This window comes from Agrobacterium sp. H141, assembly GCF_057158725.1.
The window spans coordinates 3,126,242-3,349,104 of record NZ_CM169893.1 but is presented as its reverse complement, the minus strand read 5'-3'; the positions used below and the strand labels follow the sequence as shown (position 1 = coordinate 3,349,104).

Below are 222,863 nucleotides of genomic sequence, written 5' to 3'. Positions count from 1 at the left end.
AATTTTATTTTAGCAGATGCTTTAAAAAAGAATTCACATCCTGATGTCAAAACCACCCGACGGCACGCTTTGGCGTGCAGGCTGAGTTGCGTTCTTATTGAGGCTTTGATGGTGGCGTTGACGTCCAAACAACAACAATCGGATGGTCTTTCATCCGGCACGGCAGAGATCGTGGGCACTGGTCATGCAAGGCGGCGGCGTCAAGCCGCAAAAGTCGGAGGCGCACTCGTGGCGCTATCGAGTGCGACGGCACTCGGTGCCGAGTTTATTCTCAATGACGGGATTATGGCCGCGACGTCGCGGTTCATCTCTGCCCGTCTGCTGCCGCAATCCACGGGCGGTGTCGGATTGGCCGTCGTCGCCGGCGCCGTTGCCGGCCGGAAACTCGTGCGCTTGCCGCGCCGGCGCGAATTGCCGCCAAGCGAAGACGAGATTGCGCGCGCCGTGGAAATCTTGGGCCGCCAGACAAATGCCGCCGCAGGCCTGGTCCGGTTGGGTGACAAGACCGTGTTGTTTTCCGATTGCGGCAACGCCTTCATCATGTATGCCCGCCGCGGTCGCTCCATGGTATCGCTGTTTGATCCGGTGGGAGACCAGTCTGCATGGCAGGCGCTCACGCGAAAATTCATCGCCCATGCCAGAAAGTCGGGTTGTCGCCCGGTCTTTTATCAGGTCTCGCCCGACTTCATGCCGGTGGCCGCCGATATGGGGCTGAAGACCTACAAGCTCGGCGAACAGGCTGTGGTCGATTTGTCCACCTTCACATTGGCCGGCGGCGACTGGCTGAAACTGCGCCGCTCCATCAATCGCGCAGAACGCGACGGCCTGGAGTTCGAAATGCTGGCAGCGGAAGCTGTGCCCGCAGTGCTGGATGAACTGTCCGAAGTCTCCGATAGCTGGCTTGCCGCGCACAATGCCGGCGAGAAGGGCTTTTCCCTTGGCACCTTCAAGCGCAACTATGTGCAGTCCGGTCCGGTGGCTGTCATTCGCCACGAAGGAGTGATCATTGCCTTTGCCAATATTCTGACGGCCGTAAGCGGCGGAGATGCCTTCATCGATCTCATGCGCAATCGTCCCGGCATCCATCGCGGTGCCATGGATCTCTTATTCGTGCGCATCATGCTGCATCTGCAGGCTCAAGGCTTTCGCAGTCTCAACATGGGCATGGCACCGCTTGCCGGGCTGGATGTGCACGGCAAACGCCCTCTGTGGAACCATATCGGCAATCGCATCTTCGAAAATGGCGAGCGCTTTTATAATTTCCGTGGCGTCCAGGCCTTCAAATCCAAATTCGACCCCGCATGGAAGCCACGCTACCTGGCGGTCGCCGGCAGCGCATTTCCAATGGCGGCGCTGCTTGACGTCACCCTCCTGATCGGAGGTGGTCTGCGGGGTGTCCTGAGGCGATGAAAAAAGTCCTGGTCGCAGTCTCCTCGGCTTGGCTCCTGATGGCGCCAATGGTTTTCGCCGAAACGTCCGCAACGTCCGAAACGCTGACGGCGACCAGCCTGCCGCTCGACCGCATTTATTATCCGCGCGATCAGGCCCGCGCCGTTGTGGTCCTGTTGTCGGGCGAGGAGGGCTGGTCAACGGCAGAGACTTCGATAGCCGGCATGCTTGCCGATAAGGGGGTCGTGACCGTGGGTGTCGATCTTCCGGCCTACTATCGCGCATTGGCTCTGGAAGAGAGATCGTGCCTCTATCTGGTCTCCGATATCGAGCGCATCTCCAAGCAACTGCATCGCCTGGCCGCTATCGAAACCTATCGCCCACCTGTCGTGGCGGGGATGGGAGAAGGCGCAACACTGGCGCTGGCCATAGCGGCGCAGACCCCTGTCTCCACCATATCGGCCACCATCGCTGTCGATCCAGGCAGTGTCGTTCCGTTGGAAAAACCGCTCTGCACCCCGGCACCCAAAACGCCGTCAAGCAATGGGATCGCCTATGGGCTGACCAAAGGGCTGCTCCCTGATCCCGTCACCATCGCGCTGACGCATGCTGCCAGCGCAGTTGGCCGTCGCCATGCCGCACGGCTTCAAGCCAGCCATCCGGATGTGGCGGTGGTTCAGGCTGAGGGTCGCCCTGCAGCAGTTCTGGCCGATGCTCTGAATGCTGTATCCGCGAGCCTTGCGGGTGCCAATGTCGCGCTCGACCTGCCGCTCGTCGAGCTTCCGGCAGACGCCGGCCACGACGTCTTTGCCATCATCTATTCCGGAGACGGCGGCTGGCGCGATATCGACCGCAAGCTTGGCTTCTTCCTGCAACAGGCCGGTGTTCCGGTCGTCGGCGTCGATAGTCTGCGCTATTTCTGGAGCGAGAAAACACCGCAACAGACGGCGACCGATCTGACCGCCATCATCAAGGCCTATCGCAAGCGCTACGGCGTATCGCAAGTCGCCCTGGTCGGCTATTCCTTCGGTGCCGACATACTGCCCGCCGCATTCGCAAAACTGGAAGAGGATATCAGAGACGATGTGAAACTCGTTTCCCTTCTGGCCTTGTCGCGCAGTGCCGACTTCGAGATCGCCGTCACCGGCTGGCTCGGTATGTCCGGCGAGGGGAAGTATGGCGATCCGGTCGATGATCTGGTGAAGGCCATGCCGGCGGGAAAATTGCAATGCGTCTACGGCGTTGCCGAGACCGAAAGCGGGTGCCTGGCGCTCGGGACGCTTGAACGACAAGGTGGCGAAATCATCCAGCGACCGGGCGGTCACCACTTCGACGGCAAATACGAACTGATTGCCGACCACATTCTGGACAGACTGCGCCAGCGTGTGGCCTCTAATCCCTGAGAGGATCTAGCGCTCCGGTTGGGCGTCGGGCTTGGTCGCTGCTTCGGTGTCGTCACCGTCCACCTTGGCCATCGCGCGCTGCATGCGGATGCCCTCGGCAATCCAGGCGCGGGAAAGACCGTGATAGAGCGGTTCCGGCGCAAACATGCGCGAGGTCAGATAACCGAGCATGGAGGCCGCCATCAGCGCAATCACGCCTTCATGGCTATCGGTCATTTCCAGAATGATCACGAATGCCGTCATGGGCGCCTGAACGACGCCTGCGAAATATCCGGCCATCCCAAGCACGGCAGCAAGGCCGATGGAGACACCGAGCATCTGCCCGACCGTGCTGCCGAAGCCGGCACCGACAGAAAGCGATGGTGCGAAAATACCGCCGGGAATACCGGATGCCATGGACAGGAAAGTCGCCGCGAATTTTTCCAGGAAATAGCTAAACGGCAGGGCATCGCCTTCAATGGCGCTGCGGGCCTGCTCATAGCCGGTTCCGAATGTGCTGCCATGACCGATGACGCCGATGACAGCGACGGCCAGGCCACAGGCAGCAGCAAGGCCGACCATACGCTTGATCGGATCGGGCTGCGCCCAGCGGCGGATGCGCCGCGATGCGCTGAGCGATCCGGCCGAAAACAGGGCACCCAGTCCGCCGCCACCGATGCCGCAGATGATCACCGCTGCCCATTCCGCGGGTTTCACCACTGTGATGCTGGCAGAGCCGAAATAGGTATAGCTTCCAACGAGACCAAGCGCCGACAGACCCGACAGGATCACAGCGGTCAGCACCAGACCGTTCGCGCGCGATTGATAGGTTCGGCTCATCTCCTCGATGGCGAAGACGATACCGGCAAGCGGCGTGTTGAAGGCCGCTGAAATACCGGCCGCTGAACCGGCAAGGATCAACCCTTGCGCCTGCGCCATGCCGCCAATGCGCCCGGCAATCATCATGATCGATGCACCCACCTGAACCGTCGGACCTTCACGGCCGATAGAGGCACCGCAAAACAGGGCAACGATGGTCAGCATGATCTTGCCAACCGCAACCCTCAGCGACAGCAGTCTCGACCGTTCGCTGTCGCGCCGCAGATGGCGGGCGGCAATCGCCTGTGGAATGCCGGAGCCCTGTGACGCCGGGAAAAGGGTAAAGGCAAGCCAGGAACAGAATGCAAAACCGACAGGTGTCAGGATCAGCGGCAGCAGATAGGTGGATTCTCCACTGTCGAGCAAACCGTGAAACAGGTTCTGCGCGACGTCGGCCATGTGGGCGAAGACGACACTGATCACGCCAATGGCGAGGGCACCGGCCCAGAAAACGGCGCGAGGCTTCCAGACCCGCCAGGAGCCCCACATCACCCGGGACCGGCGCAGCATCTTCAGCTTCTTGTAACTCGTGGGCATGGTGTGGCGTCTTTACGCAAACAAAATGAAATTGACCGTCAGGCCGGGCGGACTGACGCAATCCAATCGTGAAGAAAGGAAGTTAAGAACCCTTATCCTCCTCGTGGTTTTTCATTGCAACCCGCTGGCAAAAATTCTTGTCGATGAACAGGAACCAACCGATGAATTGAGATATGCGGCAACCTTGACATCATGCCTCGTCATCGGATGACGGAGAATGAGATGCGGACAATTGTGGATATTGGCGAGGATGACCTGAGCGCCCTGGATCAACTCGCCAAGCGGGAGCGTTTGTCGCGCGCAGCTCTGGTTCGCCAGGCGGTCGCCGATCTTCTGGCGCGCAAGCGGCAACTGGATGCAGCCGACGCATTCCGCCTTTGGAGAAGCGAGCCTGTAGATGGGCTGAAATATCGGCAGCAATTCCGGTCTGAATGGTGAAGGCGTTATTCGACACCAATATCCTGATTGACTACCTCAACGGTCGGGATGAGGCGCGGGTTGAACTGGCGCGCTATGACGCAAAAGCCATTAGTGTGATCACCTGGGTGGACGTTATGGTTGGGGCCGCTCCTGCCGTCTCCGAACGCACACGAGACTACCTGTCGGACTTCGACATCATTGCCATCGACCAGTCAGTCGCTGAGCAAGCAGTCAAAATCCGGAAAGCCGAAAAAATAAGGTTACCCGACGCCATTATCTGGGCGAGCGCCGAGGTCGACAATCTCATTCTGGTCACGCGCAACCGCAAGGATTTCAGGGAAACTCACCCCGGTATCCGAATTCCCTACAGGCTTTGATGCATGCGCAAGGGCGCGGTCGCACGCATCAAGCAAGCAAGGGCAATCAGCGCCGCCTACCGGTCGCTCGTCTCCCACCGTGGATTGATCCAGGGCTCCTGGTTCGAGCGGGGCAGCGGTGCACGTCCCAGAATATGATCGGAGGCTTTTTCGCCGGTCATGATCGACGGGCCGTTGAGATTGCCATAGGGGATATCCGGGAAGATCGAACTGTCGGCAACCCGAAGACCGTCGACGCCGATCACCCGGCATTCCGGATCGACCACCGCCATCGGATCGTCTTTTGCCCCCATTTTGCAGGTGCCCGAGGGATGGTAGGCGCTCTCCAGATGCTCGCGCAGGAAGGCGTCGATCTGCTCGTCGCTTTGGACGTCTTCGCCCGGCTGGATCTCGGGTCCGCGGAAATCGTCGAACGCCTTTTGACCGAACAGTTCGCGGGTGAGCCGCACGCAGTGGCGGAACTTCACCCAGTCTTCCTCGTGGCTCATATAGTTGAAGCGGATCACCGGATCGGCCTTCGGATCGGAGGATTTCAGCGTGACATTGCCGCGTGACTTCGAGTGGTTGTAGCCGACGTGAACCTGGAAGCCGTGGCTCTTGGCCGCTGCCTTGCCGTCATAGGAAATGGCGACGGGCAGGAAGTGAAACTGGATGTCCGGCTGCTTGATGCCGGGCGCCGAGCGCACGAAGGCGCAACTTTCGAACTGGTTCGAACCGCCAAGGCCCTTGCCGGAAAACAGCCATTGCGCGCCGGCCACGCCTTGCCAGAACCAGGGCAGCCAGGAATAGAGCGAGACCGGCTTGGTCGACACCTGCTGGAAATAGAATTCAAGGTGATCCATCAGATTGGCGCCCACGCCCGGACGGTCAACCTTTACCTCGACGCCCATGTCCTTCAGATGCGATGCCGGACCGATGCCGGAAAGCATCAGAAGTTTGGGCGAGTTGAACGACGAGGCTGCAACGATCACTTCGCGATTGGCCTTCACCACCTCGATTTTGCCGCCGCGTTCGATCTCGACACCGATGGCGCGGCCGTTCTCGATCACCACCTTGCGGGCAAGGCAGCGCACCAGCTCGACATTGGGCCGCTTCAAGGCGGGCTTCAGATAGGCATTGGCGGCAGACCAGCGGCGTGACTTCCAGATGGTCTGCTCCATCAGGCCAAAGCCTTCTTGCTTTTCACCGTTATAGTCTTCCGTCGTCTCGAACCCGGCCTGCTTGCCGGCCTCGACAAAGGCCTGCACCAGCGGGTTCTTGGCAGGGCCGCGCTGAACATGCAGCGGCCCGTCGGTCCCGCGCCATCCCGGCTGACCGCCATGGGAGTTTTCCATCCGCTTGAAATAGGGCAGCACATCCGCATAGCCCCAGCCCGCAGCGCCATTGTCCTCCCAGCGAGTATAATCTTCCTGCGAACCGCGCACATAGACCATGCCGTTGATCGAGGACGATCCGCCGATCACCTTGCCTCGCGGCGCGGTAATGCGCCGGTTGTTGAGATGCGGTTCCGGCTCGGTCAGATAACCCCAGTTATAGCGCTTCATGCTCATCGGCCAGGCAAGAGCTGCCGGCATCTGGATAAACGGTCCGAAATCCGACCCGCCATATTCCAGCACCATGACCGTGTGCTTGCCGTCTTCGGAAAGACGATAGGCCATGGCCGACCCTGCGGAGCCGGAACCGATGATGATGTAATCTGCCTGGTTCATTGCAAAACCCTCGTCAAATGGACGCAATTATAGCTGTAAGCTATATTTGCGAAATGAAACTTGTGCGCTACACCAAGGCAGCAAGCAAAGCACTGGATCGAATGCAGCCGAAACGGCGTATTGCAATCCGTTTCAAGGTGGATGCTTTTGCCCGCGGTGAGCTCGTCGATGTCAAGAAACTCAAGGGAAGTCAGCTGCTGCGTATCCGGGTCGGCGATGACCGCGTGATCGTTGATGAGCAGGAGGCTTTGGTCATCGTGATCGAAGCCGGTCCAGGCGGCGGCATCTACAAGGAGTGAACCATGGGGCCGTTGCAAAAGACCGTAATCGAGGGGCAGTCCTATGTCCTCGTCCCCGAGGAAGAATATGAAGATCTTCTGGACACTCTGGCCGCTCACCGGACCATGGCGCGGGTGGAGGCAGGTGAAGAAACCTGGCCCGCAGAACTTGTTTATGAGCTGTGGGAGACGGACAGCCGTATCGGTACATTCCGCCGTTATCGCGGAATGAGCGTCTCTGAGCTTGCGCTCGCCGCCCGCATCTCCCAGCCCTATCTCTCGGAAATCGAAAAGGGCAAGAAGACGGGCTCGGTCGACGTCCTCAAGCGCATCGCGAATGCGCTCAAGGTCGATCTCGACGACATCGTGGTCGATATCGGCGACTGACCTCTGCATCAATACGGCGCCTCGCATGGTCCCATGCCGACATAGACCGTTCTCAGTTCCGTATAATGTTCGATCGCGGCGAGCGAGTTTTCGCGCCCGAAGCCTGACTGCTTCGAACCGCCGAACGGCATTTCCACCGGGCACAGGTTATAGGTGTTGATCCACACCGTTCCGGCCTCCAGTTCTGAGACGACGCGGTGTGCGCGGGTCATGTCGGCGGTAAAGACGCCACCGGCCAGGCCGAACTCGGTCGCATTGGCCCGTTCAATCACTTCGGCCTCGTCGTCGAAATCGAGAACGCACATCACCGGACCGAAGATCTCTTCGCGAACGATGGTCATGTCGTCGGTCAAGTCGGCAAACACGGTTGGCTGCACATAATAGCCGTCGCCGGAAACATCGTTGGGAATGCCGCCGCCGGTGACCAGACGACCGCCTTCGGCCTTGCCCTTTTCGATATAGCCGATCACCTTTTCGCGCTGCGACCAGGAAACCAGCGGACCCATCTGGGTCTCTTCCTTCTGCGGGTCGCCGATCAGGATCTTTTCCGAGCGCTCCTTCAGGCGAGCGAGGAACGCTTCCTTGATACCTTTCTGCACGAACACGCGGGTACCGTTGGAGCAGATCTGTCCGGTCGAATAGAAATTGCCGAGCATGGCCCCGGAGATGGCGCTTTCGATATCGGCATCGTCGAAGACGATCATTGCCGACTTTCCGCCCAGCTCCATCGTCACATGCTTCAACTGGCTGGCGGCAGCGCCTGCTACCTTGCGGCCTGTCGGCACCGAGCCCGTCAGCGATACCTTGGCGACATCCTTGTGATTGACCAGCAGCGGGCCGGTATCGCGATCGCCCTGGATCACATTGAACACGCCCTTCGGCAGGCCGGCCTCGATCAGGATTTCGGCGATCTTGAGGGCGCCCAGAGGCGTCACCTCCGATGGCTTGAACACCATGGAGTTACCAGCAACGAGCGCCGGTGCCGCCTTCCAGCAGCAGATCTGCTGGGGGTAGTTCCACGCACCGATGCCGACGCAAACGCCAAGCGGCACGCGTCGTGTATAGGCCCAGTCCTGCCCAAGCGGAATATGCGAACCATTCATCGCAGCCGGTGCGACACCACCGAAGAATTCGAGCGAATCGGCGCCTGAGGTCGGATCGGCGACAATGGTTTCCTGGATCGGCTTGCCGGTATCCAGCGTCTCGAGGTCCGACAGCTCCTTGTTGCGTTCACGCATGATCTCGGAGGCACGGCGAAGGACGCGGCCACGGGCCGTCGGGCTCATGGCGGCCCATTCCTTTTGCGCACGCTTGGCCGAGGCGATCGCCTTTTCGACGATGGCCGGCGTTGCTGCATGAAGTGTCGCGATCACTTCACCGGATGCCGGATAGATGTTCTCGATAACGGTGCCGTTCTTGTCTTCGACATATTCGCCGTCGATGAAATGGGAGCCGGGTGGTTGGGTCTGCATAGTTATTCTCCTCGCGGATAGCGCTTGGATTCTTCCAGGATGTTCAGGTCCATGTGGTTGCGCATGTAGCGCTCCGATGCCTTTTGCAGCGGCTGGTGATCCCAGGGGTAGTAGGACCCGTTTCGAAGGGCCTCATAGACGATCCAGCGCCGCGCCTGGCTTTCGCGCACGGCTGCGTCAAAGTCGTCCATGTCCCAGCGGGCGCGACACTTGGCGTTGAAATAGACCAGCACGGGGGCATGGCGTTCGTCTGTCGCCAGATTGTTCTGCTCCAGCGGATCGGCCTCGAGGTCGAAAAGCTGGTCGGGATCGAGCGCGCAATGAATGTATTTCCACTTGCCCTCGCGGATGGCCACCATGGGCGCATAGGAGCCTTCAGCGGCATATTCCATCAACACCGGCGCGGTGCGCTTTTCACCGTTCATCACGCCCTTGAGGCTCATGCCATCGGTCCAGGGCATGATCTCGTCCATGGAAATACCGGCCAGATCGCAAAGCGTTGGGGTCACATCCAGGTTCGAGGTCGGCACCTGAAACAGGCCCGGCTCAATGCCGGGGCCGGATATCATCAGCGGTACGCGCGCCGAGCCCTCAAAGAAGCTCATCTTGAACCACAAGCCGCGTTCGCCAAGCATATCGCCATGGTCGGAGCAGAACAGGATATAGGTATTGTCCAGCATCCGCGTACGCGTCAGCGTATCGATCAGTTCGCCCACCTTGTCGTCGAGATAGGAGATATTGGCGAAATAGGCGCGACGTGAGTTTTTCACGTCTTCTTCCGTGACATTGAACTTGTCGTAGTCGCAGGAATGGATCAGGCGCTGCGAATGCGGGTCCTGGCTGTCGAACGGGATCTCGCCGATTTCCGGCAGCAGATGTTCGCAGTCTTCATAGAGGTCCCAGTATTTGCGCCGCGCGACATAGGGATCGTGCGGATGGGTAAAGGATGCAGTCAGGCACCAGGGGCGGCGGCCCTGATCGTCGTTTTCGCGGGCCAGATGATAAAGTTTCTGGTTGGCCAGAAACGCCACTTCGTCGTCATATTCCATCTGGTTGGAGATTTCGGCAACGCCTGCACCGGTGACGGAACCGAGATTGTGATACCACCAGTCGATCCGCTCGCCCGGCTTGCGGTAATCCGGTGTCCAGCCGAAATCGGCCGGATAGATATCCGTCGTCAGCCGCTCTTCGAAACCATGAAGCTGGTCAGGGCCGACGAAATGCATCTTGCCCGATAGCGCGGTGTAATAGCCGGCGCGGCGCAGGTGATGGGCAAAGGTCGGGATCGACGACACATATTCGGCAGCGTTGTCGTAAACCTGCGTGCGGCTCGGCAATTGTCCGGCCATGAAGGAGGCACGCGCCGGCGCACACAGCGGCGAAGATGTGTAATTGTTCTTGAAGCGCGCGGAACGGGCGGCCAGCGCCTTCAGGTTCGGCGCATGCAGCCAGTCTACCGGGCCGTCCGGAAAAAGCTTTCCGTTCAGCTGGTCGACCATGATGATCAGAATATTCGGCTTTGTCACGGCAATGGATTCCTGGAAAAGGGAGCGAGTTGGGCATTGATGTAGTCTTCGGTCAGCGCGATCGACGCCTTGATCGAGATCGGTGCCGATTTGAGACTTTGCCTCAGGTAAAGTCCATCGATCATCGCGGCTGCGCCTTCGGCAATTCGGGCCGCGTCATCGGGCGGGCAGAGCATTTTCAGGGCAGACAGGAGGTTGGAGCGAAGGCGCCTTGCATAGATGACGAGCAGCTTGCGGGTTTGTTCCGAACGCTGTGCTTCCGAATAAAAGGCAAGCCAGGCCGAAATCGTCTCTGGCGCGAATTGTTCGGTTGCAAAACTCGCCTTGATCACCGCCGAGATCCGAGCGCGCGGGTCGACCGTCCGCTCCAGTGCGACCACCGCATCGCGCCGCAGACGGCGAAGCAATTCGCGGATGGTCTCGACCAGCAACTGCTCCTTGGAGCCGAAATAGTGATGCGCCAGCGCAGGCGACACGCCCGCCTCCTTGGCGATCTCCGACATGGTCACTGCAAGCGAGCCATGATGGCCGATTGCGCGCAAGGCGGCATCGGTCAGGGCTTTTCGACGAACAGGTTCCATTCCGACTTTGGGCATCGGGTCTCCGGATTTTTTATTGATTGATTAGTCAATTAAAAACACGAAACGGGGTTGAAAGGCAAGTCTTGCAACGGATTTTCCCCGATAGGGAGCAAACCTGCTTGTGCCAGCAGGGGCGTTTTGCTGCCTCAAGACGCCGAGACGCGCGAGATGTGTCGACAGGACATCAACCCGGGCGTCTTTGCCGGTTGTTCTCGTGTCCTAGCGCAGGAACGGCTTTGCCGTCATGCTGCCAGGCAGCGGCACGCCGAGACGCGAAAGCACGGTCGGGGCGAGCTGAAGCTGATCGAGCAGGGTATCCTTGTCCGGCCCTTCGCCACCGCCAAACCAGTAGAAGGCGAAATCCTGCATTTCGTCGTCATGACCGCCATGATGGCCGCGATCTGTCTGGCCATGATCGGCAGTGACGATCACCTCATATCCAGCCCTTCGCCAACGCGGCAGAAAGGCGGCAAGCTGGGCGTCGATGGTAAAACAGGCAGCATCCATCTGGGTGCAATCATGGCCGTAGCGGTGGCCCATACTGTCCAGCGTGCAGGTGTGGAGAATGCCGTAGTCGATGGAAAACCGTTCCGTCAGCATGGTCAGCGTTGCAAACAGGTCGAGATCGCTCGGCGTCATCTGGTTCTGGTGGTTGTAGCCGGCCATGGTGTGGAAGCGGCCATGATGGATCGGCCCGTCCACCTCGTCATATTCGATGTCGCGAACCATGTCGAAGGGCGCACGCTGAAAGAACGTCGACCAGAAGGAATGCGCGACCGCGCCTGACTTGCCGCCAGCCTTGGCAATTTCCGAGAAGATGTCTGGCTGCTCCACACGAAAAACAACGTCATTGGACAAGACGCCGTGCACCTGCGGCGGCACCCCGGTATGGATCGAGGCGTAGCAGGACGCCGAGGTGGATGGCAGCACCGAGCGCATCTTCCACACCCGCGCTTCGCCGGATTGCACCCAGCCTTCCAGATTGCCCATCAGCCTGCGGGCATTCCGCCACGGCTGGCCATCCAGAACGATCAGCAGGAGTTTGTTGTTCAGTGTCATGTCGTCCTCCTCGGGCACGCTCTGCCGATCTCTCCGCAATGGGTAGATGTCGCGCGTTCACAGTCTCTTTCGCTGTATAACCGAATTGATCGGCTGAACAGCACCCCACCAATCGTCACAAAACTTTCATCAGATCGTCATGAACGGGAAAGGATTCCTTGAGGATTAGAAATCAGGATAAGGCCATAAAAAACAAAGATATTTGGAGAGCGAAATGGTTGCGGAAGCGGTTGAAGCGGGTGTATTGCGCCGATTTGCCAGCGACCAGTTATTATCGCTTGCCAAGCTTGTGGTGGAAAACGCTTTTCAGCCCATTGTCGAAGTCGGCACCGGCGATGTCTTCGGATATGAATCGCTGATGCGCGGACAGGATCGCATCGGCTTTGCAAACCCGATCGATCTTCTCGACAGTGCCCAGTCGTCCGGCCAGCTTCTGGCGCTGGAACAGATGGTGGCAAGCCGCGCGCTGGCCAAGTTCATTACCATTCCCGATTACACAAGCTCGACACTCTTTCTCAATCTCGATGTCAGGCTGATCCCGCAAGGGCAGGAGATGATCGAGGTTCTGGCCCAGCATTTGAAGACATCCGGCATCCCGCCCTCATCGATCTGCTTCGAACTCTCCGAGCGTTTCGACAATACCGGTCATCCGGAATTCAACGGGCTCATCGACGCCATGCGCAAGGCCGGCTTCAAGCTGGCCATCGACGATTTCGGCGTCGGTCATGGCGAGATGAAGCTGCTTTGCGACTATCCGATCGACTATGTGAAGATCGACCGCCATTTCATCAGCAATCTCGATTCCAGCCCGCGCAAGCGCCACCTTGTGCGAAACATCGTCAACATCGCCCATGTTCTGGGCGTAAGAGTGATTGCCGAGGGTATCGAGACCGAAGCGGAATTTCTGGTCTGCCGGGAATTCGGGGTCGATCTGGTGCAGGGCTGGTTCATCGCCCGACCGACCACGCATCTCAATGAATTGAAGCCGGCCTTTCCGCATCTGCAGGATCTCGGCAAGGTGCGCCGCTCCAGCCAGTCTCTGGATGAGATCCTGATCCGCAAGGAAATCGAGAACCGCCCGATCGTCTATGAAAATGACAGCATCGACCAGGTCTTCGATCTGTTCCGGCGCAATCCCACCCAGACCTTCTTTCCGGTCCTCAATGCCAATCGCGAGCCGCGCGGCACCATCAGCGAGCATCACCTGAAGGAATATATCTACCATCCCTTCGGCCGCGACCTCCTGAAGAACAAATTATATGAGCGTACCGTCTCGCAATTCGTCGCCCGCGCGCCCATCGTCGGGCTCGATACCAATGCCGAACGGCTCATGTCGATCTTTGCCAATATGGATGGCTCCGACTGCGTGATCCTCACGGAAAACATGCGCTATGCCGGTGTCGTCTCGGCAGGGTCACTGATCCGCGTCATCAACGAAAAGCAGCTGAAGGTGGCGCAGGATCAAAACCCGCTGACCGGCCTTCCGGGCAATCTCGCCATTCGCGACTTCATGCAGGATGTCGTACGCGACGGAGATGAAACCCGCTTTTTCTGCTATTGCGATTTCGACTATTTCAAGCCGTTCAACGATCACTACGGCTTCCATATCGGCGATCACGCCATCACCCTGTTTGCCGCTCTCATGCGACGCTACTTCTTCTCCGAGGGCGATTTTCTGGGCCATGTCGGCGGCGATGATTTCTTCATCGGCGTGCGCGGCTGGACGCAAGAGGAATTGACCGAGATCCTCGACCGGTTGCTCAGCGATTTCCACGACGATGTCACCACGCTTTACGGACACGAAGAACGCCGTAACGGCTTCATTCACGGCAAGGATCGCAACGGTCATGAACGAACCTTCCCGCTGATGCGCTGCTCCATCGCGGTCCTGGCACTGCCGGACGGGCTTGTGATGGACGATGTGAGTCGCGTCAGTGCGGTGATCGCCCGCATCAAGAAAAAGGCCAAGGAAAGTGAAAGTGGTCTCTTCATCGACAGTTTCGCCATGGGCGAAGAAGCGGCGTGATTGACCGTCCGCGTCAATGAGCCTTCTTTTCAAGCGGGGTAACGCACCCTAAGTGTGTGCTGACCTTGCGAACAAAGGAGCCCCCCGATGACGCTTCCCGAAACCATGCGATTTGTAGACCTCAAGGATTTCGGCGCGCCGGATGTCATGCGACTTTCGCAAATGCCTGTGCCGAAACCCGCAGCCGGCCAATTGCTGCTCAAGGTCGAAGCGGCTGGCGTCAACAGGCCGGATGTGGCCCAGCGTCAGGGAACCTATCCCGCACCCAAGGATGCAAGCCCGGTACTTGGCCTCGAAGTTGCAGGTGAGGTGGTGGCCGTCGGCGAGGGCGTGTCCGACTTCAAGCTTGGCGACAAGGTTTGCGCGCTCGCCAATGGCGGCGGCTATGCCGAATATTGTCTGGTGCCAGCCGGTCAGGCCATGGCCTGGCCGAAGGGCTATGATGCGGTGAAGGCCGCAGCCGTGCCCGAAACCTTCTTCACCGTCTGGGCCAATCTGTTCCAGATGGCCGGTCTGACCGATGGCGAAAGCGTGCTCATTCACGGCGGCACATCCGGCATCGGTACGACCGCAATCCAGCTTGCCAGGGCCTTTGGCGCAACGGTCTACGCCACGGCCGGCAGCGACGACAAATGCAAGGCCTGCGTCGATCTCGGCGCCATCAGGGCGATCAACTACAAGACCGAGGATTTCGTCGAGGTCATCAGGGAGCATACCGACAAACGTGGCGTCGATGCCGTGCTCGACATGATCGGGGCTGCCTATTTCGACCGCAATCTCTCCGTCCTTGCCAAGGATGGCTGCCTGTCGATCATCGCCTTTCTCGGCGGTGCGGTGGCGGAAAAGGCCAATCTCGCGCCCATCATGGTCAAGCGGCTGACGGTGACCGGCTCCACCATGCGCCCGCGCACTGCGGAGGAAAAGCGGGCCATCCGCGATGATCTGGTCAAGGAAGTCTGGCCGCTTCTGGAGACAGGCGATGTCGCCCCCGTGATCCACAAGGTTTTTGCCTTCGATCAGGTGATCGAGGCCCATAAGTTGATGGAAACAAGCGAACATATCGGCAAGATTGTTCTGTCCTTCGACTGATATCTCTGTCCCGCTCGCATCTGCTTATCTGCCGATCACGCCAGCCTCGTGCAACGGTCGCTCGATAACCTTCCCCGCGCGAGCAATCTGTACAGCAAGCTGTCGCCGTCCGCGCGGTGTTCGCCAATTGCGCGCAGACGGAGTGTGGAAGGACATGCCAGGATGAACACCGATTTTCAGCGCGCGCTCAAGGAATACAAGGCGGGCCAATTGCCGAAGGCGCTGAAATTTGCGCAGTCGGCTGTGGGCAAGGCCGGGCCGCACGAGAGTGGTGTGCAGGCACTGATCGGCTCCATCCAGTACAAGCTCGGCGAGCGCCTGCCGGCAGCAGACGCCTTTGCCAGGGCTGGCAGCTACGAAGACGACAAGGCCGCCGGTTTCATGAAGCTGGCCGTCACCCTTTTTCACGACGCCCGCCGCTTTGATCGCGTGATTGCCGATGGACCGCGCGCCGTGGCGCTCAACCCAAACGACAGCGATCTGGCTTATCTGGTCGGCAGTGTCTTTTTTGGTAACGGCCTGCGTGGCGACATGTCGCCGATCATCGCGAAGCTCGAGCGCAGCAATGACCGCCACATGGCACTGATCATCAATTACTACCGTTTGTCCGGCCGTCTCGAGGAACTCTATGACGAGCTCAATTCGGCGATTGCGTCAGAGCCCCACAACGCCTTCCTGCATATGTCACGTTACGTGGTGGCGCGCGAAATCTGCGATTTCGCAGCACTGCGCGAGCATGACCGTCAACTGGAAACGCCGGATGCGCCGGTCGTCATGCGCCAGATCGCGGCCGAATCCGCGCTTGGCCGTCTTCTCTGGTGTGGCGATGAGGCCATCAATGCCCGTCCAAGCCAGGATACCCGGACCCACAGTGCGAACCTCGAAAGGCTCAAGCGCGAGCGCCGCGCGATTTCGCCGGCCGGCAGCAAGCTCACCATCGGCTATCTCTCCAACGACTTTTTCGATCACGCCACCATGACGCTGTTTATGGAGGCCATGGCGCAGCACGATCTGGAGAAGTTTGACATCGTGCTTCTGTGTTACGGAGAGCAAAGCGTCGCTCATCATCGGGATGCATGGCCGCAACATCTGCGCCAGGCGGTCGTCACCATCGACCATCTGTCCGATGATGCGGTGGCGGACCTGATTAGCGAACGCGGCATCGATATCCTGGTGGATCTCAAGGGCCATACGCTCGGCGCTCGGCTTGGCATCGTCAACCGCTCGGATGCACCGATCAAGGCAACCTATCTCGGTTTTCCGGGCTCCGTCGCCGGCATCGATCTCGATTACGCCATCACCGATCCGATCGTGACGCCTGACAGCAGCAAGCCCCATTGGGCCGAAAAGCTCTGCCGCTTGCCGGAAAGCTATCAGGCCAATAACTGGAAAACCCGGCCAAAGCCGGAACGTATGAGCCGCAGGCAGGCAGGATTGCCCGACGATGCCTTCGTCTTTGCCTCCTTCAATGCCACCTTCAAGATCACACCGCGCACCTTCGATATGTGGGCCGAGGTGTTGAATGCAGTGCCGGGTTCGGTTTTCTGGGTCATGTGCAACAATCCACTGGCGCGCCGCAACCTGACCGCAGCCTTTGCCGAACAGGGCATTTCGCGCGACCGGATCATCTTTGCCGAACGCGCCCCATATCCCGATCACATCAACCGGCTGCCGCTGGCCGATCTGGCGCTCGATACCATTCCCTGCAATGGCCACACGACCACGTCGGATATGCTGTGGGCGGGTCTTCCGGTCATTACGGTCAAAGGCACGGCCTTTGCCGGTCGCGTGTCGGAAAGTCTGTTGACGGCGCTTGGTGTTCCCGAACTCGTTCTGGATGACGAGAAAGCGCTGGTGGCGGAAGCTGCACGCCTTGCCGCAGACCCGCAGGCACTGGCTGCCATTCGTGCCCGCATGGAGGCTGCACGCTTTACAGCGCCACTGTTCGACAACGAACGTTTTGCCCGTCATCTGGAAACCGCATATGAGATGATGGCCGTCCGGGCGAGGGCCGGCCTCAAGCCCGATCATATCGATGTGCCAGCGCTTCCGGCGCGCACCGATTCCTTCGTGTAAGCGTATGAAAAAAAGCGTGATTAGACTTTAGCAGCAAGGGCTTGCCGGATTCCGTTTTCCAGCCTATCCTTTCCATCAGTATCAACGAAACGAAAGGAAGGTGATCCAATGTCTAATGAGATTTCGGTCCGCATTGCTGACTTGGGAAAGGTACTGGTTTTGACGGGGCAGCCCTCGACCTAACCCGCCTTCCTTCGGGTCATCTCTGATGATCCGGGTCCGCAGATGGGACCAAACTCATGGAAGGGCCGCCTTGGGCGGCCCTTTTCCTGTTTCTGGGCCTGGCTGTCTCAGAAATGGATCGTGCCGAAGGCCGGCACCTTCAGACCCGGGGCTGAAAGATCGATACCGGCCACCAGTCCCAGAAGCTGAAACTCCAGCCCGCTGCGCGCACCTGCCGCGAGACCGATCAAGCCCTTGTAGTTGATGTGAAAATCCCGTCCGTCCGCGCCAAAGCTCAACAGCTGGCCATCGCTCGGATAGTCGCGTCCGACCGCATCCGATGGCAAAACGGCATCGAGCTCCGGCACCGCGTGCAGCACATGCGACACAAAGGTGTTGGAGTTGGGCCCCGGATAGATGTGGTAGCCGCCGGTCATGGCGAAGGGATAATCGGCGATGGCCCGTTCGACCTTGGGAATAAGGGCTTCGGCTCTCTCTCCATGCGCTTGCGTGACGATGACCGGCGCATTCGAATACCAGAATGCATCCGGCGCATAATTGTTGCGGCGGATCGGCGAGCCCCAGCCCACCTTGTCATAGCGTGTATAGCTTGCGCCCTTCGGCTTCACCACCACCCAGGCATGGCTTGCAAAGGCACCCTTGAGCCCGCCGGTCTTGGCAGACAGAATATAGACCGCAGCCTCGTCGTCGGAGGTCGCCTCGGGCAGCAGCCCTGACGACGACCACTTGGCCGCGCGCCAGTTTTCCGGATGCTCCGTTGTCATCCAGATCGCAGCCGACAGAAGGCTTGGCAGCAGGAAGATGACCGAGAACCCGAGAACCAGAATTTTCAAGATGCGCATGGGACCGCCTGAGTGAGGAAAGCGCATGAACTGTGAGGTCGAAAACGGCCAAATTGCGGTGCATGATCCCACAATGATGTGAACGCGGAACCGGCCCGATAAGAGGTCCTCACGCTTTCGGCGCAACAGGCCAGCCGCCGGGCAGGCGATGGGCGAGATAGGAGTGGATCTGATCGAGAGCCACCTGTCTGGTAATCCCGCCACTGTCGAGACCGAGCCTCAGCCACAGCCCGTCAATCAGCGTGGTCAGTGCCAGCACGACCTCTTCGCATTCCGCTTTCGGCAGGAGATGCATGAGCGCGGAGCGAAGATTGGAGCGCATGCGGGCATGGATCACCTTCTGGATACGCGCAAACTGCGGCACGCGCGGCACCTCCGCGCAAAGCGAGAGCCAGGCATGGCAGGTGGCCGGCTGGTAGAACCGCTCCTCGAAATTGCCCTCGATCACGGCGTTCAGCCGTTCCTGCGGTGTCGTTGCAATTTTCAGCCGTGCGGACACAGCGTCGCGCAGCTGCGAATTGGCCTCCCGCATGGCCTGCTCGAACAGTTCCTGCTTGTTGCGGAAATAGTGCAGCACGATCCCCTTGGACGAATTCGTATGGGCAGCCACCTTCTCCAGCGTCGCGCCGGCAATCCCCTCACGCTGTAACACCTCGTAAGCGGCAAGCCTTAGCTCTTGCCGCCTGATCACGCTGATCCTTGTCAATTTCATCGCAGGCTTTCCCATTTGGGCCCCATGTTGACAAATTTACCGGAAAGATCAATTGTTGACCCGTGGGTCAATAAATTATCCGTATGGACAATTGAAGGAGAGCGAGATGCTGAAGCCGTTGGGACTATCGATCATTGCCGTTGCCGCATTCACAGGGCAGGCATTCGCCGCCGAGCCTGAAAGCTGCCGCACCGTGCGCATGGCAGAGCCCGGCTGGAACGATCTCGCCTTCACCACCGGTGTCGGCATGACCCTGCTCAAAAGTCTCGGATATGAGGCAAAGACCAGCCTTCTCGGCGTCGAAGTGATCTACAAGAGCCTTGAGAACAAGGACCTCGATGCCTTTCTCGGCTATTGGGATCCGGCCATGACAATCTATTTCAAGCCTTATCAGGACTCCGGCAATATCGAGAATGTGCGGGTTAACCTGACAGGCGCCAAGTACACTTTCGCTGTGCCGGCTTACGTCTATGAGGCCGGCGTTCACGACTTTTCCGACCTGCATACCTTCGCCGACCAGTTCGATCACAAGATGTACGGCATCGAACCCGGCTCCAACCAGACCATGTTCGATGTGATCGCAGATCCTGATTTCAAGCTCGACGGCTGGAATGTGGTCGAGTCGAGCGAACTCGGCATGCTGTCCGAGGTCAAGCGCAAGATGAAGAACAAGGAGTTCATCGTCTTCCAGGGCTGGGCTCCGCACCCGATGAACCGCTCGATCGACATGCGCTATCTCACCGGCGGCGACAAGTTCTTCGGTCCCGATTACGGTGCCGCCACCGTCTCCACCCAGGTGCGCAAGGGCTATCTGAAGGAATGCCCCAATGTCGGCAAGCTGCTTCAGAACCTCACCTTCGACATCGATTTTGAAAACCGTGGCATGGGCTATCTGATCGATGACGGCATGGAGCCGGAAAAGGCTGCCAAGAAAGCCATCAAGGATGAGCCGCAGCGTCTCGACGCCTGGCTTGAGGGCGTCGAAACTGTAGACGGTCAACCCGGTCTGCCCGCAGTGAAGGCAGCGCTTGGCCTGTGATGCATGCTGTCCATGATGACTGGGCGGCCAGAAAACAGGTGCTTGACCTGACGGATGGCCGCCAGCTGGCTTTTGTCCATGCAGCCGAAGACGGTCCGGCACTGGTGCTCATCCATGGGTATACGGATAGCAGCCGCAGCTATGCCGGCCTGTCCGCCATGCTGCCCGGTTTCAATCTGGTCATTCCGGATCTACCGGGACACGGCGCGTCCTCAGCCAGGCAACAAACAGGCATAACAGGTTATGCCTGTGATATTGAAACACTGATCGATCATCTTGGCCTCGAGCGTCTGATCATCGTCGGTCATTCCATGGGCGGCATGATTGCGACGGAGCTTGCGGCCAAGCTGGGCGATCGTGTCGAAGCCCTCGTCATTCTGGCCAGTTCGTTGACACCGGCCATGCCCGATGATGGCTTCCTGGCCATGGCGATTGACCGCTTTTCCGATCCCATCGATCCGGCCGATCCCTTTTTCGACGACTGGCATGGCTGTGCCCGCCCGGTCGATCCGGCATTCTTGGCGGTCGCACGACGGGAGGCCGCTGCCATGCCGGCCGATGTCTGGCGTCGGATCTTCAAGGGCATGTCGTCGCTCGACCTGAGGAAACTGGCGGGCACAGTGACATGTCCGGTTCTGGCCCTGTCGGGCGCAGACGATCCGCTGTTTGGCCCGGATGAACAGGCAAGGCTCGTTGCCGCCTTTCCCAATGCGCGCGGCAGGACGCTTGCGGGGCAGGGGCACAACCTTCACTGGGAAGATCCGGCACTCGTGGCAAAACTTCTCCGCGACCTGGCAGCGCCCGATCTGCGCGACTGACTATCGCTTTGCGGTTGGCAAAATGCGGGCGAGGGCGTATCAGGCACATCCAAATATCGTGATCGCATAGAGGTGCCGCATGACCAATCCCGTTCTCGTCGAAGTCACTCGTGGCAACCGTGTCGAAAGCCGTCACCGCGGTATTGCCGTCGTGGTCGATGGCGATGGCAAGGTCACGCAGTCGCTGGGCGATGTCGACGCAGCCGTTTTCCCACGCTCGGCCTGCAAGGCCATGCAGGCATTGCCGCTGGTTGAAAGCGGTGCCGCCAATGCCTTTGGCTTCGGCGCAAGCGAACTGGCAATTGCCTGTGCCTCGCATTCTGGCGAAGATGCCCATGTCGAACTCGCCGCCTCCATGCTGGCGCGCGCCGGACAGAACGAAAGCGTGCTTGAATGCGGCGCCCATTGGTCGTCGGAGAGGGAGGTCCTCATTCATCAGGCGCGCACCCTCGACAAGCCATCCGCGCTTCATAACAATTGCTCGGGCAAGCATTCCGGCTTTGTCTGCGCCTGCTGCCATCTGGGTTACGATCCGAAGGGCTACACCACCTATGATCACCCGCTGCAACGCGACATCCGCGGTGTCATGGAAAGCCTGACGGGGGCGGCCCTTGGCGAGGACAATTGCGGCACTGATGGTTGTTCGATCCCCACCTATGCCATTCCGCTTGTCGCCCTGGCGCGTGGCTTTGCCAAGATGGGAACGGGTAACGGGCTTGAGCCGCTGCGGGCAGGGGCCGCGCGCCAGCTGATTGAAGCCTGCATGGCTGAACCTTTCTATGTGGCGGGAACCGACCGCTTCTGTACGCGCCTGATGACGCTGTCGCCCGGCAAGATCTTTGCCAAGACCGGTGCCGAAGGTGTGTTCTGCGCCATTCTGCCGGAAAAGGGCATTTCGATTGCACTCAAATGCGAAGACGGCACCACCCGCGCCGCAGAAGCCATGATTGCCGGCTTGCTGTCGGCCCATTTCGAGGCCGGAACGCCCGAGCGCGAAGCCCTGACGGCCATGGCCCATCACCGGATGCACAACTGGAACGGCATCCATGTCGGCGATGTCCGCGTCACCGACGCGCTGTTTGCCTGAGTGACGAACCTCAGTCGTCGAACCTGAACTGGGAGCGGCCATTGGTGAGGTCGCTCACCAGGACGGAAACGGTGTCGGTATCCGAGATCGGAACGCTAAGGGTGATGTCGGCGCCGGTGGAGGTAAAATCCTCGCGCGTGATCGACAGACCGGGGATGGACAAGAGCCGTGCCTTGACCAGTGCCAGATCGGAAAACGGCACCGCTGCCGTCCCCTCGGTCATGGCAATCACCGGCGACAGCGTGCCCGCCTTCAGGCAACTGGCCGCGGTTCCCCCATAGGCGCGCATCAGCCCGCCAGTACCGAGCTTCACGCCGCCAAACCAGCGAGTGACGACAACGGCGATATTGTCGACGTCCTGGCCGTCTATGGCAGCCAGGATCGGCTTTCCGGCAGTGCCGCCGGGCTCGCCGTCATCAAAAAAGCGATACGCCTGACCTATCCGCCATGCCCAGCAATTATGATTGGCATCACCGGTGGAACTCGCGGCAATTGCATCCTTCGCTTCGTCCTCGCTTGCAACGGGGATAGCGAAGGCCAGAAATCTGCTTTTCTTGATGATCTGCTCGAAGGAGACCGGTTCTGCCAGTTGGAACATGTCAGACGGCGAAGATCTCGCCTTCGTCGGCATAGGCCTTGAATTCCAGCGCATTGCCGGATGGATCGTAGAGAAACATTGTGCGCTGCTCGCCGGCCATTCCCTCAAAGCGCAGCTTCGGCTTCATGCCCCAGCGCGTGGACGGATCCTCGTTTAGCCTTCGGGCAAGCGAGAGAAATTCCTCCATCTTCAGGATCACGCCAAAATGCGGGATTGGCACGACATCGCCATCCACCGTGCCGCTTGCCGTATCCTTCGGCATCTCAGCGCGCAGATGCGCCGACATCTGATGGCCGAACAGATCGAAGTCGATCCACTTGCCGGGGCTTTCGCGCCCGATCCGGCAACCCAGCACCGTTCCATAGAAATGCCGCGTGGCTTCGATGTCGGTAATCGGAAAGGCAAGGTGAAAAGGGCGCATGGCAAGTTTCTCCAGGAGGGGCATTCGAGGGATTTGTTACCCCAATATCAGGCGGCTGCAAACAGGTAGTCTCGGCATCCGAGAGCTCCATGTCCCATGCCGGCGTGTCTGCTTTCTATTCGGCTTCGTCCGCGCGCGCGCTCCACATGGCCTTGAAAGCCGAACGGTCCTGGCAGCGCGCCAGCCAGTCGCGAACATGAGGATGTGCTTCCATCAGCGGAATATGCGCTGAGGCATAGCGGATAATTTCGGCCAGATTGACATCGGCAACGGTGAAACGGCCACCGACCATATAGTCGTTGGACGAAAGGTGTTGTTCCAGCACGCCGAATGGGCGTGTGAGCAGGCGAACGGCCACTGCCGCCTCTGCCTGTCCGGCCTCTGACTCGAGCCGGCCCTCGGCGGCTGCGGTGGATATCTTCAGCGCATTGGTCTCGATCTCGGTTGCACCGAAAAACGACCACTGGCTCATCAGCCCGTCTTCTTGCGTATCTGCCGGTGCCAGAGGTCCGCCATGCTTGCGCGCCAGATACAGATTGATGGCCATGGATTCAAACAGCACGAAGCCGTCATCGTCTATGGTCGGGATCGTGCCCATGGGATTGATGGCAAGGAAAGATGTCGAGCGTGTATTGATCGGCGCGTCCGGAGCGCGCGGATCGGCCAGCCTGCGGGCCTGCACCACCGGCACGTGATCGAAGGCAAGTCCCAGCTCCCGGGCAAACCACAGGGTTCTCGTAGCGCGCGATCGGTAGGCGCCGTAAATCGTCAGCATACCCTGTTCTCCTTCACTGATCTGGAATGAGAAACGACCCTATCCGGGGTGGCTGACAATTTGAAGAGGCTCGCGACTGATCGCAGCAGCAATTTCAATCACGGCCCCCGCGCCTTGGAAACGGTCACAAGGCGGACCGCAGGATCGGCTTTGAAAGTAGCATGCAGCTCAGCCGGTAAGGGATGCTGCAAGCAGTCGCGGGCGGTTCACCTGTTTGCCGTGGTTCTTCAACAGACCTGTCATGGCGTCATAGTCCACGGCTTTCGAGAACAGATAGCCCTGACCTATCTGGCAGCCGAGTTTTAACAGCAGGCCCGCCTGGTCGATCGTCTCGATGCCTTCGGCAATCACGGACATGTCCAGCCCCTTGGCGATTCCCACCAGGCCCTGGATGATGACCAGGCCACGGCTTTCATTGACCATGCGTTGCACGAAGGTTCGGTCGATCTTGATCATGTCGACCGGCACGGTCAGAAGATGTGTCAACGAGGCAAAGCCGGTACCGAAATCGTCCAGCGCGACGCGCATGCCCATGGCTCTCATGGCATTGATCTGTGAAGCGATATTCTGATCGCGCTGATCGAGATAGACGGATTCCGTGATCTCCAGGGTAAGCTTTGTCAGCGGCACGCCGGCCGTCTCAAAAACGGTGGCGATGCGCTCTGCCAATCCGTCGTGACAAAAGTCGGCAGCAGACAGATTGATGCCCACACGTCCGAAATCATAGCCCGTATCGAGCCAGCGCCGCGCATCGATCGCAACCTTGGTCAGCATCAACTGGGTCAGTTCCAGCGCAGCCTGCCCATCGCGTGTCGCCTCATGGAAGCTTTCGGCGGTGACCACGCTCCCATCCGGGAGTACGAGACGGCAGAGCGCTTCCATGCCCTTGATCTCGCCGGTGCTCAGTTCAACCACGGGCTGATAGAAAGGCACGATGCTGTCCGTGCGCAGCGCATCGGTGAGCGTCTGGATGGAGCGAAATCGCCTGGCGATTGCCGTGCCCAGTCCCGGAGCATATTCGATGAATTGCCCCCGTCCACGTTCCTTTCCGTGGTAGAGCGCGTAATCGGCCTTCTGGCGCATGCTTTCCGGCGTATCGTGCTCGGTTGCAACCGCGCCGCCGATTGTCATGGATGATCTGAGATGTTGACCGGCACAGATGCAGGCCTCCTTCATCGACCCGATAAGGCGCGCGGCAAGATCGTTCATCTCGGTCCTGCCGCCGTTGATGATAATGCCGAATTCGTCTCCGCCCATGCGGAAGCTGGCACCCTTGGGGGCTTCGCGGGCAATACGTCTTGCGGCTTCGCAGATCAACTCGTCGCCGGCCTGATGGCCCAGCCTGTCATTGACGAGCTTCAGATTGTCGAGATCGGCAATCAGCAGGCTCCAAGGCTGTTTCCGCTTGTCACAGTCCTGGATCAGGGCGTTGAAGCGCCCGCGATTGGGCAATTGGGTCAGCGGGTCGGTTTCGGAAAGCCTTTGCCGTTCTTCCAGGCGCAGTTCTCGCTCTATGGCGATGGCACACAGATGCGTGCAGGTATCGACGATGTGTTGTTCGAACGTGGAAGGTCCGCGTGTCGTATGGAAATAGAACGCAAATGTCCCCAGAACCTTGTCGCCAAGCTGGATCGGTGTCGACCAGCAGGCACGCAGCCCGCAGCCCAGTGCCAGGTCGGCAAATGGCGCCCAATAGGGGTGGTTGGCAATGTCGGTTATGACGATGGATTGTCCGGTATAGGCGGCCGCACCGCAAGAGCCAACGTCAGGCCCGATTGTGACGCCATCGATCGCTTCAATATAGTGTTGGGGCAAAGAGGGGCCCGAAAGGCTCCACAATCGTCCCTGGTCGCACAGTTTGAGAACAGAACACACGACATCCGGAGCCATCTCCTCCACCGATAGACACAACGTATCGAGCGTCTCGCGCAGCGGTGCACCGCGCGCGATCATTTCGAGGATGGTATTCTGTAACTTGGTAATCATGGCGTCTCGTCGGGTTACTCAGAGACAGTATGATCACGGCTCGCTTAAATTGATGTTACGAATATGCTAAATATTTAAATATCGATGAGCTTGTTGTGGAAGATCTCGTCTCCGCATCATGTTTTGCGGTTGCCGGCAATCGTCAGATGGGCATAGCGATCCGGTGTTGCCAGCAGGTCCTCCGTCTCCAGATCGTTCCAGCGATAACCTGCAATTGCAGCCTTGGAGACCGCGCTGAACACATTTGCGCTGATGATGGCGCTTCCAGACTCCTCGACCACGGTCACATAAATGCCGACAGGTGTATCGCGAATAACATTGCCGCTCGCAACCACATCCCGCAGATAAGGCCCCCAGCCGAGCATCAAGCCGTAACGCGGGGCCTTCTCGATCACGTTGTTGGAGACGACGGTGTCCGCCTCCACCGAGATGCCAAAGCCGAAGCCAGCGCCGTCATGCTCGTAGGGGCCGGCGAGCTGGAGGTTGCGCACCAGATTGCCGGTCACGGTCGATAACCGTCCGCCATCCATGAAATTGGCGACCACAATGCCGTTTGCGGCGCCGTCGATCAGGTTGTCGGAGATGATGGCCCCTTCGAACACGAACTCCGAATAGATGGCCGTCTCGCCGCATGACAGGCATGTGTTGCCGCTGATGATGATGTCGGAAGCCGAATTGGCGCGGATGGCGGTGAAGGCGCAGTCGGAAATGTGGTTGCCGCTGACCATCACATTGTCGGCGCGAAAGACATTGATGCCATTGCCATATTCACCGGTTCCGCCGCTTCGGGCACCAATCCGGCTGACACGATTGCCGAGAACCTGGCTTCCGTCTGCGCCTTTTTCCCAGCGATGGACCAGAATGCCACCATTTCCGCAATCGGAGACGGTGTTGGCGGTAATCAGCAGTTCGACGCATTCCACTGCGTAAAGCCCCATATCGGCAGCCTTGGCAATGCGGGTGCGTTCAATCCGCCCACCGCAGCGCTCAAGTCGCAACCCCATATTGCCGCTATCGACGATCTCGCAATTGTCGATCAGCACTGCGCCGCATTCGGTAAAATTGGCCAGGGCCGCTTCGGTGTCTTCGCCAAACCCGTGGCCCGCACCATCCAGCACGATATCGCGCAACTCCACCCGCGCCGCGCCGGCGCAGGACACAAGCGCGCCGCCACCGCCATGAACAATCCGCGATGCGCCGGAGACACCGATCAGCCGGGCACCATCCGGCAAGGTAAGATCGGATGCCACATAGCGCCCCGCCGGCAGGAAAACCGGCAGATCGCGCGCGGCTCCCTCATTGATAATGGCCTGCAGCGCCGCACTCTGATCCTCGTCGGCATTGCTGACCACACCGGCTGCTGTCGCATCGATCGCGCCGCGCAAAGGTGTCGCATCGAGGACCGCCTGGGCAAAGGATGGCCAGGCGGATGCGCCACAGCCAAGGGCAGGCAGAGTCATGAATGCCAGAACCTGTCGCCGCTTCACCATGGTCATCCCTTTGCCCCCCGCATAATCACGCCAATCGCATGGTCGTGCGATTCCCCTGAGGGAAAATAGCACAGCCGCATCGATAGATTTGCTTTAGATCAAAGCGGGCTTCAACCGAGCGGTTAGAACAGGGACAGCGTTTGGAGCACGGGGGCGCTGAAGGGGAGACGGCAGAAGCGCATCGTCTTGCGGCACGCTGCCGTGTGAGAAGGTCGGCACTGGCACAATCGCCAGGCCGGCCTTTCTGCTTTCGGGTAATTTATCTTTTATGCGCCGGGTTCGCGGGCCCGGGCAATGCCTTCGAACTCGTCGACGAAGCGGCTGAACAGACGGGAAAACTGGGCCACATCGTCATCGGCCCAGCCGGTGAGGCAGCCTTCTATGATGTCTCGCTTGATCCGCTGCATCTCCTTCATCATGCCAAGCGACTTTTCCGTCAAAAGCACAACGGTGCGCCGGGCATCTTCTTGGGAAACGGCGCGTTGCAACATGCCGTTCTGAACAAGCTCGGCCACCAGACGACTGCTGCGCGACGGGTCGACACGCATCGCCTCCGCGATCGCCCCGACGGTCACTTCGCCGGCGCCGCGCCGCACCACTTCGATGACATCGAAATGCGAAATATCCAGTTCCGGTGCCACCTTGTCTATGGTCACGCGGCTGATGATGCGCCGGCCGATCAGCAGTCTCCAACGCGACATGGCCTGCGAAATCAGATCGATGTCGGCATCGGCGCTCTCGTTTTTAGTCTGTGTTTGCAGTCGTTCAGCGGTCGTCATCATTGGTCCCAAACCTTGATTTGAAGCGAGACTACCCTAGTTGGTTGAAAATGTCATCTACGTGACATTGACATTTATGTGCGTTTGTCACATAAAATGCCGCAATTCAACGCAGGTATTGTTCATGGATATGCGCCCCGCGCCGCAGGAACCTCTGGTTTCCGACCCTCGTTTGCGACTTTTTCTGTTCCTGATCCTTATGACCGCCATGTTCATGGCAACGCTGGACAATCAGATCGTCTCCACCGCCCTGCCGACCATTGTCGGTGAATTCGGTCAGCTCGAGCGTTTCGGCTGGGTAGGCTCCGCCTATCTCCTCACCATGAGTGCGGTCATGCCGCTATATGGCAAGCTCGGCGATCTGTTCGGGCGTAAATATGTGATCATCGCAGCGGTCAGCATCTTCACGCTTGGCTCACTCGTCTGCGGGCTTTCCGTTTCCATGGATACACTCATTGCAGCGCGCGTGCTTCAGGCGCTCGGCGGTGGCGGCATCATGGTGTCGATCTTCGCCATCAATGCCGATCTGTTCGAGCCACGCGAGCGCGCCAAATACCAGAGCTATGCCAGCCTCGTATTGATGATCTCCGGCGCCCTTGGGCCGGTACTGGGTGGGATCATGAGCGACACGTTCGGCTGGCGCTCCATCTTCCTCATCAACCTTCCTATCGGCATTGTCGTGCTCACCGGCCTGGCAATTTTCCTGCCTTACCGCAAGCCGCAACGCAAACCGAAGATCGACTATGCCGGCGCTCTGTTTTTGGCAGGGGCCATCTCCAGCATCGTGCTATGGGCAGACAGCAGCGAATTGTTTGGCTCGTTGGTATCTGCGCAAAGCCTGGCTATCGTTGCCTTCGGTCTTGTCTGCCTGACGATCTGGATTGGCGTCGAGCGTCGCGCGGAAGAGCCTGTCGTGCCGCTCAGCCTGTTTTCCAAATCCACCATCAACCTGTTGCTGATCATTTCGATCACCAGCGGTGCGGTTGGCATCGGCCTGTCGAACTATTTTGCCCTGTTCCTTCAGACCACCACGGGCCTGTCGCCAACGGTTGCCGGTCTTCTGTTTACGCCGATCACGATTGGCATTGCCGTCGGTTCCCTGTCTGCCGGTCGCATCATGTCGATCACCGGCCGCTACAAGATCTTCTCCATTGCAAGCACGACCTCCAGCATGATCATGCTTCTGGTGTTCAGCACTCTCGCCGCCGCTCCACCGCTTTATCTCGTCGCCATCCTGTTTTTCATCCAGGGCCTCGGGATCGGCGTCGGCCAGCAGGTCCCGGTGCTTGGCGTCCAGAATGCGGCCCTTGCGCGCGACACTGGCGCGGCCACCGGCACGGTCACGCTCACCCGCATGGGCGGTGCTGCCATCGGAATCTCCATTTATGGCGCCATCCTGTCGGCGGGCGTCGCCCATCTGGCAACGCCCATCCCCGGCGTCGACAATATCAAGGAACTCACGCCGGCAGTCCTGGAAACCCTGCCGGCGGCAACCCAGGCGCTGGTCGCGGAAGTCTATACCGGCGCTTTCCGCCCGCTCTTCCTCGGGGCAGCGCTCATCAGCGCCGTTGGCCTGATCGCCGCCGTGTTCCTCAAGAATGTGCAACTGCCAAGCTCGCTCGCCAAGAAGGCGGGCTGAGCCGGGTTCCATGACGGCATGGGTGTTCAGTTGGTCGACAGCTTGTCGATCAGCGCCGACGCGGCCTCGGCAATCACCGTGCCGGGCGGGAAGATTGCATCTGCCCCGGCTGTCTCCAGCGCTGCAAAATCCTGCGGCGGAATAACGCCGCCGACTGCAATCAGCTTGCCGGATGCGCCTCGCTTGGACAGCGCGTCGCGCAGTTCCGGCACCAGTGTCAGGTGACCGGCGGCAAGCGATGAAGCCCCCACCACATGCACGCCCTCGCGCACGGCCAGTTCCGCAACCTCTTCCGGTGTCTGGAACATCGCGCCCACCACCACGTCGAAGCCCAGATCGGCAAAGGCGGTGGCAATCACCTTCTGCCCCCGGTCGTGACCGTCCTGACCCATCTTGGCCACCAGAATACGGGGCTTTTCGCCGCTCGCCGCCTTGAACGCCTCGACCTTGGACACCGCCAGATTGAAAGCAGCATCGCTGTCGCCGACTTCCTTGCGATAGACACCCGATATGGTGCGGATCTCGGCGACATGCCGGCCATAGGCCTTTTCCAGGGCAAGCGAAATCTCGCCAACAGTGGCGCGGGCACGGGCCGCCTTCACCGCAAAGTCGAGCAGATTGCCATCGCCGGACTTGGCCGACTGTGTCAAAGCATCGAGCGCTGTCTCCACGGCATGGGTGTCGCGCGTCCCCTTGAGCTGCTGAAGCTTGGACAACTGGCGAGCGCGGACCTCGGAATTGTCGACCTTCAGCACATCCACTTCGATATCGCGTTCGGGCCGCGAGAAATTGATCCCCACCACCGTCTGCTGCCCGCTGTCGATCCGGGCTTGCGTCCGTGCCGCGGCCTCCTCGATGCGCATCTTCGGAATGCCCTTTTCAATCGCCTTGGCCATGCCGCCGGAGGTTTCCACCTCCTCGATATGGACAAGCGCTCTCGCCGCCAGATCGTGCGTCAGCGCTTCCACATAGGCAGAACCTCCCCACGGATCGATGATCCGGGTCGTGCCGGATTCGGTCTGCAGCATGATCTGCGTATTGCGGGCAATGCGAGCCGAATGGTCGGTCGGCAGCGCCAGTGCCTCGTCGAACGAATTGGTGTGCAGAGACTGGGTGTGCCCCTGTGTTGCCGCCATCGCCTCCACCATGGTGCGAATGATGTTGTTCATCGGATCCTGCGCCGTCAGTGACCAGCCGGATGTCTGGCTATGGGTTCGAAGTGCAAGCGATTTGGGGTTCTGCGGCGAGAAGTTCTTGGCAATCAGCGTCGCCCATAAAAGCCGGGCCGCCCGCATCTTTGCCACTTCCATGAAGAAATTCATGCCGGTCGCCCAGAAAAACGAAAGGCGCGGGGCAAAGCTGTCGATATCGAGCCCGGCCTTCACACCGGCACGCGCATATTCAATGCCGTCGGCAATGGTATAGGCCAGTTCCAGATCCGCCGTCGCGCCTGCTTCCTGCATGTGGTAGCCGGAAATCGAGATCGAATTGAACTTCGGCATGCGGGTCGAGGTATACTGGAAGATATCGGAAATGATCCGCATCGAGGGTTGCGGCGGATAGATATAGGTATTGCGGACCATGAACTCCTTGAGAATGTCGTTCTGGATGGTGCCCGAAAGCTTGTCTTCAGAAACGCCCTGTTCTTCCGCAGCCACGATATAGAGTGCCATGATCGGCAGCACCGCACCGTTCATCGTCATCGACACGCTCATCTGGTCGAGCGGAATGCCATCGAACAATTGCTGCATGTCGAGAATGCTGTCGATCGCAACCCCTGCCATGCCCACATCGCCGGCAACCCGCGGATGATCGCTGTCATAGCCGCGGTGGGTGGCAAGATCGAAGGCTACGGACAGACCCTTCTGGCCGGCTGCCAGATTGCGCCGATAGAACGCATTGGATTCTTCCGCCGTGGAAAATCCCGCATATTGCCGGATCGTCCAGGGTTGCTGAACATACATGGTGGGGTAGGGGCCGCGCAGAAAGGGAGCGGTGCCGGGATAGGTATCGAGATGGCTCAATCCGTCAAGATCGCCCTCGCCATAGGCGCTGTTGACCGCAATGCCTTCCGGCGTATTCCACACCGCGCCATCGTGGCGGGCCTCAGGCGCATTGGGCGTGGTCCACGACGTCTCGGAGAAATTCGGGATCTTGCTCATCGCCTTACTCCGCCCTGTCCGAAAGCAGCGTCGGCGCGAGGCCGGATGCAGTGCATTTTTCCAACGGTCCGAGCACGGTGACGGCCCGTTCCTTATCCATGGGAAACAAGGTCGTTCCCACAATGGGCCGCGAGACCCGGCTTTTGGCTTTCGATGCGACGGAGGCGGCAAAGGAGCCATCGGTCAGCGCCCGGATGATCCCGCCATTCTTCTCGATCGCCATGAAGATCTCCCAGGCAGCCTCGCACAACCCGTCGGTCAAGGCCTCGATGCCGCCGGCACCGGCCGCAGGATCGCAGACCTGGTCGAGATGGCTTTCGGCCATCAGGATCACCTGCGTGTTGCGGGCAAGCCGCCGCGCCAGCGGATCGGGATTGCCGTGGGTCAGCGTGTGCGAAAGCACCGTCACCTCGTCGGCGCCGCCAACGCCGGCGGCAAATACCGCAGTCGTATTGCGCAGGATATTGGTCTCCGGATCGAGCCTTGTGAGCATGCGGTAGCTGGTTTCCATCATCAGATGGGCCGCAGAAGGCTTGGATATTCCGCAAATTTCCTGCATGTGGGCAACGATCAGTCGGGCAGCGCGACCCTTGGCAATGGTCAGGAACTGGTCCTGATCGGCACTGAGCGCAAGTCCGCACAGGGCAAACGTATCGCCCGCATCCATGCCGGCAGCGTCCATCTCCCGCAGATAATGAGCAAGCGAGGCGGCCATGAATGCCAGTTCCTGCGCTTCCGTCCCGCCGGCATTATGCACGGCGCGGCCACTGGCCGTCAGAATGCTGCCTGCATGGTCCAGAAGCTTGAGGGATTTAACTGCCTCTGCAAACTTGCCCGGCTGAGCCCCGTTGCCGGAAAAAACCATGGCACTCATGGGGTCGATGCCGAAATGGATGGCCCCGCCATTTCCGCCGGCGGTGTCGATGGCGCGGGCCAGTTCCTGTGCACCATCCACAGCCAGATTTCCGCCCTCAAGCCTGATCGCATAACGATGGGCAGCCCGGGCTGCCGCCAGCCGTGACAGCAGGGAAGCGGTCATCTGGTCAAGGCCCAGCCCGTAGGCACAGGGACTGTCGCCGCAGACGAGTGAAATGCCTGTCGCGCCGTTTTCCAGGTCGTCAGCCATCTGCACCAGAGCGCGTTTTTCGTCCGGATCGTCCATGCGCTGGGCGACTGTCCACCCACCACTCGATTGCCGCGCCAGAGGGTGAGCGCCTTTACGGCGCGCATAAAGGGGTTCGATCACCAGCCCGTCATCGGAGGCGGACGTCAAGGTGGCAGCGAAATCTGCACCTTTCAGTGCTTTTTCCACCAGCTTTTGCCAATTGTCGCGGCCGTTGCCGGCAAAGGCGATGTCCTCCAGAATGCGTGCATCCATATGAATAAACTCCCTGAGGCGGCCTTTATGAGTCTTTTGAAACGAAGCGTCAAACCTGACTTTGGTTGAGGCCGCGCCATCTCCTTGTCAAATCGCCCGGCTCGCATGGCATCCGCGCATACGACAGCTTCGCGCCAGCCGCGATTGCCATGATGCCGCGGACTCAAAAAACGCGCACTGATGAAGTAAGATGGTATTGAAGATGGTATTTTTGCGCCGGGCTCTGGTTTTAGTCGGAGCTTTTTCCGGGCTCGCCACCCTCGGCGGATGTTATTTCGTCACCGATACGAGCCGGACGAATATCGAAGTCTTTCAGGATGAGGTGGCCCCGGTCTATTACGATCCGGCCCGCGTGCAGCCGGCTGTCGTTCAACCGGTGCCGCAAAAGAAGAACCTCTACGAGACGCAGTTCCATCAGACCTACGGCCTGCCGGTCAATGCGCCGGTCAATCGTGCCATCTATGGTGAGCAGCGCGTGGATGGTCGGACCATCCCCGCCATTCCGCTGCAGCGCGTCGACGCTTCCGTCTTGCGGCGGGAAGTCAGCTACCAGACGCCGGAGCCTGCCGGCACCATTGTCGTCGATACCAAGTCGCGCCATCTTTATCTGGTCGAGCCGAACGGCAAGGCCATCCGCTATGGTGTGGGTCTCGGTAGCGAGGCCTTTGCCTGGAGTGGACGCGGCGTGATCCAGATGAAGCAGAAATGGCCACGCTGGACACCCAGCGATGACATGGTCGAGCGCCAGCCGGCGCTGAAGCCCTTCGGTGTTTCCGCAGGTGGGCTGGAAGCCGGCCTCAATAATCCGCTCGGGGCCCGCGCGCTCTACATCTATCAGAACGGCAAGGACACGCTCTACCGTGTTCACGGCACGCCCGACTGGCAGTCGGTCGGCAAGGCCACATCGTCTGGATGTGTGCGCATGTTCAATCAGGACGTCATCGATCTCTATGACCGCGTGGGCGACAAGGCCCCGATTGTGGTCATTTAGCCACGCTTTCGCAGAACGCCGTCAAGCTCTCGCTTTTGTGAAGCCTCAGCCATGTCGCAAGCGCTGCGGCTTTGCTACGGACCATCCATGAATTCCGGCGCTGCGGGGAACCAATTGGGCAGCAAAGGCATTTAGCCGGACGAGGGGCGGTCCGGTCCGCTCTTGTTCCGTGAAGGTATCCTGTATCCATGTCCTCCCAAAATCCAATATCGCGCCGCTCCTTCCTGTCATTTTCAGGCCTCGGCGCAGCAGCGCTGCTGACCGGCTGCGCATCCTACGGGCCATCGAACCCATCCATCACACCAATTGCTGCCCGTCCGGGTTTCCCGGATGGTGGTTCGGCTGAACTGGATGCGATGTATGGCCAGGTGGTCGACAACGGTTATGTCATCCCCGCCATCCCCTATAAGCGCATCAATCCGCGCTTCTATCGCCAGCGCGTAATCGATCCCACGGGCGAAGCACCCGGCACCATTGTGGTCGATACGCCATCGCGCTTCCTCTATCTGGTCGAGCCAGGTGGCAGCGCCATGCGTTACGGCGTGGGTATCGGTCGCGAAGGCTTTGCCTGGCAGGGCACAGGCGTGATCCAGTGGCGCCAGAAATGGCCGAAATGGACCCCGCCAAACGAAATGATCGCCCGCCAGCCGGAACTCGCCAAATACTCCTCGGCCAATGGCGGCATGCCGCCGGGTCTGATGAATCCGCTGGGTGCGCGCGCGCTTTACATTTTCCAGAATGGCAAGGACACGCTGTATCGTCTGCACGGTTCGCCGGAATGGAATTCCATCGGCAAGGCCGTATCGTCCGGCTGCGTACGCCTGATGAACCAGGATATCATCGATCTCTACGACCGCGTGCCCAACAAGGCCCGCATCATGGTTCGTCAGTAGAACCCTGCGCAGTCTGTTCCAGGCTGTGCCGCAATGCATGTAGATTTTCGCGCAGGGCGACCAGGCTGTCTTTCGTGCAGCCGGTCGCCTTGCCGATCTGCATCATGATACCGGCGGCTTGCTCCTGCAGCGCCGCACCATCTTCCGTCAGCGAAATCAGCACCTGGCGCTCGTCGACATCCGCACGTCGGCGCATGATCCTGCCTGCCTGTTCCAGACGCTTGAGCAGCGGTGACAGCGTGCCGGAATCGAGCCCCAGCTGATCGCCGATTGCTTTCACCGTCTGATGGTCTTTTTCCCAAAGTGCCAGAAGTACCAGATATTGTGGATAGGTCAGCGCCAATGGCTGCAGCAGCGGCTTGTAGGCTCTGTTGAAGGCATGGGCGGCACCATAGATCGCAAAGCACAATTGTTGATCCAGTGTCGTCTTTGCCTTCACGCCATTGTCTTCCGGCATTCACGGGTCTCCATGCGTTTGATTGCGCGATTGTCGCAATTCCGGTTGGCAGATGCAATGTGCGGAAATTTAAGTTGCGCACAATTCAATTGTGTATTATATAAATCGCATCGTCAATTCAACAAGGAGCTCAGCCATGTCCATTCTTTATACCGCCCATGCATCCGCAACCGGCGGCCGTGCTGGCCAGGCCGTATCCAGCGACGGCGTTCTCGATGTCACGCTGACAGTGCCCAAGGAACTGGGCGGTGATGGGGCAACCGGCACCAATCCGGAGCAGCTCTTTGCTGCCGGCTATTCAGCCTGCTTCCTCGGCGCGTTGAAAAACGTGGCCGGCAAGGAAAAGGTCAAGATCCCCGAAGACACCAGGATCAGCACCAAGGTCGGCATCGGCCCGCGTGACGATGGCACCGGTTTCGGCATCGAAGTCGAAATCACCGTCGATATCCCCGGTCTCGACAAGGCAGTCGCCGAAGATCTGGTCGCCAAGGCCCATATCGTCTGCCCCTACAGCCACGCCATGCGCACCTCGACCGAAGTTCCCGTCAAGGTCGCCTGAAGCGAGGCTCTGACCGTTCAGGTATTGGAAGGGCATTTCCTGCCCAAAGGCCGGCCCCGCGCCGGCCTTTTTGTGTCTGCGTGAACGAAAGGCGTCGACCAAGAAAATCCTTCTCCCTGCCATGATAAATCATGGAGCAGGGAGAAGGTTGCCGGCCGGCGGAGGAGGGGGGAATTGCTCATGCGGCGAGCGGTGCCGTGTCCATCTGCCCAAGCTCCCGAAGGCTGTCCCGCAGGTCGTCTGCATTGTCCCGCGACAATGCGTCTTCGACCGCAGCGTGCTCGGAGACCCACACCGGCAGCGCTTGGGTGAGCAAGGTGCGCCCGTCATCGGTCAGCGAGAGCAGTCGCCCGCGCTTGTCACGCGGATCGGGCGCAACGGTCAACAGACCGCGACGCTCCAGCGGTTTCAGCGCAGCCGTCAAGGTCGTGCGATCCATGGCCAGCAAGGAAGCGACCGGCCCCATGGGGGCGGGCTGCGGCCGATTGAGCGACATCAGCAGCGAAAACTGGCCATTGGTAATCCCGAACCGCTTGAATGCCTTGTCGAACCGTCGTGCCAATGCGCGCGCCGCACGCTGTGCATGCAGGCAAAGGCAGTGATCGCGAACATGGATGGTGACAGAGAAGGGTATCGATTCGTTTGACATGATCCAATTATGTTGATATCAACATAAAAATCAAGAGAAATCGGGAGGATCTGACATGCAGCATGCCGTAGTGTCCCGCGATGAATGGCTGGATGCGCGCCGCAGCCTTCTCACACGCGAAAAGGCGGTCACCAAAGCGCGCGACAAGCTCAATGCCGAGCGTCTTGCCTTGCCCTGGGTCGCAGTCGACAAGGACTATGTCTTCGACACCGCCGATGGTCGCAGATCGCTGGCAGAGCTGTTCGACGGTCGAAGCCAGCTTCTCGTCTATCACTTCATGTTCGGTCCCGACTGGGATGCCGGATGCACCGGCTGCTCGTTCTTCGCCGATCATATCGATGGGATGCTGGTTCATCTCAATAATCACGATGTCACACTGGTCTGCGCGTCACGCGCGCCGCTGGACAAGATTGAGGCCTACAAGCGCCGTATGGGCTGGCAATTCCCGTGGGTGTCTTCGAACGGTTCGGACTTCAATTTCGACTATCACGTCTCCTTTACAGAGGAAGAGCTGGCCTCCGGCAGCGTCGAGTACAATTTCACGACGATCCCGCGCGAGCGGGCCCATGACGAACTGCCCGGTATGTCGGCCTTCTACAAGGACGATCAGGGCCGCATCTTCCACACCTATTCCAACTACGCACGCGGCGGCGAGGAGGGACTCGGTGCCCTGATGATGCTCGATTATGCACCGCTCGGGCGCAATGAAACGGGCACCTTGAGTTTCCTCAAGCGGCGCGATGAATACGACCAGAAGCCGGTTGCCGGCTGCTGCAGCGGGTGAACGCGAAGGGAGGGACAGCCGATGGAATTTTCAAAACCGGGACCGCAACACAGGTTTCTCGAACGATTGCTCGGTGAATGGGTCGTCACCTCCAGTGCGCACCACCCGGGCTATGATGCCGATGATCCCGACAAGCAGTGGCGCGAGACGGTCCGCACGCTGGGTGGCATCTGGTTTGTTGCCGAAAGCGGCGGGCTGATGCCCAATGGTGAACGCGGACAAATGATGATCACCCTGGGTTTCGACGCCAAGGCCGGACGATATGTCGGCTCATGGGTCGGTTCGATGATGGATACGCTTTGGCTCTATAGCGGCTGGGTGGAACCGGATGGCAATACGCTCATTCTGGAGGCCGAGGGTCCGTCCTTCACCGATCCATCGAAAACCGAGCTCTATCGCGACACGATCACCTTCCTCGATGCGGATCATCGCCGCTTTACAGGCGCTGTCCGCCAGGCCGATGGCACGTTCAAGGAATTCATGCGCGACGACATGAAGCGGCTCCGTTGAGCAAGGAAAGGGACCTGACATGATGCAAGGCAATTTCATCTGGTACGAACTGATGACCACCGATACCGCGGCGGCATCCGATTTCTATGCAAAGGTCAATGGCTGGAAGGCCAAGGATTCCAATGTACCGGGCGTGGATTATACAATCTTCAACGTCGACGGCTTCGAGATGGGCGTTGCCGGCATGATGGCATTGACGCCGGACATGCTGGCTGGCGGAGGCCGTCCAGGCTGGATGGGCTATGTCGCGGTTGACGACGTCGACCGGAAAGCGGACGAATTCAAAGCAGCCGGCGGCTCTATCCATGTGCCGCCGACGGATATCCCGCAAACGGGCCGTTTTGCGGTGGCCGCAGATCCGCAAGGGGCCGTTATCTGCCTGTTCAAGCCGGTTATGCCCGACGGACCGATGCCACCCGCACCAGCCGAAAATTCGCCCGGCACCTTTGGCTGGCGCGAACTCTATGCCGGCGATTTGGACACCGCATTCGATTTCTACTCCGGCATGTTCGGCTGGGAAAAGGAGATGGCTGTGGATATGGGCGCCATGGGCATTTATCAGACCTTCAAGCATGATGGTGCAAGCCTCGGCGGCATGATGACCAAGATGGCCGATATGCCAGCCCCATTCTGGAACTATTACGTCAATGTGGACGGTATCGATGCTGCAGCGGAACGGGTCAAATCCGCCGGTGGCCAGATTGTCAACGGTCCGCATGAAGTGCCGGGCGGCTCCTTCATCGTCACGGGGCTGGACCCGCAAGGGGCGATGTTCTCGCTGGTGTCCAAGACACGATGATCGTTGATCGGTCAGGTCAGGTCAGGTCAGGGGGCGGGCGCTTGTCTGCCGGTGCGACTTATAGTTGAGAATTCGGGGTTCGCTGTTAATGCGCGATTAAGTTTGGTTCGGCATAAATCATAATATCTTGAAGTTCTAAATAAGGATATTCTGCTTATGGCTTTCCGAATGCGTATCGTCCACCGCATTCTTGCGCTGGCATGTGTGGCCGCCCTCGGTGTGGCCGCCGTAACCGGCATCTTTATGATGCAGAGTGCGACCGAACAGTCCTACCGGCAGGAGTTTACAAGACTTGATCAAATCGCGGGCAAGCTCTCTGCCCTGAACGGTGCCTTGCACAACAACAGACGATACGAGAAGGACTTCCTGCTCGATAAATCCGTGGAAGCCCAGTCCAGCTTTGATGAAAGTGTTGCCAAAGGCGCGGCGCTGATTTCAGAAGTGTCTGCGCTGGTTGCTACCCCGCAAAAACCCGCTCTCGCTGAAATCGAAACGAGCTACGATGCCTATGTGAACGCCATTCACAATGTCTTCGCCACCGACATCAAGCTGGGGCTGGTGCCGAACGAGGGCCTTGAAGGCCAGATGCGCGAGGCTGTTCACGGCATCGAAACGGAGTTGAAGGCGGTCCAGAGCGACAAGCTCCTGGTCAGCATGCTCATGCTTCGGCGTCATGAGAAGGATCTGATGCTGCGCAAGGATCCGAAATATCTGGCCAAGCACGCCGATGAGGTCTCGAATTTTACCAATCTTGCCCAATCGGATTTGCCAGCCGATCTGCAGGCGAAGATTCTGTCGGCTCTGGATATCTATGCCAATGCCTTCAAGACCTATGCCGAGGTGGTGATCGAGGAGACCGAGGCGCGCGCAACGGGCAATATGCGTTTCGCCGAGATCGACACGAAGATCCTGTCAGCCCTTGATGCGGCCAAGGCGCAATCTGTGGCAAAGCTGGAAAGCAGCGATGCAGCGGTTTCTCGCAGCCAGACCATTGCAGCCATAGTGGTTCTGGCAACGCTTGCCGTGCTCGGCATCGCCGTCTTCCTTATCGGTCGCTCCATATCGCGCCCCATCGCCGGAATGGCGGGTGCCATGGAGCGCTTGGCCGATGGCGATGCGGACATGGAAATCGATGGGACCGGACGTCGCGACGAGATCGGAGAAATGGCAAAGGCGCTGGAAGTCTTCCGGCTGGCCGCCATTTCCAATCGCAAGCTGGAGCGCGAGGCAGCCCAAAATCGCGCCCGTGCCGAGGCCGAACGCATTCGTGTGCAGGAGGAGGCTGAAGCATCGGCTCAGGCGCGCCTGAAACAGGCAACAGCGGGTCTCGCGGTCGGATTGCAGAAACTCGCTGAAGGCGATTTGACGTTTCAGCTGGACGAGCCCTTCGCGCCTGATTTCGAGCAGCTGCGCCTCGATCTCAACCGCGCCGTGGCCCAGCTCGGCGCGACCCTCGGGGACGTGTCCGGCTCGACGACTGCCATCGACAACGGCTCGACCGAAATCAGCAACAGCGCCGACGATCTGGCGCGCCGTACCGAGCAGCAGGCAGCCTCGCTGGAGGAAACCGCGGCAGCCCTTGAGGAAATCACCGCCAATGTCGGCTCCTCGTCCAAACGCGCCGAGGAGGCCCGCCAGGTGGCCGCGGAAGCCAATCGCAACGCTGCGGAATCTGCAAATGTCGTGGGCAACGCCATCAGTGCGATGCAGCGCATTGAAGCCTCCTCCAGCCAGATTTCCAGCATCATCGGCGTGATCGACGAGATCGCCTTCCAGACCAATCTGCTGGCGCTGAATGCCGGCGTGGAAGCGGCCCGTGCCGGCGATGCCGGCAAGGGATTTGCGGTGGTTGCCCAGGAAGTGCGGGAACTCGCCCAGCGTTCGGCCAATGCCGCTCGCGAAATCAAGGCTCTCATCACCCAGTCTGGCGATGAGGTGTCCACCGGCGTGAAGCTCGTCAGCGAAACCAGCGGATCGCTTCAGCGCATTGTCGATCATGTCGGTCAGATCAATCAGCATATGGACGCCATTGCCCGTGCCGCCCGCGAACAGTCGCAAGGTCTGACCGAAGTCAATTCTGCGGTCAATCGCATGGATCAGGTGACCCAGCAGAATGCGGCCATGGTCGAGGAGACCAATGCCGCAAGCGCCAGTCTCTCCAACGAGGCAGCGCGCCTGCGCAATCTTGTCGGTGTGTTCAGCCTGCCGAGCGGGCACCATTCGTCGGACAGGCAGGCGGCTTGAAGACGTCGCATCGCTGCAAGGCCAGTGTCACGACCGCGCGATCGAAGACAACGGAAACGGGCGCCATTCGCGCCCGTTTTTCATGCTCGTCGCCCCATGATCCGACCCTGACAAACGGCGTTTGCATGCCATTGGCGCGCCACCTGGACGTGGATCGCTTTTCTCCTACTTGGCCGATTGCGGAAGGCCGAAAATCCGGTCGAAGGCGAAGTTGAAGAGATAGGTATAGATCAGGAAATAGAGAAGCAGGCCCAGATTGGTCACAAAGGCCTCACCGATTGAAATACCCAGAAGGACTGCCAGAACGGGCGTCAGCACCACCGCAAGTCCGCCCTCGAACAAGACTGCATGCACCAGCCGCCGCAGGACGGAGCGTCCCCTCACGGCACTGCGCGCCTCCCACCATTCAAACATGGTGGTAAAGACAAGATTCCACACCACCGCCACCGTCGAGGATATCACCGCCGCCAACCCCGAAGACGTCTCGTCATGCCCGAGCATGAGAAAGATCAGAACGCTAAACCCAATGGCAATGCCCTCGAAGGCAGTGACATAGACGATACGGCGAAGAATGGGGGACATGGCACACGAATACTGTCTGGCAGATGCAGTCTGCGGGGAGATCTGTATGACCCAGGTGCATACAGGCAGCCGCCCCTATCTGCCAAGGCAGAAATTTCTCTCAGCGTGCCAGCGATATCACCTAATTTTCCGTCGCCGGCTTCATTCGCGTGTAGAGCGGAAGATGTGGTTCAATTGCGCGTTCTCCACGTATCGCCCAGTAGAACAGTTTCAGCTTACGGCTTTGTGGTTGATCGGGGAATGTATCCTCGTAGGCTTTATCCAGAACCGATGGATTGAATAGCACTTTTTGCGAGAGGATCTCGAAGAATTTCGCGACAAGCAGCTCTCGAGATGTTTTGCTGCGCTGGTAAGTAAGCGGGCTTTCAATCACCTTTGGGTTTAGGGTGCCGACTTTGCTGATAGCTTTTCCGAATATAGCGTAGCGGTCATTGGTATAAGTGATCGGGCTGCTGTCAAAATTGCAGCCGGCTATTGTCGCTGCATATGTGCGTATGATGTCGATGTCACCAAGGTAATAGTGGAAGGCATCACCGCGACAGAATGCGCGCGACGCCTCGTCGTGGTCTGGATAGATGTTGACCAGGGTTGTACCGGCTTTATCGCATACCGGATCGCCTGAGAGGCCAAGGCTGTGCCCCGGATTTTGCTGAACATTTTCTGGCAGTCGGAGATATTGCACCAGTTGATGCTCGAAATTCGGAAGCTCCTTTGCCGCGATCAAGGCTTGCAGTCCTCTGGTCGCTGCCGTCGTCCCGCCCACCAGGCCAATAAGCGCAGGCTCGGATATCGTCGTGTTTGCTTCTGTGTTTTCGATAACTGTTGTGTTGTCGCTGTCCAAGGCAGGTTCTGGCCTTGGCGTGCCGCAAGGTTGAGAGGGAATGGGTTTGTCTTTCAGTTTGAGATAACCTATCCCGGTGACGAAGAGCGGAGGCGACACCATTAATGAGCGTTGTCCATTGGTTATCGTCGCCGGGTCGCACAGTATATCAAACTTCTGACCTAAGTTATTGAACCGTATAGCGCTTGGCGTAGGCGGTTTCTCGGGCGCATTTTCACCATCACCATCACCATCACCATCACCATCACCATCGCCATCGGCTTCACTGGTGCCGGTATTTTCTGCGCCATCGGTCTCTGCCTTGCTCTGTCGGGAGTTGTATTCGCGCATTTCTTTGCCAAAGCGCTCCATTGACAGACGATACTCTTCGTCGATGTCGTAGATCCCAATCATGTCCATGGTCAGCTCGGGATGGATATTTTGAGCGAGCAGCATTTCCGCAAGTGCTGCGTCGCAAATCCGTGCGGTGTATCCGCTATATCCCTGTCGACTTAATGGGCCGCGTGCGGCATCGGTTTCAATAAAATTTCCATCAATCTTGTAAGAGAATGGACGAGCTTTACTGCGGATACCGATGGACAGTTTTATCTCGGCGGGTTGAGCCGGTTCTAAGTTCTCAGCGTTCATGGGGGACGCCAAAGCTGAGAGGAAAGCCACAATAGCCCATTTCATGTGGAGCCCTCCGCTTGTTCTAAAGGCGGTTCAGGCATCCCAGGGGCTCTCGTCTTGTGTTCCGTATCGCCATGTTTTTCGGACAACTCGAGAAGCCAGCCGAATGAGAGCAGAAACAGGGCCGGTAGCAGCGAATAAATGAGTGCGTCGCGGAAACTCTTAGAGAAAAGAGCGCCGGGCACATCGCCTTGCACTGGAACTGTGATCAAGAGGCAGCCCCACTGAAAGGAAAGATACAATAATCCACCCAATGCAGCAGTAAATAAGGTGCGCCGCATCTGCCAGCGCTCATGCTTGTGCTTGTCCATTATCACTAATGCAAACATGGCCAGTATGATGCCCGCGCCTATCTGCGTCGCGAAATAGTCGCCGTATTCATCGAATAGATTGATCGTTTGGGCTTTTGTTGGCCATATACCTTTCGTCAGAATACCAGCGGCCACCGCCAATTTCGCGAATTGTGTCAAAGCGGTGAGGAAAAAAGCTGCTAATCCTGAAAAAATACAAAGGCCTAGAAATCGTAGAAACGGAAACTGGTGCATCTTCCAATCGTCGCGCCATGATTGTTCCTCCAGACGGACGTCTCGTCCGAGCATGACCAATAGAACACTCACGCCGGTTACGATAATACTTTGGAATTGGTCCCAGGATGCGGCTTTGAATATGTCCCCTTTGTGTTCCTGCAAATAGGCTTTCACAGCACCTTCACAGACCAGCGCATGCGCTGATGGGCACTTGTTCGCGTCAACAAGTGAGTTAACAGGATCAGACAGATATTTGGTATATTGGGCCGGGTCGGCCGACGCTGACCAAAATAGCCAAAAGTAATAAAGCGCAATCGTGATGATAAAGGCGGGAACGAAAGCGATTATCAGGCTGAGCGCAAATGCGTTGTGTTCATCCTTTTCGGGTTCAGCAAGCTTATCCCTCATTAGCAGGACCGGATCGCGGTTTGCTTTCTGATTGTCATCGCCATCTCTGCGCGTTTCGTCACCATGCGCATTGTAAATCGTACGGTTATTGCGAATGAATAGCACCGCAAAGAACGCCATCAGATTGGCTTTAAGCAGCGCAGCTTGGGTTTGCAGTTCTTGTGTATATTGTTGAACCTGTTCCTGGCTTGGTGGTGCGCTGAGCTTCTTTAATAGGGAGTCGTAGTCACTTTCAATCTGTGCCGACACAGGCTGCATGCGCTCGAACTCTTGCAGTGGAAAGTAGAGGTTATAGCCCACTGCATTGGTGGCCCTGCGCAGGCAATCCACTGTGACCAGTGTACTTCTGATGTCACTGGAATCCTGTATTTTCTTTAGGGATTTAGCGACTAGGGGGTCAGTGCGAGAGCCTTGGCGATCGTTAGTCATTTGATCGTAAAGGCTATCAAGTGGCTTGGCCTGACCTTGCATGATTTCATCATATTTCAGTCCACGCAGTCCGGAGATTACGCGGTAGACGCCACGCGGCACGCCGGACAGGCGTTGCGCGAGTGAGCGCATCGTATGCTCTATCGGTTTGACTGCGCCGATAGATAGTGAGGTGATGATGAGGGCTGAGACGATTAAGGGCTTGTTATAGTCACTGCCAATGAACGAGAACTCATCCTCGAGATTTGCGCCTCCAATGTCGATTTGCGTATCCGAAGCGCCAATTTCAATGGACGCATTCTGAAACTTGAGCAGTAATCCATAGAGTTCTGCGCTACTTAATATGACAAAATATGCTATGATATAGAACGCGACATAGCATGTGAAACCGAAAATAAGTTCGCCGTTTGTGCAAAGGTGGCGAACTTCAATTGCCTTTAGAATTGGATGCAGATCGAATGGATGACGTGCGCTCGTTGAGTTGAAGTTGCGATATGCTTCGATAATAAGCGTAAATGCGCCGGCCAAGACAAAGCCGACGTAGATCATGTTATTCATTCAAGCCTAAAAAACTACCGACTGTCACAGACAGACTTGGACAGCCGGATTGCAAGGCCCCGCTGCCACGGAAGGCAACGTGGTGGTGAAGTAACTTGCTCCGACCAGAGCAACGACGGCAGCAATCGCAAATACAGATTTCAACATTTTTCACACTCCTGACCATTCGATGATCATCTATATACGTTTTCATTGATGAATGCAACCTGAACGATAATATATTAAATTTACACCAAACAAGAGTTGTGATGGGTTGCAATGCTGGCTGCCATCCCCCCCACACCCAATCGCCGACAAATATTAGGCTTCCATTAAGTGTCGCATGCAATAGATATGGCTAATATGGTGAAATTCTAATATAACTGATTCGTCGGCAAGTGAAGTCAGCACCGCAGGCCGACAATCCTGCCCTTGGTTGTCCAGGGGGCAGGTGAGTGAATTATATCCGCGCGTCTCTCCCTCTCCCCCCCGAGGCGCGTTGGTAGGCGGGGCGGAGCCGGCTTCCCCCCAAGCACCGGCTCCGCCCTATCGCCGGTCGCGGGAATGTGGCCTGGCCTTCGCGTTCAAGCGGCCGCCGTTTCTCTATTATCGCTTCAGGCTTCCCAGGATACCGCGCACAATGGCGCGACCGAGCGATGAGGCGACCGAACGGGCAGCGCTCTTCATGGCCGCTTCCACCACGCTTTCGCGCTGGCGCGTGCGCCGGGTCGTTGTCTTGCGGCTCGAGGTGCTGCGCCCGGATGGGGAGCGGCCGTCATCGCGATCATCCTCATCGCCAAAGCCGGGCAGGGTCCAGCGACCGGCAGCGCTGTCGTCGTCGGCCTGTTGTTCGGCCCGGGCCTCATCTGCCTGTTTCTGCGCTTCGGCCTGCGCTGCCTTTTGCGCCCGTTCGGCCAGGATCTCGAATGCCGATTCCCGGTCCAGATCGGTATCGTACTGGCCGGCAACGGGGCTGAGCGCCATCACCTGCTGGCGTTCCGCGTCGGTAATCGGCGCCGGGCGCGCAGAGGGCGGGCGCACCAGCGTACGCTCCACCATGGAGGGCACGCCCTTCGATTCCAGCGTGGAGACCAGCGCCTCGCCAATGCCGAGCGTGGTAATGGCGGTTTCGCAATCGAAGGCCGGGTTGGGGCGGAAGGTTTCGGCAGCCGTGCGCACCGCCTTCTGCTCGCGCGGCGTATAGGCACGCAGCGCATGCTGCACCCGGTTGCCCAGCTGGGCGAGAACGCTGTCTGGCACATCGAGCGGGTTCTGCGTGACGAAATAGATGCCAACCCCCTTGGAGCGGATCAGCCGGACGACCTGTTCCACCCGCTCGATCAGCACTTTCGGGGCGCCATCGAACAAAAGATGCGCCTCGTCGAAGAAGAATACCAGCTTCGGCTTGTCCGGATCGCCCACTTCCGGCAATTCCTCGAACAGTTCGGACAACAGCCACAACAGGAAGGTGGCATAGAGCCGCGGATTCATCATCAAACGGTCGGCCGATAGCACCGAGACGGCGCCGCGACCGTCATTGGTCACCCGCATGATGTCGGCAATCTTCAAGGCCGGCTCGCCGAAGAAATGTTCGGCACCCTGCTGTTCCAGCACCAGCAAGCCGCGCTGCAGCGAGCCGACGGAGGATTTGGAAATCAGCCCGAAGCGGCTCGACAATTCATTGGCATTGTCTGCCATATAGTTCAGCAGTGCCTGCAGGTCTTTCAGGTCGAGCAGGGCAAGACCGCCCTCATCGGCAATCTTGAAGGCAATGTTGAGCACGCCTTCCTGCGCCTCCGAGGCATCCATCAACCGCGCCAGCAAAAGCGGGCCCATTTCGGCGATGGTGGTGCGCACCCGGTGGCCCTTTTCGCCGAACAGATCCCAGAAGATCACCGGAAACTGCTGGAAATCGAAATCCTTGAAGCCGATCTGTGCGGCTCTGGCGGTCACCCAATCCTTGGCCGTGCCGATTTCGGCAATGCCCGAAAGGTCGCCCTTCACATCGGCGCAAAACACCGGAACGCCGGCATTGGAAAAGCTCTCGGCCAGCACCTGCAGCGTCACGGTCTTGCCGGTGCCGGTGGCCCCCGTCACCAGACCATGGCGGTTGGCATATTTGAGGTTCAGATATTCGCCCTTGTTCAGGCTGTCGTCCGGATTGCGGCTGGTGCCGATATAAATCTTGCCTGCTTCAAGCATTCCATGTCCCCATCTTGCCTGCTTGCGCAGATATGCCACGGCCAAAAACATGCCCGACCGGCGTCTTCACGGCGTCCTTGTCTTGCCCTTATAAGGATAGTGTGAAACATCGACAACTGCTTGGGGCAGCAGTTGAGACCGTCAAAAATGCCCGGGAGAAAAGAGCGGGCGCGCTTGAGTTCGCCGTCAGCCTTGATTACGTTGACGTCAACGTCAGAACTTCAGAGGAGAACCTTGATGAACGCACTCGCAACCCGCATTGCCGAAAATGTTGGCCTGGAGCCGGATACAGCCGAAAAGGCGCTGGGCATGATGCTCGGCTTTTTGCAGCGCGAAGCCGATGATGGCGCCGTGGCCCGCATGATCGAAGCCATTCCCGGCGCCATGGAACTGGTGGCCGAACACAATGGCGAAGGCGAAAGCAAGGGCCTTCTCGGCGGCCTGATGAGCGCCATCGGCGGTGGCGGCGTCATGGGTCTTGGCCAGCAGCTGATGGCCCAGGGCCTCGGCATGGGCGAAATCACGGCCCTTGCCAAGGAAACCATCGCCGCTGCCCGCGAATATGCCGGCGACGACGTGGTCGACGAAGTCGTCAACTCCGTCCCCGGTCTCAGCCAGTTCGTCTGACCCGATTGACACCACGCGTTTTGCAAGAGCCGCCGGGTGAAAGCCTGGCGGTTTTTTCGTTAGTATGGGGAAGGGCGGGGAAGGAAAGAGAAAGTCCTCTTGGCCGGCGCATGTCACGGTGTCGGTCAGACCATCCCGATTCGCCTATGGCGGTGACCGGCCCTTAGCGGATATTCAAGGCGGGCCACGCACGCGTGAGAGGACGTGGCAAATACAAGGTCTGCCACGTCCTCCATCAAAGGAACATACAAAGCGAGTTGTTCAAAGCGTTACGCCGACACTCGACAGGAAGCTGTCGATGCGGTGATCAACCACGCGCTTTGTTTCGGCCCAAGCGGGAACCGACTGAAGTAGATTGTCGTGCCACGCCATGAGATTGGGAAAATCCCGAAGCGGAGGCCTCGAACGATCGATCTGCGAAAACGGACCTGCAATGTCGATATCGGCAAGCGTCAGCGTCTGGCCAACAACGAATTTGCGGCCTTCCAGATGCTGGTCAAGCACTTTCGCTGCCGCACGAATCTTGCTCTCGGCAAGCTCGATGACGGCCTCATTCTTTGGCAGCCCCATGACCGTCTTGCCCACTCGCTCATCGAACAGCGCCGTTGCAAAAACGCGCCATTGCTCACCCGACCAGAACATCCACTGAAGGACCTCAAAACGTTCTTCTGCGGTTGCTCCGACCAATGGGGAATTTGCCTTACTCGCCAGATAAAGATTGATGGCGGCAGCTTCGTAGAGAACGAAATCACCATCGACCAGAACAGGCGTCAGGCCGTGCGGATTGAGCCGTGATTTGAACTCAGCCGTCTGGCTCTCGCCCTTGAACAAATCGACCATGACGTGTTCGATTTCGATGCCCATGACGTTTGCCGCCGTGGTCACCCGCCGCAAGCTGCCTGATCCGGGATCGCCGTAAATCTTGATTGTCATAAATTCTTCCTTTGTCTCCAAGACCCTCAAGGTCTCACAAAGCCACCCTCCTATATTCATGAAACGAATTGAATTGCGCCAGTAAGCATAGTATAAATTCCATTATAGAATGAATTCGAGGGGATAAGGGGAGCGGAGATGGACAAGCTCGATTCCATGCGCGCGTTCGTGCGCGTCCTTGAAAGCGGAAGTTTTTCACAGGCAGCGCGAGACCTGAATGTGAGCCAGCCGACTGTCAGTAAACAGCTCGCTGCTCTCGAAGCGCGTCTTGGAACGCAACTCCTTTCGAGAAATTCTCGAACTCTTGCCGCGACGCTCGTGGGTCAAGAATATTATGAGGCCGCAGTCCGTATCCTGGAGGATATCGATTCAGTGGAAGAAAAGGTTCTGGAAGGGCAGTCGTCACCCTCGGGTCTTGTCCGGGTGACCCTCTCGCCAGCCTTCGGGAGAATGTATGTAATCCCGCGGCTCCTTACCTTTAGGGATCGCTTTCCAGACGTGGCAATCGAAATGGAAGTCTCAGGCCGGCACGTTGACCTTGTCGAAGAAGGGATCAATGTCGCGATCCGAATAGGTCCACTTTCCGATTCAGCTTTGGTTGCTCGACGCATAGGCGATATGCGACTGATAACACTGGCATCAGCAAGCTATCTCGCTCGGCACGGACGGCCGGAAACGCTTGACGACTTACGGTCCCACCAACGTATTGGCTATGTCCATCAGGGCCATGTCGTCGGTTGGGATTTTACGGTCCAGGGTCGGCAGATCACTTTGGACGGCGGCGGCGCATTTCGCACGAACGATGCCGATCATGTTCGCGGTGCGGTGCTTGCCGGTCTGGGTATTGCCCATCACGCAAGCTGGTTGTTTACGGATGTCCTTTCCTCCGGCGAGGTCATCCGAATTCTGGACGATCACGCTCCGCCGCCTTTCCCAATTTTCGCAATCACTGCCTCCGGGCGGCGCATGCCTTCACGAGTGCGGCAGTTCATCGATTTCTTGGCCGATATTTGCGCTGAAGAGGCGGAGCTACGGATCGCTGAATGAGCTAAGTCGGGTGTTGGCGCATGGTTGACTCCCCCCGCTCACACCTGGATCGCAAGCGCCGCATCGAAATGCGGCGCCTCACTGTCATGGGAACTAGTCAGAACTTCGTCTGCCAGCCGGCGCGCAGCCAGATGTCCGGATCCGAGCCTTCGGTCGTGACATTGAGCATCAGCGATGCCGTACCGCCAGCCACGTCGTATTCGCCACCGATACCACCGCGCAGCCAAAACCGTTTCTGTTCGGCGCCTGTCAGGTCGAAGCTCGAGACATCGATGATCTCGCCGGAAATATCCGCGGCTCGCTTTTCGAACCGGTAATCGGCTTCCGCACGGAACGTCAGGCGGAAATCGTTGGTCAACGGATGGATGAAATCCGAGCCGAGGCGAATGATGGTCTGGTGGTCGTCGACGGCATCATAGCTGACCGGGAAGGAACCACCGCTTTCGCGATAGGCGTCCGCATGGCTCCATGCGCGCGAGATCGCGGCATAGGGGGTGATCGCGGTGCCGTTGATCGAGGCGGCATCCAGCCAATCGAGGCGGGCCTTCAGGCCATAGGTCTTCGAATCCGTGGAGCCGGAAGAATAATCGAGCGCCGTGCCGTTCCTATAGCCACGATTGACATCGGCCGAGCCGCGCGAGGCGTAGCCGCCCACGGTCAGATAGACATTGTCGCCGAGAAGCGCGCTGACTTCGGGGGCAACATAGTAACCGCGGTTGCGGAACTCGCCGCCATCATCGAGATCCTGCCTGGTATAGGTGGCACCAACAGACAGGCGTGCCGTCACGCCGTCGGCAATGCCGTAACCCATGCCGAAATCGCCGAGGGCGAGGCCCCCGTCGGAACTGGGACCATTGTCAAAGCCGCTGTCGACGGTGCCCCAGACGGACTTCTGGCCGAGCGAGAGCAGATTGCGCATGGGGCTGCCCGGGGCACCGAACATGACCGTGCTTGCCTGTGCCAGGGCGGGGCTGGTGACCTGGACGCCATAGAGCGTCGGCAGGAAATCGTCATAGGTGATGATGCCGGAGCCCGAGTTGTCGCCACCGCTGGAACCCGAACCGTCGTCATCTCCGTCGGTATCGGTGTCTGTATCTGTATCTGTATCTGTATCTGTATCTGTATCTGTATCTGTCTCCTCATCGACACTGACCTTGGCGATATAGATCAAGCCGTCTTGCGTGAAGCCGGTGACGATATTGCCGTCGGCAGAGACATATTTTGCACCACTGGTAATATCTGTATCGAGTGTCACACCCGCATCGCGCAACCAGTCGTCGACACTGATCATCCCGGTCTCGTCCGTCCAGCGGAAACCGTGAGAGACACTGGCACTATCCCAGGCAGTGCCAACCACAACTTTGCCGTCGGCGGAAACGTCATCAGCAGCGGAAGTGTTGCCGCCGCCCAGTGTCCCAAGGTCACTCATCGTGCCGGTTATGCCATCGCCGGAGACGAACCAGCGATAGGCATGAAAGTAGGAATCCGAAGTGGTGCTGGATCGGCCCACGATCGCACCGCCATCATCGGACATCGCACTGACATAGGTATAGGTGCCTCCAAGCGTTCCGATATTGGTCATTCCACCTTCTTCGGTCCAACGGAAGGTGTAAGAATGATTGTCTGTCGTGATAGAAGAGCCGGCCACGACCGAGCCATCATAACTGACGAAAGTCGCATAAGAATAGGTGATGCCGAGCGTGCCAAGACTTTCTATGGTCTGACTGACATTGTCCCAGCGAAAGGCCGTACCGTAACCGGACGCGGCTAGTGAATATCCCACCACGGTCGACCCGTCTCCGCTAATGGCGTAGGCAGCGCTGACGTTGCCGCCCAGGGTGCCGATATCCACGATCCCTTCTGCCGTCCAGTAGAAGGCGTGGTATGCGCCCGAACTGGTCGTGCTCCAGCCCGTGACGGCCGATCCGTCGTCGCTGACATCCGCTGCATAGGAATAGCTTCCGCCCAGGGTGCCGATATCGGTGTATCCATCAGCAGCAGACCACACAAAACCCGTGTAATCGCCAGTAACATAGTATCCGCCGACAATGGTCGAGCCATCCGCGCTGATGGCGTTCAGCGATATGTTGGCCTCCGACCCGAGATCGGTGAAACTATCCGTCAGACTGTAGGAAGCGTAATACCAGTCGCCATTGTCGTCTTTGTATTCAAATAAGACGATGCCGGTATCGCTCATGCCAATCATAACGCCGTAAGACTCAACCGCGTTGCCACCGGTGACATCATCGGTGAACGAGCCTGTAGCGCTGCTATCTTTAGCCATTGCGATCTGGGACATGCCGGCTGCGAGAACCAGCGACAGTGCACTGGTGACATAGAGCGAAGGCAAAGTAATGCCCTTGCGGCGCGCGGCACCCCATGAATTCTTCATAATGTCATTTCCTTAAGGAGCGCCTTTAGGCGCAAATCGTCGTCGATCAGTGTCCAGCCTGAAGAGCAAAAGCGGATTGCGTGGCCCAGACTGGAGGCGCCATCCCACCTTTTCCCAAGCTCCTGCCATCTGCGATACGCGGCACTTCGACGAAAAGCTGAGTCTTGAGATCTGAAGCAGGCGTATCAATGAGTCCGCATTTTGCACATGTCTGAGCGTGCGCGATCATTGTCTAATTGTCCCGGTACCAGTTCTGATCAGATTCCAATGGGTTGGGGCCTGCAAGCGACCGCAATGCCGCACTTCACCTGGCTCGACATTGGCATGATAATAAGCTTGCTTTTCGGATCCGCAGTCCAATATGCAATAGTCATGAGTTCCTTCAATTTCGACAGTTCAAGTCTCAGGCAGGACGAGGCCTTCGAGCCCTTCGAGGCCTGTAGGCAGCTCTATGCCGGGAGGATCTGATGTGAGGTCAGACCGCGTCGACTTTTCCGCGCAGGTCGACGCCCGGAACTACTCGAAAGTTCTGGTTTTTGATCGGCACCTGAACGACGTCTCCCATGAGCGCTCCACCCGCAGAGTGAATGCGGATGGTTTCGAACATGGCACCTTACAGCTTAACCTCTCCGGCCAGCGTCTGGTCGAGACGCAAGACAACAGGCTGTCCGTCGATCCGGGGCAGATCGTTGCATTTGACATGACCAAACCTTAGCGCAGCTTTTTGAACGATTGTCATTTCATCGCCGTTTCCACCTCCCGCGCGATGCTGGATGTGCCGGAAAGCGTGCGTGACACTATGCATGGCAAGATCGTCGATGGACCCAACGCCATCATATTGGCCGATCTCATGGCCGCGCTGGCGCGCGCCAAGCTCGTGATCGGCGCTCATCTGTCAGAGCGTCAGCTATCCCCGGAATGGATTGCGGCGAAGACAAACGTCTCCCGTACCCGCCTCTACGAACTCTTCAAGCCGGAAGGTGGCATTTCGAGATATCTTCAGAAGGCACGGGCGACAAAGCTCCGCCAGCTATTGGCGCAGGCAGAGATGTCGCGCTTCAGCGTCGGTGCCCTGTGTCTCGGCGTCGGCTTTGCAAGCGAAAGCCACGGCATCCGGAGATTTTCCGAATTCTTTTCTGTTTCACCAGGTCTGTATCGCCGTCAGTTGGGCGATGTCGCAGCCAGTGGACATACAGGCCCTGCCAGCCAGTTTGACAGTTGGATGAGAGCCTTGAACATCGAGTTCTGACAGCCCATGCGAGCAAAAATTCCGATCTCCGGCACAAACGGATCGTACGAGAATAGGCCCGATCACGGAAGTCTGTTGGATAGCAAGTTGGATAGCAAAGAGTGCCGGCGCCTGGCCGCTACGGATCACTGAATGAGCTATGTCGGGTGCTGGCGCATGGTTGTCTCCCCCGCTCAAACCCGGATCGCCGTCTCCTCCTTGGCCGTGCGGATAATGATCATGGTGAAGAAGCGGGCCACATTGGTCTGGTCGCGGAACAGCCTGTCGCACAGGGCGTCGAATTCTTCCATGTCGCGCAGGCGCAGCATCAGCACGACATCGGTTTCACCCGTCACGGCATAGGCCTGCGAGACGGCCTCCTCGGTAACGGCCAGATCGAGAAAGCGGCGCATATGCTGTTCGCCATGCAGCTTCAGCTCCACCGTCACCAGCGCCTTGATCCCGCGTCCGGCCCTGGCCGGATTGAGAATGGCGACAATGCGGTCGATCACGCCGGATTTGCGCAGGCGCTGCATTCGGCGCAGGCAGCTGGAGGGCGACAGGCCCACCGCGTCGGCCATGTCGACATTGGTGCGCGAGGCGTCGCGCTGCATCAGGTTCAAGAGTTTCCGGTCGATCCGATCCATGAGGACAGCATATTGCACGTCGCAATCTTTGCAATAAAATTGCAAGAAGCTGCAATCTTTGACCACAAATGCGAAACGACACGCGCTAGCAAGGGAAGACGAATTCCAAGGAGCCTCCCATGTCGATCTTGCTGCCCGCCTTGCGCAATACCCAAAAAACACTCCAGGTTTACTGGCTGCTCGTGCGCATCACGGTTCCCATTGCCGTCGCCACGGAACTCATGACACGCCTGGGCGTGATCGAGGCGGTCGCACCCGGCTTTGCGCCGGTCATGCAGGTGTTCGGCCTTCCGCCGGAGCTGGGCCTTGCCTGGCTGACGGCCATGCTGGTCGGCATCTGGGGCGCGGTTCCGCTGCTGTTTACGCTGGTCCCGGCATCCTCGCTCAGTATCGCCGATGTCACGGTCTTCTCGGCGCTCATCCTGTTTGCCCATGGCCTGCCGATCGAGCAGAAGATCATCCAGAAGGCCGGGCCGGGCATGATCGCAACGACCCTTCTGCGCATCATGGGCGGTCTGCTCTATGCCTTCTTGCTGCATCGGCTTCTGGCCGCCACCGGCTGGTTATCGGCCCCGGTCAAGCCGGTCTGGGTGCCCATGAGCGCAACGCAGGGCTGGCTGGATTATCTGACAAGCCTTGGCCAAACCATGCTGTGGATGCTCGTCATTCTTCTGGTGCTGTCCTGGGGGCTTGAATTCCTCAAGGTGAGCGGAATTCTGGATTTGATGATGAAGGCGCTCTCGCCATTCCTCAGCCTTGCCGGCATCAGGGGGGAGGCGGGTCATCTGACCGCGGTCGGCCTGTTTCTCGGCATATCCTATGGTGCCGGTCTTTTGATCCGCGAGGCGCAGTCCGGCCATATAGCCCCGCGCCAGATCTTCCTGTCCTGTGTCTTCATGGGCTTTGCCCATAGCGTCATCGAAGACACGCTCCTGGTCATCTCGCTGGGCGCAGATGTGCACGGCGTTCTGACCGGGCGGCTGGTCTTTGCCCTTTGCGCAACGGCGGCGATCGCCATCCTTCTGCGTCGCCTGTCGGACACCTCCTTCTTTAGGCGCCTGTTCCGGCATGCGGACACGGCCCTGGAGCGCGCGTGAGCGGGCGTGCGATATGCTTTGCCCCCACCGTTTCAGGGATTGGCAGTCCTCCCTCTGCGTGACATGATCAGCTTACGCATGAATGCCCGGCAGGAGATGTTGCCAAGCCTGCCGGTCCCTCGTCACTGTCCTCCGTCCACCGGGGCGCTTTGCCCCGAAAGGTAAGGCTGCCTCGATGACTGCGCATGATCCTTCCCTGTCTCCGGCTGCAGAACTGAAAGCCAATGTCGCCCTGCCGTTCGGGCAGGCCCGCGCCATGCCCAAAAGCGTTTACACCTCGCAAGCCTTCGTGGCGCAGGAACTGGAGCATATCTTCTCGAAGGAATGGCTCTGTGCCGGCCGTGCCGACGCGCTGAAAGGCCCCGGCGATTATCTCACCATGGAGATTGCCGGCGAGCCGGTGATCATCCTGCGCGACCGCGACAACCGGTTGCGCGCCATGTCCAATGTCTGTCGCCACCGCATGTCGACGCTCTTGGAGGGGCGCGGTCATGTGCGCGCCATCGTCTGTCCCTATCACGCCTGGACCTACAATCTCGACGGTTCGCTGCGCGGTGCGCCGGCCATGCACATGAACGAAGGCTTCTGCAAGGAGGATGTGAAGCTGCCATCCATCCGCTGCACTGTCTGGCTCGGCTGGATCATGGTCACGCTCAATCCCGATGCGCCGGACCCCGCCGAGCAGTTGAAGGAGGTGGAAAACCTCGTCGGCTATCTCGACATGGCCAATTATGGCGAGACCTTCCGGGAAGAGCATCACTGGAACACCAACTGGAAGGTGCTGGCCGAAAATTTCATGGAAAGCTATCACCTGCCGGTCTGCCATTCCGGCACGATCGGCGGCTTCGTCTCGCTGGAAAAGATGACCTGTCCGGAAGGCTATGACGCCTTCAACTACCACTGGATACTGAAAAAGGATGATGCGCCGCTGACCGTGGCCCATCCGGAAAACACCGTGCTCAAGGGCGAGGAGCGGGTGAAGACCTGGCTGCTGGCCATCTATCCGGCGCTGATGATCACGCTCACCCCCGGTTACTTCTGGTATCTGTCCCTGCATCCCGATGGTCCCGGCAAGGTCAAGATCCTCTATGGCGGCGGGCTCCATGCCGACTATGTCAACGATCCGGACGCGCAGGTCCATTTCGCGGCACTGAAAGCCCTGCTCGATGCCGTCAACGATGAGGATCGCGGCTGCACCGAAAAGGTCTACAAGGGTCTGCTGGGGCGCCTTTCCGAGCCCGGCGCGCTTTCGCATCTGGAGCGCCCGAACTACGAATTCGCGACCTATATCTCATCGAAGATTGCCGGCTGAGGCAGGGTCCGAGACCGTCGCCATTCAAATACCGCTCAGCAGCCGGAAGGCGATCAGCCCCATCACGCTGGCAATGATCACCTCGAGGACGCGCCAGGACGCCGGTTTGGCAACAAGCGGCCTCAGCCATCTTGCGCCATAGCCAAGCGCAAAGAAAAACAGGAACGATGCCGTCACGGCACCGAGGACAAAGGCGAACTGATGGCCGGGAAAGCGCGTCGAGATCGTGCCCAGCAGCACCACGGTATCGAGATAGACATGCGGGTTGAGCCAGGTAAGCGCCAGGCAAAGCCCAAGCGTTTTTGCAAATCCGCTCGAGCCGCCATTGCTAACCTGCAATGCGCCTGTGCCTGTCCAGGCCGATCTGAGGTTCAGCGCGGCATACCAGAGAAGAAATGCCGCACCCCCATATCGCATCACCGGCTCGAGAAAGGGCAAGAACTCGACAACCTGAGTGAGGCTCGTCACGCCGACGGTAATCAGGATCGCGTCGGACAGCGCGCAGGCAAGGCATACGGCCAACACATGCTCGTTGCGCAGCCCTTGTCGCAGCACGAAAGCATTTTGCCCGCCAATTGCGACAATCAGGCTGAGGCCCATCGCAAGGCCGGTAAAGAATGTGGTGAAATCCATGATGATGCAATGCCGCAGACGAAGGATCGGAACCCGTTCGATAGACCGGCGATCGGAATTAGTCTAATTAACTCAGCTTCATCAGATTAAGTAAAGCTAATGACATGATCGATTACGCCGCCCTTCGCGTTCTTCAGGTCGTCATTCAGACGGGGAGCTTCGACAGGGCCGCAGCCGCGCTGAATGTCACCCCGTCTGCCGTTTCGCAACGCATCAAGCAGTTGGAGGAACGCCTGGGTGCAGCGCTTGTCGTGCGCGCAAACCCCTGCACGGCCACGGAAAAGGGCGAGCGCCTCTGCCGGCACATGGAGCATGTCGGCATGCTGGAGCAGGACCTGTTGAAGGGCCTGCCGTCACTCGCCGATCCTGACGGCAGCCAGCAACGCGTCACGCTTCGCATCGCAACCAATGCCGACAGTCTGGCCACATGGTTCCTGCAGGCCATGTCGGAATTTTCCCGGTCCTCGCGCTATCTGCTGGACATCGCCGTCGACGATCAGGATCATACCGCCGACTGGCTGCAGCAAGGCAAGGTCATTGCCGCGGTCACCGGCACAGACAAACCCATTTCGGGCTGTCGGCGCTATTTTCTGGGTGCGCTTCGATATCACGCGACGGCCAGCCCGGATTTTGTCGAAAGGCATTTTGCCCAAGGCATAAGGCCGGCCTCCATGGCACAGGCCCCGTCAATGACCTTCAACCAGAAGGACCGGTTGCAGGCCGACTGGGTGAGGTCGGTGCTGGGCCGGGACGTCAATCTCCCCACCCATTGGCTGCCATCCACGCAAAGCTTCGTCGATGCCAGCCTCATGGGGCTGGGATGGGGTATGAACCCGCGTCCGCTGGTCCAGGAGCATCTGGCGGCCGGTCGGCTGGTGGAACTTGTGCCGGGCCAGACACTCGACATCAAGCTGTATTGGCACATCAACCGTCTGGCCGCCGACCAGTTGACCCCTCTTACACAAAAGGTCATCGAGGTATCCGCAAAAATGCTGTCGCAGAGCCGGTAAGGGAAAGGACTCAGGCGACCGCGCGTTCCGCTATGCCATGGTGAAAAACCCGGATGGCCAGATCGACGCGCTTGCGCAACATATCGACATCTTCCTGGCAAGAGCCGGTTACAAGCACCAGATGCTCCAGCAGGTTGGTATGCGCCATGTCGACCAGAAGGCGCGCGGCCTCCTCGGTATCGGCAATGGCAATTTCGCCGCGCGCGACGCTCCTGTCGAGTTCGGTGCGGATCATCGCGTAGAGAGCATAGGGGCCTTCCTGCAGGAATTGCTGCGCCAGGTCCGGCTGGCGCTCGGACTCGGCGATCACCGCCCTCAGGATGGCCATAGGCAGCGGGTCGGAGAATTTCTCCTGCGAGGGCGTGAGCAGCAATCGCAGGCGCTGTGCCAGCGGAAGTCCGTGCTGTTCATCGGCGAGCGGTCGCATCTTCCGGGTGCGTATGCGTCGGACAATGCTGGCAAACAATGTCGCGCGGCTCTCGAACACTTCGTAAAGCGTGCGCTTTGACATGCCGGCTTCTTTGGCGATTGCGGCCATGGAGGTGGCGGCCAGACCTCTTTCCAGAATAATTCGCTCAGCGGTGTCGAGGATGATCGCCTCTCGCTCCGCAAGATCGAACTGACGCGGTCGCCCCGGGCCGCGATGTGCATCGCGGCATTTTGGCAACAACATACGCATTACCTCCTTTGCAGCAGCGCGCATAACGCTTGCGCACTGCAAAAATTCTATTATAAAACCATCTGGTTTTAATATTAGACTCTTCGCGTCCCTTCGCCAAGCGTCAACTCCCCATTAACTGGAGAAGTTCCATGAGGTCTGCGACAAACGCCCTCCTTTCATGCCTGTTTGCTGCTGTCATTACGCCGGCAGTGGCCTTTGCCCAGGAAGGCAAGAAAGAGGCTCCGCCAACACCGGTCACGGTGGTTGAGCTGAAGCAGCAGACGATCACAGTCACGTCGAAACTGCCAGGTCGTGTGGTCGCGTCCGGTGTTGCCGAAGTGCGGCCTCAGGTCAACGGCATCATCATGGAACGGCTTTTCGAAGAGGGCTCCAAGGTCAAGGCGGGCGATATATTGTACCGCATCGATCCGGCCAGCTACGAGGCGCAGGTTGCCGCCGCCAAGGCATCGGTTGCCCAGGCTCAGGTTAATCTGGATTCCGGTGAACGTGAGTTGAAGCGTATTGAAGCGCTGCGCAAGAGCAATGTCTCGACCGATCAGGCCCTGGATACAGCCATTACCACGCGCGATGCCGCCAAGGCCGCATTGCAGGTGGCCAATGCGCAACTGATGACGGCCAATATCGATCTCGACCGCGCCACCATCCGCGCCCAGATCTCCGGTGCCATCGGCCTTTCACTGACCACGCAAGGTGCGCTTGTGATCTCCGGTCAGAGCGATCCGCTGGCGGTCATCCGCAAGCTCGATCCGGTTTATGTCGACGTCGCCCAGTCGGCCGCCGATCTGGTCCGCTGGAAGCGCAAGGGCGCAGCCTCGCTCGGCCCCAATGCCGATACCACGGTCAAGCTGACCCTTGCCGATCGCACTGCCTACGATCAGACCGGTGAGCTCACCGCTGCGGAACCGCATGTGGATGAAGAAACCGGCGTGATCACCTTGCGTCTGCAATTCCCAAATCCAGATGAGATGCTGTTGCCCGGCATGTATGTGCAGGTCGAGATGCCCCAGGGTGTCATCGACAATGCCGTACTCGTTCCCCAGGAAGGCGTGTCGCGCGACCGTCGCGGCAACCCGATCGCCATGGTCGTCACGGCGGACAACAAGGTCGAACAGCGCACATTGACGATCGTCAGTGACCGAGGGTCCGACTGGATCGTCTCCGACGGTGTCAAGGCTGGCGACCGGGTGATTGTCGAAGGCCTTCAGAAAATTGCGGTCGGCGCTACCGTCGCCCCGGAAGAACGCGCCAAACAGCCGGCCAAGAACTGACCTCGCGGAGACCGACATGGCACGCTTTTTTATTGACCGGCCGATCTTTGCATGGGTGATTGCGATCATCATCATGGGCGCCGGTATTCTGTCCATCACGACACTGCCGATCTCGCAATATCCGCAGATCGCACCGCCGACAATCTCAATCAATGCAAGCTACCCCGGCGCATCGGCACAAACGATCGCCAATACGGTGACCCAGGTCATCGAACAGCGGCTGACCGGCTTGGACGGATTGCGGTATTTCTCCTCGAGTTCGACCTCGGCAGGCACCGCTTCGATCACGCTCACCTTCGAAACCGGAACCGATCCGGATATCGCTCAGGTGCAGGTGCAAAACAAGCTGTCGCAAGCGACCTCGCTGCTGCCGGAAACGGTTCAGCGTCAGGGCGTAACCGTGCAGAAGTCGTCGGCAAGCTTCCTGATGGTGATTGCGCTCATCTCCAATGATGGCAAGCTCGACCAGACCGACCTTTCCGACTACCTCAACACCAATCTCGTCGACGAATTCAGCCGTCTCGAAGGCGTCGGCGAAGTCCAGGTCTTCGGTTCCAAATATGCCATGCGCATCTGGCTGGACCCGGTCAAGCTCTCGGCCTACGGCCTGGCGCCAAGCGATGTCGTCAGTGCAGTCTCGGCTGAAAACGCCCAGATTTCGGCGGGCGCATTCGGGACTTTGCCCGCCATCCAGGGGCAGCAGCTGAACGCCACCATCACGGCCCAATCGCTTCTGACCACGCCTGAAGATTTCGAAGGTATCGTCGTGCGTGCGGCCACCGACGGCGGTCTGGTATTGCTGAAAGACGTCGCACGCGTCGAAATCGGCTCGGAAAGCTATTCCACGATTGCGCGCTTCAACGGCAAGCCCTCGACCGGTATGGCAATCAAGCTGGCCTCCGGCGCTAACGCGCTCGATACCGCGGAACTGGTCAAGGCCAAGATCGAGGAGGCTTCGGCCTTCTTCCCCGAAGGCGTCTCCTATGTCGTGCCTTACGACACCACGCCCTTCGTTCAGATCTCGATCGAGGAAGTGGTCAAGACGCTCGGCGAAGCCATCGTGCTCGTCTTCCTCGTCATGCTGGTCTTCCTGCAGAACTTCCGTGCGACACTCATTCCGACGCTCGCTGTTCCTGTGGTTCTGCTCGGTACATTCGGTATCCTGGCGGCGTTCGGATTTTCCATCAACACGCTCACCATGCTGGCCATGGTGCTTGCCATCGGCCTTCTGGTGGACGATGCCATCGTGGTTGTGGAGAATGTCGAGCGTATCATGGAGGAAGAGGGGCTCAGTCCGCTCGAGGCCACGCGCAAATCCATGGGGCAGATCACCGGCGCCCTGATCGGTATTGCCCTGGTTCTCTCCGCCGTGTTCGTGCCCATGGCATTCTTCGGTGGGTCCACCGGCGTCATCTATCAGCAGTTCTCGATCACCATCGTCTCGGCCATGGGCCTGTCGGTGCTGGTGGCGTTGACGCTTACACCGGCACTTTGCGCCACCATTTTGTCGTCCAAGTCGGCGCATCATGCCAAGAAGGGTCCTGCCGGCTGGTTCAACCGCAACTTCGACCGCATCAGCGGCGGCTATGGCAGCACCATTGGCTGGATCGTGCGTCGGCCATTCCGCGTTGGCGTTATTTATCTGGCACTGGTCGGCGTCATGGTCTGGAGTTTCATTCAGACCCCGACCGCCTTCTTGCCGGATGAAGACCAGGGCATTCTTCTGGCACTCATTCAGGCACCCACGGGTGCAACGGCTGAGCGCACCCAGAAGGTTCTCGATCAGGTGGAGCAACACTTTCTGGTGAATGAGAAGGACAATGTCGAATCCGTTTTCGGTGTCGTCGGCTTCTCCTTCTCCGGTCAGGGCCAGAATATGGGTCTTGCCTTCGTGCGCCTGAAGGACTGGAAGGATCGGCCGCTGCCGAGCCAGAGCGCCCAGGCTATTGCCGGGCGCGCCTACCCGGCCTTCATGGGTATCAAGGATGCGATGGCCTTCCCGATCGTCCCGCCATCGGTTCCCGAACTCGGCATCATGAGCGGCTTCGACTTCTATCTCGAAGCCCGCAATGGCCAGTCCCATGACGAATTGCTGGCTGCCCGCAACCAGCTGCTCGGCATGGCGGCGCAAAGCCCGCTGATCGGCTCCGCGCGTCCGTCCGGTCTGGAAGATGCCGCCCAGTATCACCTCGATATCGACTGGCGCGCAGCCGGTGCCATGGGCGTCTCCGCGACAGATGTTGCCGCATTGTTGCAGGTCGCCTGGGCGGGTAACTATGTCAACGACTTCATCGACCGCGACCGCATCAAGCGCGTTTACATCCAGGGCGAAGCGGATTCCCGTGCGCTTCCGTCGGATATTTCGGAATGGAAGGTGCGCAATTCCAGCGGCGGCCTGGTGCCATTCTCCAACTTCGCTCAAGGCAGCTGGACTTTCGGTCCGCAAGGCATCAACCGTTATAATGCGGTAAGCTCCATGCAGATCCAGGGTTCGCCTGCCGCCGGTGTCACCACCGGTGAGGCCATGGCCGAGATAGAGCGTCTGGCATCGCAACTGCCGGGCTACGAGGTATCCTGGACCGGACTGTCGCTGGAAGAACGTGAATCCGGAAACCAGGCACCACTGCTCTATGCCTTGTCGCTGGCGGCAGTCTTCCTTTGCCTTGCGGCACTCTATGAGAGCTGGTCGATCCCGTTTGCGGTCATGCTCGCCATGCCGGTGGGTATTCTCGGTGCGTTGTTGTGGACCCTGTTCGGGGGCTACCAGAATGGTGTCTTCTTCCAGGTGGGCCTGCTCACCGTTGTCGGACTGACCGGCAAGAACGCCATCCTGATCGTCGAGTTCGCCCGTGAACGCTTCGACGCTGGCGAGGATCTCTTTGTCGCTGTCCGGGAGGCTGCCCGTCAGCGTTTCCGGCCGATCATCATGACCTCGATGGCCTTCTCGCTCGGCGTGCTGCCGCTGGTGCTCAGCACCGGTGCCGGTTCCGGCGGTCGCAACGCCATCGGCACCAGCGTGCTCGGCGGTACCATTTCGGGCACGGTGCTCGGCATTCTGTTCGTTCCGCTGTTCTTCGTGCTGGTCAATCGCCGGCGCAAGAAGAAGGAAGAACCGGCCAAGACAGCTGCCGAGGTATAGGGAACCCGCCCGAACCGGCAGAACCCTGGTTCAAGCCAGACATTCAAACGGCCGCGCCTTCTGGTGCGGCCGTTTCGTATTCAATCATTTGTCTTGTCGCATCCTAATCGCCATCGATCACCGTCAAATGCGGCACACCGTCGATGTCGAGCCGCAACCGGCCTCGATCGGCGCGAATAAGCCGGATCGGTCCGCCCTTTTCCTCCAGCCGCCGCCGCAACAGGATCAGCCTCGTCTCGAGATTATCCTTGAAGTCGGGCAGCAGCAGTCCCGGATCGCGACGGATTTCCCGATTTGTGAAATCTCGCTGGCCGGTCGCGAGATACGCGTCGAGACAGTGTTTCAAAAGTCGCCCCGGCACGCCCCGTATCAGATAATCGCCATCCACGAACACGGAGCCGTCGCGGCGGTAGTAGCGGATCTTCACACCTCCTGCGTCTGTCGTCGGGGCAGCGGCTGGCGGCGCGGTGGGGGCAGGCGGCCGCTCGCTGCGGTCGCGTCCGGGATCGGCAAGCATCAGCGCCAGTGCCAGCTGCCGAGCGATCACCAGCAGGGCTTCCTCATCCTTGTGTCGGAAGGCGAAGGCCGTGTCGGATTCGACGAAAAGCACGCCCATGAGCCGGCGCTGGGCGATCATCGGCACGGCCAGCTGACTGACCGGGGAGGAGATGGCCGGCAAGGCGATCGCCTCGTCCATGCCGGTCATGGCCTTGACCGCCTGCACATAGCGACGCCCGCGGCTCATATCGCTGATGCGCACCGGAAGCCGGGTCGCTGCGGCCTTGCCGATCGTGCCCTGGCCGAAGGGGATTTCGGAGCCGATGCCGTAGCGGTTGTAGCCGTGGCTGGCGATGGTTGTCAGTTGCATGCGTTCGGTATCGGGCAACAGCACCATGGCGTGGCTATAGCCGAACAACGCAGCCAGCCCCTCCAGCGCCCGGTCGAGCATCTGCTCGATATCGGTCTCTGCGGTCAGCCGTGCCGTCAGGATCTCCGTCCATTGCAGATGGTCGCGAACAGCGGTCGCGGATTTTTCCGGCGCCTGTTCGAGCGGGTTTGCCGCCATAACCAGCCGGCAGTCCTCGACGCGATAGATATCGACGGCGCGCAGTTTCATGATCGTGTCCATGCCCTGTTCGGCGCTCATCACGTCGAGATGGGCGCAGACGCGGTCGAACACGTCCCCATCGCTCCGGGAGGACTCGAACACCAGATCGAGAATGTGCTGGTTGCCGTTATAGCCATCGACCACCATCACCGTCGCAAGCCCGTTGGCCGCGACATTGGCGGCCGTTTTCGAAAAATACTGGTTCGACAGCGCCACATGCCGTTCATCCACGTAATAGACATGCGACAGCGAGGTGATGTTGGGCATCCCGTCGCTGTCGGTGGTTGCGATCAGCGAGGGAATGACGCCTTCGAAGGAATCGCGGATCGTGCTCAGCGGGATCATTGCGGCTGTCCCTCCGCCATTATTCGTCGGCCGGCCGCGGGGCCCGGCGTCTGCACATAGAGGTCGTGCGGACGAAAGGCGATATGCACGAGGTCGCGGTCGCTGAGCGTGCTCGAAAGCTGCAGGCGCGTCACGCCAAGCGAGCCCAGTTGCTGCAGCATGGCCGCCACATAGCGGCTGCCACGACGCTCTTCGTCCCGGTCAGCCGAGCGCACGCTGCCGATCATGCCCTTGATCTGATAGGCCTGATAGTCGGTCGGGCGCACGCAGGTAATGGCGATCGGCATCCCGGCCTTGGCCCAGGCAACCATGGAGGGCCACTGGCTGGAAGACACCAGCAGAGCAACGTTCCCCGTTGCCGCATCGACCCAGGCGCCGCTGCCGCGGCCGATCATCGGGCGGCGCTCCTCGTTGCGCGTGGCAACGAAGATCATCACCTTACTCTCGATGAAGCGCGCAACCTCGGTGTCGATCACTGTTCACCACCGCATCAAAATCTGGAGATTAGAAAGATAGGAAGTTTTTAGCAATGCGCACTCGCGCTTAGCAAGCATTTAGGAAGTCGTGTTTCGCGTCTCGGTTTATCTCGCGGTCCATCAGCCGGCACCGCCGGTTTTCAACAGCAAAGGAAAACACGATGACCGAGCATCTTTCCCTGACAGGTATTCCCGACCTCAACGGTCGTTTCGATCTCTACGGCAATATCCACAAGGCCATCCGCAAGGCGGGCTGCGAACTCCTCTGCCGTTTGGGTGCGGCCGACTATGACAATGCCGACGAGCGGGCAGCCGTGCTTGCCGGGTTGCGCGGCTATCTCGCCATCGCAGCCGGCCATGTGGTGCACGAGGACGAACACGTCCACAAGGCGTTGCAAGCCAGGGGCGCCTCCACCGCCACTGTCGATGACCAGCACGACGATCATCGCCAGGCTTTCCGCGATCTCGAAGCGCTGGCACAGGCGGTCGAACAGGCAGGGGCGCTCGACCGCAGCGCCGCTGGCAGAAAACTCTATCTCGCCTTCGCTGCCTACATCGCCGAAGATCTGGCCCATATGCACGAAGAGGAGACCGTGACCGCACCCACATTGTGGAAGAATTTCACCGACCAGGAACTGATCGGCATCGAAATGCGGATCGTCTCTTCCATTCCGCCCGAAAAGCACTTGGCTTTCATGCGCACCATGATTCCGGCCCTAAACCCCGCCGAACGCGCGGCATTGCTCGGCGCCATGAAACGGGGCGCGCCGCCGGAAATCTTCAACGCGGTGATCGAGTTTGCCGTTCGCCCCAGCCTGTCGGAAATCGCCTTCGACGATCTCGCCAATCGGCTGCATCTCGCAGCATGAGACCGGCAGCCTCCCTGACTGTCCCTCCGCCGCCCGGCACGGCGGAGTGTGACACGGCAGCATGCTCGCGCTGCCTTAATCCCTGCATCGCCCGATTGAACCGGTTGCTTGCGGAGACGGATATGCGTGTGCCCGACCCTCGACACGGACGCCGTGAGGTCATGACCCTCAACACGCAAATGGTCTCCAGGCATTTTCCGGTGGAGCGCCAGACCTTGCCGGATTGACGATCATGATGCGCGATGGTCTAGACAAAGGGTTAGCGGGCGTCGTGCCCGCGTTCCTGTTTCTCCAGCACGGCACAAACACCATGCCTGCCACCAAGAATGCGCTTGCCCGGCATGTCCTGCCCTGGTTCAAGGTCATCCTGTCTCAAGGGATCGTGCTGGCGGGCGTCTGGGCGGTTCGCGACATGTTGCCGTCCGGCAGTCCGGCGATCGCTGTGGCGCTGCTATTGGCGCAAGGCGCTTTGGCCGCCCTGATCGGGCGCGTACTGGGCCTGCCGCCAGCCTGGATCCTCATACAGGTGTTCTTGCCGCTCGTCATCGCGCTCGGGCCGGTACTGCCCTCCTGGCTGTTTCTGGCAGGCTTCGTACTCATCCTGCTATTCTACTGGAACAGCGCCTCCGAGCAGGTGCCGCTCTATCTCACCAACCGGCGCACATGGCAGGCGCTGGAGGCGCTGGTGGCAGATGCCAAGGCGAAGTCCTTTGTCGATATGGGCTGTGGTCTGGGCGGCGTTGTCACTTTTCTCGCCCGCGCTCAGCCCGACCTCAAGGCAAGCGGTGTGGAAACGGCACCGCTGGTCTATCTGGCCGCGCGCCTTCGCGCATTGGCGCTTTCCAATGCGACAATCTCCTATCGCAGCATCTGGGATGAGAACCTCGCAAGCCACGACATTGTCTATTGTTTCCTGTCGCCGGCACCGATGCCGCGCATGTTTGAAAAGGCGCGCGCCGAGATGCGTCCCGGCACGCGCTTTGTCAGCAACAGTTTTGCCGTGCCCGATGTCGAGCCGGAACGGATCATCGCGGTCGACGATGGCCGGAAAACCCGGCTCTTCGTCTATCGTCTCTAGATGCCCCTAATCCCAGTCTGGTGCCAGATGCGCCGGACTGACGATCCGGCCATCGGTACTGGCGAGACCGTGGATCGCGTCCATTTCTTCGGCAGAGAGCGAGAAATCGAAGACTGAGAAATTTTCAGCCAGCCGGCCTTCGGTCGCCGTCTTGGAAAGCGCCACCACGTTCTGCTGCTGGATCGCCCAGCGCAATGTCACCTGCGCTGCCGTCTTGCCGTGGCGTGCGCCGATATCCTGAAGCAGGGCGTCATTGGGCACCTGCCCATCCGCCATCAGATAGTAGGCCGTAACGCTCATGCCGTAGCTTCGGGCAGCGTCCAGGACTGCTGTCTGGTCGAGATAGGGGTGGTATTCGATCTGGTTGTTGACCAGCGGGACGTCCGACAGTTCCATCGCCTTGGCCATCAGTTTGGTCGAATAGTTGGAGACGCCGATATTGCGTACCTTGCCGGATTTCACCAGCCTGTTCAGGCTTTCGATCTGGTCTTCCAACGGTACCGGACTTTGCGGCCAGTGCAGCAACAGCAGATCGATGTAATCGGTTTTCAGCTTGCGCAGGCTCTCCTCGACGGAGGGGATGAAATCGCCCTTGGCGAATTTGTCGACCCACACCTTGGTGGTCAAGAACAGATCGCCGCGGAAGATCCCGGACTTCGACAAAACCGAGCCTACAGCCGCTTCATTGCCGTAGACCTGGGCGGTGTCGACATGGCGGAACCCCACCAGCAATGCGAGCGGAAGGATGCGCGCGATGTCCTCCTCCGGCATTCTGAATGTGCCGAAACCGAGGGATGGGAGGCTGGCTCCATTAGCGTTGACATAGTCCATGATTGGCCTCCTTGTTTGCTTGTGCAGTTTTTGTTTTGTCCAAGGCTAACTGTGGAGATCGAAACACTGTTCCAACTTATTTTTGCAAACTCTTGATCATGGGTGCAGCGGCCGGCCAGTGGCCGACCGCATTTGCATGCCGAAAATCTAAAATATAACTTGCCCCTGGAAGGCTGTATGCTTCTTTCACCACTGCGGGAGATCGCGTCATGACAAATCATGCTTTTATGATCGTATGCGCTGTCTGCGCCATCATGTCTTCGGCAGTCTCGGCCAGGGCCGCATCCCCGACATTCGATTGCGCCAAGGCCACGCACGAGATCGAGGGCCTGATCTGTCAGGATGACGAACTGGCGCAGAAGGACCAGTTGCTCGACAAGGTTTACAGCCAAGCTCTGGCCTCGCTTGCCGGTGCATCGGATGAGAAAACCGCGACGTCGGAGTTGAAGACAAGGCAGCGCGGCTGGGTCGGCGGACGCGATGATTGCTGGAAGGCAGACGACAAGCGCCAGTGCACGCTGATGTCCTATGATCGGCGCATTGCCGAATTGCAGGCCGCCCATAATCTGGTACCCGCCATGGATCCGGTTTTCTACACCTGCCAGAACAACCCGGCCAACGAGATCGTCGCCATCTTCTTCGAGACCGACCCGCCCGCAGTCAGGCTGGAGCGCGGCGACAGTCAGGAGATCGCCATTCAGGGCATCTCCGGCTCTGGCGCGCGCTACGAAGGCTCCTTCGGGATCGTCTTCTGGGTGAAGGGCGATGAGGCCATGGTGGAATGGCCCGAGGGCAACGCGTTCGATTGCAAGCTTGCCAAGTGAGGGGCACGCACTGTCAAAATATGCGCGTGCTCACCCGCCGCGAACCCCGCACGCCTCCGGGGCTGAAATCGCGAATCGTCCGATCAGGCCTTGCCGTCATACTGGTCCGCACTCACGGCTTCCAGCCAGTCGGCGGTGACGCCATCGAGTGCTTCCTGAATGGCGATGTGGCTCATGCCGTTGGTGGCGCTTGCACCGTGCCAGTGCTTTTCGCCGGGCGCAAACCAGACCACATCGCCGGGCCCCAATTCTTCCACCGGTCCGCCCCAGTGCTGGGCAAGGCCGCTGCCCGATGTGATGATGATCGTCTGACCCAGGGGATGGGTGTGCCAGTTGGTGCGCGCGCCCGGCTCAAACGTCACATGCACGGAGCGAATACGGGCGGGCTCGGGTGCCTCGATCAACGGATCCATTCTGACCGCGCCGGTAAAATATTCAGCCGGTCCCTTGCCCGATGGGCGCGATCCATTGCGTTTGATGTCCATGACAGGGTCCTTCGATTTGCGTTGCGGCAGAACAGATGCTGATAGCCCTACGTCTAGAGCCGCGCCAGCAATTCGGATTTCTTTTCGGCATATTCCGCATCGGTCAAAATGCCCTTGGAATGCAGGTCGGCCAGGCGTTCTATCTTGGCGAAGATATCGTCTTCCAGATTGGCATTCGACGCGGTCTTCATCGACGGCTGCCACGGTTGCGGCATCGCGACCGGAGCGGGGGCTTGCTCGGGCACAACCTCTTGCGGTTCACGCCACGACACTTGCGGTGCCTCCGGCTCGACGTCAGCCGCCGCCGGCGCCTGTCTCTCGCTGTGGTGGCTGACGATATTGAGGTCCGACACCCGCACAAGCCCGTATTGAGACGTGAATGTCAGGCTCTGGCCGCCGCCCTGCTGCTGCGAAAACCCGCCGATCTGGTGGTCGGCTGTATCGTAGACCGTCACCCGCCCGGCAATGTCGATGGCCAGACGTTGGCTTGTTGGAAAGAGCGCATAGCGCAGATTGTTCTGCGCCCCCACCGAAGAGGGGACACCCAGATTGCCCGGCCACCAGTTGGCAGACCCGCTGCCGCCGGAGACGAACAGGCTGACACCGCCGCCCGACATGCCGATCTGATGGCCGCCTTGCGATTGCGACTGCGATTGACTTGAATTGAACCCCTGGAAATCCGAGCTGCGCACCAGGTTCGACAACTCCGTACACAGAGTGTCGACCTTGGCTTTCAGGGTGTTGTTGAACATGTCGCCGACCATGGTCATGCCGCCCAGCGACCATTGGCCCATGCCGCCGAGATCCGGATGGTTGAACTGCGCCTGCGTCGATTGCCCCGATAAAAGCGCAGCCAGCAGATGCTCCACCGCGCCGAAGCTCACCCCGTGACGGTTCGCGATATCGTTGAGGTGCGCGCGGCCTTCCTCGCTCAGTGTCGGCATCCGGTCTTCCTCATCCAGTGAAATCGTGGCGCAAGGCCAAAGGATCTAGCACGCAGGGTCATCGGATGACAGGGCAATCGAACGAGAGTGGCTCGTGGAGAGAGGCGTAACCGGCGTTCAGCCGGCTTCACTGCTGGACGATCGTGATCCCGGCTTCCTTGACCGCCTCCAGAAAGGCCGCCCGGGCTTCTTCATCCGGGCGTTTGCCACGCACCACATCGGCAAAGATCAAAAGTGCCTTGTCGAGTTCCGGTCCATCTTCAACCGGCCAGTCCTCGATCATCGCCCAGGAAGCTGCCTCTGTGCTGTTGATCAGCACATTCTCGTTTTTTTCGCCAAGGGCGATGATGATGGGCTTGGGCCAGTTCTTCGACATGGAATTCGCTTTCGCGGTTTGCAGTTTGGCCGCTCTCTTAGCCCCTTCAGCGCTTCACCGCCACCACGAACAGGCGGGGAAACTTCAAAAGCACACGACCATCCACCATGGGCGGGTATGCTTGGGCAATACGGCGGGTGTAATCGGCGAGAAATTGCTCTTGAGCGGCCGCGCCGACCGTCGACAGATAAGGCCTCAGCCCCGTGCCCTTCACCCATTCGACAATCGCCTCGGCATTGGCAAGCGGATGATAGTAATGCGTGTGCCAGACATCCACCCGGGAAGAAAGGCTGCCAAGCGCATTCATGTAGTCGGTGGGCGAGGGGAGTGTGGCGCGCACTTGCCGCCCTGCAAAAAGGGATGCCCATGGTCCGCTTTCCGCCGTCTCGCGCATGGCAACATGGCTGGGCTCTCCCAGATTGTCCGGCATCTGGATCGCAAGCACGCCGCCGCTCCTGAGCTTTCCCATAAGCCCTGCCAGCACCGGCAGGTGATCCGGCAGCCACTGGAACATGGCATTGGAGTAGAGCAGATCGACGTCGGTGTCCGGCAGCCAGCTCGAAAGATCGGCCTTGGCGAAGGCAACATCCGGCAGGCGTTTGGCTGCCTTGTCCAGCATGTCGTCATCGCTGTCGATCCCGGTGACAGACTTCGCCCCGAACCGCTCCACCAGAAGCTCGGTCGAATTGCCCGGTCCGCAGCCCAGATCGTAAACGGCGGCCGCCCGTTCCAGCGGCACCTGCGCCAGCAGATCGCGCGCCGGCCGCGTCCGCTCATCCTCGAATTTCAGATATTGGCTGGCAGACCAGGTCATGGGCGTTCTCCGGTTGATAATCCGACAGATCGGCAGCAGGCATCGTTCAAGCCAAGAAAGGTCAGGAACCCGATGTCGCCGCTGTTTCGGACTCGCTTAGTCCTGCTTGGCCTCCATGCCAAGCCACTGTTCGGTATGAACACGTAGGTCACGACCGAGTTTGTGATCATAGGCTAGCCAGGCACTGGTCACGAACATCGTCCATAGAATGCTGAAGAGCGATCCGACGAGAAAATATTCAGCGAAGTCGCGTTCGTCCATTTCCTTGAAGCGCGCGACAGTCTTGAGAGCGATCACTGCTGCGATTATTTCCCAGCTATGCTGGTGTAAATGAGTGCGTGCACCACTTGTCGGCCCCCGGTAGTTGGTAGCGATGGTCAAGCTGGGTAAGCGCTGTCTGAATTGCATCCCATCGAAGCATTTAGAGTTCAAAGTCACCGGCGCTTCGCACCTTGTAGACATTGTGCACGCTGACATTGCGCGCATGCGCTACTTCAGAAACAGAGGCACCCTCCAGCAACTTGATGATGTCATCGCGTTGAACTTTTGACCAGCCGCGTTCGATGGCGCTGAGGCTTGCGCCGCTCGCCTCAAGCATGGTCTCAAGAAGCGTGTCCTGCTGAATGGAAAAGCGATAGCGGCTTGGAGACCGTTTCTCTCCGAGCCGCTCGCGGGCCTCCGAAAAGCCTGGTCCCATGGTAAAATATGAGGCCGACCGGAGTGGCCTCTTACAGGCTCTCCAGCGATGGCAGGATCAAATCGGGTCCGAGATCGGTATATTCGTCGGGCATGTTCGCCCGGTTGATCCACACGGTGCGGAAGCCGAAGGATTTGGCGCCGGCGATATCCCAGCGGTTGGATGACTGGAAGGAAACGGCATCGGGGTATAGCCGGTAGGCGGTGGTCACCAGATCGTAGACGGCGGGTGCGGTCTTGTAGGTCTTCAACGGCTCCACCGAAAACACATCGTCGATGATCTGTCCGAGGGCGGCATTGTTGACGGCCGCCTCCAGCATGTCCGGCGAACCGTTGGAGAGGATCGCCACCTTGGCGCCACGGCTTTTCAGGGCCTTCAGAACGGCTGGCACTTCGGGATAGCAATCCAGGGACCAGTAGGCCGAGAGCAGGTCGTCGCGCAACGCCTTGTCGACGCTCGGTATCCGCTGCAGGCTGTAATCGAGTGCCTGTTCCGTCAACGTCCAGAAGTCCTGGTAGCTCCCCATCAATGCCCGCACCCAGGAATATTCAAGCTGCTTGGCCCGCCACATTTCGGAGAGACGCTGACCGTCCGGTCCGGCCCGTTCGGAATGACGCCGCACCGCCGCATGGACATCGAACAATGTGCCATAGGCATCGAATACAAAGGCCGCGCTCATTCATTACCCTCCACCATGGGCGACAGTTGCGCCTGTCGCCGGCTCTTCACCATCATGCCACGCCCGCGGTGCCTCAAGATAGTCGCTCGCCATCATTTAATTTGATGAAATCATAAGGCAAGGTTTTGATTTCGTGAAAAATTCTTGCGTCGGACAGGCTGCGTCGTGTGCTTTCTTGTTAAAACGACATGGTGGCAAAATTTGGCTTGACCGCCACTGGCTGCTGTCATTGACTGCGCGCTCAAGAATTCGGAGACAAGAAATGGCAGTCGATACGTCCCCCCGCAGCAGCACCTGGACCTTCGTTGACGGAGAGTGGATCTCCGGCAATCCACCGCTGATCGGGCCAACCTCCCACGCCATGTGGCTGGGCTCCACGGTGTTTGATGGCGCCCGCTGGTTCGACGGCATTGCGCCCGACCTCGATCTGCACTGCCAGCGCGTCAATCGCTCGGCGGTCAATATGGGCCTGAAGCCGGTCAAGACTGCAGAAGAGATCGAGACCCTTGCCTGGGAGGGCGTGAAGAAGTTCGACGGCAAGACCGCGATCTACATCAAGCCCATGTATTGGGCCGAACACGGCTCACCTTATTCCGTGGTGGCCGCCGATCCCGAATCCACACGCTTTGCGCTCTGCCTGTTTGAAGCGCCCATGCACACGGCAAAACCGTCCTCGCTCACCGTCTCGCCCTTCCGCAGGCCCTCCGCCGAAGTGGCCGTCACGGCGGCCAAGACCGGTAGCCTCTATCCCAATTCCGGCCGCATGCTGATCGAGGCCCATAGCCGCGGCTTCGACAATGCCATCGCGCTCGACATGAACGGCAATGTTGCCGAGACCGCATCCTCCAACATCTTCCTGGTCAAGGACGGTGTGGTCATGACGCCGGTGCCAAATGGCACCTTTCTGTCCGGCATCACCCGCGCCCGTGTGATCGCGCTGCTGCGGCAGGGCGGTTTTGACGTTCGCGAATGCACGCTGACGGTCAAGGACTTCATGGAGGCCGACGAGATCTTCACCTCCGGCAACTATTCCAAGGTCGTGCCTGTGACAAAGCTCGACGATCGCGAATTGCAGGAAGGTCCTGTCACCCGCAAGTCGCTCGATCTCTACATGGACTGGGCCCGCTCTTCCGGCGACTTCTGATCGGCCGCAATCCATCTGCCCATCGACCACGCCCGCGTCTTTCTTCCTGGAAAGGCGCGGGCGTTGTCATGAGTGGCTGTCAAAAACGGCAGGCCCATCTTGCATCAATTTTATGTAACTGTATAACGTTACGAATATCGACTGATGCAACGCAAATGGACAAGTCCACCATGACCCAAAAGCTCCCTGTCACTGTTCTCTCCGGCTTCCTCGGTGCCGGAAAGACCACCTTGCTCAACCACATTCTCGCCAATCGCGACGGCCTGCGGGTCGCACTGATCGTCAACGACATGAGTGAGGTGAATATCGACGCATCCCTTGTGCGCGATGGCGGGGCCAATCTGTCGCGCACCGAAGAGCAGCTGGTGGAAATGACCAATGGCTGTATTTGCTGCACCCTGCGCGATGATCTTCTGACGGAGGTCCGAGCTTTGGCCGAGCAGGGGCGATTTGATTATCTGCTGATTGAATCCACCGGCATCGCCGAGCCATTGCCGGTTGCCGCCACCTTCGATTTCCGCGACGAACATGGCCAGAGCCTCGCCGACGTCGCGCGCCTGGATACCATGGTCACGGTCGTCGATGCCGCCAATCTTCTCGCCGATTACGGGTCGACCGACTTTCTCGCCGACCGGGGAGAAACGGCCGGCGAGGGCGATGCCCGCACCATTGTCGATCTCCTGGTCGAGCAGATCGAATTTGCCGATGTCGTTGTGCTCAACAAGGTCGGCGCTGCGACACCGCAGGCGTTGGAGGCCGCCCGCAAGATCATCACAGCCCTCAATCCGGATGCCAGGCTGATCGAGGCCGACTTTGCCAATGTGCCTTTAAACGAGGTGCTGGGCACCGGTCGCTTCGACTTTGCCAAAGCCGAAACCCATCCGCTCTGGTTCAAGGAACTGCACGGCTTCAAGGATCACATTCCCGAAACGGAGGAATATGGCATCCGCTCCTTCGTCTATCGCGCGCGCCGCCCGTTTCATCCGCAGCGTTTCCAGGCCTTCGTCGATCGCAGCTGGCCGGGCGTGGTTCGCGCCAAGGGTTTCTTCTGGCTGGCCACACGACCCTATCACGTCGGCGAGATCAGCCAGGCCGGCGCTCTGGTCCGCACCGGCAAGATGGGCCTGTGGTGGTCGGCAGTGCCGCAGGACCAATGGCCCAACGATCCGGGTTTCCACGAGATGATGAAACCGTATTTCGATCCCGTCTGGGGCGACCGACGTCAGGAGATCGTCTTCATCGGCGCCGATCCCATGGACGAAGCGCTGCTCACTGCGGAACTGGATGCCTGCCTCATTAATGCCGATGCCTTCGAACCTGAGCTTTGGCGCGGCTTGGCCGATCCCTTCGCCAGTTGGGATCGCCGCGCTGCTTGACGGCAGCAGTGTGCGATATCGGGGGGCGGCCCATCTGCTGCCCCTCTCGACTTACGGCGGTGGCTCGGATAGACGAAGTGATCGCTGGCCTTGCCGGCATTTCTCAGTTGGAATTCGGTCATGCAGGCATCGGCAATCGCGGAAGATTTCGCGCCGGATTGGGCGGCAATTGCTGTCGTTGTGCTGGGGGTGACGGCCTTTTCGGTCGGGCAGGGACTCACTTATCCGCTGATCGCGCTGGTCATGGAAGGGCGCGGCGTGTCGTCCACCATGGCCGGGCTCAATGCATCGGTCTTTGCAGCCGGTATCGCCACCTCCACCTTGATGGTCAGCCGCATGACGCGTCATTTGCGCGGCGACCGCCTGATTGTCGCTGGCCTGCTGGGCTGCTCGGTCGCACTGATCGCCTTTTCGCTGAGCGACAATCTCGGCGTCTGGTTCGTCGCCCGTTTCGTGCTCGGCTACGGCACCAGCATCATCTTCACCATCAGCGAAGCCTGGCTCAATACCGCCTGTCCTGACCGGTTGCGGGGGCGTGTGTCCGGCATCTATGGCGCCAGCATGTGCGCCGGCTTTGCCGCTGGCCCGCTCGCCATCCCTCTGGTCGGCACGAAGGATGGCTTCGCCTTTGCGCTGGTGGCAATTTATATCGCCCTGGTGGCCTTTGCCTCGGTCATGCTCGGCCGTTATGCCCGCACCCGTCCGGAAGCCTCTGCCCCCGGTGGCCTGTTCCGCTTCTTGATGGTCGCGCCGCTTCTGGCACTGATGGTGGTTGGCTTCGGCTTTTCCGATATCGCCGCCATCTCCAGCATTCCGCTTTATTTCGTCGAGCGTGGCCATTCCGAAAATTTCGCAGCCCTTGCCGTCACCATGGTGGCGCTGCCAACGGCATTGGCCCAGCCCCTGGTGGGCTGGCTGCTCGATCATGCTCCGCGCACGGCCATTGCGGTTGGCTCGGCCTGCTTGAGCGGCCTGTCCTTCATTCTCTTGCCCTTCATCCATTGGGAGCCGGGGCTGCTGATCACCGTATCGGTCATGGGCGCTGCAAGCTTCTCGCTTTTCACCTGTGCGCTCACTTTGCTGGGCGATCGCTTTCGCGGTTCGATGCTGGTCTCCGGCAGTGCCGCCTTCGGCCTTGCCTATGCCATCGGCAGCGCCGTCGGCTCCGGTGCCACCGGCATGGTCATGGATGTCTCGCTCGATGCCGGACCGATATTGACCGGTGTCGTGATGCTTGTCCTCGCCGCCATCTTCGCAGCCGGCCTGCGCCATAAACCCTCAACCGGAAAGTAGGGCGCCAGCATGAGTGATGAACCCTCCACCGATATGTTCGATTGCCAGTCCTGCGGCGCCTGTTGCGCCCATTCGGCAGACTGGCCGCGCTTTTCGCTGGAAAGCGACGAGGAGCTGGCGCTGATCCCGGAAAAGCTGGTCGCCCGGGATGAAAGCGGCATGCTCTTTACCGAGGGGCGTTGCGCGGCACTGAAGGGCGAGCTCGGCAAACATGTCGCCTGCACCATTTATGCGGTTCGCCCGCTCGTGTGCCGCGACTGTATGCCCGGCGATCCGGAATGCCTGGAGGCGCGCGCCGCGCGCGGATACTCGATCAACCCGGCACCGTCCGCCTGATCCCGTCAGGGAATGGTGACAGTCACCGCATCCTGGTCGAATCCGGGGCTGACCTCGGCGGTCTTGCTCTGCTTGTCGTAAACGCAAACGAGGCTCACAGCCTCATCGGCCCCCACGGCCCGGCCGGTCAGGATCGCCACGCCGTAACTTTGTGTTCCAAGCGGATCGACGGCAATCTTTGCCGCGCGCACAAGGCTTTTTGAGGCCGCAAGGCAGCGCGTCTCGACGTCCGCTGCAAACTGCTTCCATGCCTCGTCAGACGAGGCGAGCGCAGGTCCGGCACCGAGCAACAGAGTGACGGAGGCAGCTTTGAGGGCTGTGATGCGCATGGGCGTGTCTCCTGCAACGCGAAAGGTTTCCGTCCTATAGCGATTGATACGGAACTCTGTTCCCGCCCACCCGTTAATTCACCAATAGAGTTTGCTCCGAAAGGAACAAATTTCATGCGCGCAAGGTTGCCTGAACAAGGTTCCGCTCCTATGTTCCGTGCACCTGCCCGATTAAGATTTTTAAATGCCGAAAGGAGATCCCTCATGGCTTTCGAACTTCCAGATCTGCCCTATGCCTACGACGCTCTGGCCCCCTACATGTCGGCCGAGACGCTGGAATTCCACCACGACAAGCACCACAATGCCTACGTGACCACGGGCAACAAGCTGGCCGCCGATGCCGGCATGGGTGATCTGTCCGTCGAGGAAGTGATCAAGAAGTCCTACGGCAACAACCAGCCGCTCTTCAACAATGCTGCCCAGCATTACAACCACATCCATTTCTGGAAGTGGATGAAGAAGGATGGCGGCGGTAACAAGCTGCCCGGCGCGCTCGAAAGCGCATTCGCCTCCGACCTCGGCGGCTTCGACAAGTTCAAGGCCGACTTCACCGCAGCTGGCGTCGGCCAGTTCGGTTCCGGTTGGGCCTGGGTTGCCGTCAAGGATGGCAAGCTTGAAATCATGAAGACTCCGAACGGCGAAAACCCGCTGGTTCACGGCGCAAAGCCGATCCTCGGCGTCGATGTCTGGGAGCATTCCTATTACATCGACTACCGCAATGCTCGCCCGAAATATCTTGAGGCCTTCATCGACAACATGATCAACTGGGACTACGTCCTGGAAATGTACGAAGCTGCCAAGTAAGCGCAGCTTCGCATAAGTTGAGCAACCCGGCGCTTTCGAGCGTCGGGTTTTTTGTTGGTCGAGCCGCAGCGGCCAAGGTCACAGGCGCGGTTGGCCATGCTGCGTCTGCAGTGCTAAACGAGCCTTCGCAGATCCGACGCCTGCGGCACTGGATCCGGGCTCGAGGCCGGACTGACGGAGGGCGTGCGCCCGACAGCGGTTCTGACTTCAGCCGCCAGCCGCCATGGTCTCGAAAAATCCCTCCGGACTGTCGACCTCGACAATCCGCCTCTTCTCGATCACCCAGAAACGGTTGCCCACCGCACGGATAAAGCTGCGGTCATGGGAGACCAGCAGGCAGCTTGCCTGATGCGCCATCAGTTCGGCCTCCAGCGCTTCCTGCCCCTCGATATCGAGATGGTTGGTCGGTTCGTCCAGCAGATAGAAATTGGGTTCGGCAAGCCTCAGCATCAGCATGCCCAGGCGCGCCTTTTGCCCGCCCGACAGCGTGGAGATCAGGCGCGGCTGCATGTCGATGCCGATACCGGCACCCGCAAGCAGGGTGCGCGCCCGCTGGTCGCCGATATCGAAACGGCGGGTCACGGCATGGATGGGCGTATCGATGCCGGACAGGTCCGCCAGCGCCTGGTCGCCATAGCCCAGCACCACCGATGGCGTGACCTTGATGCCGCCCGACGCCATTTCCGCTTGCTCGATGGCCTGACGCAGCATCGACACCAGGCGCGTCTTGCCGGTGCCGTTGGCGCCTAGAAGCACGATCCGGTCATCCTGGCAGATGAACTGCTTGCCTGTGCGAAACAGCGGCTTGCCGTCCGGCGTCGCCACCGCCACATCGTCCAGCGTCAGCAGAACCTTGGCATGGGTGCCGCGATTGGCAAGCCTGATGGCGCCGGCCGAGCGGTCCAGATGCGCTGGCTTTGCCGCCTCTTCCAGCCCCTCGGCCCGCTCCTTCAACTGCTTGGTCTTCACCACCAGAAGATCGCTGCCGGAATTGATGCCGATATTGTTGAGCTTGGCGGCCTGGCGGCGCAGCTGCTCCGCTGTCTTCATGTCTTTTTCGAACCGCCGCGCCTTTGCCGCGTCAACCTCGTCCACCGCTGCGCGCGCCCGCGAATAGGGCAGTGCGAAGGCCGGTGAATTGTCAGGGCGCAGAAACAGCGTGCGGTTGGTAACGGCATCCAGAAAGGCGCGGTCGTGGCTTGCCAGGATCACCGGCACATCGCGCGGCAGCGCCTTGAGAAAACGTTCCACCAGGGCGATCTTGGCAAGGTCCAGATGGTTGGTCGGCTCGTCCAGCATCAGCACGTCAGGCTCGGTCACCCACACGCGCGCCAGAAGCGCGATCCGCTGCCAGCCGCCGCTCAGCGCCGCAAGCGGACGCCGATAATAGTCTTCCGGCACCTCCAGCGAGGCCAGCACCACATCCACCCGCCAGCTTTCGCTGATCGCTTCTTCCTGCGACAATGCGTCGAGCACTGCGTCATGGAGCGTCAGCGGCATCAGGGCAGGGGGCACATTCTGCTCGACATAGCCAACGGTCAGCCCGCGCGCCCGCGTGATCTCGCCTTCGCTGGGGTCAAGCGTGCCCGCAAGGGCGCGAAACAGTGTCGACTTTCCCCGCCCATTGGCAGCGACGATGCCGATCCGGTCGCCGGAGTTGACGACGAGGTTGAAATTGGAAAACAGCGGGGACGAAAGGGTGATGCCGAGATTGCGGATATTGATAAGGCTCATGGTCGTTCTCTGATCGAAACCGCGGGAGCTCCGTCGCGGGCATCTGGCCATCGACGACGGGTGCATCACAAGCGGTGAATAATGATCGCAGACGAAACTGAGCCAAGGGCTCAGTGCCTGCGGGCCACAAAGGGCAGACCAGGAACGGTGTTTGAAACGAGAAACAGGCTCTGATCAGCCCTGCAAACGCATCTGCAGGGCGACGACCGGGCCACGTGTCCGGTAGAACCGGAAATAGTAATTGTGCATGTGACCCTCCTTTCTCAAGCGCGCAACAGGCCAAATTATAGCCATGCTTGTCGACCGCTGCAAGACAGGCAAACGCACACTGGCAATCAGAGGCCAAGAGAGAATGAGGCCAGCAGAGAAATAGGACGGCCAGCGTGTCCTCGCGGCAGCCGCCTGACGTCAATCAGCAGCCCGACCCCATTCTAAAGATAACGGCGGTCGCGTCCATGCAACGGCTTTTGGCAGATCGCCAGGCCTTCGTCCAGACGTCACGCCTTAAGGAGATGCAAAAGCACAGTGAGGCGTGCGATCCGATCTGCATTCGCGCTATCTCGACATCGTCACATTTTCGTTTGTCTGAGATTGACGGGAGAAAGCGCTCGATTGATTCGCGAATATGCGGCCTCAAACGCGGCTATATTCGCCGACTTGCTTCAGCGCACCGGGGCTGATCCTGGCTTTTTTGGGGACACGTAAAAAGTGTCCAAAAAGTGAAAAATAATCAAGGATTGACTTATGTAAATTCACGGCAGCGCCCAAGCCCTGCGTTGCATGGATAAAAGCAAAGAGGGCCCGCTGAATGCGGAAATAATGTAGTTACGACGAATCCAACGGGAGCTTGCAGCACGCTGGATTTCAGAAGTCCCCTGCCATTGACACCCGGCATCCCGCACGCCCATGCACGAAGTATATGTCTGGTTTTCGCTCGCGCGCCTTTCAGTTGCACAGAGCCAAAGCCGGGGAGATATGGCCCTTGGCGAGGGGCATGGCGATGACCGATGCGGGGACCTTTCAGATATGACTTTGACGACCTTGACCACAAACACGTCCGCGCGCCGACGCACGACATTCCTGAACACATCGGCGATGGCGCTGGTTCTGGCTGCATGTCCGTTTGCTATTCCAGCGGGGCAGGCCGCTGCAGGAAGTACCACTGCAGATGACGGGTTGACGAAACTGGAGAGCGGGCCGGAGATCGTAATCGTCAGGGCCGTGAGTGGCGATGGCAAAACGGTAGTCGGTCAGGTGTCGGCTGGTAGCTTTGTGGTTGCCGAAATGTGGGACGATAGCGGCGATCAGGCGCTGTTTGACGATCACAATTCCAGCAAGGCCTACGGCGTCAACTATGACGGCAGCGTGATCGTTGGATACGCGGATAACAGCGCCGCAGTCTGGCGAAATGGTGTCCATACCACCCTCCTTGGTCTATCGGGTATTGCCTATGACGTCAGCAACGACGGCACAGTGATCGTTGGGCAAAGCCATTTCAGTCCCTTGCCGAGTAATTTTCAGGCCGCAGTCTGGACCTCTGATATCGGAAGCCCGACAAAGTTAAGCAGCCATGACAATACGCTTGCAGCAGGTGTTAGCGGCGATGGCACCATCGCTGTGGGATACGGCAGTGATGGTACCGCCTACAAATGGGTCATTGGCGACACGATTTCAGAAACAAGCTTGGTCCCCTTGAACGTGCCGGGCAAAAGCGCGGCCTATGGCATCAGCAATGACGGTTCCGTCATCGTCGGGCAGTCGTATTTGACAGCGGTTATGTGGGATGCCGACGACAATGTCTCGAAACTGGATAATGATGGATATTGGGGAGAATCCTCTGCCAATGCCGTCAATGGCAATGGCACGGTGATCGTCGGCACGGCAGCCGATAGCTCCAGCAAACAACATGCCTTCCGCTGGACAGAAAATGACGGCATGATCACCGTCGAACAATGGCTGCGCGACAACGGCTTCGATATCGAGGATGATATCACCAAGGAAGCAACCGGCGTTTCTGATGATGGCAATGTCGTGGTGGGCAACACCAACTCTGATACGGCCTTTATCGCCCGCGCGTCGTCCGGCATCATCGACACCGCCGAATACCAGGCTACACTTCTCAACAAGCCCACCACCCAGGTTGGTATCAACTATGCCAACACCATACTGAACGGTGCCCATGGCCAGCCCATGCGTGATCTGCTTGGCGTCGGTCAGCAGTCCTTCTCCATCACCAACGATACCGGCTATGACGATAGTGGCTATTCCAATGGCGGCCTGGTCATTGGCGATCTGACCTATGCGCGCGGATTTGACGGCGGCATTACGGGTCGCATCGCTCTCGGCGGCGTCTATACCGATCAGGATATCGCAACCGGTGGCTCCTTCGATGTGAAGGGCTTCTACATCGCGCCCGAAGCCTCCATCGCCCTTGGCGACAGCGGTGTCTATGCCACCATCGGCGGCTATTATTCCCATGGTCGCATGAGGATAGACCGCGGCTATCTCAATGGCGGCGTGATGGATTATTCGAGCGGTAAGGCCGACATCGAAACCTTCGCCGCCAAGTTGCGGTTCGATTGGCTGAACGCCGCAAGCTATGACGGCACGGACTTCACCCCCTATGCGATGCTGAGCTACGCCCATTCGAAGATGGACGCCTATAGCGAAACCGGTGGCGGCTTCCCGTCCAGCTTCGATGCGGTCAAGGATCACGCAACGGTCGCCCGCATCGGTGTCGACATGGTCCATGGCCTCAATGACGACATCCGCCTGCTTGGCAAGGCCGAAGCCTCCTATCGTTTTGAGAAGGAAACCTCCGGCACATCCGGCTCGATCAACGGCCTGTCGTCCTTCGCCTTCGACGGCCAGGATGTCGACCAGTTCTGGGTTCGCGCCGGTGCCGGTGCCGAATTCGACATCGGCGGCGGCACTGCCTCGCTGATGGTCAATGTCACCACCGAGGGCGACGATCCGAATGTCTGGCTGCGCAGTGGCTGGACGGTGAAGTTCTAGTCACCTATCAAGGATCGAATGGGGGCGGGGGCTTCCCATTCGTAACCGGGGCAGCCTTTTACCCTTGGCGCCTCATCTTGTCCCGGTATCGCAAGATGCCGGGACTTTTTGTGCGGCCCGAATATATCGACGGACTGGTTGCGTCACTTTGCATGCAAGAGCAAGCAGCCGTCACCCGGCGCCATCGACCCGTCCCGGAATCTCTTGGTAATCTGGTCGGATTAGCCACACTGCGTCCGGCTTATTGGTCCGGCGACAGGCGGCTTCGCGTTGGTTTCGAGATCGCAATCCTACTCCTGCGTCTCGACTTTCCCGGTGCCTGCTGGCACCGGGCTTTTTCTGCCAGATGTCCAGTGATGCCCGGCGCTTCAGCGCGCCCGCAAGCCGTCCACGAACACATCGACCATGCGCATCGCCGCCGGTTGCCAGTTGGTGCTGTTTTGGGCGTAGAGAATGCCGAACAGTGTCGACAGCAGATCCTGCGCCGGAATATCGTCGCGCACCATTCCAGCCTTGACCGCCCGGTCGAGCAGCAATCCGACGGCCTCCACCATGCGCTGAAAGGTATAGGCTTTCAGTTCCGAAGAGCCGTGCACGGCCAGTTGCAGCGCCTCGATCATGCCCTTCTTCGTGGCCACCAGCCGGATATTGGTCTGGAACCATTGGCGTAATGCCTCGACCGGATCCGGCTCTTCGAGCAATTGTTCGGCACGGGCGCGCAGTTGCTCCACCTCGTGCCGATAGACGGCATCGAACAAAGCTTCGCGCGTGGGAAAATGACGATAAAGCGTGCCGATGCCCACGCCGGCCTTGCGCGCCACCGCCTCGAGACTCGCCTGTGGTCCGCCAGTGGAGAAGATTTCGCCGGCGGCAACCAGCAGCAATTCCCTGTTGCGAAGGGAATCTGCCCGCGGTTTTCGCCTTGCTTTCGGGAGTTGATGTTCCATTTTCTAAAAACAGCGAGCGCCCACTTGATAAACGGAGGGTGCCTCCGTATATTTCAAGTGAGGCTGAACAAATCCAATGCATACTGCGTTAACGGTTCGGGCGCAGATCAGTTCAGTCAATTCACAGCCTCGCCCGCTTTAAAATGCTCCGCCTGCGCAGGCGGTTGGTATCCTTATAACACTTTCTCTGATCGGAGTATCGCATGAAACTCTCCATCAGCCTCACCATCAACGGTCAGCCGCAAGAAATTGCGCTCGATGACCCGCGCGTGACGCTGCTCGACCTCTTGCGCGAGCGGCTGCATCTGACGGGCACGAAGAAAGGCTGCGACCGCGGACAGTGTGGTGCCTGCACCGTACTCGTCGATGGACGGCGTATCAATTCCTGTCTTTCGCTCGCCGCCAGTCTGGATGGCGCGCAGGTGACCACGATCGAGGGGCTGGCCGTCGGCGAAGCCCTTCATCCGGTCCAGGCGGCATTTATCGAATGCGATGGCTTCCAGTGCGGCTTTTGCACGCCGGGCCAGATCATGAGCGCTGTCGGACTGATGGCCGAGGGCCATGCCGGGGACGATCCGGAGCGCGTGCGCGAACTGATGAGCGGCAATCTCTGTCGATGCGGCGCCTATCAGGGCATCACCGAAGCGGTGCTCGAGGCGCAAAGGACTGTTCTCGAAAAGGGGAGTGACGCGGCATGAACCGTTTCGAATTCCTGCGTCCCGCAAGCATCAGGGAAGCGGTTGTTGCAGCCGCCGAACCGGGCTCTGCTTATCTGGGGGCCGGCACCAACCTGCTCGATCTGATGAAGATCGGTATTGCCCGTCCGGACCGTCTGATCGACGTTACCCGCCTGCCGGAACTCTCCAACATCGAATGGCAGGACGATGGCGGCGTGCGCATTGGCGCCATGGTCCGCAATTCCGATCTTGCCTATGACGAGCGCTTTGCCCGCACCTTTCCGGCGGTCGCCGAAGCCTTGCTATCGGGTGCATCTGCCCAGTTGCGCAATGCCGCAACGGTTGGCGGTAATCTCCTGCAACGCACGCGCTGCGCCTATTTTCAGGATCTCGCCAGCGCCTGCAACCGCCGTGAACCGGGCTCCGGCTGCGACGCCAAGGGCGGCGAAAACAAAAGCCATGCCATCCTCGGCTGGAGCGATCATTGCATTGCCACCAACCCGTCCGATTTCTGCGTACCGCTGTCAGCGCTGGATGCGGTGGTCGAGGTGGAAGGGCCGGACGGCACCCGCGAGATTGCCTTCAGTGACCTGCACATGCTGCCGGGCGATACCCCGCAGGTGGAGCATGCACTGGCACAGGGCGAGCTGATCACGGCGCTCAGACTACCGGCGGACGGCGCAGCCTTTGCGGCCAATTCCCGCTACATAAAGCTGCGCGAACGCACCTCCTATGCCTTCGCCGTTGTTTCGGGCGCGGCCATGCTGGAGATGAAGGATGGCGTGATTGCAAGGGCCCGTCTGTCGCTGGGCTCTGTTGCCGCCAAACCCTGGCGGGTGGCCGAGGCAGAGGCTGCCCTTCAGGGCGAAGAGCCAACCCCGCAAGCCTTTGCCAAAGCCGTCGACATTCTGCTCGCCGGTGCCAGACCATCGGGCGACAATGCCTACAAGATCGAACTGGCGCACCGCATTGCCGTGCGGGCGCTGACCCTCGCATCCAGGGGAACGCCGCAGGTCATGCCAGCCCTGCCGGCCTCGCCCTTCTCGACCAATTCGGGAGAGAGCCATGTCGCTTGAAAATACGTCGCCTGAACATATGTCGCCTGAGACCGTCTTGGGCCAGAATACCCGCTACGGCTCCAATGCCGGCCAGCCTCTGACCCGCCGCGAAGGTGTGTTGAAGGTCACCGGAAAGGCCACCTATGCCGCGGACAACAACCCGGACGGCATGCTCTATGCCGTCTATGCCAGCGCCCGCATTGCCCGCGGTCGGGTGACGTCCATGAATGTCGCCGCCGCAAAGGCCCATCCAGGCGTGGTCGAGGTCATCACACCTGAAAACCGCCCGGCGCTGTCCCATGATCCGGACGAAAAGATACCGCCATTCGGCTTCCGCATCGATGTCCTCCAGGATGACGGCATACGCTATGCCAACCAGCCGATCGCGCTGGTGGTGGCCGAGACGCTGGAAGCGGCAACCGAAGGGGCGGCCCTTCTCGCTCCGCAATATGAGGTCGAGCAGGCCCGCACGGAGGTCGATAACGGCGAGCGTTTCGATCCCGGTTCGGTCGGCATCGGTGGCAATCCCCGCAGTGAATTCGGCGACCTGGAGACTGGCTTCAAGAGTGCCGAAAAGGTGATCGAGGCGGACTATGAAACGCCGGCGCAGTATCACAATGCCATGGAGCCGCATGCGGTGGTCGCCAGCTGGGACGGCGACAAGCTCACCCTGGATATGCCCAACCAGGCACTGGTGATGAGCTGTGCTGCCTATGCGACATATTTCGGTATTCCACCCGAAAATGTCGTCATCCGCTCGCCTTTCCTGGGCGGTGGTTTCGGTTCCAAGGCCATTCTCAATGGTCCGCAAATGCTGGGCATCATCGCTGCCCGCATGCTCGACCGACCGGTCAAGCTGGTCATCACCCGTGCCCAGATGTTCGGCCCCGTGGGCCATCGCGGCCACACATGGCAGACCCTGCGCATGGGCATGGACGGCGAGGGCAAGCTGACAGCGCTGCACCACAAATCGCTGTCGGCCACCTCGTCTTTCGATGATTTCCTCGAACCCGCAGCCAATGCCTCGACCCATCTCTATGCAAGCCCGGCGGTCCTGTCGGAGCATCAGGGCATTCGTCTGGATGTCGGCACGCCGGGACCGGTGCGTGCACCGGGAGAAGCCTCCGGCTCGGCAGCCCTGGAAGTCGCCATCGACGAGGCAGCCGAAGCCTGCGGCATGGACCCGCTGGACTTTCGCCTGAAAAACTACGCCGAAACAGAACCCGGTTCCGGCCGGCCATTCTCGTCCAAGGCGCTGCGCGAATGTTACACCGAAGGTGCCAAACGTTTCGGCTGGGCCTCGCGTCCGCTCCAACCCCGCCAGATGCGCGATGCCGATGGGTTTCTGGTCGGCTGGGGCATGGGCACGGCGCTCTTTCCCTGTCCGATGTTTCCAACAGAGGCCCGCTCGACCATCAGGGCCAACGGCAAGGCGCTGGTCGAGATTGCAGGCGTGGATATGGGGCAAGGTGCCTGGACCGCGCTTGCCCAGATCGGCGCGGAAGGTCTGGGGCTCGATCCGGATCGGATCGAGTTCAACATGGGTGTCTCCACCCTGCCGGATGGCGGCGTGGCCGGTGGGTCCGGTCATACGGCCAGCGCCGGTCTGGCGCTTCATAATGCCGGCAAGGATGCCATTGCCCAGTTGACGGAACTGGCCAGCAATGATCCGGCCTCGCCACTTTACGGTTCCGGCAATATCGGAGTGGTGGCACGCGATGGACGGCTCCACCGTCGCGATGATGACAGCCGAAGCGAAAGCTATGATGAGATCATGGCCCGCGCCGGGAAGAGGGAAATCGTCGGTTCAGCCAAGGGCGTGCGCGATCCGGCAGCGGCAGAATCCCATGCCATGTTTTCCCATGGTGCCGTCTTTGCCGAGATCAAGATCGATCCCGATCTTGGCCAGATGCGCACCACCCGTCTTGTGGGCGCCTTTGCCGCTGGCCGCATCATTAACCCGCGTATGGTGCAAAGCCAGTATTTCGGCGGCATGATCTGGGGCACGTCATTCGCGCTTCATGAAGAGGCGATTGTCGACAAACGTTCTGGCCGCATCATGAATGCCGATCTCGGCGAGTATCATGTGCCGGTCAATGCCGACATTCCCTCGCTCGACGCCATCCTGATCCCGGAGGAGGACGCCATCGTCAATCCGCTCGGCGTCAAGGGTGTTGGCGAAATCGGCATCACCGGCACAGTCGGCGCCATCGCCAACGCCATCTGGCACGCCACCGGTGTCCGCGCCCGGAAATTCCCGATCCGCATCGAGGATATTCTCCAAGGGCTGTGACGGGCACATCGTCTCAATACAAAACCCGGCATCGCAAGGTGCCGGGTTTTTTCATCGTATGCCAGGCGCTGAGAACTACCCCTTGCAACCCTCAACATAATCGACAAATCCGCGCATCAGCTTGACAAGCTGTTCCTTCACCTTGTCATCGGTCATCTCGCCGTTCTCGAACACGGCCGAGGCGCGCGAGACGAGCAGGCGACCGCCGCTCCAGTGGTCTGTGCCCAGCGTTCTGAGAACCGGCAGCCAGGCGTTTTGCGACAGGATGGTGCCAAAGCCGCCCGGAGACGCGCCCATCAGCAGCACCGGCTTGCCGCCGAACACCTTGCCAATGTCGGAGGAGGGGCGCGACAGCCAGTCGATCGCGTTCTTGAAAACGCCGGGAATGGAATTGTTGTATTCCGGCGTCACCAGCACCAGCCCGTCGGCTGCCTCGATCTGCGTCTTCAGTTTCGTGACGGCCTCGGGAATACCCTCTTCGGCTTCCACATCGCCATCGTAAAGCGGGATGCCGGCAATTGTGCCGGTCTGAAGCGTCGAGCCATCGGGCATCGAGGCGGCGGCAGCCTTCAAAAGCGCGGAATTGAGCGACTGTTTGCGCAGGCTTCCTGAGACGCCAATCAATGTCACCATGGTCTGGTCCTTTGTCTTTGGGAGATCGGCATCAGTCAGAGGTCCGGGAGGCTTTGTCCGACATCCAGCCAAAATCGCGTTCGAGGTTTCTGAGCAGATATATGCCATAGCCGAGCAGAGGAATCACCAGCATGACCGGCACAATCAGGCTCTGGAAGGTGATCTCCGGCTGTTCGTTCACGGCCCCTGCAGAATGCACCACCATGAACAGCGAGAAGTCCCATAGCGCATGGATCACCATCATCGGATAGACCGACTGGGTGCGGATGCGGATGGCCTGATAGAGCATGCCGCTCATGAAGGCGGCGACTGACTGGATCACGGCCACCGTCAACTGACCCGTGGCAAACACGTTGAGCGTATGGATCAGGCCGAACACGGCCGAGGTGAAGATGGTCGCCGGCAGAATGCGCATGCGCGCCAGCGCGCCACGAAACAGGATGCCGCGAAACATCGCCTCTTCGGAAAAGCCGACAAACAGGCAGTTGATCAAGACAATGGCGACGGTGGTTGCCGGCGGCAGGCCTGTGGCAATGGCGCCGCCGAGCAACAGCACGATATAGCCGAGGGGAAGCCAGGTCAGCATGACGCTCTTGAGCGGCTGCGGTTTCTGGAACCCCAGCCGGTCCCACTTCAGGAAGAGCAGGATGACGACCAGAAAAGTCGATGCAGCAATGATGCTGTAGATGATCTCACCGCTGATCAGTGCCGCCTGATTGGCGGTCGCATGGGGCTGAACAAGCCCCACCAGCACCGTCACAGCCATCCAGATCACGAGAACAAGAAGAGCGATCCAGAACTTGCCTGCCGAACGCATGAAATCTCCTGAAAGGGAAAAAGAAATGGCACCATAGGCGAATATCCCCGTCATGGAAGAGCCTATCTTTGTCACATCCCTGTCATCCCGGCCTCGTAATCGGCAGCCCATAGCCCTCTCTTGATTTGATCCCCAGCATATCGTGAACCCCATGCCCGAATCCGCCACCCCGATCCTCCGTCTTGGCATCATTGCCGATCCGCAATATGCGCCCGTTGCGCCAAACCCGGAGCTTGGCCGTTATTTCCGTCAGAGCCTCGACAAACTGCGCACGGCCATTGCGTTCTTCGAGCAGGAGGATCTCGATCTGATTGTCGTGCTTGGCGACCTGATCGACCGTGACTGGGATAATTTCGATCCCGTGCTCGACATTCTGGCAACCTTCCGGCACGAAGTCCTGTGCCTGCCGGGCAATCACGATTTTGCCGTCGCTGCCGACAAGCTGGCGCACGTTCATGCCAAAATCGGCATGCCGTCACCCTATTATGATCGCGTGGTCAATGGCGTGCGCCTGATCGTGACCGATGGAAGCGAGATCTCGCTGTTTGCTCCGCCGCTGGATGACGAACGCCGCATCGAAGCATCCGAGCGCTTGAAGACGATGGCGAAACAGGGCGCTGCCAATGCCATGATGTGGAATGCCGGCATGAGCGAAACCCAGGTCGCCTGGCTGCAGGAGCGCCTGACCATGGCAGCGCAAGCGGGCGAAAAGGCCATTGTGCTCGGCCACTATCCCCTGCACCCCTTCACCGACCATGCGCTTTGGGATGCGCCTGGGATCGCCGAACTGATTGCCGCCCCCGGTGCAGCCGTCGCCTATCTCTGCGGTCATGACCACCGCGGCAATTACGGGCAGAAGAACGCCACCCACTTCATCAACTTCAAAGGAATGGTGGATACAGAAGACGAAAACGCCTTCGCCATTTTCCAGCTCTATGCAGATCACATCCATATCGACGGTCTGGGGCGCGAGGAAAGTCGTCGGCTGCCTGTATCGCGCTGACGGATTTTAACGCCCGCGCGTTGTCTCGACATCGACCAGGGAATGCGGCCAGCTGCACGGTCGGGGTTCAGGTTCACCCGATTGTGACTTCATTCCGTCATATCCTTCCGGCAATCATCATGTGCAATGCATGCACCACCGGTGATGCCGGGAATGGAACAGGGAGATAGTGACGATGATGTTGAAACGATTGATGGCGGCAGCCGTTCTGGCGGCATTTGCAGCCGGTGTGGCCGTGGCTGCAGACGAGCCGCAGGTTCTCCGCCAGCAGATGATGAAGAAGATCGGCGGTAGCATGGGCGCAATGGGCGCCATTGCCAAGGGTGAAAAGCCCTTCGACGCCGACGTCGTCAAGGCAGCACTGACGACTATCGAGGAAAATGCCAAGGCCTTCCCCGATCAGTTTCCGGCAGGAACAGAGACCGGTTTCGAGACCGAAGCCAGCCCCAAGATCTGGGAAAACATGGATGACTTCAAGGCGGAAGCTGCCAAGCTTGCCGAGGTCGCTGAAGCCCAGCTCGCATCCATGCCCGCCGATCAGGCAGGCGTCGGCGCGACATTGAAGGCCGTCGGTGCCGTGTGTGGCGAATGTCATCAGTCCTACCGCATGAAGAAGTAGACGCGCAGAAAACGACCCTCCGTCCGCTCTTGCAAAGCGGGGCGGAGGGGCATCTGTTTGCAGCGGAGTCTCGCGGGGACCATCAATGACAGCTCTTTGGCTTAAGACACTCGGTACGCTCGTTCTCATCGGCGGCGTCGGTGCGGGCGGCTTTCTGTTCGTCACAGCGCCGCAGCGCCAGCCGGACGCGCATTGGGAAAATCTCGGTGAGCCTGATCTGCAAAACGGAGAGCGCATCTTCTGGGCCGGCGGCTGTGTGTCCTGTCATGCGCCTGCGGGTGCCGAGGGTGAGGCACGACTGGTGTTGTCGGGCGGCGCACCCTTGAAAAGCCCGTTCGGCACCTTCCACGCCCCCAATATTACACCCAACCCCGATGTCGGCATTGGCGGTTGGAGCCTCGCGGAATTCGGCGATGCCATGACCCGCGGCGTCGGCCCCAATGGTCAGCATCTCTATCCGTCTTTTCCCTATGGCTCCTATGCGCGTATGACGTCGACCGACATCAACGATCTCTTCGGCTACCTGAAAACGCTGCCATCCAGCGACAAGGTGGCACCGCCGCACGAACTGCCCTTTCCCTTCAACATAAGAGCTGCGGTCGGCGGCTGGAAATTCCTCTATTTCACCGACGCGCCACGCGTTGATCTGGCCAATGCGGATGATCGGGTCAAACGCGGCCAGTATCTGGTGGAAGGTCCGGGCCACTGCGGCGAATGCCACACCCCGCGCAATGCGCTGGGCGGCTTTAAATCGGGGCAATGGCTGGCCGGTGGTGCCAATCCGGAAGGGGAAGGCACCATTCCCAATATCACGCCGGGCTCGAAAAGCATCGGTGGCTGGAGCCAGGGCGATATCGTCGAATATCTGACCACTGGCTTTACCCCGGACTACGACAGCGTTGGCGGTTCCATGGTCGAGGTGCAGAAGAACCTGTCAGAACTTCCAGCCGAAGACCGCGAGGCGATTGCGGCCTATCTGAAGGCCGTGCCGGCAGTGGAATAGTCGAGTTTCGATTTATGCGGGGCGCGTGTTGAACAAGGCATGATAGTCCCGCCCGCCATAGAAGATGTTGACGATGACGACCTTGTCATCCTGCAGAATGTAGGCAATCACAGCCTTTTTCTCGAACGGAACAACGCGAATGCCCGGCATCAGGTCATCCCGCACCACGCCGCCCCTGGGAGCGTCGCCGATGCGCTGGCAGCGATCAAGAATACGGTCGGTGAAGCCGGATGCAATTTGCAACGATTGGCTTGCCTCAAGCACGTACAGGAAAATGGCTTCAATATCCGTAAGGGCTTCGGGACGATAGACGACCTCGAAGCGCTTCATTCGTCACCTTAGGCACGGTTCTTGGCGTAAAGCAGGTCGAGGTGTTGGCGGGCTGCATTGCCGCTGATATTCGCACGCGGGTCGTCCATCGAATGACGCAGACGTTCCCGCAGGGCATCCAGCCGATAATCGTCGGCAGGTACCGATTCCAGCATATCTTCAATGGCGGCGAGGACGGCTTCATCGTTTGATGCGAATTCCCGTGCGCCCAGTCGTTCGCGCAGGAGCGCCACGATGTCGCTGGGTAGTTTAACGCTCACCATCTCGCCCATATCAATCGCTCCGGCCAACCTTCGATCCAAAGGATAGTCCTCATCTAATATCGACGCAACCAACACCCGTTCCAGCGTCGCGCAAGCCACGTCATGCATGGTCCTTTCCAGCAGCACGGAGAGTATATGGGAATGAGCGCTGAACGCAGGCGGATGGAGAGTGCCATTCGCTCTTTGCTGGACAACTATCCCGATCCCGCGTTGCATAACTGGGTCGTCAAGACGGTCGGCGCTTTCGAGGAGCGTTTGAGTGCGATTGTCGATCCGAGGGAGCGTGACCAGGTACAACAGGCCGCGCTGATCCTCATCAAGTCCACTTTGCAACAGTGGTCTGAAAAGCCTCCCGTCAGGCATTGACGGGCTGTAAGTTTAACGTGGCGGACTGGCCGGCCGGGCGGAGTTTTACTCCTCTCGGCCGTGTTCGCGTTGAAAAGCCGTAATTTCTGTGTCGGCCTCCGCAGTCCAGATCCCGAGCGCCTTCAAAACTTCCGTGGTGAAGGTCACCGGAGAATTTCCGGGCGCCGTCACGATCTTCTTGTCCGACACCGCCTGCGGCTGGTCGAGATAACGGGCTTCGCCGTGATAACCGGGATATTGCTGATGGGACGCGAGCGAATTTCCGGTATGGGCAACATTGTCCAGAACCCCTGACGCTGCCAGTGCGCTGGCCGCAGCGCAGATACCGGCCAGCACCTTGTCGTTTTCATGAAAGGCTGTCGCCATGGCGGCAAAGTCGTAAGCACTGCCTTTTTCCCAGGCGTAACCGCCGGGAATGACAAGGGCATCGAACTTGGAGGCATCGATGGCATCGAAACCGATATCAGGCGACACCTTCATTCCCCCCATGGAGATGACCGGGCCGCCGTCGGGCGACGCCGTCACCACATCGCAGCCGAGATAATAGCGCGATGCTGCCATCAGGAGGGCGGGCTCCCAGTCGGCAAAATCATGCTGCAAGGCAATGGCAATACGGGGCATCGGGAAAGTCCTCCTTAAGAAGCTCAGGCCAATGCCTGCGTGTAGCGCATGCCAGTGACAGGACGAGGCAGGAAGTCCATGTGTTCGTAGAAGCGGTGGGCGGCGAAATTACCGGTGGCGGCACTCACCGACAGGAAGTCGCAGCCGGATTTGCGGGCAATGTCGCGGGCGCGTGCCACCAGATGCTGACCGATGCCATTGCCGCGCTGGCCGTCAGCCACGAACAGGTGATGCAGGTCCATGCCGCGCTTGCCTTCCTGCGCCTTGTAAAGCGGCACCAGAATGGCGTAGCCGATCAAACCTTCGCCGCTATCGGCCACCAGAGCCTGGATCCAGGGCATGGGCCCGAACAGATCGCGTTCCAGCTTGTCCGGGGTCATGTCCGATGCATCACCATGATGGATCGCAAGGGCTGCGATCATCTGGTTGAGTTCCGGCAGGTCGCCGACCCGCGCCGAGCGGATCACCACAACGGGCGGTCTTGGAAGTGTAATGTCGGTATCTTCAGTCATTGTTCGCGTCCCTTGTTCGTTTTGCCGTCAGGGGAAGCTGTTCATACAACAAGGCCGCCTGACGGCGGCCTGTTGACATAAATGATCAGTCGGGCCGCCTGTTACCGGTAGGCCCAAAAATACGTGCTGGTGATGAGTGCGCGTGCGTTGATCATGGAAGCCTAGATGCTCCCAATTGCAATGCTTGTCAACGGGGCTTTTTGCGCATCGCTTGCCGGCAATCCGCGCTGGCACGACTGCGCCTGGCTTGATAGGAAAATGCGTCCGCCCCAGCCAATAGGGAATCCACCATGACCATCAAACTCTATCTCGCAGGTCCGGAAGTCTTCCTGCCCGATGCCCGTGGCGCACTCGATGCCAAGGCGGATATGGCGCGCGCTTACGGTTTCGAGCCGATCATGCCAGGCGATATCGCGATCGAACCGGCGCCCACCCGTCGCGAATTCGGCTTGCGCATCAGCGAAGTCGACGAGCGGATGATGAATTCGGCCGATGGCATCATTGCCAATCTGACCCCGTTCCGTGGCATATCCGCCGATGTCGGCACCGCCTTCGAGCTGGGTTACATGTGCGCGCAGGGCAAGATCGTCACCGCCTATACCAATATCGCGGACGGACATTTCGAACGCAGCATGCGTTTCTACGGTGGCGACGCGGTAAAGGGCGACGATGGACGCTGGCGCGGGCCGGATGGTATTGCACTGGAAGATGTCGACATGATCGACAACCTGATGCTGCAGGGTGGTGTCCTCAGGCGCGGCGGTCATGTTGCCGTCCACGCAGCGCAGCCAGACAGGCTTTATCTGGACCTCACGGCCTTTGAGGAGTGCCTGAAATTTATCGCGGCACGCAGTGCGTAAAGCGTGTTCTAGTCCTGCAGCCGGTTTCCTGACCTATCGGTCAGCACCTTCTCGAAACTCACCTTGGTGAGCAGCATGTCCTTGTCGGTGTAATGCACCGCATCGTCGGGCATGCGCGTTCCCACAATCAGGTAGGTCACTGGTGCATCCGACTGGTTTTCCAGCCGGTGCCCCACCTCGACGCCGGCCTTGAAGCAAGCGGCATCGCCGGGATGCATTTCTGTCATCGTGTCGCCCTCATTGAGCATCACCTGGCCTGAAAGCACATAGACGAACTCGTCTTCCGACTCGTGCCAGTGCTTGTGGGAGGAGGAGGAGCCCGGTGGCAGGGTTTCGACGAAGGCGCCGAATTGCGTCAATCCGCCGGCGTCGCTGAGCAGTCTGGCGCTGTAGTGTCCAAGCTCTGCATTTCGTCCTTCGCCGTTCACCTCTTCAAGAGGTGCGTTCTCGCTTCTGATCACTGGCATTGGTTTCCCCTCAGTGGTCGTGTTCGCAAAGGCTGTGATCGGACAGGGCGCGGATCACGTAACAATCACCGACAGTGTGATTGCCGCAATGGTCGACAATGCGCTCCAGCTCGACTTCCAGTTTCTTCAGGCGCGCCAGTTTTTCGCGCACCTCCATCAGCTGCGCCCTGGCAATGTCATCCGCGCGCTCGCACGGTTCTTCCGGATGGCGGCTCAGCGACAGCAATTCCCGGATCGCCTCGATCGGAAATCCCAGATCGCGCGCATGGCGAATGAATGTCAGCCTGTCCAGCGCACGTCTTTCGTAACGGCGCTGATTTCCCTCGGTGCGATCGGGCGCGGCAATAAGGCCCTGCTGTTCGTAATAGCGAATGGTGGGGACTTTGACGCCCGTCAAACGCGAAAGGTCTCCGATCGCATACATGGCCATCCTTCCAGATCTCTAGTTGCTGTAGATTTGGGGATGATTGCGGCGATATCAAGTTGCGCGCCCCCGGTCGCCAGGGGCTGTGTCGTCTCACGTAAGGAAAAGAGGCAGGTAGGGGCGCAGAAACATGCGGCCCTGGAGCGACTATTGTTCGTCGCTGAATTCCATGTAGACGGCTTCAACCTTTTCAGCCGTTGTCGGAAAGCCGAAGTCCTTGATGCCGGTGCCGGCGGAAGCGCTATTCTTCTTGCCGCCTTCGATGCCCCACAGAGCGCTGGCAAGATGCGAGGAGAGAAGCGTCTTGCTGAAAGCCGGATTGGAAGCAGACCGCGTCGTCGCAACCGTTTCCGGTGCTGCGTCTTCGCTGTCGATCTGCTCCGGCACATACCGGTTCTGGTAATATTGGCTGCTTAGACCGCTGTCGATCCTCATGGCAGGCCTCTCTGCGTTGGCGTTAACCTTTTATTAACGATTGAAGCTTGCGCGAGGCTTGCGCATTATTGCGCTGCGGCAAAACGGGTATTGACCTTGCAATTCATTTCTGAACTGACACTGCGAAGCACCTGACGCTACGTAAGCTAACTATAGCTGTCGTGTGTGTGCCAGATGCGATCTGGAGGTCATGGAGGCATGCAGCGCATCCAGCTTTTTCCAGTCTCCCTCATAGGTCATCGCATCCTGACTACGCTCCAGCGCCTGGCGCGCCATGTCGCGCGCGGCATCTGCGATTTCGGGATCGGCGGCCTGTGCCACCACTGCGAGCGACTGCTGCACCGCCGACGCCACCTCGATCAGATGCGCGCCATCGCGGGCAACGCCGACATAGGCGGCGCCGAACAGATCGTCGGCCAGCACGGGCGGCATATAAACGGTGTCATAGCGCGCCTCGGAGCCATCGCCGTCGGCCTCTTTCGCCAGCCGCGTGCGGCGCTGCTCGGCAAATTTGCCCATCAGTCTCGACAGCCTCGACACCACATCAAGCGCCGTGCCGGGATCATTGATGCCTGGCGATAGCGCCCGCGACGCGATCTCCGACAGCACGGTGAGGCCGAACAGGGGATCCTGGGCGTAATTGCGGATATCGCCAAGGGTGAAGGCCCGCAGTGTCGCTTCGCGCGTATCGTCTTCTTCGTCTCCGAAGCCTTTTGGCCCGTGGAACATCAATAGCGGTTCGTTTGGCGAGCAATAGTCACCGGGCCGTGCAAGCAGGAAGATTTTCCCCTCCAGCCCCTTTGCGATATCGTGCAGCCGGGCCATGTCGACATGGCGCAGATGCCCGGCAATGTCGGGAAACAGCGGAAGAGCGCCATCGGGAACCTGTGTATAGGGCAGTCCGCCGAGATAGGGGGACTGGGCCAGATCGCTCAACGCGCTTTCTGCGGTGTCACTCACACGGCTGATGGTTTCGCTGACCTGGCCAAGTCCGGCCAGATGATCGATCCAGCGCAACAGCATGGTCACGATCAAAAGAACGACGATCAGCGTGGCGACGAAAAGCACCAGACGCCCGCCGCCGCCATAGAGATGCGTATTGAGCGCAATCAGCCCGACCAGCGAAAACAGGAAGGCCCCCAGAAAGGTGGAGAGTGCCGACTGCGCCGTTCGATCCTGCAACAACAGGCTGATCGCGCGCGGCGTACCGCTGGTCGCCGCAGCGGTGGTGGCTGCCACCAGTGTGGAAAGCGAAAAGGTGGTGACGGCCAGCATGCTGGACGCGATGATCGACAGGATGGCATCGACAGCCTTGGCGCCGACCATGTCGGAAAAGCTGTCTGGTATATAGGGTCCGATGACAATGCCCAGCACGGCAATTGCAACTGCGACCAATGCATAGAGCGTTGCCCGGAACCACAGCCGCTTGACGACCTGCAAGGCTTGCCACCACGTACCGCTCATGCGTTGTTCTCCAGTCTGGTGGCCATGTCCGCAAGTTTGGCGACCGTATTGATATTGCGCGAAGTGCCGGACCTCAGAGACGGCAGCTTGATTTTCGAGCGGCCTGAGCCAAGCGGATAGTGCACATAGATCTCCCGCCCGCGCACCACGGCTTCTTCACCGTCAGGGGCCACAAACCCGTGCAGGGCGGTATCGCCGGGCGCAGCGCTGAAGAAGCTGACGAGAACCTGGTCTGCGGGCATGCCGGCAAACGGATTGTTGTCGGCAATCGCCCTCATCTCGTCCGCGCGTCTGACGAAGACCCGCGTCGGGCTGCCAAGCTTGCGTTCGAGTTCCTCGCTCAGGCATCCAATGATGAAGGCCGGCTGGTCGTCGCTGGAAAAGATCAGATTGCCCGACTGAATATAGGTCGAAACATCGTTATAGCCGAGGCCTTTGGCAATCTCCCTCAGGTCCTCCATAGACAGTTTTGCGGTCCCGCCAACATTCACGGCACCGATCAGGGCGACAAAGACTGGCATGTTCCCTCCCAAAATTTAAAGGCTCAAATACGATAGGGGGCCGGCATCCTCTTGCCAACGTGCACACTTATTTGGTGATGACATAGCCCAGCCCTCAACTTTAAACACACGGACCTTCCGCTTGTTCCCACAAATGCGCGCCATCTCTCTGTTGACGCGCATTGGGCGGTGGTATTCAGTCTCAAGCATTGCTTATGATCGGGAGGAAATTCATTGAAATTATTCGTTGCCAAGGGAAGCTGCTCGCTTGCCTCTCACATCGCATTGGAAGAGGCCGCAGCATCCTATACGGTCGAGAAGATCGATCTGGCCAAGGGCGATCAGAACAGCGAGGCCTATCGTGCGGTCAACCCAAAGAGCCGGGTTCCGGCACTGGTCACCGACCGCGGCATCCTCACGGAAACGCCGGCCATCCTCGCCTTCGTCGCCCAGAGCCATCCCGATGCCGGTCTCGCACCGGTGAACGATCCCTTTGCCTTTGCCGAGATACAGGCCTTCATGAGCTATATGAGTTCGACGGTTCATGTGGCCCACGCCCATGGCCGGCGGGGAACCCGCTGGGCTGACGATCAGTCCTCGCTGGACGACATGAAGCGCAAACTGCCTGAGGTCATGGGCAAGTGCTTCGACATGATCGAACAGGACATGTTCAAGGGCCCCTGGGTCATGGGCGACGCCTATTCCATCGCCGATCCTTATCTCTTCACCATCGCCCGTTGGCTGGAGAGCGACGGTGTCGATCCCAAGCGTTTTCCGCGCATTCTGGATCACGGCAACCGGATGGAAGAGCGACCGGCAGTGAAGGCGGTACTCGCCTCTTACTGACGCAGGTCTGCGCCAGTCATTGGCTCGCATGGGAGCGGTCGCTCAGGCCGCGTCGGTATGTTTCAACGGCGCGGCTTCTTCGGAGATAAAGGCGACATCGCGTCCTGCTCTCTTGGCATCGTAAAGCAGATCGTCGGCTGCCTTGACGGCATCGTCGAGTGTTGCCTCGACGCCGGCTTCGATCAGCCGAATGCCCGCTGAAAAGGTGAGGGGCAGTTCGACGACCGTACCGATATCCGATTCCGCAAACATCCTTCGCCAGTGCGCACAATGCGCCATGGCGTCATCCCGGTCGGTGTCTGGCAGGAATACCAGGAATTCCTCGCCGCCCCAACGGAACGCAAAGTCGCGCATGGCAGGATCGGACTGCAGGATCTGGCCAAAACGCTTGATCACCTTGTCGCCCAAGTCATGGCCATAGCGGTCGTTGAAGCTCTTGAAGTGATCGATGTCGATCACCACCATGGCACGCGTTTGATGGCGGCCGGCCTCGCTCAGAAGCCGTGGCAGGACCCTGTAGGCATGGCGACGATTGAACAGCCCTGTCAGATGATCGCGCGAGGCCTCTTCCTTCAGTTTGCGCTGCAGGGTCAGATTGTCGTGCAACTGGGACTGCAAGTCGCGTGACAGGGTGTTGAGCGTGGCCTCTCCAGCCTTGCGCTCGGTGATGTCGTGCATCAGGAACATCCGGCCGCCGGCGCGTCCCCAGGCCGAAAGTGCGTGGCACCCGATCTCATAGGTCTTTCCCGATGCTGCAATGGTCACTTCGCCCCGTGCTTCATCCGTGAATGACACGTCATGAATAAGGCTTGCCAGTTCCGGTGGCTCCGAAAGGATTGCGCCGATCGGGGCCTTGGGAATTCCCGGTAGTGCTGCACCGGCAGGATTGATTTCCAGGATACGGCCTTCACCATCGACGATCACCACAGGATTGGGCAGGATCGCAAAGATTGCATCCCGTCCGACCGGTGGCACCACGAACAGACTTGAAAAATACTGGGCAGACAGCAGGACCGCGCCGGTCATGGCGAAGACAAAGGGTGTCGGATCGTCGTTAAACACCCGAAAGGAAAAGAAGTTGAAGCCGATATTGGAAGCCCAGGGCAGGAGTGCTCCCATAAGCAGTGCAACCAGTTGCCAGCGATGGATTCCCTGAGCGGTACGAAGGCGAACCAGGCCATAGATAAATGCGGCGCCCATCGTGGCGTAAGCGATGTACATGGCCAGATCGTAGATCAGGCCGTGTGCGTTGCGACCGCTGGCAAGATCGTAGGAAGGGGCGTAAACGCCGTGGTGCCAGTCATTCGTGAGGGCTGCAAGTCCGACCGCTGACGTGAAGGCCAGCAGCGCCCCTATCTGCCAGTTCTTTTCGCAGTCCTCGCCGCGCGCATAGGTGACGAAACTCAGGCTCCAGAACAGGGGCACGCCGACAATGCCAAACCATGCCAGTTTGACCATGAAGTTGTTGAATTCGACGTCGTCACTGCCATTGCGCGCAATCACGCAGCAGGTCCACCACAAACCGCAAAGCACGGCAATGATCAGCGAGACACGACCGGGACTGCGCGGCGTGCGAAGCACGCCGACGACGATGAGCGGGATCATTGCGGCAACCGCGACCAGCACCCAGAAAGACATAAATAAACCTTCGTTCAAATAAAAAGGCGCCAAAAAAAGCGCAGGTCGCTGATCAAAAAAAATATCAGCAACCTTCACGAAGCTTTATGGGAAACAATCGCTAACAAAACACTTCTGCGCCGCGCACCGCACGCAGTGTACTTACCGCATGGTAAACAAGGCCAGCCTGCCGCGAGCGTAAAAGGTCCCCTACATCTTGCCCGCAACCTTGATCGCAAACGCATATTCGAATGCGATCTCTTCCAGTCGCTGGAAGCGTCCCGATTTTCCGCCATGGCCGGCAGCCATATTGGTCTTGAGCAGATACGGTCCGGCCTCCGGCGCCTTTTCCCGCAGCTTGGCCACCCACTTGGTCGGTTCCCAATAGGTCACGCGCGGATCGGTCAGGCCCGAAAGCGCAAGGATCGGCGGGTAGGGCTTGTGGGCGACATTGTCGTAAGGCGAATAGGCGGCGATCCAGTTATACTCCTCGGCGCTTTCGATCGGATTGCCCCATTCCGGCCATTCCGGCGGCGTGAGCGGCAGGGTGTCGTCGAGCATGGTGTTGAGCACATCGACGAAGGGAACGGCCGCGATAATGCCGCCGAACTTCTCAGGTGCCATATTGGCAATGGCGCCCATCAGCATGCCGCCGGCCGACCCGCCTTCGGCGATGATCTTGTCGTAAGAGGTGAACTTCTCGCTCACCAGATGATCCGCTGCCGAGATGAAATCCTTGAAGGTGTTGGTCTTCTTTTCCATCTTGCCGTCTTCATACCAGGCAAAGCCCTTGTCCTTGCCGCCGCGGATATGGGCGATGGCATAGACGAAGCCGCGATCGGCAAGCGACAGCGCATTGGTGTTGAACGAGGCCGGAATGGCAATGCCATAGGCGCCGTAGCCATAAAGCAGGCACGGGGCCGAACCGTCGAGGGCGACATCCTTGCGGTAAAGCAGGGTGACCGGAACCTCGACCCCGTCATGGGCCTTGGCAAACACGCGGCGCGTTACATAGTCGCTCGGATTATGGCCCGACGGCACTTCCTGCGTCTTCAGCAGCGTGCGTTCGCGGGTTGCCATATTATAGTCGAACAACTGGCTGGGCGTCGTCATCGACGAATAGGAAAAGCGGATGACGTCCGTGTCGTATTCGGCCGCGCCCGACAGGCCCAGCGAATAGGCCTCTTCGGCAAAGGCAATCTCGTGTTCGGCGCCGGACTTGCGATCGCGCACCATGATCCGCGGCAGGCCGTCGCGGCGCTCCAGCCAGACCAGATGGCGGGCAAAGGCCATATGGTTGAGGATCAGTCGACCCGGCTCATGCGGCACCACTTCGGTCCAGTTTTCCTTGCCCGGTGTCGCAACCGGGGTTTCCATGATCTTGAAATCCTTGGCATCCCCATCATTGGTGAGGATGTAGAACACATCGCCACCTTCGGTCAGATCGTATTCCACGCCATCCTCGCGCGCCGCCACAAGCTTGGGCTCGGCCGTCAGGTCGGAGGTTGGAATGAGATGGAATTCCGAGGTCTCGTGGTCGTGGATGTCGATATAGATGAAGTCGTCGAGCAGCGAACCGCCAACCCCCATGAAGAAGCCGGGGTCCTTCTCCTCGAAGACCAGGCGATCTTCCGATTGCGGCTGGCCGATGATGTGGTGGAACACCTTGGACGGGCGGTGATTATCGTCCTGAAGCGTATAGAAGAAGCTCTTGCCATCCGGTGCCCAGACCCCGCCGCCGGCGGTATTGTCGATCACGTCGTCGAGATCGGTCTTGGTCGCCAGATCGCGCACCCGCAACGTAAAATATTCAGACCCCTTGTCGTCATAGCCCCAGATGCCGAGCGAGTGGTCATTATTGTTGCCAAGGCCGGCCAGACGGAAATAATCCTTGCCCTCGGCTTCCTTGTCGCCGTCCAGCAGCAGGTCGCGGATCGTCTCGTCCTTGACGTCGCCGTCGCGCGGGATGCGGAAATAGCGCGGCTGCTCGCCGCCGGTGACGAAACTCGTGCCATAGGCAAAGGAGCCGTCCTTCACCGGCACCGAACTGTCGTCTTCCTTGATACGGCCTTTCATCTCGGCAAACAGCGTCTTTTGCAGATCTTTCGTATCTGCCATCGCCGCCTCCATATAGCCGTTTTCGCCTTCCAGATAGGCGCGGACCTCGGGGTCGAGGATAGAGGTATCCTTGAACATCGCCTGCCAGTTATCGGCCCTCATCCAGGCGTAATCATCCGTGCGGGTGATGCCGTGACGGGTATCGCTGACCGGTTTGGCAGCAGCGCTCGGGGTGGTTGGCAGGTTCTTGAAAGGGGACAATGCGTTCTCTCGACTTTGAATATCCGGGGCGGGTGGATCAGAGATAGAGAGCGCGACAGGGCCGATCAAGCCCGAATGTCAGTCGCGCTACTCTGGCGCCTGGGAAAAACAGAATTGACAACTCGTGGTTGCTGGAACACCCCATTTCTGGCGGGTAATTTCGGCCCCGGTTAAACGACTCAGTGAGTATTCGATGTATAAAAGAGTGTTTTCCGCAGCCTTTGTAACGCTCCTTGCGGGCCATGCTTTCGCCCTGGACAACAGTGTCATTCGCCAGCTCGAGGAACTCGAGCCCGAGGAACAACTGGAGCAGCGCTGCGATATCGAAGCCATGAGCCGCATCCGCAGCGAACAAAGCGGTTTCAATCCGGACAAGGTGATCGCCTACACATTCTCCCCGCCGGACGTCGACGGCAACAGCATCCATGCCTCCGGCGCAGTCGTGCGCAGTCGTGGCAAGTGGTATCGCCTGAAATACCAGTGCGAGACGGGTGAAAAGCACCTGAAGGTCAAGAAGTTCGACTACGAGATGGGCGCACTGATCCCGCGCAACGAGTGGCAGAAATATTATCTCTATGATTGACAGGCGACCCCGGCCTGTCGCCGGGGTCGCTGGTCCCTCGAAGAGACGCGCCGTCTAGCGGTCCGCCACTCCCTTGCCGAAGGTCGCGGGGCCGCTGGCTGCTTCCGGCCAGTCACCTTCACAACAACGCCGTATTGAACGGTCACCAGTGCTATCGGACGGCGGAACATTTCGGCATCGTCGGATGTTTAATGCCGGCGCTTCGACAATGGGGACGAGCGCGCTATAGTCGTCCGCATCGCGGCACTTTCGGGGACATTCATGACGCCTGCAGACTACCTGAAAGACTATTCCGCCTTCATCGCGCTGGCGGTCCTTTTTCTTATGCTGATCGGATTCTTGCGCGAAAAGACGCCGCCCTCGGCTGTGGCCGTATCCGGTGCAGCGGTGTTCATCGCCTTCGGCTTCGTCAAGCCGGATGAAGCGCTGTCGGTATTTTCCAATGGTGCGGCCATCACCGTTGCCGCCATGCTGATCATCTCGGCAGCCTTTGCCCGAACAGGCATCCTCGAAGCCATCATCACCCGCATTCTGGCGCTGGCGCGGACCCGGCCAACCCTTGCCATCTTCACCCTGTTAGGGCTGACCATGGTGGCCTCCGCCTTCGTCAATTCCACACCGGTCGTGGTCATGTTGATCCCGGTCATGACCTCGCTTGCCTCTGCCACCGGCATAGCAAGGCGCAAGCTGCTGATCCCGCTATCCTATGCCGCCATTCTCGGTGGCACCTGCACACTGATCGGCACATCGACCAATCTTCTCGTGGATAGCGTTGCACGTCAGCAGGGCCTGGAACCCTTCGGCATTTTCGGCATCACGCCCATCGGGCTCATTCTGGCCGCAGGCTGTTCCATCTTCCTGCTGTTTGCCCAGACCTTTCTGTTGCCGGCCAGACGCGATGGCGACGATCTGAACAAGGGTGACGCCAAACCCGACATCGTCACGGAACTGCGCCTGCGGGACGATTTTGCCGATCTGGGCAAGCCCTATTCCAAGGCCAAGATCTTCTCCCCGCGCGGCGTCGAGCTCATGGCAGCCTTTCGCGGCGGGGTGAAACTCGATCTCACCGATGAGGACGTGCTGATGCTGGAGCGCGACCGGATCGTGCTGCGCGCCACCCAGGCCGAACTGGCCACGCTCGACAGCACCGACGGCGCCGATCTCGGCCTGCAGTTGCGGGCACCTGCGAAAAAAGCCGAAGACCATGAGATCACCAAGATCACCATCGCCTCCGGCCACGACGCCGTCGATCGCAAGATTTCCGACGCATCCTTCCTGTCGCGTCACAAGGTCAAGGTGCTGGGTGCCAGCCGCAGGGCCAACCTCGCCGGTCCCGATCTTCCGAGCCTCAAGCTCAAGCCCGGCGATGCGCTGTGGCTCGCAGGCTCCGCGGAAGACCTGCAAAAGCTCGCAAATGACATCCGTCTCATACCGTCCCAGACGCCGCTGGAAAAATCCTTCCGCCGCGACCGCGCAGCATTGGTCTTGCTGGCTCTGGCCACAGTCATCGTGCTCGCAACGCTCGGCGTCATGCCGATCGCCGTGCTGACAATCATTGCCATCGGTTTCCTGTTTCTGGTCCGTGCCATCGATACGTCCGACGCATGGCGGGCAACGGATGGCGATGTGCTGGCGCTGATCTTCGGAATGTTGATCGTCGGCATCGGCCTGCAAAACAGCGGCGCGGTCAAATTGATGATCGATGCGGTCCTGCCCATCCTCACGCTGGCGCCGCCGGTGGCCATCATCCTGATCATCTATCTGCTGACATCGGTACTGACCGAAATGGTCACCAACAATGCCGTGGCCGTGATCATGACCCCGATTGCCATTTCCCTTGCCGGATCGCTGGACATGCCACCGGAAGCCGTCGTGCTGGCCGTCCTGTTTGGTGCCAGCGCAAGTTTTGCCACGCCCATCGGCTATCAGACCAACACCATCGTGGCCTCTGCCGGCGGCTACCGCTTTGCCGACTTCCTGAAGATCGGCGTGCCCATGAACCTCATGGCCTCCGTCTTCACAACCTTCGGCATCTGGCTGTTTTATCTGCGCTGAGCGGACAATGCTCGAATGGGTTCATGCTCTCCTCAGGCGCTGAGCGTCAGGGCAATGCCCCATGGGTCCTTTATCAGATGGCCGTCTGCATTGCGTGTCACCGGGATTTCCATCGCATCCAGAGTTCTCAGCGCCGTGTCGAGCGCCGGCTTCTCATTGAAAACCACGGAATATCCCTTGAGCCCGGATAGATTGCCGCTGCGCGGTCCAGCCTTGCGACTGCGCCAGATATTGGCGGCCACGTGATGGTGGTAGGAGCCCGACCCGAAGAAGCTTGCGCCCGGAACCGTTCCCATCTTCTTCAGGCCAAGCACGCCTTCGTAGAACTGATCGGCAGCGGGAATGTCGCCCACCTGAAGGTGAATATGGCCAAGGCCGGCACCATCGGCCATGCCGCCCCATTCGCTCTTGGGTGCGCTGTCGTAGAGGGCCTGAAGATCGAGCGCCAGAGTGTCCATCTGGACGGTGCCGTCCCTGTTGAAGGCCCAGGCATCGACGGGGCGGTCGGCATAAATCTCGATACCATTGCCTTCCGGATCGGACAGATAGATGGCCTCCGATACCAGGTGATCGGCTGAACCATCCAGCCGCACGCCGCGATTGGCTGCATGATAAAGCCAGTGGGCCAGTTCCTGCCGGTTCGGCATCAGGAACGCATTGTGAAACAGCCCCGCAGCGCCTCGCGGAGCGGCAGCAACGTCGCCTTGCGTCGTCAGTGTCAGCAGCGGAACGCCACCGGCGCCCAGAACCACACCGCTCATGCCAGTCTCGATGGTCTTGAGGCCCAGCATCGAGCGATAGAATTCCGCAGTGGTATCGAGATCCCGGACGACAAGATGGGCCGCGCCCACATGGGCAGGCCGGGTCAGGGCAAAGCTTTTGTCTGTCGTGTTCATATCGGCCTCCGCGGGCTTTGAGAAAGCCGGACCGGATGTAATGAGGCTTGCGCTGGCGACGAGCAGGCCGCGTCGGCTGATATCACCCATGATCTGTGCTCCCTTTGATTGTCTGGAGGGAATATGCGCTGGCACAGGTGTTCACGAAAGATGCTCAGTTGGAGATTTATCGTTCGCTATTCCTTGACAGTCGCCCGTGCCGCAACTTGATCCGGATCAATGCAGGCGCATCGGGTGCGCTGCATTCTGCCGGGCATCGGAGCAGCCTGACCCACAGGTCTGCGGCAATAGGAGAACACGCATGTACAAGAAGATCATCGTACCCGTGGACTGCGGCGCGCTCGACCGTGGCGCAACCATTCTGGAAACCGCCAGCAACCTGCTGGCCGAAGGGGGCGACATCGTCCTGCTGACGGTCGTTGAAGATGTTCCCGGCTATCTGGCCATCGATCTGCCCGTCGACATGATCGAAAACGCCATTGAGGACGGCAAGGCAAAGCTGGTCGGCCTGAAGGAAAAGACAGGTGTCGCCGCCCGCGTCGAGATCCGCACAGGTGCGCCGGCCCGCGAGATTTTGGCGGCTGCGGAGGAACATTCCGCCGACCTTATCATTGTTGCATCACACGTCCCCGACTATTCGAACTATTTCATCGGCGCCACCGCCGACCGGATCGTGCGCCATTCGAAATGCTCGGTATTGGTCGACCGCTGATCGCGGTTGAGCCTCATGACAATCCGACGAAACGTAAGGAGACATCCATGGATCAAGCAAAATACGAGAAAATCCTGCGTGATCGTCAACGCGAGATCAATTCCCGCCTGAACCGCATTGATGATGACCTGGGCCACGAAAAAAGCGCCGACAGCGAGGATCGCGCCATCGAGCGCGAAAACGACGAGGTGCTGGAGGAACTGGGCCAGGCCGGAGAGGTGGAGCTGAAAGCGATCGCCGCCGCCTTGCATCGTGTCTCGGAAGGCACCTTTGGCGAATGCGTCAATTGCGGCCAGCCGATTTCACAAGAGCGGCTGGACGTCATTCCCTACACGCCCTTCTGCAAGGCCTGCGCTGCGGAGCTTTAGTCTCACAGATGCGGATCGACATTTGCGGGTCGGCTGTCGCCAGTCGGCCCGTTTTCGTCTTACATGGTCTGCAACAACGCGCCGACTGTCCCGCCGATCAGCAGGATGAAGGACGAAAGCCATGTGATCACGGCGCCGGGGCCGCGTTTCTTGGCATCGGAATAATATTCGACCGCATAGAGCGCGCGGCCGCCGGTCCAGCACAGGCCTAAAAATCCGGCCAGCGGATCGGAGACATAGGTGCCGAAGATCCACAGCGACGGCAAAAACAGGACCATTTGTTCCACCGTGTTCTGCTGCACCCGGAACACCCGCTCGAAATTGACATTGCCGGTCGTCTTGGGCGCTTCCACGCCATATTCCTTGCGGGCCCGGGCCACGCGGATAAAGAAGAAAATATAGGCGACCAGAGCGGCAAAGGTCGCAAGAACCGTAAAGCGCATCGATAATTCCTTGAACTGACCCGGAGTGAGGATCTGCACTAGCCGTAGGACAAACCCATTTTGCTGGCAAGCAGCGCGATCTGACCGGCACGCAAAACAATTGCCGGATTGGCTGTGACGATTGTCACAATTTCAACATTGCTTAATTGCTATCCTCTTATCATCATGACCAGACTATCACTCGTTGAAGGACAGCATCCGGAAGATGACCCAGCAGTTCCGTTTTGGACGGCCCTATGATTTCCATGAACTGCTCGCCGACGGCATCGTCCATGGCGTGGGTGTTGTCTTCGCGCTCATCGGCGCAACGGTCCTGATTTTCTACGCCACCGTCTGGTCGAGCTATGGTGAAATTGCCGCGGCCTGGATCTATGGCCTGGGGCTCGTCATCGCCCTTGGTGTGTCGTTTACCTACAATATGCTGCCCCACTCGCGCATCAAGTGGATCATGCGTCGGTTCGATCATTCCGCCATCTTCATCCTGATTGCCGCAACCTACACCCCGTTTCTCGAGCGTGGCTCCGACAACCCCTGGATCCTGGCGCTGTTGATCGGCATCTGGCTGGTGGCCGCCATGGGCATTGCGCTGAAATGCTTCTTTCCCGGCCGCTACGACCGACTGGCCATCCTGCTTTATCTGGCAATGGGCTGGAGCGGTCTGATGGCCGTGGGCGAGATCGCCAGCTACCTGCCGTCGATCTCAATGGCGCTGATCGTCGTCGGTGGCGTGATCTATTCCGCCGGCGTCATCTTCCATGTCTGGGAAAAGCTGCGCTTTCAAAATGCCATCTGGCACGGTTTCGTCGTCGCCGCAGCCGCCGTGCATTATTCCGCCGTCCTCACCGCCTTCAGCCTTGGCGCATCCTGAATAGCCTGCCTTCTTAAACATGCACCCGCTGGACAACGCAGCCACAGCGTGGCTATGGAACAGGCATATTTCTGGCAGGACCCTTATGCATGACCTCATCTCTTCTGATCCGTGACGCCGGCGAAGCGGATCTTGCCGCCATCCGCGACATCTACAATCACGCCGTGGAACACACGACCGCAATCTGGAACGACATTCTGGTCGATCTGGACAACCGCCGCGCCTGGCTGGATGCCCGTCTTGAGCGGGGCTTTCCGGTGCTGGTCGCCGAGCGCGATGGCAAGGTCATCGGCTACGCCTCCTATGGCGATTGGCGCCCCCATGACGGCTATCGCCACACGGTCGAGCATTCCGTCTATGTCGACAAGGACTGCCGTGGCGGCGGCATCGGACGTCAGCTGATGGCAGCCCTTTTGGCGAGGGCGCGGGCCGGCAATATCCATGTCATGATCGCCGCCATCGAGGCCGGCAACACGGCCTCGATCGCCCTTCATGAAAAACTCGGCTTCGCCATGGTCGGCATCCACAGACAGGTCGGCACAAAATTTGGCCGCTGGCTGGACCTGGCGGCCATGGAGCTGGTGCTCGACGACCGCCAGCCCCCGGCCTGATCGCAACCGGATCACTCGATGTGCAGTCGCAGCATGTCGCCGCGCACGGTCACTGCGGGTTTCGCACCGGGCGTGTTCGGCAAGTCGCTGTCCACCAGCGAGGCGACCGCTTCGACCAGATAGCTGATCTCGGTTGGCTGTACGAAACGAAGGCTTGCATCCATCATCTTGCCGAACAGCTGGATCGTCTCGTCATTGGCGACATGGCGATAGATGATCCGGGCCCGCAGTGCCGCGCCTGAGAGCGACAGGCCGGTCGCGTGTCCGTCGAACACCACATCGCCCGCATCGCTTGCCACGTTCACCGTGGAAAAATCGCCCTCGAGTTCGGTACGGCTTGCCGCCTGATCCACGCTGATCGCGCTGTCGGGCTTGATATTGGCGGTGAGCGTGGGCTGGCAGTCGGACCAGTCGAAAAGCCGTGGCGAGCGCCCCATGTCGACGATCAGCCTGTTGCCATCGGTGCGCATGCTGGCATCCGGGGTGCAAGTGTCGGAGAAGAACCAGCCGGAGCGCCAGACCGCACTCCAGCCATCCCGCCGCCCTTGCAGAAGAGCCGTCTGCGGCGCGTCGGGATCGGCGGTGATGATGATATGGCTTGCCTTGCCGGTCACGTCGACCGATGACACCTGGGTCAGATCGAGCGGACCGGCAATGGCCTCGCTGCGGCTGATCAGGCCGACAGCCGCGTCAGTCACGATGACGGCCAGCAGAATGCCGCAGCCGGTCAGAAGAACAGTTCTCGATTTCATGATATGTGCCTTTCAGGGTACGGGTTGAACCGCTCCTGTTGTCGGCCACATCGAGACAAAACGCGTCCTTGATCACGTTTCAGGTCGACCGGGATCGCAATCGAGGCCAAACTCTCAGCCATGTTATCAAGTGATGCCCGATGATTTTCGTACCCCTGTCCTTTTGCGCCACCCTGCTTTTGCTGGTCCTGATCGTCCGCCTCTTGTCGGCGCGCGACGAGGGAGGGCCGGCATGGCCCTTTATTCTGTTGCTCCTGCTCTACACCGTCCAGACGGTGATGGTCGGCCTGCGCTGGGGCTATGGCGTTACAGAAATCCTGCCCTTGCTGGCAACCATTGCCAGCGGCATCCCGCCGGCCTCCTATCTCGCCTTTCGCGGTCTGGCGCAGGAAGGCGATATGGTCCGCTCCAGCGATTGGCCCCATGTCCTGCCGGTCATCGCGGTGGTGATCCTGTTCGCCCTCTGGCGTGCGCCCATCGACATTTTGATCATTGCCGATTTCCTCGGCTACGGAGCGGCGCTGTTCTGGCTTGCCCGCCATGGCCCCGACGGTCTGGTGGCATCCCGCCTGGACGGCGCCTTGCGCTCCTGGCGCTCCATGCTGGCTGGCGGGGTGATGCTTGTGTCCTCGGCGCTGACCGATTGTGCCGTCAGCCTGGACATGAGCCTTGGCGGCGGACGGCATGCGGGCGAGGTGGTCTCGGTCTCCACCACGCTCATCCTGTTGCTGCTCGGTATTGCCGCCGCCTCTGCCGGCTCCGGTGGCGGCCGTCGCGAGGTGGAGGAGGGGCAGGCCAGTCGCAAGGCTGTCGGCGCGGCTGCAGAAAATGATAATCCGGACACCGCAACCGCCAGCGGCGCGGATGCGCAGATAGCAGCCGATCTCGACCGGCTGATGGGAGAGCGACAGCTTTTTGCCGATGCCGATCTCAATCTAGCCCGTCTCGCGCGCCGTCTGGGCCTGCCGGCCCGCGCCGTGTCCAACGCCGTCAACCGCGTCCACGGCGTCAGCGTGTCCCAATATGTGAACAATCTCAGGGTCGTCGAAGCCTGCCGCCTGCTGGCCGAAAGCGATCTGCCGGTGACGTCGATCTTCTACGAGGCCGGCTTCATGACCAAGTCCAATTTCAACCGCGAATTCCTGCGCGTCACCGGCAAGAGCCCGACGGTGTGGCGCGCCGATGCCGCCGCTCGACGTCAGGCCGGTTGACGAAACCGGGCATGGCCTCAGTTGGTGCCGTTATCCATGGCGGGACGCTCCGTCGGCCCCCAGACGCCGATTGGCTGGCCGGAGCGCGTCTTGACCGCCGCATCGAACATTGCGACCACGGCCTGCTTGAGGTCCGCTTGCGCGCAGGCATAGCCGCCAGAACTCGCCCCCTTCAGGCCACCAAAGCAGTTGCCGGTGCCGCCGGGCGTATATCCGCTGGCCCAGTCCCGCACCACGCCATCCGGCCCGACCAGAAAATAGACCAGCCGCTCGCGCTCATAGGGCAGGGGCTTTCCATTGGGTTCGGCATAGCCGGTGCTCGCCGACGTCGTATCGGCAGGCGCCAGATGGCGATAGACCATGGCGCCACTGGCAAGCACGGTCGCGCCGATCATCGGTCCAAGCGCAGGCTCCGTTGTGCCATCGCCCTGGTTCGCATGCGCTGCAGCCAGCACTTTGGCATAGGGCTGGCCCACGGATTGGCCCGTCACCGGATCAGCTAAAGCCGCCGCCGTTTCCACCGAAGGGCTGACGCTCTTGGCACTCTGCGCCAGATCGTCCGTTGCCTGGAGGCATCCCGAAAGAGCGGCACTGATGACAAAGCAAAGACCCACGGTCTGAAGTGACGTTACCCGCATGCGATTCCCTTGATCTGTTTTCCGCACCTATTTGCCGGACAAATGTCGAGGATCGCAAGCGGCGAAAATGCGCCATCAACGAAAAATGAGCACACGTATCGGCTCAAGGCTTGCCGGTCGTGGCCGCCTCGAACTTGATGCCGCAATCCTTTTTAAGCGACGTCTGTTCGATCGCCTTCATCTCACCCTTCAGCCGCGACACTTCCGCAGCAGACGCACCGTCGCCTTTGGCAAAGAACAGGGCCGGCCAGAAGATCACCATACCAACGCCAACCGCAATCGCATCATTGTCGGCCTTTTTCTGCTGCACGCCGCTGGCGGCAATGGCACGCGCCGACACCGACTGCGCCTCTTCACTCAGCTGATCGCAGGTCAAGGTTTCGTAGAGCCGTGTCGACACATAGGCCGCTTCAATATCGGATGGTTTGCTGGCGCAGGCCGAAATCAGCGCGACTGTGCACGCCAAAGCCAGAACTTTGGTTCTCATGAAATTCCCCTTCAATTTTTCCCCGCCAAGAGGGTTAAGGGGTAATTTGAGTGACGTCAACCAGAGCGGGCATGGGTTGGAATGGTGGTCGCAAGCGCAGTATATGCAACAAAAAAGGCCCCTCCACTTTGAGCGGAAGGGCCTTGGATCGTTCTATTCAGCCTCGAAAACCATCGAATGGCCGTTGATGCAGTAGCGCAATCCCGTGGGCGGAGGACCGTCGGGGAACACGTGGCCCAGATGGCCGCCGCAATTGCTGCAGCGAATTTCCGTGCGGATCATGCCATGGGAATTGTCGCGGATTTCCGTCACCGCATCGGGCTTCACAGCCTCGAAATAGCTCGGCCAGCCGCAGCCGGAATCGAACTTGGTATCGGAATAAAACAGCGGCTCATTGCAGGCAGCACACCGGTAGAGACCCTTCTCGTGGGAATTCCAGTAAGGGCCGGTAAAGGCACGCTCGGTGCCGGCCTCGCGCAGAATGTGATACTGCTCGGGCGTCAGCTGCTCGCGCCATTCGGCGTCGGTTTTCTGGACTTTCGGCTTGGTGTCTTGGGACATCGTCAAACTCCTTGTGGTGCGCAAGATATAGGGTCCGACTTGCGTTTCGACAATCTCCCGTCCTTTCTGCGTCGCCCCCTTTTCGGATCGAGGGTGCTTGCCAGCTGCGGGCAGGGGGCGTGGCTGGGCAGCCGGATGGGAGTGCCGGAGGGATCTGCCGTTTTTGCCGTAACCCAGTCGCGCCAGACTGTGCACGGATAGCCGTCCAATGCGGCCAAGTGGCGCATGCAATTGCGGTTTCCGCCGCTCCGCGGTGCTTCGCCAGCCGCGCTCATTTGCCAATCATTGCTGAATGAAACAGCCATTCGCGCCGATCGACGTCTTTATACAATACGCGCGCGAGCAAGTCCGGTGAAGATCGTGTATCGCGCAAGAGGGTGGCGAGAACACATATCCTCACAGCTTCTTGATCGCTGTCAATTTCACGACGCAAACAAAGCAGGGCCTCTTGAGGCGCGTGGCTGTTTGGCCTAACTAGAGGCTCCTCCTCATGAAAACGGAGGTTTGTAGTATAGCGGGAACGGAAAAAGCTTGATGTTCGACAATGTCGCTGGCGTGACATTCATTGCCCTGATGCTGCCCTTTGCGGGCGCGCTCATCGCACCATGGCTCACACGGCGGTTCGGTCATAACGCAGCCTGGATTCTGGCGCTGCTGCCGGCTTTTGCCTTTTTGCATTTTGCCGGCTTTCTCCCCGAGATCGCGGCGGGCGAAGTGGTCACCGGCGGTTATGCCTGGGTGCCCAGCCTCAATCTGTCCTTTTCCTGGTTCCTCGATGGCCTGTCGCTCACCTTCGCCCTGTTGATCACGGGCATCGGCGCACTGATCATTCTGTATTCCGGCGGCTACATGAAGGGTCATGCCCAGCAGGGGCGATTCTTCTCGTTCATGCTGATGTTCATGGGCGCCATGCTTGGCCTCGTCATGTCCGACAGCTTCCTGATGCTGTTCATCTATTGGGAACTGACCTCGATCACCTCCTTCCTGCTGATCGGCTTCGATCATGAGCGCGAGGCCTCGAGGCGCGCAGCCCTGCAGGCTCTGGTGGTCACCGGTGGCGGTGGTCTGGCTTTGCTTGCCGGCCTGATCTTCCTGTGGAACATGACCGGCGTCACCCAGCTGTCGCTGCTGGTCAATACCGGCGACATCGTGCGCGAAAGCCCGTTCTACATGGCCGCATTGCTTTTGGTCCTGGGCGGTGCCTTCACCAAATCGGCGCAGTTCCCCTTCCACTTCTGGCTGCCCAACGCCATGGAAGCGCCAACGCCGGTGTCTGCCTATCTGCATTCGGCCACCATGGTGAAGGCCGGTGTCTACCTGTTGATGCGGCTCAATCCGGTGATGGGCGACACGCCCGCCTGGGAAATCCTGCTGCCCGTCTTCGGTGGCGTCACGCTTCTGGTCGGTGCATTCCTTGCCATCCGCCAGACCGATCTGAAGATCATGCTGGCCTATACCACGGTCGCATCGCTCGGCCTGCTGGTCATGATGACGGGCTTCGGTTCCGAACATGCCGTCGTTGCAGCCGTCCTCTATCTGGTCGCCCATTCGCTCTTCAAGGGTGGCCTCTTCATGGTGGCCGGTATCATCGACCACGAGGCCGGCACGCGCGATGTCACCAGGCTTGGCGGTTTGCGCAAGGCAATGCCCATCACCTTCCTCGCGGCGCTGGGCGGCGCCATTTCCATGGCCGGTCTTCCGCCTTTCTTCGGCTTCTTCGCCAAGGAAGAGATCTATGCGGCGCTCGCCCATGCCGATCTGCGCTCGATCCTTTTCACCGTGGTCGCCATCATCGGCAATGGTCTCATGTTCGTCATCGGCTTTGCCGTCGCGCTCAAACCTTTCCTCGGACCGAAGGTGGAGACCCCAAAACCGGCGCATGAAGGCCCCGCACTGCTGTGGCTCGGTCCTTTCACATTGGCATTGTTGGCTCTGGGCATGGCGATCTTCTCCGGCCTGTCGCATGACTTCATCTCCTCGCCCATGGCAACGGCTGTTGCAGGCATGGTGAAGGATGTCGAGATCAGCCTCATCCCGCATATCGGCATTCCGCTTGCCCTCTCGGTTGTGACCGTGATTTTCGGTGTGCTGGTCTATCTGGGTCTCGACCGCGCGCGCGCTGCAATGGTCAAACTCATGGACGCGCTCGGCCCCGGACCGGATCGCGGTTTCGACCACTTCATCGCCGGCCTGGTGCGCTTTGCAAGTGTCGTCACCCGCGCCGTGCAGAACGGCAGGCTGGAATTCTACGTCACCATCACCTTCGTCTTTCTGGCGCTGGTGCTGCTGGTGCCGCCCGTCCTCTATGGCGAACTGCCGGACATGCCGGTCTGGCCCGAGGAAACCCATTTCCACGAACTGGCCTTCTTTGCCATCGCCATCATCGGCCTGATCGCCGTGCTGGCTGCCAATGATCGCCTGACGGCCATCGTCTCGCTCGGTATCCAGGGCTTCTCCGTCGCCGTCATCTTTCTCCTGTTCGGCGCGCCGGATCTGTCCTTCACGCAGTTCATGGTCGAAACCCTGTCGGTGGTCATTCTGGCCCTCGTCATGACGCGCCTTCGCCTGTCGCCATCCGATCACCGCACCTGGAGCCAGGTCATTGTCGACGGATCGATTGCGATTGCCTGCGGTCTCGGCTTCACGCTGATGCTGCTCAAGTCGACCCAGATCCCGTTCAACACCTCGCTCACCGATTTCTTCAATGCCTATTCCAAGGTCATTGCCCACGGTGCCAATGTCGTGAACGTCATCATCGTCGATTTCCGCGGCACCGATACGCTGGGTGAAATCGCGGTGGTCATGATCACCGGTCTTGCCATTCTGGCCCTCATCCGCATTCGCGTGGGGTCCGTGCCGGCTGCGCAATCGCTGGAAGGCGAGGCTGCCGGCAAACGCCGCGCCAAGAAGGAGGGCAGGGCATGAACACGCTGATCTTCCGCACCGTCGCGCCCTTCCTGACGGCTGTCATGGTGCTGTTTTCGATCTTCGTCCTGCTGCGCGGTCATAACGAACCGGGCGGTGGATTTATCGGTGGATTGATCGCAGCCTCGGCACTGGCGATTTACGGTATTGCCTATGGCGTCCAGGCCGTTCGCCGCGCCATCTGGTTTCATCCCATGTCTGTTGCAGGCTTCGGCCTGCTGCTCGCCTGCCTGTCGGGCCTGCTGTCGATCTTCTTCGGCGTACCCTTCATGACCGGTCTGTGGATCTATCCGGAAATTGCAGGTGTCGAAGTGCCCATCGCCACCGTCATGAGCTTCGATATCGGCGTTTACCTGGTGGTGGTTGGCGCCATCACCTCAATTGCACTGGCGCTGGAAGAAAGGGAGGACGACTGATGGAAGTTCTGCTCTCCGGCCTTGTCGGCATCTTCTTTGCGGCTGCATTTTATCTGCTCATGTCCAAGCATATTGTCCGCATGTTGCTGGGCGTGGCCATTCTCGGCAATGCCGTCAATCTCCTGCTGTTCACCGCAGGTCGCCTGACGCGCGAAGTGCCGCCCATCATTGCCGAAGGCTCCAGCGAGCTTGCCTCCGGCGCTGCCAATCCGCTTCCGCAGGCCCTCATCCTGACGGCAATCGTGATTTCCTTTTCCTTCTTCTGCTTCCTGCTGGTGCTCGCCTATCGCGGCTATCAGGAGCTGAAGACCGATGACACCGACGAAATGCGCGTGGCCGAGCCGGAAAACGACCCGCTGCCACCGATGGGATACTGATTGATGGCCGCTTCTTCGACCACCCACGCCGTCGACCATGCGCTTGCCTGGGTCATGGAACCGGCAACCGCCGGTCAATGGCTGACCATATCGCCGGTGGCACTGTGCCTGACGGCCGGCGCTGTCTTGATGATGGTGCGCCATTCCACCCGGCTTCATGCCGCCATTGCCATTGTCTCGCTGGCCATTCTGGTTGTGCTGGAATCCCTGCTTCTGCTGCACGTCGCCGAAACAGGGCCTGTCACCATGATGATGGGCCGCTGGCTGCCGCCTTTCGGTATCGCCTTTACGGTCGATCTGACCGGCGCGCTCTTTGCCCTGTCATCGGGCATCGTGGCGCTGGCCGGCGGTATCTACGCCGTCGCCGATATCAATCAGTCCGCGCGCCGTTACGGCTTCTTCCCCTTCCTGATGGTCCTGATGGCTGGCGTCACCGGTGCCTTCCTCACCGGCGACATCTTCAACCTCTATGTCTGGTTCGAGGTGCTGCTGATCTCGTCCTTCGGCCTGCTGATCCTCGGCTCCGAACGCGAGCAGATCGACGGCGCACTCAAATACTCGATCCTCAACCTGATCGGCACCACGCTATTCCTGATCGCCGTCGGCTATCTCTATGCCATCTTCGGCACGCTCAATATGGCCGATATCGCCCGCAAGGCTGGCGAAATGCGGGATACGGCACCGTTGATGACACTGTCGGCGCTGTTCATTCTGGCCTTCAGCATGAAGGCGGCCGCCTTTCCGGTCAATTTCTGGCTGCCGGCCTCCTATCACACGCCGCGCGTGGTGGTCTCCGCACTCTTTGCCGGTCTGCTCACCAAGGTCGGCGTCTATGCGCTGCTGCGCATCATGGTCATGCTGTTCCCGGTCGAGCGCGAAGCATTGTCGCTGCTGATCGGCATTGCCGCAGCGCTCACCATGATAACCGGGGCCCTCGGTGCGATTGCCCAATCGGATATCCGTCGCATGCTGGGCTATATCGTCATCTCCGGCATCGGCTACATGCTGGCCGGTGCCTCGATGGGCGGCGTCGCCGGCCTGTCGCCGGCCATCTTCTACGGCCTGCATTCGATCGTGTTGATGACGGCCCTGTATTTCGTCGCAGGCCAGGCAGCTGCCGCCGGCGGGTCCTTCAATCTGCGCGGTCTGGCCGGTATCTGGAAATCATCGCCGCTGCTCGCCTTCATCACGCTTGCATTGTTCTTTGCAGGCGCGGGCCTGCCGCCGTTTTCGGGCTTCTGGCCGAAGGCCATGCTGGTCAAGGGCGCGATCGATATCGGCGCCTGGTGGCTGGCGGCCTCGATCCTCATTGCCGGCTTCCTGACAACCATCGCCTTTGGCCGTGTCTTCCTGCTTGCCTATTGGCGCCCGGCGGATACGGCAGTGGCTGTCAGCGAGGAAACGCCGCCAAAGCCGGCTGGCTGGCCGGCCTGGGCACCGATCATCGGCCTGACGGCACTGGTCGTGTGGTTCGGTCTGTTTCCGCAGCCGCTGCTGGAGCTGACCCAGCAGGCAGGCCTTGGACTGGCTGATCCGACCGCCTATCTCAATTCCGTCTTTCCGCAGGGAGGCGCCCAATGACCCTCTATGCGATCAATTTGCTTCTGGCGATCATCTGGGTGGCGGTCACCGGCAGCGCCTCGCTGCACAATCTCGTCTTCGGCTTTGTGCTCTCGACGCTGGCGCTGGGGCTGATCCGCGAGCAGACCGGCGGAACGGGCTATCTGCGCCGCAGCTGGCGCATATTCGCGCTGATCATGCTGTTCTTCATCGAACTGGCAAAGTCGGCCTGGAAGGTGGCAGCCATGGTCTTGTCGCCGCGCATGGATATCAAGCCGGGCATCTTCGCCTTTCCACTGACCCTGGAGCGTGATTTCGAGATCGCCCTTCTCGCCAACCTGATCACGCTGACGCCGGGAACCTTGTCTGTCGATGTCTCCGACGACAAGAAGACCCTGTTCGTCCACGCCATCGACTGCTCCGATCCGGAAGGTGCTGTCCGTGACATTGCTGACGGCTTCGAGCGTAAAATTCGGGAGGCTTTCCAATGATCTCGCCGGATACCATTATTCAGGTGACCTGCAATTTTGCACTGGTCGTGCTGTGTATCGCAATTTTGCTGACAGTCTTTCGCGTTGTGCGTGGACCGACACTGCCAGACCGGGTGCTCGCCCTCGACATGCTGGTCGGTATTGTCATCGGCTTCATTGCCGTCATTGCCATCCGCACCGGTTATACACTTTATGTGGATATCGCCATCTCGCTCGGACTGGTCGGTTTTCTGGCGACGGTTGCCTTTGCCCGTTTCATTTTGGCACGCGGTATTACCGGAAAGAAACCCTCGGAAGACAGCGCCGTCCTGAAGCCAGTCAAGCGCGGGCAGAAACGCAATACACGCAGAGGTGGTGAATCATGACTATGGCTGTCGCTCTCGTTACCGCATTTCTGATGGTTGCCGGTTCGCTCTTTGCCCTGATCGCCGCCATCGGCATCAATCGCCTGCCGGATCTCTACACGCGCATGCATGCGGCCTCGAAAGCAGGAACCGTCGGCTCCGGGCTTTTGCTGGTCGCAGTGGGCTTTCATTCCGGCGATTTGGCCATTTTCAGCCGCGCTTTGGCCGGTTTCTTCTTCTTTATCCTCACCGCGCCGGTCTCCGCGCATCTGCTTGCCAAGGCCGCGCACGAGGTCGGCTACAAGTTGGATCCCGTATCGGTACGCGACGATTTGAAGAAACGTAAAGTCTAGTCGCAGTTTAGTGTGGAAAAGCTAAATCATTGCTTGATTGATTTCGGGTTTTCTTGAAAGCAACGCGACTGCATTTCGTTCTGTTAACGGAAGCAAAACCTTTCCTTAACGATGAATGTCTCAACACCCTAAAATTGGTAAAAAATTGTAATTGGCCTTTATTGCAAAGAATGCTATCGCCTTATTTAAGCGCTGATATTGCGATAGTGCCTTTTTCTCCTTGGCTGCAACGTTTTTGACGGACGTCACAGCAATGGAGTTTGCGGATGTAGTGTGAACTTCATCCGTTAGATCGAAAAAGGCAGTTTTCAATTTCAGGCAGTGTGATTTTGGACGTTTTCCTGACCTGTGGGGGGTACGCTTGCACTCGGGTGCGGGCCGGAAGTCGTTCATCGTCGAAACTGTTGGCTTGAAGGGAGATACGCTCGGCGGTGAGCGTATCGTTTTGCTGCTATAAACAGGAGTTACAATAATATGAGCGAAACTGCGTTGGGCTCGAACCAGAGTGTACTGGTTGAACTGACTGCGGATATCGTTGCGGCCTATGTAAGCAATCACGTCGTCCCGGTCTCCGAATTGGCCGGCCTCATTGGCGATGTTCACACGGCACTCAGCAACACCTCTGCCCCCACACCGGCCGTATCGGTCGTAGAGAAACAGAAGCCTGCGGTCGCAGTGCGCAAGTCGGTCCAGGACGATCAGATCATCTGCCTGGAATGTGGCGGCGCCTTCAAGTCTCTCAAGCGTCACCTCATGACCCATCATTCCCTCGCCCCCGAGGAATACCGGGAAAAGTGGGATCTGCCGGCCGACTATCCGATGGTTGCCCCAGCCTATGCCGAAGCGCGCTCGCGCCTTGCCAAGGAAATGGGTCTCGGCCAGCGTCGCAAGCGCGGCAAATAACCCGATATTCGGATCACATGAGAAAGCCGGGTCTCCCCCGAGGCCCGGCTTTTTCATATCTGGAATTTGGAATTAATTCCTAAAAATTGACGGGTGTTTTTACGCGAACCATATTGTAAAACAAAGTTTGTGAATGGCAGCGCGATCGAGGTCTGATTTGTATCTTGACGAATAGGTAAGAATATATTCCTATGTCGTCAGGAGTGGCGATATGATCTCTTTGAAACAACTCTCTGTGCCGGCGGTCCACCGTCCCAATCGGCTCCTCGATGCCGGGCACCATGGCAGTCGGGCGCATTTGCCGCCCAGGCTTGCCTGTCACCTCATATCTGACATGACGAAGGAGATGCTGGCGCTTGCTGGCCATTTCGGCCTGCTGCATCGCCACACGCGCCGCGCCGTCTGCCATGTCCGCCAGATTTCCATCTATGTCTGCCATGTGGCCATGCGTCTGCCGTATCGCGATATATCGCTGGCCTTCGGGCTCGATCGCAGCACCGTTTTCCATGCCTGCAGTGTGGTCGAGCGGCGTCGCGACGACCCCGATTTCGACGCTTTCATAACGACGCTCGAAAGAGTGGCGGCCACAGTCCTCAAAACCAGTGAAGGAGAGTACGATGTCTGACCGAAGACATGACAAAGCAGCAGTAAAAATGCTGGTGAGGCTTTTGCGAATGGCACTGGCTGGTCCTTTGACATGGCGCTCCGGCGATGGCGATACGATCCTGTTGATCGGCAAGGATGGTACGGAGTGCCCGTTTTCGCGCCAAACGCTCGCAAGCCTTCTCGCGCGCGGTCTCTTGCGGCAGGCGAATGGCCGGTATCAGGCAACCGGGGAGGTGCGACCCTATCTTCGTCGCCTGCTGATAGAGGAGGGCGAAGACGGTTTTCAGGCCCAGCACCGCGATGTCGTCGAAGACCACTTGCCAGCGCAAGAGGGTCTGCCGCGGCGTCTCGTTCGTCGCAACCGCGATGAGTCGCCATTGGCGCAGTTGGCGAAATTGCGCGACAAATCCGGACAGCCTTATTTTACCGCAGAGGCAATCGATGCCGGTGAACGTCTGGCGGCGGACTTTTATCGCGGCGGCCTGCAGCCACGCGTCACGGCACGCTGGGAGCCAAGGCTCGATACGCGCGGAAAGGGCGGGGCAGGCGGCGTGGCCGATTTGACGGAGACGGCACTGGCCGCCCGCATACGCTTTGCCCGCGCGGTCGAGGCCATGGGCCCCGATCTGTCCGGCGTGGCAGTCGATGTCTGCTGTTTCACCAAAGGCCTGGAACTGGTCGAGCGCGAACGGCTATGGCCCGCCCGCTCTGCCAAGCTGATGCTGCGCACCGCCCTTGCCGCACTCGCCCGCCACTACGATCCGCCCGGAAATGCGCGCGGGACCAGAGCCCGGCACTGGGGCATCGCCGACTATCGACCGGAGCTTTGAAGCTGCGCGCTGTCACCCGACCCGACGTGCGGCTTCCTCGCGGATACGCTGGATCATCGAGCGCAGGCCGTTGGCGCGCTGGGCAGACAGATGTTCGATCAGCCCGATTTTCGAAAACAGGTCGATCGCGTCCAGCTTGACGATTTCGGTGGCATGCCGTCCGGAATAGGCGGCAAGCACAATCGCCACCAGCCCACTGACGATATGCGCGTCGGAATCGCCCCGATAGGTGATCACCGGATCGGGACCGTCTTCCGAGGGTTCGGTCACAAGCCAGACCTGGCTTGCACAGCCCTTCACCTTGTTGTCTGGCGTGCGATCCTCTTCCGGCAGTTCCGGAAGCGCCTTGCCCAGTTCGATCACATAGCGGTAGCGGTCTTCCCAGTCTTCGAGATAGGAGAAGTCTTCGATAATCTCGTCGATCTTGCTCATCAGGCACCGCTTTCTTTATTCGCTGGGCGACGCGCACTCGCCAGGAGCACCGCTGTTTGCGATATAGGCCATATGCCGGCGAAAATGAACCGGCGCGCCGACGAAAAAAACCGCGAGGAAACAGGTTCCTCGCGGCTCAGCCAAAGGCTGCAGTTTTCATGCGGGCAGGCACGACAAGCGCCGGGACATCGTGTTCAAGAGAGAAACGGTCAATGACCCGGCACAGGATCTGGGGTGAGGGCCGCCGCGACGGCCCTGAATTCTGAAGGGGAAAGCCTCAGCGCGTCGGACGCTGCATCGGCACGGGAATGGAAGGTGTAATGGTACCGGTCACAAGAGCAGGCATCAGCTGGTCGTCGGCGCCAAGGACAGCCGTCTCCAGCTTGGCAGCACCGGTGCTCACGCCATCTTCTTCGGCAAGCTGGGTGTCGATAAAGCCGATGGCCACATAGGCACCCTCGCGGGCACGGTGTCCAAGCGCTGCAATCGTCTTTGCGCCCTTTTCGCAGACATCGGGTTTTTCAAGGCAGATCTGGGTCATATACTGGTAGATGCCGCTGGCAGCCGTCACGGCGCCGGCCACTTCGAAGGGCGGTGTTGGCTCGGTACTGGTATCGGGGCTGTTGCCGAAGAATGACAGGGCGACAAGCACCACCGTCAACCAGATTGTCCCTTTGATCAGAAACCACATTGTCTTGACCCATCCGTATTGCTGCCGGCTTCAGCCGGTTCTTCGCCGGTCATCCCGGCCTTGTTCCGTCAACCTAAGCCCGGTGTGCAAAGAACGATTTGCAAAACTCGCTCGGCTTTTCGGCAAATTCGTCTAAAAAGCCGAATTCCTGCATTTAATGTGTTTTTGTCTCAACTTGTTCCGGTCATCGTTAAGCATGTTTGCGGCAGACATGCGGCACCGTAGGGCATTTCACCTCGTCTGAGCTGTGAATAGGTTAATTTCTATGTGGAAATAAGCGCTTACCCCCCGTTAACCACGTTTTTCATTGCCTGTCCGGATGTCTCATTTCGGGTCGTTCTGCGCCTTCCCGGGGCGGCTCGAAGCCTCCGCCTTATCTTTTCTTTAAGCGCCCGGGCCTAATGTCGGGCTTCGAAATGAACCCATATCGGGATGTGTATTGCGTGCGAGTTTTGAGTAACATTGCTGGATCGGCTTTGACGGTTTTCCGTCGCGCGTCGGGTATCGGCCAGGAGCAGGCAGCCGAGGCAGAGGATTCGGCTCAGCACGAAGCGATGCTTCTGCGCCGTCTGGCCATCGGCTTTGCCCTTCCGCTCGTTGCCCTTCCAAGTGCCTTGTCCTTCACGCTCGGCCCCGCCATCGCCATGCCCTTCGGTTTCGCGGTCGTGCTGGCCGCCTTCCTGTTGACGGCCGTTCTGGTGCTCGGCATCTCGCGCGCAAACAGCCAGATGCCCAACGCGGCGGAAAATTCCGCAACGCTGCCGGCAATAACCTCTGCCGTCTGCCCGGGTCTGATTGTCTCTCTGGATCCCTCGGGCCATGTCCTGGCACTGGACGGTCGTGATCGCGACAGCTTCATGTCTTATATGCGCGACCCGATGGGGCGCGCCCTTGCCGAACAATTCTATGTCTCCGACCGCATTCCGTTCCTCAGCGCATTGGATACGCTGCGCCAGGGAGCCGATACAGCCAAGGCTGACGTTCGCCTGGAACGCTCGTCTCTGGACCGTGCCCTGGCGCAATTCGCCACTGTTCGTCTCGACCTGACGGCAGCACGCGCAGCAGACGGCAGCCTTCTTGGCTTTACCGGTCAGATGCTCGACGTGGCCGGCGAGATGCAGCTGCGTGGCGAAGTCGATACCTTAAAGGATGAGGCAGAGGCCGCAAACGAGACCAAATCACGGTTTCTGGCAGCCGTCAGTCATGAACTGCGCACGCCGCTCAATGCCATTCTCGGCTTTTCCGATATCCTCGCCGGCGAATATTTCGGCAAGCTCGAAAACGACCGCCAGCGCGAATATGTGCAACTGATCCGCCAGTCCGGCGCGCATCTTCTGTCCGTGGTCAACGCCATGCTCGACATGTCGCGCATCGAGGCCGGTCGCTATGAACTGATGGTCGAGCCTTTTGTCGTCAGCACCGCCGTCAAGGATTGCGAAAACATGCTGGCCCTTCAGGCCCGTGAAAAGGGTGTGGTGCTCACCAGCCGCATCGGTCGCGGTCTGGGAGAGGTGGTGGCCGATCAGCGTGCCCTGCGCCAGATCCTGATCAATCTCGTGGGCAACGCCATCAAGTTTACGGAACAGGGTGGCGCGGTCATTGTCGACGCGGTACTGGAAGCGGGCAATCTGAAGCTCGTCGTCAGCGATACCGGCATCGGCATTGCACCGGAAAAGATGGCCATTCTCGGCCAACCGTTTACCCAGGCCCATGACGAACTGTCCCGTCGCTACGAAGGCTCCGGCCTTGGACTGTCGCTGGTCAAGGGGCTGACGGCTCTTCATGGCGGCAGCTTCGAGATCGAAAGCCACCGGGGTGAGGGCACAGTCGTCACCATTCTCGTTCCGGCCGATGGGTCCGGCGTGAAGCTGGTCGCAAACGATGACGAGCATACCATGGTGGAGTTCCCGCCACGTCTCAAGGCTGCCAACAACAGTGATGCAAAGACCTTCGGGCAAGAAAAGGAAAACGTGATCAATGGCGCGAAAGCGAAAATCGCCTGAGCCGAAACCCGCAGCGCGCGCGCTGAGAGTTTTCACGCTCGGCGCCGCCGCATTCGGCCGGCTTGTCTCCCGGCATCCCGTCTTCTTCGGTGGCGCAACCTGTTTCGCCATCGTCTTCGGCTTCGTGGCCGCCAACGCGCTGTGGTATCAGCCGGGGCGCCACCCGTCGCCGTATCTGCGGACCCGTGACGCCAAGGACTTCTTTGCCCTGACCGGCGTCAACCAGAACCCCATGCTCAACCGCGATGCCGCGGACGTTGTGACCTATCGCATTGCCCGCGAGGGCGATGACACCAAGGCACCGGGCACCATGCCGGCCGCCGATGAACTGGCCACCAAGGCGCCCGAGCAATCCGATGCTGCCGGTCTCACCATGGCGGTCCAGCGCGAGTTGAAGCGACGCGGCCTTTATGACGGGGCAGATGACGGCGTATCCGGTCCCATGACCCGCGGTGCCATCATCGCCTTCCAGAAAACAGTTGGCATGGCCGAGACCGGCGAGGCGAGCCCGGAGCTTCTGGCAGCACTTCGTGTGGACAGCAGCGCCACTGCCGCTATTCCTCTGGCACGTCCTGCCGAAGATCTGAGCAAACCGTCCGCCGCCATCGATCCGGTTGCAGCCGCCATCCGCAGCGCCGAAAAGACGGTTGTCACGACGCCTGCTCAAAAGAACACATCCATGGTCATCCCGGATCCGGAAAGTCTGACTGAGCAGGCAAACCTGATCATGGAAATCCAGCGCGGCCTCTCCAACATCGCCTATGCCGATGTCAGCGTCGATGGCGTCGCCGGCGACCAGACCAAGGCCGCCATCCGCCACTTCGAGCGACACTACAGGCTGCCGGAGACCGGAGAGCCGAATGAAGCGGTGCTCAAGAAGCTGAAGTCCATCGGCGCACTGTGAGGGTCCAGGAGACCGGGGCATGAGCGGCAATCCTGCATCTACCGGACAGGAGCAGCACTAGTCCCCGCCGCTCACCGAAATCAGATCGCCAATCTCGTCGGTCTCGATCTCCACCACCCAGAGATCGCTGTCCCATGTCAATTCGCGCGCCAGCAGATCCCCGACCTCTGCCGCTTCGGCGCGTGAAAGCCGCACCTCGAATGTCCGGCCCAAATCCGCATCGTCGTCCATGGCAAAGCTCTGCGGTGCCGGCCCGTAAAGGGTTTCCAGACCGTCGCGAAAGCGTTGGCGGATGAACAGCGCGCCGGCGGATTCCGCCCCCTTGCGTTCGATCGCGGCAAAGCCGCCTTGGGAAAAGACGCGGCGAATAAGGGCGGAGGCAAAGATATCTGTCTTGAGGCGCATGGCAGCGGTGTAACCGACGGGAAGACTTGGGGGAAGGGGGATTGCCTTCGGCATTATGCGCCCTAGCTTGTCCACAAGCGCCGATACATGATTTTGCCGTAATTTGCATTGGTGCTCATTAATTGCAATAACGGCGCACTTGGCCTCGGCTGAGCCGGGGTCCATCTGATGCATACAGGGGGACATCTATGAACGACACTCCGCACGATGCTGACAACAGCACCGCTCAGGAAGGCGTTGAAGCCGTTCCTGCTCCACAGGGGGCGACCGAAGTCATCACCACGGACTACGAAATCGGTCAGGATAACATCAACTACCGCCGCCGCTTCGTCTTCGAGCTCGACATTCACAATGTCGTCTTCAGCGTTTCGGCACTTTCGATCTTTGCCTTCACCATCATCACGCTCATTTTCCAGTCCACGCTCGAGCCCGTTTTCACCGGCTTGCGCGATACGCTGACGGGAAGCCTCGACTGGTTCTTCCTTCTGTCGGGCAACATCTTCCTGCTGCTGGCGCTGGTGCTGATCTTCACGCCCTATGGCAAGATCAGGCTCGGCGGACCGGATGCAAAACCGGATTTCCGCTATCTGTCATGGTTCTCCATGCTGTTTGCCGCCGGCATGGGCATCGGTTTGATGTTCTATGGTGTGTCCGAACCGCTGGGCAATTACACCGCAGCCTTTGGCGGACCGGTCTTCGAAGATGGCGTGCGCACCGACTGGGCACCCTTGGATGGTGCCGTTGGCGATGCCGAGGGATCGAGACGGCTCGCCATGGCGGCCACGATCTTCCATTGGGCACTGCACCCCTGGGCAATCTATGCCATCGTTGCTTTGTCGCTGGCGCTCTTTGCCTATAACAAGGGACTTCCGCTCACCCTGCGCTCGGTCTTCTACCCCATTCTGGGCGAGCGCGTCTGGGGTTGGCCGGGCCATGTCATCGACATCCTCGCCGTCTTTGCCACCCTGTTCGGCCTGGCAACCTCTCTGGGTATCGGTGCGCAACAGGCATCGGCGGGTCTCGACTTCCTGTTCGGTTTCGCGTCCAGCACCGGCGAGATGGTCTTCCTGATCATCATCATCACCGGTATTGCCACGGCCTCGGTGGTTGCCGGCATGGAACGCGGCGTAAGGCTCCTGTCGGAAATCAACATGGGGCTGGCCCTGTTGCTGTTGCTGTTCATCATCTTCTTTGGACCGACAGCGCAGATCGCCTCCGGCATCTTCCTCAATCTGGCATCCTATGTCGAACATCTGCCGGCATTGTCGAACCCGTTTGGCCGCACCGACGATAACTTCCGTCAGGGCTGGACCGCGTTTTACTGGGCCTGGTGGATTTCGTGGTCGCCCTTCGTCGGCATGTTCATTGCCCGCGTCAGCCGGGGGCGCACCGTGCGCGAATTCCTGCTGGCCGTGCTGATCATCCCGTCGCTGGTGTCTGTCATCTGGATGACGGCGCTGGGTGGCACAGCCATCAGCCAGGTCGTCAACCAGGGCCTGACCTCGGTTCAGGATGCAGCCCTTGAACTGAAGCTGTTCGAAATGCTGTCGCATCTGCCGCTCACGGGCCTGACGTCCATGGTGGGGATCATCCTGGTCGTGGTCTTCTTCGTGACCTCGTCCGACAGCGGCTCGCTGGTCATCGACACCATTTCTGCCGGTGGCAAGGTCAATGCGCCTGTTCCGCAGCGTGTGTTCTGGGCCACCTTCGAAGGTCTGGTTGCCATCGCGCTTCTGCTCGGCGGCGGTCTCGTGGCCCTTCAGGCCATGGCCGTCTCCACCGGACTGCCCTTCACGCTGGTCCTGCTCGGCGCCTGCTTCGCGCTGGTCAAGGGCCTCTCGGCAGAGCCCCGCTAAAAACGGACGGAGGCGCCGGTCCCCGGCCGGCGCCTCCTCATCCACCGCTGTGGATTTGTTTTTGCGCCATCTCAGGCTATATCGGTCACAGTCCAGCCGTGGAGATGCCGATGTACACCCCGCCCGCATTCGCTGAAGACGACCATTCGTCGCTGATCGCCATGATCCGCGCCTGCCGTCTTGCCCAGTTCGTGACAGCCAGCACCGACGGTCCGATTGCCACGGCATTGCCGATGTTCATCGATGAGGCGGAAGGCGAGATGGGCGTGCTCTATGGTCATGTGGCGCGCGCCAATCCCCATTGGCAGGCCCCCGTCCGGGGCAATGCCCTGGTTCTCTTCATGGGAGCCGATGCCTATATTTCGCCGTCCTGGTATGCGGCCAAGGCCGAGCATGGCAAGGTCGTGCCGACGTGGAATTATGAGGCAGTCGAGGCGCGCGGTCCGGTCGAATTCTTCGATGATCCGGATCGCCTGCACGCCGTCGTCAGCCGCCTGACCGATCTGCATGAGAGCGGGCGTTCAAGCCCCTGGGCGGTCAGCGACGCACCGGCGGCCTATATCAAGGCCCATATGCGCGGCATTGTCGGCCTGCGCATTCCCATCACCGCGCTTCAGGGCAAGCGCAAGATGAGCCAGAACAGAACGCAGGCTGACCGCAGGGGCGTTTCCGAGGGGCTGGCCGCAAGCGACCGTCCTTCCGACCGAAATGTCGCCCCGCTCATTCCCACGGACTGACGATCCGTCGATAGTCTCGTTCCTTGCTCATCTTGCGGGCCTGTTCCCGCGTCAACCCCAGATCGTCCAGCAGGTGGTCTGACGGTCTGGCTGCGATCATCTTCAATTCATTCCGTAGCATGGATGAACGACGCCATCGCTTGATGAGGCGCCAAAGGGCAATGGCAAGGCTTCCAACGACATTCATGTGCTCCACTCCCGTTAACGAATGAACCCATCATCGACGCCGCTGGACATTTTACAAACGAATAGTCATGATGGCAGGCATTCGAAAAACAGATTGCTAGATCCATGGCGTTACCCCTCGAAAGTGATCTCCTGCGAATCTTCCTCACGGTGGCCGAGGCGGAAAATGTGACCCATGCGGCAACGCTTCTGGGCCGCACCCAGTCCGCCGTCAGCATGCAGTCAAGCGTCTGGAAGAGGTGGCCGGCGCACCGCTTTTTGCCCGCGGTCCGCGCGGTATGGCGCTGACGGAAGATGGGGCGCGTCTCTTGCCCTATGCCCGCCGCATCGTCGGTCTGGTCGATGAGACCTCGGCGGCCATGCGCACCCGGCCGCTCGATGGCCCGGTCCGCATCGGCATTCCCGAAGAATACAGCACCACCATCCTGCCAAGGGCATTGGCGGCCTTTGCCGAACGCCATCCGGCAACCGAGGTCACGGTGCTGTGCGGCTATTCCTCGCAGCAAATGGCGGCCCTGGACAATGATGAGCTGGATCTGGCTGTCATCTTCGAATGGAGCGAGACCAATTCCGGCGAAGTTCTGGCTGTCGATCCGACCGTCTGGACAACCTCCGATGCCCATGGCTGTCATCACCAGAACCCGGTTCCCATCGCCATCTACCTGCGCTCGAGCTGGTGCCGCGATTTTGCCATCCGCGCGCTGGAACAGCACACCATCGCCTACCGCATTGCCTATAGCTGCGACACCAGCAACAGTCTGCGCGCCGCCGTTACCGCGGGCCTCGGCATTGCTCCTCTGGCCCGCAGCAACATCCCGCCCGGCTGCCGCGAGCTGACATTGGCCGATGGTTTTCCGCCCGTCGACTCGTCCCGCGTCGTGCTCAAGCGCAACCCCAACCGAGCAGCCCCGGCCATAGACGGCCTGGCCGAGATGATCCGCGAAGCCTTCGGCCCGCTGTCGGGGATGCAGACGGCTGCGGCGGTTTAGAGATCATCTCGCAATGAATGCCGCCCTGCATGGAGCGGCATCGTCGCCGCCTCAGCGTCGACCTTTCAGTGCCAGCAATCTCTGGCGCGCATGCGAGGCTGTGTTTCGGGTGCCGGCGCTATTGCCCGATGCGTTGGCGGCCTGAAGCTTTGGCATCTCGTCCTGCGCCCTGTCGTCCGCGAAAGTGTAGCGATCGGCCTTGAGCCAGGCCTCGATCCGCTCCTCGCATTCCACCGGGTTGAGAGAGGCAAGCAGGTTGGCGGCACGATTGGCATCGGCGTCCATGCGGGCCAGCTGCGGATAGAGCCGCGTCAGCACATAGACCGCATCTTCGAAATTCATTGCAAGCCCGATCAGGGTGACCGCAAGCTGACGGCCGGAGATATCCAGCAGAATGCGTTCGGCCAGCCAGCGGCTGGAAGACATCGCATTGGCAAGCGTGGTGGCAAAGTGACCACCCTCGCGCGAACGGGCAAACCGCACCATCAGCGCTTCCTGCAGCGGCGACAGCGAGAAGAGACCGAGGCGGTCGCTTTCGGGGCGATGGAGATGGGCGCTCAGCGAACGGATCGTCTGGCGCAATTCTTCCTCGCGCATGCCGCGCTGCTCTTGCGGCTGAGCGATTGGGTTTGCCTGCGCAGCGGGCTTGGCCCTGGCCTCCATCGGGGCGGGCGTCTTGGCCGTTGCCACGGTTTGAACCGGTTCGGGTTTGGCAACCTGCGTCTCGTCCGGCGCGACCTTCATGAAACGCGGCGTCGCATTGTGAGCATGCGTCTTGTCGGCCGCCGTTCTGTGTTCGTGACGCAGTCCCACCAGCGCGTCGATGACCCGCGGCGACAGCGCCTCGCGGCGCACGATGGCGCGGGCATGGGCGGCCCCTTGTGTGCGGGCAATCAGGATCAGCAGATCGTCGCTCATGCAGGGCGAGGATGCCAGAAACGGCGCTGCAATCGAAATCGGTTGCGATGCGATGAAATGGGCCACGGCGGGCGGCACCTGCGGACTTTGCGACAGGGCGGCCACCGCCTGGCGTCTGGCCTCGTCGGAGGATGCCTGGAACAGCGGTGCAAACAGTTCTGCGAACTGGCGCAGTTCCGATTTGGACGGAAACGACAGGCTCTCCAAGCCCGAAACGGTCGCCATCAACACCACATCCTTTTTACGCACGGCCTCTGGCCGCTCCAATTCCCGAAACTGATTGTTCACAACTCAACCCACACAAACGCATCACATTTAATTCAATCTAGCTCTAATTCATTAGAAAGTTGTTAACTATCCTGTGGCGTCATATGATAGTTAGATCGAAGCAGTGATTTGTTTCGGTTGTCTGGGATCAGACGGCGTACGCGTTCCTGGCCTGAGGACTTTGGTCTGAAGGCCCATCGCGACGAGAACGGCGCAAATGCCTCTGGATTACGGCGCCAAATGACCGCGCCATCCGGAGATGCGCCAGCCCTTGAATATACAAGGGCAGGGTGAAATCGAGTTCTCTTCATCCGTCTCATGGCTTGCATTGGAGACGACACATGGCAGAGGTCATATCGATACATGAAAGGATCGCCCGTCAGCGTGGCAGGACATCGCCTGTCGACGGCGGCGAGGCGGCCATCCTTTTGTTCACCGGCATTCGTTACGAACGTTTTGAAGACAGCCCGGCAGCAGGAAAGCCCCTGCAAAACAAGGCCAAGCGCGTAGCCCGCGGCGTTGGAAAGAAGGATGTCGATCAGGCCTGAACAGGTCGAGATCAGCAGAGGTCGCGGCCCGTCCTGAAGGCCGAAGCCGCAGCCTAAAGCCCGGCGAACTGCGCACAGGCCGCTTCGCTCAGAAAGGCTTTGGCGCCCTCTTCGAAACTGGGCTGTGGCACCATGATGCGAAGCACCGCGTAACCGCTGCGCGCAGGCATTTCCACAATGATCGATTGCGAAAGAGCGTCCGGCGGTGCCCTGCGGATGCGGGCAACCTGCTGAGGCGAGGCGATCAGCACATCCAGCACCCCATCCACCGATGTCCGGTCATTCATGCTGAACACTTCATTGGCGTCGGCATCGAAAATGGCAACCGACCAGAATGTCCGCCCGTTTTGTGCCAAAAGCCGCACCGGTGCGGATGTCGTATCGAAATGGCACACCGCCGTCCTGAGAAACGGATCCATATTGGAGAGGCCCGCCTCGTCGATATCGGCCGATAGCGGATGGAAGTCGTTTGCCTCGCCCTCGGCCTGAACGCGCGTATAGGCGTCGCGTCCCGTGAAATGCGGCACCGACAAGATGATGATGATGTGCAGAACGGCAGCCCCGATCAGGCCGGTGGCAACGGCCAGCAAGACCTTATTCATGACCGCAGCCGATCTTCTCGACATTTGGCATGTCGAGATCGAGCAGGCCCGAATTGCCTGCAGCCGGCGTATCCAGCAGCCGCAGGATCAGCGTGAAATAGCCGGTATCCGGCAATGCCAGCCAGTTCATCGGCTTGGCGGTCGGCGACAGCGTGATGGCAAAGCTTCCATCCGGTTCGCGCAATACGGTACGGGAGTTGTAAGCCGCCGGCAGTTCCTGCGGGATCGGCAGGGGCTGGCCGGAAAGATCGGCGGCAAACAGCGTCCAGGCCCTCGCCTGTGGGGTGGTGCCGTGAATACGGTAGCTGCAGGTGCCGGTCAGGCGTTCGCCGTCATCATCTTCGGTCGCTGAAAATGTCAGCCCTTCGGCGCTCCCCAGCAGCAATAGTCCGGCGCGGGCCCGATGCGATTTGGCGTAAGGATCGGCTGCCTCGGTCTGGCCAAGCGGGTAGGCGGCCCAGGCACCGACATGAATGCCGCCTGCACCGGCAGAGGCATTGAGCGCAGAAATCGTCGAGCCGATACCGCCGCCAAAGGCAATCAGAAGAGCGACGGCAATGAGCAGCGGAACCCGGAACACGATGCGGTTCAAATCCTCGGTGAACGATTGTCGAGGGGTAGCCTGATTCCGCCACAAGGGAAAGAGGCGTCGTCAACGCGCACAGGCTGGACGACGCCGGGTCAGGACCTCTGGCTATGCCGCGCTGCTTGCCTTCGGTCTGGAAACCTGTGCCACCAACCAGCCATTGCGCCCGCCATTCTTGACTGCGTAGAGAGCTTCATCCGCCCTCTTCGACAGGGCATGCGTCTGCTCGGTGCTCTCCAGGGAACCACAGGCCACACCGATGCTGACGGTGATGCGGTTCTCGCTGGTGCCGGTGAAATCGTGACGAATGTCCATTGCCGCCACCGCGCCGCAAAGCTGCTTGGCCAGCAGCGAGGCTCTGGCCCCGTCGCAATCGGGAAGGAACGCCAGAAATTCCTCGCCGCCATGACGACCGATATGCATCAAGGGTGCTGTTTCCTGTTCCAGGGCAGCGGCCACCATCGCCAGACAGTGATCGCCGGCGGCATGGCCGTAATTGTCGTTGAAGGTCTTGAACTTGTCGATGTCGATGATGAACAGTGCCGCATTGCCAAGCCCTTTCACCTTGCCGTCTCGCATTGCCGCTAGCGCCGCATCGGTGCCGCGTCGGTTGGCAAGCCGGGTCAGGGGATCGGTGAAGGAGAGCCTTGCGAGATCCTCGTTCTGGCGCGAAAGCTCAGCCTTCAAAAGCTCGTTCTCATGGGCCTGCTTGAACACGATCAACCGTTCTGCCTCAAGCTGGTGACAGGTCACCATCGTCAGCAGAAAGACGGGCATGTAGACCACGAAATGCTGGAACACATAGTCGGGCGTCGAACCGGAGAGGAACCAGATAAAGCTGTAATTGATGACGAAGGTGACGAGGCTGGCAATGAGGCTTGGAATGAACGGCGTCTTGGCTGCAATGGCAATCACCGCCTGGAACACCAGTGCTGCATAATAATAGCTCAGCACCGAAGGATTATGGCTGGAAACCACAATCACGCACCAGAAAAGATTGCCGCTGACCGAGACGCAAAGCGCTGCGACTTCCTTGTGCCGCAGCGGTGCAGAGCTGCGCAGATAGGCCAATAACAGGATCGCGATGGGCAGCACGACGCCGAAGCGCAACAGGACAGCCAACTCAAAGGCATCCGGCACCAGCAGGTAATCCACCACGATATAGGACAGGTAGAAGGCGCAGATCGCCGTCACAGTCTGAAACAGAACATGCGCTCGTGCCTCGACCCGTGAGGCGTCATAGGCGGTGCGCTCTTCGTCTGTCAGTGTGGGGCGTGCGTCGAGGCCAAGCCAGCTCGTCATGAGATGTTTACTCGCAATTGTCTTACGGTCGCGCCGATCATGGCGTCGACCAGACCAATGCGGCTTGGTCGGTTAATTCCGCTTTAAACTTTGGGGTATCGGCCAGCCGGAAACAGGTCTGGTGATATCGATGGTTAATCAACCTCAAACGGTATGTCTTACCGCAGAGCCGCCGGCTCGGGCTCGATGCTGGCCGTCGTCTGCGCATCACGCGTCAGCGGTGCGGCATCGCGCAGAAGACGGGCTGCCTCGCGCACGATCCGGGTCGATTGCGCAGACAATGTGCGTGGCCGGATCAGCTCAGGCACGGTATCGTCATCCGCTGAACCACTCTTGCCGATCTTGCTGGCCAGTCGCGGGCCATCGGGTAGCGGGTTGTCGACGCCCGGGATCGGCTTCAGCTCGATCCCCTGATGCGCGTAATCCATCAGCTTCTTGAAGGTCATGGCCGGCAGAGAACCGCCGGTCATGTTGGCCGATGAGGTATAGTCGTCATTTCCGAACCAGACGGCTGCGGTATAATTGCCGGTAAAGCCGCAGAACCACGCATCGCGATAGGCTTGCGTCGTGCCGGTCTTGCCGCCGGTGAGTACGCCATCGACCGCCGCGCGCCGCGCCGTGCCCACATAGGGAACGCGCGTCAGCATCTGGTTCATATAGGAAGCAGCCGTTTCAGACAGAACCCGTTCCGGTGGCGGTTCGTCGCGGTCGAAATCGTAAAGCACGTCGCCGCCATAGGTCATGATCTGCGCAATGCCGTGCCGGCGCGATTGCAGGCCGCCGGCGGGAAACACCGCATAGGCGGTCGCCTGATCGAGCACGGTCACTTCCGAGGTTCCGATCGGGATGGTCACATCCTTGCGGATCGGGGTCTCCACGCCGAATTTCTTGGCCTGTGCAATAATCTGGTCGATCGGATTTGGCCCAAGCTTTTCCTTGGCCAGCCGCACCGGAATGGTGTTGATCGACTTTGCCAGTGCCGTCTTGATATCGATCCGCCCGGCATAGCTGTTGCCATAATTATGCGGGTTCCAGTTGCCCCAGTGGATCGGCGCGTCGACAATCGGGCTGTCCGGCGTCATGCCTTTTTCCATGGCCAGCGAATAGGTGTAGATCTTGAAGGACGAACCGGGCTGGCGCAGCGCGCGGGAAGCGCGGTTGAACTGGCTTTCGCCATAGTCGCGCCCGCCCACCATGGCGCGCACAGCCCCGCCGTTTTCGATCATCACCAGCGCGCCCTGGCGCACATGGAAACCCTCGCCATATTCGCGCAGGCTGGATTCCACCGCCGCCTCTGCCGCCTGTTGCAGGCCCAGATCGATCGTGGTGCGTACCACCAGCGAATGTTCCGGCATGCGCGCGGCAATGCGCTGTACCTCATCGAAGGCCCAGTCCAGGAAATAGTCGGGCGCTTCCTTTTCGTCGCGGTCGATAACGGTTGCCGGATTACGCCGCGCGGCAATCACCTGACCTTCGCTCATCAGCCCGCCCTGGACCATGTTGGTCAGCACTTCGTTGGCGCGGGCACGCGCTGCCGGCAGGTTCACATGCGGCGCATATTTTGCCGGCGCCTTGAACAGGCCGGCCAGCATGGCGCTTTCGGCAAGGTTCACCTCGGTGAGGTTCTTGCCAAAATAGAACTGCGAGGCCGCCGCCGCCCCGAAGGTGCCGCCACCCATATAGGCGCGGTCGAGATAGGTGGAGAGAATTTCCTTCTTCGACAGGTTGGCTTCCAGCCACAGCGCCAGGAAGGCTTCCTTGATCTTGCGCTCCAGCGAGCGCTCATTGGTCAAAAACAGGTTCTTCGCCAGCTGCTGGGTCAGCGTCGAGCCGCCCTGGACCACGCCGCCGGCCTTGGCGTTTTCGCTCATGGCGCGGGCAAGGCCTAGGAAATCGATGCCGAAATGGGAGAAGAAGCGGCGATCTTCCGTTGCCAGAACGGCCTTGATGAAATGATCCGGCAACTGGTCCACCGGCACCGAGTTTTCGTGGATGATACCGCGATGGCCGATCTCGTTGCCGTAGCGGTCGAGGAAGGTTACGGCGAAATTGCCACGACTTCGCCAATCTTTGGTGGTTTCTTGAAAGGCAGGCAAGGCAAGCGCGAGCATGAGGACAGCACCGGCGGTGCCCAGCGTCATGCCTTCACCCAGGATTTCGAAGACCCAGCGCTTCCATCCGCGCATGCGGAACTTGCGCGAGAAGATGGTGATGTCTTCCCAGATTTCGCCGGCACGGAAACCTGCGCTCCAGAGCGTCGAGTCGATCCAGCTGTCGATACGAAGGAGAAAATGGCGCTTGAGACGCTTTTTCCGGCCTGGCTGATCCTGGTCCTGCACGCAAAAATCCTGTCTTCACCCGCGCGCAGAAGCTTGACGTGGCCTGCCCGAACGGCCAGAGCTAGCCCGAAATGCGCGATCTATTGCACAAATAGATGAGACATGTGCACGGAAAGAACAAGTAGAAAAGCCTGATATGAGGGCTTTGGAAGATCAAAAATGACTGAGACCGTTCCATTCTGGAAACACAAATCGCTCTCCCAGATGAGTAATGATGAGTGGGAAAGCCTGTGCGATGGCTGCGGGCTCTGTTGTCTCAACAAGCTTGAAGACTGGGAAACCGGCGCCATTGCCTTCACCTCGGTTGCCTGTCGCCTGCTGGATGACAAGAGCTGTCGCTGCAAGGACTATGAGAACCGACAGGACACGGTGCCCGATTGCATCCAGCTCACCGTGGAAGGTGTCGAGGACATTGCCTGGCTACCGCCGACCTGCGCCTATCGTCTGGTGGATGAGGGCCGCGATCTCTACTGGTGGCACTATCTGGTGTCCGGCGAACGCAACACCGTCCACGAAGCCGGCATCTCCGCCAGCGGCCGCACGGTGTCGGAAGAGGATGTACCGGTCGAAGACTTCGAGGACTATCTGATCGACTGGGATGTGCTGCGCGAGAACGAGCCGGATCCGACGATAGCGGGATCAGGCAATATCTGAAGTCGGCATATGCCCGTCCTGTTCTTGATCTCGATCAATTAAACGATGCTGCGGGCACGTTTCATTCAATCGAGGTGCGGAATTATAGCGGCCAGATCGGTTTTTAGTTGCTAAATTAATCCAGCCTTAAATGGAAATCTGTAGTCATCCCCCATCGTTCTAAGCTGCGATGACGAAGATCCGGTCTGCCCTTACCGCAAGAGGCCCGGCGTCAGTGCACTCCAGAACAAAGGTTCCGGGGGGCGGCATGCTGAAGGCAATTGGGCAATACTGTACGACATGGGGCGATGGGCACCATCGGCAGGCGCTCGCCGAGGCCTATGTCCCGATCGTGCGCGGTTTCCTGGTTCCCGGATGTGCCTATTATCTGTTCGTCACCTGGGGCCATTGGCGTGACGAGACAGGCACCAATCTGGCAATTCTGGCCAGCCTCAGTTTTATCACCGCGATCTCCTATGCGCTCCTGCGCCAGGTCGTTCTGGCCGGGCGTCAGGTCGATCTGGGCCTGCTGGAACGGGCGGGGCTGGCCATCAATCTGCTGATGTATGCCAATGTTCTGGTCCATATGCTGGTTCATTTCGAGCCGTCGAAGCTGATCTATTTCGTGCTGATGGCCGTCGTCTTTTCCACCTCCGGCGTGACACTGAGGGTCACCCTTGCCAGTATCGTCCTGTCGATCGGCACCTTGTTCTGGCTTTCCCAGCAGGCCGATGCCGCGACCGCCGAACAGTATATGTTCATCGGCGTTGCCGGCTCATTTGCCGCCTTCGGCATGACCTGGTTGCTGCGCAAGGCGGTCCTCAAGCAGATAGAGGCCCGTCTGGCAGCCGATGCAATGACAGCAACAGCGCAGGATCTGGCCCGTACCGACCCCCTGACGTCGCTTCCGAACCGACGATCCATTTTCGACGAACTCGACTGCCTGATTGCTGCCGGAAAACCATTCTGGTTCGGGGTCATCGACCTTGACCGGTTCAAGGGCATCAACGATGTCTATGGTCACGTCGTCGGTGACCGGCTACTGGTGTCGGTGGTCAAGCGCCTGGCGATCAATCTGTCCAGTGAGGGCGTTACCCTTGGCCGGATCGGTGGCGACGAATTTGCCGTCATTGTTCCCGATGACTGCACCGACGAGACGATCCGTCGGGAATGCGATGCCTTGATTGCGCGATTGTCCGAGCCCTTCATGATCGATCTGCACAGATTGACCGTCGGCGCGTCTGCAGGCTTTTGCCGCTTCCCGGGCGAAGGCCTTTCGGGCGCGGAACTCTATGAGCGTGCCGATTACACGCTCTACAAGGCGAAGGCAGGCTCCAGAGGCCGGACCGTCGTCTTCGATGTCTGCGAGCAGCGCGAAATGACCGAGCGGGTGGCGCTGGAACGTGCCTTGCAAGAACATGATCTGCATGACGAACTGTATATCGTGTTTCAGCCGCAATATTCGGTGCGCGATGCCGCGGTCACCGGCTATGAGGCCCTTGCCCGCTGGAATTGTGCGGGACTGGGCGCGATCCGGCCCGACAAGTTTATCGAGATTGCCGAGCGGTCGGGCCGTATGCCGATGATCACGACCGTCTTGTTTCAAAAGACGATGCAGACACTGGCCAACCTTCGCGACGACATTACCCTGTCTTTCAACCTGTCGGCCCATGATCTGGTTTGTCGCTCGATCGCGGGTAAGCTCCTGTCGGTGATCGAGCGTGCGGGCGTGGCGCCGCATAGGGTGGAATTTGAAATCACCGAGACGGCGGTCATGATGGACCTTCCATTGATCCGCAGTATTCTTGAAGACCTGCGGGCAGCCGGCTGCCGGATTGCACTGGACGATTTCGGCTCGGGCTATTCCAGCTTTCGCCATATCGAAACCCTGCCGCTCGACAAGATCAAGATCGACCAGAGCTTCGTGCGCACGCTCAAAACCAGCAACACTTCGCGCGAGATCGTTGCCGGTCTCTTGAGCCTGTGTCAGCGGCTGAACCTGCGCAGTGTCATCGAAGGCGTTGAAACCTCAGCCGAACTGGAAATACTCCTGCCGCTCAATCCCGATCTCATTCAGGGCTATTACTTCGGCGCACCTGTCAGTGCAGCGGACGTTCTGGCAATCAGCGGACGACGCAAGGCCAGAATGATCGCCCAGGTCAGCTGATGTTCTAAACAACAACGGGTCAGCCTGCCTTGCCGTTTCTGCGCATCAGCACGATGAAGAACACGCCGCCGGCAAGCCCGGTAATGATGCCGAGCGGCATATCCTGCGGTGGAATGATCACGCGTGCGACGATATCGGCGGCCACCAGGAAAATGGCCCCGACGAGCGCCGAAAGCGGCAGCACCCGGCGATAATCGCCTCCGACCACCATGCGCACCAGATGCGGCACCATCAGCCCGACAAAGGAGATGATGCCGGAAAAGGCAACGGCTGCGCCGGTCAGAAGCGCGCAGACGATAAACACCGTCATGCGAAAGCGACCGGCAGAGACGCCAAGGGTGGTCGCACTCTCGTCGCCCAGCGTCATCGCGTTGAAATTGCGTGCGTTATAAACCAGATAGCCGCCGCAGATGAAAAGGGCGGCCAGCGGATAGGAAAGCTGGTTCCATTGGGCAAGCCCCAGCCCGCCCAGCATCCAGAAGACCACGGTATGCGTGGCGCGCGGGTCGCCCAGAAAAATTGCCAGACTGCCAAGCGAGGTCAGCACGAAGGAGATGGCGACGCCCGAGAGAATGAGCCGGCTCGCATCGCTCGCATGGGCAAAGCGCGCAACCGCCACCACCAGCAGCGTGCTGCCGAGTGCGCCCAAAAAGGCAAACAGCGGCACGGTGATGAGGCCCAGGAACATGCCGGTATGCAGCAGCACGATGATCGCGCCAAGCGCGGCCCCCGACGAGATGCCGAGCAGATGCGGATCGGCCAGTGTGTTGCGGGTCACGGCCTGAAGGGCGGCCCCCACCAGCGCCAGACTTGCCCCGATGGACGCGCCCAGCAGCGCCCGCGGTAGGCGCACCTGCCAGACGATATTGTCGCGACCGGCACTCCAGTCGGCCTCCAGGCCGGACATGCCCAGATGGCTGAGGGTGATCTTCCACACATGGGCAAGCGGAATGGCGGTCGCGCCAAAGCTCACGCCAGCCGCAATGGTCGCGACCAGCGCCAGGATCAGCGCCACCACCAGCCACGGCATCAGATGCACGATGGCGTGGCGCGGGCCGTCGATGAAATGCCGGTGGCTCATCAGCGAACCGGCGGGTTGAAGGCAGCAGCCAGCGTCTTGATGGCCTCGATATTGCGCGGGCCGGGCGTTGCCTCGGCATAGGGCAGCACCACGAAGCGATTGTTCTTCACCGCTGGAATATCCTGGAAGGCCGGATTGTCACGCATGAAGGCGATCTTCTGTTCGGCGCTCACTTCGCCGTAATCGACAACCACCACCACATCCGGATTGCGCTCGATCACGCCTTCCCAGCCAACCGTGGTCCAGCTGGTTTCCACATCGTCCATGATATTGGTGCCGCCGGCAGCCTCGATCAGCGCGGTCGGCATGGCATAGCGCCCGGCGGTAAAGGGCTTTTCCTCGCCGGAATCGTAGACGAAGACCTTGAGCGGCCCCTTGCGCTCCGGCAGATCCGCCATCGCCTCGGCGAGCTGCTGCTTGTAGCCGGCGACCAGTGTCTCGGCGCGTTCCGCCACGCCGAAGATGCGGCCAAGATTGAGAATGTCGCCATACATGTCGTCCATCGACGACTTCGACTTCTTCATGATGTGGATGCAGCTTTCGGTCAGCTCATAGACCTTGATGCCGAAGGGCGTCAGCGTGTCGGGCGTGACCTCGCCGCCCACCTTCATGCCGTAGTTCCAGCCGGCAAACAGGAAATCGGCGTCGGCACCCAGCAACACTTCCTTGGTCGGATAAGTGGGCGTCAGTTCCGGCAGGGCTGCGATGTCGGCGGTCAGCGTCTCGTCCAGCGTCTTCCAGCCGGTCACACCGGTATAGCCGGCCATATTGCCGGTCAGACCGAGCGCCAGCATCATTTCCGTGAGGTTGACGTCGTGGGAGACGGCCCGTTTCGGTGCCGCATCGAAGGTCACCTCGCGGTCGCAACTTTTGACCGTGACCGGAAAACCGGATGCGGCAGCCGTTGTGGCCGAAAGGGCGAGTGCGGACAGAAGCAATGGGGCGAGACGCATGATTATTTCCCTGAAATGGATGGCTGAAGATGGAATGAAAAACGCGGCCGCCCGGTGACCGGGTGACTGTCGATCACGGTTTCCACGGCAAAGGTGTCGCGGATCGCATCGGGCGTGAGCACATGGCCGGCGGCACCGAAATCGACCTGGCGGCCCCTGGCCAGCACCAGCACATGATCGGCATGGGCAGAGGCCAGCGACAGATCGTGCAGCGACACGATCACCGTGGTTGGCAGATGCGACAACAGCGCCAGGACTTCGAGCTGATGGCGGATATCCAGGTGGTTGGTGGGCTCGTCGAGAATCAGCAGGTCGGGCTTTTGCGCAAGCGCACGCGCAATCATCGCCCGTTGCTTTTCGCCACCGGACAGCGAGGCGAAATTGCGCGATGCCACATGGTCGATCTTCATCAGGGACAGCGCGTCCCCGATTGCGGCATAGACCGCGTTCCGGCTCATGCCTGATAGATGGGGCGACAGCCCAAGTTCGACGATTTCGGCGACCGTCAGCCCGAAATCGGTGGCAGGTTCCTGCAAAACCGTCGCAATCCGTCGTGCGACCTCGCGCGGCTGCATGTCCCACACATCGGCGCCATCCAGCAGGATACGGCCGCAAGAGGGGCGGTGATAGCGGTAAAGGCAGCGCAGCAGGCTGGACTTGCCGGCGCCATTGGGCCCGACAATGGCCAGCATCCGGCCGGCCTCGACGGCAAAATCGATCTCGCAAACAAGGGAAGGCCCGCGATGCGGTCCCCAGCTCAAGCCTTCGACGGCAAGCCGGGCCGGACTAGAGCCGATCAAAGACGACGGCAGTTCCATCGCAAGCCTCCACGCAAGAAGCGGGGGAGCGGGAAGAGCCTATGCGGCTGTCAACAGCAATGTGAACGTCGAACGCCATCAATCTTTCCCCTTGGCTCACCCCGGCCAGGTTTCTTCAGACATGTCGAGGGCAGGTCTCCTGACTTGCGGGTCACAGCGCCCCCGGACCTTCCCGGCCTTTCGGCCAGTGGCATTCCCGGGTGAACTCACCGCTCACAGTTGCGGGGACAGTCACGGATTTGCGCCCTTTTGGGTACGTCTCACCGTGTTCCCTTTTAATCCCCTCCAGCGCATGCCTTCGGAGAACCTTCAACGGGGATGGGTGTAATTATATTACGTCGGGACGTCAATGGGGAATTTGCGGTCGAGCGGCAACGCAAACATTGGCGGTCATATTAAGAGTTCTGTTGTCAACGGTATGCGGAGCGGAGCAGTCTGAATTAGGTCCTTATAAGCGAGTTGATCAACCTAGAAATGCTGCGCGGGAAGGACTAGCTTTATTCGCATGGTAGACAGCAGAACGCCTGAGCAACGGCGCCACATCATGAGATCCGTGAAAACGAAGGACACGGGTCCCGAGCTGTCATTGCGCAGAGCTTTATTCGCGGCAGGTTATCGCTATAGACTTCACCGCAAAGATCTTCCAGGAACTCCCGACATTGTGTTTCCGGGAAGAAAGAAAGTGCTTTTTGTGCATGGATGCTTTTGGCATGGTCACGGCTGTGCAAAAGGTCGTGCGCCAAAATCACGGCTTGAATATTGGGGGCCGAAGCTTGAAGCTAACCGCGCACGAGATGCACGAAATATCGAAAGATTAAAACACATGGGATGGGACGTGTGCACAGTCTGGCAGTGCGAATTGGCTGATGCCGTTGCAGTCGTGCATCGACTGAGGGCATTTATCGAAACAACCGAAAATTCGTTCCACAATCCGGATTTGCCTCGGTAGGGTCTTTTTATGACGAATCGAAATTCAGCCACGGCGGGGAACTCGCGCCCCGTTGCTATAGATTTATTTGCCGGCGCAGGAGGGATGAGCCTTGGTTTTGAGCAGGCTGGCTTCGATGTCGCGGCCGCGGTTGAAGTGGACCCAATTCACTGTGCCGTTCACAAGTTCAATTTTCCGGATACAGTGGTAATCCCGCAATCTGTGTCGTCGCTTTCAGGAAAAAGAATTAGAGATTTGGCAGGCTTGGGAGACCGGGATGTTGACTGTGTTTTTGGAGGCCCCCCTTGCCAAGGGTTTTCATTGATGGGTCAAAGAGTACTCGACGACCCTAGAAATAGCCTCGTGATGGACTTTGTCCGTTTGGTTTCCGAACTGAACGCAAAAACGTTCGTATTCGAGAATGTAAAAGGTCTCACCGTCGGTAAACAACGCGCATTTCTTGATGAGTTAGTGGAGGCATTCGCCGCCAAAGGCTATCAAGTTCGGCTTCCTTGGCGCGTTCTCGACGCGGCCAACTACGGCGTTCCTCAGCATCGGGAGAGGCTAATCTTGTTCGGTTCTAGGATCGGTCACAAGGTGCCCGATTATCCTTTAGCTGTTTCCAATCCTGCAAGCGGCAAGCGATACATACCGGGATTACGATTAGGGCCTTCATGTGAACAGGCGATCGGCGATGTGCCTGATGCTGAGAATTTTGATGTGCTAACGCTAACAGATGCAGTTCCAAGCTATTCATTCAAGGAGCCATCTGACTACGCAGCCGAAATGCGGTGCCTAACAAATGATTCCTGGCATTATTCTTATGTACGTAAATGGAATCCGTCGCTTCTGACGTCGAGCGCACGAACCGTCCATACGGATATCTCCAAACGTCGATTTTCGGAGACCGAACCGGGCACTGTGGAGCCCATTAGTCGATTCTTCAAACTTTCGCCGGTTGGAATATCGAATACCCTGAGGGCCGGCACAGATGGTGCGCGGGGCGCGTTTACAAGTCCGCGCCCCATTCACTACAAGTTCGCCCGGTGCGTAACGGTACGTGAAATGGCACGTCTTCACGGATTTCCGGATTGGTTTCGACTTCACGCAACGAAGTGGCATGGCGCAAGGCAAATCGGAAATTCTGTTCCGCCGCCCCTTGCCAGGCATGTCGCTTCGAGCGTCGTTTCCGCTCTTGGAGTTGTGCCGGTCCGCCCTTCTAAGGTGTTGACGTTAGGCGATGAGCAACTCCTCTATATGGAACTTTCAAGTGCAGCTAAGTACTTTGGCGTCGAGAAGCCTAACTCGAAGCGAAATATGAAAAGCGGTGCAAAGAAACGGAAGCAATCGGAAATTGAAGCTGCGCACGCCCATCTGAGGGTCACAAATGCCAAATGATAAGCGATCTGCAGGTGAACATAACGATGGCGTAGACGCTAAAAACTCGAAGAAAAACGAAAGCGTTTACCGAGAAATCATACAAGAAATTTTCTTTCGCAATTATCGAGCCGGTATGCTGGAATTCGAGTTTGATCGGGAGGAAATTGCTGAAACTGCGGACCGTCTCGGTGTTGCGCGACCAAAGAACCTTGGTGACGTGATTTATAGCTATCGCTATCGCAAGCTGCTCCCTCCTCGTATCCTAGAGACCGAGCCCCTGGGATCGTATTGGCTAATACTTGGGGCTGGTGACGCAAAATACAGATTTCGACTCAGTCGGCTACGTCACATAGAGCCTACACCGGGGCTTCTTGTCAGGAAGATTCCAGATGCGACACCTGAAATTATTGGGCAATATGCTCTCACGGACGAGCAGGCACTTTTAGCGAAAGTTAGATACAATCGGTTGATTGATATCTTTCTCGGGATAACATCTTACAGTCTACAAAATCACTTGAGAACAAAAATACAAAATTACGGACAAATTGAAATCGATGAGCTTTACGTTGGGCTGGATAGCAATGGATCTCAGTATATAATTCCTGTTCAAGCAAAGGGAGGGTCCGACAAACTCGGTGTTATCCAAACAATCCAGGATGTGACCTTTTGCCAGACGCAGGTGCGGTATGAGCGATGCATTCCACGGGCAGTGTCTGCCCAATTTATGGGGGACAATGTAATCGGTATGTTCGAGCTTACTTTTGACGGCGACGAAGTATCGCTTGTCAATGAGCGGCACTACAAGCTGGTTCCCGCCCAGGATATCGGTGCACGCGACCTCGATGTCTATAGGCGGGGATAATTAGCCTACGCCCAATATTTCACCTCTGGGACTCAGCTGGCTAGCCCTCAAACGGTCCCATCCACAATTACCAGCGGTCGCCCTTGCGTGCAGGCTTCTATCCGGGCGTGGACCTTGTAGACCTCGGCCAGCATCGCCGGCGTGATGACCTCGGCTGTCGGGCCGTCGGCCACCAGATGGCCGTTGGAGACGATCATGGTGTGGTCGCAGTAGCGCATGGCGTGGTTGAGATCGTGAAGCGCGATCAGCACGGCCATGCCGCTTTTGCGGGCAAGACGGTGCATATATTCCAGCACCTCGATCTGGCGGAAGAGATCGAGCGCCGAGGTCGGCTCATCCATCAGGAGGATCTTCGGCTTGCGCACCAGCGCCTGGGCAATCGCCACCAGCTGGCGCTGGCCGCCCGACAGGGCACCCAGATCGCGGAAGGCCAGATCGGCAATGCCGAGCGAGGCCAGAATGCCGTCGATTTCGGCCAGTTCATCGTCGCCAACGCGCCAGCTGCCGCCCTGCTTGGCGGCCAGAAGCACGCTTTCGTAAACGGTCAGAACCGCATTCGCGCCGGTATCCTGGGGCATGTAACAGATGGCGTTGGAGGTCGCCTCCGTGCCCGACACATGGACAACGCCATCGCCCGACAACAGGCCTGCAATGCGCTTGAACAATGTCGACTTGCCAGCCGCATTGGGGCCGATGATGGCGGTCAGTGCGCCGCCATGGATGGCACCGGTGGTGATGTCGGAGAAGATCGTGGTGCGGCCATAGCGGGCACCGATCTTGTCGAGGGAGAGGGCTACCATGCGCGCCGCCTGTTGGTGAAGATGAGCGAGAAGAAGAAGGGGACGCCGACCAGAGCCGTGATCACGCCGATCGGCAGGATTGCGCCGGGGATCAGCATTTTCGACACCACCGAGGTGGCCGACAGCATCAATGCGCCGCAGATGGCAGAGCCCGCCATGAAGAAGCGTTGATCCTCGCCCACCACCATGCGCGCGATATGCGGGCCGACCAGGCCGATAAAGCCGATCGTGCCGACAAAGGAGACCGGGATGGCCGCCAGGAGGCTGACCAAAAGCATGGTCTCCAGCCGAAGCCGCTTGACATTGACGCCGAAGGAGGCGGCCTTGTCGTCACCCAGGCGAAGCGCCGTCAGCGCCCAGGCATTGCGGGCAAAGAGCGGCAGAACGACAACGAGGATTGCACCGGTGACCGCAACCTTGCCCCAGGTGGCTTTGGTCAGCGAGCCCATGGTCCAGAACACCACGGCGGCCAGCGCCTGTTCGGACGCCAGATATTCCAGCAGCGACAAAAGCGCGTGGAAGGTGAAGACCAGGGCAATGCCGAGCAGCACGATGGTCTCCACCGTCACCCCGCGCAGCGTCGACACACCGTAGATGAACAGCGATGCCCCCATGGCCATCAGGAAGGCATTGATCGGGATCATGTACTGGGTCGCACTGGGATAGATCGCAACGCCGGTGACGAGGCCGAGCGCCGCGCCAAAGCTGGCGGCCGCCGAAATGCCCAGCGTAAACGGGCTTGCCAGCGGATTGGCGAGAATGGTCTGCATCTGCGCGCCGGCCAGCGACAGACAGGCACCGACGGTCACCGCCATCATGGCAATCGGCATGCGGATATCCCAGATCACCACCCGCAGCTGCACATCGGCTGTGGAGGGTGAAAACACGGCCGAAAGCACCTGGGCCAGCGAATAGCGCGCCGGTCCAAGCGCCATGTCGGCGGCAACGGACACAAGCAGGCAGACAAACAGGATCGCCAGAATGGCGATCTTGCGGCCCGCCAGCGCCCGGTAACGGTTGCCCGTTTCCAGCGGTGTGGCGGTGGCGCTGTCGTGTTCGGTGAGCGCTGCCATCAGTTGCTCTCCGTGGTCAGCGAGACGAAGTAACCGGTCTTGTAGGGCACCGGCAGGAATGTGTCGTGCAACTCGCGGAAGGTCTCTTCCGGGTCGAGATCGGCAAACAGATCCGGATGGAACCACTTGGCGAATTGCTGTACGGCGACGAAGTCATAGGGCGTGCCATAAAACTGATGCCAGATCGCATGGGCCTTGCCGGCCTTGACTGCGGGAAGGGCATTGAAGGGACGCCGCTCCATCAGCGCCTGCAGCTGCGCGCGTGCGGTATTGAGATCGGCGCCGGGGCCAATGCTGACGAACTTGTTGACATCCGATTGCCGGCTCCAGTTGGCACCGGTCACCACCACGATATCCGGGTTGGAGACAATCAGCTGTTCGGCATTCAGTTCGCCGGAGAACTTGTCGAAGAAATCCGAGCCGATATTGTGACCGCCGCCGAGCGCGATCATCTTGCCGAAATTGACCGGGCCGAAGGTCTGGCAGCACACCTCGTCGCCGACAATGCCGGGGGCGCGCTCGATATAGACCCTGGGCTCGCGCATACCGGGATGCGCGGCCAGAACATCGGCCACGCGGGCCAGTTGCTGGCGGCGATAGGCGATCAGCTCATCGGCTGTCTTCTCGTTGCCGAACAGCTTGCCCAGCACCGAAATGGAGTTTTCCATATTGGCGTCGGGATCGACGCGGAAATCGATATAGACGAGCTTGGCACCCACGGCGGCCAGCTTTTCTTCCAGCCCGCTTTCTTCGGCGGCCTTTTGCGATTCCAGGTTCAGCGTCATCACATCGGGTTTCAGCGCAATCGCCGCTTCCACGCTGAAGGTGCCATTGCCGACATAGCCGAAGCGCGGCAGATCAGCGATCTGGGGAAAGACCTCCAGGTAATTGCGGTAGGTGTCGAGATCCTTGGTCATCAGATCGTCGCGCCAGCCGACAATGGTGTCGAAGGCGTGCTTGCCGGCAAGGGCGGAAATAACGCTCACCTGCCGGGCTTCCCCCACGAGAACACGCTTGGCCGGCATGTCGATATCGACAGTGCGGCCTGCGGCATCGGTGATCTGTTCGGCCAGAGCGGGCGTTGCCAGAAGCGCCAAAAGGGCGGCGAGTTTTGCAAGCGTCTTAACGGTCAGCATGGGCGTCCTCGAATAAAGAAAGCCGGCGACCGAAGCCGCCGGGGTATGGACTGAAAAAAATCGAGCGATCAGGAGCCGCTTTTCAGCGAGGCGAAATAGCCGGGATGGTAGTCGACCGGCAGGAAACGCTCATGCAATTCGCGGAAGGTGGCATCGGGATCGAGATCGGCAAACAGGTCCGGATGCAGCCACTTGGCGATCTGCTGAACGGCCACGAACTGGTAGGGGCTGTTGTAGAACTGGTGCCAGATGGCATGCACATTGCCGTCCTTGACTGCCTTGATGCCGGTAAAGGCAGGCCGTTCCATCAGGGCTGCGAGCTTCTTTTCAGCCGTTGCCGGATCGGCACCGGGACCGACGCCCACCCAATTGCCGCCGGGGACATAAAGCTCCCAGTTGGCACCGGTGATGATCACCTGATCGGGGTCGGAGGCAATGATCTGCTCCGGGTTAACCGTGCCGAAGGTGCCGGGAATGAAGTCCTTGGCCATGTTGATGCCACCGGCAAGCTCGACCATCTTGCCGAAATTCTCGTTGCCGAAAGACATGCAGCAATCATCGGAATAGCCACCGGCGCGCTCCATGAACACGACGGGCTTCTTGACGTCTGCATGCTTGGCCAGAACGTCGGTCACCCGGGCAATCTGTGCGTCGTGGAATGTCACGAATTCCTCGGCGCGATCTTCCTTGCCGAACAACTGGCCGATAATGCGCATCGACTCATCGGTATGTTCCATCGGCTTTTCGCGGAAGTCGATATAGACGAGCGGAATGCCGACCTTGGCGAGCTTTTCGATATAGCCCGATTCTTCCGTCGCCGCCTTGGCTTCGGTGTTCATGATGATCACATCGGGCTTCAGGGCGACGGCCTGCTCGATGTCGAATGTACCGTCCTTCATGCCGCCGAAGGTCGGGATGTCGGCCATCTCCGGGAACTTCTTCAGATAGATGTTATAGCCGTCGAGATCGGCTTTCTGGAAGTCGTTACGCCAGCCGACCACGCGGCCAAAGGGATTGTCGGTGTCCAGCGCTGCGGTGAAATAGATCTGACGTCCTTCGCCCAGGATGACGCGCTTTACCGGCGTATTGACCTCGACCTTGCGGCCGGCAATATCGGTAATGGTGACCATGTCGGCCAGGGCCAGGCCTGGAACAAGCGCGAGCGAAAGCGTGGCGGCGCGAGCCACCATCTTGAAATGGAACATCAATATTTCTCCTGTGGGAGCTTCGGATTTTGGCGAATTATGATTTTATGACTTTCGCAGTCAAGAAATATCTTTTAGAAACTTTCCAATCTTGTTCATCTTTCGACGGAACGCACCCATGACGACGCACGCGACCCCTTCCGCATCCCTTTCAAATCTCGGCCTTCGCGATGAAATCAAGGCCTATTGGTCCAGGCGTGCCGAAACCTTCGACACCCAGCCGGGACACGAGATTTTCTCGGAAGAGGAACGCCGGGCCTGGCATGCGCTGCTTGAGAAACATCTGGGGCGGGGCGAGGGGCGCGCGGCGCTGGATCTGGCCTGCGGTACTGCGGTTGTCAGCCATTTGCTCGACGATCTGGGCTTCAAGGTCACCGGCATGGACTGGTCCGAACCCATGCTCGATCGCGCGCGCGCCAAGGCGAAGAACCGCGGACGGACGATCCGTTTTTATCTGGGCGATGCCGAAAACACCATGGAACCGGATGAAAGCTATGACGTGATCACCAACCGCCATCTGGTCTGGACCCTCGTCGATCCCTCCGCTGCCTTTCGCGAATGGCACCGGCTTTTGAAGTCCGGCGGCAAGCTGCTGGTGGTCGACGGCGATTTCGTCAATCCCGGCCCGGTGGCCAGGATTTCGCGCACGCTGTCTGAGCTTTTGAAACGCCTGGGCCTTGGCCCCAAATCCGTCGAGAACGGTCCGATCGCGGGCGACATGGCCGCCACCCATGCCTCGATCCTGTCGCGCGTGCATTTCTGCGATGGCGCGCGCGCCGAAGCGGTTATGGCGCTGTTGAATGAGGCAGGTTTCTCAAAGGTCACGCTGGATCGGGACATGCGCGCCATTCACCGCACCCAGCGCCGGAACTTCTCGTTCCTCAAGGGCCTCGAACGCGCCACCCAGCACCGCTACGCCATCTGCGCCGAGAAATAGGTTAGCTATACCGGCTTGGCGCAGATCATCGTTGCCGGGATCTCGAAGGTCCAGCAAATGCCTTCCGGCAGATATTCGCATTGCGCCGTGCCATGCAGGCTGGAGACGGTCGACTGGATGAGGACGGAGCCAAAGCCTTTCTCATCCGGTTCCTTGGGCGGCGGGCCGCCGGCTTCCTGCCAGGTGATCCGGATCCACTCCTTGCCGTCTTCAGACCGAAAGCCGTGCCAGCGCAAATCCAGCTGACCGTCCGGCGTCGACAGCGCACCGTATTTCATCGCATTGGTGGCAAGCTCGTGCAGCAGCATGCCCACTTCCTTGACGCAGTCGTCATCGACATCGAAATCCTCGCCCTCGGTGTTCAGCCGCGCGCCGGGTTCGAGGAAACTGTCGAGCTGTACGGTAATCAGCTTGGAGAAGGTCGGGCTTGACGCGCGATTGCCGGTCAAAAGATCCAGCGACTGGGCAAAGGACCCCATGCGGCCGGTGATCGATTTGACGAAAGCGTCGCGATCCTGCGTGTGCCTTGCCGTCTGGCGCACCAGTGCCTGCGCCACCAGAATGACATTCTTGGTGCGATGGGCCATTTCCCGCAACACCACCTGCAGGCGCTCTTCCGCCTGGTTGCGGTCGAACGAGGCCTCGGACATGACCCGCGACACCTGGTCGATTTCGGTCACGCCCGTATAGAGCGGCGGCACGATCTCGCCGCGGCCCACGCCCTCGGCGCGTTCGGAGATCAGGCGGATGGCGCTCTGCAGCTTGCGACCGAAGACCATTGCCGACACGATGGACAGCAGGAAGAAGCCGATGCCGGCGAGAATGAGGTAACGCCATGTGGTGCCAACGGTGCCGATGGCGGTGCTGGACGGTCCCCACACCACGACCTGCCATGGGGTCACGCCGACGCGGGAATAGCCCGTCATCATATCGGCAGCGGGAAGCTCTTCGCCCGTCATGCTGACGGTTTTGGCCTCCTCCAGAAGCTCGGCCGGGAAGGGCTCGCCGGTATCCTTGCCATTGGGCGAAGTGACAATGTCATTGTCGCCGTCGATCAGTGCATAGCTCCATTCGGGCGGCAGCGGGCGGTCGCCGATCAGGCTGCCAAGCAAGGGCGCATCCTGCGTCAGGATCAGAGCCAGTTCGTCGTCGCGCACGCCCGGCGCATCGACCATTTTCATGACATTATAGACGAAGCGTCCGCTGGTGCGGCCTTTGAAGACGTCGGATATATAGGGGCGTCCGGATTTGACGGATTCTTCGATCGATTCCAGATTGCCGGTCAGGCCCAGTTTTTCGCCGTAATCGACGCGGGTGTTGAGCAATTGCTGGCCTTGGCGGTTGACCACCAGCATATACCAGCCGCTGCGCACCAGCGCCGCCTTGGCGCGGCTGTGAAAGCGCCCGAAGTCGCGGCTGCGCAGTTCCGGAGAGGTTTCCAGAACCAGAAGCGTCGTCACCATGTCGTGCAACTGGCGGTCCACCAGCCGGGCAATGGCCTCCGCTTCGCCGGTGGTGCGCTGTCTGACCGATTCCAGTTCGCCGCTGCGCAATTCGCCAACGATCAGGACCGAAAAAATGGTAAGCGGCAGCGTGGTCAAAAGCGCCAGGCCGACCATATAGGCGCGCACGCCGGCCGTCAGCGAACGCCACCGCACCAGAAGATGGTTCACAAACCGCATCACCGCTCAAACCATCCAAACTGCATTCATGCCCCAATCGTTACAGCCAAGAATGAGCAGCGAAAAGAGAGAATCGCGGCTCATGCAAAAAAATAAGGCTAATCGATTAGAAGGGCAGTGCGGCAGAAATCAGTCAGGGGGCGGAGGGGTGAATCCGGTTCTGTGTCTAGTTGCCGACCTTCTTGTTTCCGGCAGCACAGACCACGCGCACATCATATACATAGCTGTCGCGCTGGTGGTCGGTATTGTTCATGTTCCAGCCTTTGGCAGCCTTGTTCTTGCGTGAAGCCACCGCGTCGAGCTCGAAATAGGCGCGCGCCACGGCCTCCTGTGGTTGGCTGAGCACCTGCTGTTTGGTCATGCCCTCACTCATCAGCTTCTGCAGTTTCTGGTCGCACTTGGTCTTGGGGTTGGAGCCAAACCATTGAATCTTGCCCATGGGAATGACCGGATTGAAGTTGATGGAGACCGTGCGTTTGCTGCCTGAGCCGATGTCTCGATTCGTGAATATCTGATGCCAGTAACCGCCGTCGTGCTCGAAATACCGCACGGGATCGACGACACCCAGTTTCATGGCGACGATACGCTCGCCGCTGGTCGCGCGGGCATAAAGACTGAACATGAACGTGTGGCTTTTGGACTTGATGCTGGTGTAACCGCCCATTTTTGCCGAAACTTCAATTGGCGCGTGATCGATTCCGTCCTTTTTGACTTCGACTTTCTCGAGCCAATCCTTGGCGAATGCCTGGCATGGCGGCATGAGCCCGGTCGCCAGAAGGGCCGCGGCGAGAACGAGGGGGGATGTGATTCTGTTTCTGTGCATGTTGTTCCCTTTCGGTTTCTATTGGGCTGCGCGTTGAATCATGATGCGACCGGATGCTGGCTGAGCTGCCATTTCGTCTGGCCTTCACCAAAAGATATGCCCGCAGCACCTGTCCGCGCGGCAGGGCGTGCTGCGAAATGACCGTACAAGATGGCCACGAAGGGCATTCGGCCTGTTCTCTCGCCGCTCTTTTTCAAAGGGGCAGGCTCAAATGCCCGATAGGTCGAAGGCTTCGTGCGATGTTCTGAAACGGTGATGCCCAAAACGGTCAGAAACCACCCGATATCAAACTGGAGCGATACGTATCCATCGCGGCGCCATGACGGTCTTCGTCGAGCAGCGTGCCGCTGCCAAAGCTGATACGCAGGCCTGCCGTTATTCTTTGAAACTCTTGATCGTTGCCGCCGGCAGATACGTTTTCATAGTGATAGCGGGCAAACACGGTATAGGGAGTATCGTCAAATCGATAATTTGCCTGGGCCGCGGCGTAAAACACGTCGATCGGGAGTGGATCGTAGTCGCGATAGGCGATCTCCGTGTCGAAGCGTAAATTGGGCGTGGCGAAATAACGGGCGACGCCGCGCGCGCCCAGGAAGTCGACGGAATTGCCTTGTATGTCGAACTGCCCATATTCTGCCTGTCCGAAGAGTGTGACCTGATCGAGGTAGACCTGGAATTGCGGCCCGCCTGAATATACCGTCCAGTCGACTGTCTCGATGTCGGTCCTGTTGACGGAAACGAAGATGCCGGCGGCAAAAGAGGACGGGTCGCGCCAGAACAGATGCGCGGTGCCGCCATATTGGGTATAGCCTGCTCCATCGGCGGCAAGGCGATCGACGACAAAGTCGCCCTGAACGTTCCAGTTGCCCTCGATGTTACAATTGGCGCGGGTGGCACCCCCATAGGTGTGAACGTCACCAAGGTTGCCGATATTGAACGAATAGAGTCTGCCGATATAGGCTTCGGCATGGCCAGAGCAGGCATTGTGCGTGACTGTCGGTTCCGTATCGGCAGCGAAAGCGGTTGTGGCCAGCATCGAGAAAGCCGCACTGAGAATGTATCTTGTCATGGGTCGTCTTGCCTCTTGCTTGCCTGCGCAGAACTTCTGTTGCGCTTGAAATCTCGAAAATCGCTTTGAAATGCCTCGGGTCTTTGCCGTGACACGGCTGGATCCAGGGATCGGATGCGTCGATGGCATCCGCCAAATCGCGCCCCGTTTGCGCGAAACTTGCGAATGTATTCAGATTTCTAGGAGACCATGATCGAGCTGACCACAGGATAACGCATGTCAAGAATGACAAATGCATAGCAAAAACGGAACAATTGTTACCGTGCGGACAGTTTTTGCTTTATATTGAATTGATTGGTTGTTCATTATTACTTGTTTTATTCGTTGGGCGGTGCATTTTGATAGAGTGGTTACAGGAACCTCCGGCCGCTGTGTGGATGAGCAACAACAAGACGGTGACTGTCGAGACAGTCGCGAGGACGGTGACCGCCCGTTTGGGGCAATTCTCCGACAGCAAGATGTTCTGGGTCGATGGCAGCGTCGATGTGCGCCAACCCTGCGTGATGGAGCCGAGGATGCCGACGGAAGTCGTGCAGCCCCTGATTTTCATTCCGCTGACATTCCAGGGGCAAGGGCGCATCATTATTCCGGACCTCGGTCCCGAGCCCTATGATGCCAGTCGAGCGCCCCGGGCCTTGCGGTTGGTGCCGGGGGCACCGCTCTACGATTTTACCGAGCCGACGCTGAACCGGTCTTTCGTTCCATTCGTTGCGGTCCAGACAATGGCAAACTGGTTTGGTGGACGTTTGCCCAAGGCGATGCTGCCGTTTACGGCAGATACGATCGACAAGAGCTTGCAGGCGCCCATCCTCAACGCGAGCCTCATGCACATGCTCGCCCTGCAGGTGGATAAATACGAAGACCCTATGCGGTCATTGGCCTTCGAGAGCCTGGCGATCCAGATGGTCACCCTGTTCCTGCACGAGCTTTGTGGCGCAGACGCGCAATATAGCAGCGTTACCTCGAATGAAGTCAGGTGCGCGAAGGAGGCGCATGAGCGTCTTTTGCAGAATCTTCAACTGCCGCCGACAACAACGGAACTGGCCGAAACGGCTGGCATGAGCGAACGTCGACTGGATCATGTGTTTCAGGAACTCTTCGGCGCCAGCATTTTCAAGACGCTGGGCAATGCCCGCCTCGATCATGCCTACCAGGCGCTGCAGACCAGCCAGATCTCCGTCAAGGAGCTGTCCTTCCGCTTGGGCTACAAGCATGCCTCCAGTTTCAGCCGCGCCTTCTATCTGCGCTTTGGCAAATATCCAGCGCAGATCAGGGCAGTCTGAAGCGCGCTCTTGGGCAAGCCCGCATATCGTTAACGCCCGATATCCTCATCGCCAGACCGGGGCGGACGCGAGTGCGGATGCGGCAGAAACACTCAGGCGCCGTCCGAGAGCCAGCGGTGCCAGTCGTCCACGCTGCCGTTGAAGACATTGAGGTCGATGCGTTCGTCGACGCCCTGCGACAGGCCGGAACCGGAATATTGCCACAGCACCCAGCGCCGGTCGGGATAGACCTTGGAGGGGTGGGCCGCCACCGAGCGCAGCCAGAAGGGGTGGCTCTTGAACGCCCCCTGGAGATTGTCGGCGTAGAAATCGGGCGAGGTGTAGATCACCGGACGCTTGCCGTAATGGCGCTCCAGCCGGTCCATGAACACCCGCATCTTTTCCAGAACCGTGGCGCGGTCCGGCCGCTTCTTGCAGCTCGACTGGTGGTTCCATTCCACATCGATTACCGGCGGCAGGGCATTGGCCTCGCGCGGCACGTTCTGAATGAACCAGTCGGCCTGCGAGCTTGCCGTGCGGCACCAGTAGAAGAAATGATAGGCCCCGTGGCGCACGCCGGCGTCCTTGGCGCCGCGCCAGTTGGTCTTGAACATCGGATCGAGATGATCGCCGCCATCGGTGGCCTTGATATAGACGAAATTGGCACCCTGGCGGCGCAGCGTATGCCAGTCGATATCGCCCTGCCAGCGCGATACATCGACCCCGTGCACGGCAAGCTTGGAGGGCGACTTCTTGCCGAAATTGATCGGCTTGGCATCGCTGAAACGCTGGCTGTAGACCCTGGGCCGGCCAAGCGAGCGACCCTCGGGCCGCTCCAGCGGAACGGCAATCGCGCCCGGTGCGATCGCAGCCTCGAACACCTGGACATCCGCCCCCGAGCCGGCAAAGGCAAGCTCGGTTGGATGCGGTGCGTCTTCGACCGATGGGCTCTCATCGCTTGCCGCAAGCCGCTCGCCTGTCTGCAAAGTCCCGGCAACCGGTGCCGAGGGAATGGGGGCGGACGGCGAAATAGACCCGGTGGTCTCCCTGGACGTGACGGAAAGCACCGATTCCGGACCGGCGCTGGAGGTGCAGCCGGACAGGAACACAAGGGCTATAACAGCCGTGATGACAGAAGAACGCATCGTTTCCCTAACGCAGTACAGGCCGCACCCCGACGGGCCGCCGGTCAGCGCGGAAAAGGAAATTCCTAACAAGACATTACCGGTAAAAGATAAATAGAATTTTAACGAAGGCAGAAAGGGCCGCTCGTTCGCCTCCCCGATGCAGGGGGGGGAGGGAGGGAAAGAAATGCCGGGGCAGACCGCCAGTTCGCTGATCTGAAACGGCTCCCCGACCGCCACGGACCGGCCACAAAAAAGCCCCCGCCAGCGAAAACCGGCGGGGGCTTGGCTGTCTGTGTCTAATCACGCCTTCAGCGCAGCGACAATGGCATCCGGGGTGATCGGCAGGTGGCGCATTCTGACGCCGACGGCCTCGAAGATGGCGTTGCCGATGGCGGGCGCAATTGGCGTGGTGCCGGGTTCGCCAAGTCCGACGGGGGCTTCCTTGCTATCGACCAGTTCGACGGTCAGGTCAGGCGTGTCGATCATGCGAAGCGGGGTATAGGCGTCCAGATTGCGATCGCGCACATTGCCGTCTTCGAATTCGGTGCCTTCGTAAAGCGCCATCGAAAGGCCCCAGAGCGCAGCACCCTCGCACTGCGCCTTTGCACCATCCGGATCGACCGCAATGCCGCAATCCACCACGAGCCAGATCTTCTGCACATCCACATGGCCGGTCTCGCGGTCCACATGCAGCTTGACGGCGGCCGCCACCCAGGTGGGCATGGATCGCGACTGGCCGTAGGTGGTGGCAATGCCGATGGCGGTATCGGCCTCGAGCTCGGTCTTGCCATAGCCGGAAAGCTCGGCCACCCGCGACAATACATTCGCCTGACGCGATGCGCCGCCAACGGCAACTGGCGCGGAGCCGGCATTGCGGCCTTCCGCTTTCAGGTGATCGAGACGAAATTGCACCGGGTCCTTGCCCGCTTGCAGTGCGGCCTCATGCATGAAGCTTTCCAGACCCCAGTTGACCCAGCCGGGTGAAACCGAACGCAGCCAGCCGGGCCGGAATGTGGCTTCGGCCAGATCGTTGGAAATGATGCGCGCGCGCTGGGCACCCACGTCATACCAGTGATCGGCACCGTCGCTGGCGAAAGGATCGTAAGGCTCGCCATTGACACCCTTGGGCATGAAGCCCGGGATCATGACCTTGGTTGGCCAGCCCGATGCCCAGGCGGAATCCATGGCGATCACAGTCTTGTTCTCGTCATAGGCCATCCGCAGCTTTTGCACCGAGGGCGAACGTGGGCTGTCGAAGATGGCGTCGTCCGGTCTGGTCATCACCATCTTGACCGGCTTGCCACCCAGCGCCTTGGAGGCCAGCGCCACCGGCACGGCATAATCGCCATTGAGCCTGCGGCCAAAGCCACCGCCCAGAAGATAGGTGCGCATGACCACGCCGTTTTCATCGACGCCCAGTGCCTTTTGCAACCAGGGCAGAACGAGCGACTGCCACTGGTTGCCTGTATGGATTTCCCAGATGCCGTCTTCATTCTGGAAAGCCAGAGCATTGAGCGGTTCCAGCTGGAAATGCAGCACCGTGGAGGTGGTATATTCCGATTCCAGCGTCTCGGCGGCTTTGGCAAAGACCGGATCGACATCGTGGTTGCCGGTGTCGAGCAGCGAACCGACACTCTCATCGGCAATCAGCTTGCGGGCATGGTCCTGGATCTCGGCCTCGCTCACCTTGGCGGTCTTGCCGACGCTCCATTCCACCTTGATTTTGTCGGCAGCCTTTTGCGCTGCCCAATGGCTGTCGGCAATCACCATGGCCCAGCCCTGCGTGGTGCCGGAGGGATCGTCGATCTTGATGGTCTGGCTATAGCCCTTGACCGATTTTGCATCGCTGTCGTCGATGCTGGTGATTTCGGAGCCATAGCGGGTCGGCGGCATGATCGGCATGGCATGCACCATGCCATCGACCTTGGCATCGATGCCGAAGATTGCCTGACCGGTGGTCTTGCCGGCAATGTCGAGTGCCTTGACCTGTTTGCCGACCATGGTCAGTTCGGACACCGGCTTGAGTGGCAGGGCCTTCAGCTCGTCCTCGCTGAACGAACGGCTGATGCCGTCGCCCACCAGTTCGCCAAAGCCTGCCGTCTTGCCGCCACCGGAGACAATGCCGTTGGAGACAGTGATCTCGGAGACGTCGATGCCCCACATCTGCGCTGCCTTTTCGCTGAGCGCCACACGCCCGGCGGCACCCGCCTGACGGTAGATCGGCCAGCTCTGCGACACCGACCAACTGCCGCCGGTGACCATCAGGCCCCATTTGGCAGCGGAATCGACGTGGTCGATATGCACATCGTCCCAGTTGGCACCGAGCTCGTCGGCCAGGATGCGGGCAATCGCGGTGCCGACATGCTGGCCCATTTCGGCGCGGATGATGTTGACATTGACGCGGCCTTCGCTGTCGATCCAGTACCAGATCGCCGGCTCATAGCGCGCTCCAACGGCCTCGATGGGGGAGCCGTCGGCAGCCTCCGGGTTCATCGCGGCAGCGCCCATGCGGGGAAAGCCGAACAGTGCGCCGGTTGCGCACATGGACACCAGGAAGCCACGGCGGCTGAGCTCGACGCCGTCGCGCTTGCGAAGGGCAACTCTTGGATCATCAGCCATTGGACATGTCTCCTCTCATGGCCGCTGCGGCTTCGCGCACGGCGGCGCGAATGCGCACATAGGTCATGCAACGACAGAGATTGCCGGTCATCACGGCATCGATATCGTCGTCGCTGGGGTCGGGAATATCCTTCAGGAAGGCCGCCGCCTGCATGATCTGGCCGGACTGGCAGTAACCGCATTGCGGCACAGCCAGATCGCGCCAGACCTGCTGGATCGGGTGATTGCCGTTTTCGTCCAGTCCCTCGATCGTGGTGATCTCGGTGCCGGCGACATCCTGAACGGCAGTGATGCAGGAGCGTGTTGCCCGTCCCCCCACATGCACGGTGCAGGCACCGCACATGCCGATGCCGCAGCCGAATTTGGTGCCGGTCAGTCCGGCCTCGTCACGGATGACCCACAAAAGCGGTGTATCCGGCTCGGCCTCGACCTGCACTTGACGTCCGTTGATTGTGAACTCGATCATGGTCATGTCCTTGTCAGTGGGTCTCGGCCTGGGCACGGATATCGGCGACCTTCTTTGGAAGGTCGTTCCATGCGGGCAGATCGGCGCGCTTGTCGCGCAGGTAAGCGGCAATCGCCGCCACTTCGTCATCGGAAAGTGCCGTTCGGAAGGCCGGCATCACAACACCCTTTGTGCCGTTTTCCGCGCTCACGCCATCCAGCATGACATGGATCAGGTTGTCGGGCTGGTCGAGACGCGTTGCCGAATTGATGGCGAGATCGGGACGCCCTTCCTGCACGCTTTCGGCATTGTAATGGCAGGCGGCACAGGCGGTGGCATAGAGCCGCTCGCCCAGATCCTTGCGATAGGTCGGGTCGGGACGACCGGCCTCCAGGCTTGCCTTGACCACCGGATTGTCAGCCGGATCGGTATCCGGGTTTCCAGCCACATCGGCGAGATAGGTGCCGATGGCTTTGAGGTCGCTGTCCGGCAGTTCGCGCAGACCCGCATGGACGACCGGACCCATGGGACCGGCAGCAATGCCGTGATAGGTTCCGGCACCGGTTTCAAGGTATTTCGTATATTCGGATGCGGTCCAGCGGACGGCGGATGGATTGGCCGAGGTCAGCGCTGGCGCAATCCAGTTGTCGATGGCAGCACCGGCATATTGCTCGCTTGCGATTTCCGCGCCAACGGCATTGCGTGGCGTGTGGCAGGCGCCGCAATGGGCAATTCCTTCGGCGAGATAGGCGCCGCGGTTCCATTCATCCGACTTCGCCGTATCCGGCTCATAGCGTCCGAAATCGACAAACAGCAGCTTCCAGCCAGCCTGCAGGAAGCGGATATTGAGCGGGAAGGGTATGCTGTTCTCCTTGGTCGCCTCGTTGACCGGCTTCACCTCGCTCATCAGATAGGCATAGATCGCGTCGACATCGTCGTCGCCCATCTTGGTGAAGTGATCGTAGGGGAAGGCCGGGAAGAGATGGGAACCGTTGCGGTCCACACCCTCATGCATGGAGCGGCGGAAGGCCTCCGGCGACCAGCTGCCGATACCGGTATCGGCATCGGGTGTAATATTGGATGCGTAGATCGTGCCAAAACCGGTCGCGATAGGGTAATTTCCGGCAAAGGGTTCACCACCCTTTGCCGTATGACAGTTGGCACAATAGCCGGCTGCCGTCAGCACGCGCCCCTTTTCGATCGTGGCAGCGTCGAAGCTCGGGCGCTCGCTGGCACTCATGGCGGGTATGGCGCCGTGATAGGCATAGATGCCGAAGCCGGCAACGGCGACGACCCCTACGGCGACAACGGTCAGGAAGACGGATTTTATGGATGGCAAGGATCTGGTCCCCAGCTTGCTATGAAATAACGTAATCATAGAAGGATAGAGCAGATGGGGAGTGTATCAATACGTCCTAAAAAAGATATTTATTAAACCGTTGCGCGCGGACAACTGCGAGTGAGTGTTTCAACGGTAAAAAGCCGGCCTCGCGACCAGCTCTTGACCATTCATTGGAAGGGATATGCGAAGCCTGCGTTTGGAACGGCCTTAGAATTCCTGCCAGCCGGCGTCTCCGCCACCGCCACCGCCGCCGGACAGGGAGATGGTGGAGGAAAACAGTTCTTCCAGATTGAGGAAGCAGATCATCGCGCCTTGATGCGACAGGATGCCTTCGGCGAATTTGGCCGACTGGATCGCGGTCTGCGGCACCGGCTGCAGGCTTTCGGCCGGCACGGTCAGGATATCCGACACGCCTTCGACCAGCAGGCCGAGCGTCATGTTGTTGACATCGGTGACGATGATGGCGCTGCGCTCCGACGCGACGGTGCCGGCCATGCCGAGCTTGACCGCCAGATCGATGATCGGGATCACGGTTCCGCGCAGATTGACCACGCCCAGCACCTCGTAAGGCGCATGGGGGAGCGGGGTCACGGGCGTCCATCCGCGAATTTCCCGGATCGAGCGGGTCTTCACGCAGAACGACTGATCGTTGAGCTTGAAGGCGATAAGCTCCAGTGAATCGGATGTGGTGGCCAGTTTTACGTTCACGCAAGGATCCCCGCGACAATGATGAGCAACCCTCGCGTTTTACCGATCAAAGCTGGCGCAAGGCTTATGCAAGCAAAGGCTGAAAAACCGTCGCAAGCCCTCTCGCGGTTGCGACGGTGACCGTGCGGTGGCCAGAGCCTTCCTCGCCTAGCGCCAGCCCAGGGCCGGTGCCACATGCTTCAGGATCGATTCGATCACATGGGCATTGTAATCGACGCCCAGCTGGTTGGGCACGGTCAGAAGCAGCGTATCGGCTTCGGCAATCGCCTCGTCCTTGCGCAATTCCTCGATCAGCCTGTCCGGTTCGGCGGCATAGGAGCGACCGAAGATGGCGCGGGTATTGGCGTCGAGATAACCGATCGAATCCTGATCCTTGCTGCGACCGAAATAGGCAAAGTCACGCTCGTCGGTCAGCGCAAAGATGCTGCGGCTGACGGAGACGCGCGGCGTGCGGCTGTGGCCGGCCTCTGCAAAGGCTTCGCGATAGGCGCGGATCTGCTTGGCCTGCTGGATATGGAAGGCTTCGCCCGTTTCATCGTCCTTCAGCGTCGAGGATTGCAGATTCATGCCGAGCTTGGCGGCCCACACGGCCGTGGCATTGGAGCCGGCACCCCACCAGATGCGATCGCGCAGTCCGTCCGAATACGGTTCCAGTCTCAGCAGGCCCGGAGGATTGGGGAACATCGGGTTCGGATTGGGCCTGGCAAAGCCTTCACCCTTCAGCGCCTCGAAAAAGACTTGCGCATGGCGGCGGCCCATATCGGCATCGCTTTCGCCCTCATTTGGCTGATAGCCGAAATGTCGCCAGCCTTCGATCACCTGTTCCGGTGAGCCGCGCGAGATGCCAAGCTGCAACCGGCCTTTGGAGATGAGGTCGGCAGCGCTTGCGTCTTCCACCATGTAGAGCGGGTTTTCATAGCGCATGTCGATGACGCCGGTGCCGATCTCGATTTTGCTGGTACGTGCGCCAACGGCTGCCAGAAGCGGAAAGGGCGAGGCAAGCTGGCGGGCGAAATGGTGCACGCGGAAATAGGCCCCGTCGGCGCCCAGTTCTTCGGCGGCAACGGCCAGATCGATCGATTGCAAAAGCGTGTCGCCAGCCGAGCGCGTGCCGGATTGCGGGGAGGGCGTCCAATGCCCGAACGACAGAAATCCAATATTTTTCATCAGGTCTCACCCATGTGGGAGGAAAAGAAGGTGACGGCAAAGCAACCGCCGTCTGTTGGGCACAATGTAGAAAGCACCACGCGCCGTTCCAAGCCATGAGATTGTGAACACTGCGTGTCCTTCAGCTGCGGCACGGCAAAGGCGCAAGCGGCCCATCGGCACCGGGCGGAGGAGGAAATATATTCGTATGCGTCTTATTTGCCGGAAACCCCTGACAAACGGCAGGACATCTACAAGTTTCCGCTCTTGAGAAAGGCGATGTTAATACGCCTGTGCCTAATTTAGCGCTGAATTCGGGGATTTGACATGTTGAGTGCGTTCAGGGCGATTTGTATTGCTGTTTTGATGCTGGTACCCGCTATAGCAGTGGCCGGCGGAAATGACTGGGTTGTGGCCAAAGCCACCAGCCAGGTCACCTATTCTCTGGACACAGAGACCTGGACGCCGTTGAAAAGCGGTGAAGTGGTGCCGAATGCGGCGTGGATTTCCACCGGTTCGCGCGGCCGTGTGCAGCTTGTGCGTGGCGTGGAAACCATCGCGTTTCAGCCCAATACCCGCGCTGCCATCGTCACCAAGGGCTTCTTCATTTTCCGCAAGACCGTGGTCACCCAGCAGAAAGGCACGCTCGATCTGGAAATCGAAAAGCGTATCTTGCCGCATACCACGGTGCAGACCCCGCATCTGGCCGCCGTGGTCAAGGGCACGATCTTTCATGTTGCGGTCGGTCGAACCACGGCATCCGTGTCCGTGGATCGCGGTCTGGTCCAGGTTACCTCGTTTGCCAGTCGCCAGCGCGCCAATGTCGGTGCAGGCCAAAGGGCAAGCGTGAATGTCAGGCGCGGCATGTCCGTTGCTGCCCAAGGTGCCGCATCGGCACCCAGCGTGAAAACCGTGTCGGCTGCCGCCGCCGGTCGTGCGGTCGTTAGCACGGATGCCATCGAACAGCTCTCCAGCACCACCTCGACATCTTCCTCGCAAGCTGCAGCCGCCAGCTCCAGCTCCAGCGCCAAGGCAGGCAATGTCAATGAAAACGCCAGCGCCAAGGCATCCTCGGCCAAATCCGGCAACAATGGAAAATCGGCGTCGTCCAGTTCATCGGCAAATTCTGGACAGTCGAACAAGTCCGGCAGTGCCGGCAACAGCGGCAATAGCAATAGCAATAGCAATAGCAGCAGCAGCAACGGCAACAGCGGCAAGGGCAATAACGGCAGGGGTCATGCGCATGGCCATTACAAGAAGAGATAAGTCCGTCATGGCACGTGAACTGCAATGCGGCGGGCATGGTCCCCACCGCGCATGAAGAAGACCGGTGGGCAGAGAGTGGGCACGCATATCGTGAGGATCGCATTGATCCTTTGCGTGTTGCTGATGCCGGTTCTCGGGGCGAACACACGCCTTATCCATCAGATCGATGACGAACTGATTGCCCTGCGGTTTCAGGCTGCACCGCGTGCGGCCTCCGGCAGCATGGTCTTCATTGCCATCGACAAGAAAAGCCTCGACGATATCGGCGTCTGGCCCTGGCCGCGCAGCGTCTATGCCAGTGTCATCGACAAATTGACCGCTGCCGGCGCTGCCGATCTCTTCATCGATGTCGATTTCAGCACGCCATCGTCACCGAGCGAGGACAAACGGCTTGCAAAGGCATTGGCCGATGCCGGCGGTTCCGTGATCCTGCCGGTCTTTCGCCAACTGAAAACAGCCGATGCCGCCTCTGACACGGTCCTCACACGGCCCGTCGCAGAACTGGCGGACAATGCCTGGCTTGCCTTTGCCAATGTGATTGCCGACCCCGATGGCGCGGTGCGGTCCTTCCTGGTGGGCGGTGATGTCGACGGGACCCCCACCCAGTCCGCACCGGTGGTGCTTGCCCGCAGCGATCGGGTGACGGGACCCCTTCCGATCGACTTTTCCATCGATCCGGCGACCGTGCCGACCTACTCGCTGTCGTCCGTCCTGGATGGAAGCGTCGGCGCAAACGAAATCAATGGACGTGCCGTCGTCGTCGGCGCCTATGCCACCGAACTGAAAGATATCTTTCCGGTGCCGGTCTATGGGCTGATGCCTGGACCGATGCTGCATATCATCGCGGCGGAGACCCTGTTGCAGGGCCGGTTGCTCGAGCCCGCACCGCAATTGCAGATCGACCTGTTCCTGGCTGCGATCATTGCCGCGATGGTTCTTCTGTTGCGCAAGCGCCGCCTTGTTCCCGTGATGGCGGTGTCTGTCGTCCTCTTCGTGGTCGGCGAAGCCGGTGCCTATCTGTTGCAGCGTGACAACGACGTGCTGCTCCACACCACCACCTGGTGGACCATGCTGGGCCTCGGCCTGTTCATGCTGATGAATGAGAAAGTCGACTTTGCCGCGCTGTTGCTAGACATCGCCAAGTCCGAGCACCGCAACACCCGCCGTTTGCTGAAACGGATTGTCACCGACAGCACGGACGGGGTGATTGCCTTCGACAACGGGATGCGGGTGATCGAGGAAAGCAAGTCTGTCAGGCCGCTATTGGGTCTGGCACCGGCCAATGGTCGCGGCGTGCCGCTCGATCTGTTTTTGCCCGTGGCGCTGATGACCCCGGTCGCGGGGCTGGTCAGCCGCTACGCTGTGAACCCCGGAAAAGTCCATTCGCTGACGGTCGACTTTGCCCTCCCGCAATTGGAGCAGGCCCGGCATCTGGAGGCGACGATTACGGTCTCGCCGATCGAAACGAAGAATGACGACGGTATCGAAAGCGACAAGGGCTTTGTCGGATGCCTGATCATTCGCGATGTCACCGCGCATCAACTCTATCAGGACAGGCTGGAGCGGCTGTCGCGTTATGACGACCTGACCGGTTTGTTGAACGGCCGCGAGTTTATCCGTCGCCTCGATGACGTGACAGAGCCCTGCCATGTCGCGGTGCTCGATCTTCATCGCTTCGCCAATGTCAATTCAGCGCTCGGTCGCGATCGCGGTGACCAGCTGCTGAAGGCGGTCGCTGCAAGGCTCGAGCGCGATGCCGTCGACGGGCTGGTGGGACGTTTGGGCGGCGATGTGTTCTGTCTGGCCCTGCCCATGCGCGACGGTTTCAATGAGGCGCAGTTCGCCGAGCGGCTTCTGGATGTTTTCAAACGGCCATTCGAGCTTGGCGGTTCCAGATTGCAGGCGGCCGTCCGGCTCGGCCTTTGCGCCCGTATCAGCAACGAGATCGATGCGGCACGCTCCATTGCCTGTTGCGAGCATGCGCTGCACGATGCCAAGGGCGAAACAGGATCGGCCTGGCGGACCTATGACACCGCATCCGCTGACCGGCGAAACCGCGCCCGCCAGCTGGAACGGGAATTGCACCCGGCTTTCGAAAGAGGCGAATTTTATCTGCTGTACCAGCCGCAGGTAGACCTGAAGAGCGCGGTCATGACCGGTGCCGAAGCGCTGATCCGGTGGCAGAACCGTGAACTTGGCCCCATCTCGCCGGTCGATTTCATCGAGATTGCCGAGGCCAACGGCTTCATCTGCGAACTGGGCGAATGGGTGCTGAACGAAGCCTGCCGCGAGGCCGCCCGCTGGCCGGATGCCCTGACGATTGCGGTCAATGTATCGCCTGTACAGATTCAAAAGGGCGATTTTTTCCGCACTGTCGTGGCGGCGCTTCAGGCAAGCGGGCTTGCCCCGCAACGGCTGCATCTGGAAATCACCGAGACGGCTTTCATCGACGGCCGGGAACGCATTGTCGAGACGGTGACTGCGCTGCGCGAACTCGGCGTCACCATCGCGCTGGACGATTTCGGCACCGGCTATTCGTCGCTGAGCTATGTCGCGGGCTTTCCGCTCGACAAGCTGAAGATCGACCAGTCATTCGTGCGCAAGATCGTGTCCGATCAGACGAGCCTGACCATCGTCCAGACCATCATGTCGATGAGCAATGGTCTCGGTCTCAAGGTTGTGGCGGAAGGCATCGAAACCCGCGACGAATGGCACCTGCTGAGGCTTGCCGGCTGCCAGCAGGGGCAGGGCTATTTCTTTGGCAAGCCGCAATCGGCAGCGGATCTTCTGGCGCTCTATCAAACGCCGACATGGGATATGGCTGAAGCCTCCTGATCGACACCCCGTAAGAGCCGGACCGGATCGTCGGGCAGCGGCTGCCCTTCGGGCGTATTCCGTTTTCAGGCCTGCCCCTTGACCTTCCCATGATGGGAAGCTCCATCTACTGTGCATGAGGTGCACAAGATGACTGATCAAGCAAAGCCAACATCCGAGTTCCAGCCGATCACCTTGCCGGTGACGGGCATGAGCTGTGCGTCCTGCGTACGCCGCGTCGAGCAGGCCGCCGGCAATGTGGATGGCGTATCGGCCAGCGCGGTGAATTATGCCGGCGAGACATTGACGGTGACGCCGGGTGAGGGGTTTTCAGCCAAGGCCCTGATCGCCGCGGTCGAACAGGCCGGCTATGCAGTGAAGCCGGAGACGGTGGAACTGGAGATCGACGGCATGACCTGCGCCTCCTGCGTGGCGCGGGTGGAAAAGGCGCTGGCCGCTCTGCCCTCCGTCGCCGCCGCATCGGTGAACCTTGCCAATAATATCGCAACCGTATCGGCGATCGGCGGCAAGGATCAGGTACCGGCGCTGATCGAGGCGGTGAAAAAGGCCGGCTATGACGCCAGGGCGAAATCGGCAGGCACAGGCGAAAGCCGCGAGGAAAAGCGCGCCGAGGAGATCCGTGGCCTGGCACGCGATTTCTGGGCAGCGCTTGTGCTGACGATCCCCGTCTTCATCATGGAAATGGGCGGTCATATCTATCCGCCATTCCATCATTGGCTAATCGGCATGGTGCCCGCATTCTGGCTGAACGTGAGCCAGGCGGTGCTGGCCACGGTTGTGCTGGCCGGACCGGGCCGGCGCTTCTTTGTCATTGGCGTGCCGGCGCTCTTGCGCGGCGGGCCGGAGATGAATTCGCTGGTCGCCCTGGGGGCGGGGGCTGCCTACCTCTATTCGCTGGTGGCCACTTTTGCGCCGGGTATTTTGCCGCCCGAGGCGCGTCACGTCTATTACGAGGCAGCCGTGGTGATCGTGACCCTGATCCTGCTCGGCCGCCTGTTTGAGGCACGTGCCAAGGGCCGCACCGGCGAGGCGATTGCCAAATTGTCTGCCCTTGCGCCGAAGACGGCGCGGGTGGAGCGCGACGGAGCGGTCCGGGACGTGGCCGTGGATGATGTGGCGGTCGGCGATATCGTGCTGATCCGTCCGGGTGAGCGTCTGCCGGTGGATGGAACCGTGGTCGACGGCCATTCCCACGTGGACGAGGCGATGATTTCGGGCGAGCCGGTGCCGGTGGAGAAAACCGAAGGTGCCGGGGTGATCGGCGGCACGATCAACGGCAATGGCACGTTCCGCTACCGCGTCGACAAGGTTGGCGCCGACATGATGTTGTCGCAGATCATCCGCATGGTCGGGGAAGCGCAAGGGGCAAAGCTGCCGATCCAGGCCACCATCGACAAGGTGACCGGCTGGTTTGTGCCGGCGGTGATGGCAGCATCGGCGCTGACCTTCGCGGTCTGGCTGTGGCTGGGGCCGGAGCCATCGCTTTCCTATGCGCTGGTCAATGCGGTGGCGGTGCTGATCATTGCCTGCCCCTGCGCCATGGGACTGGCGACACCGGTGTCGATCATGGTGGGCACCGGCCGTGCCGCCGAACTGGGAGTTCTGTTTCGAAAAGGCGAGGCCATGCAGCGGCTCTTTGAGATCGACACGATCGTACTGGACAAGACCGGGACGCTGACCAAGGGCAAACCGGAGCTGACCGATATTCTGACCGCACGGGGCCTGGACGAGGCCGGCTGCCTGATGCTGGCGGCAAGCGTGGAAGCGCGCTCGGAACACCCGCTGGGCGAGGCGGTGGTGCGGGCAGCCGAGGCCCGCGCCCTCACGCTGCTCAAGGCCGAGGGGCTGGAAGCGGTGACCGGCTACGGCATTGCCGCCACCGTGGATGGCCGCCGGGTGGAGATCGGCGCGAGGCGCTATATGGACAAGCTCGGTTATGGCGAAAGCGTCGATATCGCCACGGACAAGCGCGCCGAAACGCTGGATGCTGCTGTCGATCGCCTGGCCTCTGAGGGCAAGACGACGGTGTTTCTGGCGATTGACGGAAAAGTGGCAGCCGTTCTCGCCATTGCGGATCCCTTGAAGGCCGACAGCGTTGATGCCGTTGAGGCTTTGAAACGTCTGGGACTGACGGTGGTGATGGCAACCGGTGACAATCTGAAAACCGCCAATGCGATTGCAGGCCTTGCCGGCATCGACACGGTGGCAGCCGACCTGTTGCCCGAGGGCAAGGTGGAGGCCATCAAGGCGATGAAGGCCAGGGGCCGGACGGTGGCCTTTGTCGGCGACGGCATGAACGATGCGCCGGCACTGGCGGCAGCCGATACCGGCATTGCCATCGGCACGGGCACGGATGTGGCGATCGAGAGCGCCGATACGGTTCTCTCAAGCGGCGATCTGGCCGGCGCCGTCCATGCCGTCGAGATCGGCCGGGCGGTGATGCGCAATATCAGGCAAAACCTTTTCTGGGCCTTCGGCTACAATATCTTGCTTATCCCGGTTGCGGCTGGCTTTTTGTATCCCGCCTATGGCGTGCTGTTGTCACCGATGATCGGGGCCGGCGCCATGGGATTATCCAGCGTGTTTGTCGTGACCAATGCACTGAGACTGAAGCGAGCCGGCGTGAGCTCCATCGGGGGATCGACACAGGAGAAGTCTGCATGAATATCGGGCAAGCGGCAGAGGCATCGGGAATCTCGGCCAAGATGATCCGCTATTATGAGGAAATCGGCCTGGTGCGCCCGGCGCATCGCACCGATTCCAATTACCGCATCTATGGCACCGACGAGGTGAACCGGCTGCGCTTCGTCAAGCGCTCGCGCATGCTGGGTTTTTCGCTGGCCGAGACCGAGCAGCTGCTGAAACTGTGGGATGACAAGGACCGGGCGAGCGTGGAAGTGAAGGCGCTGGCGACGGCCCATATCCGCGAGATGGAAGACAAGATCGCCGCCATGCAGGACATGGTGACCCAGCTGAAGGATCTGGCGGATTGCTGCCAGGGCAATAATCGCCCGCATTGCCCCATCCTGGCCGAGCTGGGTGGGGGCGAAGACAGTGGCCGGCAGGCGAAGCCGAAGACGAGGCAGCAGGCGTGATGGCTGAAGCCACGCCTGGCCTGCGACACGGTGTCCTGTCTACCGGCAATGGCTTGACCTTCCAGCAAAGGCAAGGCGCATGACTGCGCCAAGCTTTGCCAATTCAAAAAGAACGGACCGATGAGCGAAAAGACGATCTTTCATGTCGAAGACATGAGCTGTGGCCATTGCGAAAAGACCATTCGCCAGGCCTTGAGCAAGGCCCTGCCGGACGCCGCCGTCGACGTGGATCTTACCGGCCAGACCGTAAGCGTTGCCTGCGATGCCGCCATGGCAAGGGCGGCGATTGCCGGAGCCGGCTATACGCCCGTGGCGGCAAGACACTGACTTGAGGACAGGTTCCGGATCCCATCGCCGCGAAGCAGATAGTGCCGTGCGGATCGGCCGGCAGGCCGGTTTGGTTGTATACTACCTGAATTACCTGGCAAGATCTTGCGAAGATCGTTTGAAAACAATGCTGTCTTGCACGCCGGATTAACGCTAGGGTTGCATCGATCGAGCGGGGGTGATTCGATGCGGCCAACCATGCTGCGCGATGATTTGGGCGTGGTCGTTACAAATTAGGAAGTTAATCCTGCTTTTGTTTGTGGCAAAAGTGACCGATTCGCCTATTTAGGCTTTGACAAGAAGGCAATTACGTCACGGAACTAGGGAAGTTCCTATAGTTGAAAAACAGACGATAGTGTAGTGCGAGGTAGAGGTTACGCAGCAGATGCTCGACGCTGGCGTGACCAAACTACTCGGACTCATCGATACGATATCAATTGAGTATGCGCTCCATAGCACTTATTCTTTCATGGAGCGGGTGCGGATATGTGAAATTGCCGCCCCATGGCGCTACATTGGGGGCAGGACGTGGACGACGTTCTCAAGGAGATGTGGCAGATCAGAGATGACTGTCATTCAAAGGCAACATGGCTCTCATCGGAGCACTCTGTTCCAGAGCACGAGCCGCCGGTTGGCGGACTAGGTATGTGCTATAATTGGACTACATTTACCTTAGAGCAACTCGATTGGTACAATAATCTTTGGGGTGAGATTATCCGTCCAGTAGGCCCGGCACTTGAAAAATCACGTGAAGAGAACGCTCAGCGGGTGATTTCTGCTGGTAAATCTCTGTTTATATTCTGTCTGTCTAGTATTGAATTTTCGGTGAAGGAGGCTACCAAGCGCCATCCTTCAGTTCTACAGGTGGATTTCAGTAGACGCCAGTATTTAACAGGGTTGATGGGTAAATCGCACGGGGTCGGCCTTATCGATAGAGTCGCAAAGGTGCGTTGGGATTGCCTTTCCAAGGTGCGGAATGCGCTTGTGCATAACAACGGGATAGCGGATGAGAACCTAAACGTAGCGTTTCCGTGCGGGACTAACGTGACCATGGTCGATGGGTTAATGATGCAAGTCAACCTGAAGACGCTGCCGAAACTAGTTCGCTGGTCAGTCGTTGCGTACGCGGATTGGTGTGATGCTTTTCTGAGGAGATCGGTCTGAAATGTCCGGTGACGACACCGAGTCAACGCGAAATGTTGAGAAGCGCCGCGACGACGCATAATTCTGCCCCCTCTCGACCCCACCGAAGCCTAAACAGGAATCGGCTAAGGGGAAATCCAAGCCGTAAAAGGAGAAGCCGGCCAAGTAGGTTATTTGCCGAACGGATAGCGCTTTTTCCAAACTCGCGCCTGATATACAAGGTTCGTATGGATGGTAGGGTAGTATCGGGATTTACGTTCGCGTCGGCCAAATCCTTCTACGGGTAAGCAAGAAATGTTTGTCCCGACCAGCTAATCCATATTGGCAATCCTTACAAATCAGCGATGCCGCCATGGCAAGGGCGGCGATTGCCGGAGCCGGCTATACGCCCGTGGCAGCAAGACACTGACTTGAGGACAGGTTCCGGATCCCATCGCCGCGAAGCAGATAGTGCCGTGCGGATCGGCCGGCAGGCCGGTTTGGTTGTATACTACCTGAATTATCTGGCAAGATCTTGCGAAGATCATTTGAAAACAATGCTGTTTTGCATGCCGGATTAACGCTAGGGTTGCATCGATCGAGGGGGTGATTCGATGCGGCCAACCATGCTGATAACACTCGGACTGTGGACGGTGAGTGCCGGTGCCTCCTGGGGCGATGACGGCAATCTGTTCTTCTACGAAAAGACGATCTCCAGCATGGCGCAATGCCATGACGTCTATACCGCCCACACGCCGGACTGGAAGAGCCGCGAGAATTTCGTCCGCCGCGCCCTGCCGGGCGGTCGCGAACTGATTTCCCAATGCGTGCCCGACGGGGTGAGCGAACTCTATTGCGACCCCGGCTCCAAGCTCTCGGTGGTCTCGATCCTCGTCGACGAAACCGTCCCCGCCTGCCACGACATCACACCCCGGCTGACCGTGCGCGAGGTGGAGGCACTGCATCTGCTGCGGCCGGACAAACCAAAGCAGGATGCAGCGATGCGTCCGGATGATTTGGGCGTGGTGACGGCGCGGTAGGGGGATGGTCTGGGGTTGCCGTTCGTAGGGCGCGCGATAGATTAGCGACACCGAACGCGCCGAAGGATTGCTTCGTAACGTTCGCGACAAGCGCCTTACCGATCGGCGGATTGGTGAGACCGGCAATGCCTGAGCAGAAGTCAGGGCACCTATTTTGGAATAGAGGGAAACACCCCAAAAAGGGTTTGGATCTGCCCTTGAAAGGTAATGAAGGCACCGATTAACACGATTGTAGCAATAACTACTGTGTTTATATAGCCCTTAGACGGCAGATGGCTGACATTGACTTCTAGTCGCTCAAACCGCTCACGCACGTTTTTAAGATCAGGCTTGATAGAAGATACATCTTCGCGGATCGTGTCCGTGTATGCTTCTATTTTTGACACCCTAGCTCTGAGTTCGTCCATTCCATCACCTCCGCCTCCGCCGCTAGTTATGGGGCCGGTTTCGGCAAATCCACTGTTGCCAAGTCTCTCCATAAACGCATCACTGACGTTAGATTTCTCATAATCATTTTTATCAGGAATTGAGGCATTCATGTCTACTCGTTCCTGTTTTGAATTGCACTGGCAATTAAGGAACTCATAAGAGACCGGACATAATTCAACGCTTCAAGATTATTCCTTTTAGATGTATCCATAAGAACATTAGCATGATCAATATTGCCGTTACTGTAGGCGATCAACGCTTCTTGGATAGAACCCAAAGAGGAGATAACCCCATTAATGGAGAAAAACAAATTATCGATATCGGCTTTGGTAAGTCTGATTTCAACGTCATCATCGGGAGAAAATTTCGTCCACTGCTCTATAAGTGATCTGGGGATCGTATGAATGACAGGCAGCGGTGGAGCATCTTCTCTCATTCGGCAATTGAACTATAAAATCACTTATTGCGCGAGTCTTTTTTGTTTTTATCGCTAGCCGTGTCTTCTGATTTTCTCGTATCAACCGGGGTTTTCAGCGTGCGCCTGTAAACCTCGCAGCCTTTCCTGTCGTAAATGTTTTTATCGGAACCAGGCATGGATAAGAAATTCCGCAATCTCGATTTCGACCCGAGGAATATCCCAAAGGATTACCTAGAGGCTATTGGCCTTGCTTGCGCATGTTACGCACAAACGGAAGATAACGTCCAAATCGCGATTGCCGGTCTCCTAGGAGTAGATGGAGAAATTGGATGGGCCGTTACCACGCACATGGCGGCACCTCTCCGAGAGAGCGTACTGAAATCTCTGACGGATATCCAATTTGATGATCTAGAAGACATTGCAGAGTTTGACCGTCTGTTGGACGACGTGGGAGAGGCGGCGAAAAGGCGCAACAAGATCGCACATAACCTTTGGTGCATCGATGAAAAGACAGGTGAGGTATTTCAAGTCCGGACCAACGCAAGGTCACGCGTCAGCGTCGACGTGAAACCCATACCCCTCGAATCAATCAGAGCCGACGCCAAATTTATTTACGACGCGGGAATAGAACTTCTGCGCTTTCTCATTGCCAAAAATCTTGTGCCTGCGCTCCCATCTGCTAACCGCGTTCGATACGATAAAAGAAACGCAATCAAGGCGAAGCGCGGTGCCTAGCGCCTGTAGATATTCTCGTTTGATCTCTCATCTTCCTCCGTCCGACCTGTCATGCCGACGAACCATGTCATTTCTCCTTTGTACGCCACGAACACAAAATAGGAAAATAATCCTTGACGGCGTGACGGTGGTTTGGTAGGGTTCAGGCATCGTCAAAGAAATGTGTCCGGGTGGCCTTTCGGGGCTGATACCGGCAGGCTGTTTTGGCTTTTGCGAGCGCCCTTTTGACGGGGTGCGGTTGATGGCGCTGCCTGTGGGTGGCGCTTTTTTCGTTGAGCGGAGTGCGTGATGAGCGATCCGGATCCTTTCGATCCGGGGCGGGTGGACCTTGCATTGTTCGGGCCGTGGCCCGTGCAGGCGCAAGAGGTGTCGCTTGCGCCGGATGTTTCGCTGTTCGAGGCGCTGGAAATCAAGTCGGTGGCGACGCGCAGCGAGCGCGACGCGCTGGTGGTGCTTTTGAACGACCTGACCGCGGAAATGCGCGACCAGTTTGACCTGCACCGGCAATTGCGGGCGGCAGCGCAGGGCTGGCTGTCGGCCGAAGGACAGGCGGGCGGCGAGCCGGATGGGACAGCGGCCAAGGCAGCGCGCGGCGACCTGAAGGCGGTGACCGATGCCATGCAGGCGATCGTGCGCACGCTGGAAAAGATCGACGCCTTGCAGCGGCAACTGGCACGAGACCGCGCCGAGGCTGCGGAGCTTGGCGAGGAGGAAAGCGATGCCGATATCCGCGCCCGGATCGAGGCTCTTATCGACGCCAGAGCGCGGGAACGCGCAAGGCTCTGGCTGGCCGCTTCCCCCGGCGATGGTGGCGGGCTTCTGGCCGGTGGCGCAAGGCACGGTGTGGCTGGTGGTGCCGACGCGGCTGGAGAGGCGACAGCCGCGACGGTGTGAGGCGGTTGAGGGCAGCGACGGCGCGCTTGCCGATGAAGGCGAGGGTGTCGGTGACTGTCTCTCTGAGGTCGAGCCTGTCCCTCATCCGCCTGCCGACGCAGCCTCCCCTGAGGCGGGGAACTGGAACGGGACGCCGGCGCTGAACGCGGCGTCGTCGGACGGGGCGGCGGGACTGGCGCTTTTCGGCGAGCCGGTGTCGCGGGCGGCAGCGCTGCGGATCGGGTCGGACTGGCGCTTGCTGGGGCGGGCAGACCAGATGGCGCCGACAGGCGCCTGGCGGCAATGGCTGCTGATGGGCGGTCGCGGATCGGGCAAGACGCGGGCCGGTGCGGAATGGGTGCATTCTCTGGCAAGCCGGGCCGAGCGCTCCGACCTGCGGATCGCGCTGGTGGCGGAGACCCTGGGCGATGCCCGCGAGGTGATGCTGGACGGTTTGTCCGGTATCTGCCGGGTGGCGCGCTGGCGTCGCCCCGAGGTGGAGATTTCGCGGCGACGGCTGGTCTGGCCCAATGGCGCGGTGGCACAGCTGTTTTCATCCGAAGATCCCGAAAGCCTGCGCGGTCCGCAATTTCACTTCGCCTGGTGCGATGAACTGGCCAAATGGAAATATGCCGAAGAGACCTTCGACATGCTGCAATTCGGATTGCGGCTGGGCGAGGCGCCGCGCCTGCTGGCCACCACCACGCCGCGCCCGGTGCCGCTGGTCAAACGGCTGATGGCCGATGCCGCGACCGTGGTGACACGGATTTCGACGCGCTCCAACAGCGACCACCTCTCCCCGGATTTTATTGCCGCCATGGAGGCCCGCTATGCCGGATCGCGGCTCGGACGCCAGGAGCTGGACGGCGAACTGATCGAGGATCGCGAGGACGCCCTGTGGCGGCGCGACCGGCTGGAGGCGCTGGTGGTGAAGGCCCATGGCCCGTTGCAGCGGATCGTGATCGGCGTCGACCCGCCCTCCGGCACCGGCGCCTTGTCCTGCTGCGGGATCGTGGCGGCGGGGCTGGAGGAAAGCGGGCGAGCCGTGGTGCTTGCCGATGGTTCGGTATCGGGCCGCAGCCCCGCCGGCTGGGCGGGGGCCGTGGCACGGCTTTATCATCGCTTCGAGGCCGATCGTGTCATTGCCGAGGTCAACCAGGGCGGGGCCATGGTGGCCGAAGTGCTGCGCAGCGTGGAGGCCGGACTGCCGGTGACAATGGTAAGGGCGATGCGCGGCAAGTTCCTGCGCGCCGAACCGGTGGCAGCCCTCTACGAGCAGGCAAGGGTGGTCCATGCCGGACGGTTTGCCGATCTGGAAGACCAGATGTGCGACTTCGGCCCCGACGGATTATCCTCCGGCCGTTCGCCCGACCGGCTGGACGCACTGGTCTGGGCGCTGACGGCGCTGATGCTGGATCGCGGTGGCGAGCCGCGGGTGAGGGGGATGTGAAGGCGGCCGCACACCGTGGGGCCTAGTTGTGGAGACGCAGGCGTTCGGCAATGAGACCGAAGCGTGTGCCGCGACCGACGACCGTCAATGGGTCTGCGGGCGCGAGCAGCTGACGAAAATCATCGGGAATGTCGCAGACGCGGTCGAACGCGAAAATCAGTCCCTCGAATTCGACCGGCGTGCGGCAACGGCTGGAACCGCTGCGATCGGCACGCGAGACGGTGAGGTTGAGTTGCGTTTCATGGCCGGCGACGACGGCAAGCAGCATCGGGCCGCTGACGACCACGAGGACATAGCCGATCCAGAACCCGAACAGCGGCGACATCAAGATGGTGATGCCGGTCTTGAACCAGCCTCCGCCGAGGCGGTGCCGGGCGCTGATCGTCAACCACAGCATCAAGGCCGCAAAGACGACGCCGGTGACAAGGCCGGGCAGGTGGGCAAGCGCCAGCCAGTCCGGTGCGGGAATGAAGGCAAAGCCGAACACCTTGGCGAGGATCGGCATGAGGACGATCAGGAGCACCGATAAATAGAGATAGGCCTTCCATCTGGCCTTTGGCTTTGTCGTTGGCGCTCCGGGCCACGTGTCCATCGATTTATTCCGAATGCGTTTCGGCAGGTGGTCTGCAGGTTGAGGATGAAGAGAGGTGTGAGGATCTGCGATCCGGGTGCCCTGCCTACTGAAAATCGCCGTTCAGATAAAGAGCGGGCCTGTGTTGCAGATGAAAATCTCCACCCCAATCCCCTCCCCACAAGGGGAAGGGGCAAGGCTGGACAGAGGAGAGTTTGGGCCTTTGCTCAATCGGCGTTCGAACCTGTCGGAACAAGCGTCCCTTGATGAAACAGCATCTGCCAGCGCGCGCCATTCTGTTTCCAGATGGAACTGCGCAGGGCGCAGCGCTCCGATCCGTCGGCGCTTCGGCGGATGGTTCTATAGGTCAGCAGCACTGCATCAGCCGAAATGGCTGTCAGGACATAAGTGTCGGTGAGGAGTTCGCCCGAAGTCTCGTCGGGATCTTCTGCAAGCAAAAGCTCGATGATCCCGGCGCGGTGATAGACGGTGCCCGATGCGCCGAACTCGACAAAGTCGGGCGCCAGCAGGGCGTCCAGCGCATCGCGTGAAGTGCGGATCTCCGGCTGGTGAAGAGACTGCTCGAGGGCGCGAATCTCGGCCAGAAGGTTGGATGGATCGCTCATGACGGCCGCTGCTCTTTCGATGTCGTTGCACAGATGCCAAGGCATACGCCGACGGTGCGGGCGTGCCAAGCGGTGGCGTTGGTGGCTTTGGCAAGGCGGAGATTTTGGATTGCCATAAGACGAGGACGGCTAAAGCGCTTGGGGCTCGCCGATTTCGATTGCGTGTCTGTCGGGGTCATAAAAGCGGAAAACACGCTGCCCCCAGGCCTGCTGCTCTACCGGGTGGATGAGGTCCACTTGGGGGGCAATGGACGTAAATGCCGCGTCTATGTCGTCGTGCTCGAAGTATAGAAGAAGGTTTTCGCACCCGTAGGTTTCACGCATTGAGGCTGGTTTTTTCCAGACTGTTTGGGTCAGTGACTGTCCCTCGTGAATGGCAAAGCCGCCTTCAAACAGAACGAAATTGCCAAAGTCCTCGCGAAGCTTCAGGCCGATGACGTTCTGGTAAAAATGTAGGGACAGCGCGATATCGCGGACGAAGGGTATGGGATTGACGAAACGCATGGCTTGGCTCTCGAACAGTTTTGCGAACGGAGGCCAGTCTAGCGTCGTTTCAGCAAATGTCCTGCATGATCCAGCCCAATAAAAAGGCCGGCCTTCTTGCGAAGGACCGGCCCTGGCTCCTCGTTCTTTCGAACAGGATTATTTCGGCGAATAGCTCGGCGCGTAAGAATAGCCGGACGCGGACTGCTTCTGGGGCTGCCGCATCTGGCGCCATTCGGCTTCCATGCGCTCAATGATGTGGGCGGGGATGGCATTGGTGTTGGCGGGAACCTTGGTCTGGCTCGACACTTTCACTTCCATGATGGCGCTCCTTGCTGTGTGGACCGGCTATGAAACGATCTCTGAGGTGGAAGGTTCCACAGCGTTAAAGGATTGTAAATACGCCGCCTAACCACCTTAAACGATTGAATTTATTTAAACCGATTTAGATCTCAACTTATTCACAATCTGTCCTGGCGCGGCCGCAAAATGGTCGGCCAGGCGCCGCATTCGAAGCCGTGAAACAGTGCCTTGAAACAATGGGAGCCGGGTGATGGAAATCGACCGGAAGCGATTCTTTTCCGCGGTACGCGCCGATCCGTTTGACGGTCGCTTGGGCCAGGGCCAGGTGGACGGGATGAATGCGATCCTCGACCATTGGCAAGATGCGCTGCCGCAGGGCGACCGCCGCTGGCTTGCCTATATGCTGGCGACCGTCTTTCACGAGACGGGATTTACCATGCGGCCGCTTCGCGAGGCATATGGACGAAGCGATGCACAGACCGTGGCGCGGCTGGATGAGGCCTTTGCCAGCGGACGCTTGCCGAGCGTGACGACGCCCTATTGGCGCGCCGACCGAGACGGCAAATGCTGGTTCGGGCGGGGGCTGGTACAGATCACCCACAAGGCGAATTACGACCGGCTGGGCCGGGCGATCGGTCTGGATCTGGTGGCCGATCCCGGCCTTGCTCTTCGCATGGACGTTGCGGTGCGCATTCTCTTTTTCGGCATGACCGAGGGGCTTTTTACCGGACGACGGCTGGCGGCCTATTTTAGCCGTGACCGGGAAGACTGGACAGGTGCGCGGGCGATCGTGAACGGACGCGACCGGGCAGAGGCGATTGCCGGATATGGCCGGTCGTTTGGGGCAGCGCTTCAGCGGTGAGCTTCGTGACCGCTCGCTGGCGACGATGCCCGTCCAAACGCATGATTTCTGGAAAGGACTAGCCGATGAAACTCCCGTTTCGCTTGCCGGGCCTGCGCGCGGCAGCCTATCCGTCGCCGCCGGATACCAAGGCCGCAGTACCCCTTGCGCTGATTGCCGGCGAAGGTCAGGCGCGCTGGACGGTCGGGTCTTATGCGGCGCTGTCGCGCGAAGGCTTCATGGGCAATCCGGTGGTACATCGCTGCGTGCGGCTGATTGCGGAAGCCGGCGCGGCGATCCCCTGGTTGCTCTATCAGGACGGAACCGAGCGGGAGACGCATGGCGCGCTGTCGCTCATGCGCCAGCCGAACGGGCGGGTGAGCGGGCCGGATTTCTTCGAGGCGCTGACGGGGCATCTGCTTTTGTCGGGCAATGCCTATGTGGAACCGGTGATGCTGGGGAGCCGGGTGGCCGAACTCCATTTGCTCAGGCCGGACCGGGTGAGCGTGGTGGAAGGACGGGACGGCTGGCCGGTCGGCTATGACTATCGCGTGAGCGGTGCGGCGCGACGGATCGCGGCAGACGGCGATGCGGCGCTGCTGCATCTGAAACTCTTCCATCCGCTCGACGACCATTCCGGACTGCCGCCGCTGGCGGCAGCGCGCATGGCGCTCGATCTCAACAATGCCGCCACGCGCTGGAACAAGGCGCTGCTCGACAATTCCGCACGGCCCTCCGGGGCCTTGGTCTACCAGCCCAAGGAGGGCGGCAATCTGACGGTCGATCAATATGAGCGGCTGAAGGCTGAACTCGACGATGGCTATTCCGGCCCGATGCGGGCAGGGCGACCGCTGTTGCTGGAAGGCGGGCTCGACTGGAAGGCGATGGGGCTTTCCCCGCGCGACATGGATTTCATGGAGGCCAAGAACGGGGCCGCGCGCGACGTGGCGCTGGCCTTCGGTGTGCCGCCCATGCTTCTGGGCATTCCCGGCGACAATACCTATGCCAATTACCAGGAGGCCAACCGCGCCTTCTTTCGCCTGACAGTGCTGCCGCTGCTCAACCGCACGGCGAGCGCCTTTTCCGGATTTTTGTCCAGGCTCTATGACGAGGAATTGCGGCTTGAGCCGGATCTCGACCAGGCGCCGGGGCTGAGCCTCGAACGCGATGCCCTGTGGACGCGGCTGGGGCAGGCGGATTTCCTCAGCGACGAGGAGAAGCGCGAGGCGGTGGGCTATGGCGCTGAAGACAGCTGAAGCTGATGACCGTGGAGCTGCTATTGGCGAAGCACTGGATTCATTGTCGCCATTCGGCGGCGTGTTGAATCAAGATATCAAGTCTCGCAACACGCATGTCAGCTGTCGGCCCCAAGCGATTCAAACCACGTTTTTGTTAGTGATCGCTTGAAGAGCATTTCCGGCTATTCGGATTTTCAATTTGAGTCTGGAGAATGAAGACGATGACCGACTTTTCCCATGATGGCGGGTTGTGGACGGCGCGGCTGGCGGGGGCGGTGGCAGGCTCTGCGATCTCGCTTGCCTATCTGTTGCCCCATGGACGACGCGAGGCCGCGACACGGTTTCTGACCGGTGTCGCCTGCGGTCTTGTCTTCGGCGGGCCGACCGGCATCTGGCTGGCGGTGCGCCTCGATCTCGCAGCCATCATGGGACGCGGCGAAGTTGTGCTGATGGGATCGGCGGCGGCAAGCCTGTGTGCCTGGTGGGCGCTGGGGGCGCTGGCCCGTATTGCCGGCAAATGGAGCGGCAAGGGCGGGTGACACCCTGTCCTTGACGCCCGGCATGACGGGATGAGACGGATCATCATCCGCCCCTCGCACAGCATCGTCCCGTGATCGGGCAAGGAACATCGTTTCCTTTCGACAGTCATTCATTCCATCGGGAGAGACTTCATGACCCTGTTTAACGGGCGGCTTTCGCTTGTCCAAAAATATGCCGACCTGACATTGCAGGGCGTGGCGGGGGACGGGCGGTTTTCGGGCTATGCCAGCATTTTCGGAGAGGTCGATCTGGGGCGCGACGTGATTGCCCCGGGGGCTTTTCGCCGGTCGCTGGATCGGCGCGGGGCCTCTGGCGTGCGCATGCTCTATCAGCATGATCCGGCCGAACCCATCGGCGCCTGGACGGTGATCCGCGAGGATGGGCGCGGGCTCTATGTCGAGGGTCGGCTTGCGCCGGGCGTGGGCCGTGCCCGCGAAGTGCTGGCGCTGATGAAAAGCGGCGCGCTGGACGGGCTGTCGATCGGTTTTCAGGCGATCAGGTCCAAGGCCGACGGCAAGAGCCGGGCAGGCACGGGCGTGCGCCGCATTCTCGAGGCGGACCTCTGGGAAATCTCGGTGGTGACCTTTCCGATGCAGCCCGAGGCACGCGTTTCCAACGTCAAGAATGCGCGGTTCTTCCGCGACAGGGAGACCGAGCTGCTGCGCGCCATGCGGCGGGCGGCTCGGACAATGGCAGAAGCGAAATTCAAGCAAGGGATGACACGATGACCATGGAAAACAGCATGATGGTGCCGCATAAAAAGGCGCTCGAATTGAAGGCCATGCCGGAGACGATGACGGCAGCCTTCGACGACTTCATGATTGCCTTCGAGGCGTTCAAGGACGCCAATGACGAGCGGCTGGAACAGATCGAAACCAAGCTTTCCGCCGATGTGGTGACCCGCGACAAGGTGGAGCGCATCAACAAGGCCATCGACGACCAGTCGAAGCTGATCGACCAGATGGCGCTGAAGAGCCTTCGCCCGAGACTGGGGCGAACTGGCGCGGCGTCTGTGGGGGCCGACGAACACAAGGCCGCCTTTGACGCCTATATCCGCCGTGGCGAGGAGTTGGGCCTGCGCGAGATCGAGGCCAAGGCGATGAGCGCTCAGACATCGGGCGATGGCGGCTATCTGGTGCCGGATGAAACCGATAGCGAGATTGGCCGCAGGCTTTCGGTGGTTTCGCCGATCCGCGCACTTTCGACGGTGCGGCAGGTGTCTGGCTCTGTGTTGAAAAAGCCCTTTGCGCCGGCCGGTATGGCTTCGGGCTGGGTGGCGGAGACAGCGGCACGACCGCAGACCAATACGCCGGAACTGGCGGAACTCTCCTTCCCGACCATGGAACTCTACGCCATGCCGGCGGCAACCCAGGGCCTGCTCGACGATGCGGCGGTGGATGTGGAATCCTGGATCTCGGCCGAAGTGGATATCGCCTTTGCCGAACAGGAAGGGACGGCCTTCGTGCTGGGCGACGGCGTGAACAAGCCGAAGGGATTTCTGGCCTATGACACGGTCGATGAAGCGGCCTGGGAATGGGGCAAGATCGGCTTTCTGCCGACGGGAGCAGCCGGCACCTTTGCGGCAAGCGGTCCCTCCGATGTGCTGATCGATGCGATCTACACGCTGAAGGCGGCTCACCGGCAGAATGCGAGTTTCGTCATGAACCGCAAGACGCAAGGCGAGATCCGCAAGTTCAAGGATGCCGATGGCAATTATCTCTGGCAGCCGCCGGCAACGGCAGGCGGTGCGGCGGCGCTGATGGGCTTTCCGGTGACGGAGGCCGAGGACATGCCGGATATTGCCGCCAATGCGCTGGCGATTGCCTTTGGCGACTTCCGCTCCGGCTATCTGGTGGTCGACCGCACCGGCGTGCGGGTGCTGCGCGATCCCTATTCGGCAAAACCTTACGTCTTGTTTTACACCACCAAACGTGTGGGCGGCGGTGTGCAGAATTTCGAGGCCATCAAGCTGGTGAAATTTGCGGCCTAGGGCGTGCCGGCGCTTGAACCCCCTCACCAGGACAATCAGCGCCTTGGCTTTGCCATGACCCCGTTTTCTATCCTCTCCCACCACGGGAGAGGATAGGGCGGGCAGGCCGCCCCGATAAAATAGTGCAAAAGCCGCAAACCGTGGCGGCGCTTTTGGAGATCCCCATGACCTATGCCCAGATCACTCCGCCGTCGGTGGAGCCGCTGACGCTTGCCGAGGCCAAGGCGCATATGCGCCTGGATGCAGCCGATGAGGATGCACTGATCACGGCACTGATTTCGGTGGCGCGCAATTGCCTGGAACATGTGACCGGGCTTTGCCTGATAAGCCAAGGGCGCCGTCTCTATCTGGATGGCTGGCCGGTCAACGGGATCGTGCGCATTGCCCATGGTCCGGTGATCTCGGTGGATGCGGTGACGGTCTATGACGTGGACGGCACGCCGGAGATACTGTCGCTCGATGGACAGTGGCTGGATGGGGTGAGCCGGCCGGCCCGTTTCTGGCTGCCGCGGCAAGTGGCGCCGGGGCGAGCGATGAACGGCATCGAAGTCGACTTTACCGCAGGCTTTGGCGAGACCGGGGCAGATGTTCCGGACGAGTTGAAGCGGGCCATGCTGATGCATGTGGCGCTGATGTTCTCCTATCGCGGCGTGGTGTCTGCCAGCGACCAGCCGGCGGCCATGCCGGAGGGCTATGCAAGGCTGGTGGCACCCTACACGCGAAAGGGGCTTTGACATGGCAGGCTTCGATCCCGGAGAGATGACAGCGAGACTGACGCTGTCGCGACCCGTGGCCGTCAGCGATGGGCAGGGCGGGGCGGTCGTCACCCACGAGGCGGTGGCAGCGCTTTGGGCGCGGATCGTGCCATTGGCTGCCGCCATAGAGGAGCGGGCGGGGGCAGAACTGGTGACGTTGACCCATCGCATATGGATCCGTCATCGCGCCGACATGCAGGCCGGCATGCGATTGGAGAAAGGCGCGCGACGGTTTGCCGTAAAAAGCGCCCACGATCCCGATGAGACACGACGCTTTCTCGTGCTCAGTTGTGAGGAGGAGGGACCATGAGCCTGCTCTTTGCCCTGACGGGACCCGATCTCGCCGAAGCGCTGCGCCGGCTGGTGACAAGGCGGGTGCGGCAAATGCGCGATGGAGTCGAGGCGGTTGATGCGGGCCAGGGCCGCGATGGCTCCGGGACGGATGATCCCTCCACGAACGCAAAGGGAGACGGGCAATGACCGCTCCGGTGAATGATCTGCTGACCGCAATCCACGCGCGGTTGACGGCAGAGCCAGGCCTTGCAGCGCTGCTCGGCGATGCCATCCACGATCGCCGGCTGAATCGCACCGCCATGCCCTATCTGGTGATTGGCGAGGCCGGGGCGCGCGACTATTCGACATCGACGGAGCCGGGCCTCGAGGTCTTGCTGACAGTCGAGGCCTGGTCGGCGACATCAAGGCGCGAGGCCGAGGAGGTTGCAGCAATAGTGCGGGCGAGCTTGGAGGACGCGCAGCTCTTTCTCGAGGATGTCCAGCTGATCTCGCTCAGCCATCAGCGCACAGCCAGCAGACGGGAGGCCAAGACGGCTCTGTTCGTGGCCGAGATGCGGTTTCGCGCGGTGCTGGAGTGAGGCCTTCGGTCCGATCCGGCCGGACGAAAATAATCACGATCACGGTTCAACAAGGGAGCCCAAGATGACGGCACAAAAGGGCAAGGACCTGCTGCTGAAGATTGATGATGGCGGTGGGTATCAGACGGTGGCGGGTCTCAGATCGAAGCGGCTGGCTTTCAATGCCGCAACGGTCGATGTGACCGACGCGGAAAGCGCCGGGCGCTGGCGCGAGCTTTTGGGCGGGACGGGCGTGCAACGTGCCTCGCTGTCGGGCAGCGGTCTGTTCAAGGACGCAATTTCCGACGAACTGGTGCGTGCGGCCTTCTTCTCCGCCAGCATCCTGAACTGGCAGGTGGTGGTGCCCGACTTCGGTACCGTGACCGGTCCGTTTCAGGTGACGGCGCTTGACTATTCCGGCACCCATGACGGTGAACTGACCTTCGAGATTGCGCTGGAATCGGCCGGTGCGCTGAGCTTTGGAGCCTTGTGATGGCGCGCGCGATGACAATGCACCGCGCCAACCGCCGGCGCGGCGAGGTGGAGGCGGTGATTGACGGCGAGCGGCGTATTCTCTGCCTGACACTGGGCGCGCTGGCGGAACTGGAAACGGCCTTTGCCGCAGACAGCCTCGCCGATCTCGGTCAGCGCTTTTCCGGTGGGCGGCTGAAGAGTGTCGACCTGATCCGCATCCTGGGGGCCGGCCTGCGCGGTGGTGGAAACGCATTTGACGACGAGGATGTGGCGGTGATGACGGTGGATGGCGGATTGCCGGGCTTTGCCTCGATTGCCGGCGAACTGCTGGCGGTGACCTTTGCCGGGACAGGCGAACCGCGCAACGGGAGTGCTGCGCCGGACCCCCTGATGGCCGCAGCAGATGGAAAGCCTGACGATGTGGCACCGTTTCCCTGGGACGCGGCGCTGCATGCCGGGCTCCATCTTCTGCGGCTGAAACCGGGCGTATTCTGGCGATTGACGCCGATGGAACTGGCGGCGATGACAGGCGCCTTTGCGCCGGCAGGTGGCCGGATCGGGCGCGCGACGCTGCAGGATTTGATGCGGGCGTTCCCCGATGGGTGAGGCTGCCTCTTGGGGAGACTGAGGCTCAGCAGCGCTGTTTTCCCACCGGGGATATATTGGCGACGGTGCAGGTCTGACGGTTCTTGAGCCTGGCCTGTCGCCCTGGAGGATCTGACATGGATGACGAAACACTCTCGCTGGGCGTCGATATCGACGCAACGGCTGCGCTTTCCGTTCTGGACGATCTGGAGCGGCGGTCGCAATCCTTCGGACGGGCGCTGACATCGGCGCTGTCGAGTGCGGCAAGCGGCGGCAAGGGGCTGGACGATGTGTTGCGCGGCCTGGGCAATCGCCTGACCGCCATTGCCCTGCAGGCGGGTTTGAAGCCGCTGGGAAATCTGGTGTCCGGCCTTGCAGGCTCTCTTGTCGGATCGGTGACGCCTTATGCGCTGGGGGGCGTTCCGGGGCGGGTAACGCCCTTTGCCGATGGCGGAGTGGTCTCAGCCCCCACCTACTTTTCCATGGGACACGGCACCGGGCTGATGGGCGAGGCTGGCGCCGAGGCGATCCTGCCCTTGAAGCGCGGCCCCGACGGCGCATTGGGTGTCGAAAGCAATGGCGGCGGCGGCCAGCAGATCGTCTTTAACGTAACGGCCACCGATGCGGAGAGTTTCCGACGCTCGGAAGGGCAGATTACCGCCATGCTGGCCCGCAGCGTGGCACGCGGAAAGCGCGGACTTTAGCCCAAAGCGGGCCTCTAAAGGATGACGGCATGCGGGTGGGCCGAGACGGTGTAGTCCGTGCCGCGTTCCTCGGTCCCTGACATGTGAGCCAACGCCCGGCGCAGATTCCGGCTTCTCTGGAGAACAAGATGACGGCTTTTCACGACGTGCGGTTTCCGTTGCGGCTGTCGTTGACGACCAGCGGCGGGCCGGTGAGGCGGACCGATATTGTCAATCTTTCCAATGGGCGCGAGGCCCGCAATCGCCGCTGGGCCAATTCGAGACGTGCCTATGATGCGGGCTCCGGCCTGAAATCGGTGGCCGACCTTTATGCGGTGCTCGAATTCTTCGAAGCGCGCGGTGGAGAGATGTATGGTTTTCGCTTCCGTGACCCGATCGACTGGAAATCGGCTGCACCCGATACGGCGGTAACGCCGATCGATCAGGCGATTGGCACCGGTGACGGCGAGACCGACGAGTTCCAGTTGACCAAGACCTATGGCGATGCCGGGGGCATCTGGCGACGCGAGATTTACAAACCTGTGGCAGGAAGTGTGTCGGTTGCGGTGGCCGGCGCGGTGCAGGCAGCGGAGAATTTCGTCTGCGATGCAGCAACCGGCATGGTGCGTTTTGCCGAGGGCCATGTTCCGGCTGAGGGCGCGGCGGTCACGGCTGGCTTTGAATTCGACGTGCCTGTGCGCTTTGCCACGGACCGGATCGAGGTGAATCTTGCAGCCTTCAATGCCGGCAGCATTCCAGCCATCCCCCTGATCGAGATTGTGCCATGAGACAGATATCCGAAGATCTGGCGGCTCATCTGGGCGGCGATGCGACGACGCTTTGCCATTGTTGGCGCCTGACGCGGCGCGATGGCGTGGTGCTGGGCTTTACCGAGCATGATCGCAATCTGGCCTTCGATGGCACCGTTTTTAAGGCCGCGAGCGGATTTCGGCCAAGCGAAACCGAGGCGGAAGACGGGCTTGCGGCTCCGCCAAGCGAGGTGACCGGCGGTTTTTCCAGTGAGGCCATGACCGAGGGCGATCTGGCATCCGGTCGCTATGACGGTGCGCGTGTCGAGGTCTTTATCGTCAACTGGCAAGCGCTCGACCAACGCCTGCTGTTGAAGGTGCAGGAGATTGGCGAGGTGAGCCGGGGCGGCGGGCAGTTTACGGCCGAGCTCAGAAGTTTTGCGCATCGGCTGGGCCAGGAAAACGGGCGCGTCTACAACCGCCGCTGCGATGCCGATCTGGGCGATGGCCGGTGCCGGGTGAATTTGGCAGCCTTTCGGGCAACAGGCACGGTAACGACGATCGAGGCGCCCGAGCAGATTATTGCGAGCGGACTGGACGGTTTTTCGACAGGATTTTTCGATGGCGGAAGACTGGTCTTTGAAAGCGGTGCCAATGCGGGACTTGTGCTTGCAATCGACAGTACAAGAGCCGTCGACGGCGGGATCGAACTGCGCTTCTGGCTGCCGATGGAGGTTTTGCCCGAGAGTGGCGACACATTCGAGATTACCGCCGGCTGCGACAAGAGTTTTTCCACCTGCCGGACACGCTTTTCCAATCACCTGAACTTCCAGGGCTTCCCGCATGTGCCGGGCAGCGACTTTGCCTATTCCTACGCCGATGGCAGCGGCAACCACGATGGCGGGGCCTTGTTCGAATGAGCGCGACCGGTGAACGGGCACTGGCCGAAGCCGAGACCTGGATCGGCACGCCCTATCGCCATCAGGGGGCGACAAAGGGCGTCGGTTGCGATTGCCTCGGCCTGATCCGCGGTGTGTGGTTTGCGCTTTACGGGAAAGAGCCGGAGGTGCCGGGCCCCTATGCGGCGGACTGGGCCGAACATGGTGGTGGCGAACGGCTGATCGAAGCGGCAGAGCGGTGGTTCAGGCCGGTGGCGGGTCTTCAGGCGGCAGATCCGGGTGATGTGCTGCTGTTTCGCTTTCGCCCGCAATTTGCGGCCAAGCATGCCGGTATTCTGGCCGGTGAAGGACATTTCATTCATGCCTATGAGCAGGCGGCGGTGCTTCGCTCGGCCCTTGTGCCCGCATGGCGACGGCGGGTGGCGGGCGTTTATCGCTTTCCGGAGATCTGATGATGGCGACCATCGTTTTTCAGGCGGTCGGCGCAGCCATTGGCAGCGCCTTCGGCCCCATTGGCACGATTGTCGGACGGGCCGCAGGGGCACTGGTTGGCAGTGCCGTCGACCGCGCAATCTTTTCCGATAGCCGCACGATGTCCGGCGCAAGGCTTGCCACGGCGCGGATACCGGGCGCCAGCGAAGGAACCGCGATCAACCGGGTCTACGGCTCCGCGCGCATCGGTGGCACGCTGATCTGGGCAACGCGGTTCGAGGAGGAGGTGACCACCGAGCGCAGCGGCGGCAAATCGACCGGCGGCGCCAAGGTCAGAAGCTTCCACTATTACGGCAATATGGCGGTGGGACTTTGCGAAGGGCCGGTGGCCGGCATTCGCCGTGCCTGGTTCGACGGGCGCGAGGTGGATCTGACCGGCATCGAGCTGCGCTTTCATGACGGTTCCGAAAACCAGCAACCCGATCCGCTGATCGAAGCCAAGCAGGGGGCGGGCAAGGCACCCGCCTATCGCGGTCTGGCCTATGTGGTAATCGAGCACCTGCCGCTTGGCGATTTCGGTAACCGCATACCGGTGATGCAGTTCGAGGTGATGCGGCCGGTGGGGACGCTGGAGCGCCAGGCGCGGGCCATGGTGGTGATCCCCGGTGCGACCGAGCATGGCTATGCGACAACGCCGGTCAGCGAAAAGACCGGGGCCGGCAGCATTCGCATCTTGAACCGAAACGGCTTGATGGCGGCCACCGACTGGCAAGCCTCCATCGACGAATTGCAGGCGGTCTGTCCGAATCTCGAAACCGTGGCGCTTGTCGTGACCTGGTTCGGCACCGATTTACGCGCCGGCAATTGCCGGATTGTGCCGGGCGTGGAAGTGGCCGCACGGCAGGGCGAAAGCCGTGCCTGGTCTGTGGCGGGGATCGGTCGGGCGGGTGCGCATCTGATCAGCCATCATCAGGGCGGTCCTGCCTTTGGCGGCACCCCGGATGACGCAAGCGTGGTGGAGGCCATCAGGGACCTGAAGGCGCGCGGGCTGAAGGTGGTCCTCTATCCCTTCCTGATGATGGACATCGCCTATGGCAACGACCTGACCGATCCATATGGAGAGGCGGCACAACCGGCCTATCCCTGGCGCGGGCGCGTGACCTGCCATCCTGCCATCGGCCAACCGGCAACCGCGGACCGGAGTGCGGCGGCGCGAAGCCAGATCAATGCCTTTTGCGGATCGGCGGAGACGGATGATTTCGTCATCAATGGCACGCGCGTGCGCTATGACGGCCCGGATGAAGGCTATCGGCGGCTCGTGCTGCACTACGCCTTGCTGGCCAAGGCTGCGGGCGGCATAGACGGTTTCCTGCTGGGATCGGAATTGCGCGGGCTGACGACCGTGAGGGACGCGGCCAATGCATTTCCCTTTGTCGAGCAGCTGATCGATCTGGCCGGTGATGTCAGGGCAATCCTCGGTGCTGGAACGAGTATCACCTATGGCGCCGACTGGAGCGAATATTTCGGCTATCACCCGCAGGATGGCTCGGGCGACGTGTTCTTCCATCTCGATCCGCTGTGGGCAAGTTCTGCCATCGATGCCGTGGGGATCGACAACTACATGCCGCTTGCCGACTGGCGCGACGAGGACCGGGCCTCGGCCAGTCCGGACGGCTTTCGCGTTGGCGATGATCCGGTGGGGCTCGAAGGGCAGATCACCGGTGGCGAGGGCTTTGACTGGTATTACGCCTCCGGTGCAGACCGGGAGAGCCGGAACCGTTCCCAAATCGCCGACGGACTGGCGGGCAAGCCCTGGGTGTTCCGCTACAAGGATATCGAAAACTGGTGGGGCAATCGCCACTATGAGCGTGAGGGCGGGGTGGAAAAGCCGAGCCCGACGGCCTGGACCGCGGGGATGAAGCCGGTCTGGCTCACCGAACTGGGATGCCCGGCAGTGGACAAGGGCTCCAACCAGCCGAATGTCTTTGCGGACCCGAAATCCTCGGAAAGCGCGATGCCCTATTTTTCCGGTGGCGGGCGGTCCGACAGCACGCAACGCCGGTTTCTGGAAGCCCATCATCGCCATTGGCAGAGCGGCGATGCGCCAGACGGGATGGTCGATCCGGAGCGGCTGTTTCTGTGGTGCTGGGATGCGCGCCCCTATCCGGCCTTTCCGTTTCGCAGCGATATCTGGAACGATGGCGGAAACTGGCGAACGGGACATTGGCTGAACGCGCGGCTGGGTGCAGGCACGCTTGCCGATGTGATTGCCGCGATCCTGACCGATCACGGCTTTACCGATTTCGACGTGTCGCAGGTCTCCGGCGACCTGACCGGATACATGCAGGGGCAGGTCACCTCGGCGCGCGCGCTGATCGAACCGCTGGTGGAGGTATTTGCGCTCGACGTGATCGAAGATGGCGGGCGGCTGGTCTTTCGCTCCAGGGACAAGGCAAGCCTGCCGGCAGCCGATGTGGCGGTGCTGGCGGACCTGAAGGATGAACCGCATTGGCGCGAGACACGCGGTCATGACGGTGATTTTGCTGCCGAAGCCGTTCTGACCTTCTTCGATGAGGCAAGCGATTATGGCGAGGCCAGCGCACGGTCGAGACGACTGGAAGTGGCCACCCGCCGGGAACTGACCCGTGAACTGGCGGCGGTGATTCCCGAGGAAACAGCGCTCTTGGCCGCGGAAGGTCTGCTGCGCGATCACCGGCTATCGCGCCACACGCTGGAATATGCGCTGTCACCCAACCGGCTGGATGTCACGCCGGGCGACGTGTTGCGGCTGACGCAAGGGCCGGGGACGCGCTTCATCGTGACACGCATCGAAGACGGAGCCGCCCGCCGACTTCATTTGCGCCGGCTGGGGACCGGCAGTTCCGCAAATGTGGTGCCGACGGACGAAGGGCGCCTGCCGGGGGGCAATCCGAGTGCGGGCTTTGCACCGCTCGTGCATCTGATGGATTTACCGCGCCTCGACGGGGCAGGGACCGAGGCCGATTTCGCCCGGGTGGCTGCACTGGCAAAGCCGTGGCGACGCATCGCCTTGTCGTCTTCTCCGGTAGAAGACGGCTATCGCCTGCGCACGGTGGTGGAACGTCCCGCGGTGACGGGCACATTGATGGCGGACCTCGGCACTGGCGTGTCCGGTCGCTTCGATCGCTCACAGTCGCTGGATGTCGGACTTGATTTCGGTGCGCTGTCGTCCGCGCCCAGGCTGTCTGTCCTGAACGGGACAAACCGTATGGCGGTTCAGTCGGAAAATGGCGGGTGGGAAGTGCTGGCCTTTGCGCAAGCGGAAGAAATCGCCACCGGGCGCTGGCGGCTGTCGAACCTGCTTCGCGGATTGGCGGGCACCGAGGATTGCATGACGGCCGGGGCTGTTTCAGGCGCATCCGTCGTGCTGTTGAACGAGGCGGTAGTGCCGGTGGGGCTCGCAACCGATGAGGCGGGGCTGTTGCTCAACTGGATCGCGGAACCGGCAACAGGCAGTGGCGCAGCGACTGAGGCGATTGCCTTTGCCGGAGGCCTGCGGGCGGCAACGCCGCTGGCACCGGTTCATCTGCAAGCACGGCGACAGAGCGATGGCGATATCCGAATCACATGGGTGCGGCGGGGGCGGCTGGACGCCGATGACTGGATGGCCGCCGACATTCCGCTCGATGAGGAAGAGGAAGGCTACCGGCTGGACCTGCTGGATGGAGAAGCGGTGGTGCGCAGCGTGCATGTGTCTCAACCGGCCTATGTCTATGCCCAGTCGGATGCGATTGCGGATTTTGGCGCGGTGCCGACGACGCGCTCGGTGCGGGTGCGCCAGCTTGGCCGTAAGGTGGCCGAAGGGTTGCCGGCTGAGGCGGATCTGCCTGTCTGATTCGTCGGAGATTGCCCCTCTTGCCCATGGCAATGCCTTCTTTACCGCCGGCGCGAACGCGGAGACGAGAGGCAGGGCTAACCGACGTAAAATTTCCACAACATCCAGCAAAGGAGAACGCGATGTTGACGATGAAGCCATGGTATCAGTCAAAGACGGTTTGGGGCGGGTTGCTGGCGGTGGCCGCACCGCTGTTGAGATATGGCGGGCTTGAGGTGGATGCCGAAGCCCAGGGGCAGTTGGCCGATATGGCCGTGACGATTGCAGGCTCAATCGGTGGATTGCTGGCGATCTATGGCCGTATTTCGGCAAAATCGGGCATCGCTGGCCATTAAACGGTTTGTGAATGCGTGCATTCATTTGCCATTCAGACGTCATCGGTTAAAAATCCGCCAAACAAGACAAGCGGTGGAATTAAATCGATGGCATCTCCTCTGATCATAGCGGCGCTGGCGGGCGCATTGTCCGGCATCTCCGTGCCGGCGCAACTTGATGGACACGTCACCTATGTCGCCGCGGATTGTTCGGCCGCCGCCTCACGGGTTGTGGCCCAGACGGGTGGTCAACTCTTGTCGGCCAAGCCCTCGGGCGGCAATTGCGTGGTGACCGTTCTGGTGCCTGGAAACGGCAATGAACGCCCCCGCAAGGTGACCGTGAAGGTTCCGCAGTAACAAGCGATGATGCGCCGACATGAGCGCGGTGCGTCATCCATAAGAACAAGAACGAATGAGGAAGCACGGAATGCGCATTTTGGTGGTGGAAGACGATGCCGATCTGAACCGGCAACTCGTCGAGGCGCTGCAGGAGGCAGGATATGTGGTGGATACCGCGCTCGACGGCGAGGAGGGACACTTTCTCGGCGATACCGAGCCTTACGATGCGGTGATCCTCGATATCGGCCTGCCCGAAATGGACGGCATTACGGTTCTGGAAAAATGGCGGGGCGCTGGCAAGGACATGCCGGTGCTGATTCTCACGGCACGCGATCGCTGGAGCGACAAGGTGTCCGGTATCGATGCCGGTGCCGACGACTATGTGACGAAGCCGTTTCATGTCGAGGAAGTGCTGGCACGCATTCGCGCCCTGATCCGCCGGGCCGCCGGCCATGCCTCGTCCGAGATCGTTTGCGGACCGGTGCGTCTGGATACCAAGGCATCCAAGGCGACCGTGTCTGGAACGACGCTCAAGCTGACCTCCCATGAATTCAGGCTGCTCTCTTATCTGATGCATCACATGGGCGAAGTGGTCTCGCGCACCGAACTGGTGGAACACATGTACGATCAGGATTTCGACCGGGATTCCAACACGATCGAGGTCTTTGTCGGACGCTTGCGCAAGAAGCTCGGTGTCGACATGATCGAGACCGTGCGCGGCCTGGGTTACCGCATGCAGGCGCCGGGCGACGCGCGTGCGAATTAGATCCCTCACAGAACGGGTCTTGTTGCTGGCGACCATCTGGTCGGCCGTGGCGCTGGTGACGATTGCGCTGGTAATTTCGGCGCTTTACCGGCAGGGCGCGGAACGTGCCTTTACCAGCGTGCTCAACGCCCAGCTCTACAATGTCATCAATTCCGTCTCGATCGGCGCAGACGGCAATCTGGCCGGTAATCCCGAACTCGGCGACCTCAGGTTTTCGCAGCCATCGACGGGCTGGTACTGGATTGTCGAGCCATTGGGCACATTCGGCTCCGTGCGGCTGACCTCGATATCCCTGGGAAGCAATACGCTGCCGGTGCCAAGCGTTGCCGAAATTCCCTTCAACAACAGCTACGAGCGGTTTTACCAGGTTGACGATCACGTCGGCAATCACTTGAAAGTGGCTGAAACCGAAGTGGTTCTCGATGGTGACGGGCATGCGGCACGGTTTCGCGTTGCCGGCAACCTGACCGTCGTCGAGGAGGATATCGCCGCCTTTTCCCACAGGCTTTACATCGCACTGAGCATTTTCGGCATCGGTGGATTGCTGCTGAATGCCGGCGCCATTCTTTACGGGTTGAAACCGCTCGACAGGGCGCGACGTGCGCTGGAGAGTATCCGCGGCGGCGAGGCCGAAGCGCTGGAGGGAAATTTTCCGCGCGAAATCCTGCCTCTGGTCAACGAGGTGAACGCGCTGATCGAAAGCAACCGCCGCATTGTCGAGCGCGCGCGAATGCAGGTTGGCAATCTCGCCCATTCCCTGAAAACACCGATTGCCGTGCTGCTGAACGAGGCGCGCGCGCTGCCCAAGGCGCAAGGGGCACTGGTAATCAACCAGGCCGAAGCCATGCAGGCGCAGGTGACCTCCTATCTCAACCGCGCGCGGATTGCCGCCCAGCGCGACTCTGTTCTGGCGCGCTGCGAGGTGGAGCCCGTTCTGGAACGCCTGGTGCGCGTGATGCGGCGGTTGAATCCGCAGATCGAGTTCGATCTGACCATGCAGCCAGCGCTGGTACTGGCCATGGAGCAGCAGGATCTGGAAGAGACGGTCGGCAATCTTCTGGAAAATGCCGCACGATTTGCCAAGGAAAAAATACGGGTGGATGCACGTCTTGCGGCGGACAGTGTGGCCGGTAGCGATCCCGCCCGTCGTCAATGGGTGGAACTGGTCGTCGAGGACGATGGGCCGGGCCTGGAGGATGGGCAGATCGCAGAAGCCATGAAACGTGGCCGCAGGCTTGACGAATCCAAGCCTGGCACGGGTCTCGGGCTGTCTATCGTCAAGGAAATCGCCGGCGAATATCAGGGCGATTTCGGGCTGTCGCGGGCGTCTACCGGGGGCTTGAAGGCTCGGCTGATCCTTCCGGCCGTCAGCCGCGACGCTGTGCGCAATTGATCACAGTCTTCAAGGACTGCTCTCCTGATCCAAGATATCCCCCAAATCGGCGACTGGACATGATAAACCTTATATTCGATTGTTCAGGCAAGATTCGGAAAGGCCGCATGCGAAGCGCTTACAGAACACGCTCCATCGTCATCATCGTCGCATTTGCGTCTCTGGCTGGCTGTACGACCTCTTCCGGCGGCAAGGGGACGGGGTCTTTCCTGTCGTCTTCCTCCAATAGTTCGACCGTGTTCATCACGTCGCTGAACGGCGGAATTGTTGCCCGCAGCGGTGTGCAGCTGTCCAAAGACGATCGCGAGCGCGCACTGGAAGCGGAATATCGGGCGCTTGAGGCGGCTCCGGGTGGCCAGCCGGTGGCATGGGCTGGCAGCAATGTGAGCGGTCAGGTGGTTGCCGCAGCGCCCTATCAGGTGGGCGCGCAGAACTGTCGGCAATATACCCACAAAATCAATACCAACGGCCGCGAAGTCGAAGCGCGTGGTGCCGCCTGCCGCAACAAGAACGGCAGCTGGACGCCCTTGACATAAGTCAAGGCCGCTCGACCAGAGCAGGTGTAGCCATCCTCTTGCGGCCAAACGCCTCAAAAGCGCGTGACCGCCTGTTTAGCGATTGGAAAGCAGCGGCTGTTGCAGTAATTGGGCTCCATGTTGTTCTGGATTATCACCGCCGTCCTGACCTTTGCGGTCGCCGTCCTTCTTTTGTATCCGCTATGGCGGGCATCTGCGCCTGCCATCGATGTGGATCGGGCCGGAGAGGAAGCCGTTTATCGCGATCAGTTGCGCGAGCTCGAGCGTGACAAGGCGCAAGGGCTGATCTCCGCTGAGCAGGCGGAATATGCCCGTGCCGAAATCGGACGGCGGCTTCTGGCCGTTGCCGGAAAAGGTGCCGAGGCACCGGTGCGGACGGGACGCCACCGCATGGCCCAGATTTTCATTCTTCTCTGTCTGCCGCTGATCGGGCTCGGTTTCTATCTGGAGACCGGAAGTCCGGGTCTCAAAGACCAGCCGCTTGCGGCACGGTTGGAAAACCCCGGCAACAATATCGACCTGCTTGTGGCAAAGGTGGAACGGCATCTGGCGCAGAACCCGGAAGATGGCGCCGGTTGGGATGTGCTGGCACCGATCTATTTCAGGGGCGGACGGATGGGCGATGCCGATATGGCCTATCGCAATGCCATCCGTCTGTCAGGCCCGTCTGCTGCCCGCTATGCGGGTCTGGGCGAGGTGATCATCGCCGAAAACGACGGCGTGGTCACGGCGGATGCGAGTGCTGCCTTCGAGGCGGCGCTGAAGGAGCAACCCGACAATCCGCGCGCCGAATTCTATCTGGCTTTAGGCTTCGAACAGGCTGGCAAGCAGGATGAGGCGCTGGCGGCCTTCGAGGCGCTTGCGGCAAAGTCACCCGCCGATGCGCCCTGGTTGCCGCTGGTGAAGCAGCATATTGCCGTGGTCAGCGGCAAAGGACCTGTTGCGGCACAAGGCGAGGCACCGGGTAATCCGAGCGAGGCCGATATCGCCGCGGCCCAGGATATGTCGGCGCAGGATCGCACAGCGATGATCCGCGGCATGGTCGACAGCCTCGATGCCAAGCTGAAGGAAAATCCCGACAATTTCGAAGGCTGGATGCGTTTGGTCCGTTCCTATGCGATGCTCAAAGAACCAGATCGCGCGGTGGACGCTTTGAACGCCGCCTTCAAGACATTTCCGGCGAATGGCAAGCAGGGTGCGCAACTGGCGGACCTTGGCCGTCAACTGGGCCTTCCCGTGGAGGACGTCAAGCAATGACCCGCAAGCAGAAACGTCTCACAGTCATTCTTGGCGGCATGGGCTTTATTTTCGCCGCTGTCCTGCTGGTGATGTTCGCCTTCGGCCAGTCGGTTGCCTATTTCTACATGCCGTCCGACCTTCAGACCAATCATGTCGGCCCGGGAACACGCATTCGCCTCGGCGGGCTGGTGGAAGACGGCTCGGTGAAGCGCGGTGGAGGATCGACGGTCACCTTTGCCGTGACCGATGGCAAGAACACGGTCCCGGTGACCTATACCGGCATTCTGCCCGACCTGTTTCGCGAGGGGCAGGGGGTGGTGACCGAAGGCACGTTCGAAAACGGCAATGTCTTCGTGGCCGATACGGTGCTTGCCAAGCATGATGAAAACTACATGCCCAAGGAAGTCGCCGACCGGTTGAAGAAAGATGGCGTCTGGGAAGGCAAAGAGAAGGCCACGCAATGATCATCGAACTGGGCCATTACGCGCTGGTTCTGGCGCTCGCGACCAGCATCATTCTGTCGGTCTTGCCGATGATCGGCGCACGGCGCGGCGATGGCGCGCTGATGGCGATTGCCACAACCGGAACCGTCGCCCAGTTCGCGCTGGTGCTGTTTTCCTTCGCGGTCCTGACCCATGCCTATCTGGTCTCCGATTTCTCGGTGAAGAACGTGTGGGAGAATTCGCACTCGCTGATGCCGACAATCTATCGATTCTCGGCGGTCTGGGGCAATCACGAAGGCTCCATGATGCTGTGGCTGCTGATCCTGTCGCTGTTTTCCGCGCTGGTGGCCTTCTTTGGCACCAACCTTCCCGATCGCCTGAAGGCCAATGTGCTTGGCGTTCAGGGATGGATTTCCACGGCCTTCACACTCTTCATCCTGTTGACCTCCAACCCGTATATACGGCTGAGCCCGGCACCCGCCGAAGGCCAGGACCTGAACCCGATCCTGCAGGATGCCGGTCTGGCGATCCATCCGCCGCTGCTCTATCTCGGCTATGTCGGTTTTTCCGTATCCTTCTCGTTTGCGATTGCCGCCCTGATCGACGGCCGCATCGATGCGGCCTGGGCACGCTGGGTGCGTCCCTGGACGCTCGCTGCCTGGACCTTCCTCACCGCCGGCATCGCCATGGGGTCTTACTGGGCCTATTACGAACTCGGCTGGGGCGGTTGGTGGTTCTGGGACCCGGTCGAAAACGCATCCTTCATGCCATGGCTTGCCGGTACGGCACTTCTGCATTCGGCGCTGGTGATGGAAAAGCGCGAGGCGTTGAAAATCTGGACCGTGCTGCTGGCGATCCTGACCTTTTCGCTGTCATTGCTCGGCACATTCCTCGTCCGTTCGGGCGTATTGACCTCGGTCCATGCCTTTGCGACAGATCCGACACGCGGTATCTTCATTCTCTGTATCCTGATGCTGTTTATCGGCGGCGCATTGGCCCTGTTTGCTTTCCGCGCACCATTGTTGAAGTCCGGCGGTCTGTTTGCCCCGATTTCGCGCGAGGGCGCGCTGGTGCTCAACAACCTGATCCTGACGGTTGCAACGGCAACGGTGCTGATCGGCACGCTTTATCCGCTGCTTCTGGAGACATTGACGGGCGACAAGATCTCCGTTGGCCCCCCTTTCTTCAACCTGACCTTCGGCCTCTTGATGCTTCCGCTTCTGGTGGCGGTACCCTTTGGACCGCTTCTGGCGTGGAAGCGCGGCGATCTGCTGGGCGCGTTCCAGCGGCTTTACGTGGCAATCGCGCTGGCCTTCGTCGTGTCACTGGTCATCTATTACATCGAACATGGTGGCCCGGTGCTGGCGGTCTTCGGCATGGCGGCAGGGCTTTACCTCGTCTTCGGCGCCTGTTCCGACCTCTGGTATCGCGCCGGTTTCGGAAAACTCGCCTTCAATGTCGCCTGGCGCCGCTTCGCCGGTCTGCCGCGCTCGGCCTATGGAGCGGCACTCGGGCATCTGGGACTTGGCGTAACGGTGCTCGGCATTGTGGCCGTTACCACCTATGCCACGGAAACCGTGGTGGAAATGAAGCCCGGAATGACCACGGAGGCTGGCGGCTACAGCGTGACCTTTGACGGGATGCGGCAGGCCGTCGGCCCCAACTTCACCGAGGATCGCGGCCATTTTACGCTGCGCAAGGGCGGTGTCGACAAGGGCGATTTCTGGTCGTCCAAGCGGCTTTATACGGCGCGCAGGATGCCGACCACCGAAGCCGGTATCCGCACCTTTGGCCCAAGCCAGCTTTACGTATCGCTGGGTGATCCGATGGATGATGGCGGCATTGTCGTGCGGATCTGGTGGAAGCCCTATATCCTGTTCATCTGGTTCGGTGCCGTGATCATGATGGTCGGCGGGTTCGTCTCGCTGTCGGACCGTCGCCTGCGTGTCGGTGCACCGAACCGGCGGGCGAAAGCGGTGCCGGCACGGCTGGAGGCGGCGGAATGATCGCCGCAGGGGCATTCGGGTTTGCGCGTAGCGTGAAGCTTATATTTCTTGTTGTGCTTCTCGGGCTCTCTGCAGCGCCTGCCTTTGCCGTCAACCCGGATGAGGTGCTTGCCGATCCGGTGCTGGAGGAGCGGGCGCGCAATCTGTCGATGCAGCTGCGTTGTCTCGTGTGCCAGAACCAGTCGATCGACGATTCCAATGCCGAGCTTGCCAAGGATTTGCGCCTTCTGGTGCGCGAACGGCTCGTCAAGGGCGACAGCGATCAAGACGTGATCGGCTATATCGTCTCGCGCTATGGCGAGTTCGTTTTGTTGAAGCCGCCTCTGGCGCTCAAGACCTATCTTTTGTGGGGCGCACCTCTTGTGTTGTTCCTGATCGGCGCGATTGCCATGTTTACCTATGGTCGCAACCGGGCCGGCACAGCACCGGAGAAGCTGACCGCGGAAGAAGAACAAAGGCTGAAGACCCTGCTGGCTGAAAACGGCACTGACCAGTCCTGACTATCTTTCTGGAAAAATTACCAAATTGTCATGTCGCGGACAGTTCACTGTAAGGTGACAACCCCTATATCTTCGTCATCCACCGCTTCCCGCCGCACTTGGGCGATAACGCAAAAGCAACTGACGAAGGTACGAACAATGTTCAATCGGAAGACTTCCCGCACTCCTCTCGACAAATTCCTGAAGGCCTCCACTGCAGCTGGTCTCGCAGCTGTCATGCTGGCCGGTGGCGTTCCCGCTCTCGTCACCCCGTCCTATGCCGATGCAGTCAGCGTACAGGCGCCGCAGGTGCCAAGTTTTGCAGACGTGGTTCAGGCGGTTTCGCCAGCCGTTGTCTCCGTTCGTGTTGAAACGGACGTGCAGCCGGCATCCGACGATGGCTCCTTCTCCTTCGGTTTCGGCGGTCAGGGAATGGACAATCTCCCGGACGATCATCCGCTGAAGCGCTTTTTCCGTGAGTTCGGCATGCCCGGCGACAACGGCGGCCGCAAGGCTCCGCCTCCGCCTCCGCATGGCAAGGGCAAGCTGCGCCCAACCTCGCAAGGATCCGGCTTCTTCATCTCCGAAGACGGCTACATCGTCACCAATAATCACGTTGTCGACGACGGTGCTGCCTTCACGGTCGTGATGAAGGACGGCACCGAATATCCGGCCAAGCTGATCGGCAAGGACAGCCGCACCGATCTCGCCGTGTTGAAGGTCGACCAGCCGAAGAAGACCTTCACCTATGTGAAGTTTGCCGACGGTGACGGCGCCCGCATTGGCGACTGGGTCGTGGCCGTCGGTAACCCGTTTGGCCTTGGTGGAACGGTGACCGCAGGCATCGTCTCTGCCCGCGGCCGCGATATCGGCTCCGGTCCTTATGACGATTATATCCAGATCGACGCCGCCGTGAACCGCGGCAATTCCGGCGGTCCGGACTTCAACCTGAGTGGCGAAGTCATCGGCATCAATACCGCGATCTTCTCTCCATCTGGCGGAAACGTCGGCATCGCCTTCGCGATCCCTGCCTCGCTGGCCAAGAATGTAGTCAAGGAATTGATCGAGAAGGGCACCGTCGATCGTGGCTGGCTGGGTGTTCAGATCGAGCCTGTGACCAAGGATATCGCAGAATCCCTCGGTCTTGCCGAAGCCAGCGGTGCAATCGTTGTCGCGCCGCAGGAAGGCTCTCCGAGTGTGGCTGCCGGTATCGAGCAGGGTGACGTGATCGTTGCCGTGAACGGCGAAACGGTGAAGGACAATCGCGACCTTGCCAAGAAAATCGCCAACTTTGCACCCGGTACCAAGGTGGAAGTCTCGCTGTGGCGCGGTGGCAAGTCGCTGACCAAGACCGTTGAACTGGGCAAGTTCCCGACCGACAAGCAGATGGCAAAGGCCGACGGCAACGGCTCCGACGAGGATGCCGCGCCAGCAACAGAGCAGGCTCTGGCCAATCTGGGTCTTGACGTTCAGCCTTCAGACGATGGCGCCGGACTGACGATCACCAATGTCGATCCCAACTCGGATGCTGCCGATCTTGGTGTGAAGCCCGGTGAGAAGATCACCTCGGTCAACAACAAGGAAGTCTCCTCTGTGGAAGAGGCGCAAAAGGCAATCGACGCCGTGAAGAAGGAAGGTCGCACCAAGGTTCTGGTGATGATCGAAACGGAGAACGGCAACCGCTTCGTCGCTCTGCCACTCGACAACAGCTAATTGGCCTAAGGGGTCAAAGCGCGAGAGCGCCGAGCAGCAATAAGCAGCCCGGCGCTCTTTTTTGTGTTGGAAAGGTGAAGAGAGATGGAACGGGTCGAGCAAATTTCCAATTCGGGCGATTCCGATTGTGCCAAGGGCACAGCCGGCGATATGGTCGCGCACATGAAGATACTGGTAATTGAAGACGATCTAGAAGCCGCAGCCTATATGACCAAGGCCTTCCGCGAAGCCGGCATTGTTGCCGACCATGCCAGCGACGGCGAAAGCGGTTTGTTCATGGCCACGGAAAACAGCTATGACGTGATGGTGATTGACCGCATGTTGCCGCGCCGCGACGGCTTGTCGGTCATCAGCGAACTGAGGCGCAAGTCAATCGACACGCCTGTGCTGATCCTGTCGGCGCTCGGTCAGGTGGATGACCGCGTCACGGGCCTTCGGGCAGGCGGCGACGATTACCTGCCAAAGCCCTATGCATTTTCCGAGCTTCTGGCCCGTGTCGAAGTGCTGGGACGCCGCAAGGGCAAACCGGAACAGGACATGGTCTATCGGGTCGGCGATCTGGAACTTGACCGCCTGTCGCATGAGGTGCGTCGGGGCGGCAAGGAGATCCTGCTGCAGCCGCGGGAATTCCGCCTGCTCGAATATCTGATGAAGAACGCCGGACAGGTTGTCACCCGCACGATGTTGCTGGAGCATGTCTGGGACTATCACTTCGATCCCCAGACCAATGTCATCGATGTCCATGTGTCGAGATTGCGCTCGAAGATCGAGAAGGAATTCGAGACATCGCTGCTGAAGACCGTGCGCGGTGCCGGCTATATGATCAAGGACGAAGGGTAAGCGTATTTTTTCATGAACCGCCTGTCCATGCTGTTCAAGTCGACTGCCGTGCGTCTGTCGGCACTCTACATGATCCTCTTTGCGCTTTGCGCAGCATTTCTGGTCTTCTATGTGACGGCACTGTCTGAACGCGTGCTGACCCAGCAGACCCAGGAAGGCTTGCTGCAAGAGGTGCGCGAGGTTGACGGCGCCTACAAGAGCGGCGGCATGAACCTCTTGCTCAGTACCATGGAGCGACGCGCCCGCGCACCGGGCGCCAACCTTTATGTGATCGCCAGCCCCAGCGGTGAAATCCTGGCCGGCAATGTTGCCTCGGTGCAGCCGGGCATTCTCGGCCGCGAGGGCTGGACGAACGAGCCATTCCGCTATGAGCGTTATTCGGGCGCGGGCAATGAACGGCGTCATGTTGCGGTCGCCTTCCTGCTGAAACTCGACAATGGACTGCATATTCTGGTGGGACGCGATCTGGGCGAACCGGCCCGTCTCAGATTGCTGGTCCGCAAGGCCCTGATGGTGGCGCTCGCCATCATGGGCGGCGGTGCGCTGATCATCTGGTTTGCCATCGGTCGAAATGCGCTCAAGCGCATCGACAGGGTGTCTGCCGCCAGCAAGAAGATCATGGCGGGTGACCTCTCGCAGCGTCTTCCTGTCTCCGGATCGGGCGATGAATTCGATCGGCTGTCCGGCAGTCTGAACGAGATGCTGGGCCGCATCGGCAAGCTCAACGAGGGCTTGAGGCAAGTCTCCGATAATATCGCCCACGACCTGAAGACACCCCTGACGAGGCTGCGGCACAAGGCATCCGAAGCGCTTGATGAGGATGACGCGGCGAAGCGGCGCGTGGCTCTTGAAGGTATCATTGCCGAATCCGACCAGCTGATCCGGACTTTCAACGCACTTTTGATGATTTCGCGCGTAGAGGCAGGTTCGATCGCGGCCGAATTGTCCGACCAGGACATTTCAGCCGTCGCTGCCGATAGTGTGGAGCTTTATGAGCCGGTGGCCGAAGAAGCGGGGCTTTCGCTGGTCTCCACCATTGCGCCGGGCCTGTCTGTGCGCGGCAACCGCGAACTGATAGGACAGGCAATCTTCAATCTGCTCGACAATGCGATCAAATATGCAGACGGCGCAGAACAGCCGCAAATCCGCATATCGGTTACCACGCGCGACGGCGACGTCCGGCTTTCTGTAGCGGACAACGGGCAGGGTATCCCGTCCGAACAGCGCGAAGAGGCGGTCAAACGTTTCGTGCGGCTCGACGAAAGCCGCTCGAAGCCGGGCACAGGCCTTGGCTTGTCTCTGGTCGAGGCTGTGATGGCACTGCATGGCGGCCGGCTGGAGCTTTCCGCAACGGATGAAAGCGACGCAGACCATCCGGGCCTCACCGCAACCATGGTCTTTCCGCCGCGCAAAGCCTAATCTCCCATTCAGGATTCGCGATGCGGTTCGGGAGGCCGCATAGGCGAAAAGGTTATGCCCTGGAGGAGATTTGACGTGCAGCAAACAGCCAGCGCGCTGAGCGAGGTGCATGCAGGTGCGCTGCATCCGCTGAACCAGAGCGAATTGAAGTCTGTCGGAGAAATTCTGAGCGACATTGGCGCGACGCATCCGGCAATTGCCGACATGCTGGAGACGATGACGCCGCTCCACGAATTTGTCGCCGCAGCACTGAGCCTCTCTCCGCATTTGCGCGACACCGCAGCGCGAGATCCCGAGATCCTTGTTCTGGCGATCAGCCAACCGCTGGAACCCTTGCTGACAGGTCTCGTTGACGCGGCGCGCGACGCCTGGAAGCCCCAGGCCGATGGCACTCTTCCCACGGAAGGCCAGGTGATGACGCGATTGCGCATTGCCAAGCGGCGGGTGTCTTTTCTGTTGGCCATGGCCGATCTGGCCCGGATCTTTGATGCGGCCCATACGACGGAGTGGTTGACCGCCATTGCCGATGCCAGCGTATCGGCGGCGATCAATCACTTGCTGCTGAGCGCAGACGATGCCGGCAAGGTCACCTTGCCTGACCGTGGCGAGCCATCGCGCGGCAGTGGCCTGATTGTGCTTGGCATGGGCAAGCATGGCGCCCGCGAACTGAACTATTCCTCCGATATCGATATCGTCGTCTTCTTCGACCCTCAGGCCGGCATCTTGCCCGATCCCGATGACGGGCTGGAAATCTATGGGCGCATGATGCGACGTCTGGTGCGCATCATGCAGGAGCGCACCGGCGACGGTTATGTGTTCAGAACCGATCTGCGATTGCGCCCCGATCCGGGGTCGACACCTCTTGCCGTGCCGGTGGAGGCCGCGCTGCTGTATTACGAGGGCAGGGGACAGAACTGGGAGCGTGCAGCCTTCATCAAGGCACGTCCTGTGGCGGGCGATCTGGAGGCAGGTGCAGCCTTCCTCAAGGAAATGACCCCCTTTGTCTTTCGCAAATACCTGGATTACGCCGCCATCGCCGATATCCACGCCATCAAGCGTCAGATCCACGCGCATAAGGGCCATGGCACAATCGCGGTCAAGGGGCACAATGTGAAGCTTGGCCGCGGCGGTATCCGCGAGATCGAGTTCTTCGCCCAGACCCAGCAACTGATCGCCGGCGGGCGAATGCCGGAACTGAGGACGCGGTCGACCGAGGCGGCGCTGAAGGCATTGAATGCCGCGAACTGGGTGGATGATGCCACCACCCGCGAGCTGATCGTCTGCTACTGGTTCTTGCGCGATGTGGAACACCGCATTCAGATGGTCCATGACGAACAGACCCACCTTCTGCCGTTAACGGAGCCGGAATTGCGCCGCATCGCCCTGATGAGCGGCTTTGCCGATACGGCGAGTTTTTCGAGCGAACTCGAAACCGTGCTGAAGACGGTGGAGAAACGCTATGCCCGCCTGTTCGAGAAAGAAGAGGGATTGTCGGGCACGGAAGGTAATCTGGTCTTTACCGGTCAGAATGACGACCCGGATACGCTGAAGACGCTTGCAAAACTGGGATTCGACAGACCCGAAGACATGTCGCGTGTGATCCGCACATGGCATTATGGGCGCTACCGGGCCACGCAGTCGGTCGAGGCGCGCGAGCGGCTGACCGAACTGATCCCGCTCTTGTTGAAAGCGTTTGGTGAAAGCCGCCGCGCGGACGAGGCGCTGATGCGCTTCGATACGTTTCTCGCGGGCCTGCCTGCCGGCATTCAGCTGTTTTCGCTTCTCGGCAATAACCCGCCGCTGTTGAAGCTGACCGTGAACATCATGTCGGCTGCACCGCGCCTGGCGGAAATCATCGCCAAGCGTCCCCATGTCTTTGACGGCATGCTGGATCCGGCATTGATGGCTCAACTTCCGACCCGCGATTATCTGGCACATCGACTTGAGAGTTTTACCGCTGGCCGTGTCCACTATGAGGAATTTCTGGATCAGCTCCGTATTTTCGCCGCCGAACACCGCTTCCTGATCGGTATTCGTCTTCTGACCGGATCGATCAATGGAACGCAGGCTGGCCGGGCCTTTGCCGATCTGGCGTCGCTGGTCATCGGCGCGGCGCTTGATGTGGTACGCAAGGAAATGGACCGCGCCCATGGTGTCTATCCCGGCGGACGGGTGGCGCTTGCCGGCATGGGCAAGCTGGGCAGTTTCGAGCTGACGGCCGGGTCCGATGTCGACCTCATTTTGCTCTACGACTATGACGCGGAGGTGGTGGAAAGTGTTGGTGACAAGCCGCTGGATGCGGTGCGCTATTTCACCCGACTGACGCAGCGCCTGATCTCAGCCCTGTCTGCGCCGATGGCAGAGGGTGTGCTCTACGAAGTCGATATGCGCCTGCGCCCATCCGGCAACAAGGGCCCGGTGGCAACCCGCCTCAATGCATTCGAGCGGTATCAGAAGGACGAAGCCTGGACCTGGGAGCATATGGCACTGTCGCGGGCACGGATGATGGCTGGCGATGACGATCTGATCGAAAGGGCGCAAGCGATCATCTCCGATGTGATGGGCGAGGTTCGCAACGAGAAAAAGATTGCAGCCGATGTGAAAGAGATGCGCATGCTGATTGGCAAGGAAAAGCCGCCGCGCGACATCTGGGACTTCAAGCTCATTCCAGGGGGCCTGATCGACATCGAATTCATAACCCAGTTTCTGACCCTGGTCGGCCCTGCTCGGGGCGTGACGGTCGCCACGTCTGGGCTGAGCACGGCTCAGGCGCTGGCAGTCTTGGGCAAAAGCCTGATGGATCGCAACGATCTGGAGACCTGCCTTGCAGCGCTTACGCTGTTCACGGATTTGTCCCAGATCATCCGGCTCTGCATTGACGGGCCCTTCGATGCTGACGATATTCCGGCAGGCCTTGCAGATCTTCTTTGTCGTGCAGCCGATTGTCCGGACATGAAAACGCTCGAAGCGGAGGTCAAGCGGCTGTCAAAAGCGGTGCGCAAGGTGTTCGACAAGGTGGTGAGGCCCTCATAAACGAAGGCTGGCTGGAATAGCGGGGCTGAATATCCTCAGACATCCGCAAAACCTCACCAACATCGGTGCGGCGCAGGGTTACTCTTCAGACGGCTTGCCGCCGACACCCATAGGGGCAAGCCCCGACGCGCATTAGCGCCACGCCGGACGTCGCTGCAGGTTCATGTGCAGTTCCTGCTTGGTCGCAAACGATCCCAGCACCCGCAAAAGCTTGCGCGTCTGGTTGACGTCGACATGTTCACGGTCGCAGAAGTCCTGCACGCTGAACACCTCGCGGTTTTCACCAGCTTTCGTTTCGTCTTCGGCTACATATTTCATCGAGATCACCTCCTCCCAGCCTTCATCAACGCTGGAGCGGCCAAGCAGTTCCCGAAGCGCGAACAAATTTGGCAATGAAGGCACGCGACGGTCTGGCAGGATTTAGCGACTGTGAAGCCAAGTATAGCGTTGTTTCTTTATCCCTAATTTAACAGGTTTCTGCGAGGTTTCACAGCGAAAACGAAATCTCGTCCTGAGCTTGGGCAGTTATTATCTGACTGGGAGCGACGTATGCGCATGATACAAACGGGAAGATGGGTGGCTCGCAAGATCAGCGAGTTTCTAAGCGTTCCCAATGACAATCCGGAACTGACGCGCGCGCAGTATGAGGCTTTTTCCAAGCAGGTACCGCTTCTCTATTTTATCCTTGCCGTCAACACACTGGCCGTATCCTGGACGCATATCAATACCGCTCCCGCGTGGCTGGATATCTATATACCCCTGGCGATGGTGGCGATATTTGTCTTCCGCGGTCTGGGGTGGTATCGCCGACACAATGTTGTTGTCGATGCGGACGAAGCCTATCGTCAATTACGCTCGACAAATCGCCTGGCAGGGCCCCTGGCGCTCGTCTGCGTTGCCTGGTCCCTGATGTTGATGCCGCTTGGCAATCCTTACCAGCAGGCGCATGTCGCGTTTTACATTGCCATCACCGTGATCGGCATCATCTTCTGTCTGATGCATTTGCGTTCTGCCGCGCTGATTGTCACTTGCCTGGTTAATGCCCCATTTCTTGTCTTTATGCTCCTGCATGGTGAACCGATTTTCAACGCGATCGGCATCAACTTCCTTCTGGTCTGCATGGCCATGGTTGTGGTGTTGCAGTCGCATTATCGCGACTTTCGTCAACTCGGCCAGTCGCGACTTGTGCTGCAGGATCAGAATGCTGCCATGCAGGCGCTGTCAGACGAAAATTTGCGCTTGGCCAATATGGACAGCCTGACATTGCTGGCCAACCGCCGCAGTTTCTTCCACGATCTGTTGAAAGAATTTGACGCGGCCAAGACGAATTCCACGGCGCTGGCCGTGGGCGTGATCGATCTGGACGGCTTCAAGCCGATTAACGACATGCACGGTCATTCCGCAGGCGACAAGGTTCTGGTGGAGGTTGCGCGGCGGCTGGAGATCGTGGCTGAGGGCAAGGCCCGTGTCTATCGCCTGGGTGGCGATGAATTTGCCCTTCTGGTCTGCGGTGTCGCCGACGAAGGCAAGCTTTCCAGTTTCGGTATGACCTTTTGCGACGCGATTGCAGAGCGCATCAGCATCGGTGCCGGAAATGTTCATGTGACCGGCTCTCTCGGTATCGCTATCTACCCCAAGGTCGGCACCAACGGCCATGAGCTTTACGACCGCGCAGACTATGCGCTTTACACCGCCAAACGCCGCCAACGCGCGGGTGTCATGATATTCAATGCCGCGCAGGCCGACGAGTTGTCGCGTCTGAAAGTGGTCGAGGAGGCCTTGTTGTGCGCCTCTCTGGAAGACGAATTGTCGCTGGTGTTCCAACCGATCGTCGACGTCAATTCCAACAGCTGTGTCGGTTTCGAGGCGCTGTCGCGCTGGGATAGTCCGACCATCGGCAGCGTATCGCCAGCGGAATTTATTCCCGTGGCTGAACATAATGGCCGTATTCTGACGATCACGCGCCTGGTTCTGGAACGTGCATTGCAGACAGCCTCGACTTGGCCCGGTGATTGCTATTTGTCATTCAATCTTTCACCGCACGACCTGGCCTCTGCCGAAGGCATTCTGCGCATTATCGGTATTGTCCATGCCAGCGGCTTCGATCCGGCACGGATCAATTTCGAGATCACCGAGACGGCGATCATGCATGATTTCGACCAGGCGAAGGCATCCATAACCCTGTTGCGCAATATGGGGGCGGGCATTTCGCTCGATGACTTTGGCACCGGCTATTCCAGCCTCAGCCATGTCCACCACCTGCCGCTCTCCAAGATCAAGATCGACGGATCCTTTGTTCAGGAGATCGAGCAGCGCGATTCGAGCTACAAGATCGTGAAGTCGGTTCTGGCTCTGTGTGCGGATATGGATATCGACGCCATCGTGGAAGGCGTGGAGACCCTGGAACAACTGAAAATTCTGAAGTCACTGGGCGTTCAAGCCGTGCAGGGATACTATTTCTCCCGTCCCGTCAGCGCGGATGACACCGTTGAACTTCTCCTGTCCGACGATCGAATGCCGGTGGCAGCGCGCGCATCCTGAATGGCCGCAGAAACGGTTCAGCCTGGACCGAGCAACCCGATGACCAGTTGCTGCACTGTGCCGCCCGGTCCGAACTCGACCTTGTCGAAGTCTCGGTCTTTCTGTCGACGCTGATCCGATATCTCCTTCAGGATCGGCTGCATCTTCGCCCGTAGTCTGTTGCAGTCGGGATCGTTCTCCGCTGAAAGGCCAACGGTCGCTTTCTCGATCTCCCGGGCCAGGACCTTGATATTCTCGGCATGGACCTTCTCATGCGCCGTCACACCCTCGATGAAGACCGCCCAACGGGCAGCGACATCGGCCGGGAGCCTGGCAGATGGTTTCGGCAGCTTGGTGGTGATGACCAGTCTTGGAACGGCAGACGCCAGCACACAGCCGCCCTGACGGTTCTGATAATCGCGGCGCCAGGTGAGCTTGAAACCCGTCTGCGCGATGACCCGGGAATTCCCCAGCATGGGGCCGCGCTCGCCGATCGAGTCATAAAGCGCACGCGCGCTTTCACCGTTGATACTGTAGGTCTCGACCTGTTCGATGACCTGGCCGCCGGCGAGTGCGCCGAGCGGGGCAAGGACGGTCGCGATCGTCAATGCAGAGCGGACAATGCGTGCCTTCACGACGGCTCCTTTGCAGATTGGCTGCAAGTCTATGAAGCCAGAGATCGAAATTCAATGCTGAAAGTAGAGTGGGGCGGACGCTGCCTTACGCCATGCGCTTCTTCTGGGGAAGCACGTCTTCCTTGCCATGCGGGATGAAGATCTGCACGACCGTACCCTTGCCCTCGCGAGACCGGATTTTCAAAGCACCGCCATGGAGTGCAACGAGTGAGCGCGAGATGGCAAGTCCCAGACCGGAACCGCCGCGACTCTTGGCATACTGATTTTGCACCTGCTCGAAGGGTTGGCCGATCTTGTTGATCGCCTCTTTCGGAATACCGATGCCGGTATCGGCAATCGTCAGTGCCACACCTTGGGCGCAGGGGCGGGCACGCAGAGCGATACGGCCGCCCTCATTGGTAAACTTTGCCGCATTGGCCAGAATGTTCAACAGCACCTGCTTCATGGCACGGCGGTCGGCCACGACAGACAGATTGGTGGAAATACGCTGCTCGATGGTGATGTTCTTTTCCTCCGCCGGAATGGAGGTCAGGCGCAGGCTTTCGTCGATCAGCGGAGACAGGTCGATGGTTTCGCAGCGCAGACGCATCTGGCCGGCTTCGATCTTCGACATGTCGAGAATATCGTTGATGACATTCAACAGATGCTTGCCGCTGTCATGAATGTCGCGGGCATATTCGGAATATTTGGGTGAGCCGATGGGGCCGAACATGCCGGTCTGCAGAATTTCCGAGAAACCGAGAATGGCGTTGAGCGGGGTTCTCAGTTCGTGGCTCATATTGGCGAGGAATTCCGACTTGGCCTTGTTGGCAGCCTGAGCACGCTCTTTTTCCACCTGATAATTGGCATTGGCGATGGACAGCTCCTGCTTCTGCCGCTCCAGCGTCTTCTGCGAGGAAGACAGGTCGCCGATATTGGCCATCAGGCGGCGCTCCTGATCGCGCAACCGTTCCTGGTGGCGTTTCAAAAGGGTGATGTCGGTACCCACCGACACCAGGCCCCCGTCACGGGTCCGACGTTCGTTGATCTGCAGCCAGCGTTCGTCGGCAAGCTGGACCTCGGTGGTGCGCGAGCTGCCTGTCTGGTCCGGATCGGCGACACGGCGCTGAATAATCGGCCGGGCAGCAGCCTTCACCACAGCGGCGCGATCCTTGCCCGGTGTCAGCATATCGTCTGGCAGGCCATAGACTTTCTGGAAATGCGCATTGCACATCACCAGCTTGTCGTTCTTGTCCCACAGCACGAAGGCCTCCGATGTGCATTCGATGGCATCCATCAGGCGCTGGTCAGCCTCGGCATAGCGCTGCGCCAGACGATGCTGCTCTGTCACATCCATGGCGATGCCGATGATGCGGCTGCCGCCATTGGGGGTGCGCACCACCTGCGCGCGGGCGCGCATCCACACATAATGGCCCTGAGCATGGCGCATGCGGAAGATATGGTCGATCTGATGATTGTCGCTGCGGCCGAGCGAGCGGAAAAGCTTGTAGAGATTGCCGTCTTCGGGATGCATCATCCGGGCGGCATCGCCAAAGCAGAGCGAGGCACCGGAAGGCTTCATGCCGACCATTTCATACATGGAACGCGACCAGAACAGACGGCGGCTCGACAGATCGAAATCCCACAGACCGCAGCGACCGCGTGACAACGCAGTCTCCACCCGCAAATTGGATTCCAGGAAGATATCGTCAGCCTCGCGGGCGCGCTTGGCCTGCATGAAATAGGCATAGAGAATGACCAGAAGCGTCATCGATATGCCGGCAAACAGCGTGACATTCAACGCCACTTCACTGCGCCAGAAGGCATCGATATCGGCCAGCGACCGGGTGACGAGGATGAGCGACCCACCGGCTGCGGGTTCCATGACGGCGACATGGCGCCTGCCGTTGATATGGGTCTCGATGGTCCCGGTCTTGTCGGAATAGCGGCGGATGGCGGCGACTTCAGGCAGGATGCTGGTGAGCGACTGGCCGATGAAACCGACGGCTGACGCTGAGCCTGCAAAGATCTGTCCGGCGGGATCGATCAGCAGGATATAGGCGCTGGGGTTCAGGCGGCTCTGGGGCAGAAACTGCGACAGCAGTTTTTCGGCGCTGCCACGGTCGCGATTGACGAACAAGTCGGCCTTGTCGGAAAATGCCGCCGTCGCCACCGCCGCCGACATCGCCGTCGACTGCCGTGCATTGCTTTCCATTCGCCCGTATTCGGCCAGAATGCCGACCGTTCGTGCCATGGCCACGACCATGAGAAAGGCAATGATCAGGACCGGTATGGCGTTCCTGAGTATGATTTCCATTCGCCTGGGATCTGCTGCTCCCGTAAACAGGAGATCCCGAAGGAACATTGAAATTCGACCATATGGGAGCCCCATACGGCCATCGGCTGCAGTCTCCTGCCGCACGTCCGCCATCGTGTCCGCCTCTTATTCCTCGTGCGATTCGAGGCGCCGCTCGCCCGAATCGGACTCAATGAATCATCACTGATTCGTCGTGTCCAGACGGCGAAGGTGAACAAAGTATTAAGTGCTTCATTCGAATCGCTTTTTTCTCGAGCGATCAGGCCAAGGGATTGAATCTCAAGGAAAAGGTTAACGCGGACATGGCGTTTCCGGTGTTTCAGTCACCTGAGCCCCTGCTTCGCGAAAGCGAAGACAGCGGAAATTTCAAGCGGTGGGGAGGCGGCCTATGGGAGCCGCCTCCGACCGTCGTCAGCTCTTCAGAACGCGATCGACGATGTCGCGGACATCTGCGGAAAGTTTGTCGGCCCTGGCAATGGTGGAGAGGGCCGCCTTTGCCTTTTCTGCCCGCACAGGTTCCAGCTGTCGCCACGACCGCATCGAGGTCAGCAAGCGGGCTGCAAGCTGCGGATTGCGCTTGTCGATCTCCAGGATCTGCGCGGCGAGGAAATCGTAAGCTGCGCCATCCGCCCGGTTGAACCCGGTGGGATTGGAAAAGGCGAGGCTGCCGATGGCCGAGCGCACGCGGTTCGGGTTGTTGGCGATATAGTGCTTGTTGGCGACCAGTGCCTTGACGCGGTCGAGTGCGCCGTCACCGGGGATGGTGGCCTGAATGGCAAACCACTTGTCGATCACCAGCGCATTGTCGGCAAAGCGGGACTCGAAGGCTTCGAGCGCTGATTTTGTCTCCTCGCAGTCCGGGAAGCGGTGCGCAAGAACTGTCAGCGCCTGCGAAAGATCCGTCATGTTATCGGCCTTGGCAAAAGCCTCGGCCGCATGGGCAGGTGTTGCGTCTGACAGGGCGATGAAGCCCAGGGCTGTATTTTTGAGCGCGCGGCGACCGGCATTTTCGGCGTCCGGTGAGAACGGGCCGGTGACATCGGCCAAGGCCGCATAGAGTTTGCCGAACAGATCCGAGCCGGCATCCGCAATCTGCTTCAAAATGGCCTCACGGCCCGTATGAACGGCGTCGGGATCGGTGTCGGCGCCGAGTTCGCGGGCAATATCGGCCTCGCTTGGCAGTGACAGCGCCTGGGCGCGGAAGGCCGGCTCAAGCGTTTCATCGCCCGCAATCTGCAACAGCACGTCGACGAAGCGCGCATCGCCACCGACGTCCTCGCTTTTGGCAGCCTGCGTTGCGGCATGGGCAAGCACAGGACGGGCAAGATCGGTAATGGCCTGCCAGCGGGAGAACAGGTCGCTGTCATGAAGCGCGATCAGACGCTTGTCGTCTGCCGACTGATCGAAATGGATGGTCACCGGGGCGGAAAAGCCGCGATTGATGGAGAGTACCGCGCGAGACGCGATGCCGGCAAAAACGAAAGTCTGTGAACGCTCGGTCAGGTGCAGGACATCGCCTGTTACCTCTCCGCCGATGATGCCTGACGCGGTGACGTCCGACCCGTCTTGGTCGATCAGAGCGAAGCGGAGCGGGATATGCATCGGCTCCTTGTTGGGCTGACCGGGCGTGGCAGGGATCATCTGCTCAAGCGAGACAGTCAGTGTCTTGGCACGGGCATCATGGGTGGTCGAGACGGTGACCTGCGGCGTGCCGGCCTGATTGTACCAGAGCGAGAACTGCTTGAAATCGCGACCATTGGCATCTTCGAAGGACTTGACGAAATCCTCGACGGTAGCGGCTTCGCCATCATGACGCTCGAAATAGAGGTCCATACCCTTCTTGAAGCCGTCGCGGCCCAGAATGGTGGAGATCATGCGGGTGACCTCGGAGCCCTTTTCATAGACGGTCGTCGTGTAGAAATTGTTGATTTCGCGGTAGCTTGCCGGGCGCACCGGATGAGCAAGCGGACCGGAATCCTCGGTGAACTGTTCCGAGCGCAAATGGCGCACTTCAGCGATGCGCTTGACTGCGCGCGAACGCGCGTCGGCAGAAAATTCGTGATCGCGGAAGACGGTCAGGCCTTCCTTCAGGCACAGCTGGAACCAGTCGCGGCAGGTGATGCGGTTGCCGGTCCAGTTGTGGAAATACTCATGGGCGATGATCGCCTCGATATTGGCATAGTCCTGGTCGGTGGCCGTGGCCGGATCGGCCAGCACATACTTGTCGTTGAAGATGTTGAGGCCCTTGTTCTCCATCGCTCCGAAATTGAAGTCGGAGACGGCAACGACCATGAAGATGTCGAGGTCGTATTCGCGACCGAACACCTCTTCGTCCCATTTCATCGAGCGCTTCAGCGCATCCATGGCATAGGTTGCACGCGATTCCTTGCCGTGCTCCACATAGATCTTCAGCGCAACTTCGCGGCCCGACATGGTCGTAAACGTATCTTCAACGACGCCGAGATCGCCGGCCACCAGCGCAAACAGGTAGCTGGGCTTGGGGTGAGGGTCGAACCAGGCAGCGAAGTGCTTGCCTTCGCCATAGCCGGCGCCGCCCAGGAAATTGCCGTTCGAGAGCAGCAACGGGCAGCTTTCCTTGTCGGCAATGATATTGATCGTGTAGGGCGCCAGCACATCCGGACGGTCGGGGAAATAGGTGATGCGACGGAAGCCCTCGGCCTCGCATTGGGTGCAATAGATACCGTTGGAACGGTAAAGACCCATCAATTGCGTATTTGCGCTCGGGTTAAGCAGTGTCGTGACTGTCACCTCGAACGGACTGTCAGCCGGAAGATCACGAATAGTCAAACTGTCCGACGTGGCAGTATAGCGATCGGTTTCCATCTCGATCTGGTCGAACAACAGACTGGTCATGGTCAGCCCATCGCCATCCAATACCAGCGGGGCGGAGTGATCTACCCCCTCCCGACGGTGGAATATCAGTCTCGATTCGACCTTTGTTTCGACCGGATCCAGTTCAAATGTCAGATCCACACGTTCCAGCACGAAGTCGGTGGGGCGGTAATCTGCCAGATGAATAACCTGGCCCGTATCTGTTCGCATTGTGTGTCCTGATTGTTTGCTTAGGCTCTTTCGCGTTCCGACCGACCGGAGCCACGACTTTCATCGCTAAATCTGTTCCATCCAAACACAGATTTACATTAATTTCTGAACGATTGATAAAATAAGACGAGAATTGTCCCCCTGAAAAGACTTGTCTTGGCCGTTCCGGCGTTGAAAAGCGCTAAAAATTCAATGAAGCGCTGACCTTTTCTGGTTGTTTCGACGCGTATTTTACCACCAGTATAAATTGAATTGCGGCCGGCGCCGATCGCCGATCAGTCAGGGTGAAGCATCGTCATTCCCTACATTTTCGCATCGCCATGCCCCAACATTTTGCCGCGCCCGGACATTCCGATACCAATGGCTTGTCTCGTATTTGGCGACATGCCAGTTTGCCGCATCCGTCTTGCCCTGTGCGCCGATGTGTCGCTGCGGCCGGCCTGTTTCCTGTCTGCGTTTTTCTGAAAGCCCGCAATGCCCTCCGCTGAAACCGACCCGCTTCGCGGCATTCTGCTGAAGCTATCCTCGATCACCGTCTTTCTTGCCATGCAAAGCTGCATCAAACTGGCGGGGGCAGGCATTCCTCCGGGGCAGATAGCATTCTACCGATCCGCCTTTGCCATCGTACCCATCGTCATCTATCTGGGAATGCGCGGTAATTTGCGCTCCGCCTTTCACACCGACAATCCTCTGGGCCATCTGCGCCGCGGTCTGCTGGGTATTTGCGCCATGGGTTGCGGGTTTTACGGACTGGTGCTGTTGCCGCTGCCGGATGCCATCGCCATCGGCTATGCCATGCCGCTGATCGCAGTTGTCTTTGCCGCGGTCTTCCTGCGGGAAACGGTGCGGCTCTACCGCTGGACCGCGGTTGCCATCGGCATGGTCGGCGTCACCATCATTTCCTATCCGAAGCTCACTTTGTTCAGCCAGGAGGGCTTCGGCTCGACAGCTGCAATAGGCGCCATGGCTGTCTTGCTCTCGGCCGTTCTCGGTGCCGGCGCCATGATGCAGGTGCGCCAGCTTGTGCGAGAGGAAAAAACGGCAACGATCGTCTTGTACTTTTCCCTGGTCGCCTCGCTGCTGTCAGCATTGAGCTGGTTTTTCGGCTGGGCGCAACTGTCTGTCGAGGCACTGGGCCTTCTGGCACTGGCCGGCTTCTTTGGCGGTTTTGGCCAGATCCTGTTGACCGAGAGCTACCGTTTTGCCGATGTCTCGACCATTGCCCCGTTCGAATATTCGTCGATCCTGCTGGGCTCGCTGATCGCCTATGTTCTGTTTGACGAGATACCGACGATCACAACGCTTGCGGGAGCGGCAATCGTCGTCGGCGCCGGTCTCTATATCATCTACCGTGAACATCAACTCGGCCTCGAGCGGCGCGCTGCCCGACGGGCATCGACGCCACAAGGTTGAGCCGGGACGCCGGTCTTACGATCCCGCCTGACCCTGAAAAACGGGATCTGCGTCGGCGTCGCCGATGGCGCTGTTGGCGGCATTGGCCTGGTCCGTACCCAGCACGGGGATGGCCATGGCCTGGAAGTCCGCCTTGTCGGCATCGGCCACCGCTTCGGTGCGGCGTGTCATGCGCCATGCCGCATAGCCGGCATAAAGAGCAAAGGCCGTTGCCAGGAACCAGATCAGTCCCTGTGGGCCAATACTGTCCATCAGCGTACCGGCCATCAACGGCCCGGACACAGTCCCCAAGCCATAAAGGATCATGACGCCGCTGGAGATGGTCACATACTCGTCCGGATTGGCAAGGTCGTTGGCATGGGCCGCATTGAGCGCATAGATGGGATAGAGAACGCAGCCGACAAAAAAGCCGGTGACATAGAGGGGAACAGTCCCGAAGCCGGAAAAGAGTGCCATGCCGATACAGGATATGGTGCCGAAGATTCCGCAAAACACCATGACATAGCGGCGGTCGATGCGGTCGGAGATGCGGCCGATGGGGATCTGCGCAATGGCACCGCCGGCGAGGAATACAGACAGGAGTGTCGCGCCCTGGGCGGTGCTCATGCCGATGCTCTGCGAGTACACGCCGCCAAGACTGCCCCAGGTGCCGGAAACGGCACCCGCCAGCAGCGAGCCGATGAACGCGACGGGGGAACGTCGATATAGCTTGGCAAGATCGAAGCGCGCCTGGGCAATCGGGGCCGGAGATTGTGCCGTCGAAAGTGCCGTCGGAAAAAGTGCCAGCGAAAAGATCAGCCCGCACAGGATGAACAGGCCGTAGCCGCTCGGGTCGCCCAGCGGAACGACGTACTGACCACCGATCGAGCCGGTCAGGCAGGTGACCATATACACGGAATAGAGCGCGCCCCGGTTTTCGTTGGTCACCCGTTCGTTGAGCCAGCTCTCGATCACGAGATAGGCACCGGCGATGGCAAAGCCGGCAATGCCGCGGAAAAAGAACCAGGCTCGCCAGTCCACCACCAGAGCGCAGGACAGAATCGAGACGGTCAGAAGCGTGATCAGCGCGCTAAACACACGCACATGACCAACGCGGCGCACGAAAATGGGTGTCACGATGCAAGAGATCGTGAAACCCAGGGTGTAGCCGGTGGCCGTGAGCGAGATCGTAAAGGTTGACCAGCCTTCGGCGAGCGAGCGAACAGGCACGACGAAGTTCATGAGGCCGAAACCGGCCATCATCATGATTGTCGAGATCATCAAGGTGGCGACTGAGGCGAGGCTGGTAAACATTTCAAAACCATCTGCTAATAAGAATCATTACCCTGCCTCTATTTGTTTTGAGGCGGGCTGTCGATTGCGACAGAGCGTGGCGCAATGTCGAATTTGGCGTCCTCTCGTTCAATTGAACGGAATTAAGGCCCTGTAATGTTTGCGCTGCGGTGAAAAGGAGCGCACTAATTGTTCTTATTAAATTTTATAATATTGGGTTTGACCGATAGCGATGCTATGTTTCGATACGTGAGCAACCGACGCCACTAAACTTAAATTCGAAAAGAAAACAAAAATATCTGAGTGCTTAAAAATATAATGAATTGTGATTTTGGACGGCCTTTCATTCTGTCACAGGCGGACGGCACGCCCGCGAGCAGAGATGTAAGGTCATGAGTTACAGTGTTGATGAGCTGGCAACCCATCCTGGCATGCTGGGCGTTATACAATTATTGGCAAGCCAGCTTCGCGGCCAGTATGATGAGAACCCAAGACTGTCGCGCTACATGGTTTCACATCAGCGCTGGTTGATGAGTCAGGCAGCCTTTGCTTTGCATCTGGAATTCGAGGCGGGGATCAGCCAGGAAGGCCTGACGACATCGCGCCTGCGGGACATGATCACCTCGATCAATGCTGCAAGCCGCAATACGGTCTTGAACTTTCTCGACCAGCTGTTGAGCTACAAGTTCATCGCGGTCGCCACAGAATCCAACAAGCGGCCGCGCCGCTTTGAGGCAACAGAGATCACCACACAGGCCATGGCAGGGTGGGTTGGCGCCAATCTCGCCGCGCTCGATCAACTCGACAATGGCGAACGCCTGATGACATTCATGGCGCATCCGGAGATGTTGTGTCTCCTGCAGCCGCGCATTGCCCGCCAATGCATCGACAATCTGGTATGGCGCAATCCGCCGGACTGCATTGCGATGTTTCAGTGGACGGAATCCGGCGGGCTTGTGATGGATGAACTGATGTGCCGGGTCGATCCTGACAAGCGCAACGAGGAAAAGATCGACCTGGGCCGTATAGATGCCCGGTTGATCGCTGAAAATTTCATGATGTCGCGCACGCATCTGCAGCGGTTGCTGAGAAAGGCCGTGCTGGCGAATTGCCTGGAATGGCATGACGATACGCGCAAGACCCACATGTATATCAAACGCGGTTTTCTAAGCGAATATCTGGGATGGCAGGCAGAGAAGTTCGCCATCATTTCAGAGGCGTTCGAATGGTCTCTGGCGCAGGTGGAAAAATAGACCTTCGCCTGAAACCTGCGCAGTATCCCTTGATGTGTCGATGGAGATTTTTACAGAAACGCCAGCGGATGCCGCGATTTTGCCTTGGCTGAATTCTCGCGGGCAGCGCGCGACAATTCCTGTGAGGCGCTGATTGCAAGTCCGATTTCGCTGACGGTTTGCAGCAATGACTTTATGGGGCGCTCAAAAGCAGACATGTGACGGGTTCCTTGGGTGACGGGCGGTTGGCCGGCAGAGACATGGCAAGCGCTCTACAGCGCACCAGTCCTCGCGTTGCGATCTTAGACTTCACGAAAAACGGCAAAGGCGAACGCAGGACGGACAATGCGACCGATCCTGGACGTTGCGCGAGCGCTGAGTTGTTCATTGGTCGAGGATGCACCCCGGTTATAACCGCGAGCAGGTGTCGCGGGATCGCCAGCGAGACGAAGCGTCTCGAAATTGCAATGCATGGGGCGAATACGGGTTGTCACGGCTCAAGCTCCTAAAGCATCAGTTCCTCCCGATGGGCTCATTATTGCACCGCAACATCGATTCGACAATGTGCTGCAACGCGATACAGACATGCATTCCGTGCATGTCTTGCGACATACTCGCGTCATATTTGCCTAAATTTAGGGCTATTGACTTGCATTTATGCGCTGGCGAAAGACCATCAGGTCTTGCCAGGCCAAGGCTTTGCCAGCCGGTGCGGCAATGAGGTCTGTCGGATGAAGGCACGCCAGAGCCGAAACTGTGTGATTTCCGCAGGCAATGTCGCGCCACTGGCCCCGCAACGCGTGAATGGTGTCAGTACCGCCGAAGAACAGGCGGGCGGCGACATTACCCAACAGCAGGATGGTCTTCGGTTCGGCCAACTCGATCTGCCGGTCGATGAAAGGTCTGCAGATGGCGGCTTCCTGTACGGAGGGTGGCCGATCGCCGGGTGGACGCCAGGGTAGAACCGTGCTCAGCATGACGGTGTCACGGGAAAGGCCGATCGAGGCGAGCATGCGGTCGAGCAACAGGCCGGCGCGACCGGCAAAGGGCTGGCCATCGCGGTCGTCATCGCCGCCGGGAGCCCCGCCGATCACCATCACGCCGCTGGCGCCTTCACCCGTGCAGAAAATGGTCGAACGGGCGCTGGTCTTCAGGTTGCAGCCGGTAAAGCCCTCGATTGTTGTCTTCAACTCTTCGAGCGAGCGCGCGCTTTCGGCCACGAACCGGGCTTCGGTCACGGCATGTTCGTCCGGCATGGTGAGGGCGGCAGGCGCCTTGGCCGGCGCTGCATCGCGCACGGAGCGCGCTGACAGTGTGCGGCGCTCACCGTCGCCTTGCGCCGGCGCAGCGCCTTGTCCCGTCCCCGACGACAACTGCCGGGCCTGCTTCTGCTCGGCGAAAGCCGCCATCTGGTCGACGGGCTCGTCTTCCACAAGCCAATCTACTCCCGCATCGGCATAGAAATGCAAAAGCGCGGCCAGTTCGGCCGGATTCAGGTCCTGGGCAAGGTTCATGGAGGCGATCTTAGCCGATGGGGCGAGCGTGGGGAAGGGTGCTGGATCTTTACTTCACCGTTATGCCGTCCAGCGCGAAATATCCTCTTCCTCGCCGATCAGCGCCAGGCCGTGGGCAATGGAGACCAGTTCGTTGCCGGTCTCGATACGCTCAGTGCCAAAACGTTCGGTGAAGAGGCGCCGCACAGCGGGCACGAAGGATGTGCCGCCGGTCAGAAACACCTTGTCGATCGCATCAGGCTTTGTGTTGGTCGACGTCAAAACATCGTCCAGCGCGCCTTCGATCTGCGCCAGATCATCGGCAATCCAGGTTTCGAAATCCGACCGCTTGATTGCTTTCTGGCCGGCCTTTCCAAGCGGAGCAAAGTTGAACTCGGCTTCATCCTCGTGCGACAGCGCGATCTTGGCGGCCGACACCGCCTGATAGAGCGGATAACCCTCGTCGTTTTCAATCAGGTCAATGAAGAGTTCCAGCTTCTCCGGCTCCAGGCTTTGACGCACCAGCGATTGCAGGTCGGCAAACTCGCGTGAACTCTTGAACACCGACAACTGGTTCCAGCGGGAAAAGCTCAGATAATAATTGCTGGGAATATCCAGCACCTTGCCGAAGCTCTTGAACTGGCTGCCCTTGCCGATCTCCGGCGCGACCACGTGATCCACGATGCGCGCATCGAACTGGTCGCCGGCAATGCCGACACCGGAATGGCCGATCGGGCGGGCCGATAGCGTGCCTGCCTTGCGCTCGAAACGGATAAGCGAGTAGTCGGTGGTGCCGCCGCCGAAATCGGCCACCAGCACGGTGGCGTCATGGGTCAGCTTCTGGGCGAAGTAGAAGGCTGCCGCCACCGGCTCGTAGACATAGTGGATTTCACCGAAACCAAGGCGCGTCAGGGCTTCGTTGTAGCGCGTGAGCGCAAGCTGAGGATCGGGGCTTGCGCCGGCAAAATGGACGGGTCGGCCTGCGACGATCCGACCGCTGCCAGCCGGCCATCCGTCACCGGCATAAGCCTCGAGTCGCTTTAAAAATACCTCCATCAGGTCTTCCATCTGGAAGCGGCGCGCATGCACCAGTGTGCCCTGAAACAGCGGCGATGCGGCAAAGGTCTTGATCGACTGCAGGAAGCGGCATTCGCCGGGATTGTCGATGAACTGACGGATGGCCGCCTGTCCGGCCTCCACCTTCAGCGCCCGTCCGCCAAGCTGGCGATCCTTCATGAAACCGAGCGCCGTGCGCATGGTGTCGGATGTGCCGGCTGGCGATTGAAACGTGACCGAATGTGTGGTCGATGCACTGTCTGCCATTGCCAGAACAGTGTTCGTCGTGCCGAAATCTAGCCCCAGCGCCTTGGCCATCGCCGTCGCTCCCAGAATATCTGATTGTTGAATGCCGAAACCGGATGTGCCCGGACGCGAAAACGGGGCACGTGGATGCGCACCCCTGACAGGGCGGCTAGATCGCATGCCTGTGCATGTCTTGCAAGGGTGTGGTCGGTGCAGCCTCATGGCCGCGTTCATTTTTATGCCCGATTGAATGCCTATCGGCAGAGCCTACCTTGTCCGTCAGGGCAGTGTGCTACGGTCAAACTGGGGATTTCGAACATGGCTGCAAAAGCAATTGCGCTGAACATCATTCTGGCAGCGTTATCTCTCGCTCCCTCGGGCCGTCAGGCTTTCGCCGACGACCCCATCCGCTGCACCATCCTCATGGACGTCGACAGTGGCGTAACACGTCTTCGAGAGGGGACCTGCGATCGGCCGGTCTATCCTATGTCGACGTTCAAACTGCCGCTGGCGGTGATGGGCTACGATGCCGGTATTCTGGTCGATGCCAAAACCCCGCTGTGGTCCTATCAGGCAAGCTTCGACCGGCCCAAGCGTGAACGCAAGGCAACCGATCCGACCATATGGGAGCGCGATTCCATCGTCTGGTACTCGCAGGAAGTCACGCGCCGACTGGGCAAGGCAGCGTTTGAGAGCTATGTCCGGCGACTTGATTATGGCAATCGGGATGTCTCCAGCGGCCCGGGCAAACTGGATGGTTTGACGGGGGCATGGCTTATGGCCTCGCTGAAGATATCGCCGGACCAACAGGTCGACTTCGTCAGGCGCCTGCTGAAGGGGGAATTGCCGGTGTCAGCAG

The 222,863-nt window shown here is 59.7% G+C and carries 220 protein-coding genes, 2 pseudogenes and 1 riboswitch (1 of these 223 cut by a window edge); of the genes and pseudogenes, 124 read left to right on the top strand and 98 right to left on the bottom strand.

Annotation, left to right across the window (positions count from 1 at the left end; genetic code table 11):
* Positions 1-108 precede the first annotated feature (108 nt).
* Positions 109-1,410 carry a phosphatidylglycerol lysyltransferase domain-containing protein gene (locus tag ACWPM9_RS15720; RefSeq protein ID WP_484755746.1) on the top strand — a complete coding sequence of 434 codons (1,302 nt, stop codon included), beginning with the start codon at positions 109-111 and terminating at the stop codon, positions 1,408-1,410.
* A complete protein-coding gene (locus ACWPM9_RS15715; RefSeq protein WP_484755745.1) occupies positions 1,407-2,792 on the top strand; it encodes a virulence factor family protein in 1,386 nt (461 codons plus the stop codon). The genes ACWPM9_RS15720 and ACWPM9_RS15715 overlap by 4 nt, the downstream gene beginning before the upstream one ends.
* 6 nt (positions 2,793-2,798) lie before the next feature.
* On the opposite strand, the gene ACWPM9_RS15710 is transcribed toward ACWPM9_RS15715, so the two are convergent.
* Positions 2,799-4,187: a chloride channel protein gene (locus ACWPM9_RS15710; protein WP_428185539.1), complete on the bottom strand. Its 1,389-nt coding sequence runs from the start codon at positions 4,185-4,187 to the stop codon at positions 2,799-2,801.
* A gap of 25 nt (positions 4,188-4,212) precedes the next feature.
* Between ACWPM9_RS15710 and ACWPM9_RS15705 the strand changes: the two genes are divergently transcribed.
* From ACWPM9_RS15705 to ACWPM9_RS15695, 3 genes are read left to right on the top strand one after another with little or no spacing between them, the layout of a single operon-like run.
* Complete coding sequence (locus ACWPM9_RS15705; RefSeq protein WP_484755744.1) at positions 4,213-4,398, top strand: hypothetical protein; 186 nt, start codon at positions 4,213-4,215, stop codon at positions 4,396-4,398.
* 11 nt (positions 4,399-4,409) lie between these two features.
* Entirely contained in the window at positions 4,410-4,625 is a 216-nt protein-coding gene (locus tag ACWPM9_RS15700; RefSeq protein ID WP_484755743.1) for a ribbon-helix-helix domain-containing protein, read from the top strand.
* On the top strand, positions 4,619-4,984 hold the full coding sequence (locus ACWPM9_RS15695) for a PIN domain-containing protein (RefSeq protein WP_484755742.1): 366 nt from the start codon (positions 4,619-4,621) through the stop codon (positions 4,982-4,984). The genes ACWPM9_RS15700 and ACWPM9_RS15695 overlap by 7 nt, the downstream gene beginning before the upstream one ends.
* A 56-nt stretch (positions 4,985-5,040) precedes the next feature.
* Here ACWPM9_RS15695 and betA read toward each other — a convergent pair whose 3' ends face one another.
* Positions 5,041-6,693 carry a choline dehydrogenase gene (gene betA, locus ACWPM9_RS15690; RefSeq protein WP_484755741.1) on the bottom strand — a complete coding sequence of 551 codons (1,653 nt, stop codon included), beginning with the start codon at positions 6,691-6,693 and terminating at the stop codon, positions 5,041-5,043.
* Between the two features lie 17 nt (positions 6,694-6,710).
* Between betA and ACWPM9_RS15685 the strand changes: the two genes are divergently transcribed.
* Positions 6,711-6,992, top strand: coding sequence for a type II toxin-antitoxin system RelE family toxin (locus ACWPM9_RS15685; protein ID WP_484755740.1), 282 nt, complete (start codon positions 6,711-6,713; stop codon positions 6,990-6,992).
* 3 nt (positions 6,993-6,995) lie between these two features.
* Positions 6,996-7,358: a helix-turn-helix domain-containing protein gene (locus ACWPM9_RS15680; RefSeq protein WP_484755739.1), complete on the top strand. Its 363-nt coding sequence runs from the start codon at positions 6,996-6,998 to the stop codon at positions 7,356-7,358.
* 8 nt (positions 7,359-7,366) lie between these two features.
* Here ACWPM9_RS15680 and betB read toward each other — a convergent pair whose 3' ends face one another.
* The 4 genes from betB to ACWPM9_RS15660 form a co-directional block, all read right to left on the bottom strand.
* Positions 7,367-8,830 carry a betaine-aldehyde dehydrogenase gene (betB, locus tag ACWPM9_RS15675; protein WP_484755738.1) on the bottom strand — a complete coding sequence of 488 codons (1,464 nt, stop codon included), beginning with the start codon at positions 8,828-8,830 and terminating at the stop codon, positions 7,367-7,369.
* A gap of 2 nt (positions 8,831-8,832) precedes the next feature.
* Complete coding sequence (betC, locus tag ACWPM9_RS15670) at positions 8,833-10,362, bottom strand: choline-sulfatase (protein ID WP_484757666.1); 1,530 nt, start codon at positions 10,360-10,362, stop codon at positions 8,833-8,835.
* Positions 10,353-10,952: a transcriptional regulator BetI gene (gene betI, locus ACWPM9_RS15665; RefSeq protein WP_428185532.1), complete on the bottom strand. Its 600-nt coding sequence runs from the start codon at positions 10,950-10,952 to the stop codon at positions 10,353-10,355. The genes betC and betI (ACWPM9_RS15665) overlap by 10 nt, the downstream gene beginning before the upstream one ends.
* A gap of 204 nt (positions 10,953-11,156) precedes the next feature.
* Complete coding sequence (locus ACWPM9_RS15660) at positions 11,157-11,996, bottom strand: alkaline phosphatase family protein (RefSeq protein WP_484755737.1); 840 nt, start codon at positions 11,994-11,996, stop codon at positions 11,157-11,159.
* A 214-nt stretch (positions 11,997-12,210) separates the two neighbouring features.
* Here ACWPM9_RS15660 and ACWPM9_RS15655 point away from each other — a divergent pair, with 214 nt between their 5' ends.
* From ACWPM9_RS15655 to ACWPM9_RS15645, 3 genes are all read left to right on the top strand, one after another.
* Entirely contained in the window at positions 12,211-14,022 is a 1,812-nt protein-coding gene (locus tag ACWPM9_RS15655) for a bifunctional diguanylate cyclase/phosphodiesterase (RefSeq protein ID WP_484755736.1), read from the top strand.
* An 87-nt stretch (positions 14,023-14,109) separates the two neighbouring features.
* Positions 14,110-15,111, top strand: coding sequence for an NAD(P)H-quinone oxidoreductase (locus tag ACWPM9_RS15650; RefSeq protein ID WP_484755735.1), 1,002 nt, complete (start codon positions 14,110-14,112; stop codon positions 15,109-15,111).
* Positions 15,112-15,273: 162 nt separating this feature from the next.
* Entirely contained in the window at positions 15,274-17,187 is a 1,914-nt protein-coding gene (locus ACWPM9_RS15645; RefSeq protein ID WP_484755734.1) for an O-linked N-acetylglucosamine transferase, SPINDLY family protein, read from the top strand.
* A 290-nt stretch (positions 17,188-17,477) separates the two neighbouring features.
* On the opposite strand, the gene ACWPM9_RS15640 is transcribed toward ACWPM9_RS15645, so the two are convergent.
* Together ACWPM9_RS15640 and betI (ACWPM9_RS15635) are read right to left on the bottom strand one after the other, a co-directional pair.
* A complete protein-coding gene (locus tag ACWPM9_RS15640; RefSeq protein WP_484755733.1) occupies positions 17,478-18,212 on the bottom strand; it encodes a DUF3750 domain-containing protein in 735 nt (244 codons plus the stop codon).
* A gap of 109 nt (positions 18,213-18,321) precedes the next feature.
* Positions 18,322-18,924: a choline-binding transcriptional repressor BetI gene (betI, locus tag ACWPM9_RS15635; protein ID WP_484755732.1), complete on the bottom strand. Its 603-nt coding sequence runs from the start codon at positions 18,922-18,924 to the stop codon at positions 18,322-18,324.
* Positions 18,925-19,030: 106 nt separating this feature from the next.
* Between betI (ACWPM9_RS15635) and choX the strand changes: the two genes are divergently transcribed.
* The 3 genes from choX (at position 19,031) to ACWPM9_RS15620 (ending at position 21,868) form a co-directional block, all read left to right on the top strand.
* Positions 19,031-19,963 (top strand): choline ABC transporter substrate-binding protein, encoded by a 933-nt coding sequence (gene choX, locus ACWPM9_RS15630; RefSeq protein ID WP_484755731.1) that lies wholly within the window; start codon positions 19,031-19,033, stop codon positions 19,961-19,963.
* A complete protein-coding gene (locus ACWPM9_RS15625) occupies positions 19,963-20,781 on the top strand; it encodes an alpha/beta fold hydrolase (RefSeq protein WP_484757665.1) in 819 nt (272 codons plus the stop codon). The genes choX and ACWPM9_RS15625 overlap by 1 nt, the downstream gene beginning before the upstream one ends.
* A gap of 79 nt (positions 20,782-20,860) precedes the next feature.
* Positions 20,861-21,868: an asparaginase gene (locus tag ACWPM9_RS15620; protein ID WP_484755730.1), complete on the top strand. Its 1,008-nt coding sequence runs from the start codon at positions 20,861-20,863 to the stop codon at positions 21,866-21,868.
* Between the two features lie 10 nt (positions 21,869-21,878).
* Here ACWPM9_RS15620 and ACWPM9_RS15615 read toward each other — a convergent pair whose 3' ends face one another.
* The 6 genes from ACWPM9_RS15615 to ACWPM9_RS15590 form a co-directional block, all read right to left on the bottom strand.
* The gene (locus ACWPM9_RS15615) at positions 21,879-22,466 is read right to left on the bottom strand and encodes an IMPACT family protein (protein ID WP_484755729.1); all 588 of its coding nucleotides are present in this window, start codon (positions 22,464-22,466) and stop codon (positions 21,879-21,881) included.
* A gap of 1 nt (position 22,467) precedes the next feature.
* Positions 22,468-22,887, bottom strand: a complete 420-nt coding sequence (locus ACWPM9_RS15610; protein WP_484755728.1) for a VOC family protein — start codon at positions 22,885-22,887, stop codon at positions 22,468-22,470.
* A gap of 115 nt (positions 22,888-23,002) precedes the next feature.
* Entirely contained in the window at positions 23,003-23,662 is a 660-nt protein-coding gene (locus ACWPM9_RS15605; RefSeq protein ID WP_484755727.1) for a glutathione S-transferase family protein, read from the bottom strand.
* A gap of 168 nt (positions 23,663-23,830) precedes the next feature.
* The gene (locus ACWPM9_RS15600; RefSeq protein ID WP_484755726.1) at positions 23,831-25,648 is read right to left on the bottom strand and encodes a putative bifunctional diguanylate cyclase/phosphodiesterase; all 1,818 of its coding nucleotides are present in this window, start codon (positions 25,646-25,648) and stop codon (positions 23,831-23,833) included.
* A 116-nt stretch (positions 25,649-25,764) separates the two neighbouring features.
* Positions 25,765-27,138: a TIGR03808 family TAT-translocated repetitive protein gene (locus tag ACWPM9_RS15595; protein ID WP_484757664.1), complete on the bottom strand. Its 1,374-nt coding sequence runs from the start codon at positions 27,136-27,138 to the stop codon at positions 25,765-25,767.
* Between the two features lie 266 nt (positions 27,139-27,404).
* Positions 27,405-27,920, bottom strand: coding sequence for a MarR family winged helix-turn-helix transcriptional regulator (locus ACWPM9_RS15590; RefSeq protein ID WP_484755725.1), 516 nt, complete (start codon positions 27,918-27,920; stop codon positions 27,405-27,407).
* 121 nt (positions 27,921-28,041) lie between these two features.
* On the opposite strand from ACWPM9_RS15590, the gene ACWPM9_RS15585 reads away from it, so the two are divergent.
* Complete coding sequence (locus tag ACWPM9_RS15585) at positions 28,042-29,556, top strand: MDR family MFS transporter (RefSeq protein ID WP_484755724.1); 1,515 nt, start codon at positions 28,042-28,044, stop codon at positions 29,554-29,556.
* A 26-nt stretch (positions 29,557-29,582) separates the two neighbouring features.
* Here ACWPM9_RS15585 and scpA read toward each other — a convergent pair whose 3' ends face one another.
* Complete coding sequence (gene scpA, locus ACWPM9_RS15580) at positions 29,583-31,718, bottom strand: methylmalonyl-CoA mutase (RefSeq protein ID WP_484755723.1); 2,136 nt, start codon at positions 31,716-31,718, stop codon at positions 29,583-29,585.
* 4 nt (positions 31,719-31,722) lie between these two features.
* Positions 31,723-33,096 (bottom strand): methylmalonyl-CoA mutase family protein, encoded by a 1,374-nt coding sequence (locus ACWPM9_RS15575; protein ID WP_484755722.1) that lies wholly within the window; start codon positions 33,094-33,096, stop codon positions 31,723-31,725.
* Positions 33,097-33,298: 202 nt separating this feature from the next.
* On the opposite strand from ACWPM9_RS15575, the gene ACWPM9_RS15570 reads away from it, so the two are divergent.
* Both ACWPM9_RS15570 and ACWPM9_RS15565 read left to right on the top strand, forming a co-directional pair.
* Positions 33,299-34,087 (top strand): L,D-transpeptidase, encoded by a 789-nt coding sequence (locus ACWPM9_RS15570; RefSeq protein ID WP_428186466.1) that lies wholly within the window; start codon positions 33,299-33,301, stop codon positions 34,085-34,087.
* Between the two features lie 188 nt (positions 34,088-34,275).
* Positions 34,276-34,980 (top strand): L,D-transpeptidase family protein, encoded by a 705-nt coding sequence (locus ACWPM9_RS15565; RefSeq protein WP_428185514.1) that lies wholly within the window; start codon positions 34,276-34,278, stop codon positions 34,978-34,980.
* Here the strand turns inward: ACWPM9_RS15565 and ACWPM9_RS15560 are convergent.
* A complete protein-coding gene (locus ACWPM9_RS15560; protein WP_428185513.1) occupies positions 34,964-35,437 on the bottom strand; it encodes a MarR family winged helix-turn-helix transcriptional regulator in 474 nt (157 codons plus the stop codon). The genes ACWPM9_RS15565 and ACWPM9_RS15560 overlap by 17 nt on opposite strands.
* Before the next feature lie 136 nt (positions 35,438-35,573).
* Between ACWPM9_RS15560 and ACWPM9_RS15555 the strand changes: the two genes are divergently transcribed.
* Complete coding sequence (locus ACWPM9_RS15555) at positions 35,574-35,996, top strand: organic hydroperoxide resistance protein (RefSeq protein ID WP_428185512.1); 423 nt, start codon at positions 35,574-35,576, stop codon at positions 35,994-35,996.
* Between the two features lie 178 nt (positions 35,997-36,174).
* Here ACWPM9_RS15555 and ACWPM9_RS15550 read toward each other — a convergent pair whose 3' ends face one another.
* A complete protein-coding gene (locus ACWPM9_RS15550; protein ID WP_428185511.1) occupies positions 36,175-36,645 on the bottom strand; it encodes a MarR family winged helix-turn-helix transcriptional regulator in 471 nt (156 codons plus the stop codon).
* Between the two features lie 55 nt (positions 36,646-36,700).
* Here ACWPM9_RS15550 and ACWPM9_RS15545 point away from each other — a divergent pair, with 55 nt between their 5' ends.
* From ACWPM9_RS15545 to ACWPM9_RS15530, 4 genes are all read left to right on the top strand, one after another.
* On the top strand, positions 36,701-37,429 hold the full coding sequence (locus ACWPM9_RS15545; protein ID WP_428185510.1) for a DUF899 domain-containing protein: 729 nt from the start codon (positions 36,701-36,703) through the stop codon (positions 37,427-37,429).
* A gap of 21 nt (positions 37,430-37,450) precedes the next feature.
* Positions 37,451-37,939 (top strand): DUF1579 domain-containing protein, encoded by a 489-nt coding sequence (locus ACWPM9_RS15540; RefSeq protein WP_428185509.1) that lies wholly within the window; start codon positions 37,451-37,453, stop codon positions 37,937-37,939.
* Between the two features lie 19 nt (positions 37,940-37,958).
* Positions 37,959-38,738 (top strand): VOC family protein, encoded by a 780-nt coding sequence (locus ACWPM9_RS15535; protein WP_428185508.1) that lies wholly within the window; start codon positions 37,959-37,961, stop codon positions 38,736-38,738.
* 156 nt (positions 38,739-38,894) lie between these two features.
* A complete protein-coding gene (locus ACWPM9_RS15530; RefSeq protein WP_484755721.1) occupies positions 38,895-40,982 on the top strand; it encodes a methyl-accepting chemotaxis protein in 2,088 nt (695 codons plus the stop codon).
* 165 nt (positions 40,983-41,147) lie between these two features.
* Here the strand turns inward: ACWPM9_RS15530 and ACWPM9_RS15525 are convergent, their stop codons facing one another.
* From ACWPM9_RS15525 to ACWPM9_RS15510, 4 genes are all read right to left on the bottom strand, one after another.
* Positions 41,148-41,564: a PACE efflux transporter gene (locus ACWPM9_RS15525; RefSeq protein ID WP_484755720.1), complete on the bottom strand. Its 417-nt coding sequence runs from the start codon at positions 41,562-41,564 to the stop codon at positions 41,148-41,150.
* A gap of 121 nt (positions 41,565-41,685) precedes the next feature.
* The gene (locus tag ACWPM9_RS15520) at positions 41,686-43,077 is read right to left on the bottom strand and encodes a hypothetical protein (RefSeq protein ID WP_484755719.1); all 1,392 of its coding nucleotides are present in this window, start codon (positions 43,075-43,077) and stop codon (positions 41,686-41,688) included.
* On the bottom strand, positions 43,074-44,987 hold the full coding sequence (locus ACWPM9_RS15515) for a hypothetical protein (protein ID WP_484755718.1): 1,914 nt from the start codon (positions 44,985-44,987) through the stop codon (positions 43,074-43,076). The genes ACWPM9_RS15520 and ACWPM9_RS15515 overlap by 4 nt, the downstream gene beginning before the upstream one ends.
* Positions 44,988-45,581: 594 nt before the next feature.
* Positions 45,582-47,177: a helicase HerA-like C-terminal domain-containing protein gene (locus ACWPM9_RS15510; protein WP_428185505.1), complete on the bottom strand. Its 1,596-nt coding sequence runs from the start codon at positions 47,175-47,177 to the stop codon at positions 45,582-45,584.
* Positions 47,178-47,414: 237 nt separating this feature from the next.
* Between ACWPM9_RS15510 and ACWPM9_RS15505 the strand changes: the two genes are divergently transcribed.
* Positions 47,415-47,804, top strand: a complete 390-nt coding sequence (locus ACWPM9_RS15505; RefSeq protein ID WP_428185504.1) for a hypothetical protein — start codon at positions 47,415-47,417, stop codon at positions 47,802-47,804.
* A gap of 261 nt (positions 47,805-48,065) precedes the next feature.
* On the opposite strand, the gene ACWPM9_RS15500 is transcribed toward ACWPM9_RS15505, so the two are convergent.
* Positions 48,066-48,737 (bottom strand): glutathione S-transferase family protein, encoded by a 672-nt coding sequence (locus ACWPM9_RS15500; protein WP_484755717.1) that lies wholly within the window; start codon positions 48,735-48,737, stop codon positions 48,066-48,068.
* A gap of 138 nt (positions 48,738-48,875) precedes the next feature.
* On the opposite strand from ACWPM9_RS15500, the gene ACWPM9_RS15495 reads away from it, so the two are divergent.
* Positions 48,876-49,784, top strand: coding sequence for a LysR family transcriptional regulator (locus ACWPM9_RS15495; RefSeq protein ID WP_484755716.1), 909 nt, complete (start codon positions 48,876-48,878; stop codon positions 49,782-49,784).
* 97 nt (positions 49,785-49,881) lie between these two features.
* Here the strand turns inward: ACWPM9_RS15495 and ACWPM9_RS15490 are convergent, their stop codons facing one another.
* On the bottom strand, positions 49,882-52,176 hold the full coding sequence (locus ACWPM9_RS15490) for an autotransporter domain-containing protein (RefSeq protein WP_484755715.1): 2,295 nt from the start codon (positions 52,174-52,176) through the stop codon (positions 49,882-49,884).
* Positions 52,177-52,645: 469 nt separating this feature from the next.
* Between ACWPM9_RS15490 and ACWPM9_RS15485 the strand changes: the two genes are divergently transcribed.
* Both ACWPM9_RS15485 and ACWPM9_RS15480 read left to right on the top strand, forming a co-directional pair.
* On the top strand, positions 52,646-52,891 hold the full coding sequence (locus ACWPM9_RS15485) for a hypothetical protein (protein ID WP_428185500.1): 246 nt from the start codon (positions 52,646-52,648) through the stop codon (positions 52,889-52,891).
* 9 nt (positions 52,892-52,900) lie between these two features.
* Positions 52,901-53,425, top strand: coding sequence for a helix-turn-helix domain-containing protein (locus tag ACWPM9_RS15480; protein ID WP_484755714.1), 525 nt, complete (start codon positions 52,901-52,903; stop codon positions 53,423-53,425).
* A gap of 173 nt (positions 53,426-53,598) precedes the next feature.
* Here ACWPM9_RS15480 and ACWPM9_RS15475 read toward each other — a convergent pair whose 3' ends face one another.
* On the bottom strand, positions 53,599-54,051 hold the full coding sequence (locus ACWPM9_RS15475) for an Lrp/AsnC family transcriptional regulator (RefSeq protein ID WP_484757663.1): 453 nt from the start codon (positions 54,049-54,051) through the stop codon (positions 53,599-53,601).
* Between the two features lie 119 nt (positions 54,052-54,170).
* Here ACWPM9_RS15475 and ACWPM9_RS15470 point away from each other — a divergent pair, with 119 nt between their 5' ends.
* A complete protein-coding gene (locus tag ACWPM9_RS15470) occupies positions 54,171-55,148 on the top strand; it encodes a nucleoside recognition domain-containing protein (protein WP_484755713.1) in 978 nt (325 codons plus the stop codon).
* A gap of 175 nt (positions 55,149-55,323) precedes the next feature.
* Entirely contained in the window at positions 55,324-56,460 is a 1,137-nt protein-coding gene (locus ACWPM9_RS15465) for an aromatic ring-hydroxylating oxygenase subunit alpha (protein WP_484755712.1), read from the top strand.
* Positions 56,461-56,484: 24 nt separating this feature from the next.
* On the opposite strand, the gene ACWPM9_RS15460 is transcribed toward ACWPM9_RS15465, so the two are convergent.
* Positions 56,485-57,093, bottom strand: coding sequence for a LysE/ArgO family amino acid transporter (locus tag ACWPM9_RS15460; RefSeq protein WP_484755711.1), 609 nt, complete (start codon positions 57,091-57,093; stop codon positions 56,485-56,487).
* A gap of 104 nt (positions 57,094-57,197) precedes the next feature.
* Between ACWPM9_RS15460 and ACWPM9_RS15455 the strand changes: the two genes are divergently transcribed.
* Positions 57,198-58,103: a LysR family transcriptional regulator ArgP gene (locus ACWPM9_RS15455; RefSeq protein ID WP_484755710.1), complete on the top strand. Its 906-nt coding sequence runs from the start codon at positions 57,198-57,200 to the stop codon at positions 58,101-58,103.
* 10 nt (positions 58,104-58,113) lie between these two features.
* Here the strand turns inward: ACWPM9_RS15455 and ACWPM9_RS15450 are convergent, their stop codons facing one another.
* On the bottom strand, positions 58,114-58,776 hold the full coding sequence (locus tag ACWPM9_RS15450) for a TetR/AcrR family transcriptional regulator (protein WP_428185494.1): 663 nt from the start codon (positions 58,774-58,776) through the stop codon (positions 58,114-58,116).
* A 137-nt stretch (positions 58,777-58,913) separates the two neighbouring features.
* Between ACWPM9_RS15450 and ACWPM9_RS15445 the strand changes: the two genes are divergently transcribed.
* Together ACWPM9_RS15445 and ACWPM9_RS15440 are read left to right on the top strand one after the other, a co-directional pair.
* Positions 58,914-60,053 carry an efflux RND transporter periplasmic adaptor subunit gene (locus tag ACWPM9_RS15445; RefSeq protein WP_484755709.1) on the top strand — a complete coding sequence of 380 codons (1,140 nt, stop codon included), beginning with the start codon at positions 58,914-58,916 and terminating at the stop codon, positions 60,051-60,053.
* A gap of 16 nt (positions 60,054-60,069) precedes the next feature.
* Positions 60,070-63,192, top strand: coding sequence for an efflux RND transporter permease subunit (locus ACWPM9_RS15440; RefSeq protein WP_484755708.1), 3,123 nt, complete (start codon positions 60,070-60,072; stop codon positions 63,190-63,192).
* A gap of 103 nt (positions 63,193-63,295) precedes the next feature.
* On the opposite strand, the gene ACWPM9_RS15435 is transcribed toward ACWPM9_RS15440, so the two are convergent.
* Complete coding sequence (locus ACWPM9_RS15435) at positions 63,296-64,645, bottom strand: GAF domain-containing protein (protein WP_484755707.1); 1,350 nt, start codon at positions 64,643-64,645, stop codon at positions 63,296-63,298.
* On the bottom strand, positions 64,642-65,121 hold the full coding sequence (locus ACWPM9_RS15430) for a hypothetical protein (protein ID WP_484755706.1): 480 nt from the start codon (positions 65,119-65,121) through the stop codon (positions 64,642-64,644). Before ACWPM9_RS15430 ends, ACWPM9_RS15435 begins: the two co-directional genes overlap by 4 nt.
* Before the next feature lie 161 nt (positions 65,122-65,282).
* On the opposite strand from ACWPM9_RS15430, the gene ACWPM9_RS15425 reads away from it, so the two are divergent.
* Complete coding sequence (locus tag ACWPM9_RS15425) at positions 65,283-65,990, top strand: hemerythrin domain-containing protein (protein ID WP_484755705.1); 708 nt, start codon at positions 65,283-65,285, stop codon at positions 65,988-65,990.
* Between the two features lie 232 nt (positions 65,991-66,222).
* Entirely contained in the window at positions 66,223-67,068 is an 846-nt protein-coding gene (locus ACWPM9_RS15420) for a hypothetical protein (RefSeq protein WP_484755704.1), read from the top strand.
* A gap of 6 nt (positions 67,069-67,074) precedes the next feature.
* Here the strand turns inward: ACWPM9_RS15420 and ACWPM9_RS15415 are convergent, their stop codons facing one another.
* Positions 67,075-67,899, bottom strand: coding sequence for an aldo/keto reductase (locus ACWPM9_RS15415; protein ID WP_484755703.1), 825 nt, complete (start codon positions 67,897-67,899; stop codon positions 67,075-67,077).
* Positions 67,900-68,108: 209 nt separating this feature from the next.
* Between ACWPM9_RS15415 and ACWPM9_RS15410 the strand changes: the two genes are divergently transcribed.
* Complete coding sequence (locus ACWPM9_RS15410; RefSeq protein WP_484755702.1) at positions 68,109-68,723, top strand: MliC family protein; 615 nt, start codon at positions 68,109-68,111, stop codon at positions 68,721-68,723.
* A gap of 83 nt (positions 68,724-68,806) precedes the next feature.
* On the opposite strand, the gene ACWPM9_RS15405 is transcribed toward ACWPM9_RS15410, so the two are convergent.
* The 7 genes from ACWPM9_RS15405 to ACWPM9_RS15375 all read right to left on the bottom strand — a co-directional run bounded on the left by ACWPM9_RS15405 (position 68,807) and on the right by ACWPM9_RS15375 (position 72,718).
* Positions 68,807-69,208 carry a (R)-mandelonitrile lyase gene (locus ACWPM9_RS15405; RefSeq protein ID WP_484755701.1) on the bottom strand — a complete coding sequence of 134 codons (402 nt, stop codon included), beginning with the start codon at positions 69,206-69,208 and terminating at the stop codon, positions 68,807-68,809.
* Between the two features lie 53 nt (positions 69,209-69,261).
* The gene (locus tag ACWPM9_RS15400; RefSeq protein ID WP_428185484.1) at positions 69,262-70,152 is read right to left on the bottom strand and encodes an SHOCT domain-containing protein; all 891 of its coding nucleotides are present in this window, start codon (positions 70,150-70,152) and stop codon (positions 69,262-69,264) included.
* A gap of 127 nt (positions 70,153-70,279) precedes the next feature.
* Entirely contained in the window at positions 70,280-70,528 is a 249-nt protein-coding gene (locus ACWPM9_RS15395; protein ID WP_484755700.1) for a DUF982 domain-containing protein, read from the bottom strand.
* 46 nt (positions 70,529-70,574) lie between these two features.
* Positions 70,575-71,342, bottom strand: a complete 768-nt coding sequence (tam, locus tag ACWPM9_RS15390) for a trans-aconitate 2-methyltransferase (protein ID WP_484755699.1) — start codon at positions 71,340-71,342, stop codon at positions 70,575-70,577.
* 96 nt (positions 71,343-71,438) lie between these two features.
* On the bottom strand, positions 71,439-71,639 hold the full coding sequence (locus tag ACWPM9_RS15385) for a hypothetical protein (RefSeq protein WP_484755698.1): 201 nt from the start codon (positions 71,637-71,639) through the stop codon (positions 71,439-71,441).
* A 124-nt stretch (positions 71,640-71,763) separates the two neighbouring features.
* Positions 71,764-72,039, bottom strand: coding sequence for a hypothetical protein (locus ACWPM9_RS15380; RefSeq protein WP_484755697.1), 276 nt, complete (start codon positions 72,037-72,039; stop codon positions 71,764-71,766).
* 31 nt (positions 72,040-72,070) lie between these two features.
* The gene (locus ACWPM9_RS15375) at positions 72,071-72,718 is read right to left on the bottom strand and encodes a haloacid dehalogenase type II (RefSeq protein ID WP_428185479.1); all 648 of its coding nucleotides are present in this window, start codon (positions 72,716-72,718) and stop codon (positions 72,071-72,073) included.
* A 262-nt stretch (positions 72,719-72,980) separates the two neighbouring features.
* Between ACWPM9_RS15375 and ACWPM9_RS15370 the strand changes: the two genes are divergently transcribed.
* From ACWPM9_RS15370 to ACWPM9_RS15355, 4 genes are all read left to right on the top strand, one after another.
* Entirely contained in the window at positions 72,981-73,862 is an 882-nt protein-coding gene (locus ACWPM9_RS15370; RefSeq protein ID WP_484755696.1) for a branched-chain amino acid aminotransferase, read from the top strand.
* Between the two features lie 170 nt (positions 73,863-74,032).
* Positions 74,033-75,238: a zinc metallochaperone GTPase ZigA gene (zigA, locus tag ACWPM9_RS15365; protein ID WP_484755695.1), complete on the top strand. Its 1,206-nt coding sequence runs from the start codon at positions 74,033-74,035 to the stop codon at positions 75,236-75,238.
* 120 nt (positions 75,239-75,358) lie between these two features.
* A complete protein-coding gene (locus tag ACWPM9_RS15360; protein WP_428185476.1) occupies positions 75,359-76,531 on the top strand; it encodes an MFS transporter in 1,173 nt (390 codons plus the stop codon).
* Positions 76,532-76,540: 9 nt separating this feature from the next.
* Positions 76,541-76,867: a YkgJ family cysteine cluster protein gene (locus ACWPM9_RS15355; protein WP_484755694.1), complete on the top strand. Its 327-nt coding sequence runs from the start codon at positions 76,541-76,543 to the stop codon at positions 76,865-76,867.
* A gap of 5 nt (positions 76,868-76,872) precedes the next feature.
* On the opposite strand, the gene ACWPM9_RS15350 is transcribed toward ACWPM9_RS15355, so the two are convergent.
* Positions 76,873-77,196 (bottom strand): hypothetical protein, encoded by a 324-nt coding sequence (locus tag ACWPM9_RS15350; RefSeq protein ID WP_484755693.1) that lies wholly within the window; start codon positions 77,194-77,196, stop codon positions 76,873-76,875.
* A 204-nt stretch (positions 77,197-77,400) separates the two neighbouring features.
* On the opposite strand from ACWPM9_RS15350, the gene ACWPM9_RS15345 reads away from it, so the two are divergent.
* A complete protein-coding gene (locus ACWPM9_RS15345) occupies positions 77,401-78,000 on the top strand; it encodes a superoxide dismutase (protein WP_428185473.1) in 600 nt (199 codons plus the stop codon).
* 207 nt (positions 78,001-78,207) lie between these two features.
* Here the strand turns inward: ACWPM9_RS15345 and ACWPM9_RS15340 are convergent, their stop codons facing one another.
* On the bottom strand, positions 78,208-79,734 hold the full coding sequence (locus tag ACWPM9_RS15340; RefSeq protein WP_484755692.1) for an ABC-F family ATP-binding cassette domain-containing protein: 1,527 nt from the start codon (positions 79,732-79,734) through the stop codon (positions 78,208-78,210).
* Between the two features lie 1,026 nt (positions 79,735-80,760).
* Between ACWPM9_RS15340 and ACWPM9_RS15335 the strand changes: the two genes are divergently transcribed.
* Positions 80,761-82,749 (top strand): autotransporter domain-containing protein, encoded by a 1,989-nt coding sequence (locus ACWPM9_RS15335; protein ID WP_484755691.1) that lies wholly within the window; start codon positions 80,761-80,763, stop codon positions 82,747-82,749.
* Positions 82,750-83,117: 368 nt separating this feature from the next.
* Here ACWPM9_RS15335 and ACWPM9_RS15330 read toward each other — a convergent pair whose 3' ends face one another.
* On the bottom strand, positions 83,118-83,633 hold the full coding sequence (locus tag ACWPM9_RS15330; protein WP_484755690.1) for a TetR/AcrR family transcriptional regulator: 516 nt from the start codon (positions 83,631-83,633) through the stop codon (positions 83,118-83,120).
* 266 nt (positions 83,634-83,899) lie between these two features.
* Here ACWPM9_RS15330 and ACWPM9_RS15325 point away from each other — a divergent pair, with 266 nt between their 5' ends.
* The 3 genes from ACWPM9_RS15325 to ACWPM9_RS15315 are packed head-to-tail and all read left to right on the top strand — an operon-like array spanning position 83,900 to position 87,724.
* On the top strand, positions 83,900-84,394 hold the full coding sequence (locus tag ACWPM9_RS15325; RefSeq protein WP_428185470.1) for a (2Fe-2S)-binding protein: 495 nt from the start codon (positions 83,900-83,902) through the stop codon (positions 84,392-84,394).
* Entirely contained in the window at positions 84,391-85,449 is a 1,059-nt protein-coding gene (locus ACWPM9_RS15320) for an FAD binding domain-containing protein (RefSeq protein ID WP_484755689.1), read from the top strand. Before ACWPM9_RS15325 ends, ACWPM9_RS15320 begins: the two co-directional genes overlap by 4 nt.
* Positions 85,450-85,468: 19 nt before the next feature.
* A complete protein-coding gene (locus ACWPM9_RS15315; protein WP_484757662.1) occupies positions 85,469-87,724 on the top strand; it encodes a xanthine dehydrogenase family protein molybdopterin-binding subunit in 2,256 nt (751 codons plus the stop codon).
* Between the two features lie 75 nt (positions 87,725-87,799).
* On the opposite strand, the gene ACWPM9_RS15310 is transcribed toward ACWPM9_RS15315, so the two are convergent.
* Positions 87,800-88,357 carry an NADPH-dependent FMN reductase gene (locus ACWPM9_RS15310; protein ID WP_484755688.1) on the bottom strand — a complete coding sequence of 186 codons (558 nt, stop codon included), beginning with the start codon at positions 88,355-88,357 and terminating at the stop codon, positions 87,800-87,802.
* 31 nt (positions 88,358-88,388) lie between these two features.
* A complete protein-coding gene (locus ACWPM9_RS15305) occupies positions 88,389-89,174 on the bottom strand; it encodes a CPBP family intramembrane glutamic endopeptidase (protein WP_484755687.1) in 786 nt (261 codons plus the stop codon).
* 151 nt (positions 89,175-89,325) lie between these two features.
* Between ACWPM9_RS15305 and ACWPM9_RS15300 the strand changes: the two genes are divergently transcribed.
* The 3 genes from ACWPM9_RS15300 to ACWPM9_RS15290 all read left to right on the top strand — a co-directional run bounded on the left by ACWPM9_RS15300 (position 89,326) and on the right by ACWPM9_RS15290 (position 91,799).
* On the top strand, positions 89,326-90,177 hold the full coding sequence (locus tag ACWPM9_RS15300; RefSeq protein WP_484755686.1) for a metallophosphoesterase: 852 nt from the start codon (positions 89,326-89,328) through the stop codon (positions 90,175-90,177).
* Positions 90,178-90,352: 175 nt separating this feature from the next.
* Positions 90,353-90,796, top strand: coding sequence for a c-type cytochrome (locus ACWPM9_RS15295; protein ID WP_484755685.1), 444 nt, complete (start codon positions 90,353-90,355; stop codon positions 90,794-90,796).
* Between the two features lie 85 nt (positions 90,797-90,881).
* On the top strand, positions 90,882-91,799 hold the full coding sequence (locus tag ACWPM9_RS15290) for a c-type cytochrome (RefSeq protein ID WP_484755684.1): 918 nt from the start codon (positions 90,882-90,884) through the stop codon (positions 91,797-91,799).
* A 12-nt stretch (positions 91,800-91,811) separates the two neighbouring features.
* On the opposite strand, the gene ACWPM9_RS15285 is transcribed toward ACWPM9_RS15290, so the two are convergent.
* Both ACWPM9_RS15285 and ACWPM9_RS15280 read right to left on the bottom strand, forming a co-directional pair.
* Positions 91,812-92,129: a type II toxin-antitoxin system RelE/ParE family toxin gene (locus tag ACWPM9_RS15285; protein WP_484755683.1), complete on the bottom strand. Its 318-nt coding sequence runs from the start codon at positions 92,127-92,129 to the stop codon at positions 91,812-91,814.
* 8 nt (positions 92,130-92,137) lie between these two features.
* Positions 92,138-92,500 carry a hypothetical protein gene (locus tag ACWPM9_RS15280; RefSeq protein WP_484755682.1) on the bottom strand — a complete coding sequence of 121 codons (363 nt, stop codon included), beginning with the start codon at positions 92,498-92,500 and terminating at the stop codon, positions 92,138-92,140.
* A gap of 33 nt (positions 92,501-92,533) precedes the next feature.
* Here ACWPM9_RS15280 and ACWPM9_RS15275 point away from each other — a divergent pair, with 33 nt between their 5' ends.
* Complete coding sequence (locus tag ACWPM9_RS15275; RefSeq protein WP_428185461.1) at positions 92,534-92,758, top strand: hypothetical protein; 225 nt, start codon at positions 92,534-92,536, stop codon at positions 92,756-92,758.
* 45 nt (positions 92,759-92,803) lie between these two features.
* Here the strand turns inward: ACWPM9_RS15275 and ACWPM9_RS15270 are convergent, their stop codons facing one another.
* Positions 92,804-93,379 carry a DJ-1/PfpI family protein gene (locus tag ACWPM9_RS15270; RefSeq protein WP_484755681.1) on the bottom strand — a complete coding sequence of 192 codons (576 nt, stop codon included), beginning with the start codon at positions 93,377-93,379 and terminating at the stop codon, positions 92,804-92,806.
* Between the two features lie 23 nt (positions 93,380-93,402).
* On the bottom strand, positions 93,403-93,891 hold the full coding sequence (locus ACWPM9_RS15265) for a GNAT family N-acetyltransferase (protein WP_428185459.1): 489 nt from the start codon (positions 93,889-93,891) through the stop codon (positions 93,403-93,405).
* A gap of 290 nt (positions 93,892-94,181) precedes the next feature.
* On the opposite strand from ACWPM9_RS15265, the gene ACWPM9_RS15260 reads away from it, so the two are divergent.
* A complete protein-coding gene (locus ACWPM9_RS15260; protein WP_484755680.1) occupies positions 94,182-94,751 on the top strand; it encodes a nucleoside 2-deoxyribosyltransferase in 570 nt (189 codons plus the stop codon).
* An 8-nt stretch (positions 94,752-94,759) separates the two neighbouring features.
* On the opposite strand, the gene ACWPM9_RS15255 is transcribed toward ACWPM9_RS15260, so the two are convergent.
* From ACWPM9_RS15255 to ACWPM9_RS15235, 5 genes are all read right to left on the bottom strand, one after another.
* On the bottom strand, positions 94,760-95,218 hold the full coding sequence (locus ACWPM9_RS15255; protein ID WP_484755679.1) for a cupin domain-containing protein: 459 nt from the start codon (positions 95,216-95,218) through the stop codon (positions 94,760-94,762).
* A 10-nt stretch (positions 95,219-95,228) separates the two neighbouring features.
* A complete protein-coding gene (locus ACWPM9_RS15250; RefSeq protein WP_428185456.1) occupies positions 95,229-95,642 on the bottom strand; it encodes a MerR family transcriptional regulator in 414 nt (137 codons plus the stop codon).
* Between the two features lie 147 nt (positions 95,643-95,789).
* A complete protein-coding gene (locus ACWPM9_RS15245; protein ID WP_484755678.1) occupies positions 95,790-96,077 on the bottom strand; it encodes a hypothetical protein in 288 nt (95 codons plus the stop codon).
* Positions 96,078-96,227: 150 nt separating this feature from the next.
* A complete protein-coding gene (locus ACWPM9_RS15240; RefSeq protein WP_484755677.1) occupies positions 96,228-97,541 on the bottom strand; it encodes a DUF2254 domain-containing protein in 1,314 nt (437 codons plus the stop codon).
* Positions 97,538-98,062, bottom strand: a complete 525-nt coding sequence (locus tag ACWPM9_RS15235; protein ID WP_484755676.1) for a DUF1697 domain-containing protein — start codon at positions 98,060-98,062, stop codon at positions 97,538-97,540. Before ACWPM9_RS15235 ends, ACWPM9_RS15240 begins: the two co-directional genes overlap by 4 nt.
* A 213-nt stretch (positions 98,063-98,275) precedes the next feature.
* Between ACWPM9_RS15235 and ACWPM9_RS15230 the strand changes: the two genes are divergently transcribed.
* Entirely contained in the window at positions 98,276-98,887 is a 612-nt protein-coding gene (locus ACWPM9_RS15230; RefSeq protein ID WP_484755675.1) for a glutathione S-transferase family protein, read from the top strand.
* 42 nt (positions 98,888-98,929) lie between these two features.
* Here the strand turns inward: ACWPM9_RS15230 and ACWPM9_RS15225 are convergent, their stop codons facing one another.
* Together ACWPM9_RS15225 and ACWPM9_RS15220 are read right to left on the bottom strand one after the other, a co-directional pair.
* Complete coding sequence (locus tag ACWPM9_RS15225; protein WP_484755674.1) at positions 98,930-100,525, bottom strand: diguanylate cyclase; 1,596 nt, start codon at positions 100,523-100,525, stop codon at positions 98,930-98,932.
* Positions 100,526-100,714: 189 nt separating this feature from the next.
* Positions 100,715-102,823, bottom strand: a complete 2,109-nt coding sequence (locus tag ACWPM9_RS15220; RefSeq protein ID WP_484755673.1) for a S9 family peptidase — start codon at positions 102,821-102,823, stop codon at positions 100,715-100,717.
* Positions 102,824-103,016: 193 nt separating this feature from the next.
* Here ACWPM9_RS15220 and ACWPM9_RS15215 point away from each other — a divergent pair, with 193 nt between their 5' ends.
* Together ACWPM9_RS15215 and ACWPM9_RS15210 are read left to right on the top strand one after the other, a co-directional pair.
* A complete protein-coding gene (locus ACWPM9_RS15215; RefSeq protein ID WP_428185449.1) occupies positions 103,017-103,406 on the top strand; it encodes a DUF930 domain-containing protein in 390 nt (129 codons plus the stop codon).
* Positions 103,407-103,667: 261 nt separating this feature from the next.
* Positions 103,668-105,461: an SLC13 family permease gene (locus ACWPM9_RS15210; protein ID WP_484755672.1), complete on the top strand. Its 1,794-nt coding sequence runs from the start codon at positions 103,668-103,670 to the stop codon at positions 105,459-105,461.
* Positions 105,462-105,493: 32 nt separating this feature from the next.
* On the opposite strand, the gene ACWPM9_RS15205 is transcribed toward ACWPM9_RS15210, so the two are convergent.
* Entirely contained in the window at positions 105,494-106,447 is a 954-nt protein-coding gene (locus ACWPM9_RS15205; protein ID WP_484755671.1) for a VOC family protein, read from the bottom strand.
* Positions 106,448-106,658: 211 nt separating this feature from the next.
* Between ACWPM9_RS15205 and ACWPM9_RS15200 the strand changes: the two genes are divergently transcribed.
* On the top strand, positions 106,659-107,069 hold the full coding sequence (locus ACWPM9_RS15200) for a universal stress protein (protein WP_428185446.1): 411 nt from the start codon (positions 106,659-106,661) through the stop codon (positions 107,067-107,069).
* 47 nt (positions 107,070-107,116) lie between these two features.
* Positions 107,117-107,437 (top strand): TraR/DksA family transcriptional regulator, encoded by a 321-nt coding sequence (locus tag ACWPM9_RS15195; RefSeq protein ID WP_484755670.1) that lies wholly within the window; start codon positions 107,117-107,119, stop codon positions 107,435-107,437.
* Between the two features lie 59 nt (positions 107,438-107,496).
* Here ACWPM9_RS15195 and ACWPM9_RS15190 read toward each other — a convergent pair whose 3' ends face one another.
* Positions 107,497-107,880 (bottom strand): MAPEG family protein, encoded by a 384-nt coding sequence (locus ACWPM9_RS15190; protein ID WP_428185444.1) that lies wholly within the window; start codon positions 107,878-107,880, stop codon positions 107,497-107,499.
* Positions 107,881-108,085: 205 nt separating this feature from the next.
* Here ACWPM9_RS15190 and trhA point away from each other — a divergent pair, with 205 nt between their 5' ends.
* A complete protein-coding gene (gene trhA / locus ACWPM9_RS15185) occupies positions 108,086-108,748 on the top strand; it encodes a PAQR family membrane homeostasis protein TrhA (protein ID WP_484755669.1) in 663 nt (220 codons plus the stop codon).
* A gap of 89 nt (positions 108,749-108,837) precedes the next feature.
* Positions 108,838-109,359, top strand: coding sequence for a GNAT family N-acetyltransferase (locus ACWPM9_RS15180; RefSeq protein WP_484755668.1), 522 nt, complete (start codon positions 108,838-108,840; stop codon positions 109,357-109,359).
* An 11-nt stretch (positions 109,360-109,370) separates the two neighbouring features.
* Here ACWPM9_RS15180 and ACWPM9_RS15175 read toward each other — a convergent pair whose 3' ends face one another.
* The gene (locus tag ACWPM9_RS15175; RefSeq protein WP_428185441.1) at positions 109,371-110,111 is read right to left on the bottom strand and encodes a hypothetical protein; all 741 of its coding nucleotides are present in this window, start codon (positions 110,109-110,111) and stop codon (positions 109,371-109,373) included.
* Between the two features lie 140 nt (positions 110,112-110,251).
* Between ACWPM9_RS15175 and ACWPM9_RS15170 the strand changes: the two genes are divergently transcribed.
* Positions 110,252-111,322 (top strand): helix-turn-helix domain-containing protein, encoded by a 1,071-nt coding sequence (locus ACWPM9_RS15170; protein WP_484755667.1) that lies wholly within the window; start codon positions 110,252-110,254, stop codon positions 111,320-111,322.
* A 17-nt stretch (positions 111,323-111,339) separates the two neighbouring features.
* Here ACWPM9_RS15170 and ACWPM9_RS15165 read toward each other — a convergent pair whose 3' ends face one another.
* The 3 genes from ACWPM9_RS15165 to msrB all read right to left on the bottom strand — a co-directional run bounded on the left by ACWPM9_RS15165 (position 111,340) and on the right by msrB (position 113,008).
* Positions 111,340-111,960, bottom strand: a complete 621-nt coding sequence (locus ACWPM9_RS15165; protein WP_484755666.1) for a hypothetical protein — start codon at positions 111,958-111,960, stop codon at positions 111,340-111,342.
* Between the two features lie 103 nt (positions 111,961-112,063).
* On the bottom strand, positions 112,064-112,447 hold the full coding sequence (locus tag ACWPM9_RS15160; RefSeq protein WP_484755665.1) for a hypothetical protein: 384 nt from the start codon (positions 112,445-112,447) through the stop codon (positions 112,064-112,066).
* Between the two features lie 153 nt (positions 112,448-112,600).
* Positions 112,601-113,008 (bottom strand): peptide-methionine (R)-S-oxide reductase MsrB, encoded by a 408-nt coding sequence (gene msrB / locus ACWPM9_RS15155; protein ID WP_428185437.1) that lies wholly within the window; start codon positions 113,006-113,008, stop codon positions 112,601-112,603.
* A 534-nt stretch (positions 113,009-113,542) separates the two neighbouring features.
* Between msrB and ACWPM9_RS15150 the strand changes: the two genes are divergently transcribed.
* The 10 genes from ACWPM9_RS15150 to ACWPM9_RS15105 all read left to right on the top strand — a co-directional run bounded on the left by ACWPM9_RS15150 (position 113,543) and on the right by ACWPM9_RS15105 (position 121,813).
* Positions 113,543-115,933, top strand: a complete 2,391-nt coding sequence (locus ACWPM9_RS15150) for a putative monovalent cation/H+ antiporter subunit A (protein ID WP_484755664.1) — start codon at positions 113,543-113,545, stop codon at positions 115,931-115,933.
* On the top strand, positions 115,930-116,349 hold the full coding sequence (locus ACWPM9_RS15145; RefSeq protein WP_428185435.1) for a Na+/H+ antiporter subunit B: 420 nt from the start codon (positions 115,930-115,932) through the stop codon (positions 116,347-116,349). The genes ACWPM9_RS15150 and ACWPM9_RS15145 overlap by 4 nt, the downstream gene beginning before the upstream one ends.
* On the top strand, positions 116,349-116,726 hold the full coding sequence (locus tag ACWPM9_RS15140; protein ID WP_428185434.1) for a Na+/H+ antiporter subunit C: 378 nt from the start codon (positions 116,349-116,351) through the stop codon (positions 116,724-116,726). Before ACWPM9_RS15145 ends, ACWPM9_RS15140 begins: the two co-directional genes overlap by 1 nt.
* A 3-nt stretch (positions 116,727-116,729) precedes the next feature.
* Positions 116,730-118,307: a Na+/H+ antiporter subunit D gene (locus ACWPM9_RS15135; protein ID WP_484755663.1), complete on the top strand. Its 1,578-nt coding sequence runs from the start codon at positions 116,730-116,732 to the stop codon at positions 118,305-118,307.
* On the top strand, positions 118,304-118,777 hold the full coding sequence (locus tag ACWPM9_RS15130; RefSeq protein ID WP_484755662.1) for a Na+/H+ antiporter subunit E: 474 nt from the start codon (positions 118,304-118,306) through the stop codon (positions 118,775-118,777). The genes ACWPM9_RS15135 and ACWPM9_RS15130 overlap by 4 nt, the downstream gene beginning before the upstream one ends.
* The gene (locus ACWPM9_RS15125) at positions 118,774-119,142 is read left to right on the top strand and encodes a cation:proton antiporter (RefSeq protein ID WP_484755661.1); all 369 of its coding nucleotides are present in this window, start codon (positions 118,774-118,776) and stop codon (positions 119,140-119,142) included. Before ACWPM9_RS15130 ends, ACWPM9_RS15125 begins: the two co-directional genes overlap by 4 nt.
* A complete protein-coding gene (mnhG, locus tag ACWPM9_RS15120; protein WP_428185430.1) occupies positions 119,139-119,474 on the top strand; it encodes a monovalent cation/H(+) antiporter subunit G in 336 nt (111 codons plus the stop codon). Before ACWPM9_RS15125 ends, mnhG begins: the two co-directional genes overlap by 4 nt.
* A gap of 474 nt (positions 119,475-119,948) precedes the next feature.
* Complete coding sequence (locus tag ACWPM9_RS15115) at positions 119,949-120,377, top strand: Ros/MucR family transcriptional regulator (RefSeq protein WP_428185429.1); 429 nt, start codon at positions 119,949-119,951, stop codon at positions 120,375-120,377.
* Between the two features lie 211 nt (positions 120,378-120,588).
* Entirely contained in the window at positions 120,589-121,002 is a 414-nt protein-coding gene (locus ACWPM9_RS15110; protein WP_484755660.1) for a helix-turn-helix domain-containing protein, read from the top strand.
* A complete protein-coding gene (locus ACWPM9_RS15105; protein ID WP_484755659.1) occupies positions 120,995-121,813 on the top strand; it encodes a DUF6456 domain-containing protein in 819 nt (272 codons plus the stop codon). The genes ACWPM9_RS15110 and ACWPM9_RS15105 overlap by 8 nt, the downstream gene beginning before the upstream one ends.
* Positions 121,814-121,825: 12 nt before the next feature.
* Here the strand turns inward: ACWPM9_RS15105 and ACWPM9_RS15100 are convergent, their stop codons facing one another.
* Together ACWPM9_RS15100 and ACWPM9_RS15095 are read right to left on the bottom strand one after the other, a co-directional pair.
* Positions 121,826-122,245 (bottom strand): SufE family protein, encoded by a 420-nt coding sequence (locus tag ACWPM9_RS15100; RefSeq protein WP_428185426.1) that lies wholly within the window; start codon positions 122,243-122,245, stop codon positions 121,826-121,828.
* 277 nt (positions 122,246-122,522) lie between these two features.
* On the bottom strand, positions 122,523-122,936 hold the full coding sequence (locus ACWPM9_RS15095; RefSeq protein WP_484755658.1) for a DUF5330 domain-containing protein: 414 nt from the start codon (positions 122,934-122,936) through the stop codon (positions 122,523-122,525).
* A gap of 416 nt (positions 122,937-123,352) precedes the next feature.
* Here ACWPM9_RS15095 and ACWPM9_RS15090 point away from each other — a divergent pair, with 416 nt between their 5' ends.
* Entirely contained in the window at positions 123,353-124,939 is a 1,587-nt protein-coding gene (locus ACWPM9_RS15090; RefSeq protein WP_484755657.1) for a sensor histidine kinase, read from the top strand.
* Positions 124,914-125,843 (top strand): peptidoglycan-binding domain-containing protein, encoded by a 930-nt coding sequence (locus tag ACWPM9_RS15085; protein ID WP_484755656.1) that lies wholly within the window; start codon positions 124,914-124,916, stop codon positions 125,841-125,843. The genes ACWPM9_RS15090 and ACWPM9_RS15085 overlap by 26 nt, the downstream gene beginning before the upstream one ends.
* Before the next feature lie 57 nt (positions 125,844-125,900).
* On the opposite strand, the gene ACWPM9_RS15080 is transcribed toward ACWPM9_RS15085, so the two are convergent.
* Positions 125,901-126,248, bottom strand: a complete 348-nt coding sequence (locus tag ACWPM9_RS15080) for a DUF1491 family protein (protein WP_428186463.1) — start codon at positions 126,246-126,248, stop codon at positions 125,901-125,903.
* A 188-nt stretch (positions 126,249-126,436) separates the two neighbouring features.
* Between ACWPM9_RS15080 and ACWPM9_RS15075 the strand changes: the two genes are divergently transcribed.
* Both ACWPM9_RS15075 and ACWPM9_RS15070 read left to right on the top strand, forming a co-directional pair.
* Positions 126,437-128,104 (top strand): BCCT family transporter, encoded by a 1,668-nt coding sequence (locus ACWPM9_RS15075; RefSeq protein ID WP_484755655.1) that lies wholly within the window; start codon positions 126,437-126,439, stop codon positions 128,102-128,104.
* Positions 128,105-128,214: 110 nt separating this feature from the next.
* The gene (locus ACWPM9_RS15070) at positions 128,215-128,841 is read left to right on the top strand and encodes an FMN-binding negative transcriptional regulator (protein ID WP_484755654.1); all 627 of its coding nucleotides are present in this window, start codon (positions 128,215-128,217) and stop codon (positions 128,839-128,841) included.
* On the opposite strand, the gene ACWPM9_RS15065 is transcribed toward ACWPM9_RS15070, so the two are convergent.
* Positions 128,825-129,028 (bottom strand): DUF1127 domain-containing protein, encoded by a 204-nt coding sequence (locus ACWPM9_RS15065; protein WP_484755653.1) that lies wholly within the window; start codon positions 129,026-129,028, stop codon positions 128,825-128,827. The two genes, ACWPM9_RS15070 and ACWPM9_RS15065, sit on opposite strands and share 17 nt — an antisense overlap.
* Before the next feature lie 104 nt (positions 129,029-129,132).
* Here ACWPM9_RS15065 and ACWPM9_RS15060 point away from each other — a divergent pair.
* Positions 129,133-130,016, top strand: a pseudogene (locus ACWPM9_RS15060) (LysR substrate-binding domain-containing protein).
* 51 nt (positions 130,017-130,067) lie between these two features.
* Here the strand turns inward: ACWPM9_RS15060 and ACWPM9_RS15055 are convergent.
* The gene (locus tag ACWPM9_RS15055) at positions 130,068-131,159 is read right to left on the bottom strand and encodes a DUF2336 domain-containing protein (RefSeq protein WP_484757661.1); all 1,092 of its coding nucleotides are present in this window, start codon (positions 131,157-131,159) and stop codon (positions 130,068-130,070) included.
* Between the two features lie 383 nt (positions 131,160-131,542).
* Here ACWPM9_RS15055 and ACWPM9_RS15050 point away from each other — a divergent pair, with 383 nt between their 5' ends.
* Positions 131,543-131,749: a hypothetical protein gene (locus tag ACWPM9_RS15050; protein ID WP_428185418.1), complete on the top strand. Its 207-nt coding sequence runs from the start codon at positions 131,543-131,545 to the stop codon at positions 131,747-131,749.
* 53 nt (positions 131,750-131,802) lie between these two features.
* Here the strand turns inward: ACWPM9_RS15050 and ACWPM9_RS15045 are convergent, their stop codons facing one another.
* The 4 genes from ACWPM9_RS15045 to ACWPM9_RS15030 form a co-directional block, all read right to left on the bottom strand.
* Positions 131,803-132,351 (bottom strand): DUF1254 domain-containing protein, encoded by a 549-nt coding sequence (locus ACWPM9_RS15045; RefSeq protein WP_484755652.1) that lies wholly within the window; start codon positions 132,349-132,351, stop codon positions 131,803-131,805.
* The gene (locus tag ACWPM9_RS15040) at positions 132,344-132,931 is read right to left on the bottom strand and encodes a DUF1214 domain-containing protein (RefSeq protein ID WP_428185416.1); all 588 of its coding nucleotides are present in this window, start codon (positions 132,929-132,931) and stop codon (positions 132,344-132,346) included. The genes ACWPM9_RS15045 and ACWPM9_RS15040 overlap by 8 nt, the downstream gene beginning before the upstream one ends.
* A gap of 114 nt (positions 132,932-133,045) precedes the next feature.
* On the bottom strand, positions 133,046-134,239 hold the full coding sequence (locus ACWPM9_RS15035; protein ID WP_428185415.1) for a GGDEF domain-containing protein: 1,194 nt from the start codon (positions 134,237-134,239) through the stop codon (positions 133,046-133,048).
* Between the two features lie 158 nt (positions 134,240-134,397).
* Positions 134,398-136,578: a transglycosylase domain-containing protein gene (locus tag ACWPM9_RS15030; RefSeq protein ID WP_428185414.1), complete on the bottom strand. Its 2,181-nt coding sequence runs from the start codon at positions 136,576-136,578 to the stop codon at positions 134,398-134,400.
* Between the two features lie 159 nt (positions 136,579-136,737).
* Between ACWPM9_RS15030 and ACWPM9_RS15025 the strand changes: the two genes are divergently transcribed.
* Positions 136,738-137,232, top strand: coding sequence for a YcgN family cysteine cluster protein (locus ACWPM9_RS15025; protein WP_428185413.1), 495 nt, complete (start codon positions 136,738-136,740; stop codon positions 137,230-137,232).
* A gap of 247 nt (positions 137,233-137,479) precedes the next feature.
* A complete protein-coding gene (locus tag ACWPM9_RS15020; RefSeq protein WP_484755651.1) occupies positions 137,480-139,378 on the top strand; it encodes a putative bifunctional diguanylate cyclase/phosphodiesterase in 1,899 nt (632 codons plus the stop codon).
* Positions 139,379-139,397: 19 nt separating this feature from the next.
* Here the strand turns inward: ACWPM9_RS15020 and ACWPM9_RS15015 are convergent, their stop codons facing one another.
* Genes ACWPM9_RS15015 through ACWPM9_RS15005 form a run of 3 tightly spaced genes read right to left on the bottom strand, consistent with a single transcriptional unit; the run spans position 139,398 to position 142,230 of the window.
* On the bottom strand, positions 139,398-140,459 hold the full coding sequence (locus ACWPM9_RS15015) for a FecCD family ABC transporter permease (protein ID WP_484755650.1): 1,062 nt from the start codon (positions 140,457-140,459) through the stop codon (positions 139,398-139,400).
* Positions 140,459-141,412 (bottom strand): ABC transporter substrate-binding protein, encoded by a 954-nt coding sequence (locus ACWPM9_RS15010; protein WP_484755649.1) that lies wholly within the window; start codon positions 141,410-141,412, stop codon positions 140,459-140,461. The genes ACWPM9_RS15015 and ACWPM9_RS15010 overlap by 1 nt, the downstream gene beginning before the upstream one ends.
* Positions 141,413-141,414: 2 nt before the next feature.
* Complete coding sequence (locus tag ACWPM9_RS15005; RefSeq protein WP_484755648.1) at positions 141,415-142,230, bottom strand: ABC transporter ATP-binding protein; 816 nt, start codon at positions 142,228-142,230, stop codon at positions 141,415-141,417.
* A gap of 112 nt (positions 142,231-142,342) precedes the next feature.
* Positions 142,343-142,556, bottom strand: a riboswitch (cobalamin riboswitch).
* Positions 142,557-142,735: 179 nt separating this feature from the next.
* On the opposite strand from ACWPM9_RS15005, the gene ACWPM9_RS15000 reads away from it, so the two are divergent.
* Genes ACWPM9_RS15000 through ACWPM9_RS14990 form a run of 3 tightly spaced genes read left to right on the top strand, consistent with a single transcriptional unit; the run spans position 142,736 to position 145,400 of the window.
* Positions 142,736-143,179 carry a very short patch repair endonuclease gene (locus tag ACWPM9_RS15000; protein ID WP_484755647.1) on the top strand — a complete coding sequence of 148 codons (444 nt, stop codon included), beginning with the start codon at positions 142,736-142,738 and terminating at the stop codon, positions 143,177-143,179.
* 9 nt (positions 143,180-143,188) lie between these two features.
* Positions 143,189-144,556 (top strand): DNA cytosine methyltransferase, encoded by a 1,368-nt coding sequence (locus ACWPM9_RS14995; protein ID WP_484755646.1) that lies wholly within the window; start codon positions 143,189-143,191, stop codon positions 144,554-144,556.
* The gene (locus tag ACWPM9_RS14990) at positions 144,546-145,400 is read left to right on the top strand and encodes an endonuclease (RefSeq protein ID WP_484755645.1); all 855 of its coding nucleotides are present in this window, start codon (positions 144,546-144,548) and stop codon (positions 145,398-145,400) included. Before ACWPM9_RS14995 ends, ACWPM9_RS14990 begins: the two co-directional genes overlap by 11 nt.
* 47 nt (positions 145,401-145,447) lie before the next feature.
* On the opposite strand, the gene ACWPM9_RS14985 is transcribed toward ACWPM9_RS14990, so the two are convergent.
* The 4 genes from ACWPM9_RS14985 to ACWPM9_RS14970 all read right to left on the bottom strand — a co-directional run bounded on the left by ACWPM9_RS14985 (position 145,448) and on the right by ACWPM9_RS14970 (position 149,614).
* Entirely contained in the window at positions 145,448-146,200 is a 753-nt protein-coding gene (locus tag ACWPM9_RS14985; RefSeq protein ID WP_484755644.1) for an ABC transporter ATP-binding protein, read from the bottom strand.
* Complete coding sequence (locus ACWPM9_RS14980; RefSeq protein WP_428185407.1) at positions 146,194-147,273, bottom strand: FecCD family ABC transporter permease; 1,080 nt, start codon at positions 147,271-147,273, stop codon at positions 146,194-146,196. The genes ACWPM9_RS14985 and ACWPM9_RS14980 overlap by 7 nt, the downstream gene beginning before the upstream one ends.
* The gene (locus tag ACWPM9_RS14975) at positions 147,273-148,409 is read right to left on the bottom strand and encodes an ABC transporter substrate-binding protein (protein WP_484755643.1); all 1,137 of its coding nucleotides are present in this window, start codon (positions 148,407-148,409) and stop codon (positions 147,273-147,275) included. Before ACWPM9_RS14975 ends, ACWPM9_RS14980 begins: the two co-directional genes overlap by 1 nt.
* 68 nt (positions 148,410-148,477) lie before the next feature.
* Positions 148,478-149,614, bottom strand: coding sequence for an ABC transporter substrate-binding protein (locus ACWPM9_RS14970; protein WP_484755642.1), 1,137 nt, complete (start codon positions 149,612-149,614; stop codon positions 148,478-148,480).
* Between the two features lie 118 nt (positions 149,615-149,732).
* Here ACWPM9_RS14970 and ACWPM9_RS14965 point away from each other — a divergent pair, with 118 nt between their 5' ends.
* A complete protein-coding gene (locus tag ACWPM9_RS14965) occupies positions 149,733-150,551 on the top strand; it encodes a class I SAM-dependent methyltransferase (RefSeq protein ID WP_484755641.1) in 819 nt (272 codons plus the stop codon).
* 5 nt (positions 150,552-150,556) lie between these two features.
* Here the strand turns inward: ACWPM9_RS14965 and ACWPM9_RS14960 are convergent, their stop codons facing one another.
* The 3 genes from ACWPM9_RS14960 to ACWPM9_RS14950 all read right to left on the bottom strand — a co-directional run bounded on the left by ACWPM9_RS14960 (position 150,557) and on the right by ACWPM9_RS14950 (position 154,125).
* The gene (locus ACWPM9_RS14960; RefSeq protein ID WP_484755640.1) at positions 150,557-152,224 is read right to left on the bottom strand and encodes a sensor histidine kinase; all 1,668 of its coding nucleotides are present in this window, start codon (positions 152,222-152,224) and stop codon (positions 150,557-150,559) included.
* Between the two features lie 175 nt (positions 152,225-152,399).
* Positions 152,400-153,056 (bottom strand): hypothetical protein, encoded by a 657-nt coding sequence (locus tag ACWPM9_RS14955; RefSeq protein WP_428185403.1) that lies wholly within the window; start codon positions 153,054-153,056, stop codon positions 152,400-152,402.
* A gap of 268 nt (positions 153,057-153,324) precedes the next feature.
* Positions 153,325-154,125, bottom strand: a complete 801-nt coding sequence (locus ACWPM9_RS14950; RefSeq protein WP_484755639.1) for a hypothetical protein — start codon at positions 154,123-154,125, stop codon at positions 153,325-153,327.
* A 377-nt stretch (positions 154,126-154,502) separates the two neighbouring features.
* On the opposite strand from ACWPM9_RS14950, the gene ACWPM9_RS14945 reads away from it, so the two are divergent.
* Positions 154,503-155,408 (top strand): helix-turn-helix domain-containing protein, encoded by a 906-nt coding sequence (locus ACWPM9_RS14945; RefSeq protein ID WP_484755638.1) that lies wholly within the window; start codon positions 154,503-154,505, stop codon positions 155,406-155,408.
* A 92-nt stretch (positions 155,409-155,500) separates the two neighbouring features.
* On the opposite strand, the gene ACWPM9_RS14940 is transcribed toward ACWPM9_RS14945, so the two are convergent.
* From ACWPM9_RS14940 to ACWPM9_RS14915, 6 genes are all read right to left on the bottom strand, one after another.
* Positions 155,501-156,532 carry a glycoside hydrolase family 25 protein gene (locus ACWPM9_RS14940; protein ID WP_484755637.1) on the bottom strand — a complete coding sequence of 344 codons (1,032 nt, stop codon included), beginning with the start codon at positions 156,530-156,532 and terminating at the stop codon, positions 155,501-155,503.
* A 282-nt stretch (positions 156,533-156,814) separates the two neighbouring features.
* Positions 156,815-159,133, bottom strand: coding sequence for a xanthine dehydrogenase family protein molybdopterin-binding subunit (locus ACWPM9_RS14935; protein ID WP_484755636.1), 2,319 nt, complete (start codon positions 159,131-159,133; stop codon positions 156,815-156,817).
* Complete coding sequence (locus ACWPM9_RS14930) at positions 159,126-159,599, bottom strand: (2Fe-2S)-binding protein (RefSeq protein ID WP_428185398.1); 474 nt, start codon at positions 159,597-159,599, stop codon at positions 159,126-159,128. The genes ACWPM9_RS14935 and ACWPM9_RS14930 overlap by 8 nt, the downstream gene beginning before the upstream one ends.
* Positions 159,600-159,612: 13 nt before the next feature.
* Positions 159,613-160,917, bottom strand: a complete 1,305-nt coding sequence (locus ACWPM9_RS14925) for a cytochrome c (protein WP_484755635.1) — start codon at positions 160,915-160,917, stop codon at positions 159,613-159,615.
* 210 nt (positions 160,918-161,127) lie between these two features.
* Entirely contained in the window at positions 161,128-161,628 is a 501-nt protein-coding gene (locus tag ACWPM9_RS14920; protein WP_484755634.1) for a chemotaxis protein CheW, read from the bottom strand.
* A gap of 147 nt (positions 161,629-161,775) precedes the next feature.
* Complete coding sequence (locus ACWPM9_RS14915) at positions 161,776-162,795, bottom strand: LLM class flavin-dependent oxidoreductase (protein ID WP_484755633.1); 1,020 nt, start codon at positions 162,793-162,795, stop codon at positions 161,776-161,778.
* A 306-nt stretch (positions 162,796-163,101) separates the two neighbouring features.
* Between ACWPM9_RS14915 and ACWPM9_RS14910 the strand changes: the two genes are divergently transcribed.
* The 7 genes from ACWPM9_RS14910 (at position 163,102) to ACWPM9_RS14880 (ending at position 172,459) form a co-directional block, all read left to right on the top strand.
* A complete protein-coding gene (locus tag ACWPM9_RS14910; RefSeq protein ID WP_484755632.1) occupies positions 163,102-164,040 on the top strand; it encodes a FecR family protein in 939 nt (312 codons plus the stop codon).
* Positions 164,041-164,091: 51 nt separating this feature from the next.
* The gene (locus ACWPM9_RS14905; RefSeq protein ID WP_484755631.1) at positions 164,092-166,875 is read left to right on the top strand and encodes an EAL domain-containing protein; all 2,784 of its coding nucleotides are present in this window, start codon (positions 164,092-164,094) and stop codon (positions 166,873-166,875) included.
* 129 nt (positions 166,876-167,004) lie between these two features.
* Positions 167,005-169,539, top strand: a complete 2,535-nt coding sequence (locus ACWPM9_RS14900; RefSeq protein ID WP_484755630.1) for a heavy metal translocating P-type ATPase — start codon at positions 167,005-167,007, stop codon at positions 169,537-169,539.
* On the top strand, positions 169,536-169,970 hold the full coding sequence (cueR, locus tag ACWPM9_RS14895; RefSeq protein WP_484755629.1) for a Cu(I)-responsive transcriptional regulator: 435 nt from the start codon (positions 169,536-169,538) through the stop codon (positions 169,968-169,970). The genes ACWPM9_RS14900 and cueR overlap by 4 nt, the downstream gene beginning before the upstream one ends.
* A 120-nt stretch (positions 169,971-170,090) precedes the next feature.
* Positions 170,091-170,297: a heavy-metal-associated domain-containing protein gene (locus ACWPM9_RS14890; RefSeq protein WP_484755628.1), complete on the top strand. Its 207-nt coding sequence runs from the start codon at positions 170,091-170,093 to the stop codon at positions 170,295-170,297.
* A 528-nt stretch (positions 170,298-170,825) separates the two neighbouring features.
* Positions 170,826-171,461 carry a hypothetical protein gene (locus ACWPM9_RS14885; protein ID WP_484755627.1) on the top strand — a complete coding sequence of 212 codons (636 nt, stop codon included), beginning with the start codon at positions 170,826-170,828 and terminating at the stop codon, positions 171,459-171,461.
* A 572-nt stretch (positions 171,462-172,033) separates the two neighbouring features.
* Positions 172,034-172,459, top strand: coding sequence for a hypothetical protein (locus ACWPM9_RS14880; RefSeq protein WP_484755626.1), 426 nt, complete (start codon positions 172,034-172,036; stop codon positions 172,457-172,459).
* 149 nt (positions 172,460-172,608) lie between these two features.
* Here the strand turns inward: ACWPM9_RS14880 and ACWPM9_RS14875 are convergent, their stop codons facing one another.
* Positions 172,609-172,998 (bottom strand): hypothetical protein, encoded by a 390-nt coding sequence (locus ACWPM9_RS14875; RefSeq protein ID WP_484755625.1) that lies wholly within the window; start codon positions 172,996-172,998, stop codon positions 172,609-172,611.
* Positions 172,999-173,111: 113 nt separating this feature from the next.
* Between ACWPM9_RS14875 and ACWPM9_RS14870 the strand changes: the two genes are divergently transcribed.
* From ACWPM9_RS14870 to ACWPM9_RS14855, 4 genes are all read left to right on the top strand, one after another.
* Positions 173,112-173,276, top strand: coding sequence for a hypothetical protein (locus tag ACWPM9_RS14870; RefSeq protein WP_484755624.1), 165 nt, complete (start codon positions 173,112-173,114; stop codon positions 173,274-173,276).
* A 204-nt stretch (positions 173,277-173,480) separates the two neighbouring features.
* Positions 173,481-174,041 carry a hypothetical protein gene (locus ACWPM9_RS14865; RefSeq protein WP_484755623.1) on the top strand — a complete coding sequence of 187 codons (561 nt, stop codon included), beginning with the start codon at positions 173,481-173,483 and terminating at the stop codon, positions 174,039-174,041.
* A gap of 288 nt (positions 174,042-174,329) precedes the next feature.
* Positions 174,330-174,935: a hypothetical protein gene (locus ACWPM9_RS14860; RefSeq protein WP_428185382.1), complete on the top strand. Its 606-nt coding sequence runs from the start codon at positions 174,330-174,332 to the stop codon at positions 174,933-174,935.
* Complete coding sequence (locus ACWPM9_RS14855) at positions 174,847-176,364, top strand: DNA-packaging protein (RefSeq protein ID WP_484755622.1); 1,518 nt, start codon at positions 174,847-174,849, stop codon at positions 176,362-176,364. The genes ACWPM9_RS14860 and ACWPM9_RS14855 overlap by 89 nt, the downstream gene beginning before the upstream one ends.
* A gap of 22 nt (positions 176,365-176,386) precedes the next feature.
* Here ACWPM9_RS14855 and ACWPM9_RS14850 read toward each other — a convergent pair whose 3' ends face one another.
* The 4 genes from ACWPM9_RS14850 to ACWPM9_RS14835 all read right to left on the bottom strand — a co-directional run bounded on the left by ACWPM9_RS14850 (position 176,387) and on the right by ACWPM9_RS14835 (position 178,365).
* Positions 176,387-176,956, bottom strand: coding sequence for a hypothetical protein (locus ACWPM9_RS14850; RefSeq protein ID WP_484755621.1), 570 nt, complete (start codon positions 176,954-176,956; stop codon positions 176,387-176,389).
* A 206-nt stretch (positions 176,957-177,162) separates the two neighbouring features.
* Positions 177,163-177,561: a nuclear transport factor 2 family protein gene (locus ACWPM9_RS14845; protein WP_484755620.1), complete on the bottom strand. Its 399-nt coding sequence runs from the start codon at positions 177,559-177,561 to the stop codon at positions 177,163-177,165.
* A 129-nt stretch (positions 177,562-177,690) separates the two neighbouring features.
* Positions 177,691-178,065, bottom strand: coding sequence for a VOC family protein (locus ACWPM9_RS14840; RefSeq protein ID WP_484755619.1), 375 nt, complete (start codon positions 178,063-178,065; stop codon positions 177,691-177,693).
* Between the two features lie 138 nt (positions 178,066-178,203).
* Entirely contained in the window at positions 178,204-178,365 is a 162-nt protein-coding gene (locus ACWPM9_RS14835; protein ID WP_428185377.1) for a hypothetical protein, read from the bottom strand.
* 232 nt (positions 178,366-178,597) lie between these two features.
* Between ACWPM9_RS14835 and ACWPM9_RS14830 the strand changes: the two genes are divergently transcribed.
* The 31 genes and pseudogenes from ACWPM9_RS14830 to ACWPM9_RS14680 all read left to right on the top strand — a co-directional run bounded on the left by ACWPM9_RS14830 (position 178,598) and on the right by ACWPM9_RS14680 (position 206,778).
* On the top strand, positions 178,598-179,209 hold the full coding sequence (locus ACWPM9_RS14830) for a glycoside hydrolase family 19 protein (protein ID WP_484755618.1): 612 nt from the start codon (positions 178,598-178,600) through the stop codon (positions 179,207-179,209).
* Positions 179,210-179,274: 65 nt separating this feature from the next.
* Entirely contained in the window at positions 179,275-180,444 is a 1,170-nt protein-coding gene (locus tag ACWPM9_RS14825; RefSeq protein ID WP_484755617.1) for a phage portal protein, read from the top strand.
* Positions 180,425-180,595, top strand: coding sequence for a hypothetical protein (locus ACWPM9_RS14820; RefSeq protein ID WP_484755616.1), 171 nt, complete (start codon positions 180,425-180,427; stop codon positions 180,593-180,595). Before ACWPM9_RS14825 ends, ACWPM9_RS14820 begins: the two co-directional genes overlap by 20 nt.
* 52 nt (positions 180,596-180,647) lie before the next feature.
* Positions 180,648-180,965, top strand: coding sequence for a DUF6107 family protein (locus ACWPM9_RS14815; protein ID WP_484755615.1), 318 nt, complete (start codon positions 180,648-180,650; stop codon positions 180,963-180,965).
* 132 nt (positions 180,966-181,097) lie between these two features.
* Positions 181,098-181,694 (top strand): HK97 family phage prohead protease, encoded by a 597-nt coding sequence (locus tag ACWPM9_RS14810; protein ID WP_484755614.1) that lies wholly within the window; start codon positions 181,098-181,100, stop codon positions 181,692-181,694.
* On the top strand, positions 181,691-182,956 hold the full coding sequence (locus tag ACWPM9_RS14805) for a phage major capsid protein (protein ID WP_484755613.1): 1,266 nt from the start codon (positions 181,691-181,693) through the stop codon (positions 182,954-182,956). The genes ACWPM9_RS14810 and ACWPM9_RS14805 overlap by 4 nt, the downstream gene beginning before the upstream one ends.
* A gap of 164 nt (positions 182,957-183,120) precedes the next feature.
* Complete coding sequence (locus tag ACWPM9_RS14800; RefSeq protein WP_484755612.1) at positions 183,121-183,690, top strand: head-tail connector protein; 570 nt, start codon at positions 183,121-183,123, stop codon at positions 183,688-183,690.
* Between the two features lies 1 nt (position 183,691).
* On the top strand, positions 183,692-184,021 hold the full coding sequence (locus ACWPM9_RS14795) for a phage head closure protein (RefSeq protein WP_484755611.1): 330 nt from the start codon (positions 183,692-183,694) through the stop codon (positions 184,019-184,021).
* The gene (locus tag ACWPM9_RS14790) at positions 184,018-184,191 is read left to right on the top strand and encodes a hypothetical protein (protein ID WP_484755610.1); all 174 of its coding nucleotides are present in this window, start codon (positions 184,018-184,020) and stop codon (positions 184,189-184,191) included. Before ACWPM9_RS14795 ends, ACWPM9_RS14790 begins: the two co-directional genes overlap by 4 nt.
* Entirely contained in the window at positions 184,188-184,583 is a 396-nt protein-coding gene (locus tag ACWPM9_RS14785) for a DUF3168 domain-containing protein (protein WP_484755609.1), read from the top strand. Before ACWPM9_RS14790 ends, ACWPM9_RS14785 begins: the two co-directional genes overlap by 4 nt.
* 64 nt (positions 184,584-184,647) lie before the next feature.
* Positions 184,648-185,055 (top strand): phage major tail protein, TP901-1 family, encoded by a 408-nt coding sequence (locus ACWPM9_RS14780; protein ID WP_484755608.1) that lies wholly within the window; start codon positions 184,648-184,650, stop codon positions 185,053-185,055.
* Positions 185,055-185,423, top strand: a pseudogene (locus ACWPM9_RS14775) (gene transfer agent family protein); the annotation flags it as partial. The gene ACWPM9_RS14780 and the pseudogene ACWPM9_RS14775, both read left to right, overlap by 1 nt.
* A 3-nt stretch (positions 185,424-185,426) precedes the next feature.
* Entirely contained in the window at positions 185,427-185,642 is a 216-nt protein-coding gene (locus tag ACWPM9_RS14770; RefSeq protein ID WP_484757660.1) for a rcc01693 family protein, read from the top strand.
* A 116-nt stretch (positions 185,643-185,758) separates the two neighbouring features.
* Positions 185,759-186,325 (top strand): phage tail tape measure protein, encoded by a 567-nt coding sequence (locus tag ACWPM9_RS14765; RefSeq protein ID WP_484755607.1) that lies wholly within the window; start codon positions 185,759-185,761, stop codon positions 186,323-186,325.
* 128 nt (positions 186,326-186,453) lie between these two features.
* Complete coding sequence (locus ACWPM9_RS14760) at positions 186,454-187,092, top strand: phage distal tail protein, Rcc01695 family (RefSeq protein ID WP_484755606.1); 639 nt, start codon at positions 186,454-186,456, stop codon at positions 187,090-187,092.
* Positions 187,089-187,973 carry a DUF2163 domain-containing protein gene (locus ACWPM9_RS14755; RefSeq protein ID WP_484755605.1) on the top strand — a complete coding sequence of 295 codons (885 nt, stop codon included), beginning with the start codon at positions 187,089-187,091 and terminating at the stop codon, positions 187,971-187,973. The genes ACWPM9_RS14760 and ACWPM9_RS14755 overlap by 4 nt, the downstream gene beginning before the upstream one ends.
* Entirely contained in the window at positions 187,970-188,404 is a 435-nt protein-coding gene (locus ACWPM9_RS14750; protein WP_484755604.1) for an NlpC/P60 family protein, read from the top strand. The genes ACWPM9_RS14755 and ACWPM9_RS14750 overlap by 4 nt, the downstream gene beginning before the upstream one ends.
* A 2-nt stretch (positions 188,405-188,406) precedes the next feature.
* Positions 188,407-192,258: a baseplate multidomain protein megatron gene (locus tag ACWPM9_RS14745; protein ID WP_484757659.1), complete on the top strand. Its 3,852-nt coding sequence runs from the start codon at positions 188,407-188,409 to the stop codon at positions 192,256-192,258.
* Between the two features lie 122 nt (positions 192,259-192,380).
* The gene (locus tag ACWPM9_RS14740) at positions 192,381-192,593 is read left to right on the top strand and encodes a hypothetical protein (protein WP_428185359.1); all 213 of its coding nucleotides are present in this window, start codon (positions 192,381-192,383) and stop codon (positions 192,591-192,593) included.
* An 87-nt stretch (positions 192,594-192,680) separates the two neighbouring features.
* The gene (locus tag ACWPM9_RS14735; RefSeq protein ID WP_484755603.1) at positions 192,681-192,929 is read left to right on the top strand and encodes a hypothetical protein; all 249 of its coding nucleotides are present in this window, start codon (positions 192,681-192,683) and stop codon (positions 192,927-192,929) included.
* Positions 192,930-192,999: 70 nt separating this feature from the next.
* Positions 193,000-193,677: a response regulator transcription factor gene (locus ACWPM9_RS14730; RefSeq protein WP_428185357.1), complete on the top strand. Its 678-nt coding sequence runs from the start codon at positions 193,000-193,002 to the stop codon at positions 193,675-193,677.
* Entirely contained in the window at positions 193,667-195,070 is a 1,404-nt protein-coding gene (locus ACWPM9_RS14725) for an ATP-binding protein (protein ID WP_484755602.1), read from the top strand. Before ACWPM9_RS14730 ends, ACWPM9_RS14725 begins: the two co-directional genes overlap by 11 nt.
* Positions 195,071-195,177: 107 nt before the next feature.
* Entirely contained in the window at positions 195,178-195,606 is a 429-nt protein-coding gene (locus ACWPM9_RS14720; RefSeq protein ID WP_428185355.1) for a hypothetical protein, read from the top strand.
* 117 nt (positions 195,607-195,723) lie between these two features.
* Positions 195,724-196,863 carry a c-type cytochrome biogenesis protein CcmI gene (gene ccmI / locus ACWPM9_RS14715; protein ID WP_484755601.1) on the top strand — a complete coding sequence of 380 codons (1,140 nt, stop codon included), beginning with the start codon at positions 195,724-195,726 and terminating at the stop codon, positions 196,861-196,863.
* Complete coding sequence (gene ccmE / locus ACWPM9_RS14710; protein WP_484755600.1) at positions 196,860-197,309, top strand: cytochrome c maturation protein CcmE; 450 nt, start codon at positions 196,860-196,862, stop codon at positions 197,307-197,309. The genes ccmI and ccmE overlap by 4 nt, the downstream gene beginning before the upstream one ends.
* Positions 197,306-199,294 carry a heme lyase CcmF/NrfE family subunit gene (locus ACWPM9_RS14705; protein ID WP_484755599.1) on the top strand — a complete coding sequence of 663 codons (1,989 nt, stop codon included), beginning with the start codon at positions 197,306-197,308 and terminating at the stop codon, positions 199,292-199,294. The genes ccmE and ACWPM9_RS14705 overlap by 4 nt, the downstream gene beginning before the upstream one ends.
* Positions 199,291-199,794, top strand: a complete 504-nt coding sequence (locus ACWPM9_RS14700; protein WP_428185351.1) for a cytochrome c-type biogenesis protein — start codon at positions 199,291-199,293, stop codon at positions 199,792-199,794. Before ACWPM9_RS14705 ends, ACWPM9_RS14700 begins: the two co-directional genes overlap by 4 nt.
* Before the next feature lie 138 nt (positions 199,795-199,932).
* Positions 199,933-201,486 (top strand): Do family serine endopeptidase, encoded by a 1,554-nt coding sequence (locus tag ACWPM9_RS14695; RefSeq protein WP_484755598.1) that lies wholly within the window; start codon positions 199,933-199,935, stop codon positions 201,484-201,486.
* A gap of 84 nt (positions 201,487-201,570) precedes the next feature.
* Positions 201,571-202,326 carry a response regulator transcription factor gene (locus tag ACWPM9_RS14690; RefSeq protein WP_428185349.1) on the top strand — a complete coding sequence of 252 codons (756 nt, stop codon included), beginning with the start codon at positions 201,571-201,573 and terminating at the stop codon, positions 202,324-202,326.
* A 12-nt stretch (positions 202,327-202,338) separates the two neighbouring features.
* Complete coding sequence (locus ACWPM9_RS14685; RefSeq protein WP_484755597.1) at positions 202,339-203,745, top strand: sensor histidine kinase; 1,407 nt, start codon at positions 202,339-202,341, stop codon at positions 203,743-203,745.
* Positions 203,746-203,820: 75 nt separating this feature from the next.
* Positions 203,821-206,778: a bifunctional [glutamine synthetase] adenylyltransferase/[glutamine synthetase]-adenylyl-L-tyrosine phosphorylase gene (locus tag ACWPM9_RS14680; RefSeq protein WP_484755596.1), complete on the top strand. Its 2,958-nt coding sequence runs from the start codon at positions 203,821-203,823 to the stop codon at positions 206,776-206,778.
* A 132-nt stretch (positions 206,779-206,910) separates the two neighbouring features.
* Here the strand turns inward: ACWPM9_RS14680 and ACWPM9_RS14675 are convergent, their stop codons facing one another.
* Positions 206,911-207,096 carry a hypothetical protein gene (locus tag ACWPM9_RS14675; RefSeq protein ID WP_428185346.1) on the bottom strand — a complete coding sequence of 62 codons (186 nt, stop codon included), beginning with the start codon at positions 207,094-207,096 and terminating at the stop codon, positions 206,911-206,913.
* A gap of 258 nt (positions 207,097-207,354) precedes the next feature.
* Here ACWPM9_RS14675 and ACWPM9_RS14670 point away from each other — a divergent pair, with 258 nt between their 5' ends.
* A complete protein-coding gene (locus ACWPM9_RS14670) occupies positions 207,355-209,319 on the top strand; it encodes a putative bifunctional diguanylate cyclase/phosphodiesterase (RefSeq protein ID WP_484755595.1) in 1,965 nt (654 codons plus the stop codon).
* 17 nt (positions 209,320-209,336) lie between these two features.
* Here the strand turns inward: ACWPM9_RS14670 and ACWPM9_RS14665 are convergent, their stop codons facing one another.
* The 3 genes from ACWPM9_RS14665 to pepN all read right to left on the bottom strand — a co-directional run bounded on the left by ACWPM9_RS14665 (position 209,337) and on the right by pepN (position 215,292).
* A complete protein-coding gene (locus ACWPM9_RS14665) occupies positions 209,337-209,933 on the bottom strand; it encodes a DUF922 domain-containing Zn-dependent protease (RefSeq protein WP_484755594.1) in 597 nt (198 codons plus the stop codon).
* An 85-nt stretch (positions 209,934-210,018) separates the two neighbouring features.
* Positions 210,019-212,343: a PAS domain-containing sensor histidine kinase gene (locus ACWPM9_RS14660; protein WP_484755593.1), complete on the bottom strand. Its 2,325-nt coding sequence runs from the start codon at positions 212,341-212,343 to the stop codon at positions 210,019-210,021.
* A 297-nt stretch (positions 212,344-212,640) separates the two neighbouring features.
* Positions 212,641-215,292, bottom strand: a complete 2,652-nt coding sequence (gene pepN, locus ACWPM9_RS14655) for an aminopeptidase N (RefSeq protein ID WP_484755592.1) — start codon at positions 215,290-215,292, stop codon at positions 212,641-212,643.
* Between the two features lie 474 nt (positions 215,293-215,766).
* On the opposite strand from pepN, the gene ACWPM9_RS14650 reads away from it, so the two are divergent.
* On the top strand, positions 215,767-216,705 hold the full coding sequence (locus ACWPM9_RS14650; protein WP_428185341.1) for a DMT family transporter: 939 nt from the start codon (positions 215,767-215,769) through the stop codon (positions 216,703-216,705).
* A 15-nt stretch (positions 216,706-216,720) separates the two neighbouring features.
* Here ACWPM9_RS14650 and ACWPM9_RS14645 read toward each other — a convergent pair whose 3' ends face one another.
* Positions 216,721-217,998: an MFS transporter gene (locus ACWPM9_RS14645; RefSeq protein ID WP_428185340.1), complete on the bottom strand. Its 1,278-nt coding sequence runs from the start codon at positions 217,996-217,998 to the stop codon at positions 216,721-216,723.
* 371 nt (positions 217,999-218,369) lie between these two features.
* Between ACWPM9_RS14645 and ACWPM9_RS14640 the strand changes: the two genes are divergently transcribed.
* On the top strand, positions 218,370-219,230 hold the full coding sequence (locus ACWPM9_RS14640) for a hypothetical protein (protein WP_484755591.1): 861 nt from the start codon (positions 218,370-218,372) through the stop codon (positions 219,228-219,230).
* Positions 219,231-219,280: 50 nt separating this feature from the next.
* On the opposite strand, the gene ACWPM9_RS14635 is transcribed toward ACWPM9_RS14640, so the two are convergent.
* The 4 genes from ACWPM9_RS14635 to ACWPM9_RS14620 all read right to left on the bottom strand — a co-directional run bounded on the left by ACWPM9_RS14635 (position 219,281) and on the right by ACWPM9_RS14620 (position 222,076).
* Positions 219,281-219,427: a hypothetical protein gene (locus ACWPM9_RS14635; RefSeq protein WP_428185338.1), complete on the bottom strand. Its 147-nt coding sequence runs from the start codon at positions 219,425-219,427 to the stop codon at positions 219,281-219,283.
* 84 nt (positions 219,428-219,511) lie between these two features.
* On the bottom strand, positions 219,512-219,703 hold the full coding sequence (locus ACWPM9_RS14630; protein ID WP_428185337.1) for a hypothetical protein: 192 nt from the start codon (positions 219,701-219,703) through the stop codon (positions 219,512-219,514).
* Between the two features lie 147 nt (positions 219,704-219,850).
* Positions 219,851-220,723 (bottom strand): uracil-DNA glycosylase, encoded by an 873-nt coding sequence (locus ACWPM9_RS14625; protein ID WP_484755590.1) that lies wholly within the window; start codon positions 220,721-220,723, stop codon positions 219,851-219,853.
* A 60-nt stretch (positions 220,724-220,783) separates the two neighbouring features.
* Positions 220,784-222,076 (bottom strand): Hsp70 family protein, encoded by a 1,293-nt coding sequence (locus ACWPM9_RS14620; RefSeq protein WP_484755589.1) that lies wholly within the window; start codon positions 222,074-222,076, stop codon positions 220,784-220,786.
* 246 nt (positions 222,077-222,322) lie between these two features.
* On the opposite strand from ACWPM9_RS14620, the gene blaOXA reads away from it, so the two are divergent.
* Positions 222,323-222,863, top strand: partial view of a class D beta-lactamase gene (gene blaOXA, locus ACWPM9_RS14615; RefSeq protein ID WP_484755588.1) — the 5' portion only. The gene runs 272 nt beyond the window's last position; only the first 541 of its 813 coding nucleotides appear in the window; it begins with the start codon at positions 222,323-222,325; its stop codon lies off the right edge, out of view.

What these genes read in the sequence shown, in the direction of transcription:
- ACWPM9_RS15655 (WP_484755736.1), top strand. Translation starts at nt 12,211, where the DNA reads ATGGTTGCGGAAGCGGTTGAAGCGGGTGTATTGCGCCGATTTGCCAGC.
- ACWPM9_RS14940 (WP_484755637.1), bottom strand. Translation starts at nt 156,532, where the DNA reads ATGCGTTCTTCTGTCATCACGGCTGTTATAGCCCTTGTGTTCCTGTCC.
- ACWPM9_RS15310 (WP_484755688.1), bottom strand. Translation starts at nt 88,357, where the DNA reads ATGGTGACATTGATTGGCGTCTCAGGAAGCCTGCGCAAACAGTCGCTC.
- ACWPM9_RS15450 (WP_428185494.1), bottom strand. Translation starts at nt 58,776, where the DNA reads ATGTTGTTGCCAAAATGCCGCGATGCACATCGCGGCCCGGGGCGACCG.
- zigA (WP_484755695.1), top strand. Translation starts at nt 74,033, where the DNA reads ATGACCCAAAAGCTCCCTGTCACTGTTCTCTCCGGCTTCCTCGGTGCC.
- ACWPM9_RS15285 (WP_484755683.1), bottom strand. Translation starts at nt 92,129, where the DNA reads ATGAAGCGCTTCGAGGTCGTCTATCGTCCCGAAGCCCTTACGGATATT.
- ACWPM9_RS15435 (WP_484755707.1), bottom strand. Translation starts at nt 64,645, where the DNA reads ATGATCCCGCTGAGCACGATCCGCGATTCCTTCGAAGGCGTCATTCCC.
- ACWPM9_RS14845 (WP_484755620.1), bottom strand. Translation starts at nt 177,561, where the DNA reads ATGAGCGATCCATCCAACCTTCTGGCCGAGATTCGCGCCCTCGAGCAG.
- ACWPM9_RS15575 (WP_484755722.1), bottom strand. Translation starts at nt 33,096, where the DNA reads ATGGATGCACGCATTCTGGAGGACATCGCCTTTGCCGGCAACGGCCGC.
- ccmE (WP_484755600.1), top strand. Translation starts at nt 196,860, where the DNA reads ATGACCCGCAAGCAGAAACGTCTCACAGTCATTCTTGGCGGCATGGGC.
- ACWPM9_RS15225 (WP_484755674.1), bottom strand. Translation starts at nt 100,525, where the DNA reads ATGTCTTTCTGGGTGCTGGTCGCGGTTGCCGCAATGATCCCGCTCATC.
- ACWPM9_RS15160 (WP_484755665.1), bottom strand. Translation starts at nt 112,447, where the DNA reads ATGAGAACCAAAGTTCTGGCTTTGGCGTGCACAGTCGCGCTGATTTCG.
- ACWPM9_RS14975 (WP_484755643.1), bottom strand. Translation starts at nt 148,409, where the DNA reads ATGCTGACCGTTAAGACGCTTGCAAAACTCGCCGCCCTTTTGGCGCTT.
- ACWPM9_RS14705 (WP_484755599.1), top strand. Translation starts at nt 197,306, where the DNA reads ATGATCATCGAACTGGGCCATTACGCGCTGGTTCTGGCGCTCGCGACC.
- ACWPM9_RS15085 (WP_484755656.1), top strand. Translation starts at nt 124,914, where the DNA reads ATGGCGCGAAAGCGAAAATCGCCTGAGCCGAAACCCGCAGCGCGCGCG.
- ACWPM9_RS15050 (WP_428185418.1), top strand. Translation starts at nt 131,543, where the DNA reads ATGGCAGAGGTCATATCGATACATGAAAGGATCGCCCGTCAGCGTGGC.
- ACWPM9_RS14910 (WP_484755632.1), top strand. Translation starts at nt 163,102, where the DNA reads ATGTTGAGTGCGTTCAGGGCGATTTGTATTGCTGTTTTGATGCTGGTA.
- cueR (WP_484755629.1), top strand. Translation starts at nt 169,536, where the DNA reads ATGAATATCGGGCAAGCGGCAGAGGCATCGGGAATCTCGGCCAAGATG.
- ACWPM9_RS14945 (WP_484755638.1), top strand. Translation starts at nt 154,503, where the DNA reads ATGAGCAACAACAAGACGGTGACTGTCGAGACAGTCGCGAGGACGGTG.
- ACWPM9_RS15705 (WP_484755744.1), top strand. Translation starts at nt 4,213, where the DNA reads ATGAAATTGACCGTCAGGCCGGGCGGACTGACGCAATCCAATCGTGAA.
- ACWPM9_RS14740 (WP_428185359.1), top strand. Translation starts at nt 192,381, where the DNA reads ATGTTGACGATGAAGCCATGGTATCAGTCAAAGACGGTTTGGGGCGGG.
- ACWPM9_RS15325 (WP_428185470.1), top strand. Translation starts at nt 83,900, where the DNA reads ATGAAACTCTCCATCAGCCTCACCATCAACGGTCAGCCGCAAGAAATT.
- ACWPM9_RS14635 (WP_428185338.1), bottom strand. Translation starts at nt 219,427, where the DNA reads ATGTCTGCTTTTGAGCGCCCCATAAAGTCATTGCTGCAAACCGTCAGC.
- ACWPM9_RS14870 (WP_484755624.1), top strand. Translation starts at nt 173,112, where the DNA reads ATGATCAATATTGCCGTTACTGTAGGCGATCAACGCTTCTTGGATAGA.
- betI (WP_428185532.1), bottom strand. Translation starts at nt 10,952, where the DNA reads ATGCCCAAAGTCGGAATGGAACCTGTTCGTCGAAAAGCCCTGACCGAT.
- ACWPM9_RS15035 (WP_428185415.1), bottom strand. Translation starts at nt 134,239, where the DNA reads ATGACGAGCTGGCTTGGCCTCGACGCACGCCCCACACTGACAGACGAA.
- ACWPM9_RS15625 (WP_484757665.1), top strand. Translation starts at nt 19,963, where the DNA reads ATGCATGCTGTCCATGATGACTGGGCGGCCAGAAAACAGGTGCTTGAC.
- ACWPM9_RS14730 (WP_428185357.1), top strand. Translation starts at nt 193,000, where the DNA reads ATGCGCATTTTGGTGGTGGAAGACGATGCCGATCTGAACCGGCAACTC.
- ACWPM9_RS14700 (WP_428185351.1), top strand. Translation starts at nt 199,291, where the DNA reads ATGATCGCCGCAGGGGCATTCGGGTTTGCGCGTAGCGTGAAGCTTATA.
- ACWPM9_RS14890 (WP_484755628.1), top strand. Translation starts at nt 170,091, where the DNA reads ATGAGCGAAAAGACGATCTTTCATGTCGAAGACATGAGCTGTGGCCAT.
- ACWPM9_RS14675 (WP_428185346.1), bottom strand. Translation starts at nt 207,096, where the DNA reads ATGAAATATGTAGCCGAAGACGAAACGAAAGCTGGTGAAAACCGCGAG.
- ACWPM9_RS15700 (WP_484755743.1), top strand. Translation starts at nt 4,410, where the DNA reads ATGCGGACAATTGTGGATATTGGCGAGGATGACCTGAGCGCCCTGGAT.
- ACWPM9_RS15525 (WP_484755720.1), bottom strand. Translation starts at nt 41,564, where the DNA reads ATGTCCCCCATTCTTCGCCGTATCGTCTATGTCACTGCCTTCGAGGGC.
- ACWPM9_RS15605 (WP_484755727.1), bottom strand. Translation starts at nt 23,662, where the DNA reads ATGCTGACGATTTACGGCGCCTACCGATCGCGCGCTACGAGAACCCTG.
- ACWPM9_RS15650 (WP_484755735.1), top strand. Translation starts at nt 14,110, where the DNA reads ATGACGCTTCCCGAAACCATGCGATTTGTAGACCTCAAGGATTTCGGC.
- ACWPM9_RS14840 (WP_484755619.1), bottom strand. Translation starts at nt 178,065, where the DNA reads ATGCGTTTCGTCAATCCCATACCCTTCGTCCGCGATATCGCGCTGTCC.
- ACWPM9_RS14850 (WP_484755621.1), bottom strand. Translation starts at nt 176,956, where the DNA reads ATGGACACGTGGCCCGGAGCGCCAACGACAAAGCCAAAGGCCAGATGG.
- ACWPM9_RS14735 (WP_484755603.1), top strand. Translation starts at nt 192,681, where the DNA reads ATGGCATCTCCTCTGATCATAGCGGCGCTGGCGGGCGCATTGTCCGGC.
- ACWPM9_RS15380 (WP_484755697.1), bottom strand. Translation starts at nt 72,039, where the DNA reads ATGGGACCAGGCTTTTCGGAGGCCCGCGAGCGGCTCGGAGAGAAACGG.
- ACWPM9_RS15355 (WP_484755694.1), top strand. Translation starts at nt 76,541, where the DNA reads ATGAGTGATGAACCCTCCACCGATATGTTCGATTGCCAGTCCTGCGGC.
- ACWPM9_RS15110 (WP_484755660.1), top strand. Translation starts at nt 120,589, where the DNA reads ATGATCTCTTTGAAACAACTCTCTGTGCCGGCGGTCCACCGTCCCAAT.
- ACWPM9_RS14880 (WP_484755626.1), top strand. Translation starts at nt 172,034, where the DNA reads ATGCGGCCAACCATGCTGATAACACTCGGACTGTGGACGGTGAGTGCC.
- mnhG (WP_428185430.1), top strand. Translation starts at nt 119,139, where the DNA reads ATGACTATGGCTGTCGCTCTCGTTACCGCATTTCTGATGGTTGCCGGT.
- ACWPM9_RS15420 (WP_484755704.1), top strand. Translation starts at nt 66,223, where the DNA reads ATGATGCGCGATGGTCTAGACAAAGGGTTAGCGGGCGTCGTGCCCGCG.
- ACWPM9_RS14905 (WP_484755631.1), top strand. Translation starts at nt 164,092, where the DNA reads ATGAAGAAGACCGGTGGGCAGAGAGTGGGCACGCATATCGTGAGGATC.
- ACWPM9_RS14720 (WP_428185355.1), top strand. Translation starts at nt 195,178, where the DNA reads ATGCGAAGCGCTTACAGAACACGCTCCATCGTCATCATCGTCGCATTT.
- ACWPM9_RS15495 (WP_484755716.1), top strand. Translation starts at nt 48,876, where the DNA reads ATGGACAAGCTCGATTCCATGCGCGCGTTCGTGCGCGTCCTTGAAAGC.
- ACWPM9_RS15585 (WP_484755724.1), top strand. Translation starts at nt 28,042, where the DNA reads ATGGATATGCGCCCCGCGCCGCAGGAACCTCTGGTTTCCGACCCTCGT.
- ACWPM9_RS15235 (WP_484755676.1), bottom strand. Translation starts at nt 98,062, where the DNA reads ATGCCAGTCTTTGTCGCCCTGATCGGTGCCGTGAATGTTGGCGGGACC.
- ACWPM9_RS15405 (WP_484755701.1), bottom strand. Translation starts at nt 69,208, where the DNA reads ATGGACATCAAACGCAATGGATCGCGCCCATCGGGCAAGGGACCGGCT.
- ACWPM9_RS14640 (WP_484755591.1), top strand. Translation starts at nt 218,370, where the DNA reads ATGAGTTACAGTGTTGATGAGCTGGCAACCCATCCTGGCATGCTGGGC.
- ACWPM9_RS15415 (WP_484755703.1), bottom strand. Translation starts at nt 67,899, where the DNA reads ATGGACTATGTCAACGCTAATGGAGCCAGCCTCCCATCCCTCGGTTTC.
- ACWPM9_RS15345 (WP_428185473.1), top strand. Translation starts at nt 77,401, where the DNA reads ATGGCTTTCGAACTTCCAGATCTGCCCTATGCCTACGACGCTCTGGCC.
- ACWPM9_RS15095 (WP_484755658.1), bottom strand. Translation starts at nt 122,936, where the DNA reads ATGTGGTTTCTGATCAAAGGGACAATCTGGTTGACGGTGGTGCTTGTC.
- ACWPM9_RS14800 (WP_484755612.1), top strand. Translation starts at nt 183,121, where the DNA reads ATGACCTATGCCCAGATCACTCCGCCGTCGGTGGAGCCGCTGACGCTT.
- ACWPM9_RS15425 (WP_484755705.1), top strand. Translation starts at nt 65,283, where the DNA reads ATGACCGAGCATCTTTCCCTGACAGGTATTCCCGACCTCAACGGTCGT.
- ccmI (WP_484755601.1), top strand. Translation starts at nt 195,724, where the DNA reads ATGTTGTTCTGGATTATCACCGCCGTCCTGACCTTTGCGGTCGCCGTC.
- choX (WP_484755731.1), top strand. Translation starts at nt 19,031, where the DNA reads ATGCTGAAGCCGTTGGGACTATCGATCATTGCCGTTGCCGCATTCACA.
- ACWPM9_RS14790 (WP_484755610.1), top strand. Translation starts at nt 184,018, where the DNA reads ATGAGCCTGCTCTTTGCCCTGACGGGACCCGATCTCGCCGAAGCGCTG.
- ACWPM9_RS14625 (WP_484755590.1), bottom strand. Translation starts at nt 220,723, where the DNA reads ATGAACCTTGCCCAGGACCTGAATCCGGCCGAACTGGCCGCGCTTTTG.
- ACWPM9_RS15680 (WP_484755739.1), top strand. Translation starts at nt 6,996, where the DNA reads ATGGGGCCGTTGCAAAAGACCGTAATCGAGGGGCAGTCCTATGTCCTC.
- ACWPM9_RS15315 (WP_484757662.1), top strand. Translation starts at nt 85,469, where the DNA reads ATGTCGCCTGAGACCGTCTTGGGCCAGAATACCCGCTACGGCTCCAAT.
- ACWPM9_RS14795 (WP_484755611.1), top strand. Translation starts at nt 183,692, where the DNA reads ATGGCAGGCTTCGATCCCGGAGAGATGACAGCGAGACTGACGCTGTCG.
- ACWPM9_RS14970 (WP_484755642.1), bottom strand. Translation starts at nt 149,614, where the DNA reads ATGTTCCATTTCAAGATGGTGGCTCGCGCCGCCACGCTTTCGCTCGCG.
- ACWPM9_RS14660 (WP_484755593.1), bottom strand. Translation starts at nt 212,343, where the DNA reads ATGGCGGACGTGCGGCAGGAGACTGCAGCCGATGGCCGTATGGGGCTC.
- ACWPM9_RS15190 (WP_428185444.1), bottom strand. Translation starts at nt 107,880, where the DNA reads ATGCGCTTTACGGTTCTTGCGACCTTTGCCGCTCTGGTCGCCTATATT.
- ACWPM9_RS15505 (WP_428185504.1), top strand. Translation starts at nt 47,415, where the DNA reads ATGAACGCACTCGCAACCCGCATTGCCGAAAATGTTGGCCTGGAGCCG.
- ACWPM9_RS15545 (WP_428185510.1), top strand. Translation starts at nt 36,701, where the DNA reads ATGCAGCATGCCGTAGTGTCCCGCGATGAATGGCTGGATGCGCGCCGC.
- ACWPM9_RS14990 (WP_484755645.1), top strand. Translation starts at nt 144,546, where the DNA reads ATGCCAAATGATAAGCGATCTGCAGGTGAACATAACGATGGCGTAGAC.
- ACWPM9_RS14915 (WP_484755633.1), bottom strand. Translation starts at nt 162,795, where the DNA reads ATGAAAAATATTGGATTTCTGTCGTTCGGGCATTGGACGCCCTCCCCG.
- ACWPM9_RS14855 (WP_484755622.1), top strand. Translation starts at nt 174,847, where the DNA reads ATGGTGGCGGGCTTCTGGCCGGTGGCGCAAGGCACGGTGTGGCTGGTG.
- ACWPM9_RS14900 (WP_484755630.1), top strand. Translation starts at nt 167,005, where the DNA reads ATGACTGATCAAGCAAAGCCAACATCCGAGTTCCAGCCGATCACCTTG.
- ACWPM9_RS15180 (WP_484755668.1), top strand. Translation starts at nt 108,838, where the DNA reads ATGACCTCATCTCTTCTGATCCGTGACGCCGGCGAAGCGGATCTTGCC.
- ACWPM9_RS15540 (WP_428185509.1), top strand. Translation starts at nt 37,451, where the DNA reads ATGGAATTTTCAAAACCGGGACCGCAACACAGGTTTCTCGAACGATTG.
- ACWPM9_RS15010 (WP_484755649.1), bottom strand. Translation starts at nt 141,412, where the DNA reads ATGCGTCTCGCCCCATTGCTTCTGTCCGCACTCGCCCTTTCGGCCACA.
- ACWPM9_RS14815 (WP_484755615.1), top strand. Translation starts at nt 180,648, where the DNA reads ATGACCGACTTTTCCCATGATGGCGGGTTGTGGACGGCGCGGCTGGCG.
- ACWPM9_RS15170 (WP_484755667.1), top strand. Translation starts at nt 110,252, where the DNA reads ATGATTTTCGTACCCCTGTCCTTTTGCGCCACCCTGCTTTTGCTGGTC.
- ACWPM9_RS14645 (WP_428185340.1), bottom strand. Translation starts at nt 217,998, where the DNA reads ATGTTTACCAGCCTCGCCTCAGTCGCCACCTTGATGATCTCGACAATC.
- ACWPM9_RS14765 (WP_484755607.1), top strand. Translation starts at nt 185,759, where the DNA reads ATGGATGACGAAACACTCTCGCTGGGCGTCGATATCGACGCAACGGCT.
- ACWPM9_RS15300 (WP_484755686.1), top strand. Translation starts at nt 89,326, where the DNA reads ATGCCCGAATCCGCCACCCCGATCCTCCGTCTTGGCATCATTGCCGAT.
- ACWPM9_RS15115 (WP_428185429.1), top strand. Translation starts at nt 119,949, where the DNA reads ATGAGCGAAACTGCGTTGGGCTCGAACCAGAGTGTACTGGTTGAACTG.
- ACWPM9_RS15440 (WP_484755708.1), top strand. Translation starts at nt 60,070, where the DNA reads ATGGCACGCTTTTTTATTGACCGGCCGATCTTTGCATGGGTGATTGCG.
- ACWPM9_RS15455 (WP_484755710.1), top strand. Translation starts at nt 57,198, where the DNA reads ATGATCGATTACGCCGCCCTTCGCGTTCTTCAGGTCGTCATTCAGACG.
- ACWPM9_RS15460 (WP_484755711.1), bottom strand. Translation starts at nt 57,093, where the DNA reads ATGGATTTCACCACATTCTTTACCGGCCTTGCGATGGGCCTCAGCCTG.
- betB (WP_484755738.1), bottom strand. Translation starts at nt 8,830, where the DNA reads ATGCAGACCCAACCACCCGGCTCCCATTTCATCGACGGCGAATATGTC.
- ACWPM9_RS14985 (WP_484755644.1), bottom strand. Translation starts at nt 146,200, where the DNA reads ATGGTAGCCCTCTCCCTCGACAAGATCGGTGCCCGCTATGGCCGCACC.
- ACWPM9_RS14965 (WP_484755641.1), top strand. Translation starts at nt 149,733, where the DNA reads ATGACGACGCACGCGACCCCTTCCGCATCCCTTTCAAATCTCGGCCTT.
- ACWPM9_RS15015 (WP_484755650.1), bottom strand. Translation starts at nt 140,459, where the DNA reads ATGAGCCACCGGCATTTCATCGACGGCCCGCGCCACGCCATCGTGCAT.
- ACWPM9_RS15470 (WP_484755713.1), top strand. Translation starts at nt 54,171, where the DNA reads ATGTCGATCTTGCTGCCCGCCTTGCGCAATACCCAAAAAACACTCCAG.
- ACWPM9_RS15215 (WP_428185449.1), top strand. Translation starts at nt 103,017, where the DNA reads ATGTATAAAAGAGTGTTTTCCGCAGCCTTTGTAACGCTCCTTGCGGGC.
- ACWPM9_RS15210 (WP_484755672.1), top strand. Translation starts at nt 103,668, where the DNA reads ATGACGCCTGCAGACTACCTGAAAGACTATTCCGCCTTCATCGCGCTG.
- ACWPM9_RS15340 (WP_484755692.1), bottom strand. Translation starts at nt 79,734, where the DNA reads ATGAGCCTTATCAATATCCGCAATCTCGGCATCACCCTTTCGTCCCCG.
- ACWPM9_RS14995 (WP_484755646.1), top strand. Translation starts at nt 143,189, where the DNA reads ATGACGAATCGAAATTCAGCCACGGCGGGGAACTCGCGCCCCGTTGCT.
- ACWPM9_RS15080 (WP_428186463.1), bottom strand. Translation starts at nt 126,248, where the DNA reads ATGCGCCTCAAGACAGATATCTTTGCCTCCGCCCTTATTCGCCGCGTC.
- ACWPM9_RS14810 (WP_484755614.1), top strand. Translation starts at nt 181,098, where the DNA reads ATGACCCTGTTTAACGGGCGGCTTTCGCTTGTCCAAAAATATGCCGAC.
- ACWPM9_RS15205 (WP_484755671.1), bottom strand. Translation starts at nt 106,447, where the DNA reads ATGGGTGATATCAGCCGACGCGGCCTGCTCGTCGCCAGCGCAAGCCTC.
- ACWPM9_RS15090 (WP_484755657.1), top strand. Translation starts at nt 123,353, where the DNA reads ATGAACCCATATCGGGATGTGTATTGCGTGCGAGTTTTGAGTAACATT.
- ACWPM9_RS15260 (WP_484755680.1), top strand. Translation starts at nt 94,182, where the DNA reads ATGACCATCAAACTCTATCTCGCAGGTCCGGAAGTCTTCCTGCCCGAT.
- ACWPM9_RS15370 (WP_484755696.1), top strand. Translation starts at nt 72,981, where the DNA reads ATGGCAGTCGATACGTCCCCCCGCAGCAGCACCTGGACCTTCGTTGAC.
- ACWPM9_RS15150 (WP_484755664.1), top strand. Translation starts at nt 113,543, where the DNA reads ATGTTCGACAATGTCGCTGGCGTGACATTCATTGCCCTGATGCTGCCC.
- ACWPM9_RS15600 (WP_484755726.1), bottom strand. Translation starts at nt 25,648, where the DNA reads ATGATTACCAAGTTACAGAATACCATCCTCGAAATGATCGCGCGCGGT.
- ACWPM9_RS15075 (WP_484755655.1), top strand. Translation starts at nt 126,437, where the DNA reads ATGAACGACACTCCGCACGATGCTGACAACAGCACCGCTCAGGAAGGC.
- ACWPM9_RS14820 (WP_484755616.1), top strand. Translation starts at nt 180,425, where the DNA reads ATGGCGCTGAAGACAGCTGAAGCTGATGACCGTGGAGCTGCTATTGGC.
- ACWPM9_RS15000 (WP_484755647.1), top strand. Translation starts at nt 142,736, where the DNA reads ATGGTAGACAGCAGAACGCCTGAGCAACGGCGCCACATCATGAGATCC.
- ACWPM9_RS15250 (WP_428185456.1), bottom strand. Translation starts at nt 95,642, where the DNA reads ATGTATGCGATCGGAGACCTTTCGCGTTTGACGGGCGTCAAAGTCCCC.
- ACWPM9_RS14835 (WP_428185377.1), bottom strand. Translation starts at nt 178,365, where the DNA reads ATGGAAGTGAAAGTGTCGAGCCAGACCAAGGTTCCCGCCAACACCAAT.
- ACWPM9_RS15620 (WP_484755730.1), top strand. Translation starts at nt 20,861, where the DNA reads ATGACCAATCCCGTTCTCGTCGAAGTCACTCGTGGCAACCGTGTCGAA.
- betA (WP_484755741.1), bottom strand. Translation starts at nt 6,693, where the DNA reads ATGAACCAGGCAGATTACATCATCATCGGTTCCGGCTCCGCAGGGTCG.
- ACWPM9_RS14685 (WP_484755597.1), top strand. Translation starts at nt 202,339, where the DNA reads ATGAACCGCCTGTCCATGCTGTTCAAGTCGACTGCCGTGCGTCTGTCG.
- ACWPM9_RS15350 (WP_484755693.1), bottom strand. Translation starts at nt 77,196, where the DNA reads ATGCGCATCACAGCCCTCAAAGCTGCCTCCGTCACTCTGTTGCTCGGT.
- ACWPM9_RS14875 (WP_484755625.1), bottom strand. Translation starts at nt 172,998, where the DNA reads ATGAATGCCTCAATTCCTGATAAAAATGATTATGAGAAATCTAACGTC.
- ACWPM9_RS15245 (WP_484755678.1), bottom strand. Translation starts at nt 96,077, where the DNA reads ATGAGGATCGACAGCGGTCTAAGCAGCCAATATTACCAGAACCGGTAT.
- ACWPM9_RS15410 (WP_484755702.1), top strand. Translation starts at nt 68,109, where the DNA reads ATGACAAATCATGCTTTTATGATCGTATGCGCTGTCTGCGCCATCATG.
- ACWPM9_RS15560 (WP_428185513.1), bottom strand. Translation starts at nt 35,437, where the DNA reads ATGCCGGAAGACAATGGCGTGAAGGCAAAGACGACACTGGATCAACAA.
- ACWPM9_RS15615 (WP_484755729.1), bottom strand. Translation starts at nt 22,466, where the DNA reads ATGTTCCAACTGGCAGAACCGGTCTCCTTCGAGCAGATCATCAAGAAA.
- ACWPM9_RS14955 (WP_428185403.1), bottom strand. Translation starts at nt 153,056, where the DNA reads ATGCACAGAAACAGAATCACATCCCCCCTCGTTCTCGCCGCGGCCCTT.
- ACWPM9_RS14930 (WP_428185398.1), bottom strand. Translation starts at nt 159,599, where the DNA reads ATGATCGAGTTCACAATCAACGGACGTCAAGTGCAGGTCGAGGCCGAG.
- ACWPM9_RS15135 (WP_484755663.1), top strand. Translation starts at nt 116,730, where the DNA reads ATGGCCGCTTCTTCGACCACCCACGCCGTCGACCATGCGCTTGCCTGG.
- ACWPM9_RS14805 (WP_484755613.1), top strand. Translation starts at nt 181,691, where the DNA reads ATGACCATGGAAAACAGCATGATGGTGCCGCATAAAAAGGCGCTCGAA.
- ACWPM9_RS14690 (WP_428185349.1), top strand. Translation starts at nt 201,571, where the DNA reads ATGGAACGGGTCGAGCAAATTTCCAATTCGGGCGATTCCGATTGTGCC.
- ACWPM9_RS15145 (WP_428185435.1), top strand. Translation starts at nt 115,930, where the DNA reads ATGAACACGCTGATCTTCCGCACCGTCGCGCCCTTCCTGACGGCTGTC.
- ACWPM9_RS15565 (WP_428185514.1), top strand. Translation starts at nt 34,276, where the DNA reads ATGTCCTCCCAAAATCCAATATCGCGCCGCTCCTTCCTGTCATTTTCA.
- ACWPM9_RS15335 (WP_484755691.1), top strand. Translation starts at nt 80,761, where the DNA reads ATGACTTTGACGACCTTGACCACAAACACGTCCGCGCGCCGACGCACG.
- ACWPM9_RS15140 (WP_428185434.1), top strand. Translation starts at nt 116,349, where the DNA reads ATGGAAGTTCTGCTCTCCGGCCTTGTCGGCATCTTCTTTGCGGCTGCA.
- ACWPM9_RS14780 (WP_484755608.1), top strand. Translation starts at nt 184,648, where the DNA reads ATGACGGCACAAAAGGGCAAGGACCTGCTGCTGAAGATTGATGATGGC.
- ACWPM9_RS14860 (WP_428185382.1), top strand. Translation starts at nt 174,330, where the DNA reads ATGAGCGATCCGGATCCTTTCGATCCGGGGCGGGTGGACCTTGCATTG.
- ACWPM9_RS15360 (WP_428185476.1), top strand. Translation starts at nt 75,359, where the DNA reads ATGCAGGCATCGGCAATCGCGGAAGATTTCGCGCCGGATTGGGCGGCA.
- ACWPM9_RS14830 (WP_484755618.1), top strand. Translation starts at nt 178,598, where the DNA reads ATGGAAATCGACCGGAAGCGATTCTTTTCCGCGGTACGCGCCGATCCG.
- ACWPM9_RS15590 (WP_484755725.1), bottom strand. Translation starts at nt 27,920, where the DNA reads ATGATGACGACCGCTGAACGACTGCAAACACAGACTAAAAACGAGAGC.
- trhA (WP_484755669.1), top strand. Translation starts at nt 108,086, where the DNA reads ATGACCCAGCAGTTCCGTTTTGGACGGCCCTATGATTTCCATGAACTG.
- ACWPM9_RS15500 (WP_484755717.1), bottom strand. Translation starts at nt 48,737, where the DNA reads ATGACAATCAAGATTTACGGCGATCCCGGATCAGGCAGCTTGCGGCGG.
- ACWPM9_RS15515 (WP_484755718.1), bottom strand. Translation starts at nt 44,987, where the DNA reads ATGATCTACGTCGGCTTTGTCTTGGCCGGCGCATTTACGCTTATTATC.
- ACWPM9_RS15645 (WP_484755734.1), top strand. Translation starts at nt 15,274, where the DNA reads ATGAACACCGATTTTCAGCGCGCGCTCAAGGAATACAAGGCGGGCCAA.
- ACWPM9_RS15240 (WP_484755677.1), bottom strand. Translation starts at nt 97,541, where the DNA reads ATGAGCGGTACGTGGTGGCAAGCCTTGCAGGTCGTCAAGCGGCTGTGG.
- ACWPM9_RS15530 (WP_484755721.1), top strand. Translation starts at nt 38,895, where the DNA reads ATGGCTTTCCGAATGCGTATCGTCCACCGCATTCTTGCGCTGGCATGT.
- ACWPM9_RS15595 (WP_484757664.1), bottom strand. Translation starts at nt 27,138, where the DNA reads ATGGTGAAGCGGCGACAGGTTCTGGCATTCATGACTCTGCCTGCCCTT.
- ACWPM9_RS14760 (WP_484755606.1), top strand. Translation starts at nt 186,454, where the DNA reads ATGACGGCTTTTCACGACGTGCGGTTTCCGTTGCGGCTGTCGTTGACG.
- ACWPM9_RS15375 (WP_428185479.1), bottom strand. Translation starts at nt 72,718, where the DNA reads ATGAGCGCGGCCTTTGTATTCGATGCCTATGGCACATTGTTCGATGTC.
- ACWPM9_RS14980 (WP_428185407.1), bottom strand. Translation starts at nt 147,273, where the DNA reads ATGGCAGCGCTCACCGAACACGACAGCGCCACCGCCACACCGCTGGAA.
- ACWPM9_RS14785 (WP_484755609.1), top strand. Translation starts at nt 184,188, where the DNA reads ATGACCGCTCCGGTGAATGATCTGCTGACCGCAATCCACGCGCGGTTG.
- ACWPM9_RS15445 (WP_484755709.1), top strand. Translation starts at nt 58,914, where the DNA reads ATGAGGTCTGCGACAAACGCCCTCCTTTCATGCCTGTTTGCTGCTGTC.
- ACWPM9_RS15020 (WP_484755651.1), top strand. Translation starts at nt 137,480, where the DNA reads ATGCTGAAGGCAATTGGGCAATACTGTACGACATGGGGCGATGGGCAC.
- ACWPM9_RS15005 (WP_484755648.1), bottom strand. Translation starts at nt 142,230, where the DNA reads ATGGAACTGCCGTCGTCTTTGATCGGCTCTAGTCCGGCCCGGCTTGCC.
- ACWPM9_RS15510 (WP_428185505.1), bottom strand. Translation starts at nt 47,177, where the DNA reads ATGCTTGAAGCAGGCAAGATTTATATCGGCACCAGCCGCAATCCGGAC.
- ACWPM9_RS15465 (WP_484755712.1), top strand. Translation starts at nt 55,324, where the DNA reads ATGACTGCGCATGATCCTTCCCTGTCTCCGGCTGCAGAACTGAAAGCC.
- ACWPM9_RS15105 (WP_484755659.1), top strand. Translation starts at nt 120,995, where the DNA reads ATGTCTGACCGAAGACATGACAAAGCAGCAGTAAAAATGCTGGTGAGG.
- ACWPM9_RS15720 (WP_484755746.1), top strand. Translation starts at nt 109, where the DNA reads ATGGTGGCGTTGACGTCCAAACAACAACAATCGGATGGTCTTTCATCC.
- ACWPM9_RS15175 (WP_428185441.1), bottom strand. Translation starts at nt 110,111, where the DNA reads ATGAAATCGAGAACTGTTCTTCTGACCGGCTGCGGCATTCTGCTGGCC.
- ACWPM9_RS15640 (WP_484755733.1), bottom strand. Translation starts at nt 18,212, where the DNA reads ATGCGCATCTTGAAAATTCTGGTTCTCGGGTTCTCGGTCATCTTCCTG.
- ACWPM9_RS15055 (WP_484757661.1), bottom strand. Translation starts at nt 131,159, where the DNA reads ATGGCGACCGTTTCGGGCTTGGAGAGCCTGTCGTTTCCGTCCAAATCG.
- ACWPM9_RS15045 (WP_484755652.1), bottom strand. Translation starts at nt 132,351, where the DNA reads ATGAATAAGGTCTTGCTGGCCGTTGCCACCGGCCTGATCGGGGCTGCC.
- scpA (WP_484755723.1), bottom strand. Translation starts at nt 31,718, where the DNA reads ATGAGCAAGATCCCGAATTTCTCCGAGACGTCGTGGACCACGCCCAAT.
- ACWPM9_RS15130 (WP_484755662.1), top strand. Translation starts at nt 118,304, where the DNA reads ATGACCCTCTATGCGATCAATTTGCTTCTGGCGATCATCTGGGTGGCG.
- pepN (WP_484755592.1), bottom strand. Translation starts at nt 215,292, where the DNA reads ATGCGAACAGATACGGGCCAGGTTATTCATCTGGCAGATTACCGCCCC.
- ACWPM9_RS15070 (WP_484755654.1), top strand. Translation starts at nt 128,215, where the DNA reads ATGTACACCCCGCCCGCATTCGCTGAAGACGACCATTCGTCGCTGATC.
- ACWPM9_RS15165 (WP_484755666.1), bottom strand. Translation starts at nt 111,960, where the DNA reads ATGCGGGTAACGTCACTTCAGACCGTGGGTCTTTGCTTTGTCATCAGT.
- ACWPM9_RS15280 (WP_484755682.1), bottom strand. Translation starts at nt 92,500, where the DNA reads ATGCATGACGTGGCTTGCGCGACGCTGGAACGGGTGTTGGTTGCGTCG.
- ACWPM9_RS14755 (WP_484755605.1), top strand. Translation starts at nt 187,089, where the DNA reads ATGAGACAGATATCCGAAGATCTGGCGGCTCATCTGGGCGGCGATGCG.
- ACWPM9_RS15395 (WP_484755700.1), bottom strand. Translation starts at nt 70,528, where the DNA reads ATGTCGAAGAACTGGCCCAAGCCCATCATCATCGCCCTTGGCGAAAAA.
- ACWPM9_RS14825 (WP_484755617.1), top strand. Translation starts at nt 179,275, where the DNA reads ATGAAACTCCCGTTTCGCTTGCCGGGCCTGCGCGCGGCAGCCTATCCG.
- ACWPM9_RS15200 (WP_428185446.1), top strand. Translation starts at nt 106,659, where the DNA reads ATGTACAAGAAGATCATCGTACCCGTGGACTGCGGCGCGCTCGACCGT.
- ACWPM9_RS15400 (WP_428185484.1), bottom strand. Translation starts at nt 70,152, where the DNA reads ATGCCGACACTGAGCGAGGAAGGCCGCGCGCACCTCAACGATATCGCG.
- ACWPM9_RS15715 (WP_484755745.1), top strand. Translation starts at nt 1,407, where the DNA reads ATGAAAAAAGTCCTGGTCGCAGTCTCCTCGGCTTGGCTCCTGATGGCG.
- ACWPM9_RS15255 (WP_484755679.1), bottom strand. Translation starts at nt 95,218, where the DNA reads ATGCCAGTGATCAGAAGCGAGAACGCACCTCTTGAAGAGGTGAACGGC.
- ACWPM9_RS15535 (WP_428185508.1), top strand. Translation starts at nt 37,959, where the DNA reads ATGATGCAAGGCAATTTCATCTGGTACGAACTGATGACCACCGATACC.
- ACWPM9_RS14865 (WP_484755623.1), top strand. Translation starts at nt 173,481, where the DNA reads ATGGATAAGAAATTCCGCAATCTCGATTTCGACCCGAGGAATATCCCA.
- ACWPM9_RS15265 (WP_428185459.1), bottom strand. Translation starts at nt 93,891, where the DNA reads ATGACTGAAGATACCGACATTACACTTCCAAGACCGCCCGTTGTGGTG.
- ACWPM9_RS14950 (WP_484755639.1), bottom strand. Translation starts at nt 154,125, where the DNA reads ATGACAAGATACATTCTCAGTGCGGCTTTCTCGATGCTGGCCACAACC.
- ACWPM9_RS15025 (WP_428185413.1), top strand. Translation starts at nt 136,738, where the DNA reads ATGACTGAGACCGTTCCATTCTGGAAACACAAATCGCTCTCCCAGATG.
- ACWPM9_RS14750 (WP_484755604.1), top strand. Translation starts at nt 187,970, where the DNA reads ATGAGCGCGACCGGTGAACGGGCACTGGCCGAAGCCGAGACCTGGATC.
- ACWPM9_RS15550 (WP_428185511.1), bottom strand. Translation starts at nt 36,645, where the DNA reads ATGTCAAACGAATCGATACCCTTCTCTGTCACCATCCATGTTCGCGAT.
- ACWPM9_RS15610 (WP_484755728.1), bottom strand. Translation starts at nt 22,887, where the DNA reads ATGCGCCCTTTTCACCTTGCCTTTCCGATTACCGACATCGAAGCCACG.
- ACWPM9_RS15570 (WP_428186466.1), top strand. Translation starts at nt 33,299, where the DNA reads ATGGTATTTTTGCGCCGGGCTCTGGTTTTAGTCGGAGCTTTTTCCGGG.
- ACWPM9_RS15295 (WP_484755685.1), top strand. Translation starts at nt 90,353, where the DNA reads ATGATGTTGAAACGATTGATGGCGGCAGCCGTTCTGGCGGCATTTGCA.
- tam (WP_484755699.1), bottom strand. Translation starts at nt 71,342, where the DNA reads ATGACCTGGTCTGCCAGCCAATATCTGAAATTCGAGGATGAGCGGACG.
- ACWPM9_RS15195 (WP_484755670.1), top strand. Translation starts at nt 107,117, where the DNA reads ATGGATCAAGCAAAATACGAGAAAATCCTGCGTGATCGTCAACGCGAG.
- ACWPM9_RS15555 (WP_428185512.1), top strand. Translation starts at nt 35,574, where the DNA reads ATGTCCATTCTTTATACCGCCCATGCATCCGCAACCGGCGGCCGTGCT.
- ACWPM9_RS15685 (WP_484755740.1), top strand. Translation starts at nt 6,711, where the DNA reads ATGGACGCAATTATAGCTGTAAGCTATATTTGCGAAATGAAACTTGTG.
- ACWPM9_RS15275 (WP_428185461.1), top strand. Translation starts at nt 92,534, where the DNA reads ATGAGCGCTGAACGCAGGCGGATGGAGAGTGCCATTCGCTCTTTGCTG.
- ACWPM9_RS14745 (WP_484757659.1), top strand. Translation starts at nt 188,407, where the DNA reads ATGGCGACCATCGTTTTTCAGGCGGTCGGCGCAGCCATTGGCAGCGCC.
- ACWPM9_RS15125 (WP_484755661.1), top strand. Translation starts at nt 118,774, where the DNA reads ATGATCTCGCCGGATACCATTATTCAGGTGACCTGCAATTTTGCACTG.
- ACWPM9_RS14650 (WP_428185341.1), top strand. Translation starts at nt 215,767, where the DNA reads ATGCCCTCCGCTGAAACCGACCCGCTTCGCGGCATTCTGCTGAAGCTA.
- ACWPM9_RS15660 (WP_484755737.1), bottom strand. Translation starts at nt 11,996, where the DNA reads ATGACACTGAACAACAAACTCCTGCTGATCGTTCTGGATGGCCAGCCG.
- ACWPM9_RS15305 (WP_484755687.1), bottom strand. Translation starts at nt 89,174, where the DNA reads ATGCGTTCGGCAGGCAAGTTCTGGATCGCTCTTCTTGTTCTCGTGATC.
- msrB (WP_428185437.1), bottom strand. Translation starts at nt 113,008, where the DNA reads ATGTCCCAAGACACCAAGCCGAAAGTCCAGAAAACCGACGCCGAATGG.
- betI (WP_484755732.1), bottom strand. Translation starts at nt 18,924, where the DNA reads ATGAAATTGACAAGGATCAGCGTGATCAGGCGGCAAGAGCTAAGGCTT.
- ACWPM9_RS14935 (WP_484755636.1), bottom strand. Translation starts at nt 159,133, where the DNA reads ATGGCTGATGATCCAAGAGTTGCCCTTCGCAAGCGCGACGGCGTCGAG.
- ACWPM9_RS15520 (WP_484755719.1), bottom strand. Translation starts at nt 43,077, where the DNA reads ATGAAATGGGCTATTGTGGCTTTCCTCTCAGCTTTGGCGTCCCCCATG.
- ACWPM9_RS15270 (WP_484755681.1), bottom strand. Translation starts at nt 93,379, where the DNA reads ATGCCCCGTATTGCCATTGCCTTGCAGCATGATTTTGCCGACTGGGAG.
- ACWPM9_RS15290 (WP_484755684.1), top strand. Translation starts at nt 90,882, where the DNA reads ATGACAGCTCTTTGGCTTAAGACACTCGGTACGCTCGTTCTCATCGGC.
- ACWPM9_RS14770 (WP_484757660.1), top strand. Translation starts at nt 185,427, where the DNA reads ATGGCCGCAGCAGATGGAAAGCCTGACGATGTGGCACCGTTTCCCTGG.
- ACWPM9_RS15100 (WP_428185426.1), bottom strand. Translation starts at nt 122,245, where the DNA reads ATGAGCAAGATCGACGAGATTATCGAAGACTTCTCCTATCTCGAAGAC.
- ACWPM9_RS15490 (WP_484755715.1), bottom strand. Translation starts at nt 52,176, where the DNA reads ATGAAGAATTCATGGGGTGCCGCGCGCCGCAAGGGCATTACTTTGCCT.
- ACWPM9_RS15695 (WP_484755742.1), top strand. Translation starts at nt 4,619, where the DNA reads ATGGTGAAGGCGTTATTCGACACCAATATCCTGATTGACTACCTCAAC.
- ACWPM9_RS14620 (WP_484755589.1), bottom strand. Translation starts at nt 222,076, where the DNA reads ATGGCCAAGGCGCTGGGGCTAGATTTCGGCACGACGAACACTGTTCTG.
- ACWPM9_RS14695 (WP_484755598.1), top strand. Translation starts at nt 199,933, where the DNA reads ATGTTCAATCGGAAGACTTCCCGCACTCCTCTCGACAAATTCCTGAAG.
- ACWPM9_RS15065 (WP_484755653.1), bottom strand. Translation starts at nt 129,028, where the DNA reads ATGAATGTCGTTGGAAGCCTTGCCATTGCCCTTTGGCGCCTCATCAAG.
- ACWPM9_RS15320 (WP_484755689.1), top strand. Translation starts at nt 84,391, where the DNA reads ATGAACCGTTTCGAATTCCTGCGTCCCGCAAGCATCAGGGAAGCGGTT.
- ACWPM9_RS15475 (WP_484757663.1), bottom strand. Translation starts at nt 54,051, where the DNA reads ATGGATCGGATCGACCGGAAACTCTTGAACCTGATGCAGCGCGACGCC.
- ACWPM9_RS15710 (WP_428185539.1), bottom strand. Translation starts at nt 4,187, where the DNA reads ATGCCCACGAGTTACAAGAAGCTGAAGATGCTGCGCCGGTCCCGGGTG.